The 230686-nt window shown below is 58.1% G+C and carries 167 protein-coding genes, 5 tRNA genes and 2 pseudogenes (2 of these 174 only partly in view); 127 read left to right on the plus strand and 47 right to left on the minus strand.

Annotated features, from left to right (window positions below; all coding sequences use genetic code 11):
• The 3 genes in view from H7C18_RS07790 to H7C18_RS07800 are tightly spaced (at most 24 nt apart) and all read left to right on the plus strand, a layout consistent with a single transcriptional unit that may run on beyond the window.
• On the plus strand, positions 1-756 hold the 3' portion of the coding sequence (locus tag H7C18_RS07790) for an ABC transporter permease (protein WP_185128469.1). Its footprint begins 144 nt before the window's first position; only the last 756 of its 900 coding nucleotides appear in the window; its start codon lies beyond the left edge, outside the window; it ends in the stop codon at positions 754-756.
• Between the two features lie 17 nt (positions 757-773).
• On the plus strand, positions 774-1658 hold the full coding sequence (locus H7C18_RS07795) for a carbohydrate ABC transporter permease (protein WP_185128470.1): 885 nt from the start codon (positions 774-776) through the stop codon (positions 1656-1658).
• 24 nt (positions 1659-1682) lie between these two features.
• Complete coding sequence (locus tag H7C18_RS07800; RefSeq protein WP_185128471.1) at positions 1683-3407, plus strand: glycoside hydrolase family 127 protein; 1725 nt, start codon at positions 1683-1685, stop codon at positions 3405-3407.
• A 209-nt stretch (positions 3408-3616) separates the two neighbouring features.
• Here the strand turns inward: H7C18_RS07800 and H7C18_RS07805 are convergent, their stop codons facing one another.
• Complete coding sequence (locus H7C18_RS07805) at positions 3617-5539, minus strand: ABC-F family ATP-binding cassette domain-containing protein (RefSeq protein ID WP_185128472.1); 1923 nt, start codon at positions 5537-5539, stop codon at positions 3617-3619.
• Positions 5540-5710: 171 nt separating this feature from the next.
• Between H7C18_RS07805 and H7C18_RS07810 the strand changes: the two genes are divergently transcribed.
• The 5 genes from H7C18_RS07810 to H7C18_RS07830 all read left to right on the plus strand — a co-directional run bounded on the left by H7C18_RS07810 (position 5711) and on the right by H7C18_RS07830 (position 11084).
• Positions 5711-7828, plus strand: a complete 2118-nt coding sequence (locus H7C18_RS07810; protein ID WP_185128473.1) for a multicopper oxidase family protein — start codon at positions 5711-5713, stop codon at positions 7826-7828.
• A 93-nt stretch (positions 7829-7921) separates the two neighbouring features.
• Positions 7922-7997 (plus strand) — tRNA-Lys (locus H7C18_RS07815).
• Between the two features lie 123 nt (positions 7998-8120).
• Positions 8121-8648: a sigma-70 family RNA polymerase sigma factor gene (locus H7C18_RS07820; protein ID WP_185128831.1), complete on the plus strand. Its 528-nt coding sequence runs from the start codon at positions 8121-8123 to the stop codon at positions 8646-8648.
• Positions 8638-9927, plus strand: coding sequence for a hypothetical protein (locus H7C18_RS07825; RefSeq protein ID WP_185128474.1), 1290 nt, complete (start codon positions 8638-8640; stop codon positions 9925-9927). The genes H7C18_RS07820 and H7C18_RS07825 overlap by 11 nt, the downstream gene beginning before the upstream one ends.
• A gap of 143 nt (positions 9928-10070) precedes the next feature.
• Entirely contained in the window at positions 10071-11084 is a 1014-nt protein-coding gene (locus tag H7C18_RS07830; RefSeq protein WP_337913110.1) for an NAD(P)/FAD-dependent oxidoreductase, read from the plus strand.
• 55 nt (positions 11085-11139) lie between these two features.
• Here the strand turns inward: H7C18_RS07830 and H7C18_RS07835 are convergent, their stop codons facing one another.
• The 3 genes from H7C18_RS07835 to H7C18_RS07845 all read right to left on the minus strand — a co-directional run bounded on the left by H7C18_RS07835 (position 11140) and on the right by H7C18_RS07845 (position 14130).
• Positions 11140-12231 (minus strand): lipocalin family protein, encoded by a 1092-nt coding sequence (locus H7C18_RS07835; RefSeq protein WP_185128476.1) that lies wholly within the window; start codon positions 12229-12231, stop codon positions 11140-11142.
• A gap of 77 nt (positions 12232-12308) precedes the next feature.
• Positions 12309-13457: a sensor histidine kinase gene (locus H7C18_RS07840; RefSeq protein WP_202886974.1), complete on the minus strand. Its 1149-nt coding sequence runs from the start codon at positions 13455-13457 to the stop codon at positions 12309-12311.
• Positions 13450-14130: a response regulator transcription factor gene (locus tag H7C18_RS07845; protein ID WP_185128477.1), complete on the minus strand. Its 681-nt coding sequence runs from the start codon at positions 14128-14130 to the stop codon at positions 13450-13452. Before H7C18_RS07845 ends, H7C18_RS07840 begins: the two co-directional genes overlap by 8 nt.
• 145 nt (positions 14131-14275) lie before the next feature.
• Here H7C18_RS07845 and H7C18_RS07850 point away from each other — a divergent pair, with 145 nt between their 5' ends.
• The 4 genes from H7C18_RS07850 to H7C18_RS07865 all read left to right on the plus strand — a co-directional run bounded on the left by H7C18_RS07850 (position 14276) and on the right by H7C18_RS07865 (position 18560).
• Positions 14276-14740 (plus strand): Rrf2 family transcriptional regulator, encoded by a 465-nt coding sequence (locus H7C18_RS07850; protein ID WP_185128478.1) that lies wholly within the window; start codon positions 14276-14278, stop codon positions 14738-14740.
• Between the two features lie 275 nt (positions 14741-15015).
• A complete protein-coding gene (locus H7C18_RS07855) occupies positions 15016-16257 on the plus strand; it encodes an MFS transporter (RefSeq protein WP_185128479.1) in 1242 nt (413 codons plus the stop codon).
• 58 nt (positions 16258-16315) lie between these two features.
• Positions 16316-17314: a 4-hydroxy-tetrahydrodipicolinate synthase gene (gene dapA, locus H7C18_RS07860; RefSeq protein WP_185128480.1), complete on the plus strand. Its 999-nt coding sequence runs from the start codon at positions 16316-16318 to the stop codon at positions 17312-17314.
• Positions 17315-17546: 232 nt separating this feature from the next.
• Positions 17547-18560 (plus strand): AI-2E family transporter, encoded by a 1014-nt coding sequence (locus H7C18_RS07865; RefSeq protein WP_185128481.1) that lies wholly within the window; start codon positions 17547-17549, stop codon positions 18558-18560.
• Between the two features lie 91 nt (positions 18561-18651).
• Here H7C18_RS07865 and H7C18_RS07870 read toward each other — a convergent pair whose 3' ends face one another.
• From H7C18_RS07870 to H7C18_RS07880, 3 genes are all read right to left on the minus strand, one after another.
• Positions 18652-19488, minus strand: coding sequence for an alpha/beta fold hydrolase (locus H7C18_RS07870; protein WP_185128482.1), 837 nt, complete (start codon positions 19486-19488; stop codon positions 18652-18654).
• A complete protein-coding gene (locus tag H7C18_RS07875) occupies positions 19485-20120 on the minus strand; it encodes a VC0807 family protein (RefSeq protein WP_185128483.1) in 636 nt (211 codons plus the stop codon). The genes H7C18_RS07870 and H7C18_RS07875 overlap by 4 nt, the downstream gene beginning before the upstream one ends.
• 162 nt (positions 20121-20282) lie before the next feature.
• The gene (locus H7C18_RS07880) at positions 20283-21020 is read right to left on the minus strand and encodes an MOSC domain-containing protein (RefSeq protein ID WP_185128484.1); all 738 of its coding nucleotides are present in this window, start codon (positions 21018-21020) and stop codon (positions 20283-20285) included.
• 279 nt (positions 21021-21299) lie between these two features.
• Here H7C18_RS07880 and H7C18_RS07885 point away from each other — a divergent pair, with 279 nt between their 5' ends.
• The 4 genes from H7C18_RS07885 to H7C18_RS07900 all read left to right on the plus strand — a co-directional run bounded on the left by H7C18_RS07885 (position 21300) and on the right by H7C18_RS07900 (position 27229).
• On the plus strand, positions 21300-22211 hold the full coding sequence (locus H7C18_RS07885; protein ID WP_238357548.1) for an ABC transporter permease: 912 nt from the start codon (positions 21300-21302) through the stop codon (positions 22209-22211).
• 30 nt (positions 22212-22241) lie between these two features.
• The gene (locus tag H7C18_RS07890) at positions 22242-23123 is read left to right on the plus strand and encodes a carbohydrate ABC transporter permease (protein WP_185128485.1); all 882 of its coding nucleotides are present in this window, start codon (positions 22242-22244) and stop codon (positions 23121-23123) included.
• 80 nt (positions 23124-23203) lie between these two features.
• A complete protein-coding gene (locus tag H7C18_RS07895) occupies positions 23204-24802 on the plus strand; it encodes a DUF3502 domain-containing protein (RefSeq protein ID WP_185128486.1) in 1599 nt (532 codons plus the stop codon).
• A 108-nt stretch (positions 24803-24910) separates the two neighbouring features.
• Complete coding sequence (locus H7C18_RS07900) at positions 24911-27229, plus strand: AraC family transcriptional regulator (protein WP_185128487.1); 2319 nt, start codon at positions 24911-24913, stop codon at positions 27227-27229.
• A gap of 127 nt (positions 27230-27356) precedes the next feature.
• Here H7C18_RS07900 and trpS read toward each other — a convergent pair whose 3' ends face one another.
• Positions 27357-28346: a tryptophan--tRNA ligase gene (gene trpS, locus H7C18_RS07905; RefSeq protein WP_185128488.1), complete on the minus strand. Its 990-nt coding sequence runs from the start codon at positions 28344-28346 to the stop codon at positions 27357-27359.
• A 672-nt stretch (positions 28347-29018) separates the two neighbouring features.
• On the opposite strand from trpS, the gene H7C18_RS07910 reads away from it, so the two are divergent.
• The 5 genes from H7C18_RS07910 (at position 29019) to H7C18_RS07930 (ending at position 35184) form a co-directional block, all read left to right on the plus strand.
• On the plus strand, positions 29019-30209 hold the full coding sequence (locus H7C18_RS07910) for an outer membrane lipoprotein-sorting protein (protein WP_185128489.1): 1191 nt from the start codon (positions 29019-29021) through the stop codon (positions 30207-30209).
• A 274-nt stretch (positions 30210-30483) separates the two neighbouring features.
• Complete coding sequence (gene alr, locus H7C18_RS07915) at positions 30484-31671, plus strand: alanine racemase (RefSeq protein ID WP_185128490.1); 1188 nt, start codon at positions 30484-30486, stop codon at positions 31669-31671.
• Between the two features lie 140 nt (positions 31672-31811).
• A complete protein-coding gene (locus tag H7C18_RS07920; protein WP_246578402.1) occupies positions 31812-32093 on the plus strand; it encodes a CopG family ribbon-helix-helix protein in 282 nt (93 codons plus the stop codon).
• A 4-nt stretch (positions 32094-32097) separates the two neighbouring features.
• Positions 32098-32448, plus strand: coding sequence for a type II toxin-antitoxin system PemK/MazF family toxin (locus tag H7C18_RS07925; protein ID WP_185128491.1), 351 nt, complete (start codon positions 32098-32100; stop codon positions 32446-32448).
• Positions 32449-32979: 531 nt separating this feature from the next.
• Positions 32980-35184, plus strand: a complete 2205-nt coding sequence (locus tag H7C18_RS07930; protein ID WP_185128492.1) for a Tex family protein — start codon at positions 32980-32982, stop codon at positions 35182-35184.
• Positions 35185-35368: 184 nt separating this feature from the next.
• Here the strand turns inward: H7C18_RS07930 and cmpA are convergent, their stop codons facing one another.
• Together cmpA and H7C18_RS07940 are read right to left on the minus strand one after the other, a co-directional pair.
• Positions 35369-35503, minus strand: a complete 135-nt coding sequence (cmpA, locus tag H7C18_RS07935; protein ID WP_185128493.1) for a cortex morphogenetic protein CmpA — start codon at positions 35501-35503, stop codon at positions 35369-35371.
• A gap of 159 nt (positions 35504-35662) precedes the next feature.
• Positions 35663-36025, minus strand: coding sequence for a hydrolase/acyltransferase (locus tag H7C18_RS07940; protein WP_185128494.1), 363 nt, complete (start codon positions 36023-36025; stop codon positions 35663-35665).
• Between the two features lie 105 nt (positions 36026-36130).
• Here H7C18_RS07940 and H7C18_RS07945 point away from each other — a divergent pair, with 105 nt between their 5' ends.
• From H7C18_RS07945 to H7C18_RS07960, 4 genes are all read left to right on the plus strand, one after another.
• Positions 36131-36598, plus strand: a complete 468-nt coding sequence (locus H7C18_RS07945; protein ID WP_185128495.1) for a SprT family protein — start codon at positions 36131-36133, stop codon at positions 36596-36598.
• A 294-nt stretch (positions 36599-36892) separates the two neighbouring features.
• Positions 36893-39061, plus strand: a complete 2169-nt coding sequence (locus H7C18_RS07950; protein ID WP_185128835.1) for a rhamnogalacturonan lyase — start codon at positions 36893-36895, stop codon at positions 39059-39061.
• A 143-nt stretch (positions 39062-39204) separates the two neighbouring features.
• A tRNA-Asn gene (locus H7C18_RS07955) sits at positions 39205-39280 on the plus strand.
• Positions 39281-39283: 3 nt separating this feature from the next.
• Positions 39284-39374, plus strand: a tRNA-Ser gene (locus H7C18_RS07960).
• 157 nt (positions 39375-39531) lie between these two features.
• On the opposite strand, the gene corA is transcribed toward H7C18_RS07960, so the two are convergent.
• Positions 39532-40461 carry a magnesium/cobalt transporter CorA gene (gene corA, locus H7C18_RS07965; RefSeq protein ID WP_238357585.1) on the minus strand — a complete coding sequence of 310 codons (930 nt, stop codon included), beginning with the start codon at positions 40459-40461 and terminating at the stop codon, positions 39532-39534.
• A gap of 158 nt (positions 40462-40619) precedes the next feature.
• On the opposite strand from corA, the gene H7C18_RS07970 reads away from it, so the two are divergent.
• Positions 40620-40694 (plus strand) — tRNA-Glu (locus H7C18_RS07970).
• Positions 40695-40732: 38 nt separating this feature from the next.
• Positions 40733-40818 (plus strand) — tRNA-Leu (locus tag H7C18_RS07975).
• Positions 40819-41005: 187 nt separating this feature from the next.
• Here the strand turns inward: H7C18_RS07975 and H7C18_RS07980 are convergent.
• The 4 genes from H7C18_RS07980 to ytxJ form a co-directional block, all read right to left on the minus strand.
• Positions 41006-41470 (minus strand): hypothetical protein, encoded by a 465-nt coding sequence (locus H7C18_RS07980; RefSeq protein WP_185128497.1) that lies wholly within the window; start codon positions 41468-41470, stop codon positions 41006-41008.
• Positions 41471-41666: 196 nt separating this feature from the next.
• On the minus strand, positions 41667-42020 hold the full coding sequence (locus H7C18_RS07985; protein WP_185128498.1) for a DUF2512 family protein: 354 nt from the start codon (positions 42018-42020) through the stop codon (positions 41667-41669).
• Positions 42021-42305: 285 nt separating this feature from the next.
• Positions 42306-42977, minus strand: coding sequence for an ArsR/SmtB family transcription factor (locus H7C18_RS07990; protein WP_185128499.1), 672 nt, complete (start codon positions 42975-42977; stop codon positions 42306-42308).
• 52 nt (positions 42978-43029) lie between these two features.
• Positions 43030-43368: a bacillithiol system redox-active protein YtxJ gene (ytxJ, locus tag H7C18_RS07995; protein ID WP_185128500.1), complete on the minus strand. Its 339-nt coding sequence runs from the start codon at positions 43366-43368 to the stop codon at positions 43030-43032.
• A 237-nt stretch (positions 43369-43605) separates the two neighbouring features.
• Between ytxJ and H7C18_RS08000 the strand changes: the two genes are divergently transcribed.
• The 8 genes from H7C18_RS08000 (at position 43606) to H7C18_RS08035 (ending at position 56580) form a co-directional block, all read left to right on the plus strand.
• Positions 43606-44916, plus strand: coding sequence for an MFS transporter (locus H7C18_RS08000; RefSeq protein WP_185128501.1), 1311 nt, complete (start codon positions 43606-43608; stop codon positions 44914-44916).
• 297 nt (positions 44917-45213) lie between these two features.
• Positions 45214-45855, plus strand: a complete 642-nt coding sequence (locus H7C18_RS08005; RefSeq protein ID WP_202886991.1) for a glycosyltransferase — start codon at positions 45214-45216, stop codon at positions 45853-45855.
• Positions 45856-46228: 373 nt separating this feature from the next.
• The gene (locus H7C18_RS08010) at positions 46229-49366 is read left to right on the plus strand and encodes a family 43 glycosylhydrolase (protein WP_238357549.1); all 3138 of its coding nucleotides are present in this window, start codon (positions 46229-46231) and stop codon (positions 49364-49366) included.
• Positions 49367-49544: 178 nt separating this feature from the next.
• Positions 49545-50501 carry an ABC transporter permease gene (locus H7C18_RS08015; RefSeq protein ID WP_185128503.1) on the plus strand — a complete coding sequence of 319 codons (957 nt, stop codon included), beginning with the start codon at positions 49545-49547 and terminating at the stop codon, positions 50499-50501.
• A 13-nt stretch (positions 50502-50514) separates the two neighbouring features.
• Positions 50515-51387 carry a carbohydrate ABC transporter permease gene (locus H7C18_RS08020; RefSeq protein WP_238357550.1) on the plus strand — a complete coding sequence of 291 codons (873 nt, stop codon included), beginning with the start codon at positions 50515-50517 and terminating at the stop codon, positions 51385-51387.
• Positions 51388-51429: 42 nt separating this feature from the next.
• Positions 51430-53064, plus strand: coding sequence for an extracellular solute-binding protein (locus tag H7C18_RS08025; protein ID WP_185128504.1), 1635 nt, complete (start codon positions 51430-51432; stop codon positions 53062-53064).
• Positions 53065-53329: 265 nt separating this feature from the next.
• Entirely contained in the window at positions 53330-55012 is a 1683-nt protein-coding gene (locus tag H7C18_RS08030; protein ID WP_337913229.1) for a cache domain-containing sensor histidine kinase, read from the plus strand.
• Complete coding sequence (locus tag H7C18_RS08035; RefSeq protein WP_185128505.1) at positions 55009-56580, plus strand: response regulator transcription factor; 1572 nt, start codon at positions 55009-55011, stop codon at positions 56578-56580. The genes H7C18_RS08030 and H7C18_RS08035 overlap by 4 nt, the downstream gene beginning before the upstream one ends.
• 88 nt (positions 56581-56668) lie before the next feature.
• Here H7C18_RS08035 and H7C18_RS08040 read toward each other — a convergent pair whose 3' ends face one another.
• The 3 genes from H7C18_RS08040 to H7C18_RS08050 all read right to left on the minus strand — a co-directional run bounded on the left by H7C18_RS08040 (position 56669) and on the right by H7C18_RS08050 (position 59533).
• Complete coding sequence (locus H7C18_RS08040; protein ID WP_185128506.1) at positions 56669-57298, minus strand: DUF1796 family putative cysteine peptidase; 630 nt, start codon at positions 57296-57298, stop codon at positions 56669-56671.
• A gap of 253 nt (positions 57299-57551) precedes the next feature.
• The gene (locus H7C18_RS08045) at positions 57552-58535 is read right to left on the minus strand and encodes a Gfo/Idh/MocA family protein (RefSeq protein WP_185128507.1); all 984 of its coding nucleotides are present in this window, start codon (positions 58533-58535) and stop codon (positions 57552-57554) included.
• Between the two features lie 20 nt (positions 58536-58555).
• A complete protein-coding gene (locus tag H7C18_RS08050) occupies positions 58556-59533 on the minus strand; it encodes a Gfo/Idh/MocA family protein (RefSeq protein WP_185128508.1) in 978 nt (325 codons plus the stop codon).
• Positions 59534-59665: 132 nt separating this feature from the next.
• Between H7C18_RS08050 and H7C18_RS08055 the strand changes: the two genes are divergently transcribed.
• A complete protein-coding gene (locus H7C18_RS08055; RefSeq protein ID WP_185128509.1) occupies positions 59666-60685 on the plus strand; it encodes a helix-turn-helix domain-containing protein in 1020 nt (339 codons plus the stop codon).
• 253 nt (positions 60686-60938) lie between these two features.
• Here H7C18_RS08055 and H7C18_RS08060 read toward each other — a convergent pair whose 3' ends face one another.
• Positions 60939-62150: an MFS transporter gene (locus H7C18_RS08060; protein WP_185128510.1), complete on the minus strand. Its 1212-nt coding sequence runs from the start codon at positions 62148-62150 to the stop codon at positions 60939-60941.
• Between the two features lie 88 nt (positions 62151-62238).
• Positions 62239-63915 carry a ribonuclease J gene (locus H7C18_RS08065; protein ID WP_185128511.1) on the minus strand — a complete coding sequence of 559 codons (1677 nt, stop codon included), beginning with the start codon at positions 63913-63915 and terminating at the stop codon, positions 62239-62241.
• A gap of 202 nt (positions 63916-64117) precedes the next feature.
• On the opposite strand from H7C18_RS08065, the gene H7C18_RS08070 reads away from it, so the two are divergent.
• The 7 genes from H7C18_RS08070 to H7C18_RS08100 all read left to right on the plus strand — a co-directional run bounded on the left by H7C18_RS08070 (position 64118) and on the right by H7C18_RS08100 (position 74631).
• On the plus strand, positions 64118-66361 hold the full coding sequence (locus tag H7C18_RS08070) for a helix-turn-helix domain-containing protein (protein ID WP_185128512.1): 2244 nt from the start codon (positions 64118-64120) through the stop codon (positions 66359-66361).
• Positions 66362-66558: 197 nt separating this feature from the next.
• Positions 66559-67458, plus strand: a complete 900-nt coding sequence (locus tag H7C18_RS08075) for an ABC transporter permease subunit (protein WP_185128513.1) — start codon at positions 66559-66561, stop codon at positions 67456-67458.
• A gap of 21 nt (positions 67459-67479) precedes the next feature.
• On the plus strand, positions 67480-68373 hold the full coding sequence (locus tag H7C18_RS08080; protein ID WP_185128514.1) for a carbohydrate ABC transporter permease: 894 nt from the start codon (positions 67480-67482) through the stop codon (positions 68371-68373).
• Positions 68374-68390: 17 nt separating this feature from the next.
• Positions 68391-70010 carry an extracellular solute-binding protein gene (locus H7C18_RS08085; RefSeq protein ID WP_185128515.1) on the plus strand — a complete coding sequence of 540 codons (1620 nt, stop codon included), beginning with the start codon at positions 68391-68393 and terminating at the stop codon, positions 70008-70010.
• A 21-nt stretch (positions 70011-70031) separates the two neighbouring features.
• On the plus strand, positions 70032-71678 hold the full coding sequence (locus tag H7C18_RS08090; protein ID WP_185128516.1) for an arylsulfatase: 1647 nt from the start codon (positions 70032-70034) through the stop codon (positions 71676-71678).
• 16 nt (positions 71679-71694) lie between these two features.
• Positions 71695-73161 (plus strand): sulfatase-like hydrolase/transferase, encoded by a 1467-nt coding sequence (locus H7C18_RS08095; RefSeq protein WP_185128517.1) that lies wholly within the window; start codon positions 71695-71697, stop codon positions 73159-73161.
• Positions 73162-73197: 36 nt separating this feature from the next.
• Entirely contained in the window at positions 73198-74631 is a 1434-nt protein-coding gene (locus tag H7C18_RS08100; protein WP_185128518.1) for a sulfatase-like hydrolase/transferase, read from the plus strand.
• A 690-nt stretch (positions 74632-75321) separates the two neighbouring features.
• Here the strand turns inward: H7C18_RS08100 and H7C18_RS08105 are convergent.
• Positions 75322-76098 carry a DeoR/GlpR family DNA-binding transcription regulator gene (locus tag H7C18_RS08105; protein WP_185128519.1) on the minus strand — a complete coding sequence of 259 codons (777 nt, stop codon included), beginning with the start codon at positions 76096-76098 and terminating at the stop codon, positions 75322-75324.
• Between the two features lie 347 nt (positions 76099-76445).
• On the opposite strand from H7C18_RS08105, the gene H7C18_RS08110 reads away from it, so the two are divergent.
• From H7C18_RS08110 to H7C18_RS35975, 13 genes and pseudogenes are all read left to right on the plus strand, one after another.
• Entirely contained in the window at positions 76446-78104 is a 1659-nt protein-coding gene (locus tag H7C18_RS08110; RefSeq protein ID WP_185128520.1) for an extracellular solute-binding protein, read from the plus strand.
• A 96-nt stretch (positions 78105-78200) separates the two neighbouring features.
• Complete coding sequence (locus tag H7C18_RS08115; RefSeq protein WP_185128521.1) at positions 78201-79121, plus strand: ABC transporter permease; 921 nt, start codon at positions 78201-78203, stop codon at positions 79119-79121.
• Between the two features lie 19 nt (positions 79122-79140).
• The gene (locus H7C18_RS08120) at positions 79141-80085 is read left to right on the plus strand and encodes a carbohydrate ABC transporter permease (RefSeq protein WP_185128522.1); all 945 of its coding nucleotides are present in this window, start codon (positions 79141-79143) and stop codon (positions 80083-80085) included.
• A 27-nt stretch (positions 80086-80112) separates the two neighbouring features.
• Complete coding sequence (locus H7C18_RS08125) at positions 80113-80859, plus strand: sugar isomerase domain-containing protein (protein WP_185128523.1); 747 nt, start codon at positions 80113-80115, stop codon at positions 80857-80859.
• Between the two features lie 24 nt (positions 80860-80883).
• Positions 80884-82023, plus strand: a complete 1140-nt coding sequence (locus H7C18_RS08130; RefSeq protein ID WP_185128524.1) for a hypothetical protein — start codon at positions 80884-80886, stop codon at positions 82021-82023.
• A 19-nt stretch (positions 82024-82042) separates the two neighbouring features.
• A complete protein-coding gene (locus H7C18_RS08135; RefSeq protein ID WP_185128525.1) occupies positions 82043-83164 on the plus strand; it encodes a hypothetical protein in 1122 nt (373 codons plus the stop codon).
• A 19-nt stretch (positions 83165-83183) separates the two neighbouring features.
• Positions 83184-83864: a PIG-L deacetylase family protein gene (locus tag H7C18_RS08140; RefSeq protein WP_185128526.1), complete on the plus strand. Its 681-nt coding sequence runs from the start codon at positions 83184-83186 to the stop codon at positions 83862-83864.
• Between the two features lie 26 nt (positions 83865-83890).
• Positions 83891-85087 carry a M24 family metallopeptidase gene (locus H7C18_RS08145; protein WP_185128527.1) on the plus strand — a complete coding sequence of 399 codons (1197 nt, stop codon included), beginning with the start codon at positions 83891-83893 and terminating at the stop codon, positions 85085-85087.
• A gap of 25 nt (positions 85088-85112) precedes the next feature.
• On the plus strand, positions 85113-85508 hold the full coding sequence (locus H7C18_RS08150; RefSeq protein ID WP_185128528.1) for a sensory rhodopsin transducer: 396 nt from the start codon (positions 85113-85115) through the stop codon (positions 85506-85508).
• 63 nt (positions 85509-85571) lie between these two features.
• Positions 85572-87833 (plus strand): ligand-binding sensor domain-containing protein, encoded by a 2262-nt coding sequence (locus H7C18_RS08155; protein ID WP_185128529.1) that lies wholly within the window; start codon positions 85572-85574, stop codon positions 87831-87833.
• 27 nt (positions 87834-87860) lie between these two features.
• Positions 87861-89597: a DUF4838 domain-containing protein gene (locus H7C18_RS08160; RefSeq protein ID WP_185128530.1), complete on the plus strand. Its 1737-nt coding sequence runs from the start codon at positions 87861-87863 to the stop codon at positions 89595-89597.
• A gap of 183 nt (positions 89598-89780) precedes the next feature.
• Positions 89781-90038, plus strand: a pseudogene (locus tag H7C18_RS35970) (IS3 family transposase); the annotation flags it as partial.
• Positions 90039-90073: 35 nt separating this feature from the next.
• A complete protein-coding gene (locus tag H7C18_RS35975; protein ID WP_185128531.1) occupies positions 90074-90499 on the plus strand; it encodes an IS3 family transposase in 426 nt (141 codons plus the stop codon).
• 97 nt (positions 90500-90596) lie between these two features.
• On the opposite strand, the gene H7C18_RS08170 is transcribed toward H7C18_RS35975, so the two are convergent.
• The 3 genes from H7C18_RS08170 to H7C18_RS08180 all read right to left on the minus strand — a co-directional run bounded on the left by H7C18_RS08170 (position 90597) and on the right by H7C18_RS08180 (position 93561).
• Positions 90597-91373 carry a hypothetical protein gene (locus tag H7C18_RS08170; protein ID WP_185128532.1) on the minus strand — a complete coding sequence of 259 codons (777 nt, stop codon included), beginning with the start codon at positions 91371-91373 and terminating at the stop codon, positions 90597-90599.
• A 463-nt stretch (positions 91374-91836) separates the two neighbouring features.
• Complete coding sequence (locus H7C18_RS08175; protein WP_337913230.1) at positions 91837-92556, minus strand: SIS domain-containing protein; 720 nt, start codon at positions 92554-92556, stop codon at positions 91837-91839.
• A gap of 54 nt (positions 92557-92610) precedes the next feature.
• Positions 92611-93561 carry an N-acetylglucosamine kinase gene (locus H7C18_RS08180; protein WP_185128534.1) on the minus strand — a complete coding sequence of 317 codons (951 nt, stop codon included), beginning with the start codon at positions 93559-93561 and terminating at the stop codon, positions 92611-92613.
• 319 nt (positions 93562-93880) lie between these two features.
• Here H7C18_RS08180 and H7C18_RS08185 point away from each other — a divergent pair, with 319 nt between their 5' ends.
• The 3 genes from H7C18_RS08185 (at position 93881) to H7C18_RS08195 (ending at position 97418) form a co-directional block, all read left to right on the plus strand.
• On the plus strand, positions 93881-94801 hold the full coding sequence (locus H7C18_RS08185) for an ABC transporter permease (protein WP_337913231.1): 921 nt from the start codon (positions 93881-93883) through the stop codon (positions 94799-94801).
• Positions 94802-94816: 15 nt separating this feature from the next.
• Positions 94817-95704: a carbohydrate ABC transporter permease gene (locus tag H7C18_RS08190; protein WP_185128535.1), complete on the plus strand. Its 888-nt coding sequence runs from the start codon at positions 94817-94819 to the stop codon at positions 95702-95704.
• 127 nt (positions 95705-95831) lie between these two features.
• Entirely contained in the window at positions 95832-97418 is a 1587-nt protein-coding gene (locus tag H7C18_RS08195) for an extracellular solute-binding protein (RefSeq protein WP_185128536.1), read from the plus strand.
• Positions 97419-97434: 16 nt separating this feature from the next.
• On the opposite strand, the gene H7C18_RS08200 is transcribed toward H7C18_RS08195, so the two are convergent.
• Both H7C18_RS08200 and H7C18_RS08205 read right to left on the minus strand, forming a co-directional pair.
• Complete coding sequence (locus H7C18_RS08200) at positions 97435-99600, minus strand: helix-turn-helix domain-containing protein (protein ID WP_185128537.1); 2166 nt, start codon at positions 99598-99600, stop codon at positions 97435-97437.
• Between the two features lie 753 nt (positions 99601-100353).
• Entirely contained in the window at positions 100354-104355 is a 4002-nt protein-coding gene (locus tag H7C18_RS08205) for a glycosylhydrolase-like jelly roll fold domain-containing protein (protein ID WP_185128538.1), read from the minus strand.
• 131 nt (positions 104356-104486) lie between these two features.
• On the opposite strand from H7C18_RS08205, the gene H7C18_RS08210 reads away from it, so the two are divergent.
• The 11 genes from H7C18_RS08210 to H7C18_RS08260 all read left to right on the plus strand — a co-directional run bounded on the left by H7C18_RS08210 (position 104487) and on the right by H7C18_RS08260 (position 118059).
• Complete coding sequence (locus tag H7C18_RS08210) at positions 104487-105398, plus strand: helix-turn-helix domain-containing protein (protein WP_185128539.1); 912 nt, start codon at positions 104487-104489, stop codon at positions 105396-105398.
• 115 nt (positions 105399-105513) lie between these two features.
• A complete protein-coding gene (locus H7C18_RS08215; protein ID WP_185128540.1) occupies positions 105514-106980 on the plus strand; it encodes an FGGY-family carbohydrate kinase in 1467 nt (488 codons plus the stop codon).
• Positions 106977-107609 carry a histidine phosphatase family protein gene (locus tag H7C18_RS08220; protein ID WP_185128541.1) on the plus strand — a complete coding sequence of 211 codons (633 nt, stop codon included), beginning with the start codon at positions 106977-106979 and terminating at the stop codon, positions 107607-107609. Before H7C18_RS08215 ends, H7C18_RS08220 begins: the two co-directional genes overlap by 4 nt.
• A gap of 2 nt (positions 107610-107611) precedes the next feature.
• Positions 107612-108559 (plus strand): sugar-binding transcriptional regulator, encoded by a 948-nt coding sequence (locus H7C18_RS08225; protein WP_185128542.1) that lies wholly within the window; start codon positions 107612-107614, stop codon positions 108557-108559.
• A 48-nt stretch (positions 108560-108607) separates the two neighbouring features.
• Positions 108608-110290 carry a response regulator transcription factor gene (locus H7C18_RS08230; RefSeq protein WP_185128543.1) on the plus strand — a complete coding sequence of 561 codons (1683 nt, stop codon included), beginning with the start codon at positions 108608-108610 and terminating at the stop codon, positions 110288-110290.
• A gap of 9 nt (positions 110291-110299) precedes the next feature.
• Positions 110300-112060, plus strand: a complete 1761-nt coding sequence (locus H7C18_RS08235) for a cache domain-containing sensor histidine kinase (RefSeq protein ID WP_185128544.1) — start codon at positions 110300-110302, stop codon at positions 112058-112060.
• Positions 112061-112240: 180 nt separating this feature from the next.
• Positions 112241-113899: an extracellular solute-binding protein gene (locus H7C18_RS08240; RefSeq protein WP_185128545.1), complete on the plus strand. Its 1659-nt coding sequence runs from the start codon at positions 112241-112243 to the stop codon at positions 113897-113899.
• Between the two features lie 21 nt (positions 113900-113920).
• Positions 113921-114859: an ABC transporter permease gene (locus H7C18_RS08245; RefSeq protein WP_185128546.1), complete on the plus strand. Its 939-nt coding sequence runs from the start codon at positions 113921-113923 to the stop codon at positions 114857-114859.
• A gap of 15 nt (positions 114860-114874) precedes the next feature.
• A complete protein-coding gene (locus H7C18_RS08250; RefSeq protein WP_185128547.1) occupies positions 114875-115762 on the plus strand; it encodes a carbohydrate ABC transporter permease in 888 nt (295 codons plus the stop codon).
• Between the two features lie 25 nt (positions 115763-115787).
• The gene (locus tag H7C18_RS08255; protein WP_185128548.1) at positions 115788-116537 is read left to right on the plus strand and encodes a glycerophosphodiester phosphodiesterase family protein; all 750 of its coding nucleotides are present in this window, start codon (positions 115788-115790) and stop codon (positions 116535-116537) included.
• A 19-nt stretch (positions 116538-116556) separates the two neighbouring features.
• Entirely contained in the window at positions 116557-118059 is a 1503-nt protein-coding gene (locus H7C18_RS08260) for an L-fucose/L-arabinose isomerase family protein (protein WP_185128549.1), read from the plus strand.
• A gap of 68 nt (positions 118060-118127) precedes the next feature.
• On the opposite strand, the gene H7C18_RS08265 is transcribed toward H7C18_RS08260, so the two are convergent.
• On the minus strand, positions 118128-119003 hold the full coding sequence (locus tag H7C18_RS08265) for an alpha/beta fold hydrolase (RefSeq protein ID WP_185128550.1): 876 nt from the start codon (positions 119001-119003) through the stop codon (positions 118128-118130).
• Between the two features lie 209 nt (positions 119004-119212).
• Between H7C18_RS08265 and H7C18_RS08270 the strand changes: the two genes are divergently transcribed.
• The 10 genes from H7C18_RS08270 to H7C18_RS08315 all read left to right on the plus strand — a co-directional run bounded on the left by H7C18_RS08270 (position 119213) and on the right by H7C18_RS08315 (position 133629).
• The gene (locus H7C18_RS08270) at positions 119213-119416 is read left to right on the plus strand and encodes a hypothetical protein (RefSeq protein WP_185128551.1); all 204 of its coding nucleotides are present in this window, start codon (positions 119213-119215) and stop codon (positions 119414-119416) included.
• Positions 119417-119433: 17 nt separating this feature from the next.
• Positions 119434-120354, plus strand: a complete 921-nt coding sequence (locus tag H7C18_RS08275) for an ABC transporter permease subunit (RefSeq protein WP_337913131.1) — start codon at positions 119434-119436, stop codon at positions 120352-120354.
• Entirely contained in the window at positions 120351-121313 is a 963-nt protein-coding gene (locus tag H7C18_RS08280; protein WP_185128552.1) for a carbohydrate ABC transporter permease, read from the plus strand. The genes H7C18_RS08275 and H7C18_RS08280 overlap by 4 nt, the downstream gene beginning before the upstream one ends.
• Before the next feature lie 43 nt (positions 121314-121356).
• Positions 121357-123147 (plus strand): type 2 periplasmic-binding domain-containing protein, encoded by a 1791-nt coding sequence (locus H7C18_RS08285; RefSeq protein ID WP_185128553.1) that lies wholly within the window; start codon positions 121357-121359, stop codon positions 123145-123147.
• A gap of 86 nt (positions 123148-123233) precedes the next feature.
• Entirely contained in the window at positions 123234-124772 is a 1539-nt protein-coding gene (locus H7C18_RS08290; protein WP_185128554.1) for a carboxylesterase/lipase family protein, read from the plus strand.
• A 21-nt stretch (positions 124773-124793) separates the two neighbouring features.
• Positions 124794-126995 (plus strand): glycoside hydrolase family protein, encoded by a 2202-nt coding sequence (locus tag H7C18_RS08295; protein ID WP_185128555.1) that lies wholly within the window; start codon positions 124794-124796, stop codon positions 126993-126995.
• 35 nt (positions 126996-127030) lie between these two features.
• On the plus strand, positions 127031-128458 hold the full coding sequence (locus H7C18_RS08300; RefSeq protein WP_185128556.1) for a family 43 glycosylhydrolase: 1428 nt from the start codon (positions 127031-127033) through the stop codon (positions 128456-128458).
• A complete protein-coding gene (locus H7C18_RS08305; RefSeq protein WP_185128557.1) occupies positions 128458-130194 on the plus strand; it encodes an extracellular solute-binding protein in 1737 nt (578 codons plus the stop codon). Before H7C18_RS08300 ends, H7C18_RS08305 begins: the two co-directional genes overlap by 1 nt.
• Positions 130195-130259: 65 nt before the next feature.
• Positions 130260-132026 (plus strand): sensor histidine kinase, encoded by a 1767-nt coding sequence (locus H7C18_RS08310; RefSeq protein WP_185128558.1) that lies wholly within the window; start codon positions 130260-130262, stop codon positions 132024-132026.
• A complete protein-coding gene (locus H7C18_RS08315; protein WP_185128559.1) occupies positions 132001-133629 on the plus strand; it encodes a response regulator in 1629 nt (542 codons plus the stop codon). The genes H7C18_RS08310 and H7C18_RS08315 overlap by 26 nt, the downstream gene beginning before the upstream one ends.
• Positions 133630-133670: 41 nt before the next feature.
• Here H7C18_RS08315 and H7C18_RS08320 read toward each other — a convergent pair whose 3' ends face one another.
• On the minus strand, positions 133671-134189 hold the full coding sequence (locus H7C18_RS08320) for a DUF3231 family protein (protein ID WP_185128560.1): 519 nt from the start codon (positions 134187-134189) through the stop codon (positions 133671-133673).
• A 74-nt stretch (positions 134190-134263) separates the two neighbouring features.
• Positions 134264-134491 carry an alpha/beta-type small acid-soluble spore protein gene (locus H7C18_RS08325; protein WP_185128561.1) on the minus strand — a complete coding sequence of 76 codons (228 nt, stop codon included), beginning with the start codon at positions 134489-134491 and terminating at the stop codon, positions 134264-134266.
• A 243-nt stretch (positions 134492-134734) separates the two neighbouring features.
• Between H7C18_RS08325 and H7C18_RS08330 the strand changes: the two genes are divergently transcribed.
• From H7C18_RS08330 to H7C18_RS08445, 23 genes and pseudogenes are all read left to right on the plus strand, one after another.
• A complete protein-coding gene (locus H7C18_RS08330; protein WP_185128562.1) occupies positions 134735-136888 on the plus strand; it encodes a beta-galactosidase in 2154 nt (717 codons plus the stop codon).
• A complete protein-coding gene (locus H7C18_RS08335; protein WP_185128563.1) occupies positions 136885-139770 on the plus strand; it encodes a beta-galactosidase in 2886 nt (961 codons plus the stop codon). Before H7C18_RS08330 ends, H7C18_RS08335 begins: the two co-directional genes overlap by 4 nt.
• Before the next feature lie 130 nt (positions 139771-139900).
• On the plus strand, positions 139901-141538 hold the full coding sequence (locus tag H7C18_RS08340) for a helix-turn-helix domain-containing protein (protein ID WP_185128564.1): 1638 nt from the start codon (positions 139901-139903) through the stop codon (positions 141536-141538).
• Positions 141447-143378, plus strand: coding sequence for a cache domain-containing sensor histidine kinase (locus tag H7C18_RS08345; protein ID WP_185128565.1), 1932 nt, complete (start codon positions 141447-141449; stop codon positions 143376-143378). The genes H7C18_RS08340 and H7C18_RS08345 overlap by 92 nt, the downstream gene beginning before the upstream one ends.
• 76 nt (positions 143379-143454) lie before the next feature.
• Positions 143455-144387 carry an ABC transporter permease gene (locus H7C18_RS08350; RefSeq protein ID WP_185128566.1) on the plus strand — a complete coding sequence of 311 codons (933 nt, stop codon included), beginning with the start codon at positions 143455-143457 and terminating at the stop codon, positions 144385-144387.
• Between the two features lie 19 nt (positions 144388-144406).
• Positions 144407-145285, plus strand: a complete 879-nt coding sequence (locus H7C18_RS08355) for a carbohydrate ABC transporter permease (RefSeq protein ID WP_185128567.1) — start codon at positions 144407-144409, stop codon at positions 145283-145285.
• A gap of 140 nt (positions 145286-145425) precedes the next feature.
• Positions 145426-147198 (plus strand): type 2 periplasmic-binding domain-containing protein, encoded by a 1773-nt coding sequence (locus tag H7C18_RS08360; protein WP_185128568.1) that lies wholly within the window; start codon positions 145426-145428, stop codon positions 147196-147198.
• 137 nt (positions 147199-147335) lie between these two features.
• Complete coding sequence (locus tag H7C18_RS08365) at positions 147336-153893, plus strand: discoidin domain-containing protein (RefSeq protein WP_185128569.1); 6558 nt, start codon at positions 147336-147338, stop codon at positions 153891-153893.
• A 171-nt stretch (positions 153894-154064) separates the two neighbouring features.
• Complete coding sequence (locus tag H7C18_RS08370; protein WP_185128570.1) at positions 154065-156107, plus strand: alpha-amylase family protein; 2043 nt, start codon at positions 154065-154067, stop codon at positions 156105-156107.
• On the plus strand, positions 156104-158044 hold the full coding sequence (locus tag H7C18_RS08375) for a right-handed parallel beta-helix repeat-containing protein (protein WP_185128571.1): 1941 nt from the start codon (positions 156104-156106) through the stop codon (positions 158042-158044). Before H7C18_RS08370 ends, H7C18_RS08375 begins: the two co-directional genes overlap by 4 nt.
• A gap of 5 nt (positions 158045-158049) precedes the next feature.
• Positions 158050-159318 carry an alpha-L-fucosidase gene (locus tag H7C18_RS08380; protein WP_185128572.1) on the plus strand — a complete coding sequence of 423 codons (1269 nt, stop codon included), beginning with the start codon at positions 158050-158052 and terminating at the stop codon, positions 159316-159318.
• A gap of 22 nt (positions 159319-159340) precedes the next feature.
• On the plus strand, positions 159341-161956 hold the full coding sequence (locus tag H7C18_RS08385; RefSeq protein ID WP_185128573.1) for a glycoside hydrolase family 2 protein: 2616 nt from the start codon (positions 159341-159343) through the stop codon (positions 161954-161956).
• A gap of 428 nt (positions 161957-162384) precedes the next feature.
• Positions 162385-163791, plus strand: coding sequence for an AraC family transcriptional regulator (locus tag H7C18_RS08390; protein WP_185128574.1), 1407 nt, complete (start codon positions 162385-162387; stop codon positions 163789-163791).
• An 84-nt stretch (positions 163792-163875) separates the two neighbouring features.
• Positions 163876-165432: a response regulator gene (locus H7C18_RS08395; protein WP_185128575.1), complete on the plus strand. Its 1557-nt coding sequence runs from the start codon at positions 163876-163878 to the stop codon at positions 165430-165432.
• Positions 165404-167200, plus strand: a complete 1797-nt coding sequence (locus tag H7C18_RS08400; protein WP_185128576.1) for a histidine kinase — start codon at positions 165404-165406, stop codon at positions 167198-167200. Before H7C18_RS08395 ends, H7C18_RS08400 begins: the two co-directional genes overlap by 29 nt.
• Positions 167201-167203: 3 nt before the next feature.
• Entirely contained in the window at positions 167204-168742 is a 1539-nt protein-coding gene (locus tag H7C18_RS08405) for a response regulator (RefSeq protein WP_185128577.1), read from the plus strand.
• Positions 168743-168882: 140 nt separating this feature from the next.
• On the plus strand, positions 168883-170631 hold the full coding sequence (locus H7C18_RS08410) for an ABC transporter substrate-binding protein (RefSeq protein ID WP_185128578.1): 1749 nt from the start codon (positions 168883-168885) through the stop codon (positions 170629-170631).
• A gap of 144 nt (positions 170632-170775) precedes the next feature.
• Positions 170776-171702: an ABC transporter permease gene (locus H7C18_RS08415; RefSeq protein WP_420481845.1), complete on the plus strand. Its 927-nt coding sequence runs from the start codon at positions 170776-170778 to the stop codon at positions 171700-171702.
• 13 nt (positions 171703-171715) lie between these two features.
• Positions 171716-172618, plus strand: coding sequence for a carbohydrate ABC transporter permease (locus H7C18_RS08420; protein ID WP_185128580.1), 903 nt, complete (start codon positions 171716-171718; stop codon positions 172616-172618).
• A gap of 335 nt (positions 172619-172953) precedes the next feature.
• Positions 172954-173952: a globin-coupled sensor protein gene (locus H7C18_RS08425; RefSeq protein WP_185128840.1), complete on the plus strand. Its 999-nt coding sequence runs from the start codon at positions 172954-172956 to the stop codon at positions 173950-173952.
• 213 nt (positions 173953-174165) lie between these two features.
• Positions 174166-175207, plus strand: a pseudogene (locus H7C18_RS08430) (RNA-guided endonuclease TnpB family protein).
• A 536-nt stretch (positions 175208-175743) separates the two neighbouring features.
• Positions 175744-176862 carry a galactonate dehydratase gene (dgoD, locus tag H7C18_RS08440; RefSeq protein ID WP_185128582.1) on the plus strand — a complete coding sequence of 373 codons (1119 nt, stop codon included), beginning with the start codon at positions 175744-175746 and terminating at the stop codon, positions 176860-176862.
• A 23-nt stretch (positions 176863-176885) separates the two neighbouring features.
• Positions 176886-177665: an SDR family NAD(P)-dependent oxidoreductase gene (locus tag H7C18_RS08445; protein WP_185128583.1), complete on the plus strand. Its 780-nt coding sequence runs from the start codon at positions 176886-176888 to the stop codon at positions 177663-177665.
• Positions 177666-177767: 102 nt separating this feature from the next.
• Here the strand turns inward: H7C18_RS08445 and H7C18_RS08450 are convergent, their stop codons facing one another.
• The 7 genes from H7C18_RS08450 to H7C18_RS08480 form a co-directional block, all read right to left on the minus strand.
• Positions 177768-178616, minus strand: coding sequence for a helix-turn-helix transcriptional regulator (locus H7C18_RS08450; RefSeq protein WP_185128584.1), 849 nt, complete (start codon positions 178614-178616; stop codon positions 177768-177770).
• Positions 178617-178634: 18 nt separating this feature from the next.
• A complete protein-coding gene (locus H7C18_RS08455; protein ID WP_185128585.1) occupies positions 178635-179399 on the minus strand; it encodes a phytanoyl-CoA dioxygenase family protein in 765 nt (254 codons plus the stop codon).
• 133 nt (positions 179400-179532) lie between these two features.
• Positions 179533-180414, minus strand: a complete 882-nt coding sequence (locus H7C18_RS08460) for a carbohydrate ABC transporter permease (protein ID WP_185128586.1) — start codon at positions 180412-180414, stop codon at positions 179533-179535.
• 17 nt (positions 180415-180431) lie between these two features.
• Positions 180432-181331 (minus strand): carbohydrate ABC transporter permease, encoded by a 900-nt coding sequence (locus tag H7C18_RS08465; RefSeq protein WP_185128587.1) that lies wholly within the window; start codon positions 181329-181331, stop codon positions 180432-180434.
• 198 nt (positions 181332-181529) lie between these two features.
• A complete protein-coding gene (locus H7C18_RS08470; protein WP_185128588.1) occupies positions 181530-182900 on the minus strand; it encodes an extracellular solute-binding protein in 1371 nt (456 codons plus the stop codon).
• Between the two features lie 125 nt (positions 182901-183025).
• Entirely contained in the window at positions 183026-184630 is a 1605-nt protein-coding gene (locus H7C18_RS08475) for a response regulator (protein WP_185128589.1), read from the minus strand.
• Positions 184599-186383 (minus strand): cache domain-containing sensor histidine kinase, encoded by a 1785-nt coding sequence (locus tag H7C18_RS08480; protein WP_185128590.1) that lies wholly within the window; start codon positions 186381-186383, stop codon positions 184599-184601. The genes H7C18_RS08475 and H7C18_RS08480 overlap by 32 nt, the downstream gene beginning before the upstream one ends.
• A 226-nt stretch (positions 186384-186609) precedes the next feature.
• Here H7C18_RS08480 and H7C18_RS08485 point away from each other — a divergent pair, with 226 nt between their 5' ends.
• Entirely contained in the window at positions 186610-188865 is a 2256-nt protein-coding gene (locus H7C18_RS08485; protein ID WP_185128591.1) for an FAD-dependent oxidoreductase, read from the plus strand.
• Positions 188866-188937: 72 nt separating this feature from the next.
• Here the strand turns inward: H7C18_RS08485 and H7C18_RS08490 are convergent, their stop codons facing one another.
• Positions 188938-189900, minus strand: a complete 963-nt coding sequence (locus H7C18_RS08490; RefSeq protein ID WP_185128592.1) for a formylglycine-generating enzyme family protein — start codon at positions 189898-189900, stop codon at positions 188938-188940.
• 219 nt (positions 189901-190119) lie between these two features.
• Between H7C18_RS08490 and H7C18_RS08495 the strand changes: the two genes are divergently transcribed.
• From H7C18_RS08495 to H7C18_RS08510, 4 genes are all read left to right on the plus strand, one after another.
• The gene (locus tag H7C18_RS08495) at positions 190120-190800 is read left to right on the plus strand and encodes a chromate transporter (RefSeq protein WP_185128593.1); all 681 of its coding nucleotides are present in this window, start codon (positions 190120-190122) and stop codon (positions 190798-190800) included.
• A 29-nt stretch (positions 190801-190829) separates the two neighbouring features.
• Complete coding sequence (locus H7C18_RS08500) at positions 190830-191363, plus strand: chromate transporter (RefSeq protein WP_185128594.1); 534 nt, start codon at positions 190830-190832, stop codon at positions 191361-191363.
• 24 nt (positions 191364-191387) lie between these two features.
• On the plus strand, positions 191388-192584 hold the full coding sequence (locus H7C18_RS08505) for an ROK family protein (protein WP_185128595.1): 1197 nt from the start codon (positions 191388-191390) through the stop codon (positions 192582-192584).
• Between the two features lie 253 nt (positions 192585-192837).
• Positions 192838-199791, plus strand: coding sequence for an S-layer homology domain-containing protein (locus H7C18_RS08510; RefSeq protein ID WP_185128596.1), 6954 nt, complete (start codon positions 192838-192840; stop codon positions 199789-199791).
• Positions 199792-199834: 43 nt separating this feature from the next.
• On the opposite strand, the gene H7C18_RS08515 is transcribed toward H7C18_RS08510, so the two are convergent.
• On the minus strand, positions 199835-201349 hold the full coding sequence (locus H7C18_RS08515) for a response regulator transcription factor (RefSeq protein WP_185128597.1): 1515 nt from the start codon (positions 201347-201349) through the stop codon (positions 199835-199837).
• Positions 201346-203085: a cache domain-containing sensor histidine kinase gene (locus tag H7C18_RS08520; RefSeq protein ID WP_185128598.1), complete on the minus strand. Its 1740-nt coding sequence runs from the start codon at positions 203083-203085 to the stop codon at positions 201346-201348. The genes H7C18_RS08515 and H7C18_RS08520 overlap by 4 nt, the downstream gene beginning before the upstream one ends.
• A gap of 186 nt (positions 203086-203271) precedes the next feature.
• Here H7C18_RS08520 and H7C18_RS08525 point away from each other — a divergent pair, with 186 nt between their 5' ends.
• The 3 genes from H7C18_RS08525 to H7C18_RS08535 all read left to right on the plus strand — a co-directional run bounded on the left by H7C18_RS08525 (position 203272) and on the right by H7C18_RS08535 (position 206441).
• On the plus strand, positions 203272-204624 hold the full coding sequence (locus tag H7C18_RS08525) for an ABC transporter substrate-binding protein (RefSeq protein WP_185128599.1): 1353 nt from the start codon (positions 203272-203274) through the stop codon (positions 204622-204624).
• Between the two features lie 69 nt (positions 204625-204693).
• Entirely contained in the window at positions 204694-205632 is a 939-nt protein-coding gene (locus H7C18_RS08530) for a carbohydrate ABC transporter permease (protein ID WP_185128600.1), read from the plus strand.
• A complete protein-coding gene (locus H7C18_RS08535) occupies positions 205629-206441 on the plus strand; it encodes a carbohydrate ABC transporter permease (protein WP_185128601.1) in 813 nt (270 codons plus the stop codon). The genes H7C18_RS08530 and H7C18_RS08535 overlap by 4 nt, the downstream gene beginning before the upstream one ends.
• 1 nt (position 206442) lies before the next feature.
• On the opposite strand, the gene H7C18_RS08540 is transcribed toward H7C18_RS08535, so the two are convergent.
• A complete protein-coding gene (locus tag H7C18_RS08540) occupies positions 206443-208386 on the minus strand; it encodes an FAD-dependent oxidoreductase (RefSeq protein ID WP_185128602.1) in 1944 nt (647 codons plus the stop codon).
• A gap of 108 nt (positions 208387-208494) precedes the next feature.
• Positions 208495-209217 (minus strand): M50 family metallopeptidase, encoded by a 723-nt coding sequence (locus H7C18_RS08545; protein ID WP_185128603.1) that lies wholly within the window; start codon positions 209215-209217, stop codon positions 208495-208497.
• Positions 209218-209418: 201 nt separating this feature from the next.
• Between H7C18_RS08545 and H7C18_RS08550 the strand changes: the two genes are divergently transcribed.
• Positions 209419-209976: a DJ-1/PfpI family protein gene (locus H7C18_RS08550; protein ID WP_185128604.1), complete on the plus strand. Its 558-nt coding sequence runs from the start codon at positions 209419-209421 to the stop codon at positions 209974-209976.
• Between the two features lie 85 nt (positions 209977-210061).
• On the opposite strand, the gene H7C18_RS08555 is transcribed toward H7C18_RS08550, so the two are convergent.
• Positions 210062-210982, minus strand: a complete 921-nt coding sequence (locus H7C18_RS08555; protein ID WP_185128605.1) for a J domain-containing protein — start codon at positions 210980-210982, stop codon at positions 210062-210064.
• Positions 210983-211115: 133 nt separating this feature from the next.
• Between H7C18_RS08555 and H7C18_RS08560 the strand changes: the two genes are divergently transcribed.
• The 3 genes from H7C18_RS08560 to H7C18_RS08570 all read left to right on the plus strand — a co-directional run bounded on the left by H7C18_RS08560 (position 211116) and on the right by H7C18_RS08570 (position 214437).
• Positions 211116-212012, plus strand: coding sequence for an AraC family transcriptional regulator (locus tag H7C18_RS08560; RefSeq protein WP_185128606.1), 897 nt, complete (start codon positions 211116-211118; stop codon positions 212010-212012).
• A gap of 129 nt (positions 212013-212141) precedes the next feature.
• Positions 212142-213647: an alpha-glucosidase/alpha-galactosidase gene (gene melA / locus H7C18_RS08565; protein ID WP_185128607.1), complete on the plus strand. Its 1506-nt coding sequence runs from the start codon at positions 212142-212144 to the stop codon at positions 213645-213647.
• Between the two features lie 184 nt (positions 213648-213831).
• Positions 213832-214437 (plus strand): TetR/AcrR family transcriptional regulator, encoded by a 606-nt coding sequence (locus tag H7C18_RS08570; RefSeq protein ID WP_185128608.1) that lies wholly within the window; start codon positions 213832-213834, stop codon positions 214435-214437.
• A 20-nt stretch (positions 214438-214457) separates the two neighbouring features.
• Here the strand turns inward: H7C18_RS08570 and H7C18_RS08575 are convergent, their stop codons facing one another.
• Positions 214458-214886: an SRPBCC family protein gene (locus H7C18_RS08575; protein WP_185128609.1), complete on the minus strand. Its 429-nt coding sequence runs from the start codon at positions 214884-214886 to the stop codon at positions 214458-214460.
• Positions 214887-215083: 197 nt separating this feature from the next.
• On the opposite strand from H7C18_RS08575, the gene H7C18_RS08580 reads away from it, so the two are divergent.
• A complete protein-coding gene (locus H7C18_RS08580; RefSeq protein WP_185128610.1) occupies positions 215084-215902 on the plus strand; it encodes an SDR family oxidoreductase in 819 nt (272 codons plus the stop codon).
• An 85-nt stretch (positions 215903-215987) separates the two neighbouring features.
• On the opposite strand, the gene H7C18_RS08585 is transcribed toward H7C18_RS08580, so the two are convergent.
• Entirely contained in the window at positions 215988-216884 is an 897-nt protein-coding gene (locus H7C18_RS08585; protein ID WP_185128611.1) for a helix-turn-helix domain-containing protein, read from the minus strand.
• Between the two features lie 134 nt (positions 216885-217018).
• Here H7C18_RS08585 and H7C18_RS08590 point away from each other — a divergent pair, with 134 nt between their 5' ends.
• Positions 217019-217909, plus strand: a complete 891-nt coding sequence (locus tag H7C18_RS08590) for a sugar phosphate isomerase/epimerase family protein (protein ID WP_185128612.1) — start codon at positions 217019-217021, stop codon at positions 217907-217909.
• 16 nt (positions 217910-217925) lie between these two features.
• On the plus strand, positions 217926-218951 hold the full coding sequence (locus H7C18_RS08595) for a Gfo/Idh/MocA family protein (RefSeq protein WP_185128613.1): 1026 nt from the start codon (positions 217926-217928) through the stop codon (positions 218949-218951).
• Positions 218952-219245: 294 nt separating this feature from the next.
• On the opposite strand, the gene H7C18_RS08600 is transcribed toward H7C18_RS08595, so the two are convergent.
• Together H7C18_RS08600 and H7C18_RS08605 are read right to left on the minus strand one after the other, a co-directional pair.
• Positions 219246-219476 (minus strand): hypothetical protein, encoded by a 231-nt coding sequence (locus H7C18_RS08600; protein WP_185128614.1) that lies wholly within the window; start codon positions 219474-219476, stop codon positions 219246-219248.
• A gap of 448 nt (positions 219477-219924) precedes the next feature.
• Positions 219925-220350, minus strand: coding sequence for a hypothetical protein (locus H7C18_RS08605; RefSeq protein WP_185128615.1), 426 nt, complete (start codon positions 220348-220350; stop codon positions 219925-219927).
• Positions 220351-220812: 462 nt separating this feature from the next.
• Here H7C18_RS08605 and H7C18_RS08610 point away from each other — a divergent pair, with 462 nt between their 5' ends.
• A complete protein-coding gene (locus H7C18_RS08610; RefSeq protein ID WP_185128616.1) occupies positions 220813-221250 on the plus strand; it encodes an NfeD family protein in 438 nt (145 codons plus the stop codon).
• Positions 221251-222189, plus strand: coding sequence for an SPFH domain-containing protein (locus H7C18_RS08615; protein WP_185128617.1), 939 nt, complete (start codon positions 221251-221253; stop codon positions 222187-222189).
• A gap of 95 nt (positions 222190-222284) precedes the next feature.
• Here H7C18_RS08615 and H7C18_RS08620 read toward each other — a convergent pair whose 3' ends face one another.
• Positions 222285-223481: a beta propeller repeat protein gene (locus H7C18_RS08620; protein ID WP_185128618.1), complete on the minus strand. Its 1197-nt coding sequence runs from the start codon at positions 223479-223481 to the stop codon at positions 222285-222287.
• A 315-nt stretch (positions 223482-223796) separates the two neighbouring features.
• On the opposite strand from H7C18_RS08620, the gene H7C18_RS08625 reads away from it, so the two are divergent.
• The 7 genes in view from H7C18_RS08625 to H7C18_RS08655 are tightly spaced (at most 45 nt apart) and all read left to right on the plus strand, a layout consistent with a single transcriptional unit that may run on beyond the window.
• A complete protein-coding gene (locus tag H7C18_RS08625; protein ID WP_185128619.1) occupies positions 223797-224918 on the plus strand; it encodes a P-loop NTPase family protein in 1122 nt (373 codons plus the stop codon).
• Positions 224919-224963: 45 nt separating this feature from the next.
• A complete protein-coding gene (locus H7C18_RS08630; RefSeq protein ID WP_185128620.1) occupies positions 224964-226229 on the plus strand; it encodes a TadA family conjugal transfer-associated ATPase in 1266 nt (421 codons plus the stop codon).
• On the plus strand, positions 226202-226942 hold the full coding sequence (locus tag H7C18_RS08635) for a type II secretion system F family protein (protein ID WP_185128621.1): 741 nt from the start codon (positions 226202-226204) through the stop codon (positions 226940-226942). The genes H7C18_RS08630 and H7C18_RS08635 overlap by 28 nt, the downstream gene beginning before the upstream one ends.
• Entirely contained in the window at positions 226939-227805 is an 867-nt protein-coding gene (locus H7C18_RS08640; protein ID WP_185128622.1) for a type II secretion system F family protein, read from the plus strand. The genes H7C18_RS08635 and H7C18_RS08640 overlap by 4 nt, the downstream gene beginning before the upstream one ends.
• Before the next feature lie 21 nt (positions 227806-227826).
• Positions 227827-228036: a Flp1 family type IVb pilin gene (locus tag H7C18_RS08645; protein WP_185128623.1), complete on the plus strand. Its 210-nt coding sequence runs from the start codon at positions 227827-227829 to the stop codon at positions 228034-228036.
• Positions 228017-228742 (plus strand): TadE family protein, encoded by a 726-nt coding sequence (locus H7C18_RS08650; protein WP_238357555.1) that lies wholly within the window; start codon positions 228017-228019, stop codon positions 228740-228742. The genes H7C18_RS08645 and H7C18_RS08650 overlap by 20 nt, the downstream gene beginning before the upstream one ends.
• Before the next feature lie 22 nt (positions 228743-228764).
• Positions 228765-230686, plus strand: the 5' portion of a protein-coding gene (locus H7C18_RS08655) for a hypothetical protein (protein ID WP_185128625.1). Its footprint extends 349 nt past the window's final position; 1922 of the gene's 2271 nt are visible here — the first part of the coding sequence; it begins with the start codon at positions 228765-228767; its stop codon lies beyond the right edge, outside the window.

Below are 230686 nucleotides of genomic sequence, written 5' to 3' on the forward strand. Positions count from 1 at the left end.
GGATCGGAATGGGTCGGTTTGGACAATTACGTCACCGTGTTTCAATACCCGGATACGAAGCAGATGATTTATAACACGGTGTTTATCGCCGTCATGAAGATCGTCGCCGGTCTGGTCGTGCCGATCACGGCCGCGCTGCTGCTGAACGAGGTACGCAGGCGCGGCATTAAACGGTCGATTCAAACGATGATTTATCTCCCGCATTTTCTATCCTGGGTCATCCTCGGCGGCATTCTGATCGAAATATTGTCGCCATCCACCGGGATCGTGAACAGCTTCCTGTCCTCATTAGGCATAGAGCCGATTTATTTCCTGGGCGACAACAGGTGGTTCCCCTACGTGCTCGTTATATCCGACGTATGGAAGGAATTCGGATTCGCAACCATCGTTTACTTGGCGGCGCTGACGGGCATCAATCCTTCCCTGTACGAAGCTGCGGTCGTCGACGGCGCTTCCCGCTGGAAGCAGACGCTTCATATTACGCTTCCGGGAATCCGGCCGATCATCGTGCTGCTGGCCGTGCTCAGTCTCGGCAACATTCTGAACGCGGGCTTCGATCAGGTATTCAATCTGTACAGCCCGCAGGTGTATCAGAGCGGCGACATCATCGATACGTTCGTGTATCGGATGGGGCTCGCCAACGCCCAGTACAGCTTCGCTACGGCTATCGGCTTGTTCAAATCCGCGATCTCGTTCGTGCTCATATCCGGCGCCTATTATTTGGCCTACCGGTTTGCCAATTACCGCATTTTCTAAGGAAGGAGCATCATCGGATGCCGCGTCGCAAATCCCCTTCCGCCGTCCTGTTCGCCGGCTTCAATTATACCTTTCTCATCGGCATGGCCTTGCTTTGCCTGGCTCCGCTCGTTCACGTGCTTGCGGTCTCGTTCAGCGCCAGTTCGGCGGTCACGGCGGGACGGGTCACGTTCTGGCCGGTGCGATTCACGCTGGAATCGTATCGCTTCGTTGCCGAGAAGCCGGCATTTATCCACTCGGTGCTCATTTCCGTCGAAAGGGCGTTTATCGGCACGCTGGTAAACATGCTGCTGACGATCTTGATCGCGTTTCCGCTGTCCAAGGAGTCGCAGGCATTTTCGCGTAGAAATTTCTATACGTGGATTTTCGTGTTCTCGATGCTGTTCAGCGGCGGTCTCATTCCCTGGTATATGGTCATTAAAGGCATGGGCCTGCTCGATTCCTTATGGGCGCTCATCCTGCCCGGCGCCGTGCCGGTGTTCAACGTGATTCTGCTTTTGAACTTTTTCCGCGGCTTGCCCAAGGAGCTGGAGGAATCCGCCTTTATGGACGGCGCGGGCTACTGGAGGACGCTGTGGCGGATCTACGTGCCGCTGTCGACGCCGTCGCTGGCAACCTTGACCTTGTTCGCCCTCGTCGGCCACTGGAATTCGTGGTTCGACGGCATCATTCTGATGGGAACGCCGGATCATTACCCGCTGTCGAGCTACCTGCAGACGATGGTCGTCCAAATGGACATCAAGTCGATGATCGGCAGCGACCTGGCGGCTCTTCAGCAAATTTCGGACCAAACGGCCAAAGCGGCTCAGATTTTCCTCGGCGCCCTGCCGATCTTGTTGGTCTATCCGTTTCTGCAGCGGTACTTCATCAGCGGCATGACGCTTGGCAGCGTCAAAGAGTAAAGAGGATAAAGGAGAGAGAAGCGAATGATCACGACGCTTCCGTTCGAAAGCCGGGAAGCTTACGGATCCCTCTACAAGAGAGCGGTCGCGAATTTCGACCGTCTCGAGCGGGAGGATTACGATCCCGGGCATCTATTCAAGGAAAGCGGCTACGGGTGGCCGGGAGACTGGGAAGGGAGAACGCTGCTGGCCTGGACGCTGCTGGCCCGAAGCACGCGGCGGGAGCCGAAATATTTGGCGCAGGCCATGGGAATGTTGGACGAGCGGACGAACGAGGACGGCTACTTCGGAACGAGGCATCCGGCCGGCACGATCGACGAGCAGCAGCTTGCGGGACACAGCTGGTATTTGCGAGCGCTGTGTGAATATTATGACTGGAAGCGGGACGAATCCGTGCTTGACCGGATCCGCGCCATCGTCCGGAATCTGCTGCTGCCGGCGGCGGGTCACTTCGCCCTGTATCCGGATCGTCCGGAGCAGCGGACCATCGGCGGAGCGGCGATCGGCGAGGTGAAGGACAAAGTGGGCGCCTGGTATTTGTCGACGGACATCGGCTGCGCGTTCATTATGCTCGACGGCGCGACGCACGCTTACGAGATGGCTCCGGAACCGGGGCTGAAGTCGCTGATCGAAGAAATGATCGGGAAGTGGATGACGATCGATCCCGCGGCCGCCTTTTTTCAGACGCATGCCACTCTTTCCGCCGCCCGCGGGCTGCTGCGCTTCTACGAGTCGACGGGACGGAAGGAACTTCTGGCTAAGGTTGAAGAGCTGCTGCTGCTCTACGAGGAGCGGGGAATGACGGACCATTACGCCAATTACAACTGGTTCGGCCGGCCGGAATGGACGGAATGCTGCGCGATCGTGGATTCGTTCATGCTGGCGGTCGGCCTGTGGAAGCATACCGGCAACAGCGCGCATCTGGACGCGGCCCATCATATTCTGTACAACGGTCTGGGCCACGGCCAGCGTCCGAACGGCGGCTTCGGCTGCGATGTCTGTCTCGGCGTCAAGGACGGCTATTTGTCTCCGATCGAAGAGATGTTCGAGGCCAATTGGTGCTGCACGATGAGAGGCGGGGAAGGACTGTCGCGGGCGATCGAGTACTCGTATTGGGTGCGGGATCGGGAGATTACCCTCCCGTTCTATGAAACCTCGGCGGTTACCCTGGCGCTGGCGGACGGAGAGATTCGGCTGGAGCAATCTTCCGCCTATCCGATCGAAGGCTCGGTTCGGCTGACGGTCCGGAGCAATACTTGCCGGGAGCCGATCGCGCTTCGGCTGTATGTTCCGTCCTGGGCCGACAGCCGAAGCGTGTCCGTGCGCATAGACGGATCGGCCGTCGACGCGGACATCCGGCAGGGCTTCGCCTTCGTTCGCCACCTTTTCCCGTCCGGCACGGAGCTGACCTTTGAATTCGGCATCGAATGCCGCCGCGAATCGGCCTTCGGCTTCCACACCGCCGTCAAAGGCTTCTCGTACCGGCACGGTCCGCTGCTGCTCGGCGTCGGGACCGACGGAGCCGGGGCTTCCCTGCTCGGGATTGGCCAAACCGGCGCTTCGTCGGCCGGCTTGGCGGAGCGGGAGATGGAGCCGCTCGGAGCCGGCCGCTACCGGATCGGAGGCACGGAAGCCGTGCTGTCTCCGATCAACGATCTGATCGAGCTGGACGAGGAAGCGGCGAGGCGCAGCCGCAAGCTGGTGCTGTTCAAGGATTCATACAGAGAGGCGCCCGGACCCCGAACTTGAACTGCACCCCGTCAAGCAGACAGTACAAATAAGGAAAAGCATTGGGCGGCCTTAGTCCTGTATTCCATTGGACTGAGGCCGTTTAATTTTCTGTAATCCCTCATTATTGTAGAACATCCGTTATCTTGTATTTATGCGCAATCTCCACCTGAGTGACTCCACTCGCTTTCAGCTCCTCGACGATCCCCAATTTAGCGATTGCGTCGTGCTCATGTATTCTTCTTCTGCGCGGCGATCCGTTCGGCGAGCTCGTTCAGCTCCGTCCACCGCTCCAGCAGGCCGTCCAGCTTCTCCGCAAGCAGCCGCTGTTCCTCCAGAAGCTCCTGCAGCCGGAAGGAATCGCTGCCGGAAGCCTCCATTTGCGCCGCGACGTCCTGCAGACGGTTCTCCGTCTCCTCGATCCAGCCGTCGATCTGCTCGAAGTCCTTCTGATCCTTGTAGGACATCTTGAGCGACTTCTCGCGTTCGCCCGTTCGAGGAGCCGCGGACACGCCGCCGGACGAGGCGATCTTGGGCTCGGGCCCGGATTCGGGCGCCTGCTTGACTCTCGCTTCATAATCGGAATAGTTGCCGGCATGAACGGCGACGACGCCGTCCCCTTCGAACGCGAAAATCCGGTCTACCGTCCGGTCCAGGAAATAGCGGTCATGGGACACGACGAACACGACGCCGGGAAAATCGTCCAGGTAATCTTCGAGCACGCCAAGCGTGGCGATATCCAGGTCGTTGGTCGGCTCGTCCAGCAGCAGCACGTTCGGCGCTTCCGTCAGCACGCGGAGCAGCTGCAGCCGCCGCTTCTCCCCGCCCGACAGCTTGGCGATCGGAGTCCACTGCATCGCGGGCGGGAACAGGAACCGCTCCAGCATCTGGCCGGCCGACAGCGTCTCCCCTTCCGCCGTGCGGATCTGTTCGGCCCCTTCCCGGATGTACTCGATGACGCGCTGGCTGCCGTCCATTTCTTCGTGCTCCTGGGAGAACCAGCCGAGCTTCACGGTCGGACCGAGCTCCGCGGTTCCGGAATCCGGCCGGAGCCGGCCCGCGATCAGCTTCAGCAGCGTCGACTTGCCGCTGCCGTTCCGTCCGACGATGCCGACCCGATCTTCGGGAACGGCAATATAACTGAAATCTCGGATCAGCGTCCGGTCCCCGTACGACTTGGTCACGTGCTCCAGCTCGGCGATCTTTCTGCCCAGGCGGGTCGAAGCGGCCGAGACGTCGAGCCTGCCGGCAGCCGCCTTCGGCGTCTGCGCCTTCAGCGCTTCATACCGGTCGATCCGCGCCTTCTGCTTGGTCGACCGCGCTTGCGCGCCCCGGCGGATCCAGGCGAGTTCATTGCGCAGCAGATTCTGGCGCTTCTCCTCCGACGCCGCTTCCCGCTCTTCGCGCTCCAGCTTGAGCTCCAGAAACCGGCTGTAATTCGCTTCGTAGAAAAAAGCGCGCCCCTTGTCCAGCTCGATCACGCGATTGCTGACCCGGTCGAGGAAGTAGCGGTCGTGCGTAATCATGAGCAGGGCGCCGCGGCGCTTCTGAAGCATCGCTTCGAGCCAGGCGACGGACTCGTTGTCGATATGGTTGGTCGGCTCGTCCAGAATGAGCACGTCGGCCGGCTGGAGAAGCGCCGCGGCCATGGCGACCCGCTTCCGCTGCCCGCCCGACATCGTCTCCACCTTGGCGCCGCTGTCCGCGATGCCGAGCCGCGAGAGCGCGGTCTTGGCTTCGCTCTCCACCTGCCACGCCTCCGCCTCTTCCATCCGCGCATTGGCCGCCGCGAGCCTTCGCTGCAGCGACGGATCGTCCGGCTCGCTTTCCAGCGCCGCCAGGGCGGCGGCATACTCGCGCACGGCGGCGAGCTGCGGCGAATCGCCGCCCAGCACGTGCTCCAGCGCCGTCTCGCCCGGCGCAAACGCCGGATCCTGCGCCAGCATGCGGATCCGCACGCGGCTGCCGACGCTGACCGTGCCGGCGTCGGCCGGTTCGATGCCGGCGATGACTTTGAGCAGCGTCGATTTGCCGGTTCCGTTCACGCCGATAATGCCGATCCGGTCCCCTTCCTCCACGCCGAACGTCACGTCTTCGAACAGCAGCTTTTCCCCATGGCTTTTGGTTATATGTTCAACGGACAATAAGTGCATCTCGCTCCCACCTCATCCCGTATCATACCATATTTGCGTCCCGCGTTCGTCCCTTGGCCGGGCGGCGGGCCGGACTCGGGTCCAGTTCCCGCTCTGTCTTCCGACCGTTCCGCCGCTGGCGCGTTCTCCCGTACAATGAAACCCGAGGATTATGAATGGGGGAGCGGGACGATGACGGGAGATCTATTCGGGCCGGGCGGAATGCTGGCCTTCGGAATGATGATCGTATGGGGAGTCGCGGTATACCGGTTGGGCAGAATCGGCTATGCGGCAAGCTACAAGCGGATGCGGAGGCGGATTCGGGGAGCGCTGGCGTTCATGCTGCTCGGGTGCGGAATGGCCGCCGCCAAGCTGGCTTACGATGTCTCTCTGTGGCCGGGCGGATGGGCGGATTGGCGCAATAAGCTCATTTTGCAGGTTCCGCTGCTGGCGGCCCCGGTCGCGCTGACCGTCCTGCTGAGCGTGCCGAAGCTCTGGGCGGCGCATCGGGCTTGCGGGAAAGAGAAGCCGGAGGAGTTGCCGGACGGGCCGGCGAGACGGCGAACGGCGGATCCGGCCGCCGTCGTGCCCGCCCAAGCGGCGGCCGTCGGATCTTGCCTGACGTTATATCTGACCTGGTTCACCGCGGTGCCGATCGGTTGGGCCGATCTGATCGTTCCGCTCCCGCTCATGATCGTGGCGTCGGCAGGTCTCTGGTTCCGCCAGCGGAACCGCCGGAGAGCGCTGGGCAAGCTGAGCTGGACGCTTCCTCCCCTCGCCGCGCGAACGGCGAAGGGCTCCCTGGCGTTGGCCGTCGTCGCCGCCTGCCTCGTCTTCTGGATTCGCGGCGAGGCGGAGGCGAGCAAGCTGCCGGACCGGATCGGGATGCAGGACCAGGAAATGGCCGGCATGTCCGGAATGGACGGAATGGCGGGCATGGAAGGGATGGAGCACGAGGACGGCCAAGCGGCTGCAGGCTCCGGGATCAGCGTCGCTTCGCTGACCGGACCTGCCGAAGATGAGCCCGACGACCGGTTCGTGCTGACCGCAGAGCAATCGCAAATCAAGCTCGCCTCGGGAACGACGGTGGATGCGTGGACGTTCGACGGACAGCTGCCGGGACCGGAGCTTCGGGTAAAGCAGGGCGATCTGGTCGAAGTCACGCTGCGCAACCGGGATATCGCCGATGGCGTGACGCTTCATTGGCACGGGCTCGACGTGCCGAACGCCGAGGACGGCGTCGCCGGGGTGACCCAGGACGCCGTGATGCCGGGCCGGACGTTCGTCTACCGGTTCGTGGCCGGGCAGGCGGGAACGTATTGGTATCACACCCATCAGGTGTCCGACGAAGGGGTGGCCCGGGGATTGTTCGGGGCGCTCGTCGTCGAACCGAAGAGCGGACCGGTGCCGGAAAAGAAGGACATCGTCGTCGCGACCCACCGCTGGCAATCGAACGACGGCTATCGCGAGGCATTCGGAAGCGCAGACACGCTGCAGCGGCAAACCGTCGCTCCAGGCACGACCATCCGGCTTCGTCTGATCAACACCTCGGACGATCTCGAGAAGCTGGTCTTGGCGGGCGCCTCCTATCGGGTCGTCGCGATCGACGGAACCGATGTCAACGGGCCGGAGCCGCTGTCGAACCGCACGCTGCAGCTCGCGGCCGGAGGCAGAATGGACTTGTCGCTGACGATGCCGGATACGCCCGTCCTGCTGTGCTCGAAAGAGAGTGCCTGCGGCGACGGCGGCGAGAGCGGGCTGTTGCTGACGCCGGACGGTCAGACCGGCTCGCTGCCGCAAGTCGTCTTCGGCGAGGCGTTCGATCCGGCCGCCTACGGCCGGCCGGCGGCCACGCCGTTCGGAGCGGACAGCCGATTCGACCGCGATTACCGAATGGAATTCGACGAGAAGCTCGGCCTGTACGACGGGCATATCGCCTTTATGTATACGATAAACGGCCGTTCGTATCCGGATACGCCGATGTTTATGGTAAGCGAGAACGACCTCGTCAAGTTTACGATCGTCAACCGGAGCAGCGCCCACCATCCGCTGCATCTTCACGGGCACAAGCTGCTCGTGCTGAGCCGCAACGGCAAGGAGGTCAGCGGCAGTCCCTGGTGGTCCGATACGCTCGATATCGGACCCGGAGAACGCTATGAAATCGCGTTCCGGGCCGACAACCCCGGCATCTGGATGGATCATTGCCACAATCTCCAGCATGCGTCCTCCGGCATGATGACGCATTTGGCCTACGAGGGCGTGACCAGTCCTTTTGCAGCGGGCAGGGCGACCGTCAACCATCCGGAATGATCCGGCAAGGCGGAGATTCGCTCTAAAAAAAATTAAAAATTCTAATTTACAAGCGGACAAGGATGTGATATAGTATTCAATGTTCTCGCTTGAAGGCCTGTAGCTCAGCTGGCAGAGCAGTTGACTCTTAATCAATTGGTCGTGGGTTCGAATCCCACCGGGCCTACCAATATCGATTAAACCGGCAACCCTGAAACGGGTTGCTTTTTTGCGTTTTCCGGCCGAAGTCCAAAGCCAAATTCCCGTTTTTCGCGTCTAATGGGTAACGATAACGGCAAGCAGGTGAGCCCTCATTTTATCTCTCGTTCAAAAAGCCCGAAAAGGCGATGCCGCGGCGTACGCGGAGCTGTTCCGGCAATTCGAGGCCGACTTGTACCGGACGGCGTTCGTTTACTTGCGCAACCGGGAAGACGCGCTGGACGCCGTCCAGGAGACTGCGTACCGGTCGTTCAAGTCGATCTCGAAGCTGAAGGAGCCGCAGCATTTCAAAACGTGGCTGATTCGAATCGCGATCCGCTGTTCCGTGGACATTCTGCGCAAGCGGCCGCGCGACGTCAGCCTGAGGATCGATCCGCAAGAAGAAGCCGAAGAAGGAAGCGGCGCCGGGGACTTATCGTTGTCCGTGTCGCTGAGAGAGCTGATCGACACGCTGGACGAAGACGAGAAAAGCGTCGTTCTGCTGCGTTTTTATCACGGCTATACGATCCGGGAGACGGCGGACATTCTCGAACTGCCGCTCGGAACGGGAAAAACGGTCTTGTACCGGGCGCTCAAAAAGCTAAGGCTCGAGGCGGAGGAGGAGAAGAGCGATGAACGATGACATTCGGGAGACGATCGGCGGCATTCCCCTTCCGCCCGAGCTGTCGGAACGCAGTCGGCTCGGCATCGAGCGAGCCCGGAGCGAACGGAGGCGCGGCCGTTCCCGGCGGTGGTACGCGGCGACGGCGGCGGTCGTGCTCGGGCTGGCGCTCTTCACCTTGGCGTTGACCGACGCCCAAGTGCGCGCGGCGATCCAGAAGGCGCTGCAGTTCGTACCGGGCATCGGCGTGATGGACGACGGCCGGGATCAAGACGCCGGGGCGGACAGGCTCGTCCTCGCCGAGCCGATTCGCCTGCAATTCGGCGAAGGAGAGTTCGTCATCACGGGAATGTCGGTCGACGACCAGATGACGTACCTTACTTTTACGGAGAAGAACGCCCGGATTCCGCAAAGCGTCCGGATTACGAATGAAAAAGGCGAAAGCTTCGACGTTTCGATCTCCATGTATGCAGGATCGAGTACGGAGAAGACCGGCTCCTATTGGCACAAGGGGAAGCTGGACATCGGGAGAACGGCGACGCTCGTATTCGACGCTTATCCGGATACCGTCGTTCCTCTGAAGCTCACGCCGGCCCCGAACTACCGCAGCTACGAGGAGATGGGGCCGACCCAATCGCAAGGCGGCGTAAGCGTCACCGCCGTCGCGTCGCGCGTCGGCGACCGGGCGAGAATCACGCTTGTGACTCCGTCTTCTCAGGATTACTACGTCGACGATTATATGGTTGGCTCCGCCATTCGCCCGGGACGCCAGCTGACGGTCGCCGACGATACCGGCAAGACGCTGGCGATCGAGCCGGAGCGGGGGACCGGGGCTCCGCTCCGCACGTTTTATTTTCCGCTCTTCGATGACGGAAGCGACCGAACTTATCGGATCACGGTGCCGGAGATTGAAGTAAGCTACCCGATCCCAACGGCGCGTTTGCGCCTACCTATTCCGGCCCAAGGCAGCCTGGAGATCGGTCAAACGGTCGAACTGGCCGGCTTCCCTATCACCGTAACCCGGGTTGAACGGACGGATACCACGACGCTGAGGGTCTACGTCGACTTGCACTTCGACGAGAACGACGAGCGCTCGCTGCGGGACTTCCGTCTGGACGGCATCGGCTCTATGGCGAAAATGAACGAGACGACGTGGGCGACGGAATTTTTCGAGTTCGAGATCGACCCGGGCGACAAGAAGGCAGAAGTCACGCTCTCGGACGCCGAGGCGATCGTTCGGGGACCGTGGACGTTCACTCTTGGAGCTAAAAATTTTTCGCAGACTCCTCCTTCTCCGTAAATTCACGCTCAACAAGCGCCGCAACGGAACCTTCGCCTTGCGGCGCTTTTGAATGTCGGAGCTGCATCGTCACTTTATAATTGATAATGATAACCATTATCAATTATAACGAAGCTGACAAATAACGCGGAGGAGAGATGGACGTGGAGCGAGAAACGGACATTTTCGACGTAACGATTATCGGCGGCGGGCCGGTCGGCTTGTTTTCCGCTTTTTATTGCGGCATGAGGGAGCTCAAAACGAAGGTGATCGAGAGCGCCGCCGAGCTGGGCGGCAAGGTGGCGTTCTATCCCGACAAGGTGCTGCACGACATCGGCGGGGTGGCGGCCGTCACCGGCGCCGGGCTGATCGGGCAGGTCGTTCGGCAGGGCACGATGTTCGGGCCGGACATCGTGCTGGGGCAGCGGGTAGAAGGACTTCGGCGCCGGGAGGACGGCATATTCGAGCTCGTCTGCGCGGGCGGAGAGACGCATTGGACGCGCACGGTCATTCTGGCGATCGGCAACGGGGTGTTCGTGCCCCGGAAGCTGGAGCAGCCGGGAGCCGAGCGCTTCGAAGGGGTCAACCTTCATTATTCGGTAGACAGCCTGGACCGTTTCCGCGACCGGAACGTGCTCATCTCCGGCGGCGGAAATTCGGCGATCGATTGGGCGAACACGATCGAACCGATCGCCGCGAAGCTGACGGTCGTCCATCGCCGGACCCAGTTCGCCGGGCACGAGAGCGGCGTGACGAAGCTGTTGAACTCATCCGCCGCCGTGATGACTCCCTACTGGCTGAAGGAAGTGCACGGAGACGGGGGGCGCGTGCGGCGCGCGATCGTCGAGCAGACGGAGACCGGCGAGACGTTCGAGATGGAGGTCGACGAGGTGCTCGTCAACCACGGCATCCGAGGCGATCTCGGCGGTCTGGCGAACTGGGGGCTTGCGTTCGAGGAGGAACGAATCGTCGTGGACGCCCGCATGGAGACGAATATCCCCGGGATTTTCGCGGCGGGCGACGTGACGAGCCATCCGGGCAAGCTGAAGCTGATCGCCGGCGGCTTCATGGAAGGACCGATGGCGGTGAACAGCGCGAAAGCGTATCTGGACCCGGACCGCAAGGTGGAGCAGATCTACTCCACCCATCACGAGAAGCTGATCGCCATGCGCCGGTAGCAAGCTCAAACATGAACCGAAACGATCCAGCGCTCCCCGCTTGTTCCTGATCGGCCTATTCGTCCGCATAGCCGACCAGCTCGGCAAAGCCTCTTCCCCGGATAGGAGAGATCGCTCCGCCGGCGGACCGGCTCTCGCCGGCCGCGGCGCAGGCGCCTTCCCAGATGGCTTGGATCGGCCCCGGGATCGGAATCTCTTGATGGGGCATCAGCGGCGCGACGCGAAGCGCAAGGCCGAAGTCCGGCACGGCGAGCCGCCACTCGGCCGGATAACGGAAGCCGGAGTAAAGGCTCTTCCAAGAGCCGGACGATCGAATCTCGACCCGGTCCGATGTCCGGACGTCCCCGTCCTCCAGGATCAGCTTCGCGACGGGGGCCGCGGCTCCCGCGGAGTTCGTCCGCCGCAGCCGGCTGACGATCAGCTCGCGTCCGTCCTCGAGCTGCAGACCGAACCAGTCCCATCCGCGGCCCCGCAGCAAATCGTAATTTTGCCCCCATTGGCGGTCGAACCAGCCTTCTCCCCTCAGCGTCTCCGCTTCTCCGTCCGGGCCCCGCAGTTCCCCGTACACCTGATTCCGGGTGACGGAATAATACTTCAGCCCATTCAGGCTGCCTTCCTCGTCGACGGAGGATACCGGCTTCGCGGGGAGAAAGCGGAGGTCGACGCGGCGGGTCTTATCGGCAATCCGGACGTCGAAACCGGCCGAAGGGTCGTCCGGGAACGTCATTCCGCTGTCTCCATAAGCCAGCCGGCTAGGACCGGACGTGACGGAGGCGCGATCCATGAGAAGGTGAGGCGGAGGAACGCTGCCTTGAAGCAGGCTCATATATTGGCTCCACGTTTTCCGGTCGCCGGGCTTCATTACGAAATACAGGGGCAGGTAAAAGCCGGCCATCTGGTAGGCCAGCGTTCGGTCCAAGGACGATCTCGGCTCATAGCGGTCTTCGTCCAGGCGGATAAAGGAATGGATCAGGTAATGGCCCTTGACGACCGGGAGCTCGCCGACGCGAAAAAAAGACGCGACCAGCGCGTACTTCTTCCCGCCGTTCCCCGTCAGGAAGGCATAGGCGTACCACCATTCCAAATTCGCGGCGGGGCGGCCTTCGGCGATTTCTCCCAGCTTCGGCATGCTTCTCGTAACGTTCATTCGCGCGACACGCACCTATCGTTTTCTACAAGGTATGTGCCTGACGCGGGAAGGGCATCTTGTTTAATCGCGAGAGATCATGAGGGCTCCGGCGTCCCGTCCGAACGGGGGAGCAGCGTCGTGATGCTGAAGCCGTTCGTGCCGTCGGCGATAACGGTTCCGCCGGCCGAAGCCGACCGCTCCTCCATGCCGATGATGCCCAATCCTTTGACGATCTTGGGCGCGCCGCGGCCGTTGTCGGCGACGACCGACTTGATGAACCGGTTGAGCACCCGAACCTCGATGTCGATGGCGGTCGCTTTCGAATATTTGAGCGAATTGGTGACCGCTTCGGTCGCGTTCTCCTGGATGATCCGCCATTGAATCGGCGTGATGACGTCCAGGTCTCCCGCGTGCGTGACCGTCGCCGTGACGGAGCCGCCGTGCCGGGCCGACAGCTCGTCCGCCAGCAGCCGCAGACGATGGATGCCGAGCTCCTCCGCCTTGGGCTTCATGTCCTTAAGCGTCAATCGGATTCGTTCCAGCCCGTCCTGGGAAATGGAGATGGCGTTGCCGAGCAGCTCCGCCGCCTTGTCCGGTTTCAGGCCGAGCAGCGTACGGGCGGCCTCCATCTGGATGAGCGCCCCGGCCATCGAATGGCCGATCTCGTCGTGAATGCGCTGCGAAAGGCGGTTCCTTTCCTCCAGCTTGATCGTATACTCGGACTGCCGGATATATTCTTCGTTCTCGTTCAGCGACCGGGCGAGCCTCTGCAGCTCCTCTCTCGATTTTTCCAATTCGTTCTCCAGCCGCTCCGCCTTGCCTCCCTGCTCCCGCAAGCCCGCGTGAAGCAGGAAGCTGAACAGCGCGGCAAGGCCGTAGACGGGAACGAACCCGCGAGGGACGACCGCAAGCGGCAGCAGCATCGGAAGCAGCTCCCACCCCCGCTTGAAGCCTGCCAGCCGGAACGATTCGCACAGTTGAACCGGAAGGAGCAGGTAGAAAAGCGGACTCAATTGCTCGCCGCAATAGACGACGAACGCGGCGGATACGGCCATTAGCGCCAGTCGCGGACGTTTGCCTTTAAAGATCGGGATGGCGACGTTCAGGCACAGATAAACGAGATAAGCGAGCACGTCCCAAGGCGTCGCCTTGGCGTTCATGAAATAAGATGCGGCAATCAGGTAGAAAAGCAGGCTGGCCTTGTTGCCGAGCGTCCAGATGTCGATCGCGCCGATCTTATTCATCGTCGGAGAGCTTCACTTCGCCCGTCAAATAATAAATGGCAATCTGCGTACGGTGCTCCAGGCCGGTCTTGTTCAGGATGGAGGTAATATAGTTCGCCGTCGTGCCTTCGGAGATGAACAGCCGCTTCGCGATCTCCTTGTTGGATAGCCCCTTCGCGATCAGCGACATGATCTCGAGCTCGCGTTCGGTGAACGAACCTCGATCGATCCGGTCCGAGCCGGCGGCGGACGGCGCGGACGGCGCCGGGGACGCCGAGCTTGCCAGGTTCGACTTGATCTTGTCCAGGACAATATCCTGGAGGATGCGATGGCCGTTGTAGATGCTGCGGATCGCGTCGCGGATTCGTTCAGGGTCGTTGTTCTTCAGCAGGTAGCCCATCGCTCCGGATTTGACGGCGTCGAGCACGTATTCGTCGTCGTCGAACGTCGTCAGAATGAGCGGCTTGGCGAGCTCTTCCATGGCGATCAGGCGAGTCGCCTCCACGCCGTTCATGTTCGGCATCCGGACGTCGAGCATGGCGACGTCGACCGGATGGCTTCGGCAATATTCCACTGCCTGGGCCCCGTCCTCCACGGTGGCGACGACTTCGAATTCCTCGAAGCTGGACAATATGATTTTCATGCCTTCGCGAATGAACGAATTGTCGTCCGCAATCAACACTTTGATTTTCAAAGGCGGCCTCCCGGATCTGGTTTTACAACAAGAATATACCATTCTCCGCGGATTCGCCAGACGGAAGCGCCCGTTCGCGCCGCAAGGAGTTGACATCTCCATTCAATAAAACTACAATGGTTTCATTGCAAAGGAGGTGTCGCTCATGGCCGTCGTCAGCCGCTACACGCTGGCGCTTCACATCTTATCGTGGCTTGCTTTCAGAGCGGAGAAGAAGGATGAATTTCTCCCTTCGGACCGCATCGCGAACAGCGTCAATACGAGCCCGGTCTTTCTTCGCCGGATTCTCGGGCAGCTCGCCAAGGCCGGCCTGGTGCTCGTTCAGCACGGCGGGACGGGAGCGGGCTGGAAGCTGGCGCGCAAGGCGGAAGAGATCAGCCTTCTGGACGTCTACGAGGCGGTCGTGCCGACTCCTCTGTTCGAGCTTCACCACTCGCAGCCGAATCCGAAATGCCTGGTGGGCAAAGGCATTCAACCGGCGCTGCGGGACATCTACGAGGAGAGCGAAGTCGCGATGAAGCAGCGCCTGGCGGGAACCTCGATCGCCGAGCTGGTCACCTCGTCGTTGGCGTACGGCAGCGCCCAAGCGGAACCGGGCTTCGAGCATTAACCGGCATCCCTTTCGCTCAGGAGCTCGTCCGATTTCGATATTCACCAATGATACTGAATCGGTTGTGATGACCGGGGCAAACAATTCGAAGGGGATCAGGAAGTACATCAGCACACGTTTTTTGTCGGGTTCAATGTTACTGATGTGGTTGCAATGAAATGCCTGAAGGAGCTCCGGGAAATAGCCGCCAGCTCTTCGCGTATACCATTGAACGACGTGCGACAATCAATGTAACTGAAATAGTTATATTCAAATGGTAGAGAGGGGTTTTTCGGGTGAATCAACGGATTTTCTGGCTGGCGCTCGGGTCGTTCGCCGTCGGGATGGAAGGGTTTATGATCGGAGGGCTGCTTCCGACACTGGCTGATGCCCTGCATGTGACACTCGCCGTTGCGGGGCAGTTGGTCACCGTGTTCTCGCTTGTTTATGCCGTCGCCTCGCCGCTGCTGACGTCGCTGACCGGAGCGATGGAGCGAAGAAAGCTGATGTTCGCTTCGCTGGCGCTCGTGGCGGTCGGCAATGTGCTCTGCGGCTTCGCCTCGTCTTACGGGCTGATGCTGGCCGGGCGAATTATCGCGGCGCTTGGGGCCAGTATATTTTCGCCGACGGCGGTCGCGGTCGCTTCCGCCGTCAGCGCTCCCGAGAAGCGGGGACGCGCGCTGTCTACCGTCATCTCCGGCCAGACGGTCTCGCTGATCCTGGGCGTGCCGTTCGGCACTTGGATCGCGCTGACTTTCGACTGGCGGGCGACATTCTGGATCGTCGGCGGCGTGGCGCTGGTCGCCGCCATCGTCATCCGCTTGCTCTTCCCTGCCGTGCCGGCCGCCGGTTCGATCGGCCTGAAGGAACGGCTCTCGCCGCTGAAACGCCCCGAACTGCTCTCCTCGCTGATGATCACGATGGTGTGGGCGATCGGCATCTTTTCCCTCTTCACGTACGTGTCCGATTTGTTCGCCGGCTATGGGGCCGGAGGACGCGCGATCAGCTTTGTCCTGTTCTTCTCCGGCGTCGCAAGCTTCATCGGCGTACGGGCGGGCGGTGTAGCGGCGGACCGGATCGGATCCGCCCGGGCCATCCCGATTGCGCTCTCGATGCTGACGCTTGCTCTCGCGCTGCTGGCGGCGCTGTTCGGGTTGGCGGGGCGTCCGGGCGTTCTGGCCGCTGCCGTGGCGAGCCTCGCGCTGTACAGCTTGAGCGGCTATATGTTCAATCCGGCACTGCAGCACCGGCTGATCGGCCTGGCCGGCCCGTCGGCCGGCCTGGCGCTGTCGCTGAACGCTTCTGCTATTTATTTGGGCAGTGCCCTGGGAGCTTCGACCGGCGGGCTGGTCATCCGGTTCGATTCCGTCGGGCACCTGGGCTACTTCTCGGGCGCCATGACGGCGCTGGCGCTCGGCGTGTTCGCGGCCAGCCGGCGGCTGGAACGGCGCTCAAAGTCTCGTTCGAAGGCGCAGGAGCGGACTCTGTCCGCGGAAGGATCGGCCGCGCCGATCGGAACGATCGATAAGATTGGATAACGCTTCGCTCTCGCTCCGGGTTACAATGATCGCAATCCGAAATGAGGGAGTGAGCCGGATGCTGACCGCTGAGCAGCTGAAAGGAATTTACGTGCCGCTCGTGACGCCGTTCCGTGACGGGGGAGAGTTGGATCTGGATTCGATCGGAACGAACGCGCAGGCTGTCGCGGACGCCGGCGCCCACGGTCTTGTCGTGAACGGGACGACGGGCGAAGCCCCGACGGTGGCTTGGGAGGAGGTCGCCGTTCAGTTCCGGGAGATTCGGGAGCGGATGGCCGGCCGCTCCTCCGTTCCGATCGTGATCGGAACGGGGACGAACGACACGGCCGCCACCGCGCGCCGCACGGAGGCGGCCGGGAAGCTGGGGGCGGACGCCGCGCTCGTCGTCGTCCCGTATTACAGCCGGCCTTCCCAGGAAGGGATCGTTGCCCATTACCGGGAAGCGGCGAGCGCGGGAGTGCCGGTTATCGCATACGAGATTCCTTCCCGCACGGGAATCCGGCTCGAGCCCGAGACGGCTCAAGCCATTCTGGAACTGGACGGCGTCATTGGAATCAAGGACAGCAGCGGCAGAACCGGGCTGATCGCGGAGCTGAAGCGGCTCGGCTGCGCCAAGCCGATCCTGTGCGGCGAGGACGCCTTCTTCTATGCGATGCTTCGGGAAGGGGCGGCCGGGGGGATTCTGGCGTCGGCGAACTGCCGGACGGCAGGATTCGCGGACGTCTGGCGCTTTGCCCTTGCCGGGCGATATCAGGAAGCGGAGGCCGCCTTCGGCCGCCTGCTTCCGATGATCCGGCTGTTGTTCCGGGAGCCGAATCCGGCCCCGTTCAAGTATGTGCTCGCGAAGCGGCGGCGCATCTCGTCGGATACGCTGCGTTTGCCGATGACTCCGGTGTCCTCCGCGCTGCGGCCGGAGCTGGACCGGCTCGCGCGGGCGCTTGATGCGGAAGAAGCGGCCGGCGCAGCCGGGGGCTTGACCGAAACTTGCGGGAATATCGGGGTTCGTTCGGGCTATACTGAAGGAATGAGCATCCAGCAGGAAGACTGCCGGTCCTAAGGGGCGCGGCGGTCTGTTTTTTTGAAGAGCGAAATTTTTTCGGGCCGGCGCTTCCGCTTTCGGCATACCCTCGCGGTTTCTTCCATAGCATGGAAGCAGGCCGGTCGATCTCCGGCGTTATTCGGCGCCGGGAGAAGGGACAAGCCGAATGCTACAAAATGCGACGCAACCTTTTCCAATGAAAACCGTACAAACAAAAAGAGACAAGATTATGAGACGAAGAGGGTAATATATGGGAGCGATCCGAGATTTTTTCGCGATGCCGACCGTCCGCCGAATTACGGTTCTGGTCATTTTCATCGTGTTGCTGTACAGCATTCGGCATATGCTGAACATGGTTCTGCTGCTGTTCCTCGTCACTTACGTGATGAACAGCCTTCAGAGCTTCCTGTCCAGGCAGATCAGCAAGCTGGTCCCGATTCCGCCGAATCTGGTGACCATTCTGCTCTACGTCATTATTGTCGCCGGCTTTGTGCTCGGCATATCCAAGTATGTTCCCCAGATTGTCTCCCAGATCGTGGAGCTGATCAACAATTTGATCCAGTTCCTCAATTCCCACCAGGACAATCGCTTCGCAGGTCCGCTGACCGACGCCCTGAACAAGATCAATTACCAGGATTACGTGCACGAGGCCATATCTTATATCTCCAAGCTCGGCAAATGGCTGGAGATCATTCTGATCGTCATCATTCTCAGTCTGTTCTATCTGCTGCAGAAAAGGAAAGTCGCCGCCTTCACGCGCAAGTTCAAGAGGAGCAAAATCGGGTGGGTGTACGACGAACTGGAGTATTTCGGCCGCAAATTCGTCGCATCCTTCGGCAAAGTGATCGAGGTTCAGCTGATCATCGCGGTATTCAACACGGCGCTGACGATGCTTGGGTTGTGGATTCTCGGATTCCCTTACCTGTTCGCGCTGAGCATGCTGGTTCTGGTCCTGAGTCTTATCCCCGTGGCGGGCGTCGTTCTGAGCTTCATCCCGATCGGGCTGATCGGCTACCAGACCGGCGGCTGGTCGCTCGTCATCTGGACGATCGTCATGATTCTGCTTATTCACGCGTTGGAGACGTACCTGCTCAATCCGCGCATGATGGCCCACAAGACGAAGCTGCCCATGTTCTACACGTTCGTGGTGCTCGTCTTCTCGCAGCACTTCTTCGGAATCTGGGGGCTGATAATCGGCATTCCGATCTTTATGTTCCTGATGGATCTGCTCGAGGTCGACCCTTCGGACGAGAAAACCGGTTGAGCCCGCGCATACGAATAGGAAAAGACGCTCCCGCCGCGGCCACGTCGCCGCAAGGGAGCGTCTTTTTATCACTTTAAGTTCCGGGGTTATCTTATCCGCCGATAACGCGATGCAGCGTTTCCGCGAACGCTTCGCTTTGCCGGACATAGCCGAGGTGGTTCCCGGGAAACTCCGCAAGATCCGCATTCAGCTTCTCGGCGAGCGCGGCCGCGCATTGGTAAGGAAACGTGCCGCGCGAATCGGCTCCTCCCCCGACGGCGATCCGCATCGGCTGCGAATCCGGCGCAGCCCGCAGGTCATCCGTATCCAGGACATGGCGCCGGATGGCCGGGGATTCGTGCATCAGGAAATATTTCATGTTGGCGGCCATTCTCGCCAACTGTTCGGGATCGGGACGGCGATCCGGGCGGCCGCCGGCTTGATCCAGGCCGAGAGCCGATGCGAATTGCTTGATGGCGGGCAACGCGCCTTCCCGGCGGCTCACGGATTCCAGTTGTTCCTGGATGTGCCGGGCTCGCTCCCGCTCTTCGCCGGCCAGGAGATGGGTGAGCGGCGGCTCGTGGGCGACGAGCAGGCGGATTTGCCCAGAATGACGGAGGGCGAAATCCAGCCCGATGACGGCTCCGGAGCTGCTGCCGAATACGTAAGCCGGCGAATCGGTCAACTCGGCCAGCAATCGGGCGGCATCGTCGCTATGCGTACTCACCCGGTATGCTTCGCCTTCATCGGCTTGTCTGCTGCGCGAATGGCCGCGGCGGTCGTAGGCGATGACGGAATAACGGTCGGCAAGCCGCTCGGCAACGCCGGAATAGACGTCGGCATCGCCGTTTCCTCCGTGAATCATCAGCAGAGCCGGGCCCGTTCCGCGAACTTCGTAATAGAGCTCCGCTCCGGGAACGGACAAATACCCTGTTTTTTTCTCGCTCATTTTCGATTTCCCCCCTCCGAGGATTTCTTGTGCCATAAAATGTGCCGGATCCAGAGCACGAGAATAGCCAGAGCGCCTAAGGTGACGACGCGAGACCAGACGAGGAACGCGCCGGTCGACAGCGAATAGGCCATCATCGCATGGACGATGCCGTCCAGGAGAAACAGAGAGCCGAACACGGCCGTCGCCTGGGTCATCTTCCGGCGAACCGCGGGGATGTCGAAGCGCGCGGAATCGCCTTTGCCGAAGGACCGGAAAAAGAGAAGCGCCAATGGTTTGTTGAGCGCCACGGAGCCGAGAGCGGCGATGCCGATCGCGCAAGCCGCCGCCGGATGGTAAAGCTTAAGCGGCATCGAGCCTCCGCCCGACAGAACCGAGATCAGGCAAGCCGCGCCGAAGCCCGCGAGGCCCAGCAACCCGATCCAGTCGATCCGGCGGGCGATCAGCATTTGGAAGACGACCCAGACGCCGGGGACGGCTCCGGCGATGGCCAGTGCGGCGGCGTCGGTCGGGACGGAATCGCGCAGCAGCGAGTACAGAATCAGGGGGACGAGCCAGTTGACGGCCAGGCTGGGGATTACTTTTCGAAGAGCCTGACGGGAATGCTGTTTCATGTCGGCTTTTGGATACATCCTATCGTCACATCCTTATCGGATTTTATGGAGGCGGGATCGCTCCGGCCTGATTGCATCGTATTACACGACGTAACGTCACGAGCAAGCCTGAAATCGAAAAATGCGAAAACAAAAAACATTCGGCGTCAAAACACCGAATGCTTCTCCAGTCTGCCGAAACTATTCGCCGATGAACACGGAATCTCCGACGCGAACCGAACCGCAGTCGATGACCGATGCGTAAACGCCGAAGATGAGCCCCAGCTTCTCGTTCACGGTACGCAGGATCGAGACGTCGCGGTCGCCGGAATCCGGATCCAACGTGATCATGGAGCAGCGCTCGCAGGCTTCGCGAACGTCCAGCACGACGTGCTCCCCGATATGCAGCCGTTTGCCGAGCAGCGCCGTGTCGTCATCCGGCCCGCCCTCTTCGATCGCAAGCAGAACGTTCGCCCGGAACCGGCGCGGATCGATCCGATCCCGGCCTAAGAGCTCGGCCAGCCGGCGCAGGCCGCGGTCGGTCACGATTAGAATCGCGGCCGAATCGACGGCGAGCAGCCCTTGCTCGTCTTGCCGCCATCGAATCATGGACAAGGGACGGGTTCCCGCGAGGGACTGAACGTCCCGCCTCAACTCCTCGTCCCAGGCCAGCAAGCGGCCGTCCGGAGCTTCGATCCGAACCTCCGGGAACTCTTCCCCGGATCCGGACGGGAGAAGAGAAGCGCGGTAGCGGAGCAGCGAAGGGATCCGGCGCGCCGTCACGTATCGGTCCCACCCTTCTTTCGTCTCGTCGACGAAGGCGTGGCTTCTGTCGCCATACAGACCATACGGCTCGACGGCCGTTTGCTCCAAGCTTTCCCCGGCCATCGATTTGACCGGATACCGGACGAGCCGGGTTACTCTCCCGATCAGGTTCACGCGCAAGGCCCCCCCTTTTTTTAACCCTTGTATCGACAACGCGCTTTCCCTTTATTTTCGGGCCGCAAGCGATTTTTCCTCCCCTCCCAGCTTGGGAATTCCAATCAAATCGTAGAAAATCGAAGTCCCCGATTTCTTAGCAATTGCAACAAAATCGCGGGAATGCGAAGTTTCAAACGGCCATTCGGAGTGATAGGGTGAGGTTGCAAGCGGATTCATGAGCCGGCGCACCGAGCCCAAAGCGAGCAAGAGTACCGAAGAACGGAGAGTGATGTTTTTTTGCTTCGAGAGCTGTCCAGACACAAAGCGCTGTACCTGATGACCCTCCCGGCCATGTTCCTGCTTCTTTTGTTCAATTATTTTCCGATGGCGGGCATCATCATCGCTTTCAAAAACTTCAACCTGAGCAACGGCATCTTCGCCAGCCCGTGGATGCACCCCATCTACGAAAACTTCCGCTATTTCTTTACGTCGGACAATTGGGTAAGCGTTACCCGCAACACGATTCTGCTCAACTTGCTGTTCATCGCCGTCGGCACCTTCGTCAACGTCGCGCTCGCGATTCTGTTCAACGAGATCCGCTCGGCCTGGTTCAAGCGGACGGCCCAGTCGCTGACGCTGCTGCCTTACTTCATCTCCTGGATCGTCGTCGGCGTGTTCGCCTACAACATTCTGAATTACGAGCACGGGATGCTGAACGAATGGTTCGCCAAGCTGGGGATGGACAAGATCGACTGGTACTCCAGGCCGGGCGCGTGGCCCGTGCTGATTCTGATCATCTTCGTCTGGAAAAGCGTCGGCTACAACAGCATCATCTATCTGGCGTCGCTGACGGGCATCGACCACACGCTGTACGAGTCCGCCACCATCGACGGAGCCACGAAGTTTCAACAGATCCGCTATATCACGGTCCCGCTGCTTCGGCCGACCATCGTCGTTCTGACGCTGCTGGCCATCGGACATATCATGAACTCGGACTTCGGCATGTTCTACTCGCTCGTCGGAGACAGCGCTCAGCTCTACCCGACGGTCGATGTCATCGACACGTTCGTCTTCCGCAGTCTGAAGGGATCCGGAGACATGGGCATGTCGGCCGCGGCCAGCTTCTATCAGTCCGTTCTGGCGTTCGTGCTCGTGTATTTCAGCAATCGCGTGGCCCGCAAATACGAGAGCGGCTCCGCTCTTTTCTAGAAGATCGGCCCCAAAGGAGGCGCTATTCGAATGAAACCACGCGCGATATGGCAGCCGGGACAGCTCGTCCTGCATGCCGTCCTTGCGCTGATGTCCCTGTTCTGCCTCGTCCCGTTCATCATCATTCTGTCCAGCTCGATGACGAGGGAGATGGACATTCTGTCCAATGGCTATAACCTTTATCCCAAGCATTTCGACTTCACCGCTTATCGCTACTTGTTCCAACGAATGAGCGTCGTGCTGACAGGCTATAAGGTCACCGGCCTGGTCACTGTCATCGGCACGATCGGCAGCCTGGCGATCAGCGCGATGATCGCTTATCCGATCTCGCTGCGCCGTCTGAAGTACCGCCGGTTCATCTCCGGCTATGTGCTGGTCACGCTGCTGTTCAACGGAGGGATGGTGCCGTGGTATATCGTCTGCGTGAAGTACCTGCATCTCCATAACAACCTGTGGGCGCTGATCATGCCGTCGCTGGTCAACGGCTTCAACATCTTCCTGATGCGCAACTACTTCTCGTCGATTCCGGAGGAGATGCACGAGTCGGCCAAGATCGACGGAGCGGGAGAGCTTCGGACGCTCTGGTCGGTCATTCTTCCGCTGTCGGTTCCCGTCTTCGCCTCCGTCGGCCTGTTCATCGCCCTTGCCTATTGGAACGACTGGTGGCTCGGACTGATGCTGATCGACAAGGCGAGCTTGCAGCCGCTTCAGCTGATGCTGCGGACGATCGTGTCGAACGTGGATTACCTGGCCAACTCCAGCGTCCTGTCGACGGGAGCCGACCAGATGGTACCGCGCGAGGGCGTCAAGATGGCGGCGACGATCGTGACGATCGGACCGATCATTTTCCTCTACCCGTTCCTGCAAAAGTACTTCGTCAAAGGTCTGATGATGGGCGCCGTCAAAGGGTAACGCCCGCTCGACATCCGCAAGGCTTGAGCGGCTTGGCCGTTAAGCATACAATCATATTGACCGACAGGGGGAACCACGAAATGGCAAAACGCATGAAAACCGCCGCCGCCGGCTTGGCGGCCGCAATGGCCGTCGTCTCTTTGACCGCATGCAGCAGCGGCGGGAACGACAACGGGAACGCGGCAAGCAGTCCGGCCGCGGGCGCTTCCGCCTCGGCGGGCGCAAGCCCGTCGCAGGGAGAGAAGCTGAAGCCGGTCACGCTCCGCTTTTATTTCCCGGGCGATAAGCCGCAGGAGACCGACGAAGTGTGGAATTACGTGTCGGAACTGACGAAGGATACGCTGAACGCCAAGTTCGAGATCAACTTCGTCAACTGGAACGACTACATGGACAAGATGAAGCTGCTGCAATCGTCCGGCGACGACTACGACTTGAACTTCGACGCGAACTGGGAAGACTTCTCGAACGCGATGAACCGCGGCGGTTACCTGGACATTACCGATCTATTGCCGAAATACGCTCCGACGCTGTATAAGGAATATACCGACAACAACCTGCTCGATCCGATCAAGGTGAACGGCCGGGTGTACGCCGCGCCGTGGACGGTCAAGAAGACGAGCAAGCCGATCGTCTGGTACCGCGGCGATCTGGCCAAGAAAGGCGGGTACGGGAAGGATAAGGTGGAGACGGTCGAAGATCTGGACGCGATGCTTCACGCGATCAAGAAAGCATCGCCGCAGATCATTCCGTTCTCTTTCCGCCCCGGCACCTGGTTCAACGATATCGACCGCGTGTTCCAGGAGAAGTACGGGTACGAGGACCTCAACTTCCACGGACTGGTCGTCAAGATAGACGATCCGAAGCATACGGTTATCCCGTGGGAGCAAACGGAAGCGTTCAAGGAATACGTGTCTTATATGAAGAAATGGAACGAAGACGGCATCATTCCGAAAAACCTTCTGGCCACCAAAGGAACCGAAGGAGACTTCGGCGCCGGAACGTTCGGCTCGGCGATCAACCAGATCGACGGAGGCATTCTGGAGAATCCGCATCCGTTCAAGCCCGAGGTGGAAGCTCAAGGAGCGATCAAGACGTGGTCCGAGTTCTACCCGGACAACAAGTGGGTGCTCGACTCGCCGCTCGGCAACGCGGTCGCCATCAACAAGAACGCGGCGAACCCGGAACGGGCGCTCATGTTCCTCGAACAGCTGTCGACGAACGAGAAGCTGTATGATGCCGTCGTCTACGGTATCGTCGACAAGACGTACAAGCTGAACGGCGACGTCGTGTCGTATATGCCGGGCCAAGGCAACGGCAACCCGACCAACTATCTCGATTGGTCCGGTCAATGGGGCTTCTGGCGCACGGAGTTCCAGAAGCAGGATTCCCAACACACGGCCAACTATTACAAGCAGTACAACGACTTTATCGACCGTCCGAACAACATCGTGTCCACCGTCAACTACTTCGTTCCGGACCAGACGAATATCAAGACGGAGGCCGCGAAGCGGGAGCAGGTGCTGAGCGAGCTGGGGCAGCTGCTCATGACCGGCATCAACGTCAAGGACGTCGACAAAGGCGTGAACGACTTCATCGCCAAAGAGAAAGACGCCGGCACGGACAAGATCGTGGCCGAGGTCCAGAAGCAGCTGGACGCGTTCATGGCGAAGCAGGGATAATCGAACGATCGGTCGCGAATGGCGATGATTTCCATCGCCGCTCGCGATCCTTTCGTTTATACTTAACCGTGGCTTTGCAAGCGCTTAATTATCGCGGGGGGTCGAACCATGTTATCCCTTGTCAAGTTCAAACTCGATTCCTTGTTCGCGCGGACTCTTCTTTCCTTTACGATTCTGGTCATGATTATTATCGTAACGACCACGCTCATCTTCTCCAACCTGTACTCCAAGACGTTGTACGGGCAGCTGTCCCGGGAGCAGGTCAAAGGGCTGGAGACGCTTAGCGAGAACGTGGACAATCTGTTTAAAGAGATCGACCAGATTTATTTGAACCTGGAGATCAATACGGACATCGATTTTTTTCTGTCGTCCCGAACGAACGACGACTTGACCAACAATAAAGCCCGGATCCAGATCCGGAACATTCGCCAGATCAATCCTTACATTCATTCGATCTTCGTCTACAACTCGGTCATCGGTCAATCTATCGTCGAGGGGGAGCCGGGCTTCGACGCGGCAGGGTTCCTGAAGCACGACGAATCTTTTCGCCGGAGCGTGAACGACACGAGAGCGATCTATCTGACCCGCCTCGTCAAGACGGATGCGTCGCCTTCGTTCCTGACCGATAAAACGGCAAATTACGTCATCAGCATGGAATATACGAACCGCAACGTAAGCGGGGAGCAGCAGACGGTCATCATCAACCTGGACGACGACCTGCTCGTCCGGGATTTTCTGTCCAAGTCCGGGGACCAGCTGCTGTTCGCGGACGAGAACGGGACGCTGATCGCGCACAGCGACGTGACCCGGATCGGATCCAGCGTCAAAAATACGCCTTCCTTCGGCGCCGTGCTGCGATCGGCCGCCGATTCCGGGGACGTCATCGACGACGAGGCCAGCCATCAATCGCTCGTTACGTTCGTCAAAAACCGGACGACGGGCTGGTATATCCTGAGCTCCACGCCGTACCGAAGCCTGGTTGCGCCGATCCAGGACAAGAGGAACGGCCTGCTGGCCGTCTGTTTTTCCATTCTTATTTTTTGCCTGATCGCCACGTTCCTGATCTCGAAGAAGCTGTACCATCCGGTGCAGCGGCTGACCGAGCTGTTCAAACGCTCCGAATTCCATGCCGGCGGCTCTCCCGTGAGCGACATCGCGCTGATCAGCCAGGTGTACTCCGAGACGCTGGACCATATGCGCTCGCTGGAGGACCGAAACCGCGACAGCCTGCAGCTGATGCGGGAAAATTGGCTGCGCCGCTCGCTGGCGGCGGCCGAGACGGACGAGCCGATCGCCGCTTCGGTGACGGAGGAATACAAGCTCCGCATCGATTTCGAACGGTTGCGGCTCTGCGTGTTCAAGATCGACGGCTACGCGCGGTTGGACAGTCCGAACATGACGTTATACGAATCCGTGCTGTTCAAGAGCGTGACGGAGCTGTTGGGCCAGGAGTTCCGGTACGAGGCGCTGCGGATGCCCAAGGGGGAGGTCGCCTTGTTCATCAACGAGTCGGAAGGCCCGGAGGACGGTTTCGATCATTTGCGAAGCAAGCTCGCGGGCGTCAAGGATTCCATCGCCGCGACGCTGGGCATCACGGTCAGCATCGGGATCAGCGATCCGATCGACGGCTGGGGAGAGTGTCCGGAAGCTTACGAGCAGGCGAACCAGATGCTGCAGCAGCGGTTCGTGCTCGGGTACAACCAGCTGATCTACCGGCAATACGTCGAAGAGCATCTGAGCCGCAGCCTCGACCTGCCGGCGGATATCGAAGAGAAGCTGGTCGCCGCGATCAAGCGCAACCATCCCGAAGGGTTCGCCGAGGCGCTGAACCGGATGACCGACGTGCTCGGCGGGTACGTGTACGCGGACGCGATCCGGGCTTTTTTCCAACTGCTGCTTGCGTGCATTACGCAGATGAACCAGGTGATCAGCGACGAGAACCGGCGGATGGGCATGCAGTTCGGAAAGCTGAACCTGATCTTCACCGAGATGGAGACGCTAGGTCAAGCGCGGGATTGGCTTCGCCAGCGGTTCGAGGATTACCGGAGCAGCCTGGAGAGCCTGAGCCGGCTCAAGGACAACAAGCTGTACCGCAAAATCGAGGAAGCGATGCATTACATTCAGGAGAACTTCGCGGACAGCAGCCTGAGCGTAGAGTCGCTGGCGGAAACGGCCGGCTATACGCCGAACTACTTTTCGAAGCTGTTCAAGGAAATGACGGGCATCAACTCCGGCGAGTATATCCGCAAGGTCCGGATGGCCAAGGCAAAGGAGCTGCTCGCCCGCGAGGAGTACAAGGTGAGCGACGTGGCGGAGATGTGCGGCTACGTCAACAGCAGCCACTTCTATTCCGCCTTCAAAAGAGACGTCGGCATGACGCCGGCGGCGTATCGCGAGTCCACGTTCCCGGAGAAGGGGACTTCTTGACGGCGGAAGAAGCCGGCGCGGGCGCCCCGCGTAGCGGCACGCCGTGCCGCAAAAGGCGTCCGCGCCGGGCTAGGCGCCTCGCCTAACGGCATGCCGTGCCGCAAAAGGCGCCTGCGCCGGGCCTGCCTCAGCCGAAGTAGTCGAGGCTCATCGCTTCCCGCACTTCACGCATCGTCTCCCGGGCGACGCCGCGCGCCCGTTCGGTGCCGGCCGCCAGCATGGCGTCGACCTCCTTGGGCTTGGCGGCGTAGCGGGCCCGGCGTTCCCGCATCGGCTCGACAAGAAGATCCAGGTCTTTCGTCAGCCGCTCCTTGCAGGCGGAGCACCCCATCGTGCCCCGTTCGCAGCCTTCGCGAATCTCGGGGGCCCCTTCGGCGCGGAAGGCGCGATGGTAAGCGTAGATGGGGCAAATATCCGGATGGCCGCGATCCCCGAGATGGACGCGGGCCGGATCCGTCGCCGCTCTCTTGATTTTGCGCGCCAGCTCTTCCGACGTGCAGTCGAGCTCGATCGCGTTGCCGAGGCTTTTGCTCATCTTGGCGCTTCCGTCGGTGCCGATCAGCCTGGGCATGTCGCCGACCATCGGCTTCGGCTCCGCAAGGACGGGCTTATACAGCTCGTTGAACCGGCGCACGATCTTGCGGGCGAGCTCGAGGTGGGGAAGCTGGTCTTCCCCGACCGGAACGAGCGTCGCTTTGCAGAAGGCGATATCGGCCGCCTGGCTGACCGGATAGCCGAGGAACCCGTAGGTCATCTCGTCCAGGCCGTCCGCCTTCGATTCCGCTTTGACCGTCGGATTGTGGCGCAGCGTATTGATCGTGACCAGCATGGAGAAGAAGACGGTCAGTTCCGCGATCTCCGGAATCATGGATTGGACGAACAAAGTCGCTTTCTCCGGGTCGATGCCGACGGCCAGGTAATCAAGCGCGATCTCGCGCAGATGCGTGCGGATTACGTCCGGCTTCTCGAAGTGGGTCGTCAGCGCTTGAACGTCCGCCAGCAAAATAAACGTTTCGTACCGATCCTGCAACGCGACGCGATTCTGCAAGCTGCCGACGTAATGGCCAAGGTGCAGCTTGCCGGTCACGCGATCCCCCGTCAACACTCTTTCGGTCATGGGAAGTCCTCCTTTTGATTAAAGAGAATTGGATTGAACTCAAACGGAATCGACGCCATCGCCAGCCATCCTCCATGGCCATCACCCCCTTTCGAGAAAACAAAAAAACTCCGCCCGGATAAGGACGAAGTTGTCGTGGTGCCACCTTAATTCGACCGGTCCGACCCGCGCCGCAGCGTTCGCGGGGAGACGTACCGATCCTTCTTGACGGTGCGGAGACCGGACAAGACCCGGATCTCGATACCGCTCCCGTGATAACGGCGGGATTTCCCGGCTTCCCCTACTGCGCCGGTCCGGCGGTTCGGGGAAGCAACTCCAAAGGCCATTCGGACGCGCGGCGGACACCGGTTCGCAGCAACCACCGGCTCTCTGCAAAGTCCGCTTCCGCGCTCCTACTTACCCTTTTTCCTCGTTGCTTGAGATATTGGAGAAAGTTTACTACGCCGAAGGCGGCTTCGTCAATCTTCTTTTCCGCCGCGCGGGTCTTGTCAGCCTTCTTCTTCGGGGGATGTCCGCGCCAGGCTTGGGCCGCGCCGGAGCAGGCCGCGGGGAGAGGGCTTTCCCCGCCCGCGAACTTGTCTTGCAGTCAAGCTCCATCTCGTCCGAATAATTGGTCAAGTTCCTTCATAGACATGAACCATGGAGTAACCATTGTGCAGAGGGGTGGATTTCATGCGTCGTCGGATCCCGTGGATCGCGTCCATCGTCGTGTTTCTCGTCGCCGTGCTTTCCGGCTGCGGAAGCAAGAACGCGGATTCGGTCGTGGAGGATTTGAACAAGGTGGCAGGCAAACTGGAAAGCTATGAAGGAAGCGGAACGATGAAGCTGTTTACGGGACAGCAGCCGCTGGAGTACAAAGTGGAAGTGTGGTACCAGAAGCCGAATTTCTATCGCATCGCCCTGACCAACGAGGATCGCGACATTACGCAGATCGTGCTGCGCAACGACAACGGCGTTTTCGTACTGACTCCCCAGCTGAACAAGAGCTATCGCTTCAAGAGCAACTGGCCGGAGAATCAAGGGCAAGTGTACCTTTACCAAACGCTGCTGCAGAGCATTACGGTCGACAACTCGCGGCAGTTCACGACCGATAAGGACTCTTACGTCTTCAACGTGATGGCGGGCAATTATCAGAACGGCTCGTTCGCAAGGCAGAAGATCTGGCTGTCGAAGTCGGATTACGCGCCGAAGCAGGTGCAAGTGACGGACACGAACGAGAACCTGATGGTTCAAGTGAACTTCACGAGCTTCCAATTCGGCAAGAAGTTCGACAAGTCGGCTTTCGACATGCAGCAGAACATGAGCTCGTCGCCGGGCAGCGGCGCCGCCGGAGGAAGCGCGGGCAGTCCTTCTCCTTCTCCCTCGGCTTCGCCGGCCCCGTCCGCATCCCCGTCTCCGAGCGCGGGCGGCAAGAACGGAACGGCGTCGGCCGAACCCGGGACGACGGATCCGACGAGCGGAACCGCCGAAGGAGCTTCCGGGCAGACGCCCGCAGTGCCGGCCCAAGGGGGCGACGACAGCTTCCCGGTCATCGAGCCGGATCCGGATGCGCTGCCGGTCGGGGTGGAGCAGCTCGACGTTCAGGACGACATCGACCTGCAGGATTCTCACGGCGTCATGCTCCGTTACGGCGGCACGTACGACTTCACGATCGTGGAATCGAAGCAGAAGGACGTCGAAGAGGCGTTCTCGGAAGGCATCGGGCTCGACCTCGGCTTTACGCTCGGACTGCTGTCCGGAGACGACGTGCAGACGCTCACCTGGACGTACGACGGCGTCGAATACCGGCTGACCACGTCCGACCTTCCGCAGGAAGACATGGTCAAAGTCGCCCAGTCGATGGTAACGTCCTCCGGCAAGTAACCGAATCTTCCTTCACTTCGCCCTATACGCAGCCTCGAGGAAGCCGGTCGGAAACGACCGGCTTTCTCCTTAATAAAGAATCTATAAGTTCGGAGTCCCCGCAAAGTGCCTGAGCAAGCTTCGAAGAAAAGCCCCGCTTTGCGGGGGGATCTGAGTTCGCGGGAGGAAAAGGTTGGCTGCGACGCTTTCGTTGACAGTCCGGCGGCCACCCGGTAACATTACGGTATTGGGTTGAAAGCCGGCTTGGTCCGGATAAAGTGGGTGACATGAGCTTTTGGACAGTTACTATCGGCCGACGGTGGCGGAGATTTCCTTGGACGCGCTCGAACGCAACGTGAAGGCGTTCCGCGAGGGGATCGCTCCGGGCACGCGTCTGCTTGCTTCCGTGAAGGCGAACGGGTACGGCCACGGAGCCGTGGAGACCGCCCGCGCCGCGATCCGGGCGGGCGCCGACTATTTGGGCGTCGCGTTCCTGGACGAAGCGCTGGAGCTGCGGAACGCCGGAATCGAAGCGCCGATCCTCGTGCTTGGCGCCACGCCTCCGGAAGGGTTCCCGTTGGCCAGGCGGCACGGAATTACATTGACTTTATACCGAGACGAACAATTGAACGCAATCGAAACGATGACTTCCCCAGGCCCCAGGCTCAAGGCGCATGTCAAAATCGACACGGGCATGGGGCGGCTTGGCGTGCGCCCCGGACCGGAAGCCGAGCGGTTCCTCGAAAGGGCCTGCAAGATGGCGGCGCTTGAAGTCGAAGGCATGTTCACGCATTACGCCAAGGCGGACGAGAGCGACAAGACGCACGCCCGGATGCAGGCGGAGCGATTCGCTTCCGTCGCGGAATACGTCCGGCGAAACGGACTGCCGCTCCAGGTCGTGCACGCCGGCAACAGCGCGGCGGGGATCGATCTGCCCGAGAATGTCGGCCAGATGCTGCGGCTGGGAATCGGAATGTACGGCTTGTACCCGAGCGGAGAGGTTCGGCGGGATCGGATCGCGCTTGAGCCCGTGCTGTCGCTGAAAACGCGGATCGTGCATGTAAAGACGGTCCCGGCCGGCGAGATCATCAGCTACGGGGGGCGCTATCGGACTGCCCGCCCCGAGAAGATCGGCACGATCCCGATCGGCTACGCGGACGGCTTCAGCCGGATGCTGACCGGCAAGGCGGAAGCGCTCGTGCGCGGACGGAGAGTGCCGGTGCGGGGAACGATCTGCATGGATCAATGCATGCTCGGGCTTGATGCGGCCGAAGATATTGGCCCGGGAGAAGTCGAGCCGGGCGAAGAAGCGGTGCTGATCGGGCGGCAGGGCTCCGAAGCCATTACGGCCGAGGAAGTCGCGGATAAGCTGGGGACGATCAACTACGAGGTCACCTGCATGGTGGCTTCCCGCGTTCCGCGCGTTTACCTACAGAACGGTGAGAAGGTAGCGGTCCGCAACCCATTATTTTCAGGGGAATAACGTCCGAAATTTTCGCGGCGCCAGGCAGGAAACCGCCCGAGCGACCGCGAATGGTAACGGGAGAATCGTATAATTATTCCCGAGGACGGCATACTGGAAAATAGGTTGCGGCTTGGCAAATCTTTGGAGGTGCTTGTTTGGTGGCCAATATTCACAATACGAAGCGGATTATGATCAGCTTGCCTGATCATTTATTGCGGGAAGTCGACTTTGTCGTCGCCAAGGAAAACACGAACCGAAGCGAGATTATCCGGCAGGCGATGAAGCAATATCTTGTCGAGCGGAAGAAGCGGCTGATTCGCGACTCCATGCAACGCGGCTATTTGGAGATGGCCAAGATCAACCTGAATATGGCATCGGAAGCGTTCCAAGCGGAAGAAGATGCCGAAAGCACTCTCGGACGCCTTGTAAGCGGGGTGTAGTTCATTGATCGTCAAACGCGGGGATGTATTCTATGCGGATTTGTCGCCGGTCGTCGGCTCCGAGCAAGGGGGAGTCCGCCCCGTTCTGGTCATCCAGAACGACATCGGCAACCGGTTCAGCCCGACCGTGATCGTGGCCGCCATTACCGCCCAAATCCAGAAGGCGAAACTCCCGACGCATGTCGAGATCGAAGCGAAGACGCACGGGCTCGATCGCGATTCGGTGGTGCTGCTCGAGCAGATTCGAACCATCGACAAGCAGCGCTTGACGGACAAGATTACCCACCTGGAAGAAGAAATGATGCGCAAAGTCGACGATGCCCTGCAGATCAGCGTGGGACTTATCGATTTCTGACCCGAGAAGAAGCCGCGATGCGGCTTCTTTTTTGACAAAAGAAAATATAAAAGCTTCCCAAGTGGCTATTGCAGTCCCCTGGCGGGCTGAACGGATGCCGATAGCCGAAAAAATCGGGATGCCGATAGCCGAAAAAATCGGCTAACGTGGCCTCTGGGCAGACCTTTGGAAGGCCGACTCTCCGTTACGCGTTCAGCCCGCTGCCCGATACGGATACGGCCAGCACATTCGTATATTCTTCCATGGCCCGCAAAGTACCTAAGAAAGCCTCGAAGCTAAGCCCCACTTGGGGTTATTTTGTTGTTTAGGAAAAGATGCGATTAAATTTCCTGTGGATAACCGGGGGCTCCTCCAAAAGTAATCGGAATTAACTTCAGAGCATCCCTTCACTTTTGCGGGATTTGTTCTAGAATGAAGCTTTGAAGCCAAGCTCCGCCATGCGGGGCGATTTTGCGCTGCTTGCTTTTCGGACGGGACGGCCTCCATAATAGGACATATTCGAACCGACGTTGGGGATAGGAGCAGTGAACGATGAGCGATATCGCAATGGCGGAGGCGGCCGGGAAGGAAGCGGCCGCGCGCGAAGCCGCCGAACGGATGATCAGGCAAATCGCCGGCGAGCTGAGCCTGAAGCCGGGACAAGTGCGGACGGTGGCAGGGCTGCTGGACGAAGGGAATACGATTCCTTTTATCGCGCGGTACCGCAAGGAGATGACCGGCGAGCTGGACGAGAACCAGCTCAGGGCGATCGAGGAGCGCCGGGGTTACCTGAAGCAGCTCGAGGACCGCAAAGGCGAAGTGCTGCGCCTGATCGACGAACAGGGGAAGCTTACCTCCGAGCTGAAAGGCGCGATCGAGGCGGCGGTCAAGCTTCAGGAGGTCGAAGACCTGTACCGGCCTTACCGCCAGAAGCGCAAGACGCGGGCCAGCGTCGCCAAGGAACGGGGGTTGGAGCCGCTCGCCCAGTGGCTGCTGGCGCAGCCGCGGCAGGGCGATCCGATGGCGGAGGCGGCGCGCTTCGTCGATGCGGAGAAAGGCGTCGCCTCGCCGGAGGAGGCGCTGCAGGGGGCGATGGACATCGTCGCCGAAGGGCTGGCGGACGACGCCAACGCGCGGAAGCAGGTGCGCCGGTTCACGTGGGAGCACGGGGTGCTGCAGAGCAAGGCGAAGAATGCGGAAGCGGAGTCGGTCTACGAGATGTACTACCAATACTCGGAGCCGATCAAGCGGCTCCCGCCCCACCGCGTGCTCGCGATCAACCGCGGCGAGCGCGAGGACGTGCTGGGCGTCGGCATCGAAGTGCCGGTCGAGCGGATCGTGGACGAGCTGCGGCGGCGCTTGATTCGCGGACCTTCGGTTACGCGGGACGCGCTCGCCGCGGCGGCGGAAGACGCATACAAGCGGCTGATCGCGCCTTCGATCGAACGGGAGCTGCGGGGCGAGCTGACGGAGAAGGCGGAGGAGCACGCGATCGGCATTTTCTCCGAGAATCTGCGCAACCTGCTGCTCCAGCCGCCGGTCAAAGGGCGGGTCGTGCTCGGCGTCGATCCGGCCTACCGGACCGGCTGCAAGCTCGCGGTCGTCGACGAGACCGGCAAGCTGCTGGAGGTGGCGGTCTCGTATCCGACGCCGCCGCACAACAAGAAGGCGGAAGCCGAGGCGCTGTTCCGCCGGTTGATCGCGCAGTACGGCGTAACGCTGATCGTCGTCGGCAACGGCACCGCTTCGCGGGAGACGGAGCAGTTCGTCGTCTCCGTCATCAAGGGGTTGCCGGAGCGGGAGCTGCGGTACCTGATCGTGAACGAGGCGGGGGCGAGCGTCTACTCGGCGTCCAAGCTGGCGCAGGAGGAGTTCCCCGACCTGGACGTCGCCGAGCGGAGCGCCGTCTCGATCGCCCGGCGGCTGCAGGATCCGCTCGCCGAGCTGGTCAAGATCGAGCCGAAGGCGATCGGCGTCGGCCAATACCAGCACGACGTGTCGCAGAAGCGGCTGGACGAGAGCCTGACGGGCGTCGTCGAATCGGCGGTCAACCATGTCGGCGTGGACGTCAATACCGCCTCGCCGTCGCTGCTCTCCTACGTGTCCGGGGTCAACGCGACGATCGCGAAGAACATCGTCAAGCAGCGCGAGGAGAACGGACCGTTCGCGGATCGGAAGCAGCTTCAGAAGGTGCCGCGGCTCGGCGCGAAGACGTTCGAGCAGTGCGTGGGCTTCCTGCGCATCACGGACGGCCGCAACCCGCTCGACCGGACGCCGATTCACCCGGAATCGTATCCGGTGGTCGACCGCCTGTTCCGCGAGCTCGGCGTCAGCGCGACGGCGATCGGCAGCGACGAGCTGAAGGCGGCGCTGGCCGCCGTCGATGCAGAGGCGATGGCGGCGCGCCTGGAAGTCGGCGTTCCGACGCTGCGCGACATTCTGGACAGCCTGCAGCGCCCGGGCCGCGACCCGCGGGACGAGCTGCCGCCGCCGATCTTCCACACGGACGTGCTGGACATCGAGGATTTGAAGCCGGGCATGGAGCTGGCGGGCACGGTCCGCAACGTGGTCGATTTCGGCGCGTTCGTCGATATCGGCATCAAGAACGACGGGCTCGTCCACATCTCGCAGATCAGCAACCGCTTCGTCAAGCATCCGACCGAGGCGGTCGCGGTGGGGGACAACGTCACCGTATGGGTGCTGGGCGTCGATCTCAAGAAAGGCCGCGTCAGCCTCACGATGAAAGGGAAGCCTTAAGTTCCGGCTGCAGGATGGCGCGCAACGGCAAAGGCCGCTTCCGTCCGGCAAGCTCATCGGCTTGCCGCGCGGAGGCGGCCTTTTTTTCCAAATAAAGAATCCGGGGCTATCTTAGCATTCCGTCCGGGCTCGCAATCACGCTTCTTCGTCGGACGGAAGAGAAATTGCCGGTCATGGCGCGATCTCACGGCGCGGTCGTCTTCGCGTCCGCCGGAGCCCGCCGCTGGTAAAAGAACCAGCAATCGTTCAGCATCTTGATCTGCCGGCGATCCTTCTTCAGGTACGCCCGCATCAGCTGATTGCACAGCCATTGCGGCATGATGGTCGCCCTCCTCCCTGGTCCTGCTGCCTTACTAACATATGGGAGCAGGGCGGCAACCGTGCAGGTCCCAGCAAAGATGCGGCGAACTCGCCGGGAACCGGACGAGCCGGCTCGGGCCGGGGATGACGCCGGATAACCCGGCCGCTTGACCGTAAACTACAGCGCTCCTTCGGCTTCCTCCTCGTACCATTGCTCCAGCTGGGCTTGAAGGGCGCGAATCTCCGTCAGAAGGGACACGAGCGGATAGGAGGTCTCGCGGATGGAAGAGAACGTCTTCTCCAATTCGTCGATGTACTGCAGGCCGCCGATCGGGGCCGTTTTCTCGTCGAGCAGCTCGAGCTCTTTGCATTCGGCGATCGCCTTCGGCAGCTCGGGCACGTTGTCGGCGGTCAATTTGGACAATTCCTTATGAAGGCGCAAATTCAGCGCGCTGAGCTGGTAGGCGTGGGTCGCGGGCATCTCGACGAACTCCAGGCTCCCGTCCCGGCGCTGCATCAGAACATAAGCTTTGTTGGACATGGCGGCACGTTCTCCCCTCGATGGGCAAATTCTACTTGACAGTGTAGCCCAAGAGACGGCTACAATTCAAGTAGGACAAGCGGAAGGAGGCGCTCGGCGAAGAAGATGAACGACGACGAGCTGCAGCGCTGGGTGGAGTCGGTGTCGCTGACCGCGTTCGGGGTTCCGTTCCGCCACCAAGCGAGATTCAACGGACGGCTGCGCACGACGGGCGGCCGTTATTTTCTGAGAAGCCATCATATCGAGATCAGTCCGCACCAGCTCGCCGTCCACGGGGCGGAGGAGACCGAGCGGATTATTAAGCATGAGCTTTGCCATTATCATCTTCATCTCGCCGGCCGGGGATACCGGCACCGGGACGCCGATTTCAAGCATCTGCTGAAGCATGTCGGCGCGACGCTGCACTGCAAATCTTTGCCGGGAGCGAAGAGAAGCTTGCCGGTTAAATTTTACCTGGTTTGCCGGGAATGCGGCATGTCTTATCCGCGCAAACGCAAGACGGATCCTAGGAGATACGTCTGCGGCAAATGCCGGGGCAAGCTCAAACTGGTGCCAGCGGAGGCTTCGGAATAAGGGCTGCGCCAGGAAAGTACAATTCCGGCCAAAAATGTTCTATACGCGCTATACAGCCTCGTTCTCGCAACGCAAGAATGTCCAATTGCCGGCAAAGAAGAGCTGCTTGTATGATGGGTTCGCAAGCAGCCGGCTTCGGAGCGGAGGTGATTTGACGAACGGCGTTGTCGTGGAAGGATCGTTGGTTTTGAATGCTTGGCCAAAGCGTCAAAAACGATTCGAGGAGGCTGGACCATGAAGATGGCGTGGAATGCTGCAACGAGGAAAGTCGCGATAGCGGCGCTTGGAGCCGCGATGGTGTGGCTGACCGGAGCGTCGGGAACCGCGGGCAACCGGGCCGCGGCCGCGCCGGCGGACGCGCCGAAATGGCAGATGGAGTATCTGGATCGCGGGCTCGTCGCGGTCCAAACGGATCAGGGAGTGTTCGTAAGCTGGCGGCTGCTCGGCACGGAGCCGGACGATACGACGTTCAATCTTTACCGGAACGGACAACTGCTCAACCCGTCGCCGCTTGCGGACGGAACGAATGATACGGATCCGGAGGGAACCGGGGACGACGTTTATGCGGTAAGCGCCGTCGTGAACGGCGTGGAGCAGCCGCGCTCCGGGCCGGCTCGCGCGTGGGGAAGCAATCATCTGAGAGTTCCGCTGCGGAAGCCGGCGGACGGCGTCAATCCGGACGGCACTCCCTATACGTACAGCGCGAACGACGCCAGCGTCGGCGATCTCGACGGCGACGGCCAATATGAAATCGTTCTCAAATGGGATCCGTCCAATTCCAAGGACAATTCCCAGGACGGCGTGACCGGCAATGTCTATGTCGACGCCTACGAGCTGGACGGGACGCTGCTGTGGAGAATCGACCTCGGCAAGAACATCCGGGCCGGCGCTCATTACACGCAGTTTATGGTTTACGATCTGGACGGGGACGGCAAGGCCGAGGTGGCGATGAAGACGGCGGACGGCACGACGGACGGCACCGGCCAGGTCATCGGGGACCCGAACGCGGACTATCGCGATCTGACCGGCGGCCGGGTGCTGTCCGGACCGGAATATTTAACGATATTCGAAGGAGCGACGGGCAAGCAGCTCGCGACGACCGATTACGATCCGCCGCGCGGGAACGTATCCGACTGGGGCGACAACTACGGCAACCGGGTGGACCGCTTTCTGGCGTGCATCGCCTATCTGGACGGCGAGAGGCCGAGCCTGGTGATGGCCCGGGGCTACTATACCCGAACGGTTCTTGTAGCTTACAACTGGAGGGACGGGCAGCTGACGAAGCTATGGAAGTTCGACAGCAACAATCCGGGGTATGGCGATTACGTCGACCAAGGCAACCATAACTTAAGCGTCGCGGATGTCGACGGCGACGGCAAGGACGAGATCGTCTACGGCGCGATGACGGTCGACGACAACGGCCAGGGCCTGTACAACACCGGTTTGGGACATGGCGACGCGCTTCATGTCGGCGATCTCGATCCGACGCGGCCGGGGCTCGAAGTGTTCAAGGTGCTGGAGAACAAGCCTTACGGCGCCGCCGTCTGGGATGCGGCCGCCGGCGAAGTGCTATGGCGGGTAACAGGTACGAAAGATACGGGCCGCGGCGTGTCCGCGGACATCGACCCGAACTACCCCGGCGAAGAAGTGTGGGCGCCGTCGGGAGTCGGATTGTATACGATCAAAGGGGACAAAATAGGCGATGCGGCCCCGTCGATGAATTTCGCGATCTGGTGGGACGGAGACCTGCAGCGCGAGCTGCTGGACGACAACCACATCGACAAGTGGGATTATGCGAACCAAACGATGACGCGCGTTCTGACGGCCGAAGGCGATGCGTCCAACAACGGAACCAAGGCGACGCCTTCGCTGCAGGCCGACCTGTTCGGCGATTGGCGGGAGGAAGCGGTCTGGCGGACGGAGGACAGCACCGCGCTCGATATTTACACGACGACGGCTCCGACCGAACACCGCTTCCATACGCTGATGCACGACCCGGTCTACCGGCTCGGCGCGGCCTGGCAGAACGTCGCCTATAACCAGCCTCCGCATCCGAGTTTCTTCCTGGGCTACGACATGGCCCAGCCTCCGGCGCCCAACGTATACGAACTTGTTCCGGCTTCGGTGGACGTGGAGCCGAATACGCTGAACAAGATGAGCCAGGGCGGCGACAATTCGCTCACCGTTCGCGTGGCGCTGCCGGACGGACTTGGCGGGCAGGGCATTCGGGCGACGAGCGCCGCCTTGACGGTGAACGGCCAAACGATCGAGGCGCAGAACGGCACCGTCCCGGAAGCGGATAGCTCCCAAGACGGCAATGCTCAGATCACGCTCAAATTCGACCGCCGGCAAACGATCGCCGCGCTCGGCGACTTGGACGGCGACGTCTCCGTAAAGGTCGATGGCGCCTTAACCGACGGGAACCGGTTCGTCGGAACGGGCAGCATTCGCGTCATTCACTGACGGCGTAAGGGCCGCGGAAGCGGCCCTTCCCTCCGGCTCGAACGCCGTCAAAAAAGGCCGTCAAAAAGCCGGGCAAAAAGGCTTGACTTCCCCAGGGAGTCATGATAAATTAATACATGTCGCTTTTGAGAAATCAATAACGTTCCCTGATAGCTCAGTCGGTAGAGCACTCGACTGTTAATCGAGTTGTCACAGGTTCGAGTCCTGTTCGGGGAGCCATATGGAGAGATACCCAAGTGGCTATAAGGGGCTCCTCTGCTAAGGGAGTAGACGTGTCATGCGTGCGAGGGTTCGAATCCCTCTCTCTCCGCCACGACGACAAATGCGAAAGAGCTTGAACCGCACGCCGGTTCGGCTCTTTTTTCGTTTCGCCGGCATGGCGGGATGCTCGGCGAATACCCGATCTGCGCCCAGGAAACGCGGCGGCGGGCATGCGCCCGGATTCGCGCTCCTCGGCATTTTTTTCGCGCTTACAGCCACTTTTTGCGCTTGTAGTACCACCAGAGGCCGCCAGCGACGAGCAGCATGACGACCCAGACGGCCGGGTAGCCGAATTTCCACTTGAGCTCGGGCATGTAGTGGAAGTTCATGCCGTAGAGGCCGACGAGGAACGTCAGCGGCAGGAAGATCGAGCTGATGATCGTCAGCGTCTTCATGATCTCGTTCATCCGGTCGGACTTCATGTTGATCTGCAGGTCCAGCAGCGACGTGATCGAATCGCGGAAGGTGTCGATCGAATCGAGCACCCGCGAGATATGGTCGTAAATGTCGATGAAGTAAACGTCCGCTTCCTGGCGGCTGTAAGGGAACTGCTGGTGGGTCAACTGTCCGAGCGCCACCTTCTCGTCTCCGAAAATGCGGCGCAGATGATGCATCCGGCGCTTGAGCCGGAACACTTCCTCGGCGATGCGGACGTGCGGGTTGTGGAAGATGGCCCGCTCGAACCCGTCCAGAACGTTGTCCACTTTGTCTACGACGTTGGCGTAGTGGTCTGCGCAACGGTCCAGCAAGCGGTAGAGGATGCCGCCGGAGAACTCCATATAATCGGCGGAGCGAAGGAACTCCGAGGCGGTCTCCTTCATCCAATCGATCTCGCGAGAGCAGACGGTAATGACGTAGTTGGGGCCGATTACGTGCTCGATCTCGACGGTGGACATATCCTTGTTCACATGGAAAAAAGTGAGAAGCAGGTGGATATCGTACTTGTCCAGCTTCGCGCGCTGGTTCCGCTTGATGCAGTCCTCGACGATAAGCGGGTGGCAGTGGAACGTCTCGGTCAACAGCCGTTCGATCTCTTCGGTCGGCTCGCCGATGAACGGAATCCAGGCGACTTCGTTTTCTTCCGGCTTGCGGATGTCCGTCTCCCGGACGGTCCGGGCGTTGGAATCGTACAGGAGCATACGGGCCAATGGGATCACCTCTTCTTGTCCATAGGATAGCACATTTTGCCCGCAAAAAAATGTTGCAAAAAGGGCTTGCCTTTCTCGGCGGCATCAGATATAATCATTTTTGTCGCCAAAACGAGGACGCGCTAGCGTCACGGTTCGGAGGCTTGCGTGGCCCGTTGGTCAAGCGGTTAAGACACCTCCCTTTCACGGAGGTAACGGGGGTTCGATTCCCCCACGGGTCACCACCCGGAGCCCCATGCTCCACTCGGAAACATCATCATATGCGGTCGTGGCGGAATGGCAGACGCACCAGCTTGAGGGGCTGGCGGTAGCAATACCGTGGAGGTTCGAGTCCTCTCGACCGCACCATAACAATGAAGACGCAAATCCCTGAAACGTATGGGATTTTTTTTATTTTCGCCGGAACGTATTGCGGCTTGCGTTTACGATTGCATGAGGACCAGCCCGGGGCTTCGGTTTTTCTCAAACGGCAAAAGCCCATCGCGCGGGTTATCGTGATGGGCAAAAGTCTCCACAGATGTTCTTTTCATTCAGGCTATGAAGTCGTGGTCCCTGCGGAAGCCGAACCATTAAATACTATCGGACCATCATAGAAGATTACGCCTGAATCAGGTGAACTGATGAACATGGAATACCGTATCTGTCCCGAGAGCACGGCATCGATTGGAGGGAAATCTCCCGCTATAATGCTGAGCGGCGGAATTGTCTCTCCCCCTGTGGAATATGCCTGTGTATAAATCACGACGCCGGTGCCGGCGGTACCGTTGGAATTTCGTTCTACTGTTATCGTAATATCAGAGTTAACGACAAGGTCATACGTGAGGTTGACAATCCCGGCCAGCGCTACTCGAACGCTACCTGTATTTCCGGTTGGTATGGCGGCTCCTACCTGCAATCCGATATCGCCAATTAGCGCCGGAGTTGGCGACAACTGGCCTAGAGGCTTTGAATTATTGGTTGAAGCAATGGAAATTCTCTCATCAAGGATTTGAATGGCCATTACGCATCACCCCCTTTCGTTGAATAACATTCTATTCGAATGAGACAACCCTTGAACCGGGTGGGATTACTGTTTTCCAATATAAAAATGCCTTCTACATCGGGAGCATGCAGAATATCCAGCGGCAGACGAAAATAAAGAGCAGGAGGCATAAACCCCTCTGCTCTTTATGGTTGGGTAAACCGGAACGCCCCGGTCAGCTTCCTTGGACAGACAATTTCCGTTGGAATACATAACGGTGAATAAACCATTCCGCGGCGCCAAGGATGACCGTTGTGACTAGAATTTCAACGGCACTCAAATCCCATTTCATCAAATAAGATACCAACCAAAGAAACGCAAATGTCAAAACCGCATCGGCTAACGTTGCTATCGTGTTGTTCGTGGACCGCAAAATCATATGGTCTCCTGCGAAGTAAGAAATTATGGTAAGCGCAGTTGCCGTGGTGGCCGCCGTCGTAAAGGATACGCTCGCGAAATACATCAGAAAGCCGATGATGATTACTCCGTTTATGATCCACTTCAAGACAAACTTCACGACAAACATCATGGGGTTCACCTTCTTTGAAATGAGAATGTTCATTACCCAATCTTTCAAGCGATATTCATTTTTCCCTTACGCGGGATTATCATTCATGTCAACAATTTCCGATCTGCGCCTTTGCCCAAATTGACGGGCTGGGGGTAGCAATACCCTGATTATGAAGATGAATTGGCCGATTAACGGTCTTCGAACCCAAAATTGAATGAAAAAAAGAAACAGCGGCATTCTAGGACTCATTCTCGTTCCTAGCAGCCGCTGTTTCTTTTGCGACAATGTGATAGACTATTCATTTTAATGAGGCAATTGAAAATGCTCTTGCCATTCATTCAAGCCCTCATCCATCCGAAATGCCCTAAATCCGTTGGATTGCAATTTTTGCGCGGCTAGGGCAGAGAAGACACACAGCGGGCCTCGGCAGTAGGCTACGATTTCAGCATTTTGGGGCAGTTCATGCATAAACGATTCCAGGTCCTCCATCGGTACCGAGACGGCCCCTTCGATATGGCCGGTTTCGTATTCTTCCTTAGGCCGTACATCCAAGAGAAGGATGGATTCGTTGCTGATTTTCTTCTTGACTTCATCCATCGTCAGGGTTTGAATTTCATCCAGATTATTCAGGAAATCATCTTTGAGCTTTCCGATATCCGGAAGTTGTTTTTCGCTAATCCGCCACAGGGAGGAGAGGAAGTCAACAATGGCCGGGTCAGCCAACGAATAGACGGCGTAAGTCCCTTTTTTCGCGAACTTGACCATTTTTGCATCCAGCAAAACTTGAAGATGACGGGACACGTTGGCAAAATTCATATCTGTAAAAGCGGCCAGCTTCTCTACCGTTTTCGGTCCTTGCGACAACAAGTTCAAAATTTCCAATCGCTTGTCGCTCGATATGCTTTTTCCGATTCTGGACAGTTGCTTGTAAAGCTCCTCTTTAAGGATTTTCGCCGAGTTAAACATTTCCTCCATGATGTCGACCTCCAATCTTCAGCGGATCGTAACGCTCCGTTCGGAATCCCGATTAATCTAAAACGGCTTTCATATGTGCCTTTGTGACCGACCAGTGCGAAGCCGCCCAATATTTGGACTTCTCCTTCAAGTAAATGATTTGCGGCGATTCGTGTTTAACATTCAAATCCTCTGCTATTTTGTTGGATACCGGACGGGATTCGATAACTTTCACAAGAGTATAGTCCATGTCCGGATTCGGGCTGTCTTTTAAGTAATCCTCAAACTCATGAAGGGCATTGGCGCTAACCGGGCATGTTGTGCTGTGTTTTAAAATAACCTGTCCGCGTGTAGATGAATTTGATAAAACTTCATCCCACTCTTCAAGGGTCGCAATTTCTTTCCAATTCATAAAGGTATGCTCCTTACTTTATTGAATGTAATCTAAAATCAATTGAATGATTGAATTTTAGCATGTTCACTTATGATGTCAAGCCGACGGAAAACTCATCTATTATACAATTAATCAATTGAATAATGGGCGACATTGTTATATACTGAACGGGTCCTTAAGTTGGCTTATTGACGGCGAATACAAATGTAAAAGAGGATGTCGGCAGGTAAATACAGACGATAAAGGAGGCTATGGATGGCGGAGGCGAATGTTGGACTTGGGGAAAGGGCGCAAAACCTGTCAGGCTCCATCGCGGAATATGTGATTTCAACCGAGAAGCAGCGTCAACTGCATGCAAAAACATTGAGGGTAGTTATATTTTCGCAAATTTTTGGGGGAGCCGGTTTGGCGGCAGGCATCACCGTAGGAGCATTGCTTGCCCAACAAATGCTTGGAAGTGACGGCTATGCCGGGATTCCGACCGCTCTATTTACGTTAGGCTCGGCTGGCGCCGCCCTATCGGTCGGTCGTCTCTCCCAACGATCCGGACGTCGGGCTGGTCTGGCCACGGGATTCATCGCAGGCGGCTTCGGAGCGATTGGAGTCGTGCTCGCCGCGTTATTCCACAGCGTGCCCTTGCTATTTCTTTCAATGTTGATTTACGGGGCAGGTACGGCTACAAACTTGCAGGCACGTTATGCGGGGACAGATTTGGCATTGCCCGCGAATCGGGCAAAAGCGATCAGCATGGCAATGGTATTCACGACGTTCGGTGCCGTTGCCGGTCCGAATCTGGTCAATATTACGGGACAGCTGGCCGCTTCCATAGGCGCTCCTAAGCTGTCGGGCCCGTTCATGCTGGCGGCGGTGGCGTATCTTGCCGCCGGTCTGGTACTGCTTCTTTTCCTGCGGCCGGATCCTTACCTTGTAGCCAAAGCGATTGCGGAGGCCGAACGGACCAAAGCCATCCTCAAAGAGGAGAAACTGATTCATGCGCAAGAGAACGCGATCCATAAAAAGGGAATTATGGTCGGCGCAACCGTCATGCTGCTCACTCAAATTGTGATGGTCGGCATTATGACCATGACTCCGGTTCACATGCAGCATCATGGACACGGTTTAGGAGAAGTGGGAGTCGTCATCGGTCTTCATGTTGCCGCCATGTATCTGCCTTCTCCAATTACCGGCATTCTCGTCGATCGGTTCGGACATCGAATCATGTCGTATGCTTCCGGATTTACTTTGTTGATAGCGGGTTTGCTCGCTGCTTCTGCGCCTGGCGAATCCATGGAGCTTCTTGTTCTGGCACTTGTTCTTCTTGGTTTGGGTTGGAACTTCGGTTTCATTAGCGGAACGTCGGCTATTGTCGATGCAACCCCTCCGCAGATCCGCGCAAAAACACAAGGTACGGTAGATGTATTGATTGCGCTTGGGGGAGCGTCCGGAGGGGCATTGTCCGGAATGGTTGTTGCACAATCCAGCTACGCGGCGCTATCCTTGGCCGGGTCCGTTCTGTCGCTGCTTCTGATTCCGGTCGTCGTCTGGTCCCGGAGAAAAAGAGCTTGATGCGGGCGGCCGGCCCGTTTCAATCGCGATTCGAAATACTTAAGCCCTTTCGCCTTCCGGCAGGAGGCCGGAAGGGCTTTGTTTGTGTATTCGGCCAGGCGGTGAAACGAAACGGGTATAGCGGCGGAACGGGAATTTGGGAACTGCAATCTGGAGCCTAACTTATCGCAATATCGCCCAGCTGAACACTTCCTTCTTCAGCGGCCTTGCAAGTATGAATCTGGATCTTTAATCCATAATATGACGGACACCCGTTTGATCAAATCGTACAGAGGAGCAGATGAAGTGATAAGCAAAATGCCGCTGAAGTTGTTGGTAACGCTTGGGCTTGTTTTCAGCATGTCATTTTCAGTACTACCTGCGCAAGCAAAGGTGAACGACAAGAAGGATACGGCTTGTCTTAGTCCCAAAATGGTGCAGTTGAAAGTCGATATGCAGAAGGGTTGGATCGACCATACGATATGGACGAGAAACTATATCGTAAGCGCCCTGTCCGATCACCCGGATCAGAACGATGTATTGGACCGGCTTCTACGGAACCAACAGGATATAGGCAATGTAATAAAGCCTTATTATGGCGAAGCCGCAGGCAACAAGCTGGCCGAGCTTCTGAAAGAGCACATTCTGATTGCGGGAAAAATCGTTGCGGCCGCCAAAGCAAGCAATCAGGCGGATGTCCGGAAGTTTGAGAAGGACTGGCATCGGAACGCCGATGATCTCGCCAAATTTTTAAGCGAGGCGAACCCGAACTGGTCGTTCAAACTGCTGCGGGATATGCTGTATACGCACCTTGAGCTCATTACGGAAATCGTTCTTGACCGTATCAAGGGAGATTGGAAAGCGGATATTGCGGCAACCGACAAGAACGAGATCCATATGATTCATTTTGCGGACATTCTGACAGAAGGCATCGTTAAGCAATTCCCGAATAAATTTTAAGCGAGAAAAAACAATCGTTAGTCCAAGCGGCTAACGATTGTTTTTTTGATTAACTTTATGCCTTACAACGTTCTCGTTGTGCTCCCCGCGGAAAAGTTGAAAGGGCTTTGCTTGCGTGTTCGCGGACCGGGATGAAAAACAAAAAAACTGTAGAAAAACCTAGGGATTCTTAAGGTTCGCACCGAAGGGGCTACGATACAGTTATACCCGTCAGCGAAATCTATTCCATCAAGAAAGAAGGTTAGATCAAGCCGAACGGATCAGATGCCAAAGGCCAAACAGTCGAGACCAAGAGGCTTCGGCAGAACTTATGGGCAGTCTTGTGACCGCTTTCAATTCAAAAAGGATGATAGGATTCCGGGGAGGATTGCAAATGCTCGGCAAAAGATTCAGGTATCTGCTGCTTTGTCTCGCGGTACTGCTGATGCTGCCGCAATGGATCGTAGCGGCTGCGGCGGCGGAGCCGACGCCGGATGCGACGGATTCGATGTCGGCGTCGACAACGGAGGTGTCGGAGGTGTCGGATTTCTACAATGTTATCTTTCAGACCGGAAGCGACCCCTGGGTTTACAAGCACACGGACGGCTATTACTACAATGTCTTTGTCAACGCCAGCGGCATCATGATCCGCAGATCGAAGACCATCACCGGCCTTGATGCGGGCGAGAGGAGCTTAGCCTGGACACCGGTTAAGGGTACCCTGTACAGTTCCGATGTTTGGGCGCCGGAAATGCACTATCTCCAAGATACCGATGGCCAATACAAATGGTATATTTACTTCGCGGCCGACGACGGAACCAACGCAAACCACCGCATGTACGTGCTGGAGAACGCCAGTGAGAATCCGATGACCGGAACCTGGGAGTTCAAAGGGAAGATGACCGATTCCACCGACCGCTGGGCGATCGACGGCACCGTGCTGGAGGTGAATGATGAACTCTATTTCATCTGGTCCGGCTGGGAGGAAACGGACGGCAGTTTTCAGAACCTGTATATCGCGAAGATGAGCAATCCGTGGACCATCGGCTCGGAACGGGTGCTGATCTCGACGCCTGACCATGATTGGGAAACGTCCTCGGGCAGGATCAATGAAGGTCCCGAAGTCATGATACGGGGAAACACCATCAACCTGATCTATTCCGCAAACGCAAGTTGGACGGACAGTTACTGTCTCGGGCTGATTACGGCCGACATCAATGCCGACCTGCTGAATCCCGCATCCTGGCTAAAAAGGGATCAGCCGATTTTCTCCAGCGCCAACGGCGTTTACGGCCCGGGCCACTGTAGTTTCGTCACATCTCCCGACGGCAGCGAGGACTGGATCATCTACCATGCCGCCCGCTGGCCGGGATCAGGGTGGACCCGCAATGTCCGCGCACAGAAATTCACCTGGAACGCAGATGGAACGCCGAACCTGGGGGAGCCCGTCGATCCGAACAAACCGATCGCCATCCCTTCAGGGGAGTCGACACGTCAGCGCTATGAGGCGGAAGCGGCGAAGCTGGGGAAGGATCCCAGCGGCGGAACCGGTCCTGCCGTCTGGCGGGAAAGCTCCGCTTCCGGCGGGAAGAAGATCGCCAATCTCAAGAACGCCGAGGATAATGCCCAGTTTACGGTCAACGTGCCGGAGGCGGGATTTTATATGCTGTCCATGCGCAACGCCAACGGCTCATCGAATCAGGCGGATGCTTCCCAAATCTTGTCGGTCAACGGCGGTTCCGGCGCCCTATTGAGCATCGTCTATTCCGGCTGGAATCGTTGGGGAGCCTCCACGGCGAAAGTCTATCTGAAGCAAGGAGACAATACCATCCGTTTCTCGACGGGGACCAACCTTGCCGAGATTGACAGTATGGATCTATTCAAGCTTGATGTCGCGTCGGAAATTTTATTCGATTCTCCGGGGTACACGCTGGGGTTGGGGGAAAGTCGCAGTTTGCCCGTGTATTCGGTAACAGGCACTGCCTATTCCCCTGTCGAAAGCGGAGTTTCCTTCCGTTCTTCCAACAAAGAGGTTGCCGATGTTGACGGGAATGGGGTCAAGGGGCTCAAGGCAGGCAGCGCCACGATCACCGCGACCTATAATGGGAAAACGGCCACGGCCACGGTCACCGTTGCCGCAGAACCGAAGTCTGTGCGGTCCATTGCCATCAGCGGATTGAAAAACATCCTGATCAGGACAAGGAAACTGCAGTTAACGGCATACTACAATACCTATGAAGTTCAGGATGTGACGGCCGGCGCCACGTACTCCAGCAGCAACCCCGACGCGGCTAAGGTTACGGCTGCCGGTCAGGTATATGGCGCCGGGCCGGGGGATACGGTGATTAAAGCCGTATACGGCGGCAAGGAAGCAACGTTTAACTTGACGGTAATTCCTGATCCGTCTCAGGTTCCTCAGGTTCTTTCTCGAGTAAAGACTCCCTCCGGAGTGACACCCAGGCTGCCCGGCGCGGTTGACGTCAACTACAAGGGAAAGAGAGGATCTGCCGAGGTCAGCTGGAAGCTGGAAGGAATGAACTTCAACACCCTTGGCACTGTTCAGGTGCCTGTCATATTGACACTGAATGGCGAGAAGATTTCGGCTGCCGCTTCCGTGGAGGTTGTCCCGGGATGGGGTCTTGATGACATTGTGAATCAACTTCGCGGCAGGATAGACAATTTCTCATACCCTCTGGGCGAAGGCTTGGGCAACTATAGTCAAGCTGCCTATAATGCCCTGCTGGCTGAGCTGAACCATGCAGAGGAATTATCCACAGACGCCGGTCTGACGGAAGAGCAGTTTAACCGGGAGCGAAGTTCCCTTGCTCAAGCGGAAGCAGATTTGTTAGGCTCGCTCAACCTTACCGAAGATGGCGTGACCTATAACGCTTACCGGGACTTCTCCGGCGATGAGACGGGCAAGTATCCTTACGGCATTACCGCCGAAGATCTGACCAACGGCGCTGCCGCCACCGTGCAAGAAGAGGACGGGAACAAATTCCTTCGGCTGACCACAACCGCTGCTTCGGGCAAGGCAAACCTGTTCCTGCCGTTTGCAGGCGAGGCGACAGCTACGGGGGATCAGCGCATCGTCATCGAATATCGCGTCAGATTAAACAGCAGCTTCCCGTACGCCAATGGCGCCATGGTGAGAAACGACAGCGGTACCGGCAATTATTCCATGGTCACGGCATTTGATTCGGGTAAAATGATCGTGCAGGATGGGGGATCCAAGAAGCCGGTCAAAAACGTTGCATACAATACCTGGTATAAGATCAAAATGGTAGCCAACTGGGACGCCAAATCTTATACCGTCTATCTCAACGATGATCCTGTTCCGGTGGCCGTTGACTTCCTTTTCCGCCATGCAGGCGGCAGCAAGCTGACCGGCCAGCGGTTCGGCATCGACGGCTATGCCAACGCCTCCATCGACTTCGACGATTTCAAAGTCATGGTTACGGGAGGATCGAAAGTTACGCCGGGTACATCCGCGGCTCTTTCACCTGAAGTTCCGAATGGCAGGAACGGCTAGTACACGCAGCCGGCAAGGGAAGCGCAGAAAAGGACGCGAGCGAATTCGCGTCCTTTTTCTTGCGCGAAAAGCAAAAAAACTATAGAAAAACCTACGGATTCTTAAGGTTTGAACCGTAGCAACTGCGATACATTAGAGCCATCGCAGCAATCATTCAACACAGAAAGAAGGTCAGACCATGCCGATAACGCCTGCCGCCGCCGATACGGACAGGACGCTCAAGGCCAAACAAGCCTTTTTCGCGACCAAGCGGTTTCGGCAGAATATTCCGCTGTTCATCATGCTGATACCGGGAGTCTTGTTCTATGTGATCTTTCGGTATTTTCCCATGGGGGGACTTGTGATCGCCTTCAAGAATTACAACTTCCATGACGGCATTCTGTCAAGTCCTTGGGTAGGACTCAAAAATTTCGAGCTTTTGTTCCAGTCCAAGGCGACGCTGCAGATCATCTGGAACACCCTTACTTTGAGCGTTCTGAATCTGATCTTCGGTTTTCCCGCACCGATCATCATCGCCATTGCGCTGAATGAGATACGGAGGAACTGGCTGAAGCGCTGGATTCAAACGATTATTTATCTGCCCCACTTCCTGTCCTGGGTCATCGTAGCGGGTCTTATCCTGACCCTCTTCTCGATTGACGGCGGCACCCTCAACAAGCTGCTGGGGCAATGGGGCATGGAGCCGGTGCCCTTCCTGTACCGCGCCGACTCCTGGATCGCGATCTTCATCGGCTCGGGGATGTGGAAGGAGATGGGGTTCGGCGCCATCATCTATCTCGCCGCCCTCTCGGCCATTGATCCCAGTCTGTACGAATCCGCCGCGCTGGACGGCGCAGGCAAGCTAAGGCGGATCTGGCACATTACCCTGCCGGGCCTCCGCCCGACGATCGTCCTGCTGCTGATTCTTGGCATGGGCCGCCTGATGGAGGTAGGATTCGACCAAGTGTACAACTTGCAAAACCCTACGGTCCTGGAGAAGGCGGAGGTCATCAGCACCTATGTGTACAAGGTGGGGCTGCAGCATGCGCAATTCAGTCTGACCACGGCGATGGGTTTATTCGAGTCCTTTGTCGGTCTGGTGCTGGTGTTGTCGGCTAACGCGCTGGCCCGGAAGTTCGACCAAGGCTTGTTCTAGGAGGAGAAATGCGTTGAAAGAATCGGCAGGAGGAAAGCTTTTTTCGGTCATCGTTCATCTCGTTTTGATCCTAATCGCCCTCACCTGCATCCTGCCCTTCCTGCACATGATTGCGTTGTCTGTCAGCGAAGGGCATGCGGTGGATCTGGGGCGTGTCTGGTTCTGGCCGGTGGGACTTGACTTTACCGCTTACGAATATTTTTTTGAGAACACGCCGGCCTTGCGAGCGTTCGGCAACAGCGTCGTCATCACGCTGGTCGGAACGGCGCTGAGCATGCTGGCCACGGTGCTGACGGCCTATCCCTTGTCCCGCCGCTACCTGTATGCCCGCAAGCCGCTCACAACGGCCGCTCTGTTCACCATGTTATTCAGCGGCGGCATCATTCCCACTTATCTGGTGATGAACCAATTGCATCTGACGAACACGTATTGGTCCTTGTGGTTCGTCGGGCTGGTCAGCACCTACAATATGCTGATCATGAAGAGCTACTTCGAGAACATACCGGGCGAAGTGACGGAATCGGCTCAGATGGACGGCTGCGGGGAGCTGCAGCTGCTTGGACGAATCGTTCTGCCCCTATCCCTCCCCATGCTGGCCACTTTGACATTGTTCTACGGAGTCGGATACTGGAACATGTTCATGAATGTCATTCTGTACATCAACCGGACGGACCTGCAGAACCTCATGGTCGTCGTCCAAGGCATGCTGCAGATTCAAAGCATGGACAACATGATGGCGATGGACATTATGCAGCAGCAGGAGTTGATCTCCGAGAAGCTGAAGGCGGTAGGCGTCATGGTGATGGTGGTGCCGATGCTGGCGGTGTATCCGTTTTTGCAGAAGTATTTCGTTCAAGGCGTTATGCTCGGTTCCATTAAAGGCTAGCGGCATCACATCATTCCATATAGATCGAGGGGAGCATGCAAAATGTTGGAGCAATCATCCAAATGGAACAAAAGGGTCTGGTCATCGGCGGTACTGGCTGTCATTTCGACGATGGGGGTTGCCGGTTGCAGCCAATCAAAGGAAGGGGGACAAAGCGGAGGAAAACCCGTCATTACCGTGTCGAACTACGACCGGGGCAATATCCCGGCAGCGGAGGGAACCGTGGAGGAGAACCGCTGGACGAAGTGGATCAATGAACATTCTCCCGTTGAGGCCAAATATGTGCCTGTGGTTCGATCGGAGTCGACTCAGAAGTTAAACGTAATGTTCGCATCCGGCAGCGCGCCGGATATCGTCAACGATTACGATACGGGCTTCCGGGACTCTTTGTATCAGCAGAAGCAGCTGCTGCCCCTGGACGATTACCTGCAGTATGCCCCCGAATACGAAAAATTGCTGGAGAAGTATCCCCAACTGCGCCAGGTGGGCACCAAGTCGGACGGCAAGCTCTACGAAATCGGCAAAATTAACGAGCCCCATCTGCAAAGCGTGGCGTTTATCCGGACGGATTGGCTGAAAAAGCTGAACCTGGAGGTTCCGAAAACGACCGAAGAGCTGTTGGCGGTCTTGAAGGCTTTCGTAGAGCAGGACCCGGACGGCAACGGCAAGAAGGATACATACGGAACCAATATAAGCTATACCTCCGGCGGCATGGTGGATTCCATGTTCGGCTCGTACGGTTGGAAAATCTCGGATGACGACAAAATCGTCCGCAGCTGGGATAATTTACTGGAGGCAACGAAGTTCAAGAAGAGGCTGTTCGATGAAGGACTGATCGACCGGGACTACTTGGCGGACTCGAATGGTTCCAAAGCGCGGCAGGATTATTTGAACGGCAAGGTGGGCGTTTACCTTCCTCCCCAAATCAATAGCTGGTTCGAGAGTACGGTCACCGATATCAAGACCATCCGAAAGGTTGTCCCGGATGCGGAGATCGCTCCGATGATGAATCCCAAGTCTCCTATGGGACTGTTTGTCCATCACGTGACCAACCCGATTCAGATGACGACCGTGGTCAACGCCGCGGCCAAAGATCCCAAGGCGGCGATGGAATATATCAATTTCATGATCCAGCCGGATACGGCGCTGACGCTGAGAAAGGGGATTGAAGGGGAGCATTGGAAAAAGGGAGCGGACGGCATGCCCAAAGTGATCGATGTCGATAAGAACACGAAGGAAGTGGATTGGGCCGCGGACTACACCATGTTCTACTCCACTCCGGAGAACAAATTATTGTCCTCTGAATCGGCATTCGATGTGAACGATCCGGATCAGAAGGCGGGGCTGGAGATGATGAAGCAAGCCGACCAGTTCTTGCTCAATCCGGACGCCAAATATCCCGCTCTTACTCATTATGAGCATATGCCCGCTCTGCCAAGCGACCTGGTCGTGATCAATACCAACGTGAGCAAAGAAGTGAGCGACATCATCGTCAAAGGAATCATCGGCGGGTCCAAATATACGGCCGAGCATGCGGTTGCGGATGCCAAAGCGGCCTGGGAGAGAGGCGGCGGCAAGCAGATCGAGGAGTTCATGAATAATTGGTATCAAGAAAACAAGGAGACCGCCTTCTTGGGCGATGATGTGCTGGAGATGGTCCGGTCCCAACTCAAATAACGGGGCGGAGCGCCGGCAATATAGCAAAAAAGGACTTGGTCCGGTAGATGCCGGGCCAAGTTTGTTTTAAAATCGAGATGAAAGTGGTTACAATCGGATCGAATCTCAACATCTCGAGGAGGCAACCAAGCTGAATCCGATAAGCTGGCCGGGGAGAATTGCCGGAAGAATGAAGGGCAGCTTCAAATTGAAGCTGATTGTACTACTCTCTTGCATGGTTGCACTGGCCTTCACATTAGCAGGGTGGCTGGTATACCGGTTGAATGTGCAATTGATGGAGGGCGAGATCAGCAAGCAGTTCTCCATCGCCAATGAACAGGCTCTGGCCAGACTGGAGCTGACTTTCCAGGAGGTAAGCCGGGTATCCCAATCGATTATCCTGAACCCTTCGATTGAGTCGTTCGTTAGAGAAAGCCTTGAGCCTGAAGGCGGTCTCTTTACCCAATACAAGAACCGCAAATATGTGGAAGAGCAGCTAACCACGCTGCAAGTGGATGCGCCGTCGATCCGCTCCATCTTTCTGTTCAATGAGAATGGAGATCTGGCCGTCCTCTCCACCAACGGGGCGTCGGGAGAACCGGGACCGGAAGATCTTGCCGCGGTGATGAACAAGCTGGAGGCGCACCGGGGGAACCTGGTCTGGGGCCGGGCCAGTCTGCCCAGCGCGGTCGATCCCGGCGGACGCCGGACGGTGCTGGTCGCTGCCAGACGGATGCTCAACGACGAGCTGATCCCCTACGGAACGATGGTGATGGTGATGGAGGAAAGCCTGGTATCCAAGGTGCTGCGGGATCTTACGGAGAACGGCAACGGCAAGGTGCTGCTGCTGGAACCTCTGGGGGGATTGCTCTACTCCAATACGAATCAGGAGGAGACGGAGCAGTTGATGCGCTTGATCGAAGCCGGCGATCCCCGTCCCCAATACGCCAAGATGAGCGGAATCACGTACTTGTTTGTCCGCCATCATCTGGAACCGGCAGGCTTTACGTTATACGGAGGGGTCTCTCTGCAGGAGATTCAACGAAAAAACAAGGACATCATCCATATCTTTATTTTTGCCGGAATCGGCGTCGTGCTTCTCAGCTCGCTCTTGATTACGATTTCTACCAGATCTCTGCTGGCGCCGCTGGCCGATCTGATGCGGGGACTGCGCAAATTGCGCGAGGGGAATTTCTCGGCCCGGATCAGCGTCCGATCCGGCGATGAGCTCGGGTTTATCGGCGAGAGCTTCAACAGCATGGCGGAGCAAGTAAGCGCATTGATCAACAAAGTCTATCTGGCCCAGATCAGCCAGCGGGAATCGGAATTAAAAGCCATTCAGGCGCAGTTGAACCCTCATTATCTGCATAACCTGTTCAATGAACTGTATTGGAAGCTATATAACGACGACCAGGCGGAGGCGGCTCTTTTGATCAACGCCATCTCGGAGATGCTGAAGTATTCGCTTCAATCCGTCAAGACCGATACGACGCTGGGAGAGGAACTCCAGCAGGTACGCAATTATATTAAGATTCAGACGGAGTTGTTTACCGGCGAGATCGAAACGATCATTCAGGCCGAAGAATCGTTGCTTGGTCTGCGGATGATGAGATGCCTGTTGCTGCCGGTGGTGGAAAATGTTTTTGTGCATGCCTTCCGCGATATGGAGGAAGACCGGGTGCTCAGGGTAAAGGCGGTTTTGAGGGATGGAGCGCTGCAGATCGAGGTGGCTGACAACGGCTGCGGCATGGATGACAGCACTTTATATGCTTTGAAGGAAGCGGATGCGCTGCCGGAGAACCACAAAACGGGAATCGGCTTCAAAAGCGTGCTGCGGCGCATTGAACTGGTGTACGGGGCTCCTTACGGCGTCGCCATCTCCAGCGTCAAGGGAAAAGGAACGGCCGTTCACATCAGGCTTCCCGTTCAGACGATGCCGAAAGAGTACTTGGGGGAGGGAAACGGATGAAAGGCAAGCTGTTTATCGCCGAGGATCAGCCGAATTTTCGCAAGGGACTGCTCAAGCTGGCCGGGAAAAGGTCCGCCGAATGGGTGGTGGCGGGAGAAGCTGCCAATGGCCGGGCCGCCCTGTCTTCGATGGAGCAATGCGTCCCCGATCTGCTAATAACCGATATCCGCATGCCCCATATGGATGGGCTGCAGTTGGCCGAGGAAATCAGGGGCCGCGGCTGGGGGACCAAGATTGTGATCATCACGGGCTTTAAGGAATTCGCTTATGCCCAGTCCGCGCTCAAGTTCGGGGTGCTGGACTTTATCACGAAGCCTTGCGTAGAAGCGGATATCCTGAGCGTACTCGACCGGACCTATGTACGGCTGATCGAAGAGAATCAGACCGGGCGGCTGGTGGAGGATTGGAAGCGCCAGCATGAGGACGGCCAGCTTCGCTCGGCGATGATGGGCATGCCCTGCAACCATGGGGAGGCGACGGCTTTGCTCGGGCGGATGAGGGAATGCGAGCTGATCTTTCTTAGCGTCCCGACTTATTTCCCCGCGGAAAAGCGTTATTCCGCCCAAGACCTGCCGCTTCTGCAATATGCTCTTGGCAACATTGTCAGGGAGTACTTACATAAATGGTATGGCGGCGGCTTCCGGCTTTTTTCCTTGAGTTCGTCGGAATGGGCTTTATTGGCGGACCGGACCGCTTCCCGTCCGGAAAAGCCTTCCTCCTGGCTGCGGACGCTCTCCGATTCGGTTCATCATTATTTGAAACTGGGGCTCGCCTTCTCGGATCAGGGTCTATGCCGCAGCGCGGAGGAGCTGCGCCAAGCTTACGAGCGGTATGGCGGCGAACCGGGCCGGGAGGCAGTCGCGGAGCGCAACGCTGTCCATGAATCTTTGCTTAACCAGACAGCGCTTTACGAAAAGGAGAAGGAAATCATATCGTGGCTCATGTCGGAGGATAACGGCCGATTGGGCAGGGAATTGCAGGAGCAAGTGGCGCAGATTAGCACTCTGCCCTCTCAGACCGCCAAGATCGAAGCGCTGCTTCTGACCGCTGCTCTTCTCCGGCTGGTCGAAGTGCATTTTCCCGAATGGCGCATGGCCGCGCGTTCCATAGAATGGGGTTCCGTCTATCACTGCGAGACGACGGAAGCCATCGTTGCCTGGCTCCAAGCGTACATCCGTGAATTCCTGCATTCCCATAACAGCTGGCTCGCCGGCAAGAACGACAATCCGGTCAAGCAAGCCATCCGGTTCATGGAAGAGCAATACATGGGCGAATGCGGGTTGGCCGAGGTGGCGGCCCATGTTCACCTCAACCCCAGCTACTTCAGCAACTTGTTCAAGAAGGAGACCGGCACAAGCGTAACCGGCTATATCCAAAATTTGCGCGTGCGGAAGGCCAAGATTCTGCTCAAAAGCACGGACATGAAGATCATCGAAATCTCCGAGGCCGTCGGATTCAACGATTCCAATTACTTCACGCATATCTTCAACAAAATGGAGGGACTGTCGCCCAAGGAATTCCGCAAACGGATGACGGAGCCGTCGCACGGGCTTACAAATGGAATCTGAAATCCCCAGACCATTACCCGGAAGCAAAGGAAGAGCAGGAGGGATCACCTCGCTGCTCTTTTTGGGACATTATCGCGTCTTCACCAAATCATAATTTGCCGTCCAATACGAAGCCGGACAAAACATTCTGCCAAGCCGCCGGTCTTAGGGACTCTGTTAAAGGGATTTGTACTGCCGTTATAAACGGTACATCCCAATCCTCCTCATGCACTGACGTATCCTCCAACTCCGCATAATTGGCGACTAATAAATAGACTTCTCCGCCCGAAATGCGTTCCAGCGCCAACCGAAGACTTTCGGCCTCTTCAACGTTGGCCTGCATGCGGACATATAAAGCTTTTCGGCTTGCGAGTGCGGATTTATAAAACCTGTCGACTTTCCGGTCAAAATGCGCCTTAAAGTCCGGATAATTGACAATTTGCCGGGATTGGTCCGGAGGAACGGGAAAATCATGAAAAGAAAGAATGCCGGTAGCCGTATCCTCAACAGAAAAATGTCCATAAACCGATCCGATGAGCTTTAGATTCTCGAGCTTCATGCAATGAACGAATCTAGTCTCGATCTGTTGGATTAATTGAGGCATAGAAGCCGAAATCACCCAATCTACCGGTCCCGAAAAACTGCGCAGCCCGTTGCTGCGTAAATATAAAGCCGAATCGCAATTGGATCCCATGCTTAAAATAAGATCATAGGATTGTTTCAATTGGGAAAGCTTCATTTCATCAACCCCTTGTCCGACGCGTTTCAATATCGTATGCCGACAACGGGAGAATGGTCGTTACAAAAGCATATGCGGTATACAGTTCGGGAAATATGCGCCATCACCCACGATAAAACCTTGGATAAGTTTAGCGTCTCATCTTTATTTCTATTAGATTGCGAAAAGCCGACGGACGCCCTTCGGCACCGTCGGCCCCTCTATTCATTTCCGCCTATATTCTGCAGCTCCATTTCAGCATCATCACCCTTGCCTAAAGCGCCACAGGCTGTCCCAGCTTCGCGGACTCGTAGGCGGCAAGCGCCACGGCGGCGGAGCGCAAGCCGTCTTCGCCGGTGATCGGCACCGGCCGGCCCTCCAGCAGCGATCGGACGAACGACTCGATCATCAGCCGGTCCATATCGTCGCCCCAGTAGCTCCAGCTGCCTTTGCCGGCGAGATCGCTGTACACCTCGTTCTTCTGGGCGAAGCCGTCGACGGAGATGATGCCTTTCGTGCCGACGATTTCCATCGTCACGTCGCCCCAGGTCGGGAACGATCGCGGGCGGGACCAGCTCGTATCGATGACGGCGAAGGCGCCTCCGGCGAATTTCACATGAACGAGGCCCGCGTCGTCGATTTTCGTCTCGCCGAACCGCGATGCGGCATATCCGTAGACCTCTTTCGCCTCCGAGCCGACCATCCAGTTCAGCAGATCCATTACATGGACCGTATGGTCGAGCAGGGCGCCGCCGCCCGACAGCGACTTATCGGTAAACCAGCCGCCGGGATTCGTCCCGTGGTTGGTTCCTTTGACGGCGACGATGTCGCCGATCTCGCCGCGCTCGATCGCGGCTTTGGCGCCGGTCACGGCCGGCAGATAACGGCACGGGAAAGCGGTCATCAGCTGGACGCCGTTCTCCCGGGCGGCGGCGATCATCCGTTCCATCTCGCCGACGGAGATGCCGAGCGGCTTCTCGCACAGCACATGCTTTTTGGCCTCGGCCGCCGCGACCGCCTGTTTGGCATGATGGACGTTCTCCGAGCAGATGACGACGGCATCGGCATCGGAAGCGAGCAGCTCCCGATAATCGGCGTAGTAGGGCACGCCGCTGCGTTCGACGATCGAGGCCACGCGGCTCTGCGACTCGTCGGCAATGCCGACGATCTCGACCTCCGGCATGCCGGCCAGGCTCGCGAAATAGCTGTTCGCATGGCCGTGCGCGAAGCTGATCAGGCCTACTTTCAGTTTTTTCACTGTTCGTTCCTCCTTTGCGATCATAATAAAACGGCTTTGCCCGTCCGGATCGATTCCAGCGCCGCGAGCGCGATGCGGAGCGCCTCCCGCGCGTCCTCCGCCGTGACGAGCGGCTCCGCGCCGTCCCGCACGCACGCCAGAAAATGCGCCAGCTCCCGGTCGTACGGGCTCAGAATGCCCGGGCTTTGCGGAATTTCGGCGAATCGCCCGTCCCTTTCGGCGTGGGCGCGGGTGCGGATTTGCAGCGAGCCGGAGGCCGCGCTGTTCAGTTGAATCAATCCCGCGGAGCCCGCGATTTCGGCCGCGTACCGGAACGGGCCGGGGTCGCCCCAATGCGCTTCCAGGTTGGCGGCCGCCCCGTTCGCGAACTCCAGCGTCACCAACGCGTAATCCGAGTCGTCCGTGCAGGCGTTCATGGCATAGACCGACTTGACCTCTCCCCAGATCCACCGCATAAAATCGATGTCGTGAATCATCATGTCGACGATGACGCCGCCGCTTTTCGCAGGGTCCTTGAACCAGCCCTTCGCGTTTCCGGGATGTCCGCCGATCCTCTTGGCATGGGCGACGCCGGGTTCGCCGATTTGAGCTTCCGCGATCTGCCGGCGGGCCTGCTCGTATTCCGGGAAAAACCGGACGACATGGCCGACGAACAGCCGGACGCCGTTCCGGCGGCATGCCGCGATCATCTCGTCGGTATCCTCCAGCGACAGCGCGACCGGCTTCTCGCAGATGACGTGCCTGCCGGCCTCCGCCGCCTCCAGCACGGCCTGCTTGTGCAAATAGCTCGGCAGCGCGATGCTGATCACCTGCGGATCCGTCTCTCTCAGCATATCGGCAAAGGAGCTGAAGGCGCGCGTCCCCGTCTTCCGGGCCAGCTCGCCGGCAAGCTCCGCATCGATGTCGCATACGCCGACCAACTCGGCATCCGCCATTCCGGCGAAGCTTTGCGCATGCACGTGCCCCATGCCGCCGCAGCCGACTACCGCTACTCTCATATCGGACTCTCTCCTTCTTTTTGTTGTATACTATTCATGAGTCATCATAGTACGGAGATTTGCGGGCCTCAATAACGATTTTTGGCCCTTTTGTATCCAAAATGACGACGGCGCAAAGTGGGCGATCAACCGATGAAAGACGTTCGGGAGCATTTTCGGGAAGGCGTTGAGGAACAATTTCAGGAGCCGATTCATTACCAGAACCGGCATCTCTGCATCAAGGCGTGGCAGTTCACGGACCGGTCGGAGCCCGGCCCGCCGGGCAGGCGCTGGCATTATCACAAAGAGGTCGAGCTTGTTCTGGTGCAGGAGGGGGCCATGAACTTCCATACGCCCGGCCATAGCTATGCGCTTGACGCGGGGGATGTCGCCATCGTCGGCTCCTCCCAGCTCCATCTCAGCCAGAAAACGGCGGACGGGCCTCTGGTCTATATCGTGCTGCACGTCGACCTGCAGCGTTATTTCGATCCGGCGATGATGATGTATTACCGGCACTTCTCGGAGTTGGTTCGTCCGCTTGAGGAGCTGAACTATATCTTCCAGGAAAGCGCCGCGGCAAGGCGGGAGATGGCCGGCATTCTGACGGACATTCACGAGGAAATGATCGGCAGGCGGAACGGCTACGAGATCGCCGCCAGCATGCATATCAAGCATCTGCTGCTGACGCTGCTCCGTCACGACAGCCGCGGGCTGCTGCAGAGCAACGAATTCGTGGACGACGCCGTCATGCGTCCCGTTCTCGATTTTGTAGACCGCCATCTGAGCGAGCGCATCGACATGGACGAGGCGAGCCGGATCGCGCGGATGAATTACAGTTACTTTTCCAAGTATTTCAAAAAGGCGGTCGGCGTTTCGTTCGTCGACTACGTCAACCGCCAGCGCATACGCAAGGCGGCGCATCTGCTCGTCGCCGAGCCCGCCAGCGTCTCCGCCATCGCAGCGAGCGTCGGGATCGAGAATATGGCGCATTTCTACGAGCTGTTCAAGCGGTATAACGGCTGCACGCCGAAGGAATACGCGCGGCGGCTGCTCCGGGGCGAAGACGGGAGCGAGGGGCAGGCCGGCTCCAAGAGCTTGGACCATTTTCTAAAGAAAAAGGCCCATCACGCCGATGGCATGACGGGCACAGGGGATTGTGGATACATGGGTTAAAAGGCGATCGTGCGCAGAATGATGACAAGCAGGATAAAGAGTACGAGCACAAACGCAGCCCCACCGCCGGCACAAGAGCCTACGCCTACACCACCTACAGGATAACCCAAAGCAATCACCACCATTTTTATATTGCGGCTTATGCCACTACTCTTATATATGATCAAATGTCATGACGGTCAGTACGCTTGCCTAGGTTTTTAAAATTCTGCATACTTCGATAAGCCGTATGTCGAGGGCTGACGGTATGGTATTATTTCGATCTGCCTTCGGAAGACCGGGGCTTGACGGCGACGGCGGCGAGGACAGCGGCCGCCGCGCCCAGGCCGCCCATCAGCCAGAATAAACTCTGCTGGGAACGCTCCAGCAGGAGCGAAGCGACGGGCGGGCCGACCGCAACGCCGATAAACCGCATGCTGCTGTAGATCGAGGTGGCCGTCCCCCGCTGCTTCTTCTCGATGCCTTCCGTAATCAGCGCGTCGAGACAGGGCAAAGCCGCGCCGATGCCGGCACCGCCCAACGTCATGAAAACGAATAACCAATAGATCGATTGGGGCTTGACCCATCCGCAGATAAGCAACGCTGCCGCTCCCAAGGCCGCTCCGCCGAAGCTGAGCCACTTCATCCTGATCTTATTTTCCCCGATCCACTTTCCCGCTCCGTAAGAACAGGCGCACAGCGCCGCCGTCGGAATTGCCAGCAGGGCTCCTTTCCATATCCCGTGAATGCCGTACCGATCCTCCAGCGTCTGGGACAGGAAGAACAGAGAGCCGAAGACAAGGAACATGCTGATGCCGCCGATGGCGAAGATGGCGTACAACCAGCGCTTTTTGGCGAACATGCGTTTGATCGATGCGAAGAAATCCGGCAGGGTCGGAGGCTCCTCCTGCTGAGCCGGAACTTTGACCAGCCATGCGACCAGCACGAGCGAGAGCAGGCTGATGACGGGGATGGCCAGAAACGGCAAGTACCACACGAGCGCGGCGAGCAGCGAACCGAGAATCGGGCTCAGCACTTTCCCTAGCGTATTCGCCGTCTCGATCAGACCGAGTCCCGCGCTGATGTCGCTTTCCTTCTTGTACAAATCGCCGACGAGCGGGATGACGATGGGGAAGGATCCGGCTGCGCCGACGCCTTGGAGCAGCCTTCCGGCCAGAATCCAGCCGTAACAATGATCGGTCCACAAAGGAGCCAAGCCCGCTACGAGCCCCCCTGCTCCCGTCAGCGCCAGGCTCGGGATAATGATTTTTTTGCGTCCGAGCCGGTCGGACAAAAAGCCGGCTATCGGGATCAGAAAAATCGCCACGACGGAGTATACCGTAATGATCAGGCTGACCTGGAAAGAGCTGACGTGCAGCTCCTTGCGCAGGGAAGGCAGAATCGGTATCAGCATCGAATTGCCCAGCGTCGCGATGAGCGGTATGGAAGCCAAGGCGATCAGATCCCAGGTTTTCTTTGCTTCCATAGCCATGCTCCTTTTCCGATAAGGTCGATCGGTTTTATGCCATATTGAATTGCCTGGTTAGCATCTCCCGGCTGCGATCCGAATAATCCTAGACCTCCGTGAGAATCGGCATGATCATCGGTCGACGCTTGAGTTCGGCGAACAGGTACTGTCCGAGCTCGTCTTTGAGCGCCCGCTTGATCAAGCCCCATTGCTTGATCCTGGACGATTTAAGCTCCTGCAGGGTGGAAAGGACAAGCTTGTGCAGCTGCTCCAGCAGCGCCTCGGAATCCCGAACGTAAATGAAGCCGCGGGAAATAAGGTCCGGTCCCGAAAGGATCGAGCCGTCCTTTTTGCTCAAGGTAACGACGACGATGAGAATGCCGTCGGCGGACAACTGCTTGCGGTCTCGCAGGACGACGCTGCCGATGTCGCCGACGCCGAGCCCGTCGACCAGGACGTCCCCGGAAGGAGCTTTGCCGGACGGCGCCGCGGCTCCGTCCCCGAATTCGACGATATCGCCGTTGCCGACGATAAAGATGCGGTCCGGCTTGACGCCGACGGATTCCGCGAGCAGGCGATGCTGATGCAGCATGCGATACTCCCCGTGAATCGGCATGAAATATTTCGGCTTCATCAGGGTCAGCATCAGCTTCAGTTCCTCCTGGCTGCCGTGGCCGGACACGTGCATGCCGGTCGCCGCGCCGGATCCGTAGATCACCTGGGCGCCCAACTGATATAACTGGTCGATGATTCGGGCGACGTTGCGCTCGTTGCCCGGGATCGGCGAAGCTGCCACGATGACCGTGTCGTCGGGAGAGATCTCCATCTTGCGGTAGCTGGCGGCGGCAAGCCTGGCGAGAGCGGCCGCCGGTTCCCCTTGGCTGCCCGTGCACAGCACGGCCACTTGTTCGGGCGGAAGCCGGGAGGCTTCTTCGGCTTCGATCAGCATGCCTTCCGGCACGTTCAGATAGCCGATCTCCCGGGCGACGTTTACGACATTGACCATGCTGCGGCCGAGCAGGACGAGGCGGCGGTTCGTCCGGGCGGCGGCGTTCACGACCTGCTGAACGCGATTGACGTTGGAGGCGAACGTGGACAAAAAAATTTTTCGCTTCGCCCGCTGAAAGGCTTCCTCAATGTGCGCGCCGACCGTCCGCTCCGACGGCGTGAAGCCGGGCCGCTCCGCATTCGTGCTCTCCGACAGCAGGAGCAAAACGCCTTTCTCTCCGACGGCCGCCATCCGGTGAAGATCGGGATGCTGGCTTTTTCTCTCCGGCGTCAAGTCGAATTTGAAATCTCCGGTATGGACGACGGTGCCCGCGGGCGTGTCGAATACGACGCCGAGGCAATCGGGGATGCTGTGGTTGGTGCGGAAGAAGGAGGCGCTAATCGGACCGAAATCAAGAACGGCGTCGGCGTCGATCACGTTCAGCGTCGCGCCCCTTAACAGTCCGTGCTCCGACAATTTCGCTTCGATCAATCCCATGGTAAGCCTGGTGGCATAAACCGGGAGGTTCAGTTGTTTCAATATGTACGGAATGCCGCCGATGTGATCCTCGTGCCCGTGAGTGACGATCAGGGCGGCGACATGATCCCGGCGCTCAAGCAAACCGGAGATGTCCGGCACGATCAGGTCGATTCCCGGCAGGTTTTCGTCGGGAAATTTGGATCCGCAATCTACGACGACCATCACCTTGCCGTATTCGATCACATACATGTTTTTGCCGATCTCTTGCACGCCGCCTAGCGCGAATACGCGCCCTTTTCCCGAAGCCCGATTCATATTATTCCTCCATGGCTCTAATCGCTGCGTATTATGCGACGGGCTTTCCTGACTTATTCCGCCCGGTAACCGCCGGCACAACATCAATCGTTAATCGGGCAGGAAGAATGCGCTTCCATCCCGAATAATACATTGAATAAATCTAATGTACATTGTATAAATGTGATGCTGCGTTTAGATAAATCGATTGCGGGGGATCGGGATGACCAAGATCGGAAGAAGCGTGATTTTCTACAAGTACCTTCTCTCTTATATTTTCATTTGCACGTTTCCTGTCGTCATTATGGGCATTATTCTATACGAGAACACGGTAGGAAGCCTCAAAAGCGAGATCGAAAAATCGAACTTGACCAAGCTGTCGCAAGTAGAGTCGATGATGGAGCGGCAGATGAAAGAGTTCGGTAACATCGCGTTCCTCATCGCGGAAGATTCGAAGTTTCTGTCCTATAACTTGAACGACGGTTACGGCCGGATCGAGGCCGTTGACGAGCTTAAGAAATATAAAGCGAACAGCTCGATCATCGACACTTTGTTTTTGTATCTCCGCCATGACGACCTCATCTACTCTTCGGACGGATTTTACTCCTACGATTCGTTCCGCAAATATTTTTACCGCGGCAGCGGCTGGAACGACGACCAGTTTTACGATGACATCAACCGGATCGCGAATCCTCAAATCAAACGGATGTCCGGAACGGACCAAGCTTCTCCTGCGCAGAGATACCTTGTGTATATGTATCCGGTCCAACCGCAAAGCCCGAGACCGTACGGCACGGTCGTCTTCGCCATTCAGGAGTCCGAGCTGTCGTCGATGATGAGCAATATTTTGGGCGATTTCAAAGGGGAAAGCTATATCCTGGACGAGAACGATCAAATATTGGCTTCCGTTCATCAGGGGGAGGAGAACGGCAAGCTCAAATCGCAAATGATCGCGATGATCAAAGAACACGACAAGTCGGGAATTTACGAGCTTTCTTCCGAACATACGAAATATTCGTTCAGCTACGTCAAGTCGGATACGATCGGGTGGAGCTTCGTCACGATTTTGCCCACCTCGCAGTTCATGAGCCGGGTGATCCAGAAACGTACCTTCACGATCGAATTGATCTCTCTGATCGCGATGATGGGCGTCGGGATTGCGTTTGCTTTCACCCACTACCATTATGTCCCGATCCGTCGGCTCGCCAACCGGTTGAACCGGGAAGCCGCCTCCCAGGCCCCCTCCGTCGTCCGGAACGAGTTCCGCTTGATCGAGAGCGCGGCGGACGTCTTCGTATCCAGCAACAGAGAGCTGCTGAGAGAACAGCTGCTTGCCAAACTGCTCGCAGGCAAAATCGGCGGCGCCGCGCAGCTGCAGGAATGGATGAAGCGTTCGCATACGGAATTCGCCGGCGCCGGCTTTTACGTGCTGTTGATCGACGGGAAAACGAGGTTCGTCGATGCGGCTCCCATCGCGCAGCTGCTGCGGGAGAACGGATCTTCCGCGTACTGCACGGACGATCCGAACGGAAACGGCGCAGCGGTTATCGCCATGCTGGACGATTCTCCGGACGTGGCGGAGGCAGAGCCCGATCTGGCGAGCCTATTGGCCGTATGGCTGGAGGAGGCGCACGGCCAGGCCGTTCACATCGGGATCGGCGGGGTCTATTCGGAACCGCTGCAATTGAATCGCTCGTACATCGAGGCGTCCGCGGCGCTGGAATACAAAATGATCGCCGGCGGCAAAGCCATTACGAATTTTCGCGATATCGCGGCCTCGCACCACGAGGAGCCTTGGTATCCGGTCGAAGAGCAAATCGTCTATTTGCAGAGCTTGAAGAAAGGCGACCGCGCGGTTGCTCTGCATAACCTGAGGAGCATCCTGGACAGCATTGCGTCCAAGGGCGCATCGCTGCTGATGCTCCGATATATTTGTTTCGATATGGTCAATTCCGCCGTGAAAGTGGTGCGGGAAATACATGCCGAACATTTTCGCGAGGAAATCGAAAGCTTGATGGGGTTCGACTCTCTGGACGAATTATACGCCCGGCTGGAGCGGCTCACGGAGAAAGTGTGCCTGTACGTGGAAGAACGCAAGGAAAGCAAGAACGTAAAGCTGCGCGACAGCGTGCTGGACTACGTGCACCGCCATTTTCGCGACGGCGGCATCAGTCTGGAACGGATCGCGGACGAGCACGACGTATCCGTGTCGTTCCTGAGCCGTTTCTTCAAGGAGCAGGTCGGGGAGACGTTCACGGACTACTTGTCGGAGCTGCGGATGAAGGAAGCGAAGCTGAGGCTCCTCCACTCGGAGCAATCGGTCGGGCAAATCGTCGAAGAGATCGGCTATATGAACGCGTCCAATTTCGTCCGCAAATTCAAGAAGACCGAAGGTGTGACGCCGGGGCAGTACCGCAAATTGTACGCCCCCGGAATCGGTTCCGATCAGGAGGAATCGCTGGAGTAAGCGAGCGATGAAGCGGCCGGGGCGGTCAAGATCATCCCGAGCACATGACTGCAAATGGAGCACATCGGCGATTTCGCCCTTGCATCAACTGGAGCATATCGCGTCAACAAACACCGATTTACGCCTTACGAGAGCCCGTGTTACCTTTTGCTTGCGGTTGCTTCATCAACCTAAAGGCGAGGAGGTGAGACAAGGGCGTGAAATGGAGAGAGTACACGAAGAATTACGAGCTGTACCTGATGATGGCGCTGCCGCTGGCCTATTACGCGATCTTCAAGTATTGGCCCATGTACGGCGTGCAGATCGCCTTCAAAAACTTCAATATGGCGCAAGGGATATGGGGAAGTCCTTGGGCGGGTCTGAAGTATTTCGACAAGTTTTTCTCCTATTACAACTTCGGCGCGATCTTGGGCAATACGATCTGGATCAGCCTGTATGCGATCGCCGTCGGCTTCTTCTTTCCCATCGTGCTGGCGCTGCTGCTGGACGAGATTCGCAACCTGCATTTCAAGAAGCTGATTCAGAACGTGACGTATGTTCCCCACTTCCTGTCGGGCGTCGTCGTCGTCGGAATGCTGATCAATTTTACTTCGATCCGAGGCGGCCTGTTCAACAAGATCATCGAGCTGTTCGGGGGACACCCGGTCAACTTCATGATCGAGTCGCAATATTTCAAGACGATGTACGTCTTCTCGGATCTGTGGCAGAACATGGGGTGGAGCGCGATCATTTATTTGGCAGCGCTTACGGGCATCAGTCCAGAGCTGAACGAGGCGGCGGTCGTGGACGGAGCGAGCCGCTTCAAGCGGATTTTACACGTTAAAATCCCGGGCTTGCTGCCGACGATCATGATTCTGCTTATTCTGCGCGTCGGCCATCTGTTCAACATCGGCTTTGAACGCATCTTGCTGATGCAGAACGATGCCAATCTATCGGCTTCGGACGTCATTCAGACATATATTTACCGTACCGGCATTTTGCAAGGCGATTTCAGCTACTCCACGGCCGTAAGCGTGTTTAATTCGCTGGCCAATTTCATTATTCTCATCGCCGCGAATTATTTGGCGCGCAAAACAAGCGATTCCAGCTTGTGGTGAGCCGGGAAGGAGAAGGGACGGATGCATTCTCCCGTTTACAGAGGCAAGGGCGACAGGCTGTTTAGCATTCTGGTTGTGCTCATCCTGTTCGCTATCTTCATCATCGTGCTTTATCCGCTGCTTTACACGCTGAGCGCTTCTTTCAGCGATCCGCTGGCGGTGCTGAACGGCAGGCTGTGGCTGCTTCCGGTCGGATGGACGCTCAAGGCGTATGGCAACGTGCTGGATCATCCGGAGATTTGGGTCGGCTACCGCAATACGCTTCTGTATACGAGCGTAGCTTTGGTGTTCAATATCGTGCTCACGATTCTGGCGGCGTTTCCGCTATCCCGCCGGGATTTCAAGGGCCGCGGGCTGCTCACCGGCATCCTCGTCTTTACGATGTTTTTCGACGGCGGCATGATTACGACGTATCTGGTCGTCCATAAGCTGCACTTGATCAACACGATGTGGGCGCTCGTGCTGCCGAAGGCGATCAACACGTTCAACGTCATCGTCACGATTACCTTCCTCCGCCATACGATTCCGGAGGAGGTGTACGAAGCGGCCCGGGTGGACGGCTGCTCCAACACCCGGATGCTGCTCAGCATCGCCATTCCGCTTTCCAAACCGATCCTGGCGGTGATGGTGCTGTTCTACGCGGTGGAGCAATGGAACTCGTATTTCGATGCGCTCATTTATATTTCCAAGCAGCAGCTATTCCCGCTGCAGCTGATTCTGCGCAATATCCTGATCGCGGCTTCGGCCAGCGATATGACGACGGCGGCGGATGCCGGCGCTACGCAGCGGATGCTGGATTCGGAAGGAATCAAGTACGCCGTAATCATTCTGGCCAGCTTGCCGATGCTCATTCTGTACCCGTTCGTCCAAAGGTTCTTCGTCAATGGCGTCATGATCGGTTCGGTGAAAGGATAATAAGGAGGAAAAAACAGATGCGGGGTTATTTGAAAACGGTCACATTCGCGGCGCTTTCCTGCTCGCTGGCATTGGCGGCGGGCTGCTCATCCGGTTCTGACGGAGATGCACAATCCGGCTCCGGGAATCAAGCTCCGTCCGGCGGCTCGCAGCAGGCGGCGGCCGGCGGAGTGAAGGCCGGCGGCTTTCCGATCGTCGACCGGCCGATTACGCTCAAAGCCTTCTCTCGCAAGGATCCTCAGCACGGCGAATATAAAGATATGCTGCTGTGGAAAGATTACGAGCAAAAATCCGGCATCCATATCGAATGGGATACGCCGAACCTCGACAGCGCGACCGAACGGATCAACCTGCTCTTCTCGACGCAGGACTTGCCGGATTTTATCCTGAAGAACAGCTTGACCTCCTCGCAAATCATGCAGTACGGCTCGCAGGGCCTGATTATTCCGTTGGAAAAGTATATTGACCAGTATGCTCCCCATTTCAAGTCGCTGCTGGACAAGCGACCGGATATCAAGCAGCAGATTACGGCGCCCGACGGGCACATTTATTTTCTGCCGTCCGTGATGGATTACCTGCCGAGCAACGTGGGCCGCTATCCGCTTATCAATACGAAATGGCTGTCCAAGGTCGGCATGCAGGCGCCGACCACGTCAGACGAGCTACTCAAGGTGCTGACCGCCTTCAAAACGCAGGACCCGAGCGGGAACGGCGAGAATGAAGAGATCCCTTATTCCGCCCACAACATCAATCTCGCTTTCCAGGGCATTGAGGGAATGTTCGGCTTGAGCGAGCAAATCGCGAACTTCCATACGGTGATCGAGGACGGCAAAGCGAACGTATGGCTCGACGACGACCGTTACAAGAAGGCTCTCGAGTTCTTCAAGCAGCTGTACGATCAGAAGCTGGTCGACCAGGAAATTTTCACCCAGACGGACAAAATGTATTTCGGCAAGCTGGCCGACGGCATCATCGGATATACGCCGCTCTATCAGCCGCGCAACGCAGGCAAGTACGCGAACGATTACGATGCCATCGTCCCGCCCAAGGGCCCGGACGGCGATCAGGTATGGGCGTACCTGAGCAACGGCGTGGGCGTGGGCAACTTCATGATCACCAAGAACGACAAATATCCGGAAGCGACCGTTCGCTGGGCCGACTATTTCTTCAGCGACGAAGGAGCGACGGCCGTCTATGAGGTGAAGGAGGGCGAGGTGTATACGGTAGCCGCCGACGGAACGTACCACATCAACGAGGACCTCCTCAATTCCGACTCCGGATTCGAGAATGTGATGGGCGCCAAGTATACGTATTACCCCGGCGGCGGAGCCCTGGGTCTCTTTACGGAGAAGCAAATGCTTCCTACGATGGAAGGGACGCCTATGCCGACGTATATCAAGAAAGTGCAAGACTATCTGCCGAAAACAGTTTATAACGCGCCGCTGCTGGAGGCGGATAAGCAGGACAAACTGACCGACCTCAGCAATGATATCGGCAAGTATGCCGACGAAATGCGGGCGAAGTTCATCCTGGGCAAGGTTTCCTTCGACGACTGGGACAGCTATGTGAAGCAATTGGACAAGATGGGCATTCACGACATGGAGAACATTCTGAGCGACGCCGTTGCCCAAAAATAACTTGCGGAGCGGAGGGAAGCCATGGAGAACGTCACGAAGCGACCGAATATCATCGTCATCCTGAACGACGACATGGGGTATTCCGATATCGGCTGTTACGGCGGCGAAGTGGATACGCCGAACCTGGACCGGCTCGCGGCGAACGGAGTGAGGCTGACCCAGTTTTACAATACGGCCCGTTGTTCTCCTTCCCGCGCTTCCTTGCTGACCGGACTGCATCCGCATCAGACGGGCATCGGCGTTCTGGTCGAGGATCAGCGGCCGGAAGGGTACGCCGGCAATTTGAACAAGAACTGCGTCACGCTGGCCGAGGCGCTCGGAGCGGACGGATATCGCACGTATATGAGCGGCAAATGGCACGTGGCGACGGACAAGTTCAACGTCTCCGACACATGGCCGAAGCAGCGCGGCTTTGACCGTTACTACGGGATCATTTGCGGCGCCGCGAACTACTACCATCCGCGTACGCTCACGCGCGATAACGAGAATATCGACGACGAAGCGCAGCAGGATGATGCCTATTACTTCACCGATGCGATCAGCGACAACGCTGCCCGATTCGTTCGGGAGCATCGGCGGGATTTCGGCGAGCGGCCGTTCTTTCTGTACGCAGCCTATACGGCCCCCCACTGGCCGCTGCATGCGAAGCCGGAAGACGTCGGGAAATACAAGGGCCGGTTTGACGCCGGCTGGGATCTATTGCGGGAAGAGCGTCTGGAGCGCATGGCGAGGATGGGCATCATCGACGAGCGTTGGAAGCTGTCGGAGCGGGACCCGGATGTGCCTGCCTGGGAGGACGAAGAGCACAAGGCGTGGAGGCTTCGCTGCATGGAAGTGTATGCGGCGCAGATCGACTGCATGGATCAAGGCATCGGACGCATCGTGCAGGCGCTGGAGGAGACTGGCGAACTCGACAACACGCTGATACTGTTTCTGGCGGACAACGGCGGCTGCGCGGAACGGCTCGCTCCGTCGCCGGGCGAAGCCCTGCTTCAAGGCGGCAGCGCCCGCGCCCGTACCAAGTCGGGCGAACCCGTCCGCTTCGGCAACGATCCGGCGCTGATGCCCGGGGAGGAGACGACCTACCAGAGCTACGGCATCGCTTGGGCGAATTTGTCGAATACGCCTTTCCGGCTTTACAAGCATTGGGTTCACGAGGGCGGAATCGCCACGCCGTTCATCGCCCATTGGCCGGCACGCATGACGGAAGCGGGCGCTGTGCGCCATTCCCCGGCACAATTGACCGACGTGATGGCGACGGTGCTGGAGGCGACCGGGGCGCCCTATCCGTCCGTTTATGACGGGCATGTCATCCCGCCGTGCGAAGGGCAGAGTTTGCTTTCCCTGTTCGAGGCTGACCGGGAGCGGAACGTTCCCTTGTACTGGGAGCATGAAGGCAATGCCGCCGTGCGCCTCGGCAAGTGGAAGCTGGTGCGCAAATACCCCGGAGCTTGGGAGCTCTACGATATGGATGAGGACCGTACGGAGCTGAACGATCTGGCCGGGGCGTTCCCGGAGCGGGTCCGGGAAATGGCGGCCTTGTATGCGGCGTGGGCCGGGCGCTGCGGAGTCGTTCCGCGCGAGACGATTGCCGCCTGGGAAGAGAAAAGGCGGGAGCCGCAGACGGGCTCGCGTACGAGAGGAGGAGAACGAAACGACAGCAGGTAAAAGCAGGCCGAACGTTGTGATCGTCATGAGCGACGAACAGAGCTGGGACACGCTGCGCTGTCACGGCAACCCGGCCGCCGTGACGCCTCGTCTGGACGAACTTGCCGCGGACGGCATCTCCATGGACCGCTGCTACACGCCTTATCCGCTGTGCTGTCCGGCGCGGGCCTCCTTATGGAGCGGGCGGATGCCGCATGACCATCATGTGATGGGCAACTGGCGGCATGTGCGCGCGGAGGTCCGCGACGCCGGGCTCGTCCGTCCTTTCAAGAGCGCCGGATACCATACGATCTACGCCGGCAAATGGCACGTGCCCGGGACGTCGCCGGAACGCTTCGGCTTCGCCGACTTGTCGGCTATTCCCGCCGTGCCGAACGGCATCGACCGCGGCCGCTTGATCGAGCCGTACCGGGAGTACGCCGCGGCACAAGGCTATGAGCTGCTTCCCGGCCATATCGAAAATTTGACGGCCGCGGATGCGGCGCTGTTGAAGCAGCCGGGCAAAGCGCCGTGCGGCCGCGCGGAGATCGCGCTGGAGCACTATTTGGAGGTCTGGCAGACGCGGGAGTTTGTGGACGCGCTCGACCGGCGCCCGGAAGATCAGCCGTTCTTCGCCGTATGCTCGTTTAACGCGCCGCATTTTCCGATGATCGTGCCGGAGCCGTTCGACCGGCTGATCGCCCCGGAAGACGTCGTGCTTCCTCCCAACTTCCTGCAGGGAGTGGAGGGCAAGCCGGCGGAAGTCCTCGAATCGAAGTATTACAAGCATCTGGAGCACTTGGACGAGAGCGAGTGGCGGCGTTTTATCGCCCATTATCTCGGTTTTTGCGCGCTCGTCGACAGCCAGGTCGGGGCGATCGTCGATTACTTGAAGCGCAGCGGGCTGTACAACAACACGATCGTCGTCTTCGTCTCCGATCACGGCGATATGATGGGCGCGCACGGGCTGGTGGAGAAAGGGTTTGATTTGCATTACGAGGAGGCGCTACGGGTTCCGCTCGTCTTGGCCGGTGCCGGAGCAAAAGGGAGAAGCTCGGACGCGCTCGTCCAGCTGCACGATCTGATTCCGACTTTGGCGGAACTCGCTGACGTACCGCTAAGGACCGAGGGCGAGGGCCGCTCGTTCGCAGCTGTCGTTCGGGGAGCGGCTTTCAGGCACCGCGACTTTGTGACGGCCGAAACGTTCAAATGGAACGGCGAGGAGAACGGCAAGGGCGAATACACGCCGCTGTCCTCCTTCGACCCGCAAACCGACAGCGTCAATTTGTCGATTCGCACGGACTCGCTGAAATATATTTTCCGCTATCGGGATATCGAGGAATTGTACGATATGACGCTCGACCCTTACGAGAACGTCAATCTGGCCTCCGCCCCGGGCCGTGCGGAAGATCTGAAGAAGATGCGCAGCCTGCTGCTGAACGAGCTGCGGCGAAGCTCCCCGCGGCTGGCGGAGCTGCTGCAGGCCGGGCTTGCGCACCGTTAACCGCGCATACAAGCTGCAAAGGAGACGACCGCGAGCATGACGAGACCGCATATCTTGCTGATTACGACCGACGAGCTGCGCAAAGACGCGCTGGGCTGCTACGGGAACGAGGCCGTCGCCACGCCGAACCTGGACCGGCTGGCCGCACAGGGCATCCTGTTCGACAGAGCTTATTCCGCCAGTCCGTGGTGCTTGCCCTCGCGCTGCGCGCTGCTCACCGGGCAGTTGCCTCACAACACCGGCGCCTACAGCAATTTCCGCAAGTGCGAGCTCAGCGCCGGCATTCCCAATTTGTTCACGGAACTGAAGAAGACGGGCTACGCGACGAGCGTGCACGGCAAATGCCACTTTGCGCCCGTGCCTTACGGCGAGACGAGACCGGACGTTACGCTGCCGTATGAAGCTTTTCGCGACTATTACGTCAGTCTTGGCATCGACCATCTCGATCTGCAGGACGACAAGCAGGTGTCCGTCTGGTTCTACGACGATTATGCCAAGGAGCTGGATGCGGCCGGATACCTCGGAGCTTACCGGGACGCGACCTGGGACGTGAAGGGCAACCGCAAGGTATTTCCGTTTCCCGGGCCCGAAGAGTGGCACCCCGACAGTTGGGTAGGGCGCAAAGCCGTCGAATATTTGTCGGACCGGGACGACGGGGAGCCGTTGTTTTGCTGGGTCTCGTTCAGCGGTCCGCACTACCCGTTCGATCCGCCGCAGTCTTATTTGAGCCGGGTCGACATGAGCAAGGATAAGCCGCGAACGTTGCGGGAGGGCGAGTTCGACGATCCGCGGAGGATTCATCATCGCAGCTATCACGGCGACGGGCGCGGCGTCGCGGACGGGGCGGGAATCGCTCCGGACCGCGCCTGCAAAAATTACAGCGAAGCGTATTGGCTCGAGCTGCGCAGAAGCTATTACGCGAACGTCGCGCTGATCGACGATCAGATCGGCCGCATTCTGGAGACGGCGCGCGCAAAATTCGGCGACGACGTGCTGGTCATCTTCACCGCCGACCACGGCGAGATGCTCGGCAACCACGGCATCTGGGGCAAGGGAGACTGTGCGTACGAGGACGTGCTGAACGTTCCTTTGCTCGTTCAGTACCCCGGAGAGCGAGACGGCTGGACGACCGACGCCAAGGTGCAGCTGACCGATATCATGGAGACCTGCTTGAAAACGGCGGGCGCCGAATCGCCGCCGGAGACGGACGGCATCGATTTTCGGGAAAACATCGCCCGCGGCGGGTACGAGTTCGTGTTCAGCGAAGGGGAAGGATTCGCCTCCGTCAGCGACGGCCGGTGGAAATACGTTCATGTCGCGAAGATGGGCCAATCGTTCGCCGAGCTGTTCGATCTTGAGAGCGACCCGTCGGAATTTCATAACGTGGCCGAGCTGCCCGAGCATGCTGCCGTCCTGGCGTCGCTGCGCAAGCAATTGACCGATCTGTTCATGAAAAAGCTGCTCTCATAATTACGAAGGATCCCGCCAAAGCCGCAAGGGCTCTGACGGGATCGCTTTTTTACCGGCACGCCGCGCGAACCCGGTTCGGAAGCTGCGTGGCAGTGGAGATCTGCTCGAATCAGTTTTTACTCAGGCGAAAATATTTGATATAACTGCTAAATTCACTTAAGAGATATTTTTATCGTCATATAATTTTTTTACTTTAGGAAAAATATCCTCTCTGAGATAGGAAATATTTCGATATATAAAACCATCGCAACCAACGGAAAATTTTGATTCAATACGATAAGCGATTGAACCTACAGTGAGAGGAAGATAAGAGATATTATCATAAATTAGCAGTGGAAAAGGGCTTGCATCGATTGGTTCTTGTTTGAATGTGAAACCAGAAATAATAACGTGATCATTACTGATGGAATTGTTGGTGCGTTTGTCGCCTATTTGATTGCTAAGTCGCAAACTGAGTTAGCGTCAAGAAGTTTGTGTAAGTAGGTTTTTCAGGCGGCGGAAGAGAAATACTCGATAGGTTAAAGCTGGCTGTAAAATTCAACGAAATAGATTATTAATAAAGCGCTCAGGTCATTTTATCCTGAGCGTCATTTTTTTACGTCGATGATGGGATTTCGCTTAATCAAATACCTGATTATGGCCCGTTTGAAGATGGTTTTCAGATAGGCCCAATATCCAGTATAAATTTTGTTATGTCGTTTCTTCTTGCGTCTCAGCGATTAACAAGCGAATGCCTTTGGATTTAAAAATTGGTTGGAACTCGTGTGGTGGTTCGCGGTCAGTTATAACCGTACTGATGGAGTCGAACGAGTCGATGCTCAGAAGCGCGTTAGGCGTATCAAACTTACTGTGGTCAGCGAGTACGATGACTTCATCGGCTGCGTCGATCATTCTTTTGCGGAGGGTCGCCTCCAACATGATTTGCTCCCGTAAGCCCTCATGAATAATCCCGCGCGGCGAGATGAAGGCGAGATTGGCGCGGAGTTTACTTATCATCTCTTCGGCGAAAGGACCGACGAACGATTGCGTAACCGGATTTAGAGTTCCCGGTATTCCAATCAACGTACCTTTTCGGTACTCCTTCAGTTGTTCGAACACCGGAATGGAATTGCTGATTATATTCAAGTTGTCAATATCGTTAGCCAAGTAAGCTAAATACAAAGTCGTGGTGCTGGCGTCTAGAAAAATGCTTTGACCGCTCTTAATCAGTGCAGCCGCTTTATGGGCAATGGCTTTCTTGACGTCGTCAAGCAGTAAGGCCCGCTCTGAGAATGGCAGCATGCTGGAATCCCTGACCGTCGCGCCGCCATAGTTGCGGTCAACTTTTCCGATTTCTTCGAGCTTACGCAGGTCCGTCCGGATTGTAACTTCTGATACGCCAAACCTTTTGCTTAGTTCGGTTACGGAGATAAACTGACGATCTTTAGTCAGTTTAAATATTTCTTCTCGTCTTTGCTTCGCATACATAATTAGCTACAAGCCCCTTTATTATATATTCCGTATATGAAAGAAAGTAAAAGAAACTCCAATAGTATCGTACATGAAATGAAATGTGTTTTCAATGCTTTCCAGTTATTCAATGTGCAATGCCATAAACCGAGCCTTCATTTTTAAATTAATTAAGTGCTTGTTAAATGATCTTGGTGGATCATACTAATAATCTTTCGTTTTCGAAAGTTAATATTCACAAAACGAAAATAAAATCATTTTTATTTCTTGACTACGAAAATTTTCGGAATATATAATGAAAACAATCAGGTATGAGTAAACGCTTTCCTGGTTAATTTAACAAAAGGAAAAAGGGAGGAAGAAAAATGCGGAAAGTTATGGTTGCGGTCATCGCGCTGTTTCTGGTCACCGTTACAGGGTTAACGGCTTGCAGCGACTCGGATAAGAAGGCGGAGATACAGCCGAGTCAGTCGGCTAGTCCTGCGTCGGAAGCTCCGGAAAGTAACTCTGCGGCGCCTGTCACTTGGGACAGCCCGAACTTATCATGGAAACAGGATACGTCGCCAGTAAAGTACAGCATGTATATTGACTTTGATTGGTATTCAGTCGATACGTGGGGGAAGGACGATGTGTCCAAGGAAATTACGAAACGCACTGGCGTTTCATTGGATGTGACCAAAGCGTCGGATTTAAATCAGCTGCAGGTATTGCTCGCCACTGGCAACTTGCCCGATTTCATCTTTACCTCGAATCAAGTCCAACGTTTCTGGGATCCGAAAAAAATTTGGCCATGGAACGAGTTGATGGACAAATACGCTCCGGAATTCCGACAACTTCTCGATCCCATTGAGATTGCAAACAACACAGCTCCTGATGGGAATTTTTATACACTTAAGACGCACTACAGCAATGATGATCAATGGGCCGATCCTCGCAACCTTCCGTCTGTCGGAGATCCCGGGCTGGCCGTGAGACAAGATATTCTCGAAGCGATCGGCAATCCGCAGATTAATTCGCTTGAAGATTTGCTTGAAGTGCTGAGAACGGTTCACAAGAAATACCCAGACATGATCGTTTATTTACCCTCCAAAGATATCTCTAATCCAATAATGGATATTCTGGGATTCAATAATTCGAATCCATACCTCGACGAACAAGGCAATGTTAAAGTAAATATCAGTAATCCGAATTTTCTCGAATATTTGAAATTTATGAACACACTGTATCGCGAAGGTATGCTGGATCCGGAAAGTTTCACTTATGATACAGACCAGTTTTACCAGATTGCAGGAGAAGGCAATGTGTTTATGGCATCTTACAGCACGATGGTTGCCGATTTGCTCAACACAAGATTAAAGGATAATAAAAAAGACGGTTGGTTTGTTCCGATTAACGATCATTCCATAACATATAACGGGAAGGATCAAATGAATTTGACTGAAGCCGGTACAGGATGGGCCAGCTTGTTCATTAATAAGAATATTAAAGATCCGGAAAGAGCGATTCGGTTCGTCGAATTCTTGAAGAGTCCCGAAGGCGACGCACTAACACAATGGGGTATTGAGGGGTTGCATTATACGATGGGCGATGACGGCCTTCTTGACTTTAACAATGATTATTTGAAAGATAAGCCCGTCACCGAAACGGGAATCGGCGCCTGGTATTTCCAAGGGAGTTCCTTTGGCGAGACGTTGCCAATGGTCTCCAGGGCGGCGGATGCGCCAGATCAGTCGCAATTCTTGAATGTGCTGAAGTTCCGTAAAACCAAAATCGTTCGTGACCCCGCATTGTCATTTGTTAAACCGCCTTCGGATACAGACGAGTTTAACATCTCAACTCGACTACAGGACTTGTTCAATAACGAGAGTGTAAAGATCATTCTCTCGAAGAGCGAAGACGAAGTTGTCAGCAAGTACAACGAACTAATGAATAATGCTAACAAAATCGGCCTTGAACGTTTGAATACGTATATGACCGAGAAGTACAAAGAAGCCAAAGTGAAGTATGAGAGCTTGAAAAAATAATGTAAAAACACGTTATCCATAGTCGCGAGGCTTATTCCTTTGGTCTATGGATAACGACTTTCTTTTATGGATTTTTGAGATAGTGAGGGGAAGCGATTGAATACGGCATTGAAAATCTTTAAGAAGCAAGCCTTCTACCAAATCTTGGTCTTGTTCGGCGTGCTATACTTGTTCATTTTCAACTATATTCCGATGTTCGGACTCATCATAGCATTTAAAGATTACAGTCCAACACAGGGTGTCATAGGTTTTTTCACAAGCGATTGGGTGGGTTTGAAGTGGATCAAAGAATTTTACAATGAAATTTATTTTTGGAGAATCATCCGAAACACCGTTATTGTGAGTGTTCTAAATCTAGTCTTCATGTTTCCAATTCCTATTTTTTTCGCCATACTGCTCAATGAGCTAAAATCGGCCAAGTTCAAGAAAATCGTTCAAACGGTAAGTTATTTGCCACACTTTATTTCTTGGGTAGTTGTATCTGGATTGATCTTTGTATTTCTAAATGTTCAAAATGGGCTAGTAAATGATTTTCTCGTTTGGAGCGGTATCACGAAAGACCCGGTCTCATTCATTAGCGATCCAAAGTATTACTGGTGGATGGTGATACTCAGCAATATATGGAAGTCCATGGGATGGGGAGCCATCATTTTCCTGGCCGCGATTGCAGGTATCGACCAGACGTTGTACGAAGCAGCTGTTATGGATGGAGCGAGCAGAATACAACGCATAATTTATGTGACACTGCCGAGCATCAAGTCGACCATTGTGATTATTCTGATTCTCAGTTTAGGCAGTTTATTTAATGGTAATTTCGAACAAGCGCTCTTGCTTGGAAATTCGGTAAACAATAGCGTATCCGAAATTCTTGACACTTTCACATTAAAAATGGGCTTAGCGCAAGGACGCTTCTCATACGCAACAGCCATAGGCTTGTTTCAATCCATCATTTCAGTCGCTTTGATCTATTCAAGCAATTATGTCGTCAAGCGGCTGACAGGCATGGGATTATTATAAATCGGAAGGAGGGAATGCGATGGGCAGCGGATTTAACAAGCAAACGTCGGCATCACGGCCCAGAAAATCCGGTTGGCTTAGGCGCAACAAGGAAGATTATTTCATTGATACTTTTGTATATCTATTCTGTACTATCGTCCTTATTATTACGCTGTATCCATTTTACTACTGTCTGGTTATTTCCTTTAATGAAGGCAAAGATGCCGCGCTTGGCGGGATTTTGCTTTGGCCGCGCAAATTCACACTGGAGAATTACAAGATTGTTTTTGAAAACAAGCAATTAATGCAAGCGTTCGGCATTACGATCGCAAGAACGGTGATCGGAACCGTGCTTTCTGTTGCGGCTTGCGCCTTATTTGCGTATGGGTTGGCTTTAAAAGATTTACTCTTCAAGAAGGTGTATATTTCGATTCTGGTTTTTGCGATGTTTTTTTCTGGTGGAATCATTCCCTATTTTCTGTTGCTGCAGTACCTTCATTTGATGAACACCTTCTGGGTGTATATCATACCAAACTTAATTGGAGCGTTTACTGTCATTCTCATGATGAGTTTCTTCCGTGAATTGCCTCAAGAGTTGAAAGAAGCAGCAAAGATCGACGGGGCATCGGAGTTTAGAATTTTTTATCAAATCATGATGCCATTGTCCAAGCCAGTCCTTGCAGCGGTTGCGCTATTTGTCGGAGTCGGGCATTGGAACAGTTGGTTTGATTCTGCGTACTTTGTGTTCGATCGTGATTTGCGTACCGCATCCCATCTATTGATGGAACTGATTAATAAGGCGAACATGACATCAATGGCAGCGGGAATGGATCAGCGGGAGGTTCTGGAGTCCGAAAAGAACTTTACCTCGGAAACGATCCGTATGGCAACGATGATTGTGATTGTGACGCCGATTGTTTGTGTCTATCCGTTTCTTCAAAAATATTTTGTAAAAGGTATGATGATCGGCTCGATTAAGGGCTAAAGTATCTAGATTTTAGGAGAGTGTGACATGCGAATGAATGTAACTGTGCCTATCAAAAAGGCTTACTTTAATCGATTGAACGAATTGATTAGTTCAATAGAGCAATCCAACGCCGACAAGTTCGATGAAGCCGCAAGTGTGATTGCTGAGACGATGGCAATTGGCGGTGGAATTCATGTATTCGATACCGGGCACCTGCTCAGTTACGAACTCTTTAACAGGGCTGGGGGGCTGGTAGCATTCCAACCCTTAAAAATTCATTTGTCTGTGGAAAATCAAGTTCGGGATCGCGGGATTCCCAAACTTCGCAATATGGAAGGCTTTATGAAATATGCGCTGCAATCAAGTAAGGTGTGTCCAGGGGACGTAATGATTATCGGAAGTGTGTCGGGAAAATCGACGGAAGTGGTGGATCTGGCTAAAGCCGCCAAAGAAATCGGCGCCTTTGTGATTGCTGTAACCAGTCTGTCTTATTCGACAATATTACGGAGTGATCATTCCAGCGGAGAGCGCTTGTTTGAACTAGCCGATCTTGTTCTCGATAACTGCGCGGAACCTATGGATGCCATGCTGGAAATACCCGGACTCGATGCCCATCTCTGTCCTGCCTCCGGCATATCTGCCGCAGTCATCATGTGGGCGATCGAGGCGCTTGTTGCCGAACGATTGATACAGAAAGGAATCAGGCCATCCGTGTTGAAGTCGGCCAATGCACCGGGCACCGAAGCGTTTAACAATCAGGCATATGAACAGTATGCCAAGTTCGGATACTAAGTGTATGATGCGGAGGAGTAGCCTATGCTGAAAGGATTCATGGATCATTGGGTGCCGACCAAGGCGCAAATCTCAACGTTCTGGAAACAGGATTTGCCCACGGTGCTTAAACAACTTGATGATCTAAAGCGTGACGTCGACTACAATCATTTCACATTCTATACCAAGTGGTATTCGAACGGCCTCAAGTCGAACCTGCCTTACTTGTACAATCATTCCGACGCGTCGAATGTACGGACGGATAACCAGTGGGGGCGCGACATTATCGATCACCTGCATCGGCAAGGCAGTTCGGTTGGCGCCATGCTGCAATTGGTAACCTACGAGCAGCCGTATTGGGAAGACAGTTTATCGATGGGCGAATGGGATAACCCGGTTGCGGAGATCGCGCTTCCGTTTAAGGTCGCGGACTTCACGCATCCGGATTACACGACCCGCGTTGCGGAAGTGCTGAAGGAGCACCTGAACGTATTCCCTGATCTGGATTATCTGTTCCTGGAGTTCGAAGGAGTGAATTCCGGGGACGTTAACAGGGTGTACGGCGCATGGGCGGCAGCCAATGGTAAACCCATGATGGAGCATGTGTCATATGACAAGCAAACGACGGATTATTGCCGAAAGTTGGACATTCCGCTAGATGTGACCTGGTCGGTCGAAGGCAGGGAAATGCTGAAACACTACTACGGAAGAAATCTGGAGGTTGTCGATGCGGTATTGAGAACGATGAATTACGAAGGCACGGTCGGCATCGTCTATCATCTTTATCAATATGAAGCGTTCATCTATCCCGAACTGCTTGAGGATAGGAAGCATTGGTGGCTGCTGCCATGGCATTACTGGACATTTCATCCCGGCAGCGAAAGCGTGCTTGCAGAGAGAAAGCTGACGGGAAAGCAGCACTTGAAGGAATGGAAGGAAGCGGGTTACCAGGTCTGCTACATCGGGGATGTGACGATGGGGGCGGTAAACAAAGACCGCGAGACGTTGGTCGATTACTTCAACGAATGCGAAGCAATCGGGCTGGCGGGCTACCTCGGCATGGGCAATCCCGATCCGCAGCTTGGCTTGAGGTGGCTGAACGTGACCGACCAGGACTGCACGGACGCCAGGCAGTTGTACGCCCGGCTGTACGGTACTTCGGTCGATCTTCGGCAAGATGGATAACATTTCGGAGGTGTAAGCATTGTTTAAAGGATTTATGGATCATTGGGTACCGACCCGGGACAATCTGACGACGTTCTGGAAGCAGGACCTGCCGACCGTTCTTACGCAGCTGGACGAACTGAAACGGGACGTCGATTATAATCACTTTACTTTTTACACCAAATGGATTACCAACGGTATCAAATCCAACCTGCCGTTCATGCATAACCATCCGAAAGCGTCTAACGTCAAGACGGACAATCAGTGGGGAAACGCGATCATTGATCATCTGCATAAGCAAGGGTGTTCGGTGGGGGCGATGATGCAATTAATGATCTTCGAACAGCCGGAATGGGGAGACGGCATGGAGATAGGCCAGTGGGACGTCCCGGGAGGAGGGACTGCAGAACCGGTGAAAGTGGCGGACTTTACCCATGAGGACTATCCGACGCGGCTGGCTGCGATCATCCGGGAACATCTGAAGCTGTTCCCCGGTCTTGACTACTTGTTCCTGGAATTCGAAGGGCTCGATCATGCCGGCGACGTGAGCGGACCGTATAAACGCTGGGCGGAAGCCCAAGGGAAACCGCCGCTAGATCAGGTCAGCTACGACGACGAGACCTTGGCGTATTGCCGTATCCTAGATGTGCCTCTTGGCGTGCTCTGGTCCAGGGAAGTACGGGAAATGCTGAAATACTACTACGCCCGAAATATGGATGCCGCCGATGCTGTATTAAAGGAAATGAACTTTCGTGGGAAGGTCGGCATCGTTTACCACCTGTACGAGTACGAAGCGTTCATCTATCCCGACGTCATCAAAGACCGTATGCATTGGTGGCTGTTGCCATGGCATTATTGGACGTTCCGTCCAGGCACCAAGCAGATTCAGGACCAGAGGAAACTGGTCGGTAAGGATCTGTTGAAACAATGGAAGGATGCCGGGCATTCGGTATGCTATATCGGGGATGCGACGATCGGGGCGATCCGCGGCGACCGCGAATCGATCCCGCAATTTTATGAGCATTGCGAGGATTTGGAGCTGGAAGGCTATCTGGGCATGGGCAACCCTGACCCTCGACTCGGGCTCAGATGGAACAGCGTCAGCGACCAGGACTGTCTGGATGCCAGAGAATTGTACGCGAGATTATACGGCAAACGATGAACATGGAGGCGGAATATAGATGTTGAATATCAAGAGAGCGCTCGTCATCTGCGCCCATCCGGACGACGAAGTGCTGGGACTGGGTGGCACGATCAAGAAGCTGACGAATCAGGGAACCGAAGTCAATGTCGTCATGTTTGCCAACGGCAACGAAGGTTACAGAACATTGGAAGAAAAGGACCGCATCGTGGAAATCCGAAGGAAAGAGCGTGAAGCTGTCCAGCAATTGCTGGGCATCCGACATTACGAAACATACAAATATAACGACTTTGCGATCCCCGCCGATGAGACGACTTACAAGATTTGTTTGAGTGCCATTCGGACATATCGCCCGGACATTGTCTTCACGCACTACTGGAGGGAATACAACACGCATAAACATGTCGCTTCGGTCGTAAGCGACGCCTTCTGGCAGGCGGGGTGGACGTGCTCCCTCGATCTGGGAGAGCCGTGGAAGGCGCGAGCGCTGTACCATTTCGAAGTCATCGACCTGTTATCTGAAGTGTCGCATATCGTGGACATTACCGACACGTTCGAGGAAAAGATGAACGCGATGCGAGCTTACGCTTCCCAATGCGATGTTGTGTCCGGGGCGCTGCAGCAAATCGAAGGCCGTGCGCTCATGAGGGGTTCGCAGGCCGGACTCCGGTATGCCGAAGCATTCGTCAAAAATATTCATCGCCCGGAGATTATCCGGTAAATCCACAGTGTTAGGGGAGAATGTCAATGATTCATATTCCGAAAACGGAGTTTGCATCAAGAATAGAGAGAATCCGGGAGAGCATGAAGGCGGAAGGGTTGGATGTCTGCTTTGTATATGGGGACGAATACCGTAGGGAAAACTTGCGTTATGTCAGCAATTACTGGCCGATCTTCGAGAGAGGCGCGCTGCTCTTACCGTTGACAGGAGAACCGATCCTTCTTGCGGCGCCCGAGGGGGAAGAGGTGTGCCGCGAGATGAGCGCTTGGCAAGATATTCGTCTCATTCCCGATTTCGCCTGCGTAACGGTGCCGGATGTCATCGCATATCCGCAGGCGAATTATTCTAGCTTCCGGGACGTGTTCAAGGAGCTGAAGATCAGGCAGGCGGTCCGGCGAATTGGCATAGTCGGCATGGATGCCATGTCCCACTATGTGCTCGAAACGCTGCGCAATAGCTTGCCGGATTGCGAGCTGCTTGATGCCAATTCGATGCTGTTCCGTGCGCGGCTGACCAAAAGCGAGAACGAGGTGGCGTGTCTCAAGGAAGCGGCGAGAATTGCCGACGCCGGATACCGGGCACTTCTGAAGGTCGCCGCAGTCGGGAGAACCGAACTGCAACTGGCAGCGGCTGCGCATGAAGCCGCCTACGCCGAAGGAGCGGAGAACATCGTCTTCTGTCTCGTATCGAGCGGTGCGCGCGTCGGCACGATCATCGGTCGGGCGACAAATAAGGTGATTGAAGACGGGGATATGGTCATGGCCGCCTTGGCTGTGCAATATGAAGGATATATCGCTACGGCCAATTTCCCGTTCGTGGTGGGGACGATGGCACCGGCACAGCGAGAGTTGATCAATCAGTTGATTGAAGCCAACGAACGCGCCTTGGCTTGTCTGAAAACAGGAGCACCGTTGGCGGCGCCTGTGCGGGCGGTGAAAGGGTATTTCCGGGAGCTGAGCGTCGATCGGTTCGACCTGTACCCTCCGATGCACGGATGTGGCGTCGCGGAGGCGGAGTCTCCGTATCCGGATGAGCAATCGGAAGGCACGTTCGCCGCCATGATGACGGTTAACACGGATATTAGCCTGTTCGGCCATCCGGGAGGTTCCAACCGCATCGAGGAAGGGTTCGTCATCACGGAAGACGGATATGAACCGATGTCCGCATTGGTCCGGGATCTGTGCAGACAATGGAAGGAAACGGGCAGTATCTCGATAGAGTAGTTGGGGAGAAGAGAGAATTGCAAAAATGGAAGCGGAGGTGTTTTCTATGACTGGAGGTAAAAAAACGTGGTACATCGCTGACGGCTGGATACCGAGAAGAGGAATCGAAGAGCATGCGAACTACGTCGGTCATGAAGCGGTGATTATTCTCAACACCCAGTCTCAGAATGCCCGGATTTACATGGATATTTACTTCGAGGAAAAAGAACCATGGGAGAATATCGAAATAACCGTGCCTGCAAAGAAGGTGCGTTGTTTACGCATGGATAATCCGGCCGATATAGGCAATCAATGTCTGCAGCGCCATGAGCAATATGCGCTCCGTTTGCGCAGCGATGTACCGGTTATTGTGCAATTCGGCCGAATGGACACGACCCAATCGAATCTGGCGTATATAGGAGTTATGGGGTACGGCGAATGACCAAAGCGGTCTGCATCATCGCCGAGAATAATATTGTCAATCGTGTATCGAGGAGAGAGCGATATGAAACCCGGGTTGCTTGCCGCAATCCCTGAACAACATACTCGGTTTGTGCAATTGCCGAACGAGATGGGCCATAATTCCGTATGGGACTTTGTACAGTCTCCCGATGGGAGATTCTATCTCAGCCTATGCGGAGAGAACGACCTGTCCCTGACAGCCTTTCTATATGAGTACGATCCGAAAACGCAGGAATTACGGATGATTGCAAACTTGGAGGAAACCTGGATCCGAGACCCGGAGCAGATGCCGCACAGCAAAATCCATACGAGCATCGATTTTCTTCCGGATGGTCGGCTGATCATGGCTACCCACAATACGGCACCCGCGCCGGCACACAAGCAATGGATGTTCGAACAGAATTACGAACATCCATGGGAAGGGTTTCCCGGTTCGGTCCTGATGATCGTTGATCCGAACACGAAACAGGTGGAGAACCGGGGCGTTCCGTTGCCAAGGGAGAGCATTTATGGCGGTCTGCTGGGCAACGACCCGCGATATTATTATTTTCTCGGTTATATGCGCGGACATTTCTACCGAATCGACCTGGAAACGAACGAAGTTCGGGATTACGGAAAGGTGTCGGAATTTTCCTCTTGCCGGCTTGTGAAGGATCGCAAGGGAAGAATCTACAGCGGGTCATATACTGGCGGCATGTGGCGATACGATCCGGAGACAGATGAGCTCGAGTCGCTCGATTTCCGTTTCACCTCTCCTCACGGTACTCAAGGCCGCAGGCAGTTCATTTTCGCGCTACATTCGCCGCGCAATACGCTGCTTCTTGTAGCCAATGTGGATGGAGAAATCATAGAGTTCAACCCGGAAACGTCGGAAGCTGTTTCCCACGGCCCAATCCATTTGCCCGACGATGTGCCGGCCCAATCCTATTTGATCGGAGGGTTGGCCGCAGACCGCAACTTCGTCCTTTATTACGGCTTGAAAACTTTCGACGAATACTGTCCGGTGCGGCTCGTCCGTTGGGACATTCTGAACGGCGGAAAGCCGGAAAATCTCGGGATTGTTTCGCCGAACGGCAAGGACTCGCAATATATTTGCGAGATGGTGTTCGACGACGACGGATGGTTGCACATGGTGGACGTGTGCGGCGAGTTCTCTCCTTATATATTGTCAGTCGATGTCGCCCGCCTTGAAGCGATGACGGACGACGCGAAGCCGGCGCCGATTCGGCCTTATATCGGACCGGATCTGGAAGGCGTGGGCGAGGCGGCCTATATGCATATTCTGGCTGAGAAAACGTGCGTTCTGCCGCTGCATCAGCATCTTCCCTGGCGTGACACGGCAGTACGACACGTCTTCATGAAAAAGGGGCGGCTGTACAGCATCAGCGGCAAACAAAAGGTTGTGCTCGCGGAAGCGGACGGCCACAGCAGTGAACCGGAGGGGATTTCCACGCTTCATCATCACGGCGGGCCGTTATCGTGTCTGGAGCTGAATGATCAAATCACGGCGATCCTGACGAGCGATCAGGTGATTCTGCTTTACGATCCGGACAAGCGAACGTGCGATCATCGTGTCTTGCTTCCCGAAAGCATCCGGCTGGTTCGACTGCACGCGGCGATGCCAAGCGGAGACGGGGAGATGGAACGAACGTTGATCGCCAGCGACGGTACGGGCATGCTTTATGCATGCGAAGTGATCACAGGTCGAGTGCGCAAGCTGGATTATGTACGACTGGCGGATCCAAACGCGCAGCTCGTGCCGCTGGACGATCGCAGACTGCTGTTGTCCGGACGCGATGATGAAATCTTGGTGTACGATTACGTCACCCATCAGGGAGAGCGGCTTGCCGTGCGGTCCGCATCGATCCGCGGCCGTGCGTACCGGGCGACGATTACCGGCGGTGTGGTGCTCGAAGACGTCGGGATTGTGCTGGGAACGCAAGACGGAATGCTGATGACTCTGGACGGGACCCTGTCGCAGCGCAGGGTATACGGCCGTCTATATGCGAGCGGCGGGTTGCACGGCTTCATTCCTTTCCGATCCGGAAGCATCGCGGGCATTTATGGCGGTCCTCGGGATGCCGGACATGTGTTTGTCTTCTCGCGGGACACTGGATTCATCGATCTTGGAAGACCGCGCGTTGTCAAGATTACCCCGGACCTGGCACGGCAAGATACCGAATGGGCCAACATTCATGAGATTTCGTGTCTGGCATACGACGAACAACACGATGTGCTGTGTGTTGCTTCAGGTGAAACATATGGTGCGATTGTCCGTTACCAAAATACGATAACCGCAGGTTAACATTCCTGAAGTTATGGAGGGATGCAAGTGAAGCATCGAATCGTTCATCAAGGGCAATCCGATTGGAGAATCGTTGTCGGCAGGCACGCTTCGGCTTCGGAGATTCATGCGGGCAAAGAACTGCAGCGTTATATTCGCAAAATGACCGGCGTAAGGCTGCCGGTCTTGAGCGACCGGATGCCGGCGGGGGCGCATGAACTGATCGTCGGGGCCAATGAGCACACCGCAAGCAAAGGCATTTCCGTCGATCTGCAGCAGCTCGGTAACGAAGGATTTATCATCCGCAGCACGGAGGACAGTCTCGTGCTTGCAGGGAGCAACGTTCGCGGCACTTTGTATGCGGTATATACGTTCCTGGAAGATTGGCTCGGATGCCGCTGGTTTGCGCCTGGCGTGACTCGCATCCCGGAGAATGCCACTATCGAACTCGAGCCGCTCGATATTTGCCAAATTCCGACTTTGGAATATCGAGACTCGTTTTCTTATATGTCCTTCGACGGGAATTGGTCGGCTTACAACAAGATGAACGGCAACTTTGCCCGGCTGACCTCGCATCATGGCGGCAAAATGGACTTTACCGGACGCTGGGTGCATACGTTCAATATGTTCGTTCCGGTGGAGAAATACTTCGATACGCATCCCGAATATTTCTCCGAGGTCAACGGCGCTCGCATTGCCGACAGACCACAATTATGCCTGACCAATGAAGAAGTGCTGAAGATCATGATTGAACGCATACGCGACTACATTGAAGAACATCCTGGGATAAATGCCGTATCCGTCTCGCAGAACGATTGGTACAACCCGTGCCGGTGTGCGAACTGCCGCGCAATCGACGAAGCCGAAGGCAGCCACAGCGGCACGCTGATCGCTTTCGTCAATAAAGTTGCCGAAGCTATCGAGACGGATTACCCGGAAGTCGCGATCGAGACGCTTGCGTACCAATATACCCGCAAACCGCCGCGCAGCGTCCGGCCGCGGCACAATGTGATCGTGCGGCTGTGCAGCATTGAATGCTGTTTCGCCCATCCGCTGGAAACATGCGAAGTGGCCATGTCGTTCAGAAACAGGACCGGTTCGGATTCGTCGTTCGCCAGCGACTTGAAGGCTTGGGGGAAAATATCGGATCGACTGCACATTTGGGACTACGTGACCAACTTTTCGAACTACGTAATGCCTTTCCCGAATTTCGGCGTTCTGAAGGATAACATTCGTTTCTTTATTCGCCATAACGTCAAAGGGATTTTCGAGCAGGGCAATCCCATGAAAGGCGGGGAATTCCAAGAGTTGCGCACCTATGTGATCGCCAAGCTGCTTTGGAATCCGGACTACGACGTCGATCAAGCCGTGAACGAATTCATGAAGGCGTTCTATGGCAAAGCAGCGCCGCCGATTCGCGCCTATTTCGATTTGATCCATACGAAAGTAAGAGCAGAGCATATTCATATGGGAATTTATGATCCGCCGACGAGCGATTTTCTGCCCGCGGATCTTGTCGCAGCCGCAGCCGAACTGTTCGACGAAGCCGAACGGTTAGCCGACGACGAACAAATCTTGAATAGGGTGCAATTGGCGAGACTGCCGATACGTTATGTTCAATTATCGCAAATGCCCACCTATACTTTGAATCGTAAAGCGATGGTGGATCAGTTTTTCCGCGACGTGCAGGCGGCCGGTATCGAGGAGATCTGGGAAGGCCGTCCCTTGCAAAAATCGCGGATGTTCATGGAAGAAGGTACGGTTTTTAAGCACGGTTCCTTGTAAAAACCGGCTAAACGGGAATCGTTCAACCAAAAACGCCGCAAAGCAAACTCCGGGACTGACCCCATTAAGTGAGACAAATCAAAACACCTTCAAGAGAATCCCTGATCATCGTAAGATGTTAGGGACAACTTTGGAGGTGTTTTTCTGTTGACAACAAGAGTCAGTTACCCAGTTGAGATCAAAATGAAGGCAATTGAAATGAGATTGGCGGGTGTTCCCGTACGCGTAGTAATGAATGAGCTCGGCATCCGGAATAAGACGCAATTGAAGACGTGGTTATGCTGGTATCGTAACAGAGATATGCACCGTCTAGAACAGCCTGATGGCAAACAGTATAGCTATGGTAAAGGTCCGGGGTTCAAATCGGAGATGGAGGGGCTGCGTGCGGAGAACCAATTTCTTAGGCAGCAGATCGAAGTGCTAAAAAAAATTCAAGGAGTAGAGAGGAGCTGTCGCCTTAAACCGTAATCCCATGGATGGAGAGTATTCAGACCATAACTACAGTACAGCAAGCCTGTGCATGGATCGGGTTGCCGCGCTCGACATACTATCGCTGGAAGAAGCAAGGACTACCGACAAAGCCGGATGCGCTTGTCTCACGCGTCCAGGAGCTGTGCCAGAAGCACCGCTTTCGCTATGGGTACCGAAAGATTACCGTGCAGTTACGGCGCCAGGAGACCGTCAATCACAAACGCGTACAACGGATCATGCAACGGCATAGTTGGCAATGCCGGGTGAAGGTGAAGAAGCGGAAGCATTCGGGACAACTTGCGCAGATAGCGGAACACTTGCTGAAGCGGCAATTTCATGCGGACCGGCCTTTACAAAAGCTGGTCACCGATATTACGTATCTTCCTTACGGAGGTGTCATGAGTGCTTGCACATTTCGTACGCGTGCCTGAAATTCCGCATCCGGTATCATATTCCAACCCCTATAAGCTCGTCCGTAGCGCCGCTGCGAGACGCAATAAAACCTTTTGCAGTCTGTCTTACTGCAAGTCAGACGATCTTGTCTCCGTGAGTTTCCACCCACTTGCACGCTGCTTCATAGGCGGGATGATTGCAACCGCTGATTACGTTGTTGTGCAGTACGATGCCTTCAATCTCGCCACTTTTAAGCAATTCTAGATTGGCATCTAACTGGTACTCGACACACTCGGGCAATGCCGGCTGTTTCAGACCGAAATTGTACAGATAACAGCCAATCAGCCGTTTCTTGCCAACGGTATTTGCCAAGAACATTTGCGAGTACTCCCGATATTGCTCCGGGGTCGGTTCATTCCAGAACCAGAACGATACGCCGTCGAATACGTCCATGTGAGGCTGTACAGTCATGTTCAGCTGTGACTGGTAATACACGACCCACATTTCCAGTCCAGCTTTGTGAATTCTTTCCCGTTCGGAGATCAATTCTTCAATGGGATAAGAAGCGGAAAACCGGATATACGACGATTCTCCTTCGCCAAAGAAATCGTCGTACACGACGCGATCGATTTGCGGAAATAAAGGCGCCAGGGACAGTGTTTTCTCCAAGTGATTTGAACCCAAATCCCCCCAGTTCTCCACAGAGAGCCCAATTTTGGCCATGCCCTTCGTGTCTTTACTGTAGCGGATTATATCAAACGGGTGGCCGAATGGTACAAAGAATATGTTGGTCGCACCAAGTTCTCGCATACTCTCGACCGGTGTGACGTATTTGTTGGGAATGCCAATCCAATCGTATAAGGAATCCTCCGGATGTCCCCAAACCCACAGGCAGTCTCGAACCTTTTTCATTTTTCAATATCCTCACTTTAATTGTGTGTGACGTACCGAGAACTTTGATTTTCCACAATTTCGGCCAAAATCCTGTTCGACGCTTCAATGCACTGGCAGGGGCGCTGCAATGCTCAAGGCTCCAGTCATAACGCCCAATCTAACTCTCTCCCTTTTGTGCCATTTTGGTCGAACCCACTAATTGTAATTACTTTTTAATCTAGCAACGGAACAGTGGGCAGATAATAGGAAATTTCGGCTTTTGTATAGGGATTTACGCGCTAATAGAAGAGTACGCTCGACATCCCGGCGATACGGGACAGGGTATCTTAAAAATAGGATGGAACTGTTCTTCGAATCCTTGTCCGGAGAACAAGGTAAAAAGGCTCATTTCTGTGGGATACCCAAAGAGAAAGCCTTAGAACGGGGCGATTCAACTCTTTACGGAATGCCACATAGACATAGACCGCCGTATACTACTCGCTTACATATAGTGAATCCTATCCTTGTACTGTTCGAGAATCTGAGCGTTGTGCGCATCTCCGCCATCCAGATTAGCGGACATGAATACCGGAGGCGTCAGACCATATTCGATCAGTATCTCAATTGCTTGCGCAATAACGCTGTGCAGAATGGCTATGCCGATGACAGTGGAAGTAGGGGCTGTCCGCACAGTCAATCCCGCAATATCCAGTACCGCATCTCCAGGCGGCGACAAGACATCGAGAATAATGTCTGCCAGTTCGAACAACCGTTTGCCGCTTGCATGGCGGCTCGGTACCGTCCCAGAGTAGCGGCTCGACGTTAGCGCTACGACGCGCACTCCATGTTCCCGCGCCCAGATTGCCATCTCGATAGGCACAATATTACGGCCGGATATGGAAGCGATAACCAGGATATCTCCTGCACGAATCGCACTCTCGGACAAAACGGATTCTGCGATGCCCGATATCCTTTCGTATTTTGAGGTTCGGGTCGGTGGCGGATTCTCCAACGTCATGCCTGGCAGAAAAATCGGATTGATCAGCATGAGCCCGCCTGCTCTGTAGAACACTTCCTGGGCGAATATGCTGGAATGGCTGCATCCGGTAATAAAGATTGTGCCGCCGTCCCGGATGGTATCGGCGAACAGCCGCGCGACGTCCGTCATCGCTTCCGGCTGGTTCGCACCTCTTCCAACACGCGGACAACCTCGTTGAAATATCGTTCGAACTGCATTGAATCAGATTCCTCCCAGTATACGATATGGCTTCAGACGTTAGTATAAAAAAGCAGCGTACTCGTTTCTGAGACGATTGAGAAGAGATGGCTGTAACTCTCCCCGATCCGAAACAGCCTGTCGTATAACGCCGCCGACGACCGGCTCGAATATTGGTTTTACGACAAGAGCTTCAGGGTAACTGTCAGCGATCACTTCACGGAAACGTTCATACATCGAAGGGTGTCCCTTCCATACGCTGCCCGCTATCGTGATAGGCAAATTGGGGGGGAGTGAATCCTTTGCGATTAGGGCAATCGTTTGCAACGCCAACTTCTCTCCGGCCTGCTTGAATATACGAATCGCCGTCTCATCACCGGCCAGCGCGGCTTGGGACACGACTGGCGCCGCGGATGAGACGATGGATCTCCAGGCTGTTCCGTATATGCGGCTAACCAGCTCGGTCATCGAGTTCAACCCCCAAGCTTCCATGATCATAGGCTGCAATAATGTGGACGGACCCCAGTATTCATAGGCACGGATGGCCGCCATGATGCCCTCCTTCCCCACATGGAAGCCGCTGCCTTCATCGCCGATAAGACTGCCCCAACCGCCTATGCTTGCCTCCTGCGATCCTTCGTATCCGTATACGCACGATCCGGTTCCCGCCACGGCTACGATCCCGTTCAGGCGTTGAGTCCCGGCGAGCAGTCCCATTTGACCTTCGCAGATGATGTTCAAATGCTGCAGTTTCGCCCGTTTGCGCAATGCTTTGAGGAATAATTCGGCGGGACCAAGTATGTTTAGATGCAAAACATCGATGACGAGTTCAACTTTACCTGTAAAGATTTGATCAAGGCACGCCGAAATATGATCTTCAATCACATTCGAAGAATCGAACAAGATGTTAGCGGAGCCGCCTTTGCCGGTGCTGAGACATTTAAAATCCTCGTCGAAAAGTATAGCCGCGACTTTCGTGCCGCCGCCGTCCACGCTTAAATAGTACGACATGTTCGATCAATCCCCCCACTTCCACGTTCAATCCAAAAGAAATATAAATATTTATAGCATATAATCTTTCATTATATTTCGATTCATAATAAATTTTAGATTATTGTCTTTCGAATGTCAATCCAGTCCCGAAATGACATATCCGACGGGGAAGACATATTTGATGCGAATTATAGCGTCCTTATCCTAGAACCAAGAGATTGGAGCTTTGACATATCACGGAGAAGATACATATTTACCTCCCGGCCGAGCGGTATCTATACTTAATCGCAAGCGAAAAGAAATTTCAAATGAAGGGTTTGTTGCAGCCGTGCTACTCATTCAAAACAAGCAAAGAGCGAGTGTTGCTTCAAAGAGGTGGATGAAACAATGGCCCTATTATGTGCTTCTTGCGCCGGCATTGATTTACTTTCTGATATTTCACTATTATCCGATGTATGGCGTGCAGATTGCATTTAAAAACTTTTTGCCTTCGAAAGGGGTCTGGGATAGTCCTTGGGTGGGCTTTGCGCATTTTGAACGTTTTTTTAACTCCTACTACTTCTGGACATTAATCAAAAATACGGTTTTTATCAGTTTGTACCAATTGGCGTTTTTTCCGGCGTCTATCCTAGTGGCTCTTTCAATCAATGAACTGAGAAATGATTTTTTTAAGAAATGGGTTCAAACGATTACTTATGCTCCCCATTTCATTTCGACAGTTGTCATTTCCGGCATGATCATCTCTTTCCTCAGCCCATTCAGCGGGATTGTCAATAAACTCATTGAAGCGATTGGCGGCGGTGCCATCCCATTCATGACGGATCCCGCATGGTTCAAATCGGTCTATGTAATATCCGGCGAATGGCAGAATTTCGGCTGGGGTGCGATTATTTATCTGGCGGCCTTAGCCGGGATTAACCCCGAATTACATGAAGCGGCGATGGTCGACGGCGCATCGCGGTTCAAACGTATTTTTTATATTAATGTGCCCGGGATATTACCCGTGATTGTCATTTTGTTTATTTTGAATATGGGAAGCTTCATAAGTCTTGGATTTGAAAAGATCATCCTGTTGCAAAATGCGATGAACATGGATTCTTCCGACGTCATTCAAACCTATGTTTATCGGGCGGGTATCCAAGATGCCCAATACAGCTTTGCTTCTGCGGTAGGACTGTTCAACTCCGCCGTAAACATTATGTTGCTTGTCACTTTTAACCAAATCGCAAGGAGACTCAATGATACGAGCCTATGGTAAGAGGAGGGGAAGAGAATGAGAGAAATCACGGCAGATAAAGCATTCAACATCAGTAATATGATCTTTATTTTGTTTTTGCTCGCGATCGTCTGTTATCCGCTGCTCTATATTATAAGCGCCTCGATCAGCGATCCGATCGCCGTGAACTCCGGCAGGATGTGGCTGTGGCCGATCGGCGTTTCCTGGGAGGGATACAAGAGGGTTCTCCAAAGTGCGGAGATATGGACCGGGTACCGGAACACGATCGTTTACACCCTGTTGGGAACGGCGATTAACCTTCTCGTAACGCTTCCTTGTGCTTACGCGCTTTCGAAGAAAAAGCTGATTGGCGGAAAAGTCGTGATGATGCTGCTATTGTTCACGATGTTTTTTCAGGGAGGGATCATTCCCAGCTACTTGGTCGTCAAACAACTGCATATGGTCAACACGATATGGGCGATCATGATTCCCCAAGCAGCCGCCGTTTGGTATATTATCGTGACCATGACGTTTTTTCGCAACACGATCCCGCAAGAGCTGGAGGAAGCGGCCGAGATAGACGGATGTTCCGTTTTCGGCGTATTTTTGCGGATCGTGCTACCTTTATCCGCTCCAATCATAGCAGTGATGGGTTTGTTCTATGGGGTTGGACACTGGAATGAATATTTTACGGCATTGTTGTATCTGTCTAACGAAAATCTGTATCCACTGCAATTGGTTCTTCGAAAAATACTGATTTTAAATCAGATGAGCAGCATGTTATCGTCAGTGAAGGATCCCTTGGTTCTTGCGGAGCAAGCCCGTATAGCCGAAATCGTCAAATATGCGGTGATGATCGTCGCGAGTCTCCCCATGCTCATCGCATATCCCTTTCTACAGCGTTTCTTTATCAAGGGGGTGTTCATCGGCTCATTGAAAAGTTAAGAAGGGAGCGCGAAGGGGGCGCGCGCCAAAATACTTGATCCATGCGGTTAGTCAAGAAGCTTAGATACCTATTTGAAAAGGGGAAATGGTCTACATGCCGAAGCGAATTCGGAGATTCTTACCATTCATGCTGCTTGTTACAGTCCTTTTGTTCAGCGCGTGTACGAGTGAAGGGGAGAAACAACAGACCTCCAATGGGGAAGAGAAAGCGGAAGATTCGAATTTCAATGAGGAAGGCTATCCCATCGTAAAAGACAAGATCACGTTGAAGCTTTTTGGACCCAAGAATATGGTTCACTCCGATTGGGCAACAATGGACTTCTTCAAAGCGATGGAGGAGAAGACGAACATTAGCTTTGAATTTGACACCCCGCCATCAGGCGATGCTTTCATGGAGAAAAAGAATTTGCTCGTGGCCAGCGGAGAGCTTCCTGATATTTTCTTTGCGGCGCAGCTTTCAGCGGAGGATGAAGTGAATTATGGCAGCCAAGGCATCATTATTCCATTGGAAGGGTTAATCGAGAAGTATGCGCCGAATCTGTCGGCACTTCTTCAGGATCCCGTCATCAAGAGTTCGATAACCGCTACGGACGACCATATTTATGCGCTGCCTCAATTAACGGAAACATATCTAAATTATCCCAAAATATGGATTAATACGACTTGGCTTGATCGATTAGGATTGCAAATGCCGACCACCGTCGAGGAATTCTATAATGCCTTGGTAGCGATCAAAAACGGCGATCCGAACGGGAACGGGAAAGCGGATGAAATCCCGATTACGGATGTTGGAGGTGTAGATGAAGTAAAACATACGATTTTAGCCGCTTTTGGTTTATTGAATGGCCAGTATGGAGCCGAGGTCGGAGTGGAGAACGATACAGCCTTTTTTGCTCCTACCGATCCAAGATACAAAGCGTATTTGGAATTTATGAACAGGCTATATTCGGAAGGACTGCTGGATGCGGAGACATTCTCTCAAACCAGTCAGCAATGGGTCGCAAAAGGAAATGAAGGCAGATACGGCTCACTTGCAACTGCCGGAGCATTCCTTGTAGTCGGAAATGAGAGGAATTTCGATTATGACGTGCTCCCGCCGCTTACCTCTTCTTTAAACGACAAGAAGTTGCAACTCAAAACACCGACGATCATCAGAGGGACATTTGCCATTTCGTCTTCCGATCCGTACCCAGAAGCTACGATCCGGTGGGTCGATTATTTGTATTCGCAGGAAGGAACTGTGCTACTTTCCGAAGGAATCGAAGGCGTTCATTGGTACGAGGCGGAAGGCGGAGGAATTAAATATAACATTCCGGAAGGGATGGACGTCCAGATGTGGCGTGGTTCGATCTCTCCTGACCCGGGAGAAGTGACTCCCAAAGATTTCCGCGAGCATTTCGCCAGAATGTCTGCTTTCGAAGAGAAAACCAACCCGATGAACTTCCATATCACTTCGGAAACCAACGAAAAGCTGAAGCCGTTCGCACAAATCGGATTTCCTCAGGTTTACTTTACGAACGAGGAGCAGCAAGAATTGAACGTCTTGTCTGCGGATATCCGAATCTACGTGAAGCAGATGGAAGCCAAGTTCGTCACCGGAGAAACTTCAATGAACGAATGGGATAATTACGTGAATATACTAAAGAAGATGAAGGTTGACCATTTCGTAAAAATCTATCAACAAGCCTATGACCGTTGGAAGGCAGCGCAATAAACTAACCAGAGAAAGCCTATACCGTATGCCCGACTTCGTCGGGCTTTTGTTTTGCGGGGGAAGTCGATATGGCTCGATATCGTCCGGGCGTCATCCCTACTGATTTTCTGAATTTTCGGATAAAATTGGAAACGTCGAAATAGCCGGCTTCCTGAATAATGGACTGGATAGGGGCCGCAGTTGTCACCAATTTCAATTTGATAAATTCCATGCGCAGCCTTGTTAGATATTCCATGAATGGAGTGCCGGTTTCCTCCTTAATTATTCTGCTGAGATGGGAAGTCGATACATTGTACTTATCGGCGAGTTGATCAAGCGAGAGATCATAATTACAAAAGTTGGAATTGATAAATTGAATGACCAATTTACCGAGCATTGTGGACTGCTTTGTTTTAAGCTGCTCCACCTCGTTACAGATATCAGAGACAATGCAGGTTAGCTTTTCTTTCAATTCAACGAATGTCCTGCATTTCGTCAACGTTTTTAACTGAACGGACGCTTTATCAAGATTCAATTCCTTATCGATGGCATGCACTTGCAGGATGATATCGTTACAGACCATTTTTAACGAAAATACAGACTGTTCCTTTTGATTGAGATTTCGAAAAATATGGTTCAAGGATTCTAGGGAGACTTGCTTGTCTCCTCGTTTCAGGCTTTCTGCAAACTTAATTTGCTCCTTTAGGGGAACCGATAGCGACTCATTGTCCCATTCGTGAATATCTTCGAAAAAGATCATGCTTCCGTTTGTTGCCGTAAATTCATATTCCAAGGCGGCAAGCGCTTCAATAAAGGAATGATTGACATGCAACAATTGAGGATATACGGTACCGATTCCAATGACGAACGACGGATTGTTTTGTCTATAAAGCAAATTCCGGAGTTTATCAGCGACTTGCTCTTGGATTTGGCGATGCGTCGCAGATTGCCTTTCGTATCCGACTAGCAGCGCGATATTGTTCTTGTGAAGAGACTCCAGGGCATAAATGCACTTGTACTGTTCCTGGAGTGCCGTAAGCCACGATTTTACCTCGTCAAGATCTGTGTGGCGGAAAACCAGCATGAAGTAATGGTCGGCGTTCAGGTACATGCCGACGATATCCAAGTCGGTCTCGACATCCTCCGTGCTCTTATAGCTTCCATTAAGCAACTTGGACAATACACGTTCGATTGCCCAAGGTTGTTGCAAATCCACTTTTTTCATCAAAGCTCCTCGATGGTCGTATACTTCAGTAAAAACCTCGCGAATCAGGAACAGCTCGTTCCTGCTCTCCCGACGGCCGCTGCCCCAACCCTTCCGGATAAAATTTGCCAATTCCCTGACAGGCTTAGTGTTTTTGAAGGCTAACCACACCGCTGAAATTAAACTTATGAAAACAATGACGCCAAGCAAGACGAACAAGAACGATTGAACATGTGTAACCGGCTGAAGAAATTGCTTGCTCGGCACGATGGCGGCAAACGTCAATCCACTTTTTGCCGAAACGACATAGATGGCGGAATAACGTTTACCCGACAGTTTTATATCCTGTATGCCCGTGCCCGCCGAGTCGGCTCTTTGACGGATCATCGACTGGAAGTGGGAGAATGGAACATCCACGCCTTCCGTATGGGCAGCCCAAGTCTTCAGGTTCTTGTCAAATATGACGATAGACCTGTCCAAACCATCTAAAATGTCGTTGATATAGTTGGACAACACGGATTTTTGGATGGTATACAGGACTGTCCCGTAGTGGAAACTTTCTTTCGGTTTGATTGGATAATAAAAAGCAATTAAATCCTCGCTCCAATCCGGGCGGAGCAAGGTGGTCTCGGAATGATTCAAATCGTCTGTTAATCGAAGCAAGGAAGCATCGGTCATTTTATATTCCTTGGCCAAAACCCCCAGAGATTGGGAACCGTTCTGGGAATAAATCGTGTCATCGCCGCGAAAATAAACGAAAACGCTATCGATAATGCTGCTGTTTACTTTATATTTCTGCAACTCCTCAATCGCCGTTTTTGCTGCCACTCGATTGTTTCGCACCATAAAGGGAGTCAAAGTGGGGTCATACGCGATCCTGACAGCAATATCGTTTAGTTCCTTTAGGCGAAGATCCAAAAGGGTCTTGATCTGATCGAGTTGGTTCAAGCTGGACGATTCAATCTGGGCTTTGGTGTACCCAATCGAGTTGTTGTACATGGTCCATCCTAGAATGGTAAAGGGAATGAGAAAAATGGCTATCAAGGACAAGAAATAAGTCGTGAATATACCTGTCTTGAACTTGAAGGAATTCATTGCCTTACACCTTCCCTTAGTTCATTTGTAATTCCTCAATCTTGATAGATATTAATATATCATGACTAAACTAAATGAGGGGAAACAATAATTAAGCCCAGCAAAAAATGAATAGAGGATACCAAGAGAGTTCTAATTTTTCATAATATTCTTACGGCATATTTGAACCAAATTCGTATTTTATACATAAACCTAAGCAGCTAAACCCCTTGTCTATTAAGGGGGGTTATAATGAGAAAATAATTAAGTTCGCCCGGATTGTTCGATGGTACAAAACAACCCCAAATCATTTGATTTGGGGTTGTTTTGACTAAGTTGTGTATTAGATTGACATAAAAATTTCTCGTTCGTAGGTCAATAAATGTTTACACAAAATCGAAAATGCAAAATAAATAAGGTCTTTTAATCGGCCAATGTTCTCGTCACGCCGTCGTCATCTTGAGTTTTGTCGAACAATTCGAATCCCATCACTTGGATTTATTTTGAAAATCACCCTCTCATTAATGTCTTTCGCTAAACCTGTTATTGAATTCGCTTATCTAATACTGAGTAAATTTCATACTTAAACCATGTTCCATGATTCTTCCGCATAAATAAATTCAATACGTAGTGTATTGGTCAAAGAGGATATTAAGAGAATTTTTGCTCACCAAATGATCAAACTCGCGCTTCCGAAACAAGCCGTACCGGACCGAAAAGTCCCGATCGCAGCTGTCCGTCCACGATGTAGTGGGTCGGGCTTGCTCCGTGCAAATAGTTGGCGATCGTATTGAAGACGGAGACTTCGATCCGGTTGCTTCCGCTCGTCAGCAGCGCGGTGACGTCAAGCCGGTAGGGAGACCAGATGCAGACGCCGGCCTCGCGTCCGTTCACGCGAACCTCCGCCGTTCCTCTGACTTCGCCAAGGTCGAGGAACGTATGGCCTTCCGGCGTTCGATCCAGCGTCACGGACGTTTCGTAATGAACGCCGCCGGAATAGGTCTCCAGGCCTTGGGCCGTCCAGTCGCCCGGCTCCATGCTGCCGGTTCCGATCCGGTAGGTGATCGGCTCGCGAAGCAGAGCGCCTCCGGTTCTGCCGCGCTTCGGAACGATGCGAAGCGCGGCGGTTCTCCGCACGCTCTCCGGATTAGGCAGCGCCGCGTTCTCCCCGTCGACCCGGATCTCCGCTCCGTCGACCCACAGCCTCGCCTCTCCGTCCGCCGGAATCCTGGCTTGTGACGCGCCGGGCGGGAGCGTCCAGCGGAGCCATTCCGCCGGGCTGTTTCCAAAGCCGGCGTCAACGTCGAGCGCGATGACGGTTCCGTCCGCCGTCCGGTCATCCAGCCATTCGGCTCCCGGGAGAGGATGCGGCCTGCGACGAAGCTCGGGGTAGGCCGGCTCCTGAATGGACAGGTCGTTGAGCTTCCAATCCAGCCAGAGCTCCGCTTGTTGTTCGGGCTGCCCGTCGCGGCATACGGTCCAATCGGTGCCGGTCGTGAACGCGACCGTTCGTCCGTCCTGCGCTTCGGCGATTCCGTCGATCAGGATGCCGGCCGCCTTGCCGATATCCTCCATGACCACCTCGATCGTGTTCTCGCCTTGACGGAAACAGGACACCGGATAAGGGAGCACGCGCCTTCCCTTGGCATACGGGTCGAAGCCGCCCTGTCTCCCGACGATCGTGCCGTTGACCCGGACGCTTGCGGTCGCATCCGCCGCCATCTGGATCGTTCCCGACGCCGGGGCGAACGGGAGATGGACCGTGCCGGCGAACCGGATCACATCGTCCTTGACATAAGGCGCCGGCACCTGAAGCCATTCCGGCCGCGCGAAGGCTTCCTTGCCGCGGACGAGAGACCAATAGGCGCGCAGCTCTTGTTTCGTCCTGGCGGTCAGCCTGATTTCGAGCGCGTTGAGCCCTTCGCGGAGATGGACCGGGAAGTAGGCCAGATAGCCGCGGTCCGTCGTCTCCGCCTCCCGGCCGTTGACCCAGATCCGCTTGTCCGCGCCGGCGCCGACGGCCAGGATCAGCTCCTGCTCTCCGTCGGACCAGACGCCGGTCCGCACCTGCACCGCTTCGCCGGCCTCGACGGCGCCGAACGCGAGAAATTCGCTCGGTACGTGCGCCTTCGGACCGAGCGTGCGGACGTGAATGCGATCGTGGGAGATGCCGCGCGTCAGGGAATATTCCGCGGCCTTCCATTCCGCCCCCGGGGCCAGCGGAGCAGCCGCGTCCGTATGCGGCGCGGGCAGCTCATGCTCCGCTGCCGGCCCCGTCCAATGCGCATAAACGCCGAACGTTGCCTGCACCCGCGACCAGCCGTTGTCTCCGTGCGCATGCTGCCAGCCGGCCGCCAAGCCGTCGATTCCGGGCGCTTCCTTGCGATGGCTGAAATACCAGGTGGAGACGGGCGGGGCCCCTTCGCCGTTCGGCTTGTCGAAATCTCCGAAGCGGTTCTCCAGCGTCGGGATCAGCTCCGTTTTCCAGCGCCCGCCGATTTCCGCGAGCACGTCTTGGCGAACGGCCGGCAGAGCAGCCGGCTCTCCGGAAACCGGAGATTTCGACGGTTGACCCGCTCTCCGCCATACCAGCAGGGAAGCAGGACCTTTATCGAACGGAACGGAGATCACGCTGCGGCCTTTGCCGTCCTTCGATACGACGGCCGGACGGCGCTCTCCCGTTAGCGGATCCCAGAGCTCGGCGTCCAGCACCTCTCCCCGCACCGCGACCCGGGATTCCCGGAAGTACCGGTCGGGAGAGAACCGGTAATCGGGATGCTGCCACACCGTAAACGGACCATGTTCCGTCGCCATCGGATGAAGCGAAGGCACGAACAGGATGTCATGATCGCCGACGCGCCGGTGAAGGGTGGGCACGGCCGCGTCGATTTCTTTCGGCAGGCCGGACAGCGCCTCCGGCAGCGCATCCGGGGAAGCGATGAAGCTCGCTTGTCCGCTCTCGAATAACGCGGCCAGCTTCGCCGTCCACTCGCCTCCCGAAGCCAACGGACGCGGAATCGTCCCGACCGCGATCAGCAATCCTCCGTTCTCCGCGAAACGAACCAGCTTCTCCGCCGTCCGTTCCCGGACGACGGAGCAGGCCGGGAGCACGACGGCGCGATAGCTCTCGTCCCGGATCCGCAGGCGGCCGTCCGAAACGATCGCCTCGTGGACCGCTTCGTCGCTGAGCACGTCGAAGTCCCTGCCGTCGCCGTCCAGGGCGCCGGTCTTCGGCATGTTCCAGTACATTTTGCCGACCAGGGCGCGGTAGCAATCCCTTGCGGCCAGGGCAGGTTCTAGCGGTCCCTCCAGGGTGAAATGGGCTTGAACCGTTGACGTCGGGAACAAAACGCCGACATCGCAGACGTGGCTGCCCCGCGTTAGCAAGTAGCAGAGCCGGCTCACGCTGTCCGCGAACCGCGAATAATGCCGCCAGTAGGGCTGACGCCAGCAGGTCGACGGCGGCGCCCATTCGTACCAGCCTCCTCGCGTGCTGTAGTAGGCTGCGTGAGGATTATAAAGGTTGCCGCCCGCGCGAATCCACGGAATCAGCCAATCGTACGTTTCCTCCAGGGTTCCGCCCCAGCCGCTGCTGTGGAACACTTCGATCCATACCCGTTCGCGGCCGTTCAAGTGCGCGAGCGAGCTGTGAATCTTGGTTTCGCCGTGGTGGTCGCTGCCCGGGGCGCCGTACCAGCGGTGCGTGCGCAAGTAATCCGCATAGCTGCGTACGCCGCCCGGAGCGTCGCCTTCCCGGGCGGGGCCCTGCTGGTCGAACCCGCAGGTCAGGCCGTTGCGCTCGTGCCATTCGTAGAAGGGGATAAAGAACGCTTCTTCCGCCAGATCGGCCCGCACTTCCTGATAGTCCATGCGCACCCGCTGCGCCTCGTCGTCCTCGCCCTCCCACAAATAAGAGGCGCGCGCGAGCAAGTCATAGCCCTTCCGCGCGAGAAAAGCTTCCGCGAATCCCGCGCTCCAGGTGGGCATATTCGGCAGTTCGTCCTGGAACGAGCCGACGATCGAACGGCCGAACCACTTGCCGAGACGCCGTTCGAATTCCCTGTGCACCATGGTGAGCAATCGGTCGCAGGCCTCGGGCGAGAAGTAGTCGAAATTGCGCTGGACCGTATAGATCAACCGCAGCCTATGCGGAGCGGAGCGCCAGGTGGAGGCGATCCCGTCCACGATGGGAACGGATTCGTACGGTCCCGCCGTCCGGCCTTCCTCATCGATCGCCGCGGCCGTTGCCGTCAGCGGTACGCCGCCCGACGGGCAATGCGCTTCCAGGCGGCCCGTTCCTTCCGTTACGATGCACTCCAGATGCCGCCCGGCGTAGCCGCTGTTTTCACGGACCAATTCGCCTTGAAGATTGGCGCCGGAGAAGCCGATTTGATCGTAAAACCAGATTCGGATGCCGATCTCGGCCGCATAGGCGCAGACGCCGTCGAAGACGTCCCACCATTCCTCGGACAGAAAACGGGGCCGGTCGGCATCGGAGCCGTACATGGGGCCGGTCGGCGCCAGATTGAGGACGACCAGATTATAGACGCCGCCTTCCTTGAACCGGTCCATCTGCCAGCGCAGCCTGTCCAGTTCCAGCCGGTCGCCGCTCCACCACCAGATCGGCGCGGGGGAATAGTCTTTGGGCGGGGTCCGGAACTGTTCCGCGATTTTGTCCATCCCTCATCAAGCCTCCTTCGATCGCTTGTGTTGCAGCCTCATTTTATCGACAAGGTTCGGCCGGGAAAATGGAGGCGGGAAGGTTTTTTTGTATTCGGGTCGAATGAGATACGTGGATTGGAGGCGTTGACATGTATTCGATACTTCCCGTGCACGACCGGAATTTATCTCCGTACATCCGCTATGCGCATGAGCTGGATTTGACCAAAGGCTATTTGCTGCTGAACCGGATCATTTACGATCACGAGTTCGTCTTCGGCATTTCCGGCCGGGCGTTCGTCACGATGGGCGGAGCGACGCACGCCGTCGGGCCGGGCGATCTGCTTCTGATCAAGCCGCATGTTCCCCATACGATGAAGGTCGTGGACGAGACGCCGTTCCGCAGCGTCTGCGTGCATTTCGACTGGACGGATTTGGGGCCGGCTTCGGATTTTTCCCCGATCGGAGTGTACCTCAACGTCAAGCATGCCTCCATAAGCAAGGCGGCGGCCAAGGAGCTTGAAGCGCGGCCGGCGGACGAGTTTGCGGAATTCGCCTGGCCGGCGCACCTGACGGTGAGCGAGTCCTTGCCGTTCCTGTCGTCCTTTCGCGAAGTCGTCAAGCATTTCCGCGAGGCCAGGCTCGGCTCGAAGCTTCACATGAAGGCCGCTTTCTTAAGAATCATCGCGATGGCGGCCGACGAGCTGACGACCGACGAGGGCATTCCGAAGGGGTATCCTCATGCGGATCTCGTCCGGGAAGCGATGCGCACGATCCGGCAGCGGTATCGGGAGCCGATTGTCCATGAGGAATTGGCGGCGCAGAGCGGACTGTCTCCGAAGTACTTCGGCAAGCTGTTCAAGGGAGCGATCGGCCGGACGATCACCGAATATTTGCTCGATATCCGCATGGAGCGGGCCAAGGAGCTGCTCGCGGCGACGGCTTCTCCCCTCAAGGAGATTGCCGCGTCCGTGGGAATTGACGATGTGTACTATTTCAGCAAGCTGTTCAAGCGGATCGAGGGCATGCCGCCCGGCCAATACAGGAAGACGATGCGCCGATAGCATGCAAAAAGTGGTTTTCAGCCGGAAACCGATGTGTTACCATGTGCTAAACAAAACGTTTATTTTTGGACAAATGTCCACAGCGGGCGAAATAGACGACGTGAGGAGACGGAGCATGGAACAGTCGAATCCGCTGTTCATCGGGATCGATATCGGAACGCAGGGCGTGCGGGCCGTTGCGCTGCAGGCCCCCGGCAAGGTGGCGGCGGCCCGTTCGATTCCTTTTCCGCAGGTCCGAAGAGAGGAGCAGCCGCCCGGCGAATGGTGGACCAACCTGGCAGATTGCCTTCGGTCGGTAACTGGCGAGCTTCGGGACCTCGGCTGTCTGCACCGGGTCCGGGCCCTCTCGGTCACTTCGACCTCGAGCACGATGATCCCGCTGGATCAAGACTATGAACCGCTTCACAACGCTCTCATGTACAGCGATCCCCGGTCCGGCGAGGAGGCCGCTCGCTGCGTTCTTGCGGCGCAGCGGGCGGGCATTCATGGGTACACCGGGTTCAACAGCTCCTCCGGCTTGCCGAAAATTTTATGGTATGCGCGGCATTATCCCCAAGAGGCGGAGCGAATCCGGCTGTGGGCGCACGCCGCCGACTATATCGTCGGAAAATTAAGCGGCGTCTGGGGCGTCACCGATGTGACGAACGCGATGAAGACGGGATACGACCTGTTCGCCGGACGCTGGCCCGATTATATTTCGTCGGAGCTGGGCGTTCCGCTTTCTTGGCTGCCCGAGGTCGTCGCCTCGGGAACCGCGCTCGGCAAGCTGACCGAGCGGGCTGCCGCCGAGACGGGGCTCCCCTCGGACGTTAGCGTCGCGGCCGGCATGACGGACGGCTGCGCCTCGCAGATCGCGTCGGGAGCCATTCGTCCGGGAGACTGGAGCACGACGATCGGAACGACGCTCGTCTTGAAGGGAGTCACCCGGTCCTTCGTGGACGATCCGGAGGGACGCGTCTACAATCATCGGCATCCCGAAGGATTCTGGATGCCCGGAGGCGCCAGCAATACCGGCGCGGATTGGATTCCGGGCGGCATCGGCCCCGAGCGGCTGGAGCAACTGAACCGCACGGCGGAGTCGCTGACCCCGACGCCGTGGATCGCGTATCCGCTTCAGCGGCAGGGCGAGCGGTTCCCGTTCGTCTCCGGAGAGGCCAGAGGGTTCGATGCGCCGGGCTTGACGCCCGAGCAGCAGTACGCCTCGAGAATGGAGGGGGTCGCTTATTTGGAGAAAATGTCTTACGACCTGCTGCAGCGGCTGTCCGGAGAGCGGATCTCCTCCATCCACACGGCAGGCGGCGCGAGCGGGAGCCGCGCCTGGCTGCAGATCCGGAGCAGCGTGCTGCAGATGCCGATCCGGAAGATGAAGCATGCGGAGGGAGCGGTCGGGGCCGCGATTCTGGCGGCCTCCAAGCATTCTTTTGCAGATCTTCGGGAAGCCGGCTCGAATCTGATCCGGCCGGACGAGGTGATCGAGCCGGGCGGCGCGTCGGATCGCGAACGGTATGCGGAGAACTACGAGCGCTTCGTGGAAACGCTCAGAGCCAAAGGCTACTTGAAGGAAAGGGGATGGATCTCGTGACCGTATTTTATCTGATGCGACATGGAGAAACGTTCTGGAACGCCGACCGGAACCGGTACTGCGGCCGATCGGATATTCCGCTCTCGCCCAACGGAGAACGGCAAGCGCAGGAGGCGGCCCGGCGGCTTCAAAGCTCGGGCGTCGCTTTCTCCGCCGTGTATTCCTCGCCGCTTCGGCGGGCGCGGCAAACGGCCGGGCCGCTTGCCGCTTCGGAGCGGCTGCCGGTCCGGGAGGATCGCCGGCTGATCGAGATCGACTTCGGGGAGTGGGACGGCGTGACGGCCGCCGAAATCCGGGAGAAGCACGCTGCCGGCTGGCTGGCTTGGACGACCGATCCCGGCCGGACGGCAGCCGGGAGAACGGGCGAAACCGCTCTATCGGTCTATGAGAGGGCGCTCGGCTTTTTCGAGGAAAAGTCGCGGCTTCATCCGGATGATACCGTCGCCGTCGTGGCCCATGATACCTGGATTCGGATCTTCGTCGCGGGCATGCTGGAGATGCCGTTCCGTTCTTACCGCAGGCTGAGGCAGCAGAATGCGGCCGTGACGGTCATCGAGACGTCGGAAGACGGGTACGTCTTGAAGCACTTGAACGATTCCTTGCACGGGTGGCGATCGGAGACTCCATGACCATGAAGAACAACGAAAGCTTGTCCAAGCGAAGCTTCCTCGAACGGATCGCGAGGATGTATTACGTGCTCAATCTGACGCAGCAGGAAATCTGCGAGCAATTGAATATCGGCCGGTCCTCCGTCGCGCGGTTTTTGCTCGAGGCGAGGGAGAGCGGCATCATCCAATTCCAGATCCGCTCGGATGTCGACAGCATGCGAAGCGCCGCGTTGGAGCGGCAAATCGCCAGCCGGTATCGCTTGAAGGACTGCGTGGCGTGGAGATCCGACGAAGCGGCGAACTCCTTCGTATCGCTGACCGGCCAGTACTTGAATTCCGTTCTCCCGTCGCACGGTTCCGTCGGTCTCGGCTGGGGGAAGACGCTGCATGCGGTCGGCTCGCAGCTGCATCTGTGCGATCCTCGTCCCGGTCTGAAAATCGTGCAGATGTCGGGCGGCTCCGGCGCGAAGGAGGAGCTCGCGCCGGCTGCGTCCAACGTTCAATCGTGGGCGCAAGCGCTGCGCGGCAAGCCTTGCTTCCTTCCGGCTCCGGCGATCGCCGCCCATGCCGCCGCGAAAGACGCTTTCCTCCTGGACCCAAGCATCGCGGAGATGATGCGGGAAATCCGCCGCATCTCCGTCGCCGTCGTCGGGATCGGCCATACGGCGGCCGATTCGACGATCCTGTCGGCTCATCTGGCTCCGGAACTGGATGCCCGCCAGTTGTCGAAGTCCGGCGCCGGGGACGTCATCTTCCATTTCTTCAACGAACGGGGCGAATTCTCCAATCCGGCGCTCAGCCGGCGGGTCGTCGGCGCTTCGATTGAAGATTACATGCGGATCGACTTGCGCATCGGCATCGCGCACGGAGAGGACAAGATCCGCGCGATTCTGGGCGCCCTGCGCGGAGGGCTGGTGCACGTATTGATCACGACGGAACAGACGGCGCAGCGGTTGACGCAGCAAGAGTGAGCCAAACGGAGATAGGCCAATCGATTCGGAGATCAAGGAGCGTGCAGGATGTACAGTCTGCTGATCGTTGACGACGAACCGAGGATCGTCAACGGACTCTACGAACAATTTTCGGATTGGAAGCAGGAAGAGCTGAGCGTTTACCGCGCCTGCTCTTCGGTGGAAGCGATGCGGATCTTGAACGCAACCAAGATCGACATCGTGCTCAGCGACATCCATATGCCGGGAATGAACGGCATCGAGCTGCAGAAGCGAATTGTTCGCATCTGGCCGCGGTGCAAGGTCATCTTCCTGTCCGGGTTCGGCGATTTCGATTACGTCCAGTCCGCCATGCGCGAGGGAGGGCTGGATTACATTCTCAAAGTGGAGGGCGACGAGCCGATCTTCGCCGCCGTCGGCAAGGCGATCGGACGCTTGAAGGAGGAGAGGATGTCCGAGCAGCTTCTCCAGAGAGCGAAGCAGCAGCACGAGGCGGCGAGACCGATGCTGCAGAAGGACTTCCTGACCTGCCTGCTGCAGGGAGACCTCTCGGGCAGCTCCGTCCGGCAGGACCGGCTGGACGAGCTGCAAATTCCGCTTGCGGCGCGGCAGGATCTGCTGCTGGCGATCTGCCGGGTCGATCGCTGGCCCGACGACATGCGTCCGACGGACCGTTCGCTTCTGATGTACGCCATCGGCAATATCGTCGGCGAATACTTCAGCCAAGTGACGGCCGTCTCGTTCCCGATCGCCGCCTCCCATCTGGCGATTCTGATTCAGCCTGCCGGAAGCGATAACGGCGGAAGGGCCGGCGCCGACTGGGAGACCTGCGCGGCTCTCGTTCACGGGACGTCGTCCGATATCCAGGATGCGTGCAGAACGATGCTGAAGCTCCCGGTGTCGATCGCCCTTAGCGGCATGCCGTGCGCTTGGTCGTCCGCGGCGGTTCAGTATTTGCGACTGGAGCAGCTCTTCCAGAACGGATTCGGCCACGGTCACGAGATGCTGCTGTCCGACAGGAAGCCGCAGGAGACGGCCGGCGCTCCGACCCTGCCGCCGAACTTGACCAAACAGGAATTGGCGCTTCGCCTGAAGGCGGTCAACCAGCTCGAGCCGCTCCTGACGGGCGGCCGGCGCAAGGAATTTTTCGAGCTGTTCGGCGAGATCGAGACGACGGCGCGCATGCTTCAGGGCGAGCCTTCGATGCGCCTTTTTCTGGTCCAAATCGAGTACGCTCTCGCTTCGCTGTTCTTGTCCTATTTGAATCAATGGGGGCTGCTGGAGACCTTCTCTTCTTCCGTCGACCTGGGACCGCTGCTGCACAAAGGCGAATTCCCCGCCTCGCAGGAGGCGCTTGCCTATTACCGCAAGCTGTCCGAGCTTCTGTTCGTCCATCGGACGGACGAGCAGATCGACCGGACGCAGAAGATGCTGGCCGCCTTGAATCAATATATCGAGCAGCATCTCGCGGAGGACCTCTCGCTGGAGAAGCTCGCCGACCACGTCTATCTGCATCCGACCTACTTATCCCGCCTCTACAAGCAGATTTCGGGCATCCGGCTCTCCGACTACATCAAAGAAGCGCGTCTCAAGAAAGCGGCGGAATTGCTGGCGAATCCGAACCTGAAAATCCAGGAAGTCGCGACGAGCGTCGGCTTCGAATCGGCGCATTATTTCGCCAAAGTGTTCAAGAAAGAAAAGCATATGACGCCGCAAGAGTTCAAAGACCGCTGTCTAAGCGGAAAAGGCTGAGGGGATCTTATGCGCTGGTTGTCCAAGCTGTCCCGCATCTATCCGAAGCTTCTTCTCTCCTTTCTCATCGTGATCGCTCCGATCTGCTATCTGAGCTTGAAAATGAACGAATACGGCGAAAAAAACGTTCGGGAGAAAACCGAAGATTCCATTTCCTCCCGCGTCGACTTCTACATCCGCATGCTGGAGAACGACTTCTCCCGGTACATCGCCATGCAGGAGGAATACGTCAACGACCGCACGCTGCGCAAGCTGATATTCAACGATCCGATCTTGAGCGATATCGAGCGCTACGACGCGATCGGCGAGATTCACGATCAGCTGAGCCGGATGGTCCATACGAGTCCCTACGTCCGCGGAGCGGGCGTCTATTTGCCTGCCTCGAAAAAGTGGATCTCCGATTCGGAGTCGGCCATCTACGCCGATATCCCGATCGGGCAGTATGACGCGTTGAAGTCGCTGACCGATCGCTTCGAGAACCCGTTCGTCTACTGGCAGAACCGCTTGTTCCTCAGCTTCGTGTACAGCCGAATGGTGCTGGACGACGATCGGGAGCCGATCTTCGTGGTCGGCGTGGAGCTCGACTTGCCGCAATTGAAGCGGGTGCTCGACAGCTTCGCGATCGGCGGCAGCGGAGGATCGATGCTCGTCGATCCGTACGGCAGCTGGGCGATCCCGGGCGATACGAGCACGGTCTCCTGGTCCGAGATCAAAGAAGCGATCGGCGGCATCCCCCCGGATACCGACTCGTTCATGAAAGAGGTCCGGATCGGAGGAGAGAAAATCTGGATTTCGGCGCAGAAGTCGAAATCGCTCGGCATCACGCTGTTATCGTACATGCCCGAATCGGAGATCATCGGCTCCTTATCGCTTTACCGCATCTGGTACTGGGCGCTGTCCGGACTCTCGCTGCTGCTGATCGCGTTATTCGCCTATTGGATTTACCTGCAGATTCACAAGCCGATGCGGGGGCTGATGAGGGCTTTCCACAAGGTGGAGCACGGCAATTGGAAGGTCGCGCTCGCGCATAAACGCCAGGATGAATTCGGCTACTTGTTCATTCAGTTCAATTCCATGGTCGCCAAGATCAACGAATTGATTCAGGAAGTCTACGAGCAGAAATACCGGGCCAACCTCTCCGAATTGAGGCAGCTGCAATCGCAGATCAACCCGCATTTCCTGTATAACAGCTTTTTTATTCTGTACCGGATGGCCAAAGACGAAGAGAACGAGAGCATCGCCAGGTTCACGTCGTACCTCGGGCGCTATTTTCAATTCATTACCCGGAACCATAAGCGCACCGTCCGCCTGGCGGAGGAGGTGGATTTCTCGCAAGCGTACGTCGAGATTCAATCGTTCCGGTTCGAGGAACGGATCGCGGTCCGCTTCGGGGAACTGCCCGCCGCTTATGCGGACCTGGAAGTGCCGAAGCTGGTTCTGCAGCCGCTGATCGAGAATGCCTACCAGCACGGGTTGCGCGACACGCTCGACGGCGGTCTGCTGGAGGTCCGCTTCGAACGCCGCGACGACGCGCTCGTCATCGTCGTGGAGGACAACGGGGCGCAGATCACCGCGGACAAGCACGAGGAGCTGAACCGAATGCTGCAGGTGACCGGCTGGGTCGATATCGAGACGACCGGTCTGGTCAACGTTCACCGCAGAATGAGGCTGGAATTCGGGGACCGAAGCGGCGTCTCGTTCCTCCGCAGACCCGGGGGAGGGAATCAGGTCCTGCTTCAGATCCCGATCGACGCGAATGCCGCGATATAACATGTATCGAAGGAATCCCCCTCTTCGCGAACGCAACAAGTTGACAGATTACCTCCGATCTCAAGATCTTCCCCTAGCTGTACCCCTGGCGGTCGGCTACGCTTATATCAAGCCCTAAAACGCTTTCAAATTGTGGAGAGGATGATTCACTTGAAACGTCGGAAAATGAGAGCTTTACTGTTGGCATCTTCGTCCGTCATGCTGGCCCTGACCGCGGCCTGCTCGGGTAATTCCGAAGAAGGCGGCGCGTCCGGAAGCGCATCCTCCGGTGCGTCTGCCGGCGCATCCGCCGGTGCGTCCAATGCTGCGCAGGCGTCGGATAACGGCGATCCGATGGGGAAGTACGATCCAGCGATCACGGTTACGATGGTGCGGGACATGCCGGACAATTTGACCTTTCCCGACGGCGATTCGATGGACAACAATATCTATACGCGTTCTTACCGGGATGAACTGGGGATTAACCTCAAATACGACTGGATCACGGATTCGACGCAATACAACGAGAAGCTGAATATCGCCATCACCTCGGGCGAGCTTCCGGACATTTACAGCGTTTCTCCCGTTCAGTTGAAGGAGCTGGCGGAAGCCGGCCAAGTGGCGGATTTGACGGAGGTTTACGACAAATACGCGACGCCTCTATCCAAGCAGAAATTCAATGAAGACGAAGGCATCGGCTTGAAATCCGCCACCTTCGACGGCAAATTGATGGCCTTGCCTTACGTTACGGCGGCGATCGACGGGGCGACGATGCTGTGGGTCCGCAAAGACTGGCTTGACAAGCTGGGGCTGCAAGAGCCGAAAACGATCGACGACGTCGTCGAAATCGCGAGAGCGTTCACGACGAAGGACCCGGACGGCAACGGCAAGAACGATACGATCGGGCTGGCGACCGGCCAGAAAATATTCGGCGGCGCAGGCGGCTTGCTCGCCTTTTTCAACGGGTACCATACTTACCCGAATGCCTGGGTCCCGGACGAGAGCGGCCAACTGGTCAACGGCCTGATCCAGCCGGCAACGAAGCAGGCGCTGGCCAAGCTGCAGGAGATGTACAAAGAAGGGCTGATCGACAAGGAGTTCACGACCAAAACCGGAGTCGGCCCGGACGTCATCGCAGGCAAAGTCGGCATGTTCTACGGGACGATGTCGAACCCGCTCAACCCGCTCATCCAGAGCAAGGAGAAAGACCCGAAAGCCGATTGGCAATATTACCCGATCGCGTCGAACGACGACCAGCCGGCCAAGCCGCAAATCTCCTACACGCCGCCGACCTATTATGTCGTCAATAAGAACGCGCAGCACCCGGAAGCGCTTATGAAGCTGATGAATTACTTCATTGAGAAAGCTTTCGGCGAAACCGCCGATTACACCTACATGTACCAAGGCTCGAACCGCACGCACCAATATGCCCCCGTCCGAAACTTCGGGGTCACGAAGAATGTGGACAACTGGAAGCTCATCAAAGAAGCGACGGCATCCGGAGACGCCGGCAAGCTGAATCCGGAACAGAAAGGGTATTATGACGATATTCAAAAATTCAAGGGCGGAGACCCGACGAAGTGGGACATTGCGGATATCTTCGGAACGGACGGATCCTTGTCTCTCGTAGACAAGTACGTGTCGAGCGACCAACTGCTCGTAGACGGCTTCTACGGATTGCCGACGGGCAGTATGGTGGAGAAGAGCGGACCGCTGGGAGACTTGGCGCTCGAGACGTTCACCAAGATCATTCTCGGCGCTCCGGTCGACAACTTCGACAAATTCGTGGCGGACTGGAAAAAGCTCGGCGGAGACGACATCACCAAAGACGTCAACGAATGGGCCGCAACGCAGAAATAAGACCGAATGGAGCGATGAAGCATGAGCCCGACCTCCCATGCGAGCCGAACCCGGCGGCCCTCTTCGTCCAAGTCCTTATATGCGCAATGGCCCCTATACGCGATGATCGTTCCCGGGGCCATCCTCCTCATCGTCTATCATTACCTGCCGATGCTCGGTTTTTCGATGGCCTTTCAAAATTTCAAGCCGACCTCGGGCTTTCTCGATTCGAAATGGGTGGGGCTCGACAACTTTATCTACATCATGAAGCTTCCGAACATCTACCAGGTCATCTGGAACACCTTTTACATTTCCATCATGAAGGTGGTGGCGGGGCAGGTATTCCCGATCCTCGTCGCGCTGCTGCTCAATGAAATCCGAATCGGCTTCGTCAAACGGGGCGTCCAGACGCTCATTTATTTGCCGCACTTTTTATCCTGGATCATTCTGGGGGGCATCCTGATCGAAATCTTGTCCCCCTCCACCGGGATCGTCAATCAAGTGATTCAAGCGTTCGGCCATCAACCGGTTTTCTTTCTGGGGAACGCGAACATTTTCCCTTATGTCCTTGTCGTATCCGACCTCTGGAAAGAGTTCGGCTTCAGCACGATCGTCTATCTGGCGGCGCTTACGAGCATCAATCCGCAATTGTACGAGGCGGCGGTGGTGGACGGCGCGACCCGGCTGCGCCAGACGTGGCACATCACGCTGCCCGGCATGACGCCGGTCGTCGTGCTCGTGGCAACGCTGAGCCTGGGGAATATCCTGAGCGCGGGCTTCGATCAGGTGTTCAACTTGTACAATTCGTCCGTCTACGAGACCGGGGATATTATCGATACGCTCGTTTACCGGATGGGGATCGTGCAAGTCAAGTATTCGCTGGCCACGGCCATCGGGCTGTTCAAATCGGTGATCGGCTTCCTCCTCATCGCCGTCTCTTATACTTTGGCCTATCGATTGGCCAACTACAGAATTTTCTAGGAGGGAGGAATCCAATTGGTCAAGGACTCCTCGTGGCAGGCTAAAGCTTTCCAGGCAGGCAATTACTTGTTTCTGGTTTTGCTGTCGCTGCTCTGCGTCGTTCCGCTCGTTCACGTGCTGGCGATGTCCTTCAGCAGGAGCACGGAGGTCGAGGCCGGACTTGTCGGGTTGTGGCCGGTGCATTTTACGACGGACGCCTATCGATTCGTATTGGGGAAATCGGAGTTTCTGGAGTCCATTCTGGTTACGCTGAAGCGCCTCGCGATCGGAGTACCGCTGAACCTGCTGCTGGTTACGCTGCTCGCCTATCCGCTCTCCAAAGAGGTTAAAGTGTTTCCGATGCGCACCTATTTCGCCTGGTTCGTCGTGTTCACGATGCTGTTCAACGGCGGGTTGATTCCGACCTACATGGTGGTCAAGGAAACCCATCTTCTGGATTCGATCTGGTCGCTCATCCTTCCCGGGGCGATTCCGGTGTTCCATGTCATGCTGCTGCTCAATTTCTTCCGCGGCGTTCCGAAGGAGCTGGAAGAAGCGGCGCACATGGACGGGGCGGGCCATGGGGTGACGCTGTTCCGAATCTATCTGCCGCTGTCCGTCCCCGTATTTGCGACGATCGGACTGTTCGCGATGGTCGGCCATTGGAACGCCTGGTTCGACGGCATGATCTATATGAATCACCCGAACCACTATCCGCTGCAGACGTACTTGCGCACCATCATCATCGAGCAGGATCTGACCGTGCTGAGCGCGGAAGACGCCATCTCGCAGTACCAGAACATCAATCCGCGCACGACCAGAGCCGCCCAAGTATTCCTGGGCGCGCTTCCGATTCTGCTGGCGTATCCGTTCCTGCAGAAGTATTTCATGAAAGGCATCGTGCTCGGAAGCGTCAAAGGGTAATCCCCGATGGAGGAGAGTGGTACTTGTGAACATTCATGCGGTCGCACACCGGGGATACCCCGTCAAATATCCTGAGAATACTTTGTCTGCATACCGGGCCTCCCTGGATCTGAACTTTACTTACGTCGAGCTCGACGTCCATCTGAGCAAGGACGGCGTTCCCGTCCTCATGCACGACTTTACGGTCAACCGGCTGACGGACGGAACGGGCTACATCAAGGATTTTACCCTCGAAGAACTGAAGCGGCTGCGGGTGCGCGAGACGGAGCAAATCCCGACTCTGGAGGAGGCGCTCGCCCTTTATAAAGGAAGAGCGATGGTCAGTATCGAGCTGAAGCAAGCCGGAGATATCTATCCCGGCCTCGAGGAGAAGGTCCTCGAATCGGTGCGGAGAGCGGGGATGCTGGATCAAGTCTACATCATCTCGTTCGATACGTATTCCGTCATCAAGACCCGGAAGCTGTGCCCGGACGTCGAGCTTGGCATCGTCATGAGCGGGTGCACCCCGTTCGTATTCGAGCCGATGAAGGAACTGTCGATCCGGTATCTGGCCGTTCCGGTCCACGCGCTGACGCATGCTTACGCGGACGAGTGCCTCGAACGCGGGCTTCAGCTCATCGCCTGGCCGGGGGATACGGAAGAGCAGATGCAGAAGCTTCTGCAATACCCCTCCGTGCTGGTCACGACCAACGAGCTGGAACGCTGGAGAGACTTCGTCATCCGGCATCCGGAATTGAACGGCTTGGCGCCTCATTTCAAAGCTGATAAGATCTGAAGAAAGGAGGAGTGGCCACATGCCCTTGCTGCCATCTATCAAACCGTCCCGAAAAGCTCGTATCGGTCTGTATTCCGTAGGGTTAGCCGCCTACTGGGAACAATTCCCCGGACTTCGCGAGAGGCTTCAGGCTTACGGCCGTTTCATCGAAGACAAGCTTGCCGCGTGGGCGGACGTATTCAACTACGGCTTGGTCGATACGGAACAGGAAGGCCGCCGGGCGGGGGAATGGCTGAACCGCCAGGACGTCGATCTCGTCTTCTGCCATGCGGCGACGTATTCCACCAGTTCGACGGTGCTTCCGGTCCACCAGATCCACAAGTCTCCCGTCGTCTTCCTGAATCTGCAGCCGACCGCTCGCATCAACTACGAGAAAACGACGACCGGGGAATGGCTCGCGCATTGCGGGGCTTGCCCGGTACCCGAATTCGCAAACGCATTCAATCGCGCCGGCATTCCGTTCCGCGTCGTCAACGGTTTGCTCGGGCTCGAAGAGACGCCGGCGATTTCGCTGGCGGACGAGGTCACGCACGAGCGGGAGGAAGCGAAGCGCGCTTGGACGGAGATTCGGGAGTGGGCGCTGGCCGCTTCCGTTCCGCGGACGCTGAGGCACAGCCGCTTCGGATTTCTCGGCAATACGTACAGCGGCATGTTGGATATGTACAGCGACTTCACCATGATCCAGGCCCAGACGGGGCTGCACGTGGAAGTGCTCGAGATGTGCGATCTCGACAGGCTGCTTCGCGAGGTGACGCCCGAGGAAGTGCGGCGCAAGCTGGAGGAAGTTAGAGAGATCTTCGAGATCAGCGGCGATTCGCCCTCCGATCCGATAGCGCGCAAGCCTTCCGACGAGCAGCTCGACTGGTCCTGCCGCGTCGCCGCCGCCCAAGAGAAGCTCGTGATAGAGTACGGTCTGGATGCCTTATCCTACTATTATCACGGTGCGCCTGGCGGCGAGTACGAGAAGCTGCAAGGCGGCTTCATCGTCGGCCATTCCCTGCTCACGGCCCGCGGCATTCCCTGCTCGGGAGAAGGAGATCTCAAGACGGCGGTCGCCATGAAAATCTGCGATATCCTGGGCGCCGGCGGCAGCTTCTCCGAGATCGTGGTCACCGACTACGCGGACGGGACGATCCTGCTCGGCCACGACGGACCGTTCCACATCGCGATCGCCGAAGGCAAGCCGCTGCTGAGGGGAATGGGCCTCTATCACGGCAAGCAGGGAACGGGCGTCTCGGTCGAAGCCAAAGTGGCGGCCGGGCCCGTCACCACCTTGAACGTCACGCAGACGGGCGACGGCAAGCTCAAGCTGATCAGCAGCGAAGGCGAGTCCACGAACGGTCCGATCATGCGGATCGGCAATACGCAGACGCCCGTTCGCTTCCGCGAGCATCCCGACGCCTATATGACGGGATGGTTCGCCGAAGCGCCGACGCATCATTGCGCGCTGTCCGTCGGTCATAACTCGCGGCTGTTCGAGAAGGTCGGACAGCTGCTGGGGGTCAAGCACGTCACGTTATAAGAGCTCTCGATAATGAACGCATCTCCTGCAAATGAGGAGGTGCGTTCTTTTTCGCAGGGTTACCGGATTCAGATCGTTCTGCTCCTGATTCTTCGGATGGCGGCCGCGACCCGGTCCGGACGATCCTCCTGCACGTAATGCGAGGCATCCTCCAGAATTTCGGTTTCGTGCTCCGGCAAGTGCCTCTGCCATTTGGCCAGCTGCTCGAGCGGGAAGCCGGCGCTGTCCCGGGTTCCCCACAAGATCTGGGCGGGCAAATCGGATAAGGAGGGCAGCTTCGATTCGATATCCGCGAGCCATGTTCGGGCCTTGCGAATTTGTCTGGGAAATACCCAGGTCGGAATTCTGGATTCCGGGGTCGGGAACGGAGCGGTATAAGCGTTCCGCAAACGATCGGTGACCTTGTCGGCGTGGTGGATTCCGTGCGGAACGATAACCTTGGCGAAAAAATTGCGGCGCGTTTGCAACCAATATCCGACAGGCCAGCCCCCCATGGAAAGCGAGAACAATCTCATCGGCAGAAGATCCGCGGGCCACGCCCACGTATTCATCGCGACGAGACCCTTCAGGTTCTTCCGGTTCCGCACCGCGTAATTCAGACCGATCGGGCCGCCCCAATCCTGAACGACCAATAGGAGATCCTTCAGATCCAAACGGCGGATCAGCTCCTGAACGGCTTCCGATTGCTCCTGCGGGGTGAAGCGGTAGCCGCCGGGCGCTCTGGACATTCCGAAACCGGGATAATCCGGAGCGATCAGCCGGAATTCCCCGCGAAGCTCCTTGATCACGTTCCGGTACAGATAAGACCATGTCGGGTTTCCGTGCAGAAGAAGCACCGCCGGTCCCTGTCCTTCGTCGAGATAATGAATGTAACCGTCGCGGTAAGGCAACCAGCGATCGGTGAACGGATACTCCTCCGGATCCAATGGGAACGGTCTTTCCATAGACAGTTCCTCCTCTCTTCATGCTAGCACTTTTTTGTTTTCCACCCCTCGAATTTTATCGTAATGCGACTATGGCACTTTGGTAAAGTAGTTACATTTTCTTGATATAGTTTCAGAAAATGAACTACGAGGCTTCAAGCCGTCGACGCGGATTTTCTTGGATGCGGCTGTCTCCTTTGAAATATACAACGCTTACAAGGAAGTAAACGATGGTTAAGCAAGTAAAAAGATGCGCGTTGTTCGGACATTTGCCGCCTGCCTATAATGAAAGCGTAAACAAGACGGCGCTGTGTCAAACGAAGGAGGAGGACGATGGGGACAGGAAAACCGGCTCGCGTTCGCAGGAACGGCGTTCACGGACGTCATTAGAAAAAGTAGCAACTGTCGGCAAATATTCGCTTGATCATCATTGAAGAAGAGGAGTGACACGGTGCGACCGCAATCTTACAGCATAAAAAGCCTATCCATACGCAAATTTCTTTACATCCTGCCGTTCATGATTATGCTTGGCGTCTTCGCTTACTATCCGCTATATGGATGGGTTTATGCCTTCTTCGACTATATGCCGCCGATTCCGTTGTCGGAATCGCCGTTTGTCGGATTGAAGTGGTTTCACTCCTTGGTCGAGAACCAGGTCAAGATCGATCAGCTGCTTAAGGTCATCCAGAACACGTTCGGCATGAGCGGCTTAAGCCTTCTCTTCTCCTGGCTGCCTATGATTTTCGCCATTTTCCTGACCGAGATCAAAGCCGTCCGCTTCCGGAAGTTCATCCAGACGGTGACCACCCTTCCGAACTTTATCAGCTGGGTGCTGGTCTATTCGCTGGCCTTCTCCATGTTCTCCAGCGAAGGGATCGTCAACGGCATGCTGAAGCAGCTGGGACTGGCCGATTCCCCGATCCTGTTCCTCCAAAGCTCCGACCATGTGTGGCTTACCATGTGGATGTGGACCACCTGGAAGGCGTTGGGCTGGTCGGCCATCCTGTATATCGCGGCGATCATGGGAATCGACGATTCTCTATACGAAGCAGCCCATGTCGACGGCGCGACAAGAATGCAGGTGATCCGGCATGTCGTCCTGCCGAGCATGCTTCCGACGTATTTCGTGCTGCTGATGCTGCAAATCGCGAGCTTCCTGAACAATGGATTGGAGCAGTACTTCGTCTTCCAGAATGCGTTCAACAAGGATCATATCCAGGTTCTGGACTTGTACGTGTACAACCTGGCCATGGGAGGCGGCAGCTATTCCGTATCCGTCGCGATCAGCATGCTGAAGAGCTTGATCAGCGTCGTGCTTCTCTTTTCGGTGAACGGACTATCCAAATTGTTAAGAGGAGAGAGCATCGTATGAGCGACAGCGCAGCCGAGTTGATTCCGCATGAGCCGGAACGCCAAGCGGATAGGAAAGTCAAATATCAGGCCGGCGCCGCGGACAAATTCATTACGGTTTTGATCTATATCTTGTTTTCCCTGTTCGCTTTTGTCTGCGTTTACCCTTTTTACTCGATCATCATCAATACCATCAGCGCCAACGATATCAGCGCCAGAGGCGAAGTGGTGTTTTACCCTAAGCATATTCAATTCCAGAACTACGTGGATGTCTTTAAAATACCGGGGCTGGGGACCGCGGCGCTCGTCTCCCTGGGAAGAACGGTGATCGGAACGGCTCTGACGGTAGGGGCATCGGCTTTCCTGGGCTTTATGTTTTCCCAAGAGGACATGTGGGGGCGGAAGTTCTGGTACCGGTTTACGGTGATCACGATGTTCTTTAATGCCGGAATTATTCCCTGGTATTTGACCATGAGATCGCTGCACCTGACCAACAATTTCCTGGCTTACATTCTGCCGACGGTCGTCGCTCCTTTCTTCATCATTCTGGTGAAAACGTTCGTGGAATCGACTCCGAAAGAGCTGCAGCAGGCGGCCAGCATCGACGGGGCCGGGATCATGACCATCTTCTTTAGGGTCATGCTGCCCATATGCAAGCCGATCTTGGCGACGGTCGCCATCTTCGCGGCCGTGGACCAATGGAACTCGTTCCAGGATACGCTGCTGCTCGTGACGGACAGCAAGCTCTACAGCCTGCAGTTTATTCTATACAACTATATTAATCAGGCCAGTTCCTTGTCGACCATGGTCAACCTGCAAAACGCCGGCTCGACGGCCATGACCAGCCTGGCGACCAAGCAGACGACGACGTCCATTCGAATGACGGTGACCATTATCGTCGTGGCGCCCATCTTGCTCATTTATCCGATTTTCCAGAGGTTCTTCGTCAAAGGGATTATGATTGGCGCCGTTAAAGGTTGAGCCGCGCCATTATAATACATCAACCAAATGTGAGGGGTTACACATGAGCAAACGAAGGAAAGCCGTAAAGAAGTCGATGACGGTCTCATTGGCCGGTCTGTTCCTGGTGACGGCCGCATTAACCGGATGCAGCAGCGGTTCCAAGAATACGCCGGCCTCCGGCGAACCGTCCGGTTCGGGTTCTAGCGCAGGCGCCTCCCAGGCGGCAGGCGCGATCGATCACAGCAAGCCGATTACCGTCACCGTGTTCGACAATGCGGCCAATTACCAAGGGGAGCAGACCGGCTGGTACGGCAAGCTGGTCAAGGACAAGTTCAATATCACGCTAAATATCCTCGCTCCGCAGGTGGCCGGCGATCAGCTGTACAAGACGAGGACGGCGGCGGGCGACCTGGGGGATCTTCTGATCGTCGATAACAGCCAGTTGGAAGAATTGATTCCGGCGGGACTCGTCATGGATCTTACCGATAAGATCAAGAATACGAAGTACTTGTCCCAATACGTGGACAACCACTTCAAGCCGTTCAACGCGGGCTTCGACAAGGTGAATCCGGAGGGCAAGATTTACGGTTTGCCGACCTTTGAAGCCGATACCTCGCCCACGACCTTCTCGGAGGAGATCCCGTATTCGAGCCCGATCATGCCTTGGGATTATTACAAGGGAGTCGGGGCCCCGAAGCTGAACAATCTGAACGACCTGCTGAACGTCCTGAAGCAAATGCATGAGAAGTATCCGAAGACGCCGGACGGCAAGCCGATCGTTCCGATTACCTTGTGGAAAGATTGGGACGGCGGCAGCATGGAGAACGTGCGCTGGCTCAGCAACTGGTACGGCTACGAGCAGCCGGACGGAACCACGACCATCCAGTTGAACGCGAAGGGCGACATCGTTCCGCTTATCGACGACAACAGCATGTACAAGAAAATTCTGCAATTCTATTTCGACGCCAATCAGATGGGGCTGGTCGATCCCGACTCGCCGACCCAGGATTGGAACAAAGTGTCGGAGAAGCTGACCAACAAGCAGGTTCTTCTCTTGTGGTACTCCTGGGAGAGAGGCTTCTACAATTCGATCGAGAGAGGCAAGAACGGGGACGGCAACGTGGCGGTTCCGATCGCCGACACCCACATCATTCAGAGCAGCGACGCTTATTACGGCAACGGAAGAGTGTTCGCGATCGGTTCGAAGGCGAAGAATACCGACCGCATCATGGAATTCATGGACTGGCTCTCCTCGCCGGAAGGTCTGCGCTACTACGTAAACGGCTTCGAGGGCTTCAACTACGAGAAGACGGCGGACGGCAAGTTCAAGCTGACGGAAGTCGGTCAGACGGCCTTCCAGAACAATACGCCCGTCCCGGAGGAGTACGGCGGCGGCGGATACCAGGACGGACAAAGCAAGATCAACAGCATGATCATGAGCGATTTTACCTTCGATCCGGACACCAAGGAATTTTACAACAGCAACTACTGGAAAGCGACGATCGATGCGAATCAGACGGCTTTGACGACGGATTGGCAAAAAACCTTTAACGCTACGAACGCAACGGATTACTACACCAAGAACAAGATGATCGATATCGTGCCCAATATCAACACGAGTCTCGGGACCGATTCCTCGGATATCAAGAATAAACGCAGCCAGATCTCGGACTATGTGAAGAACACATCCTGGAAAATGGTATTCGCGAAAAATCAAGCGGAGTTCGATCAACTGTGGGCCAAGATGCAGAAGGACGTAGAAGGCCTCGGCTGGAAGGACGTCCTGGCCGCGGACACCGTCAAGGCTCAGAAGATCGTGAAGATGCGTGCCGATGCCTTAGCTACTAAGTAAAATAATGTATTGCTCCAGGAGGGGGATGGGTCCAACCGTATCCCCCTCCGATTTTATTCCATAGGACGATGAAGGGGAGACCTGCGATGTTGAGAGTCGTTAAGGTGGAGAACGGGACGGTGCAAGGACTGCCGGCAGCCGACCCCCGGATTACGAGCTTCAAAGGAATTCCGTTCGCCGCACCGCCCATAGGCGACAACCGCTGGCGCGCCCCGCAGCCTGCTTCGGATTGGGAAGGCGTGCTTAAAGCGTACGAATTCGCGCCGGTTCCGATGCAGGTCCGGCAGGAGATCGACGTTAACAATATCTATACCCGGGAATGGGCCGTAGAGCCGGACATCGCCATGGACGAGGACTGCCTTTATCTGAATGTATGGACTCCCGCCAACCGTGCGGATGAGAAGCTGCCGGTATTCGTATGGTATTTTGGCGGAGGCCTCCAGGTCGGCCATACGGCCGAAATGGAGTTCGACGGCGAACGAATCGCCAGACGAGGCATCGTCGTGGTTACGGTCAGTTACCGTCTGAACGTCTTCGGGTTCCTCTGCCACCCCGAGATTACCGCGGAATCGCCGGAAGCTCCGGCCAACTTCGGTCACCTCGACCAACAATTCGCGACGAGATGGGTCAAGCGCAATATCGCGGCTTTCGGCGGCGATCCGGACAGCATGACCATCGGCGGTCAATCCGCGGGCGGCGGCAGCGTCATGAACCAGCTCGCTTCGCCGCAAAACGAGGGACTTTTTCAGCGGGCCATCGTTCAAAGCGGAGTATTCGCGAGGCTTTACCCGGGAAGCCGCTCTCCCCGATTTCTGCGCGATTTGGCGGAAGCGGAACGGGACGGCGTCCGATTCTTCGAATCTCTTGGCGCGTCCTCGCTCTCGGAAGCCCGGAAGCTGGACGCCGTATATGTCCGCGATAAATACCTGGAGTCCAAAGGGTTCTGGGGCACCGTTGCCGATCGCAAGTTCAATGCAGGGGACCCCTTCGAATCTTTCGTTCAGAACAAACGCTGGCCGGTCCCCGTCCTGTTCGGCCATACGTCATCCGAATTTATCAGCGTTCCGGAAGCCGGTACGCTTGAAGATTTCAAGAGCATGGCGGCCGACCTGTTCGGCGACGATGCCCAAGAGTTCCTCCGCATATGCGAGGCGGAATCAGGCAGCCTGGACGAGGCGATTCAAAAGGCTTCGGCGAACGGCATTGAATACGCGATTCGGATTGCCGGGCAGGCGAATTCCGAAACGGGCGCCCGGCTCCCGCTATACTATTACAATTTCGATGCGGAAATCCCGGGCTGGGATCACCCCGGAACCTTCCATTCGGTGGATCTCTGGTTCTTCTTCGAGACCCTTGCCAAATGCTGGAGGCCGTTCGTCGGCAAGCATTACGATCTGGCCCGCCGGATGTGCGACTACTGGGCAAACTTCATCCGCGGCGGCGATCCGAACGGATTGGATTCGACCGGAGAGGAACTGCCGAGATGGGAGCCCTATACGTCCGAAGAGCCGTACGGCATGCGATTCGCGGATCAAGCCGAGTTTGCCGCAGAGCAGCCGAATGAGATGATGAGGTTCCTCGTGAAGCAATATTTTAAGAAGAACAAGCCAAACCCGGAAGATTAAATCCGAAAGGGGAGATCGGGCATGAAGCTGGAAAACGGACCCTATTCGTTAAGCTTTCGCGACGGAGGAGTCGAGGTTCTTAAAAACGGCCGTCCTCTCTACTTTAACAAGCGGCCGTTGTATGTGACAGTGAAGACCGTTTCCGCTATCAGCGAGTTTTATGACGGCGTATACTCCGGCCTCCATGCGTCCGGAGATACCGTCAGGGCCGAGGGCATCCTGACCGTGCCTTCGGGCTCTGCCTTTTCCTTCGCGGACGTCTACGAAGCCGCCGGCGACGGGTTCAAGGTAAGCCGGAATGTCAAGGTGCTGAAGTCGGGAGACGATCTCGGCTTCTCCACCAAGGTCTCGTTGACGATGGCGGATTCGGACCAGGTTCGCGACTACAACTGCTTTGCGCCCGGCGTTTGGTACAAGCAGAATGAATTCGCGCCCGACGATGCGTTCGGCAAAGACCCGGACAACGAATATTTCTGGAGGATGGAGACCCGCTATGCCCTGCCGCTGTTCGCGATGCAGCATATCGCATCGGGTGAGACGGCGGCGCTGTCGCGTTGGGCCGCGGATGCAACCCTGCCGTCGACGGACATCGCGAGATCGGAAAATATCACGGATCCGAAGTGCACCATCGGGGCCATCGGCATGAGCAAGCCGGAGAAGATGACGCTTAATTACCTGTACTACGGCTTTGCGGTGCGCAAACCGTTCGAAGCGGAGATCGACGGCCTGTCCATCGATTATGTGTATCCGGGCTGCGACGGGCAGATGCCCGGCAGCAACCGGTACGGGGGGCTCGATTACCGCTCGAAATCGAAAACGTTTCAGCGCATCAACCATCCGGTGAAGATCGGCTTTGAACAAAATTACGCCGTCGCCCTCCATTTCGGGCATTACGGCAGCTTTCAATCCATGATGCGGGAAGTCTGGCGGGTCAACTATGCCCGGCTGCGCGACAGGCTGTTCGAAGTGGATAACGAGCGTCATTACCGCAACGGCATGGAAATCCTGAACCGATATACGCGGCAGTACGGCGATTCGTTCGGATTGCCTTTCGCCTGCCAGCTCCCCGACATGGATATTTCTTCCGTCTCTTTCCAGTTCGGCTTCGTCGGCCAGCAGCCCGGAATCGGCTATCAGCTGCTTCGCTACGGCGACAAGGAGCAGGTGTCCGAAGCCTACGAGAAGGGCGTGAACGTCATCGATTTCTGGGTGAGAGCGGCCATGACCGAGTCCGGCCTGCCGCAGATGTGCTACAATCCCAATATCAAGGGATTTGAGCCGTATCCCCACTATATCCGGATGCTGGCCGACGGGATCGAAGCCATCCTGGACGCTTACCTCTATATGCGGAGGAAGGGCGACGAGCGGCCGGACTGGTTGGCGTTCTGCCGCAAGACCGCCGATTGGCTGGTAAGCGTTCAGAACGAGGACGGCAGCTTCTATCGTGCTTACGACGCCGACAGCTCCGTTCGCATGAAGTCGAAATCCAATACGCCCAGCGTCATCCGGTTCCTGGTGCAGTTCTATCTCGTGTCCTTCGACGAAAGATACAAAGCCGCTGCGATCAAAGCCGGCGAATGGTCCTTCCATAACAATTACCGGAACATGGAGTACCGAGGCGGCACCTGCGACAATTCGGACATCCAGGATAAAGAAGCCGGTATCTACGCTCTGTTCGGCTTCCTCGCCCTGTACGATCTGACCGGCGAGCCCAAATGGCTCGAAGGCGCGATCGGGGCCGCGGACTATACCGAGACGTGGACCTATGCCTGGACGTTTCCCGTCCGCACCCTCTGGCCCAAGCATCCCTTTAACAAGTATTCCATCAGCGGGCAGAGCATCATTACGATCGGCGGCGGCGCCGACGTATATATGGCCGCTTGTTCCTATACCTATTACAGGTTATATGTCATTACGGGCGACGAGCATTATCTTGACTTCGCCGAGTTTATCCATAAGAATACCCGCCAGTCCACCGATGCGGACGGCAGCATCGGGTACGTCATGCCCGGCTTGGGGCATGAGAGCGGCAATTTCACGAGCCAAACGCTGCAAAGCCACTACCATTGGCTGCCCTGGTGCACTTATGTGGAAGTCGACCCTTCTTCAAGGCTGTACGACACCTTTGGCGGCTACGAGATCGCGGACGCTCAAAAGCTCAGTCCGGAGGAGCGCGCGAAGAGAAACCGGATCTATGAGACCTTCGGAAGCGAAGCTCCGTGAATCAAGCCGGAACCGAGAAGAGAGGAGCTTGGGAAATGAAGAAACAAGGCGTCAACCCTTATCTTCCGTCCTGGGAATACGTTCCCGATGGCGAACCCCATGTATTTAACGGCAGGGTTTATGTGTATGGCTCGCACGACCGGTTTAACGGTCATGCTTACTGCCTCAACGATTATGTCTGCTGGTCGTCGTCCGTCGAGAATCCGGCAGACTGGCGCTATGAAGGTGTGATTTACAAGAAGACGGACGATCCTCTGAATCCGGACGGCAGCATGTGCCTCTATGCGCCGGACGTTACGGTCGGTCCCGACGGCCGGTACTATCTGTATTACGTGCTCGACAAAGTGCCGGTCGTGTCGGTCGCGGTCTGCGATACGCCGGCGGGCAAGTACGAGTTCCACGGTTACGTCCGGTATGCCGACGGCACGCGTCTGGGAGAGAAAGACGGAGACGAGCCGCAATTCGATCCGGGGGTTCTGACGGAAGGAGATCGGACGTATCTGTACACCGGCTTCTCCGCGGTTGGCGACCGATCCCGGCACGGCGCCATGGCGACGGTGCTCGGTCCGGATATGCTCACGGTTGTCGAACAACCGGTATTCGTCGTGCCGAGCGAGCCGTTCAGCCGGGGGAGCGGCTTTGAAGGGCACGAATTTTTCGAGGCCCCATCCATACGGAAGAAAGGAGATACGTATTATCTGATTTACTCCTCCGTCGTCATGCACGAGCTATGCTACGCGACCAGCCTCTCGCCGACCCGGGACTTCGTCTATCAAGGCGTTATCGTCAGCAATAACGATCTTCACATCGATTCGTACAAGCCGGCCAGCAAGCCGATGTATTACGGCGGCAATAATCACGGCAGCATCGTGGAGATGAACGGCAAATGGTATGTTTTCTACCATCGGCACACGAACGGGACGAATTTCAGCCGGCAGGGCTGCCTCGAGCCGATCGAATTCCGGGCGGACGGCACGATTGTCCAGGCGGAGATGACCTCATGCGGTCCGAACGGAGGACCGCTCGAAGGCCGGGGAGAATACCCCGCTTACCTTGCCTGCAACCTGATATGCCGAGACGAGGCGCTTTATACGGGCGCCCCCGGCGAATGGATGGACAGCCGCTTCCCGAAAATAACCCAAGACGGAAAAGACGGGGACGAGGAAGCCGGCTATATCGCCAACATGAGGGACTCCGCGACGGCAGGCTTCAAGTATTTCCGCTGCGAAGGTGTCCGGAGAATCAAAATCAAGGTGCGCGGCTATTGCCGCGGCGCCTTCGAGGTCAAAACATCCTGGGACGGTCCCGTTCTCGGAAAGATCCCCGTTGATTTTACGAACGAATGGAAAGAATATACAACCGATCTCGTCATTCCGGACGGCATTCATGCGTTATACTTTACCTATACCGGCACGGGAGGAGCCAATCTGGCATCGTTCGCTTTGGAAGAGGGAGATGGCTGATGAAAAGCGGAAAACCTCGATCGATTTTGGCTTTAGGCACGGTTATATTGCTTACTGCGGCGCTGGCGGCATGCAGAGGCAACAACGGCGATAATAGCGGCGCTGGCGGCAATGCGGAATCGAGCGAGTCGGCCGCCGATCCGTCCGGAAGCGGGAGTACGACGGAAACGGCGGATCCGTTAGGCAAGTACGACCCGCCGATTGAGATCACGACCGTGCGCAACCTAAGCGATGTCGTCGAGAACAACGTCCTGGGCGTGCTGAAGGACGAGACGTTAGAGGATAACCGTTGGTCCCGGCTGTACGAAGATAAGCTTGGCATCAAGATCAAGTACAACTGGGTCATCGAAGGCGACGAGAACTCGGACCAATATTTGCAGAAGATGAACGTGACGCTGGCTTCCGGGGACCTCCCCGATGTCATTCCCGTTAACGCCACCCAGCTTAAGCAGCTTGCCGACTCCGGTCAAATTGAGGACATGACGGCCTTATACGACAAATATGCTTCTCCGTTACTCAAAAATATCCTTTCGGAAGAGGGATCCGGACCTTTCGACGCAGCGACGTTCGACGGCAAGCTGATGGCCATCCCCCAGATAGGGTCATCCATCGAGCAGGCGCAGTTTGTCTGGATCCGCACGGACTGGCTGGACAAACTAGGTCTGAAGCCGCCGAAGACGATGAACGATGTCCTGGCGATTTCCAAGGCGTTCGCGGAGAAAGACCCGGACGGCAACAACAAGAAAGACACCTACGGACTTGCCGTCACGAAGGACCTGTGGGGAGGATCGATGGGACTCGAAGGCTTTATGGCCGGCTACGGGGCGTACCCGAACATCTGGCTGGAAGACTCATCGGGCAAGCTTGAGTACGGAAGCGTTCAACCGGAAATGAAGAAAGGCCTTCAAGCTCTGCAAGCGATGTACAAAAATGGAGAGCTGGATCAAGAGTTCGGCGTCAAGGAAGGCACCAAGATAGCCGAGGTCATCTCAAACGGCAAGATCGGAATGGAGTTCGGCCAGCAATGGAATTCCATATGGCCGCTGCAGCTCAACAAAAACAACGATCCGGACGCGCAATGGCAAGCGTTTCCGATCGTCTCGGAATCCGGAGCTCCGGCGAAAATACCGCTTAAGTTCAGCACGACGAAGTTCTTCGCCGTTCGCAAGGGCGCCGCGCATCCGGAGGCGGTCATTAAGCTGTTCAATATGCACGTCGAGAAAAACTGGGGAGAGACCCAGGAGAACGAATACTATTACGCGCCGCAGGACGCGGAGAGCGTATGGCAGCTTTCTACGGTCCAGCCGGCGCCGCCCAAGAAGAATCTGGAACTGTTCAGAACGCTGGAAGAAGTTCGCAAGACGGGGGACAAGTCGAAGCTGACGGGAGAAGCGAAGGCGATTCAGCAGAAGCTGGATGCGTACGCGTCCGGCTCGAAGGAAGGTTTCGCCCTGTGGGGTTGGGAGCGCATCTACGGGCCCGAAGGGGCGGAGAGCGTCGTCGATCAGTACGACAAAGGCAATCAGTTCATTTACGATAAATTCGAGGGAGCGCCGACCGCAACGATGGTGGAACGGCAATCGACGCTTGAGAAAATGCAAAACGAAGTGTTCGTCAAGATCATCCTGGGCGCGCCGATCGACGAGTTCGACAAGTTCGTGGAGGATTGGAACAAGCTCGGCGGCGAGCAGATCACGCAGGAAGTCAACGACTATTACGCATCCATGAAAAAGTGACCGCAAGGAATTTCCGGCAGAGGACGGGACTGTCTCCCCACCTCTTAACGGTTGGAGGCATGACCATGTTCAATTCGCCGATGTTCTCTTTTCGCAATACCCTGTTTCTTCGTTTGATCTTTACGTTTCTTCTCATTCTGATGCCTCTCATCATTCTGGGGGTATACCTTTACCAGTGGTCGATCCACACGGCGAGAGAGGATATCGCCAAGACTGCGGTCTCCCAGACGTCTTTTTATCTGACCGATCTCGAGAACGAGATCGAAAGAATCAAATTGCTGCAGTTCGGCCTGCTGGAAGACGAAGACCTGAACAAGCTGACGCTCCTCTGGAATCGAATGGGGGTCATCGAAAAGACCGAGAAAATGAATTCGCTTCGCAACCGTCTTTACCTTATTCAAAACAGCAGCGTTTACATTAAAGAAGTAAGCGTCTACATTCATCCGATCGACCGTACCATCTCTTCCGTCGACGGCGTAAGTCCGCTTGATGAGGAGCGGTATGAGGCCATCCGTTCCGTTTACGGCAGCCGGAATTCCCAAATCATCGAGTGGAAAAACGGGCTGTACCTCAGCGCATCCAAGCCGAGCGGCAAGCCGAAGGGGCAACCATTGTTTATCGTGGAGATCGAACTGGACCAGCAGAAGCTGAAAGAAGCGCTGACCCAATTCAATACGTATTCGGGAAGCGGCTCCTTGCTCGTCTCGGCAAGCGGCAATATTCAGCTCGCAAGCGGTTCCGTTACGTCTTTTCTGCAGGAAGCTTCCTCCTACATCGGGCAACGAAAGAATTCCGACGATTACGGGGCCTCCAAATTCGGAGGGCATTTGTATTATACCGTTTACGCAAGTTCAGACAAGCTGAATATGGCGATCTACCGGTTCATTCCGTCGGGAGTGATCCGCAAACCGTTGGACAAGTTCTATACATGGGCTTGGTTATTTGCGGCGGCGGCCTTCGTTATCGTAGCCCTATACACGATGTCGACCTATAAATTCATTCATAAGCCGCTGCTTCGGCTCGTGAAGAGTTTTCGGCGCGTGGAGAACGGCGATTTGGATCAGGTCATCACTCATGCGTCAAAGGATGAATTCGGCTATTTGTACAGCCGGTTTAATCAGATGGTTTCGAACCTTCGTTCGCTCATTGACCAGGCCTATCGCCAGAAGCTCTTGGCGCAGCGATCGGAGCTGAAGCAGCTTCAATCGCAAATCAATCCTCATTTTTTATTCAACAGTTTGTTTATCCTGAACACGATGGCCCGAACGGGGGATATGGAACGGGTTGAACAATTCACCATTCAACTTGGCGAATACTTTCGCTTCGTGACTCGCAGCGCCTCCGACGAGATATCGCTCGCTCAGGAAATGAAGCATGCCCGCACGTATACGGAGATCCAGCTCCTACGATTCTCTAGACGAATACGGGCACGCTTTGAGGACCTTCCGGAAGAAGCCGGGCAGGTGAGGGTTCCGCGGCTGATCGTGCAGCCGTTAATCGAGAACGCTTTCGAGCACAGCCTGGAGCGTAAGGAAGAAAACGGGTTGGTTGTCGTTCGCTTCGAGATCGCAAACGACGAACTCCGTATCATGGTTGAGGATAACGGAGATGACTTAACGGATGAGAAGCTAAGCGAAATAGCAATGGCTTTGGCAAACCGGGATGAATACGCGGAGACTACGGGGATGGTCAATATCCATCGCCGATTAACGATAACGTTCGGCGAAAGAGGCGGAGTAGCCGTGGCCCGCAGCAAGCTGGGTGGTCTTCGAGCGACGCTTTACTTTCCATGGGAGGGACAAGCTGATGTACCGACTCTTGATCGTCGATGACGAAGAGATGATTACCGACGGCTTGTACGAGACGCTTAACGGACGCAACATGGGATTGGATCTATGCAAAGCTTATTCCGGCAAGGAAGCGTTGGGCTGGCTGCACCGGACCCGGATCGATATCGTGTTGTCCGATATTCGGATGCCCGGGATCGACGGGATACGGCTTCTGTCCATCATTAAGCGAGACTGGCCGCATTGCCGTGTCATCTTCCTGACCGGCTACAGCGATTTCGACTCCGTGTACCAGGCGATTCAGACGCCCGGCGTTCAATATCTGCTCAAGAGCGAAGGGTATCCAAAGGTTATTCAAGCGGTTAGCGCAGCGGTGGCGGAGCTGGACGACAGCCTGCGCAAGGACGAAATGGTTCAGCACGCTCAAGAGAAGCTGAATACGCTGGAGGTTCTGGCGAGAGGGGAGTATTTCCGGCATCTGCTGAACAGCGCGAAGCCGGTTCCGTCGAACCTGGGAGAGGACTTCCGCAAGCTGAACATTCCGCTTGACGCCGAGAAGCCGGTTTACATGGCGCAGGGGGAACTTTCCCATGCCTCGACTTCCGTTTCGTCTTATGCCAATCGTCAGGAATCGGCTTTGGCCGTGACGCTGCTGGCCGAGAGCTTTCTGTCCGGCCAGGCCCGGAGCCTTGGCATGATCGACCGCTTCGGAGATCCGGTCTGGTTCGTCCAGCCGTCGGCCGACCGAACGGATGGGAACGAAGCGGAGGGAGGAGCATTTATTCTTCCGTATTTGGAGGGCCAATTTGAACTGTTCCAAAAAGCGTGCATGGATAGTCTGGGCATCTCCGTCGCCGTCACGCTGAGAGATCGGCCTTGCGATTGGAAGGAGCTGTCTTCGATCTATGATAAAATCAGACGGCAACGGCAACGTAAAACCGGCGACGGCGCCCTGATGGTCCGGACGGCGACCCTGGATGAAACGGACGGCGCATGTTCTAACCAGGAGCGTTCGCCGCGGGAAAAGTCGGACGCGCTCGCTGCACACCTGGATGCCGGAAGGCGCGGCGAATTCCTCTTGCTCTTCGACGAGTTGACCGGGTCGGAACGGGAAATCGGCGCATCGTACCTGCTTGAGCTGTACTATACGATTTCGCTTGTCTTGTTGTCTTACATCAACCGGTGGGAGCTGGGGAATCAGGTGGCCGGCGTCTCGGCCCTTATGCGCCGCGACGAATTCTCTTCGTGGGAAGAAGCGTTCGCGTTCCTTCGCAAGACTGCGGAAACGCTCTTCGAGATAAGGAGTTCAGGCGAACGAAACCGCGCGGCAGAAGCGATATCGAAGGTTCGTGCTTACATCGAAGAACATCTGGACGAGGATTTGTCGCTGGTCCGTCTTGCCGGCTATATTCATTTCAATCCGTCGTATCTATCGCGCCTCTTTAAACAAGAGAGCGGCGTCAATCTGTCCGACTATATCGAACACGCCCGAATTGAACAGGCCAAAGAGCTGTTGAGGAACGACGAACTGAAGGTGCTGGAGATCGGGGTTCGGGTCGGTTATGAGGCTTCTCAGTCGTTCACCCGGTTTTTCAAGAAAGCGACCGGCGTAACGCCACAGGAATATCGGGATGCTTCCAGAATGTAGCGAATCCCGCGGACCCTTATCCAGGTTCCGCGGGACCTCTTTTACGCGTTCGCCGGTTCCGGCCTTTTCATTTGAAGGGGCGGCGGTACGAGCCAGCCTTTTTCCTTGTTCATGCGCAGGATTTTGAGCCCCTGCGCCGTCTTGGCGGCATGGCACTTGGCGAACAGGGCGCCGACGTCTTCGCGGATGGAGGCCCCCATGGCCGCGCTGCAAGCCGTCAAGCCCACGGAATTGTCCATGGCGAGAGCCGCGGCGATCTCCATATCGCTGAACCGGGCGCCGACCGGAATGTCCGCCAGATTTGCCTTCGGCTTATCCGGAGGCGAAGGCGACGGAGCGATGTCGTTGGCGAGCAGCAGCTTGTCGAAGTCCTGCTCCTCTTCTTTCGCTTGCTTGATCATATCCTCGATTTGCTTTTTCAAATCCGGATCTCCCGCATGGTTGTGAAATGTCTGGTAGCAGGAGATCATTCCTTTGGCCGCCATGGAAAAGCTCCACGCATGAAACACTTCTCCGTAGTGCATAGGCTCGTCTTTCGGATTGCCGCTCAGAATGCCCACGTTCGTTTCCTCCCTTTCCGTTGTCGGTTTCTCAAAAAAAGAGCAGGAGGGTCAGCCTCGCTGCTCTTTTCGGTTTATCTCCAGTTGCTTTGGCTGCCTGCCAAGCTTTGCTCGGCGATGAGGATCAGGCGCCGGGTGATGTTACCCCCGATGCGGCCGGTATCCCGCGTGATCATGTTGCCGTAGTAGCCGTCCTGGGGAATCTGAATGCCGAGCTCTTGAGCGACCTCGAACTTCAGCTGATCCAGGGCTGCGCGGGCTTGTTGGACAACGAGTTGATTGGAACTGCGATCGTTTGCCATTTGAATCACCTCCGTTTGAATCGTATTATGCTTCCCGAAGCTTCCTTTTACGCAAAAATTTATCGAAAAATCCAATGATCGACCAAAAAAATTTTTTCGCGCGGAGATCTCGGCGCGGCGGGCACCGGTACGGTCCAAATATCGTAGAAAAGTTCATGTCCTCCGCGCCCCGGCGACTCTACAATGGGTGTGCACATTGGGCGGCCGCCGCGATCGGGCCGCGAGGAGGAGAGAAACGAAGCCGTGCCCCACGCTATCGAATGGAATGCGCAGCATTATGTCATCGACGGGAAACCGGGCTTCCTCGTATCGGGGGAGTTCCATTATTTCCGCGTTCCGCGGCACGATTGGGAAGAACGATTGAGCCGCTTCCGGGAAGCCGGCGGCAACTGCGTGGCGACCTATATCCCTTGGATCCTGCATGAACCGGCGGAAGGGGACATCCGCTTCGGCGACGCGCCGGAGAGGGATCTGGAGAGCTTTCTGGCCCTGTGCCGGGACCAGGGCCTCTTCGTGATCGCCCGTCCGGGGCCTTACCAATATTCCGAGATGAAATATTGCGGTCTGCCGGGCTGGCTCTGCGAGTCCTATCCGGAGCTGCTTGCTCGCGATCTCGGCGGCCGTCCGATGGTCCAGGACTCCGTCTCTTACTTGCACCCGCTTTTCCTGGCCAAAGCCAAGCGCTGGTACGATGAGGTCTGCCCGATTCTGGCGCGCTGGACGACGAGCCGCGGAGGGCCCGTCGCTTTCGTTCAATTCGACAACGAGCTGACCGGCATCCACGAATGGTTCGGCGGTTGGGACTATCATCCGAATACGATGGGGTTCGGCCGGGAGGACGGCCGGTATCCCCGTTTTCTCATGCGCCGGTATCCGGACATTCGGGCGCTCAACGCGGCTTACGGAACGGATTATGCCCGGTTCGCGGACGTGCGTCCGGCGGATCCGTCTTCCCCGCGAAACGTATGCGACCGGCGCCGGATCAAGGACTATCAGGATTTCTACTTCGGGACGGTCGCCGAATATGCCCGGACGCTCGCGAGCTGGATGCGCGACGCGGGCATCGACTGCGATCTCGTCCACAATTCCGCGAACCCCGGCTCCAACGCTTACCATGCCGAGACCGTCGCAGCGTTGGGGAATCGTTTTTTGCTCGGCTCCGATCATTACTACAACCTCGACTTGGACTGGAACGCGAACAACCCGACGCCCAAATACGCGCTGAACGCGCTGCTCTCGCTCGAAAGCTTGCGGCACATGGGGTTTCCGCCCACCGTGTTCGAACTGCCCGGCGGCAGCGCCGCGGATTGGCCGCCCATTACGGCATCGGATTTGAAGTGCTGCTATAGGACGAACTTGGCGTTCGGCATGAAGGGACTGAACTATTACGTCTTCACCGGCGGGTATAACCCGGACGGCATCGGCGGAGACGGCGAGATCTACGATTATCAAGCGTCCATCGCGCCGGACAACGCGGTACGGCCCCATTACGCCGTGCTGAAGGAGTTTGGCTTGTTCCTGCAAGAGAACGAATGGCTGGCGAAGGCGGAGCGGATCGGCGACTTCCGCCTGGGACTCGACCGCGAGCTGCCGAGAAGCAAATATTATGCCGCCGGCGATTCCGGCTTCGGCAGCGCCGACGCCTGGACGTTCCTGCACAAAGGGCTTGCGATCACCTCGCTGTGCGCTTCCTATTCGCCGGGGACGGCCGATCTGTCGAGCGACGGACTTCTCCGGCTGACGGATCAGCCTCTTTTCGTCGCCTCTTCGGACAACATGGCGGCATCCGTTCAGCGGCGGCTCGTTCGGTTCGTCGAGCAGGGAGGGCGCTTGCTGCTCGCCCCGGTCCTTCCGGTCATGGATGAACATTATCAGCCGTGCCGGATTCTCGCGGATTTCCTGGAGGGGGCCTCGATCGAACGCTTGACGGATGCGTATCCGGACGTTCGCGTCGGACCGGCAGGGCGCGTTCATGTGAACGGAGGATTGTGGGCCGCCTCGAAGATGCCGTCCGGCGCCGCGGCGATCGCGCGGGAAGAGACGAGCGGGCGTACGGTCGCGTGGAAAAAAACATACGAAGGCGGAGGCTGCGTGCTATGGCTCGGGCTGCAATGGAAGTTCGCCAAGCTCGCCCAGCTTCGCATGCTGGAGCATGTGCTGCAGGAGCTCGGCTGCCCGCCGCCCGCGGTGCGGTGCGATAATCCGAACGTCTGGACTTCGCTGCGGAGCGACGGCGATCGCGCGATGCTGTTCGCGATGAACCTGTTCTCGTCTCCCCTGGAAGCGGGATTGCGGGTCCGCGGGTCGGACGGCGCTTACGTCGATCTGGGAAGGCATGCGCTGGGCCCGATGGAAGTGAAGACGATTCCGATTCGAGAAAGGGGGCTTTCTAGATGAACGTGACATACGACTCCAAGTCCTTTCTGGCGGCCGGCCGGCGCATCTGGCTGACGGCGGGCGAGATTCACTATTTCCGGCATCCTCGGGCAGAGTGGCGGCCGGCGCTGCTGCGGGCCAAACGCGCCGGCCTGAATGCCGTCGCGACTTACGTGCCGTGGAATTTCCACGAGACGACGGAAGGCGATGCGGATTTCGCGGGGGACAAGGATTTGGCCCGCTATATCGATTTGATCGGGGAGCTGGGCCTGTACGCGATGCTTCGTCCCGGCCCGTACATCTGCAGCGAATGGGACGGGGGCGGCATCCCCGCCTGGCTCTGCGCCAAGCCCGTCCTCAGATTCCGCGAGGACGACCCGGTCTATATGGCCGCGCTCGAGAGCTGGTTCGACCGGCTGCTGCCGATCATCGCCGAGCGCCAGATCACGCGGGGCGGACCGGTGCTGACGGTGCAGAACGAGAACGAGTATCCCGGCGGCTGGGACGATTCCATGCGCCGCTATATTCGGAGGATCGGCGGGATGTTTCGCAAGCACGGCATCGAGGTGCCGATTCTCGCCTGCAACGTCCACGGCGATTCGGAGACGACGGTGCGGATCAACGATTCGGTCGACGAGAAGGACCAGATCCTCGAGCCGGGCACGATTCTGACGTACAACCATCACGTCGTCGTCGATCCGGTGTACGACCTGAAGCGCAAGCAGCCCGACGCTCCGGTCGTCGTGACGGAATTTTGGAGCGGCGCGCCGGTGCACTGGGGAGACCGGGTGTCCGACTGGCCGGACCGGCGGTCTCTGGCGCGCGCCGCATACGAGTACGCGTCGGCGGGCGCTCAGGTCTGCTACTACATGTTCGACGGCGGAACGAACTTCGGATTCGGGGGCGGCTGCAACATCGCGACCTCCTACGCTTCCGGCTATCCGGTCGGCGAAGGCGGCTTGCTGACCGATAAGTATTACGCGATCCGGCCGGCCAATCTGTTCGCCGGGCAATTCGCCGATTTTCTCGCGGACAGCGAAAGCTGCGAAGACCGGGAAGGCATCGGGGTTCCGGACGGCGTGCGGCTCGTCGTGCGCCGCGGCCGCGACGGCGCGATGGCGTTCGTGTCCGCGCATGACGGCCGAAAGGAGATTGCCGTCGAGCTGCCCGGGGCCGGAGCCGGGACCGTTCTGACGGTTCATCTGGGCGAAGCGCAGGCGGCCGTTCTGCCCGTCGGACTGAAGCTGTTCGGCGGGACGGCGACGGTCGATTACGGCAACTTGACGCTGCTGGCCCGGGACGAATCCCGCCGGGCGCTTCTCCTGTACGGCCCGGCGGGCACGGAAGGCGTCGTCAGCGTGAACGGAGAGGTCGTGCGGATTCCGGTCGGCAGGCGGAAAGTCGAAGCGCGGGAAGCGGGGGGCATCACCCTTGTCGCAGCGGACGAAGAGATGGCCGGACGATGCTGGATCCTGGAGGACGGCTCCGTCGCGTTCGGGCCCGATTACGCGGGGGAACGGAACCGGGACGGCGCCTGGGAGCTGTTGGCCGGCGAAGGCACGCCAAGCTCCGTATATTTGGACGCCGGCGGCAAGCCGGCCTCGCTCCCGCTCCGCTACGTCCCCGAAACGATCGAGCCTCCCGCTCTGAACGGCTGGAGATCGGCTGCCAGCCCGCTTCTCGCCGCCGGAGCGGCGGCGGGCTGGCAGCCGCTTCCGGAGCCTTGCTCCCACGAGGAATTGGGCGTTACGCAGGGCTACGTCTGGTACGCGGCGGAATGGGAAAGCGCCGAAGAAGGCGTCGAGACGCTGCTCGTCAGCCATGCGCCGAACCGCGTGTCGGTCTTCGCGAACGGAAGCTACTGCGGCACGCATGCCGATCGGCGCAGCGTCCGGATGAGGGACGATTACGGCCATCCGGCGGACTGGGCGTTCGAGGAGCTGACCGTTCCCGTCGCGAAGGGCCGCAACAAGTTCGTCTTCCTGTCCGACGATCCGGGCCACAACTACGACGTTCCGGTCCCGGTCGGCCTTCGCGGCCCCGTCTATGTCGGCTCGCGCCGGGTTCCGGTCGGCTCGTTTCGCGAAGTCGCGCCGCAGCGGGTGTCGGAGGAAGCGTTCCGCTTCCTGTACAGCCGCTTCTATCGCGAGCCTGCGCCGCTGCCGGCCGTCGAGTTCGAGCTGGACGCGGGCGCCGGCCGGCTGGCGTTCCTCTCGATCCACGGCGTGCACGCATGGGTGACCGTCGACGGCGAGGACGTGCTGCCGCTCTCCTATCCGGAATCGCCGTGGACGATGTTCGCCCAGATCAAGCGCTGGCTGACCTGGAGACTGCCGGACCGGGCGTCCGGCCGAAAATGCACGGTGCGCATCCAATACGCCGAGACGGTGGCGGACGCGGTGCGGGAGAATTTGACGGTCTATACGGTTCCCCGTTCCGGGGAACTGACGAACTGGCGCTGGAAGCGGTGGCGGGAGACCGGGGATATCGCCGTCTCCTCGCTTGAGGTGAAGAACCGGGAGGCGGAGAAGGCAGGAGCCGTCGTGCTGCTGCCGGTGGGAAGCCGCGTGCTGCGCAAGGGCAAGGCGCTGACGCCTGCTTATTTCGAAGCCGGCTTTCCCATGCCGGGCGGAGAACGGCCGGTTTTCCTGGACGTCGGGGAGATGTTCAAAGGGCAAATCTATCTGAACGGCCGCAACGTCGGGCGCTTCTGGCGCTTCGGGGGCACGCAGCGGCGGTACTGCTTGCCGCGGTCGTGGATGCAAGAGAGCAACCGGCTGGTGCTGTTCGAGGAGCTGGGGCTGGCGCCGCAAGGCGTCTCGCTCGTCTTCGGAGAAGCCGGGCGGTGGACCGCGAACCGCTGGAGCCCGGCAAGCGGCGCCATGCCTTCGGATAAGCGCTGATCGATTCCAAGCATTGCGGCTTTCCGGGATTGTCGTCTCGATGCAGGAGGCGGACGGGCGCGCATCGAATAGGGTTCAGAGACGGAGAACAGGAGCGTCGGAAGTCGAACGAACGGGACGAGGTGAGCCGATGTTGAACGTCATGATCGTCGAAGATGAGATGCTCGTCAGGCTCGGGTTCAAAAACACCGTACCTTGGGAGAAATACGGCATGTCGGTGTGCGCCGACGCGGCGAACGGCCGGGAAGCCTGGGAGCTGTACAACGGCGGGCTTCGCCCCGACATCATCGTGACGGACCTGCTCATGCCGGAGATGGACGGCCTCGAGCTGATCCGGCGCATTCGCGGCGTCGACAGCCGGACGCGGATCGTCATCCTGTCCTGCATGGAAGATTTCCATCTCGTCCGTCAGGCGATGAATATGGGCGTGTCCAACTACATGCTGAAGCTGACGATGACCGCGGAGGAGATCGCGTCCGTGCTGACCCAAGTCAAGGACGAGCTCGGCGTGAGGGAGTCGATCGAGGCGAACAAAGGGATTATCCGCAATCCGGATTACTTGAAAGAGAACGTGCTCAAAAACTATGTTTTCTACCAGCTGTACTCCGAAGAAGAATTCACGCGCCACATCGCCAAGCTGAAGCTGCGCCTGCATCCCGAGCGGCTCGTCGTCTGCCGGATGGAGATCGACCGGTTCGAGCAGGTCCGCGAGAAGTTTCGCGACGAGAAGGGCGAGCTCATCCGCGCGACCATCCTGAACGTGCTGAACGAGCAGCTCGACCAGTCGCAGCGGGGCGAGGCGATCTCCGACGGGGACCGCTGCTATCTGCTGCTGTTCAGCTTTCCGGACGTGGTCAGCGAGGCGAAGATCCACGAGGAGCTCGTCTGGCTGCTGCAGCAGATCCAGAAGGTGATGAAGCGGTTTTTCAACGTGTCGGTGACGATAGGCGTCAGCGGCATCCGCAACGAATACGTCTCCATGAAGGCGCTTTATCGCGAGAGTCTGGAAGCGGCGAAGCGCAAGTTTTTCCACGGAACCGGGCACATCCTGTTCCAGCTTCAGCCGGAGCGGGAAGCGACGGAAGGGGCGGGGCGCAAGCTGGACGAACTGCTCGGCGGCGGGGCGGACGAAACGGACCGGATGCGCCGGGACCTGAAGGAGATCGCGGACAAGTTCGTCTCCTCGGGTCAGCTGCGCTCGGAAGCGGACGTGCGGAAGCTGTTCGTCCGGCTGCTGCACGCCCCTGCCGGGCGGGAGGACGTCGGTGCGCAGGAGGCGGCCATGCTGATCGCCGAATACGGAGAAGCGATCCGGAAAGGCGAGACGCTGGACGAGATCTGCGAGACGTTCGGACGCTACCTGACGGAGCTGGCGGACATGCGCGGCAGCCGCAAACGGTTGAGCAAGGAGATCGCGCAAGCCGTTCAATACGTGCAGGAGCACCACCATACGAACATTTCCCTCCCTCAGCTGGCCGAATGGCTGCAGCTGTCCCCCAATTATTTGAGCGGCCTTTTCAAGAAGGAGCTGAACGTCAACTTTACGGATTACGTAAACCGGGTACGGCTGGAAAAGGCGAAGGAACTGCTGCTCTCGACGAACCTGAAATCGTACGAAATCGCCGAACGAACCGGATTTGCCGACGACAGCTACTTCAGCCGGATGTTCCTGAAGCATGTGGGCGTCCGTCCGAACGGCTTCCGCCGGTTGTGGGTACACGACCGGATCGCCGGCGGTGCGGGAGCGGGTGACGGTCATGACCGCTAAGCGACGCTTCCGCCTGGACCGGATCTCGCTGAAGACGCAGCTCATTCTGTCGTTCGTCGCCGTCACGTTGGCCGTTCTGTCGGCTACCTCGTACTACAGCTACCGGAAAACGATGTCCGTCCTGCAGTCGAGCATGGAGGACACCAGTCTGGCCCAATTCCGGCAGATCGAGACGAACGTCCAGAACCTGATGCACGAGGTGGACAAGTACGCGAACACGTTCATCTATGAGACGGACGTGCAGACGTTCCTGCTCAGCGAGCGCTTGTCCAACGCCGACTTCGTGCCGTTCTCGCAGGACATCACCAAGCTGATGGCGCGATATTTCAGCAATTACGATTATTTGGATTCCATGTACCTGTTCCTCGACAACGGCATGGTGATCGGCGGCACGCCGACGCAGAATCAGAGCAGCGCCGTGCTCGGCAAAGACTATCCGTTCTACGCCAACCCGCTTTACCTCACGGTCAAGACGAACTATCCGAACGTGGTGCTGTGGACCGGCGGCATCGTCACGCAGAATTTCATGCGGACGCCGCTGGCCAACGCTTCGTCGAACAATCGTCTCATCTCGGCGCTGCGCGGCATCACCTCGATGGACAGCCGAGAGATTAGCGCGATCCTTCCGGTGAACGCCGTCCTCGCCATCAACATCAAGGAGCGCTACTTCCATTCGCTTTACGGCAGTCTGCTGCAAGGCGGGAACGGGACGATGGGCATCGTCGACGACAAGGGCGTCGTCATCTCCAGCTCGAACGAAGCGGACATCGGCCGCTCCTACCTGTTCGGGAACAAGATCGAGCCGGGCGATCTCCGATTCGGCAGCTTCCGGGCGGAGCGGGACGGCACGAAGGAGCAGGTGCTCTATTACCGGATGAGCGATCCCGACTGGATCTTGATCAACGAAGTGCCCTCCGCGCTGTACAGTCAAGGAGCCGTCGCGATTCAACGGTTTACCGCGGCGGTTTTTGCGTTGTCGGTCGTTCTGATCGCCGCGCTCTCCTCCCTCTGGATGTACCGGATCATGGGGTCGCTTCAGGAGCTGATCAAAGGGATGCGCAACGTCGGGCGCGGCCACGTCGGCCTCATGCTGCCGCGCGCCTCGAACCGGGAGATCGGCCAGCTGACCGAGCAGTTCAACCGGATGTCGGTCGGCATCGCGGAGCTGATGAAGCAGAACGAAGAAGCCGAGCGGGAGAAAAGAAGGCTGGAGCTGGAGGCGCTGCAATCGCAGATCAACCCCCACTTCCTGTTCAATACGCTCAACACGATCAAATGGCTGGCCGCGGTCGCCGGGGCCACGAACATCGTGGAATGCGTCGCGAATCTGGGCAGCATGCTGAGGCCGATCTACAGCAGCCCGTCGCCGTATTGGACGATCGGCGAGGAGATCGCCTTCGTCCGGAACTACGCGAACATCATGAACTTCCGGTACGGGGAGGAGGTGGCGTTCTCGTTCGACGTTCCGGAGCAGACGCAGCGGTATCTCACGCTCCGGTTCATCGTGCAGCCGCTTATCGAGAACGCGCTCGTTCACGGCAAGTCCGGCAAGGGAGACATCCGCGTCGCGGTCTGCGAGGACGGGAGCGACATCGTCTTCGTCGTCGCCGACACGCGCGGCGGCATGTCCTTGGAACGGACGGCGGAGCTGAACCGCAAAATCCGGCTGGAGCACGTCGAGGGGGAGCGGAAAGGCATCGGGCTGCCCAACGTGAACAAGCGGATTCGGCTGCACTTCGGCGGGCGATACGGCTTGTCCATCGAGAGCGAGGAAGGCGTCGGCACCCGGGTCGGCATGCGCATTCCGAAGGTGCGGGAGGACGAAGTCCAAAAACCGTAGAATCGTTCATGTTTTGCCGGGGCCGCGATTTCTATAATTCAAATAGAAACAAAACCGAGAATGGATGATGAGACGTATGGAAACGGCAAGATCGGCCCCGCGCCCGAGGAAAAAAACGCTCACCCCGAGCCGATTGACGTTGTTTGCGCTGGTCCTCCCCTGCATCGCATTGATCTTCGCGTTCAACTACATTCCGCTGTTCGGCTGGCTGTACGCGTTCTACGATTTCAAGCCCGGCATTCCCTTGTCTCAATCGGAGTTCGTCGGGCTCAAGTTCTTCCGCCTGCTGTTCGAGGACAAGGAGCAGCTCGCCACCGTGCTGATCAACACGTTCGGCCTCGGCATCCTGTCGATTCTGGTGTCGCCGCTGTCCGCCGTCTTCGCGATTCTGCTGAACGAAACGGCCTCCAACCGGTTTCGCAAAGTGGTGCAGACCCTTACAACTCTTCCTAATTTTATAAGCTGGATTATCGTGTTCTCGCTGGCGACCGCCATCTTCTCGTCCGACGGAATGTTGAACGGCTTGCTGATGAAGCTCGGCTGGATTCACGATCCGACGAACGTACTGGCGGATCCCGGAGCGGCCTGGGCGTTCCAAACGGCGGTTTCCGTCTGGAAGTCGCTCGGCTGGGGCAGCATCGTCTACCTGGCCGCCATCGCGGGCATCGACGCGGAGCTTTACGACGCGGCCAAGGTGGACGGCGCCGGACGGTTCCAGCGCATCCGGAACGTCACCGTGCCCGGGCTCATGCCGACCTTCTTCGTTCTGACGCTGCTCAATATCGCCGGCATTCTGTCGGTCAACTTCGAGCAATATTTCGTGTTCAACAACTCGCTTGTCGCGGCCAAGATCGAGACGCTCGACCTGTATTCGGTCCGCATCGGCATCTCGACGGGGGACGTCTCGTTCGGGACGGCGATCGGCATGGCGAAGTCGGTCGTGAGCATCGTGCTGCTGTTCCTGCTCAACTCGTTTTCCCGGAAGGTCCGGGGACAGTCGGTATTCTAAGATAAGGAGGCGGACACGGATGCGCCGGGAATCGTCCATCGCGTTCAACTTGTTCAATTACGGCATTCAGGCCGTCATTACGCTGCTGTGTCTCTATCCTTTCTACTATATCTTGATCTATTCGATCAGCGATCCGCAGCAAGCGTTGAAGGGCGTGTCCTTCATCCCGAGAGGATGGACGTTGTTCAACTACGAGACCATCTTCCGGCTCGACAACATGGGGCATTCGTTCTTCGTCTCGATCGCGCGAACCGTCATCGGAACGGTGCTGACGGTCGTCTGCAGCTCCTGGTTCGCCTACGCGGTTACGAAGAACGAGCTTTACTTTCGCAAGTGGATCTACCGGTTTCTCGTCGTCACCATGTACTTCAACGCCGGCATTATCCCCTGGTATCTCACGATGAAGGAATTGGGGCTCAAAAACAGCTTCCTGCTCTACGTCATTCCTTCGGCGATCGGCGCCTTCTATGTGGTGCTGCTCAAGACGTTCATCGAACAGCTTCCCCAGGCTCTGGAGGAATCGGCCATGATCGACGGCGCCGGATATTTGAAGGTGTTCGCCCGCATCGTGTTCCCGCTCTCCATGCCGATCGTCGCCACCGTGGCGGTATTCGCCTCCGTCGGACAGTGGAACACGTGGATGGACAACTATTTTCTCGTCTCCAGCGATCGTTTGGAAACGCTTCAATTGATCCTCTACAACTACTTGACGCAAGCGCAGCAGATCGTGAACAGCAGCAACATGCAAAGCTTGAGCCGGGGGGCGGCGACCCGGGTGTCGCCCGAATCGATCCGGATTACGGTGACGATGGTCGTGACGATTCCCGTCATGCTCGTCTATCCGTTCCTGCAGAAATACTTCGTCAAGGGAATCATGCTTGGCGCCATCAAAGGCTGACGGTTGTTAGCGCCTGTTCGGAAGTGCGGTGAATTCCTGCGATCAGAACGTCGGGGAAGTTCGGCGCTAAGAGCGGAATCATTCTGGAGTTCTTCCGATGGCGAAACAATATAGATTTCACTTACACGGGAGGGCAAGGTATGAGAAGGGGAACGTCTTCAGCGGCGTTGGCCGGCACGTTGGCCGCCTCGCTCGCGATCATGGCAGGCTGCGGCGGCAATTCGTCGAACGGGGCGGGCAGTCCGTCCGCGAGCTCGTCGGCGACGGCCGGCGCGTCGGCAACGGCATCGGCATCGGCAGCATCAAGCGCCTCGGCGTCGGCCGGCAGCTCGCCGGCAGCGGCGGCGGACAAGAAGCCGATTACGCTTAAAGTGCAGTTTGCGGCAACGGGTCCGGATTTTGAAGGCACCGACGTGTACAACGAAATCACCAAGCAAACCGGCGTTACGATGGACATCGAGCTGTTCAACGAAGACAAGTTCAAAGTGGAGCTGGCCGGCGGCGATTTGCCGGATATCATCCAGGTCAAAAATACCGGCACCACGTATTTGCAGCAGCTGATCCAAGGCGGCAGCATCATCCCGCTGGACGACCTGGCGAAGACGAACGGGCCGGCGATCCAGGCCCCGGTCTATGCGAAGAGCTTGGACTACTCCCGCAAGTTCTGGAGCAACGGAACCGGCAAGCTGTATCTGATTCCGGTCCAGGTCGGCCCGTCCGGCTGGGGCTTCGACCAGCAGCCCGGCTTCGTCACCCGCTGGGATTACTACAAGGAGCTCGGCTATCCGGAGATTCACAGCATCGACGATATGGTGAACGTGCTGGCCGACATGGTCAAGAAGCATCCGACGACGGCGGACGGCAAGAAGGTGTACGGCACCGCGATCTGGAACGACTGGGCAACCTGGGGACTGCAGAGCATGGGCCTGGTCACCGGGAACGGCTTCTATAACGTCAATACCGGCGCTCCGGCCAACGATTATACGGACGTGGAGCACAGCGACATGTGGGACACGATCCAGTTCCTGTACAAAGCCCAACAAAAGGGTATTCTCGATCCGGACGCGTTCACAGCGAAGTACGACGACATCGTCGCCAAAGCGACCCAGGGTACGCTGCTGTCCTCGCAGGCGACCTGGCCGTTCGTCCAGGCGAACGCGGATCTGCTCAAGCAAGGCCCGGACAAAGGTTTTATGACGATCCCGCTGGACTGGGGCTACGTCTATGTCGGCGGCTCCACCGTGGCCGGCTGGGGAGACCGCGCGTTCGCGATCACCAAGAACTGCAAAGACCCGCAGCGCGCCATGGACCTGATCAACTTCCTCGTGTCGGAACAAGGCTCGCGGTTGATCGAGAGCGGCATTCAAGGAACCCACTGGGATATGGTGGACGGCAAGCCGCAGATGAAGCCGGAGGTCGTGCAGCTTCGGGCGGCCGGCGGCGACCCCTGGAAGAAGACCGGCATCAACATGGCGGCCAACCAGCAAGGGCTGACCGACTTTACGACCGCGAGCGACGGCAGCGTCGTGAATCTGTTCGATACGCCCGAAATGTTCGCCAGCCAGAACAATTCGCTCACGAGCGACTACAACCAGCATTACGGCGTGACCTATCCGGCCGAAGCCTACAAGAAGCAGGCCGACGCCGGCAAGGTGAAGACGATGGACGAATTGCCCCAGGACGTCCTGAACGCGATGGCGACCGCGCCGGAGGACATCCAGCGGATCAAGGCCAAGCTGGACGACCTGATTACCAAAGGCGCCCCGACGGTCGTCCTCAAGTCCAAAGACGACGCGGACTATCAGAAGCGGCAGCAGGATCTCATCAAGCAATTGAACGACGCGGGAGCCGACAAATACTTCGAATGGTATAAACAAGCGTTCGCAGACGCGAAAGCGAAGATCGAAGGCTAAGGTCGCCTCGGAACCGAGGGGCGCCGGATTGGGAAAAGCGCAATCCGGCGCCCCTTTTCGACCGAGAAGATAAGGTTTCAAGTCCGGAATCTCCGGAATTGAAATAAATCCATCCAAGAGAGTGGGGACGATGAAGAATGGTTCGCAGGCTTCTTTCATGCGTATCGACGGTCACCCTGTTTTCAACGCTTTTCCTGGCGGCGGCCCCGGGCGGCTCCGGCACGGCCGCGGCGGACGAGCCCGACGCCGGGCATACGTACTATGTCGACGCGGTCAACGGCGACGACGGCAATGACGGCAGCTCGGATCATCCGTGGCAGACGATCGGCAAGGCCGCCGGCGTCCTGGTCGCCGGAGACACGGCCAAGATTCGCTCCGGCGTCTACCGCGAGACGGTCAAGCCGGCCCATTCCGGCGCGCCCGGAAGCGACATCACGTTCGAAGCCGACGACGGCGCGGACGTGACCGTGAGCGGCGCGGATCTCGTCACCGGGACGTGGACGCCGGCGACGGAGGTTCCGACGGCGGACGTTTACAAGATCGGCGCCGACCTTCACATGGGGGATTACCTCGATCAGGTGTATGTGGACGGCGTGGCGAACAATTGGGCGCGCACGCCGAATACCGACGTCGGCAATCTGTACGATCCCAATCTGTACGAATACGACAATACGCAGTCGTCGGGCAACAAGCTCGTCGACAACGCGAACCTGAATCAGCCGGCCGGCGCTTGGGACGGGGCGGCGGTATTTTACGAAGACGCGGGCTCGTGGAATTTTGGCAGCGCTTTCGTCTCGACCTCGACGCCCGGGACTTTGAACATCGCGACCTCGCCGGCCTTCTATTCGGTCCGGTTGTCGAGCCTGGACGACAAGCTGACGCTGCTCAACCAGAACGGGAGCGTGCTTGGCTCGGCCAACGTCGACGTTCAATTGAACACGGTCTATCACGTCAAGATCGCCGCGGACGACGGCACGATCCAGGTCTATCTGAACGATGATGCGTCCCCGGCCATCACGGCGAACGATCCGAATCCGATCGAGGGCTTCTTCGGGCTCGGCGTTCAATCCGGCAGCAGCTCGGCTGCGGCTTCGGCCGAGTTCGCGAACGTGAACGCGACGATCACGAGCCAGAGCGCCGATCAAGCGCTCGGCAAGGCGACGGCGCCCTTCGCCAGCAACCTGGAAGGCTGGAGCGCGGGAGACACCAACGGCTATTGGAGATCGGACGGGACGGAGCTTGCGGGCTACACGCAGCCGCAAATTTCGCAGACGGGCACGTCCTACAACTCCGCCGTCAAAGCGAAGAACTTTACCTATTCGGCCAACGTGAAGCTGACGGCGGCAGGCGCAGCCTCTATGACGTTCCGCAAGCAGGAGATTCCCTATATTGTCGGCATGGGGAACTGGGGACTGGGCAACTCCGAGTATTTCATCATGGGCAAGCTCGCCGCCCTCGATTACCCCGGCGAATGGTACTATGACCGGACGGCGCATCAGCTCTATTTGAAAACGACGGGCAGCGACGATCCTTCGGCGCATACGGTCGAGGTCAAAGCGCGAAACCTCGCCTTCGACCTGGCGGACCGGTCGAACATCGTCGTCAAAGGCGTGAAGCTGTTCGCCGCGACGATCGATACGGCAAACGGCGAGAACGACGTCATCGACGGAATTCACGCCAAGTACGTGTCGGATTATTACGTTCAACCGAGCACCGCCACCGGCATTTGCCTGTGCGGGAAGAACGACACGCTCAAGAACAGCGAGATCGCCTTTTCCTCCGGCTCTCTCGTCTCGATCAAGGGCGAGGGCAACAAGCTGATCAACAACGTGATTCATGACGGCACGTACGGCGGGATCGTATTTCAGTCCGCGATCGACGTGTACGGCGTCGGCCATCTGATCAGCAACAACACCGTATACCACGCGGCAAGATCGCTGATCGGCGGACAATTTTACGCCTCCTCCATTCAGTACAACGACTTCTACGGCGCCAACGGCTTCGCGACGGACACCGGGCTGCTCTATACCGCGCACAGCGATCTCGGCAACTCGGAAATCCATCACAACTACTGGCACGATTATATGCAGCGTCCCAAAAGCAAGGGCAGCGACAGCAGCTGGAGCGCCGGCGTCTATCTGGACAACGGAACGTACAATGCGCTGGTTTACGACAATGTGACCTGGGGCTTCCCGTGGCGCGGCATTATGGTCAACTACGCCTCCAATTTCGTGCAGGTCTACAACAACACGACCTACAACGCGTCGATCGCCGAAATTTCGAAGGCCGGCTACACCGTGGACGACTACAAAGACAAAGTGTACAACAACATCTCGACGGACGGCTTGGACACTTCGGGGCTGGCGATCGGCGCCGACTATCAGGCCAATCTGACGTCGGGCGATCCCGGCTTCGCGAATCCGGACGGCCTGGATTTCCATCTGAAGACGGGATCTCCCGGACTGGACGCGGGCATTCCGATCTCGGGCATTACCGATCCGGGCGACGGCGCGCCAGACATCGGCGCATACCAGTCCGGCGAGCCGGCTTGGAAGGTCGGCGCCGATCTGAACAACCCGCCCGCCGTCGAACCGACGCTGCAGCTGACGCAAACCGACGGCCGGAACCTGCTGGTGAACGGACCGTTCGAGCTGGACCGGATGGGGCAGCCGGGCATGGACGGTCTCTACGGCTGGACGCGGACGTATTCGCAGACCGCGCAGCCGGTCGTCGACGTACCGGGCAACAAGACCGCTTCGCGCATCGGAACGTTCAACGGGGCCAGCCTCGGCACCGGCGAAGACGGCATCGAGCAGACGATCGGCAACCTCGAGCCGAATACGAAGTATGAAGTCAGAGGCTTCCTGCGCTCGGCCGCTTCCGGACAAAGCGTCAAGATCGGAGCCCGGAGTTTTGACGATGCCGGTACGGACACAAGCAAACAAACTTCCGAGGATACATGGCAGGAAGAGACGTTCACGTTTACGACCGGCGCGAGCAGCACGTCCGCGACGATCTATGCCTATAAGCCGGACAACGGCGTCTACGCCTTCCTCGACGATTTTTCGGTGGCGAAATACGAGGAGCCGCCTGCGCAGCCGCCCGCTCCCGCGCACACGGAGGAGGGAACGCTCTCCGTCAACGACACCGTCACCGGGACGGGCACGGACCAGTTCGATTATACCGGGACATGGACCGCGGAGACCGGCAACGCCTTCAACTACCATGAGGACAATCACCAGTCCTCGGCCGAGGGCGATTCTTACGAAGTGAAGTTTTCCGGCGTGCAGATCCAGCTGTATTCCGAATTGGAGAACGATATGGGCATTGTCGGCGTGTCGATCGACGGCGGCGACGAGGCGATGGTCGATACGTATTCAAGCACTCACATCGGCGATGCGCTCGCGTATACGAGCCCGCGGCTGCCGGACGGGACGCACACGCTGAAAGTCCGCTTGACCGGGACCAAAAATCCGGATTCGAGCGGCACCAAGCATGTGGCGGACCGGGTCGTGGTCGTATCCGCGAACGCGCCGGTGCATATCGACGACAGCGAGACCGGCACGGGAACGGCACAGTTCAACTTTTCCGACGGCTGGACGCAGGCGGCGAACAATACGGATTACAACGACACGAACCATTTCACCCAGACCGCGGACGCGTCTTATGAAGTGAAGTTCGACGGCGTCCAGGCGAAGCTGTTCTCGGAGGTCGACACGAACATGGGCATCGTCGGCGTCTCCGTCGACGGCGGTCCGGAAATGACGGTAGACCTGTACTCGGCCAAGCATTTCGGCGACAAGCTGGTCTATACGACGCCGCGAATGCCGGACGGGGAGCATACGATGAAGGTTCGCGTCACCGGACGGCAGAGTCCGCTCTCGTCCGGCGCGTGGGCGGTCGCCGACCGGGTGGACGTCATCTCGGCCGACACGCCGATCGTCGTCAACGACACGCAGACGGGAACGGGCAACAACCAGTTCGACTACCACGGAACGTGGTACGCCGGCACCGACAACGCCGCTTGCTACAACAGCGACAACCATTTCACCAACGAAGCGGGAGCCTATTACGAGATTCGATTCGTCGGCAAGGGAATTCGGCTGTATTCCGAGCGGAACAGCGGCGACGGCATCATCGATATCTACATCGACGGCGCCAAGGCGGCGACGGTCGATATGAATTCTTCCGTGCACATGGGGGATGACCTCGTCTTCTCGAGCGCGGAGCTGACGGACGGTCCGCATACGCTGAAGGTCGTGAACACGGCGGCGAGCAGCCCGGGAGGAGGTCCCTGGAGCGTCGCGGACCGGGTCGACATCATTCCGACGTCCGTCCCGGACACGGATGCGCCGAGCGCGCCGGCGAACCTGACGGCGCCGACGGTTACGGCGACGACAGCCGATCTGGCTTGGGACGCTTCGACGGACAATTACGGCGTGGAAGTCTATGAAATCTTCAGCGGCACCGATCTGATCGGATTGACGCGGGGAACGAGCTTCACCGCGAGCGGACTTCAAGACGGGCAGACGTATACCTTCACCGTAAAAGCGAAGGATGCGGCCGGCAACGAATCCGCGGCCGGCGCTCCCGTCCAGGTCACGGTTCACGCTCCGCTGCCGAATCTGGCGCTCGGCAAAACCGCGACGGAAAGCTCGGTGTACCAGGCGGGCTTCGAAGGAGACAAGGCGTTCGATGGGGACAGCGCCACGAGGTGGGCTGCCGCCGAAGGCTCGTCCAACCCGCAGTGGGTCAGCGTCGACCTGGGCGACACGGTCCAGATCGGGCACGTCAAGCTGAGCTGGGCGGTACCTCACGGCACGTCCTATCAAATTCTGGTTTCGACGGACGGGACGGATTGGACCGAGGTTTACGCGACTACATCCGGCAACGGCGGTCTGGACGATATCAAGTTCCCGGCCGTTGATGCCCGGTACGTGAAGCTGAACGTGCTGGACCGAAGCGATCCTTATTGGGGAGCGACCGTCTACGAGTTCGAAGTGTACGGAGATTCCGGTGCGGAGACCGCCAATCAGGCGCCGGCCGCGGTGAATGTCGCGATCGACGGAACGGCGGCCGTAGGGGAAACGCTGACGGGGGCTTACGACTACAGCGACCCGGACGGGGATGCGGAGGGCGCTTCGACGTTCCAATGGTATCGGGGAACGAAAGCGGACGGCTCGGACAAAACGCCGATCGACGGCGCGACGTCGCCAAGCTATACGGTCGCTTCGGGCGACGCCGGAACATACTTGTTTTTCGAGGTGACGCCGGTCGCTTCGGACGGCATTTTGCAAGGGGATCCCGTCGTCAGCCCAGGCCTCCTCGTCACGGGCGGTCCGGCGCCGACCTTGAAGACGGTGTACGCGGAAGACTTCGAGGGAACGGACGTCGGGGCGATGCCGGAGGGCTGGACGGTGACCGGGGCCGGAAGCGGCAACGCGGTATCGGTTCAGCAGGACGGGGACGGGAAAAATCTCAAACTCGTGCAGACGTACAACAATGACGGCGACGGCAGCTTCAAAGCTTCCTATTCGTTCGATCCGATTCACGATTTGGCCGTCGCGGAAGAGCGGATCATGGCCGAACAGGGCGGGGCCACGGGCAGCTTCCTGACGCTGTACGACAGCCAAGGGACCAAATTGGCGGAGCTGCTGTACGACCTCGATTACGCCCATAACGGCAGCCGGGAGCTGGCCCGGCGCACGCCGGACGGCAATTGGCACAACCTTCTGCCATATAACGCGAACCAATGGTACGACGTCCGGTTGACGGTCGATCTCGCGGCCGGCACCTACGACGTCGCGATCGACGGAACGGCCGTGGAGAGCGGCATTCCGCTGCTGAACCCCGCGGACGATGTGGCAAAGCTCGAGACGTCCGGCTGGAACCAGAGCCCCGGCACGTTCCATCTGGACGATCTGAACCTCAGCGGCCCCGACGACGGCACGGCGGCAGACAGCACGCCGCCGGTCACGAGCGCGACGCGGTCCGCAGAACCGAACGATGCCGGTTGGAACCGGACCGGCGTGACCGTCTCGCTGCAAGCCTCCGATGAGGACGGCGGCTCCGGCGTGGCGAAGCTCGTCTACGATGCGGCCGGCGCGCAGAGCATCGGGGAGCGGACGGTGGACGGCGCGGCCGCGGAGGTGACGATCTCCGCCGAAGGCGAGACGGAGCTGAGCTTCCATGCGGTAGACGCAGCAGGCAACGAGGAGCCTGCGCAGACGCTGCAGGTGCGCATCGATTCATCCGCTCCGAGCGTTACGGTCGCCGGAGCGGGCACCTACACGATCGACCAGACCGTGCAGATTACGTGCACGGCGGCGGATTCGGCGTCCGGTCTGGCGTCCGATCCTTGCGCGGCGCCGCTCGTGAACGCTCCGGCGTATACGCTCGGCATCGGCAGCCATACCGTAAACGTGCAAGCGGCGGACAAGGCGGGCAATACGACGCAGCAGTCGGCCGACTACCAGGTGAAGATCACGCTTGCGAGTCTACTCAAGCTGATCCTGTCGTGGGTCCACGGGCCGGGCGCGAACGGGATCGTGCAGTCGTTCGCCGCCAAGCTGCAGATGAGCAAGCTCGACTCGTTCCTGAACGAAGTGTCGGCACAATCCGGGAAGTCCATCACCGCGGATCAGGCGAAGTGGCTGAGAACGCTGGCCGAAGCTTACAAGCGGCAGGACGGCTGACGGACCCGTTCGATGCGAAGTCCAAATATCGTAGATTCGTACATGGTCTCGGCGCACAGGGGTTAGGTAAGGTAAATACAGCGGGACCGACGCGGGCGTCGGATGGTTGCTTGCCGCCATCCGCCGCCCGCTTGTACGTTCCGGGGCAATGGTAAAGGAGGCTTGCGAAAGATGGCTGCCGGAATCGGCGAAACCAATCGGAAAATCCATCTGGATTTCCATACGCCCCATTGGGTGAAGCAAGTCGGCGCGGATTACGATCCCGAGCTGCTGGTCGCCACATGGAAGCGGGCGAACGTCAACGCGGTCACCGTCGTTTTCGGCTTGTGCGCGTGCGGCAACGCCTATTACGAATCGGATGTCGCGCCGGTTCATCCCGCGCTGCAGCGCGATCTGCTGACGCCGCTGCTGCCTGCGGCCGAGCGCGAGGGCATCAAGGTATACGTCCATTTCGCGCCCGGCATCAACGACCGGGCCGTGATCGAGCATCCCGAATGGGCGATGGTCAGGCGAGACGGGACGCGGCTCGATACGAACGGCGGCAAGGAGTGGGGCTGGCCGTGCTACAATTCGCCGTTCGTCGCGGATTGGCTCTGGCCTCAGCTCGCGGAATTCGTTCCGCGGTTCCCGAATATCGAAGGCGTGTTCGTCGATATGGTCATGTATGCGGACGAGACGTGCTTCTGCGAGTTTTGCCGTCGCCGGGCCGGCGCGCTCGGACTCGACCTGGACCGGCTGACGGACCGGGATCGGCTGCAGGAGCTGACGCTGAACGAGTTCATCGAGCGGACGCGAGCGATCGTAAAGAACGCCAATCCCGACCTGTCGTTCACATGCAACTGCCGCAACTTCGTCGGCGGCGTCCGGAACGGGAACCTGGACTATCTGGAGCTGGAAGCGCCGATCACGTGGAACAGCTACTATTACCCCGTCCTGTCCCGGCACATTCGGACGCTGGGCAAGCGGGCGGGCGGCATGACCACGCGTTTTCCGAAAAACTGGGGCTATTTCGGCAGCCTGATCAACGAGGCGCAGCTGAAATTCGAATGCGCTTCGATTCTGGCGACGCTCGGCTCCTGCTGCATCGGCGACCAGCTTCATCCGTCGGGCAAGCCCGACGCAGGCGTATATGAGCTGATCGGAACTGTCTATGGCTTCGTAAAAGAGCGAGAAGCGTGGGCGCTGGATGCCGCCACGGTTCCGTATATCGGCGTCGTGGCCGATCGCCAGCGCAACCTGGGGGCGCAGGAGGTTCGCGACGGATACGAAGCGGCTCATCAGGCTCCGGCCTCGCTGTACGGCGCGGGGCTCGCCTTGCTGGAAGGCAGCCGTCACTTCGACGTGCTCGACGAGGAGAACGGTCTCTCCGGCTACCGGCTGCTGTGGCTCCCGGAGAACATCACGCTCGATCCGGCGCTGGCGCCGAAGGTCGAACGATATGTCGCGGAAGGAGGCCGCCTGCTCGTGACGGGCGGCACGCTGTGGGAGCAGCCGGTCTGGCGCGACACGCTCGAACGGCTGGCGGGCGTTCGCCTGGCCGGGATCGAGGCGGCAGACGGCGGCTACGTTCAGCCCGTCCCTCCTTATGCGGATCGGATGCCGGACGCCCCCTGCTTCGTGAAAGGCCGCTTCCCTCGCTGGACGCTGCAGTCCGCGGACGCCGTCAAGGCGGCGAGCACGTTCCGTCCCTTCGAGGATATTTCCCTGGACCGCAGGTTCGGGCATTTTCACGCCCCTGCCGGGGAAGAGGCGGAGGCGCCGGGCGCGGTCGTCCACCCGTACGGGAAAGGGATGGCGGCGGTCGCAGCCGCTTCGCTGGGAGCCGATTACTTCACGATCGGCAGCCGGCACGTTCGGCAGATGGCGCTGAACCTGATCGACGCGTTGCTGGAGCCGGAGCATCGGCTGCTCGAAGTGGAGGCGGATTCGCCCGCCGTCGAAGTGTCGCTGATGAGTCAGCCGGGCCGATGGGTGCTGCACCTGATCCAGTACGCGGCCAAGCGAATGACGGAAAATACGGTGATCGAGGAAGCGCCGCCGCGCTATCGGATTCCGGTGACGCTGCGGCCGCCGGCGAAGCCGCGCCGCGTCGCGCTCGCTCCTTCGGGCGAGGAACCGATCTGGACGTGGGAGGACGGCGCCGTCCGACTGGTCGTCCCGGAGCTGCGTCTTCATCAGATGGTCGTATTCGAGTGGGAGGAAGAGACGGAATGAGCGAGGCGCGGCAGATGACGGTATATGTCGCGGCGGACGGCTCGGATGCCGGTTCCGGCACGCTGGGCGAGCCGCTCGCCTCGCTCGCCGAAGCGCTGTCCCGAACGCGGAAGGCGGAGACGGGCGCCTTCCGGCGCATCGTCGTGCGCGGAGGCAGCTATTACGACGTCGCCCTTGAGCTGACGGAAAGGGATAGCGGTCTGACGATCGAAGCGTACGAAGGCGAGCATCCGGTATTGTACGGCGGCAAGCCGCTCGTCCAATGGGAACGCCGCGGAGACTGGCTGGCGGCGAAGCTGGAAGGGGCCGAGGCGCATTCGCGCGCCATACGGCTGCTGGAGATCGGCGGCGAGAGCCGGCCGCGGGCGCGCCTGCCGGAGAGCGGCGCGTTCCGGCACCGGAACCGGTTCGACGCGCAGTGGATGTCGACGCTGGCCGGAGGCTGGGAGCGGCCGCCGACCGAGGAGGAACTGACGGTGCTCCGTTATGAGGAGGAGGATCTCGGCCCTTGGCTGGATGAGCAAAACGCGGAAATCACGGTGTACCACGAGTGGGACGAATCGCTGGTCGGCGTTCGCGCGGTGGACGCAGCGATGCGGACAGTCTTGTTCGCGGAATGTCCCGGTCATCCGCCCGGCGCGTTCGCGGACCGCAACGAACGCGCCCGCGAATATGTCGTGTGGAACGTGAGTGAAGGAATGACGAAGCCGGGTCAATGGTTTCACGACCGCGCCGCCGGCGAGATCGTCTATTGGCCGCGGCCGGGGGAGCGCGCGGACCGGCTGAACGCGGTCGTCCCGACGCGCGGGCACGTGTTGCGTCTGCGCGGCGGAGTGCGCAACGTGGTCGTGCGCGGACTGGCGTTCTCCTGCGCGGCGGCGGCTCTTGTTCCCGGCGGGTTCGCGGCATCGGAAGCGAGCGCTGCGATCGTGGCCGAAGAGGTGCGCGACGTCTCGTTCGCGAACGTGACCGTCCGGCACGCCGGCGGCTGGGCGTTCCGCCTTCGGGGCGAGCGGATCGGGCTTCTCGGCTGCCTCATCCATCATACGGGAGCCGGCGGCGTTCACTATGAAGGGGATTCCATCGCGTTGTCTCATTGCCAAATCCGCGAGATCGGCCTGGTTTACGGGAGCGCGGTCGCGGTGCTGGGCGGCGGAAACGGGAACGCCGTCCGGCATTGCGATATACGCGACACGCCTTACAGCGGCATCGTGGATACGGGAAGCGATTCGGACATCAGCGGCAATCTGTTCTACCGCGTCATGACGTTCATGAAGGACGGGGCCGCGGTTTACTGCACGGGAAGCAAAAGGACGCGGGTGACCGGCAACGCCGTGCTGGCCGATCCGGGGCGGAAGGCGCGGAGCTACGCCTACTATCTGGACGAATTGTGCGAGGATGCGACGGTGGAAGGCAACCTGGCGTTCGAGACCGGCCTGCCGATGCTCAGCCACATGACCCGGAACTGCCGCTATGCCGGCAACGTGTTCTGGGACAGCGGACCGCAGCGGATCGAGGCGGCGAACACGTTCGGCCTCTCGTTCGAGCGCAACGTCCTCGTCGCGGAACGCATCGACTTTTACGCGCCGCGCGGCAATCCCGGCCATCGCGCCTCGAAGTTTGACGCGTACCCGTCCATGAGCGCCTATTCGAGCGCCGACGGGTTCGCATCGCTCCGGGATAATGTGATGTACAGCCGGAGCGGGTCGATCGTTTTCCACGAATACGTCCATTACGAGGTTGTGAGCGAATTCCCGCTGGCGCCGGAGGACGGGAACGTCTTCGCGGATCCCGGGCTGACGGGATTGCCGTCGGGAGAGATCGGCTGGGAGCCTTCATCTCCGGCGGGCGCAAACGGCATCCGGCCGCTCGCGCTGGCGAACGCCGGCTGCTCGCGCGGCTATGCCGAGCTTTATCGAATCTGCGGAGGTGCATAAGTAAGATGCGAAACGATTTTGCGGAACGAACCCGATGGTTCAGGGAAGCCCGATTCGGGATGTTCATTCATTGGGGCCTGTATGCAATCCCTTCGCGGGGCGAATGGGTCCGGAGCCTGGAGAAGCTGTCCGTGGAAGAATATCGGCCTTTTTTCGAAGAGTTCGATCCGGTCCGTTACGATCCGCGGCAGTGGGCGAAGCTCGCCAAAGCGGCCGGGATGAAGTACGCCGTCATGACGGCCAAGCATCACGACGGCTTCTGCCTGTTCGACAGCAAGCTGACGGATTACAAGGCGACGTACACCCCGGCGGGCAGGGATCTGATCCGCGAATACGTCGAGGCGTTCCGGGAGGAAGGCTTGCGCGTCGGACTCTATTATTCGATCATCGACTGGCATCACGACGATTATCCGGCCTACGGCGACAAGATCCACCCGATGCGGGACAACGAGGCGTTCAAGAACAAGCCGATCGAATTCGGCCGCTACCTCGACTACATGCACGGACAGGTGAAGGAACTGCTGACGAATTACGGCAAAATCGACGTCATGTGGTTCGATTTCTCGTACGACGACATGACCGGAGAGAAGTGGCGGGCGACCGAGCTCGTGCGGATGATGCGGTCCCTTCAGCCGGACATCGTCATCGACAACCGGCTTGGCGGCAACATCAAGGCGGCGGCTCCCGAGGAGTACGCCGGCGACTTCGCCAGCCCCGAGCAGATGCTGCCTGCGGAAGGCATCGCGAACGAAGCCGGGCGTCCGATTCCGTGGGAGGCATGCATTACGCTGAACGATCACTGGGGCTACTGCTCTTCGGACCGCAACTACAAATCGGCGAAGACGGTCGTGCGCGGGCTCGTCGAATGCGTGAGCAAGGGCGGCAACCTGCTGCTGAACGTCGGTCCGGACGCCAAGGGCGTCATTCCGCACGAGGCGGTCGAGATCCTGCGCGAGGTGGGACGCTGGATGGACGCCAACGCGGACAGCGTCTACGGCTGCGGCGCCGCTTCGCTGCCCAAGCCGGAATGGGGACGGTATACGCAGAACGGGAACAAGCTGTACGCCCATCTTTTCGACCGGGGGATGGGACCGACTTCGTTCGCCGGCATGAACGGGAAAATCAAGCGGGCGAGGCTGCTCGCGGACGGGGCGGAGATCAAGGTGGAGACGCCGTGGATGGCATACGAGTACCCGGACGACGCATTTGTCACGCTCGGCGGCGCGGAGCTCCCGGACGGCATCGACACCGTCATCGAGCTGGAGCTGGCGTAAGCCGGATCGGAGGGACGGGACCATGTACGGGAAAAAGGAGCTGTCCGGCCCTTGGCTGCTGCGCGGCTCGGACGGACAGCGCGGCGGCGTGAAGACGTTCCATCTGCAAGAGACCGACGAAGCCAAATGGATGGAGGCGAGCGTACCGGGCGAGGTGCATCTGGAGCTGATCAAGCGCGGTCTGATCGGCGAGCCGACGGAAGGGCTGAACGCCTTGGCGGGCCGATGGGTGGAGGAGAACCTGTGGGGCTACCGGACGACGTTCGCGGCTCCGGACGAGGCGGTCGCGGGCCATGCCTGGCTCGTATTCGAAGGACTGGACTACGATGCGAAAATTTACTTGAACGAGGAGCTCGTCGGCGGGCACGACAACTTCTTCCGTCCGTGCAAGCTGGATGTGACGGGCAAGCTGCGCCGCGACAATCTCCTAGTCGTCGTGTTGAACGGAGGCCTGCACGCGGCGGGGAACCGGTCGGTCGAAGGGTATTACGAGAACTCCTATGACCATGTCCTGCACAAACGGATCTGGCTGCGCAAGCCGCAGTGCTCGTTCGGCTGGGACTGGTCGGCGCGGTACGTCAACGTCGGCATTCACAAGTCCGCATTCCTGGAATGGACCGACCGGGCGCGAGTCGACGATATCGTCGTCCTGGCGGATGTCAACGAAGCGATGGACGAAGGGACCGTGTCGGTCCGCGTCTTTGCCGAGGGCTGCGGGGCAAACCCGGGAATGGCGGAAGTGACGGTGCGTGTGAGCGGCCGTTCGGAGACGGAACAGGCGAACGAAGGCTGTGAAACGCAAACGTGTCGCCCGGAGTCGGAACTTGTGAAAGGTGGCGGCGAAGCGCGAACTTGCTGCGGCGAGACGGTGAGGACGTTCGAGCTGGCGGAAGGAATGAAGCGGCTGGACGCGGAGGTCCCGGTCCCGAAGCCGCGGCTGTGGTGGCCGTCCGGCCATGGCGAACCTCATCTGTATGAGGTGACGGTGCAGGTGCGGGTCGGCGGGGAGCTCGTGTGCGAGCGCGTCAAGCGAACCGGATTCCGGCGGTTGGCCGTCAACCAGAGCCCCCATCCCGCGGGAGGCCGCTGCTTCATTCTGGAAGTGAACGGCAAGCCGATTTTCGCCAAGGGGGCCAACTTCATTCCGGCGGACATGATCTTCGTTCGGGCCGACCGCGCCCGCTACGAAGGGCTGATCGATCGGGCGCTGGAAGCGAACTTCAACTTTCTGCGCGTCTGGGGCGGGGGCGTTTACGAAACGGACGATTTCTATGAGGCGTGCGGCGAGCGCGGCATCATGGTATGGCAGGACTTCGCGTTCGCCTGCGCGGCGTATCCGACGACGGACCCGGCCTTCATGCGCAACGTGAAGCTGGAAGCGGTCCACAACGTCCGAAGGCTGGCCCATCACCCGAGCCTCGTCATGTACTGCGGCAACAACGAGAACGAATGGCATACGCACCGCTGGGACGAAGACGAGAGCGAAGGGATCATGTATCCCGACCATGCGTTCTATCATCACGTGCTGCCCCGCATCGTGCGGGAGGAGGATCCGGGCCGATACTATCAGCCGAGCAGCCCGTATTCTCCGGACGCCTTGTTCCCGAACGACGATTCGGCGGGGGACCAGCATCCGTGGTCGGTCGGCTTCGACAATACGGATTTCCGGGAATATCGCGGGCTGACGAGCCGGTTCCCGAACGAAGGCGGCATTCTCGGGCCGACAAGCCTTCCTGCCATGCACGCCTCCATGCCGGAGGGTCAGCGGCACGTTCTGTCCTTCGCCTGGCAGCAGCACGACAACGCGCTCGACTCCTGGTTCCCGCTCTCGGCGCCGGACCGGCAGGTTCGGGAGTGGACCGGACTGGAGGCACGGGAGCTGTCGGTCGAAGAGTACGTCTATTACGGCGGGCTGATCCAGGGGGAAGGGCTGCGGGAATACATCGACAACTTCCGGCGTCGGATGTTCGACAGCGCTTCTGCGATCTTCTGGATGTTCAACGATTGCTGGCCGTCGACCCGGAGCTGGACGATCGTCGATTATTTCCTGAACCGCACTCCCTCCTTCTATCCGGTCAAAAGGGCGTTTCAGCCGGTATCGGTCGTCGTCGTCCGGGAGTCGGACCACGTCCGCGTGTTCGGCATCAACGAGACGGACGCTTCTTGGCGGGGCGAGCTGCACTGCGGCTTCTTCACGCTCGGTGGAACGTACGCGACGGATCGGCGTCTTGCGGCGGAAGTGCCGCCCAACCGGTCCGTCTGCCTGGCCGAGTTCGGCGCGGCGGAGTGGGACGCTTCCGGGATCCGCGACACGCTGGCGTTCGCGCGGCTGATGCGAGACGGCGAGACCGTTGCGCGCAACCGGCTGATGCTGCCCCGCTTCGCGGAGATGAACTGGTTGCCGGTTGACGTTGACGTTCGCCGGGACGGCGAATACGCGGTGTTCCGGAGCGACCGGTTCGTCTGGGGCGCATGCATCGATTTGAACGGGGACGCTCCGCTTCCCGACAACTTCTTCGACGTGTGGCCGGGGCTCGAGCACCGGATCGCCTGGCCGAGGGAACGAGAGCTTCCGCGCATTCTCTATGTCGGCAATGCGATCAAGGCCCGGCAGGCCGAGCAAAATCATAACTCCTGAACGACTCCGTCGTTCGAAAAAAGCCGCGAAGGAATCTTCCTTCGCGGCTTTTTGAATCCTATAGAAAGCAGAATACGCTGCGAACGATGCGTCCGGCAAAAAAGAAGGTTCAAACGGGAGAACGAACAGGAATTTTGCAACTGGAATAAAAGTGGACACCAACTTTAGAAGAGCCAGATAATAAGCTTGTCTGGGAGGTGTTCACATGGGTGAGCAGCGGCAGCACTACAACGAAGAGTTCAAACAGCGCCCCGGAGCGCGAACGAAAAGCCAAGGATCGCCGGATTGCCCGATGTAGAGGAGGAACTGGCGATCGTAAAAAAATGCCGGCCGACCGGCGCAGAGGGAGAACGGGACGAATGCAGGGGGCGATTTCTCGCGCATGGTATAATCGCGGTAAAAATCCACTGAACGGAGACGATTCGCGCATGTCCTGGATGACGGAAGCCGGAACGGAAAGGGATCTCGACTTGGAGACGTACGCGCTGCCGGATTTCCGGCTCTCGCTGCAGCTGGGCGGCACGCATTGGCGCCAGGTGAGGGAGGGATGGTCCTATCCCAGGCACAACCACCTTCTGTTCGAACTGAACATCGTTCTGGAGGGGCGGCAGATCACGACCGTCGACGAGACCGAGTTCGTCCAGACCGAAGGCGACTTGCTCTTCATTCAACCGGGCCGCGTTCACGAGAGCCGGAACGGGCAGGCGGCTCCGATGACGTATTTCTGCCTGCATTTCGACATCGAAGACGCCGCCGTCTATCGGCGGATGGAGCGGATCGGCAACGCGCGGATCGCCGCCGATTCGGAGCTGGCGATAAAGCTTCGTCCTTGGCTTCTGCAAATGGCGAGGCCGCCGGAGCCGGGGGCCGACGGCGATGCGGACGCCGGCTTTGCCTTGCGCGCAGCCATGCTGAACGTGCTGCTCGCTCTCGGCGACTATGCCGCTTCCGAAGAAGCGGATCAGCCGGCGCTTCCTTCGCATCCGGGGTGGCAGTCGCCGGCCATGCAACGGTTGCGGGAGCAGTATGCGTTGGAGAAAAAAGTGGAGGACCTGCTCTGCGCCTCGGAGGATGACGGCCTGATTGCGGACAAATCGCTCTTCCCGCCGTTTCAGTGGGTCGGCTTGTTCTCCATTGTGATCCCGGATCGCGGCTTCTGGACGAAGCCCGAGCGATTCATGGCGAAGATCCTGCTCGACGATGCGTTGTCCGGACACGGCATCGCGGCCGTCGTCGTCGGCGAACAATCGCTCACGGCCGTGCTGTTTTCGGATCGGGCCGCCGTTCCTCCCATGGAGGAGTACGCCGCCCGGTGCAAGGCGCTGCTGGAGAAAAATCTCAAGGTCGCGATCCGGCTCGGGGTGGGCGGAGCGGCCCCGGAAGCCGGCAAACTGCGCGACTTGTACCGGCTGAGCTTGCGCCGGCCGGGAATGGCGGAGCCGCCGCCAGCGAAACGGAATAGCTTCGAATTCATGAGCCGGACGGTCCGGTTGGCTCTGCTGACGATCGAGACCGAATTCGGCAACCCGGACTTGACGCTCGGCCTGCTCGCCAAGAAGCTCGGACTGACGCCGAATTACGTGAGCGCGTTGTTCCGGACGGAAACCGGTCAGACGTTCACCTGGCATTTGTCGCGCATCCGCATTGAACGCGCGAAGACGCTGCTGAGGGAGACGAATCTGAAAATCTTTCAAGTCGGCCGACAGGTCGGTCTCGCCGATCAAGCCTACTTCAGCCGTTTGTTCAAGCGGACGGTCGGAATCAGTCCCAACGATTACAGGGCAAGAGCCCGGCCGGGGCCGGGATCCTCAGTCTCCGAGTCCATCGTAGAATAATCCAAGAAAACCTTTTCTAGTCCATTGTTGCGCAGACGGGCGGATGTCATACTGGATGTGAAATTCAGCGGAGGGAGAGTTCGGATGTACAAGGTGCTGGTCGTGGACGACGAGCCGTTCATGCTGGAAGGCTGGAAAACGATGGTTGACTGGAACTCGTGCGGATACGAATTATGCGGCACGGCGACGGACGGAGAGGAGGCGCTCGCCTCGATTCGCGCCTGCGAGCCGGACCTGGTCGTGACCGATATCCAGATGCCTGTGCTCGATGGGCTCGGACTGATTCGAATCCTTAAGGAAGAAATGCAATTAAACATGAAAATAGTCATCGTAAGCGGTTATCCTGAATTCAGCTACGCTCGGCAGGCGCTCCGCTATCAGGTGGACCACTACGTCCTGAAGCCTCTCGTGACGGAGGAGATTCACCGGCTGCTGCTGGAACTGGCCGGTCCGCTGGAAGAACTCCGCCGCACCAGTGCCATCGCCCAGAAGGAGCAGACCGCCGCGGCCGCTTCGGCCATCGTCGCCTTGCTCAAGAACGGAGGAGCCGGCGCGGTCCGATCCGCGGAACGGCTCCTTGGAGCCGACGAGGGAACGCGCTGCAGCCTGCTCATCGCCGAATCGGCCGCCGGGCCGGACGGCGGCGTTTTTGCGACGGCCGGGAGCGTACAGCCCCGGCTGAGGAAGCTGGCCGACGCCGGCATCGGCGGCGCGTCGCGGACCTGGCATTTCGAGGAAGCGCCGGGCCGGGCCGGCTTGCTCGTTCTGGACGACGGGCGAAGCGGGGAACGGTTCGATGTTCGGCTTGCGGAAGCGGCCGCGACGATGGCCGCCGACCTGGGGGACTTGGCGGTCTACTGCAGCGGCAGCGCCCGCGGGCTCGCCTCCGTGCCCGAGCTGTACCGTCAGGCGATGGAAGCGCGCGGCCTCGCGAGGCTCGGGCCGCACAGAGGCCTGCACCTGTATCGGGAGCGAGCCGCAGACGGCGATTATCGTCTGGAGGAGATTACAGCCTGCGCCGAAGCGCTGCTTCGGCTGATCGACGAGGGCAATCCGGAGGGCGCCGGCCGCTCGGTGGACGGCCTGCTTCAACGATTGGCCAGAGAAGGAGCCCGCGAGGGCTGGGTGGAAGCGGCCGCCCGGCGTATCCGCGGCGAGCTTCTTCGACGGTATGCCGACCCGGACGACGACGCGGCACCGTGGACCGGCGACACGCTGAAACGGCTGTGCGTCCGGGCGGCGGAGCGGCGAGCGCGAGCGGCGGAGCCGGAACGTGCTCACGGATCCGGAAGCGCCGTCGCGGAAGCCATCGAATACCTGAAGCTTCATTACCGGGAAAAAATCCAGCTCCAGGAGCTGGCGGAGCGATTTCGCTTGAACCCCGTTTATTTCGGGCAGCAGTTCAAGCGGGAGACGGGCTCCTGCTTTAACGATTATGTTCACGGCCTTCGGATCGAGGAGGCCCGCAAGCTGCTTCGCCGAACGGACATGAAGATGTCCGACATCGCCGCGACGCTGGGCTATCACGACGCCCAATACTTTACGGATAAATTCAAAGCGCTTACAGGAGAGCTGCCGTCTTCATACAAAAACAAGCGGAGGGGGGAGCGGCGTGCGGAGCAAAGCCCGAGTTTTCCATAAAGTGAACGACATTCCCCTCAAATACAAGTTCCTGCTCATCTATCTGCTCTGCGTTCTTCTTCCGATCATGACGATCAATATTTTCTTCTACCAGCGCAATTCCGCGGACATCAAAAGCCGCGAGCAGGACAACCTCCGCAAATCGATCGAGCGGGCGTCCGGCGAGCTTCTCGGCATGATCGACGAAGCCGTCGCTCTCAGCCATTCGATCGCCGGCGACGACGCGATCTACGAGGCGCTGGACCGCAAATACGAGACTCCGGTCGATTATTACGACGTGTACAACGGTTTCCTGAGGGATAAGCTCACGCGCTATATGTCCGCCAATATTTTGGAAGTCCGTATTTTCACGAACAACCGTACGATCCAGACCGGCTCGAACTATCACGTGATCGGCAACGTATCCGTCGAGCTGCCGTGGCTGGAGCAGCTGAAGCAGTCGGACGGCAACATTGTCGTCGTCGCCTATAACGAGAACTCGACCTTCACCCCCGGCAAGCGAATCAGCGTCGTCAGCCGGATGAACACGTTCGCTTCGTACGGGAAATTTGACAAGTATCTGCTGGTGGATCTGAACGTAGGCAAAATATCCAGCATTCTGAACCGCGAGATCGACAGCCTGCAGCTTCGCCTCGTAGACGATCGGAACCGGGTCGTGGCAGCCAGCTCCCTCGCCGGCAAGCAGCAGGAACCGCTTCTTTCCCGTGCGCCGGACACCGCTGCGGGCGGCAAGCCGGGGTACGTGATGGAACGGGAGATCGGGGACGTCAGCTATCTGAAAGGCTGGAAGCTGGTCGGGGTCGCGGATACCCGCCACATCGACAGCCTGCTCGGCGACGCCCGGCGCTCGATCTTCTGGCTGGCGATCATCAGCACGTTTATCCCGTCTTTGCTCATATTCATCATCCTCCGATCCTATCATTTCCGGGTGAAGAAGCTGTCCCGCCACATGGAGAAGTTCCGAAGCGAGAAGTTCGACCGGATCGACATCCAGGAAGGCCGAGACGAGATCGGCGGTTTGATCCGGACGTTCAACGCCATGACCGGCAAGATCACCTCGCTCATCAACGACGTCTACAAGCTGGAGATCCGGCAGAAAAGCTTCGAGCTGGAGCGGGTGCGCACCGAGCTCTCCATGCTGCAGAGCCAGATGAATCCGCACTTCCTGTTCAATACGCTGAACGCTTTGCTGGTCGTGTGCACGAAAAACGGGTATACCGACGTGACGGAGATCATCAAGAACCTGTCGCTGCTCATGCGGCGGCTGCTCAGCCGGACGGACGGCCTGGTGCCGGTCGAGGAGGAGCTGCAATTCACCTCGATGTACTTGCAAATCGAGAAGTTCCGGTTCGGCAGCTTGTTCCATTACGACTTCGACGTCGATCCGCGGACGCTGCCGCTGCTCATCCCGCGCATGAGCATTCAGCCGCTCGTCGAGAACGCGTGCAAGCACGGGCTGCAGGCCCGCAAGGACAACCGGACGATCCGGGTCGCCGTGAAGCTGACGGAGCGCGCGCTGGAAGCGAACGTCATCGATAATGGCGTCGGCATGGAAGAAGGCAAGCTGAAGCAGCTGATGGAAGATGTCCGGTCCGACCGGGCGATGGACGGCCATGTCGGCATTCGCAATGTCTACAGGCGATTGGAGCTGTTCTATCGGGAGAACGTACGTTTTGTCGTCGAGAGCGATCCGGGAAGCGGGACCCGGGCGGGCTTTCGAATTCCGCTCGCGAGGCTGGAAACATCCGACTGTCAAAAGGAGGCATGACACATGTACAAGGTGCTCTTGGTCGACGACGAGCCGTTCGCCATCGAAGGACTGGAGCTTCTGATCGATTGGGAAAAACGAGGGTTCCGCGTCGAAGGCGCATGCGGCAACGGAGAAGAGGCGATCCGCAGAATCCGTCTGGACCCGCCCGATCTGGTCGTGACCGACATCCGCATGCCGGTTCTCGACGGTTTCGAACTGATCGAAGGCACGCGGCGTATGGGCAACGACTCCACCCTCTTCGTCATTGCGAGCGGGTACGACGATTTCGAGTACGCGCGGCGGGCGATGCGCCTGGGCGTTACGCATTACCTGACGAAGCCGGTCGTCTCCGAAGAGGCCGACGAATTGCTGGGACGGCTCGAGAATGAGCTCCGCGAGCGCGAACGGCGCCTGCTGATCCGCCACAGCGCGGACCGGTACGCGGCCAGCCATGCGCTGTCCGTGCTGCTCTTCGGCGGCGAGGATTCCGAACGGCGGGAGGCGCTGCGAACGCTGTCCCCTCTGGCGGAGCAAGCGTTCGCATGGGCGTATCTGCACGTCGGGACGGACGAAGAAGGCTTGGGCGCGGTCCGCGAAGCGGCTCTCGGCATGGCGGAGGAGCTCGAATGCTGCCACCTGATCGATTGCGACCGGGGAGCGTTCGGGCTCGTTCTAGGTTTAAAGCGCTCCGACCGGGAAGAGATCCAGATCTTCGCGAATCGCCTGCTTCCGGCTTTGCAAGAGGCGACCCCCGGACGGATCGGCGTGGCGGCCGGCCGCGTCGTCGAACGCCTGGACGACTTGTCCGTCTCGTATCGCAGCGCGGCGGAAGCCGAGCGATTTTTGTTTTTCGGAACGGGGCAAGTGATCCATTACGAGGACATCCGGGGCAAGACGCTGTCCTCCGACCCGGGAGCGCTGAAGGCGGCGGACGCCATCGTCGAGGCGGTGGAGAACGGCCGGCCGGACGAATTGGAGGCGGCGGTGCGCGAAGCGTTCCGCACGTTCGAAGCACGGATGACGCTTCCGGAGCTGGTCGGCATCTTCTGCACCCAGGTCGTGCTCCGCTGCGCCTCGGTTTATAAGGAGCTCGGGGGCGATCCCAACGAGCTGATCAAGGAAGCGGGACTGGATGACGGCGTCCCGCCGGGCAGGCACTTGCGGGAGTCGGCGGAATCTCTGACCCGCTTCTGCCTGAAGTGCCAGTCCGCCGCGTTCCGGCTGCGGGATCGCCGGACCGGCGGGACGCCGGCCAAGGTCGCCGACTTCCTGCGGCGGAATTACACGGCGTCGTTCACGATCAAGGAGATCGCGGAACGGTTCTATATCAATCCCGTCTACCTGGGGCAGTCTTTCTCGCGCAAATACGGCATGGGCATTCTCGATTATATCCACGATCTTCGAATCGAGGAAGCGAAGCGCCGGCTTCGCGAGACGGACGATGCTTCGTATACGATCGCGGAGTCGGTCGGGTACCGGGGCTATCAGCATTTCCTGAAGCAATTCGAGAAGCGGCTGGGCATGAAGCCGGCCGATTACAGGCTTCTATCCTCCCCGTGACGCCCGGCGGCAAGGCCGGGGAGAAGGCGGCAACCTAAAATTAAGGGGGGATAGAGCTTAAATCTGATTATGTTGCAACCGCATACATTTCTTCATAATGAAGAAGCAAAGTCAAACGGATTTCGAAGGAGGAGCATGACATGGGGGTTTCGACAAGAAAGAAGCTTTGGGGCTCGGCATCGCTGGCGCTCGCGCTCAGTCTCGCGCTTGCCGGATGCAGCGGCAATAACAACGGCAATAACGCGGGCGGCAGCGCGGACGGCGGTTCCTCGCCGAGCCAAGGGGCGGCTTCGGGTACGGCGTCCGCTTCCGCCGGCGGAAGCGCCGAGGCGTCGACGGGCGACGATCTGAAACCGATTACGATCTCGGCGTTCATCGGTTCGCCGAATCAGGCGCCGACGCCGGACAACCGGATCTACAAGAAGATCAAGGACGAGCTGGGCGTTACGCTCAACATGGAATTCCTGGTCGGCGACTTGCAGCAGAAGCTCGGCGTCATGATCGCAGGCGGCGACTATCCGGACCTCATCACGGCCGACCCGAAGCTCGTGACGGCCAAAGCGGTCATTCCGCTGGAGGATCTGATCGACAAGTACGGGCCGCATCTGAAGGAGCACTACGCGGCTTACTGGAATCGAATGAAGGATTCCAGCGACGGCCATATTTATTGGCTGCCGAACTATGGCGCCTATACCGGAGAGGTTCATAACACCGGCCCTTATGAAGGCCCGGCCTTCTTCATTCAGAAGCAAGTTCTTAAGGAAGCGGGCTGGCCGACGCCGAAGACGCTGGACGATTACTTTAAGCTGATCAGCGACTACGCGGCGAAGCATCCGACGACGAGCGACGGTCAGCCGACGATCGGCTTCACGACTCTCGCATACGACTGGCGAACGTTCCCGCTGACCAACGCGCCGGAGCATCTAAGCGGTCATGCGAACGATGGCGGCGTCGTAGTCGACAACGGAGTCGCCTCCGTATTTGCCACCCAAGATATCTCCAAGACTTATTACAAAAAGCTCAACGATATTTATAACCAAGGCTTGATGGACAAAGAAGCCTTCGTGCAGAACTATGACCAATATTTGGCGAAGATTTCGTCGGGCCGCGTGCTCGGCATGTTCGACCAGCGTTGGGACTTCGAACAGGGCGAGAACGAGCTGGTCGCTCAAAACAAGATCGGCGAAACCTATGTCGGCTTCCCGCTGACCTACGATGGCGTCAAGGACCACTATCTCGACCGCGCCGTCATCAACCTGAACAACGGCTTCGGCATCAGCAAGGATGCCAAAGACCCGGTTCGTATCATCAAGTTCCTTGACGCTCTCGTGACCGAAGACTGGCAGAAGACGCTGCAGTGGGGCGAAGAAGGCGTCGATTACGAAGTGGACGCGAACGGCAAATTCTACCGCACGCAGGAACAGCGCGATCAGCAGAATGATCCGACCTGGAAGCTGGCCAATAAAGCCGATGCATTATGGGGCTACGCGCCGAAGATGGAGGGCACTTACAGCGACGGCAACGCTACGGGACCGGGCGGTCAACCGGACGAGTTCTATGCTTCGCTGAAGCCGGAGGACAAGGAAGTGCTCGACGCCTACCAACACAAGACTTGGTCGGAGTTCTTCTCCCCCGCTCCGGAGAATCCGGTCTATTATCCGGCCTGGCAGATCGATCTGATCGACGGCTCCGATGCCTCGGTCGCCAACAAGCAGATGACGGACGCTACGCTTAAGTATTTGCCGAAGGCGATCATGTCCAAGCCGGACAAATTCGACTCCGTCTGGGACGAATACGTAAATGCTTACAAGAAGATCAACGTGAAAGCGTATGAAGATCGGATCAACTCGCAAATTCAGTGGCGGATTCAGAACTGGACCAGCAACTAACGGAAGAAAACGATCGTCTTGCGGAAAGCATCGGCGAATTGCCGGTGCTTTCCGCACCTGACGTGTGCCGAACTTCCGGAAGATAGATAGGAGGAGAGAACGATGGCGAGCGCCACGAAAGTTATTTCATCGAAGACGGCCGCGATGACTGCCGCACCCCAAACGTCCCTGTTGAAACGGATGCGCAGCCAGAAGCAGTTGATACTGATGTCGCTGCCCATACTCCTTTACGTCCTTTTGTTTTCTTACTACCCCATTTGGGGCTGGACGCAGGCCTTTCAGAATTTCAAACCGGCGTTGCCTTTTTCCCAGCAGGAATGGGTCGGCTTTAAGCAATTCAAATTTCTTTTCAGAGACGATATGTTTCTGAAGGTGCTGCGCAACACCATCGGCATGAGCTTCATCAATCTTGTGCTCGGCTTCGTCACGGCGATCTTATTCGCCATTTTGCTTAATGAAATCAAGAACAAGCTGTACAAGCGTACGATACAGACCATCTCTTATCTTCCGCACTTTCTGTCGTGGATCATCGTAACGGGCCTCGTCGCGAATGCGTTGTCCGTAGACGGCGGCATCGTCAACGTGGTGCTCATGAAGCTCGGATTCATTCACGAGCCGATCATGTGGCTCAGCAAGCCGCACTACTTCTGGGGAATCGTAGGCGCTTCCCATGTGTGGAAGGAAGTGGGCTGGAATGCCATTATCTACTTGGCGGCTATCACGTCCATCGATCCCTCGCTTTACGAAGCGGCGGAGATCGACGGGGCGAACAGATACAGGAAGATGCTTAATATCACCCTGCCGGGCATCAAGTCGATCGTCATCATTTTGCTGATCATGAATCTCGGCTGGATTCTGGACGCAGGCTTCGAGGTGCAGTACCTGCTCGGCAACGGCGTCGTCGTCGACTGGTCGCAGACGATCGATATTTTCGTACTGAAATACGGCCTGCAGATCGGCAACTATTCGCTTGCAACCGCCGCAGGCATCTTTAAGACCGTTGTCAGCATCACGCTCATCTTCGCGGCCAATACGATCGCCAAGCGCTTCGGCGAAGACCGCTTGATATGAGGAGGGCAACCCGATGAGAACGAGAACGCTACGGCTGGAGCCGGTTGTCTTCCAAACGTTCAACGCTATCGTCATGATCGCGCTGACGGTCATCACGCTGTATCCTTTTCTGAATACGCTGGCCGTATCGTTTAACGCCGGCAACGATACGATTCGCGGCGGCATCTATTTATGGCCTCGCATTTGGACCGATCAGAACTACCGAGCGGTGTTCGCGGGCGGGACGATCTATCACGCTTTCTGGGTATCGGTGGCAAGAACGCTTATCGCCACGGTGCTCAGCCTGTTCCTGACCTCCATGCTGTCCTATACGGTCAGCCGCAAGGAATACGTGTTCCGCAAGCCGGTTACGATCCTCATCGTGATGACGATGTATTTCAATGCGGGACTGATTCCTACCTACTTCCTGATCAAAGATCTGCACCTTTTGAACCATTTCTTGGTCTATATCGTTCCAGGCTTGATCAGCGCGTTCAATATGATCGTCATTCGAACCTATATGCAGACGCTTCCGGAAGGACTGATCGAATCGGCCAAGGTAGATGGCGCGGGAGATTTCCGGGTATTCCTCTCGATCATTCTGCCGCTCTGCCAACCGGTTCTGGCCACCGTGGCGCTGTTCGTCGCGGTCGGGCAGTGGAACTCCTGGTTCGATACGTTCCTGTATGCCTCCTCCAAGCAAAACTTGAGCACGCTGCAATATGAGCTGATGAAGCTGTTGTCATCCGCGTCGTTCTCGAATGCCAACCCGTCCGTCGTCAATGGGAACAATGCGAACGCCGCGCTTAACATGGTGACCCCGGTCTCGATCCGGGCGTCGATCACGATCGTCGCCTCGGTGCCGATCCTGGTCGTCTATCCGTTCCTGCAAAAATATTTCGTGCACGGCATGCAGCTCGGCAGCGTGAAAGAGTAGGGGATGCCCGCCTGGATCCGGGAACGCGCAAACGGCCATGCAGAACGCCCCGGAGACGCGACATTGGCCGCTCCTGTTCGAAGCGGAGCAGCGCCTCAAGCCGGCGGTTCGAAAGTTCGTCGGCTTCGGCTTGGGAGGGAAAGCGGAAGAGCCTCGGACAGAAAAATCCGGGGCTGTTTTATTTGGACGTACGCCTGCCGTGTGCCTCAATGCCGTTTGCCTGGAGTAGGACCGAGGTCGCGGATTCCTCGTCTCGCTTCCGGGTCGAATGAAGGATTTTCCTGTCGGAAGAAGAATTAGAAATGAAGCGAGACAAATCTTCCGGGAGGGACGGCATGATCCAGGTCAACGAAGAGAGACGGAAGCAGCTGCAGTACATCGGCATTACGGAGGAGGATCTGAAGTATCTGGGGAGCCGGCGCGAGCAGTTCGAGCAAGTCGCGGACTCGGTCGTCGACCGGCTATACGACCATATCGAGGCTCAGCCGGAGCTGGCCGCCATCATCGGCAAGTACAGCACGATCGAGCGGCTGAAGATGACGCAGCGCTGGTACTTCTTGACGCTGACGGAAGGCAAGATCGATATGGAATATATCGAGAAAAGACTGTTTATCGGCAAGCTGCATTCCAAGATCGGGCTGACGACGAACTGGTATCTGGGAACGTACATGGCTTACCTGGACAAGGCGCTGGACCATTTCCGGATCGCGGCGCCGGACGAATGGAGCCGCATCTTCTGGGCGCTGACCAAGATGTTCAACCTTGATTCCCAACTGGTGCTGGAAGCTTACGAAGAAGACGAGAAGCAGAAGATCCGGAACTTGTCCGAGCAGCGCGAAGCGACGCTCGCCCAGGTCAACAAGGCGGTGCAGGAGCTCGCTTCGATGATGGTGCAGCTCAGCTCCAGCAGCCAATCCGTCTCGGAGGCGGCGAGCCATACGGCCGAGCTTCAGGAGACGGCGCACGGGAAGGTCGACTTGCTGCGCGACAAGATCGGCGAGATCGCTTCGGTCGGCTCGCTGCTGCAGGAAGTGTCGGACCAAACTCACCTGCTCGGTCTGAACGCGGCCATCGAAGCCGCGCACGCGGGTCAGTACGGCAGCGGATTCGGGGTTGTCGCGAACGAAATCCGCAAGCTCGCCGCCCACTCCAAAGACTCGCTCAAGGTGATCAAGACGAACCTGGCCGACATCGCCGCCGTCCTGAACGAAGTGATGAGCGACTCGGAGACCACGTCCAGGCTGGCACGGGAGCAAGCGGCAAGCTCGCAGGAGCTGACGGCGTTCGTCGGCATGATCGAAGCGGTCACGGCCGAACTGGAGAAGATCCAATAGACCGGGAGGGTCCGGCGGCCGAGCAAAAATCCGCCACGCCGATGTCGTGACGGAAAAGGAAAGACTATGGGTTTATTCCATCAATGTTCACGCAGGATACCCCGATCTTCTTGAAGTCGGGGATGAATGCGTGTCAGGCTATGCCTGAATGCCTCGTTTGTCTAGTCCTCTCTCCCGATATGTGCTAAGATTTGGGCAGAAGGAGGCGAACGTATGCTCGTAACGGTGACGGCTAAAATAAAGATCAAGCCGACAGCGCCGCAGGCAGAAGCCCTGCTGCATACGGTCTCTGCTTATCGTGTGGGATGTCATTATATCTCCTCCGTTGTGTTTAACGGCAAGGTGTTGAATCAGCGTTCCTTGCATGAGCTAACCTACCAAAATCTGCGCACTGTCTACGGATTGCGATCTCAGATGCGCAATCGGTGATGAAGACGGTAATCGCCAGATACAAGACCAATCGAAGCAAGGGTCACGCATGGACGCAGGTACAGTTTCAGAAGCCGGAATACGATCTGGTTTGGAAGCGCGATTATTCGCTGACAGACGGATTGTTCTCTGTGGGCACCTTGAACGGGAGAATCAAAGTTCCGTTCGAACGCAAAGGAATGCAGAAGTACTTCGACGGGTCCTGGAGGTTCGGAACAGCAAAGCTTGTCTACAGGAATCGCAAGTGGTACCTGCATATCCCGATGTCCAAAGAGATCGAAGAACTAAAGCTTGAGGAGATTAAGCAAGTGGTCGGGATCGACCTGGGGATCAACTTCCTGGCCACCTCCTTTGACTCCCATGGGAAAACGAATTTCTATCCCGGCAGGCAGGTGAAACGCAAAAGAGCGTATTTCAAGCAATTGCGCCAGCAATTGCAGCGGAAACAAACTCCTTCCTCCCGCCGCAGACTCAAACAGATAGGGCAACGAGAAACCCGCTACATGACCGATGTGAACCACAAGGTCAGCAAGGCACTCGTTCGCCACGGTAGACCGTTATGTGTCGGTATCGTGGGCGTTCTACCAGCTACGCAAGATGGTGGAATACAAGGCGCAGCTTGCAGGGGCTGTGACGATTGCCGTGGCCCCCGCATTATACATCCCGGCAGTGCCCGCGATGCAACCACCAAGAGAAAGCAAACCGGGACAAGAAACGGCATGGGTTTAGTTGCCGGAAATGCGCTTACAGGAGCAACGACGACCGGGTGGCCGCCATGAATTTGTTGTTCAAAGGGTACCAGTACCTCGAAGAGGTGCAGGCGTAGCATGCTATGCCGTGTGGGGCAGCCGTCTTTCTGCCCGTCAGCAAGCACAAGCTTGCTACAGATGTGACGCCACGTTCGCGTGCGAACGCCAAGAGATCGGAGTCGTCAGACGATTGTACGATTGGGCAGTCACAAGCCCCCACTTCAAAAGAAGTGAAGTGGGGGTCATTGACTTCCGCATTAACAGAAGATTCCGGCTTTCAGGATGATGACCAGGAGAACGTACAGTACCAGAACGAAAGCAGCCGCTTGCATAGCGCCGCCAACCAAGCCGCCTACAGGATAACCCATGCCGATCACCACCGTTCTGTCTGGTTTGACGTTACCTTGCCAGTATATTCATAGGCGTCTACAGGGTCAGTTCATTCGCCTAGGGCGTTTAGAATTCCGCATTCGCACAAACTTGCGGCCGCAAGTCTAAGAATATTCTCCGGGTAAAACCTGAAGATCGTCCCCTTCCGCCATCCCGCGCCGAGGCTTAGAATGAAAGCGGTAACGATACGAACGCGCAGCGGCGCGAAAGGCGGGAGGGCATCATGAAAATCGCGAAAATCGAAGTTTTTCACTTGCGTCCTCGTTTTTCCTTTTTGAAAATGACGACGGACGAAGGGCTCGTCGGCTGGGGAGAAGCCGTGGTCGAGGGAAGATCCCGCACGGTGGAGATGGCGGTGAAGGAGCTGGAGCCGCACCTGATCGGCCAGGATCCGCGCAGGATCGAGCATCTGTGGCAGGCGATGTACCGCGGCACGTTTTACCGCGGCGGGCCGATTCTGTGCAGCGCGATCAGCGGAATCGAGCAGGCGCTGTGGGACATTCTCGGCAAGTCGCTCGGCGTGCCGGTATATCAGTTGCTCGGAGGAGCGGTTCGCGAGCGCATCCGAATGTACAAGGGTGTCGGGGGCGACTATGCGGAACAAGCGTACGAGAACGCCAAGCGCTGGAAAGAGCAGGGCTTCACGATGATGAAGACGGGCATCGAAGCGATGGCGCACGTCATGGAGACGCCCGCTTGGATCGCCAAGCAGGTGGAACGGATCGAAGCGATCCGGGACGCGATCGGTCCGGATTGCGATCTGGGCGTCGACTTCCACGGGCGCATCAGCCCGGCGCTGGCGATCCGGCTGGCGAAAGAGCTGGAGCGGTTCCAGCTCATCTTCATCGAAGAGCCGTGTCTGCCGGAGAACGTCGACACGCTCTCCACGATCGCCCGGTCGACAACGACGCCGATCGCGACCGGCGAGCGGCTGTTCACGAAGTGGGCGTTCCGGGAAGTGCTGGAGAAGCAGGCCGCCGCGATCGTACAGCCCGACCTGGCTCACTGCGGCGGCATTCTGGAAGGCAAGAAGATCGCGGCGATGGCGGAGACGTATTACGCGGGATTCGCTCCGCACAATCCGCTCGGTCCGATCAATCTCGCGGCGAGCATTCAACTGTCGGCCAACGTGCCGAATTTCCTCGCGCAGGAGCACGCGGTGTTGGGCGAAGGCTACCTGAAGCAGCCGTTTGTCGTCAAGAACGGCTACGTCGAACTGCCGAAAGACCCGGGACTCGGAATCGAAGTCGACGAGGATGCCATTCAGGAGCTGCGCTACGAAGGCGATTGGGATACGCCGCGGTGGTTCCACGCCGACGACGGCTCGGTCGCGGATTGGTAAGCGCGGAAGGAGGAGAAGCCGCTATGCAAGGCAAAGTAGCCATCGTGACCGGCGCGGCGTCGGGTATCGGCCGGGGCATCGCGGAAGTGCTCGTCCGCGAGGGATGCCGGGTTACCGTCGCGGATTGGGACGAAGCCAAGGGAGAACGAACGGTTCGCGAGCTGAACGGCGATGATTCCGGACGGGCTCTGTTCGTTCGCGCCGACATGACGAAGGAAGCCGACATTGAGGCGATCGTCGACCGGACGATGGAGCGTTGGGGTTCGGCGGACATTCTGGTCAACAACGTGGGCACTCACGACTACAGGGCGATCGAGAAGTTCCGGGCGGAGGATTGGGATCGCTTGTTGGCCGCAGACTTGCGGGGCCACTTCCTGGCGATTCAGAAGGTGCTGCCGCACATGAGAAGCGCCGGCGGCGGCGCGATCGTCAACATCTCCTCCGTACACGCGCTGCAATCGCAGCCGCACTTCTCGGTCTACGCGGCGGCCAAGGGCGGCATTGTCGCCATGTCGCGCAGTATGGCGATGGAATGCTCGGCCTGCGGCATTCGCATCAATACGGTGCTGCCGGGATTGACGCGCAACGATCGTATCGACCGGTCGCTGGACGGCCTGGGCCCGGACGAGAAGACAAGCCGGGAGCGGGCGATGGCGAGGAACATTCCGCTCGGCCGGATCGCCGAACCGACGGACATCGGCGAAGCGGTCGCTTTTCTCGCCAGCGATCGCGCTTCGTTCATTACCGGTACGACATTGGTCGTAGACGGAGGAGAGTCGGCTCATCTGTCGTGGGGAAATTGAAGCGGATGCAGGGTCGCGGGCAAGCGGTCGGGGCCTTCACGATCGCCTCTTTGCCCGAAACAAGCAAACGCCAGGGGATCTTCCCCCTGGCGTTTGCTTGCGTTAAGTCCCTTCCGTCTCCTCCGCCAGCATCCAGTCGCGATGCTTGCGGCGGTATTCCTGCGGCGTCATGCCGGAGCACTTCCTGAACAGACGGGCGAAGTAATTCGGATCCTCGTATCCGAGCGAATAGGCGATCTCCGCTATGCGATCGTCCGAACCGGCAAGCCGGCGCATCGCGAGCGACACTTTGAGCCGAAGCGCATATTGCAGCGGCGTCATCCCCGTCTCGCGGAGGAACAGCTTGCGCAGGTGCGATTCGCTCACGCCCGCCGCTTCGGCGAGCTCGGCCGAAGCGGGGAACGCGTCCGGCCGGCCGGCCATCCGCGCGATCGCTTCCCGCACGCGGGCATCGATGCCGCCCGTCTCCGGCATCGCCTCGCGCTTCGCCGCCATGCCCGCGGCCATCAGGCCGAGCAGACGCAGCAGCCCGGCCTGCAGCAGGAACGGCTTGGCGGCGGAGGGCGCCGCGGCTTCGTCGGCCAGCAGGCCGTGCAGCACGGCCGCAAGCTCCGCGCGGTCGCCTTCATAGCGCACAGGGAACCGCAGCGACACCGGCCAGCGTCCGGCGAACGCGGCTTCGAAGTTCAGGCTGACGATGCTCAGCGAAGCCGTTCTCGCGCGGCATGTCAGCTTCGTTCCCGGCGCGAGGAACAACACGTCGCTATCCGCGGCGTCGATCGGCGCGAAGCCCTCCGTCTCCAGCCGGATCGCGCCGTCGTCGATAAGCCAGATGACGGCGTTGTCCAGCTCCCGGCCGTCGATGCGCCAGGTATGGGGCAAGTCGTATCGGCGGATATGCAGATAGCGAAGCTGCATTGCTTCGGTGATGCGCCCGGCTAACGGGAACATGGCGCCGCCTCCCCATGCTTATTCCGACGGAATCGTACCGACGATGCCGTCGTTGCGGCGGAACGAATCGACGCCGCGAACGAGGAACGTGCGAAGTCGGCTCGTGTCGCCGCCCCATTCGTCCATCCGGAACTTGACCTCGGGAGTCGTGAAGCGCAGCGAGAACGCCACGCGCGGAATGGCCGACGCGTTGGCCTTGGACCCGTGGAACGTCGCTTCGTTGAAGTACACGACCTGGCCCGGCGTCATCTCCATCGCGACCGCCTTCGATTCGTCGATGTCGCTCTCGTCGATCCCTTCTCCGAAAGCGCTGCTGTCGTCGCCCAGCTTGACGTGGTCGGCCCGGCCGAGGTGCGTGCCCGGGATGAGCCGGAGGCAGCCGTTCTCGGCCAGCGAGAACCCGAGCGTCACCCACGCGGTCACGGTGACGGCCGGCTCCATCGGCCAGTAGTGAATGTCCTGGTGCCACGGAATGAACTTCGGATTGCCGGGTTCCTTGTACCAGAAATGCATCGCCCACAGCACCACGTTATCGCCGATGATCTCCGTAATCGGTTCGACAATCGCCGGGTGGGTGGCCAAGTCGTACGCCCAGCGATGGCGTTGGTGCCAAGCGGACAGGTTGGCCCCGGTCGGTCCCGGCTCGTAGGGAGACATGCCCAGCGTCTCGAAGAACAGCCGGTTGTACTTATCCGCCTCGGCAAGCGACAATCCTTGAACGGGACCGCTGTACCCGTCCTTCCGGAACTGCTCGATCGAGAACGGGACGCCTTGCTTGATCATGATCAGCCGCCTCCTTATCGTCATGCGCATCCAAATGATCTTGCTGCCCCTATCATAGAACGCCGTCCACCCTTATTCCATACGGCGATTCAACTTTCGCTAGCACAAAACGGGCACGCCGGCCGCATCCGTCTTATCCCTTCAGTCCCGTGTTGGCGATTCCTTCGACAAACCAGCGCTGTCCGACGATCACGACGATCAACAGCGGGATGAAGCTGGACACCGATGCGGCCATCGACAGCACGTAGTTCGTCCCCATTTCTTCCACGTAGGTGGTCAAGCCCAGCGGGATCGTGAACAGATGCCGATCGCGCAGGAAGATCAGCGGCCCTTCGTATTCGTTCCAATGCCAATTGAACGTGATGATCATCAGCGTCACCAGAGCCGGCTTGGTCAGCGGCAGCGCGATCTGCCAGAACATGCGCCAGAAGCCGGCTCCGTCGACGCGCGCCGCCTCCAGCAGCTCGCCCGGAAGCGTACTGAAAAATTGCCGCAGCAGGAACGTGCCGAATACGGTGAACATTCCAGGCAGAATGAGCGACCAGTGGGTGTTGATCAGACGCATATGGTCGAACAGAATGAACCGCGGCAGCAGCAGCACCTGCGACGGGATCATCATGGTCGACAGGTAGAGAAGGAACAGCGCCTCGCGTCCCTTGAACCGCAGCTTGGCGAAGGCGAATCCGGCCATCGCGCTGGTCAGAAGATTGCCGGCGACGGTGATGCCCGTAATTTTGATCGAGTTCAGATAGTAAATGGAGAAGGCGTTCGGCCCGGTCCACACTTTTCTGTAATTTTCCCAGTGCCAGTTTTGCGGAATCCATTCGATCGGATACCGGAACACTTCGGCGTTGATCTTGAACGAGGTCGAGAGCATCCAGAGGAACGGAAGAATCATCAGCACCGCGAAAGCCGCCAGAACGACGGTGACGATCGCCTTGCCCGCCGCGCGCAAACCGGGAGATCTCCGGGCCGACGCCCTCCGGGACGTTGCCGCTTCGTTAATCGTATGCATGGTAGGTCGCCTCCCGCCTAAAAATGATTTTGCCAACGCTTCTGTCCTTGCCATTGAACGATCGTGACCACGAAAATAATCGCGAACAGAACCCAGGACATGGCCGCCGCATAGCCCATCTTGTAGAAGCGGAAGGCTTCCAGGTAAATATGGTAGGACAGCACCATCGTCGAATCGATCGGACCGCCTTGCGTCATGATGGCTACGGGGGCGAATACCTGGAACGACCAGATCAGCTGGGTCACGAGGATGAGGAACGTCGTGGGCGTCAGCATCGGCACCGTCACCTGGAGCAATTGACGCGGCTTGGAAGCCCCGTCGATGTCGGCGGCTTCGTACAAGTCTTTGGAGATCCCCTGAAGGCCGGCCAAATAAATGATCATCGTGTACCCGATCGTCATCCATACGGACATGATGATGATCGCATACAGCGCGGAATGCGGACTCGAGAGCCAGCCGGGCGGATGATCGATTCCGACGCTTCTCAGGAAGGCGTTGATCGGTCCGGAGCCCGAGTTGTACATCACGCTCCAGATGACCGACACGGCAGCCAAACTGCTCATATAGGGGAGGAAAATCATCGTTCGCAGCGCATTGCGCATGTATACGTATTTGTTCAGCGCGACGGCCAGCAGCAGGCCGACGATCATGGAGCCCGGCACGCTGATGACGGTGAAGACGAGGTTGTTCTGCAGCGATTCGACGAATTTGGGGTCGCTGCCGAGCGCTCGGAAGTTGTCGAGGCCGACCCAGCGGATGCCGTCGAATCCTTTCAGATACTCCCAATCGACGAATACCAGGTATAAGCTGAACAGAATGGGAGCCAGCACGAAGACCAGATAGCCCGCAAAATTGGGCAAAATGAACAGATAGCCGGCCGCCTGCTCGCGCATTCTCGCATGGCGCCATTTTCTCATAGGCTCAGTCTCCTTCGAGGCGATTTCTCTTACTAACTGTAGCAAGCGCCCCCCGTTCGGCTGAATGGATGCAGGTTGACGGTTTCTGGACGATTGTTGGCGAAGCGGCGGATCCGGCAGGGGGAGGGGCGGGCATGGGCGCGAAAAAAACTCCGGCTCCGCAAGAGGCGGAGCCGGAGGCAGATGCGAGCTTACGGCTTATTTTTTGGCGCTGTCGATCGTCTCGTCGCCGCGCTTCTTCAGCGCCGCCATCGTCTGATCGATCGTCTGGGCGCCGAGCAGGTATTTCTCCATTTCTTCCGTATAAACCTGCCGCAGTTCCGTCGGAGCCGGCACGTTGTAGGAGGTCGGGTACGTCCAGTCGCCGGATAGAGCGGCTTCCAGCGACGTCCGGTCGATCAGGTTGCCGGCGTCGCCGATCAGCAGCTTGGCGATCTCCGCCTGGTCGGCATGCTTGTTCGTCGGAATCCGTCCGCCCGGGACCATCGCCATATCGCCTTCCTTCAGGTACCAATCGATGAACTGCATGGCCGCTTCCTTGTTGGGGCTGTTCTTGTTGATCGACATATAATCGCCCATGCCGCCGCCGTTGTTGACGTTCCCGCCTTCCTTATACTGCGGAACCGGCGCGAAGACGACCTGGAAGTCGTGCGGATAGTTCTGAACGTCCTTGATGTAGCGAATCAGGAAGATGGCGGACACGACCGTCGCCGCTTTGCCCGTCAGCAGGGCGTCCTGGTACGTCAGCTTGTTCGCGACCGCCTCCGCCCGCGGAGTCATGGCGCCGGAGCTCTCCAGATCTTTCTGCAATTCGAGGCCGGCCTTGAGCGCGGGACTGTCGAAGTTGGACGTGCCGTCGTCCTTGACGAAGGAGTCGATCGGCTTATCGGAGGTCAGCATCATATCGCCGAAGCTTCCCAACGCCGGATCCTGCGCCGTTCCCTTCAAGTCGCCTTTCGTCAGCTTCTTGGCCATAGCGGCGAATTGATCCCACGTCCACGATGTCGGCAGCGTCTCGCCGGCGGCATCAAGCGCGCTCTTGTTGATCAGCGTCACGCCGACGTTCTTGTTGGCGGGCAGATAATAGTAATGGCCGTCCGCGAATTTCTTTACGTTCTCGGCGCCGATGATGTCGTCCACGTCGAAGCCGGATTGGGCGATCAAGTCGTCGAGCGGCGTCGCCATGCCGGCATCCACCCGCTTGGTAATCCGCTCGTCGCCGTAGGACATGAAGATATCGGGAGCGTCCTGGTTCGAGAGCAGCGCCGTATCCAGCTTCAGGTTGCCCGAATCGTCGTTGACGTAGCGCGTGTACTCCACTTTGATGTCGGGATGCGCTTGGTTCCACGCGTCCACCGCATCCTGAGGGCCGCTCTCCGGCGGCACGCCGCCCCAGAACTTCAGCGTCACCGCCTTGCCCGAGCCTTGCGACGACGAAGCCGACGAGGCCGCCGGGTCCGATGAGCCCGAGGAGGCGGAATTCGAATTGCCGTTCGAACCTCCGCACCCGCTCAGCGCCATAGATAAAGCCAGGACGGCCCCGATCGACGTTGCCATTGTTCTTTTCATCCATTCATCCCCTTCAAGTCTCTTAAGGTGCAACCCTGCGCGAGCAGGATCAATCTCATCTTAGGCGGAACCGAAGGGCGGCGGGAACGGCGCAGTCTTGACGAAATCTGCACGATTCTTTGTTCTTACGACTTCCCCAGGGCAAGCTTGCGGAACTCCGTCGGGTACATGCCTTCCAATTGTTTAAAGCTTCTGGAGAAATGATTCGGATCGGAGTAGCCGACCTGCTCGGACACTTCGTAAATTTTGATCTCCGGATCCTTGAGCAAATCCCGCGCTTTCTTCATCCGCATCCGGGTGATCATGTCGGTGATCGTCTCGCCGGTCTCCTTCTTGAACAGGATGCTGAGATAATTTTCCGTAAAGCCGACTTCGGCGGCAAGCTCCGACACTTTGAGCGGCAGGTGGAGCCGATCCGCGATGAGCCGGACGACGGTCTGCACTTCGCTGCGCCACTTCTGCCGGTTGCGCTCGCGCTTGAAGGTCAGGAACAAGGGGATCCAGCCGACGAACCAGCCGTAAATCTCCGCAAGCTTCTCGGCCTGGAGAATCGCGTGGTGCGGATATCGCCCGTCATACAGCGGAACCGCGTAGATATCGGTTCCTTCCGCTTTGAGAGAACGGGAGAAGACGTCGGTCAGCCGAATCCACATCTGCCGCATCGCTGCGGGGCGAATGTGGCGCCGCTTCATGACGTCGTCCGTCCACTCGGCCACGAGTTCGCGAATGCCGGGCTCGTCGTAGGCCTCGATCAACCGTTCCATCCGCGTCTCGTCCCACGGTTCGGAAACGGCGTCGTCGTAATCCGGCACGTCGGCGCGGAGCGAGATTCGTTCGCCCGGCTTCGCGTAGAACAAATGCTCGATCGCCACCCGCGCTTCCTCATAGGCTCCGTGCAGCAGATACAAGCTGTGTTGGGGACGGGATACGCCGAAGACGAGCGTCAATTGCAGGAAGGCGTGCGCCGCATGACGCATTTCGTCCAGCATGGAGAAGTCTGCGCTTTCGTACAGAATCGCGAACCGTCCGTCGTCCAACGTCGCTAATTCGCTTCGGCCGTACTTCTTCAGCAGTTCCGTCAGGACGTTGCCGACCGTGAACTGCAGCAGCCGTTCGCTCTGGAAGCGGTTGTCGGCCAGCAATCGATCGTACTGCTCGATCTGCGCCAGAATGACGTTCAGACCGGAAGGGAACGGAGGGACGTCGAACTCGTTCAACCATTCGTCCGTCTCTCTCTTCGTAGCGGGGGCCAGCAGCAGCTCGCGCAGCCGCTTCTCCCTGACCTCGCTGCCGTAGCGGTTCGCTTTGGAAGCGAGCTGCGTCGCCTCGCGCCGCTTCTCCCGTTCGTCGATCAGCTTGTCCCGTACGCTGCGCAGCTTGCGCATCAGCTCTTCCGGCTCGATCTCCAGCTTTACGATGTATTCCGCCGCGCCGAGCCGCAGAGCTTTCTGGACATAGGCAAAATCGCTGTGGTTGGACAGAATGAACGTCTTCGTATCCGGCCAGCGTTCATGAATGTGCTCCAGCAGCTCCAGTCCGTCCATATCGGGCATCCGGATGTCGGTCAGCACGATGTCGCACGGTGTCCGCTCAAGGACTTCCAGCGCTTCGACGCCGCTCGCGACCTCGCCGACGATCTCGAACTCGTCGCCGCCCATCGGAATGATCGTTTTGAGCCCGATGCGCACCAAGATTTCGTCATCCACGATCAGCAAGCGGAGCATCCTCATTCACCTTCCTCCGATAGGGTAACGTTACGGTGACCAGCACCCCGCCGCCCGGTTCGCTTCGGATCGCCGCGCCGCTGCCCGGGCCGAATTCCAGCCGAATCCGGTCGACGACGTTGCGAATGCCGATGCCGCTGAATTTCGCGTGCGGCTCGTCCGTCCGCGACTCCACGTCGCGAATTTTCTCGCTGTCCATGCCGACGCCGTTGTCCTGAATCTCCAGCCGCAGCATCGATTTGCCGTTGATCCGGGCGCGGATCGAGATATGCAGCGGGAACCGGTTGCCGTGGATGATGCTGTTCTCGACGATCGGCTGCAGCGTGAACTTGACGATCTCCGCGTCCAGAAGCTCCTCCGGAATATCGGTCGTTACGGCAATATCGTCATGATAGCGGATCTTCTGCAGCGCCAAGTAGACTTGCAAATATTCGAGCTCGTCGCGCAGAGGCACGATTTCCTCCTGCTGGCGCATCGTGTAGTTCAGCAGCTTGCCCAGCTTGGTGACCATCTCGCTGATATGCTCCGCGCCGGACAGAATCGCCATCCACTTGATCGAGTTCATCGTATTCAGCAGAAAATGGGGGTTGATCTGCGCCTGCAGCGCTTGAAACTGCGCCTTCTGCTTGCGCTGCTGTTCCGCCGACAGGTGCGCCACCAGCTCCTGCAGCCGCTTGGTCATCTTGTTGAAGTTGCGGCCGAGCATCGCCATCTCGTCGCGGCCGCTGACGGCCACTTCCGTCTGCAGCTCGCCTTTTCCGACGAGATTCATCGATTTGACCAGCCGCTTGATCGGCCTCGTGAACTGGAAGGTCAGTCCGACGAAGGCGATAGCGAAGAGCGAGAACCAGAGCAGCACGAACAGCGTCGACTTGTTGCGCTCCTGGTTCAGCCGGGAAGCGAACTCGCGTTGATTGACGAGCTGCACGAGCGACCAGCCGGTGACGGGGAGGGAGGCGGAATTGACCATATATTCTTCCTTTCCGATCTTCGCGTGCCCGATTCCGTCGCCGTCTACCCGCAGGTTCGCCAGCGCCGAAGCGGCGTCCGGCAGCATGTCGGTGTCGCCGAGCAGAGGACGGTCGTGATCCATGAGCACCAGATGCGTGCCTCCCCTTGCCTGCTGCTCCAACTCGGCGTCGGAATAGAAGAAGGAGCCGATCGGGACGCCGATCCACATCGTACCGTCGCCGTTCTGACGATAGGCGTTCAGAAGGCGGGTCATGACGAGCAAAGGTTCGTTCGGCGCGTCGGGGCTCGGGATCGGAACCATCCAGTTGGGCGAGCCTTGCAGTTGAATCGTCCGGGCGAACCACGGCTCCTCCCGCAAGGCGGCGTAGTCGGTTTTGGCCGTGTGCGCCCAGGTCGAGTGCATGTACCCGCGAAAATCGTACAGCGCTACATAAGCGTTGCCTCCGGGCAGAATTTGGCCGATGTTGCTCAGCTTGTTCAGAAGAAGCGTGTAGTTGTAGTAGGAAGAGTAATCTTTCGTCCAATCGGCGGAATCGCGCAAAAATTTGGAGATCTCCATATCGTTCAAAATCCAGTTCGACGCTTTCAGAACGCTTGAGAACAATTCGTTCATCGAAGCCGCTTTGCGTTCGACGGCGGTTTGGTTGGATTGGTACAGCTGCGACTCCAGAATTCCTTGGGTGGACGAGTAGAAACGGTACAGGATGAAGAGCACCGGCACGATAATGAGCAGAACGAGCGACACGATGATCTTGCCGCGGAGAGAGAAGAACCATCGGACCGGCATTGGACAGCCCCCTTGGGAACGAGTGGCAACAAGACGACAGCGGGGAGCGGGACGACATTCAATCCCATGGTAGACGATTTTAAATGCGTTGTCTATCCGGGACGCCCTTCAATCATATTGAAATTAAGTATAATCATGTCGAAATTAGGTGCATTCTATTTGGAGTTGAGGTGGATTAAGATGAAAACAAGGATAAATTTATAGCTCCAGAGGAGTGGTTGGTCAAATGCGCGAAGAGACAATCCAGACGGATGTAACCGTTGTCGGCGGCGGTTTGGCGGGCGTGTGCGCGGCGATCGCGGCGGCTCGGCTCGGGCGGAAAGTGGCGCTGATCAACAACCGCCCCGTGCTCGGAGGCAATTCGAGCAGCGAAGTTCGCGTCTGGGTGTGCGGCGCTACCGGACACGGAATTCACCGGTACGCACGGGAGACCGGCATCATGGGCGAGCTGTTCGTCGAGAACCAGTACCGGAACAAGGACGGGAATCCGTATTTCTGGGATATGGTCGTGCACGAAGCGGTTCGGGCGGAACCGAACATTCAGCTGTTCCTGAACACGGACGTGCACGAGGCGGAAGCCGAAGGGAACGAGAACGATCGGACGATCCGTTCGGTGACCGGCTGGATGATGGGCTCGGAACGGCGCATCCGCTTCGAGAGTCCTCTCTTCTTGGATTGCACCGGCGACGGGCTGATCGGCTTCCTGGCCGGCGCGAAATACCGGCTCGGACGCGAGGCGCGCGAAGAATTCAACGAAGAGTGGGCGCCGCTCGTCGCCGACGACGTGACGCTCGGCAGCACGCTGCTGTTCTATACGAAGGATGCCGGCCATCCGGTCAAATTCACGCCGCCGAGCATCGCCAAGGATATCCGGAAGACGACGATCCCCGAGCGCCGCATCATTCGCAGCGGCGACAACGGCTGCGCTTACTGGTGGATCGAGTGGGGCGGCGAGCACGACATCGTCCACGACAACGAGCGCATCCGCGACGAGCTGTGGTCGGTCATCTACGGCATCTGGGACTATATCAAGAACTCCGGCAAGTTCGACGCCGAGAATATGACGCTCGAATGGGTCGGCGCGGTTCCCGGCAAGCGCGAATACCGGCGCTTCGTCGGCGATTACGTGCTGAACCAGAACGACATTCTGGCGCAGCGCGAATTCGAAGACCGCGTCGCTTACGGAGGCTGGTCGATCGACCTTCACCCGCCGCAAGGGGTATACGCGACCGCCGCGGGCTCGAAGCATCTGCACATGGACGGCATCTACCATATTCCGTTCCGTTCTCTCTATTCGGCGAACGTAAGCAATATGCTGATGGCGGGCCGCGACATCAGCGCTTCGCACGTGGCGTTCGGCACGACGCGCGTCATGGCGACTTGCGCCGTTATCGGCGAAGCGGCCGGCATCGGCGCCGCCCTATGCGCAGCCAAGGGCGTGACGCCCCGCGAGCTGCACGCGAGCCATCTGAGCGAGCTGCTGCAGACGCTGCTGCGCCAAGATGCGGCAGTCATCGGCTTGCGCAACGAGGATGAGGCCGATCTGGCTCGCAAAGCGGTCGTCTCCGCCTCCAGCGAGAGGAGGCGCTTCGCCGTCGAGCGCGCGGCGGAGACGGTCTCGCTGACGACGGATGTCGGCATGACGATCCCGGTCGATCCGGCGCTGGACGGCTTGGAGCTGCTCGTCGATGCGAGCTCGGCCGCGGAGCTTGCCGTGGAGCTGTGGGAGACCGGGCGCGCCGAGAACTACGTGCCGCGCACGAAAGTGCTGTCGGCGTCCGCTCCCGTGGCGGCCGGAGGCAGGCAGTGGGTGAAGCTCGACTTGCGCTGGACTCCGGAGACCGCCCGCAACGCTTTTCTCGTTATCAAAGCGAACGATGCGATTGCGCTCCATCTCGACAACCGTCCGACTTCCGGCGCTCTCGCTTTCTGGAAGGGCGAGAACCCGCGCCTATCGCCGGGGCTGGAAGACCATCAGCCCGAGCAGCCGGTCGTGCAATGGTCGATGAAGAAATTCGACCGCAAAATCCCCTGCTTCCGCCTGTCGGCGCCGACGAACGCGTTCGCGGCGGACAAAGCGACGGACGGCTATGCGAGGCCGTACGGCGGTCCGCATCTGTGGTCGTCCGAACGTCTCGCCGCAGGCCGGCCGGAATGGCTGGAGCTGGCTTGGCGCGATCCGATCGCGGTTCGCCAGGTGCACGTGACGTTCAATGACGACGTGAACGAAGATCTCATCAACCTGCATCATCACATCACGCCGTTCGAAGTCATTCCGGACCTGGTCAAGGATTACCGGATCGAAGCCCGCGTCGGCGACGCCTGGACGACGGTCGCGGAATGCCGCGACAACCGCAAGCGCAAGCATGTGCACGCGTTGGATGCCGCCGTTGCGACGGACCGACTTCGCGTTGTCGTCGAGTCGACCAACGGCAGCGAATATGCAGAGATCGTAGAAGTGCGGGTTTATGCGCAAGATTAGCCCGCTTTCAAACAAGAAGCCCCGAAACGGCGCCTGAGGCCGGTTCGGGGCTTCTCTGCCGGACGGCCCGTCTTAAGCGTCGGCGGCGACGCGGAAGCCGGTGTTGCCGGAAGAGCTGTCCGGGGTGTTCTTGCTGCGGGCCGCGACCCGGTACCGATTGCAGTAGGAGCGGTGGCACAAGTAGGAGCCGCCGCGCATCGAGCGGACGCCCGTTGGCGTTCGATACACCGGATTGTCGCGGGGCGTCGTCCGATGATAGTCGGGCGCGAACCAGTCCGCGCACCATTCCCAGACGTTGCCGGCCATGTTATACAGGCCGTAGCCGTTGGGCTCGTAGGCGGCGACGGGCGCGGTGCCGACATAGCCGTCGCTCGCGTTGTTCTTGGCGGGGAATTTGCCCTGCCAGATGTTGCAGCGGTGGACGCCGTCCGGCTTGAGGAGGTCCCCCCATGGATAGGTTTTGCCTTCCAGGCCGCCGCGGGCGGCGAATTCCCATTCCGCTTCGGTAGGCAGCCGGACGCCCGCCCACTCGCAGTACGCGAGCGCGTCGTTCCACGAGACGTGCACGACCGGGTGGTCGAGCCGATCGTCGATGTTCGAATCCGGCCCTTCGGGTTGGCTCCAATAGGAGCCCTCGACGCCCAGCCACCAAGGCGTCTGGGCGGGCGTTCCGCGAACCTTCGGCAGATTGGACTCGGAGACGAACAGGTGGAACACGTAAGACCATTCGAATTTCTCGGCTTCCGTCACATAACCGGTCGCTTCGACGAACCGCGCGAATTCCGCATTCGTGACGGCGTGCGGAGAGAGGTGGAACGGCGCCACCGTCACTTCCCGGGAAGGTCCTTCCCCATCGGCCGGAAAGCCGTCGGCGGTGTCGGTGCCCATGCGGAACGTGCCGCCGGGCAGCAGAATCATGCCGGCTTGCGCGGCGGTCGGCTGAGCCCGGTTCGCTTCGGGAGCGGGTTCTGCCGGAAGGTCCGCGTTGTTGCGGGAGACGGAGCAGCAGGACGAGACGGGAAGGTTGTTGATCATGGCGTTCTCCTTTGCTCATAAGTTCGCTTATTGGTTGCTCTATTATAAACCGAAACAAAGGACATGCGTATATTTATTTCAATTTGGAATTAAGATCACCATAATAATCGGAATTAAAGGATATAAGAAACCGTTATAATGAAATATGCCGTTGTTTATTCCAAAATGAAATTAAGTTAGCTATGATAGAAGTAACCTTAGTAAGGGAGAGCGATCCTCATGGAGACGGACGGCAAGAGGACGGACGGTAACGGGACGAATCGCAAAGAGGCGGAACGGAAGATTGCCTCGCCGACGTTTGCCGGCATTCTGTGGAGCTTCCTCAAGCTGGCCCCCATCTCTTTCGGCGGCGGATACGCGATTTTCCCGGCGCTGGAGAAGGAAATGATCGCGAACCGGGGATGGATGGACGACCGCGAGCTGGCGGAGTCGCTGTCGCTCGCCGCGGCGGCGCCCGGCGGCGTCGGGGTGAATGCGGCTTTCCTGATCGGGTACCGGTTGAAAGGCATTTGGGGAGCGGTCGCGGCGGGAATCGGCGCGATCGTGCCGACGTTCGCCATCGTGCTCGGGCTCTTCCTGATTTACCAGCGGACCGGAGATTCGCCGAAGGTTCGAGCCGCGCTGGGCGGCGTCACCTGGGGCATCGTTACGCTCATTCTGTTCGCCGCGCTCCGGATCGGGCGGTCCGCGATCCACGACAAGTTCACCGCCGGCTTGATGCTGGCCGCGCTGGCGTGCCTGCTTGCCGGGCTGCCGCCGCTTTATCTGATTGTCGGCGGAGCGCTGATCGGCATTGCGGCAGCCTGGACGCGGGACCGCAAACGGGATGATCATAAGCCGGCTTCGCCGATGACGGGAAGAGCGGTCGGCGGCGACACCTCCTATATGTATTACATCTAAGAGACTGGACTGCGGGAGTGAACGTTGGAATGGGGACTCTATTTCTATTTTTCCTGCGGCTAGGCTTCGTCTCCTTCGGGGGAGGATATGCCCTCATTCCGATGATCGAGCAGGAATCCGCCCGGCAAGGCTGGATGACGCAGGACGCTTTCCTCAACGCCGTCACGGTCGCCGGCATGTCTCCGGGGCCGATCGCGGTCAACCTGGGCTCGATCGTCGGGTACCGTACGAACGGAATCGCCGGGGCGATCGTGGCGGTGGCCGGACTTATTCTTCCCTCCATTCTAATGACGGCGGCGCTTCTCCTGCTTATCTACCGCCTGCGCAAGCAGCTGTGGATCGACCGTTTGTTTTACGGATTGCAGCCGGTCGTCACCGCGCTGATCCTGTTTGCCGTCTACCGGCTCGGAATCGGCCGCCTCGGCCACGGGGCCTGGGGTGGACAACTGCTGTTCGGCCTCGTTATCATAGGGTTAGGTTGGGTCATGCTCGTACGGTATCGCATGCACCCGATTTTGATCCTTATTTTTTCGGCGATCGCCGGGGCCGCCTTTCTGACGTAGCGCCCCCGGGGGAAGGGGTGCCGGTTGAAGCCGCTGGAGCAGCGAATCGCAGGAACGAAGCCGAAGGACGTGTTCCGGCAAATTTATTTGCACGGAACCGTATCCCGGCAGCAGTTGAACGAGGAAGGGCCGCTTACGGCCAGCACGTTGACCCGCACGCTGGACGAACTAGCGGAGGGAGGCTGGATCCGCGAAGTCGGCTTCGGCGAATCCTCCGGAGGAAGACGGCCGATTCTGTACGAGGTGCAGCCCCGGAGCGGGCTGCTGCTCGGACTCGATATTTCCCGGACGGGAGCGCGGCTCGTCCTGTGCGACATGCAGCTTCGTCCGCTGCACACCCGCACGTGGCCGATGGACCGGGAACTGACGCCCGAGCGGCTGATCGGGCGGGTCGAAGCGTGCGTGAACGAATGGATAGGCAAGACGTGTTCGCGCGATGAGCTTCTCGGGCTGGGCGTCGGCGCCGTCGGGCCGCTTCAGGCGGCGGAGGGGATCATTCTCGATCCGCTTCACTTTCCGGCGCCGGGCTGGGGGAACGTGCCGATCGCCAGGCTGCTGGAAGAGCGGCTGGAGCTGCCCGTCCTGATGGACAACGGCGCCAACGCGGCGATCTGGGGCGAATATTTGACTTCCGAGCAGAAGTACGCGCACTTGCTGTACGTCAATGCCGGGATCGGTCTTCGCTCGGCTTCCATCTCCAACGGGCAGGTGATCTACGGCGCGGCGGACATGGAAGGAAGCGTCGGGCAGATGATCATTCAGACGGACGGATGGCCGCCGCGGGATCCCGGAGGCAACTACGGCAGCTGGGAATCGTACGCTTCCATCTACGCCCTGGAGCGGCGGGCGGCGGCCGCGGTGCGAATGGGTCGGGAGACGTCGCTTGCCGGTCGGTCCGAGCAGGGTGAAGTCTCGTTCGGCATTCTGCTCGAAGAGGCGGCCAAGGACGACCCGGTCGCCAGGGAACTGCTTCAGGAATGTGCGACCTACTTCGGCATCGGCTTGGCGAATCTGATCAATATTCTGCATCCCGAGAAAGTCGTTCTCGGGGGACCGCTCGTCACCGGACATCCGTCCTTTTTCCGGATCGCCACCCAGGTCGCGACCCGCAAAACGTACCATTATCCCCAGTACGTTCCGATCTTCGGAACGAGCAAGCGGGAAGACGAAGCGATCGCGGTCGGCGCGGCCGCGCTTCTTCTGCGCAAGCTGTGGAGCTGACCCGGAATACCCCCAAGACGAAAGGCTTCTCCGCCGCGGGAGAAGCCTTTTTTGACTTTCTTCATCGTAGAAAGAAGCGCCTCAATTCGTAGATTTGAATCATTACGCCTCCTCTATTTTCCATGCTATAGTTCAACGGAAAGCGTTTGCAATGTAATCGGCGAGAAGGGAGGAAGCGGAGAAAGCCGGCGAACGAAGGCGGTCGGAAGCGGCATGCGCGCTCCGACCCAACCAGTTCAGGAGGAGGTTCCCTATGTTATCGGCAAAGCCAAATACACGACGGCGCGCCGTCATGTCGGGGGTGCTGTCGGCCGCGCTTGCCGTCTCCGGGTTTGCGGGCACAGTCGTCGGCGGAACGAACGCCTCGGCGGCGGCGTTCGTTCCGCCTCAGGCAGCGATCGATCATCTGCAGCAGGACGATTGGGCGCAGCTTCAACAGATTCTGACGGACATTTACGGCTCGATCTCCTCGCCTCTCAAAATTACGGACGTCAGCAAAGGCGGCTATACCGCCGGTCAGTTGATGGGCAACGGAGATATCGGCGCCATCGCGGCGGGAGTATCGACCACTTCCCAGCAGTACTATTTCGCCAAGAACGACTTTTGGGGCACGCTGCATGCCCAGTCCAACTCGGTAAAGGACAATCAAGGCATCCTATCGGGCGGAGGACTGGCGATCCGGCCGACGACGGGAGCCGGCAGCGGGGCCGATTCGGCGTTCTCCATGAAGCAGGACATTCTGAACGCGCAGGTAACCACAACCATGCAGATCAAGAGCGACGCCGGAAGCGACGCGACGGTCCGGTTGAATTCGTGGACGGCGGATACGGATAACGTGTTCGTGACCGAGGTGACCAATGACGGCGATGCGACCGTCACCTTGAATGCGAAGCAATGGGTGCCTGCGATGGCTTATGCCGGCTCGAGCGCATCGGATTTATCCGACGCGAATGCAACGTACCCGTACACCGGAGGGATCGACGATTCCGGCGCGACGGGGAAGCCGGTGCTGTGGACCACACGCGATTCGAATGCGGGCGCGACGGGCAATACCTCGAATTTCCGCAGCCGAATGGCGACGGCGACGACGCTTGTCGGCGCCGACCTGACGGACACGCGCGAGGTAAGGGAGGCGACCGACTACTACGACGCGAACAAAGGCAAGTATTACGATTCGCTGGGAGAATCGGGCGACTTCTCGGTTCCCGCACAATCGAAGGTTTACTTGGTGACGTATTTCGCCAGCAGCAGCGGCGCTTACGATGCGATCAAAAGCGTGGATGACGTTCAAGCGGATGCCGTTGCCGGCGTCGAAGCCTATGCCACCTCGGAGGCCATCGATCAATTGCGAGCCGATCACCGGAACTGGTGGCAAAATTACTGGCTCAAAAGCTACGTCCAATTCGGCGATCCGGATTTGAACCGCTACTACTACGGCTCCTTGTACGTGCTCGGAAGTTCCAACCGGCCGACGAGCGCAAACGGCAAAGTGAATCCGCAGAACTTGCCTGGCTCGATGTACGGACCGTGGATTCCGGCGGACAACATGGGCTGGGGAGGGCGTTACTTCCTCAATTATAATCAGCAAGCGCAATATTACGCTTCGGGGTCGGTTAACCGGATCGATACCGTTGTTCCGTACAACCGCGTCATTGCCTACGAATTGCCGTGGAACCAGAACAACACGGCGGCGCAAGGGTTTGACGGCGTCGCCGGGGTGCGGACCCAGACGCCGTTTCATCTGCTGGCGAACAGCCAGCCGGCTTTTGCCCCGATTGCGGATACGAAGCTGTACGGGTTCAACAACAGCTCCACCGACCAGAAGTCGAACGGAATGTTCGCCGCGGTGCCGATGATTTTTTATTACGAGTACACGCTGGACGATGACTATTTGAAAAACGTGCTGTACCCTCATTTGAAGCAACTGATGACCTTCTACAGCTCATACGTGCTGAAGACGGACGATGGCAACGGGCAATACCACTATTCCGTCATCGGGTCGTCCATCCACGAAGGGGACGCCGCCGACATCAATCCCGATCTGGATATCGGGGCGATCAAGCTTCTGGCCCGATTCCTGATCGACCATGCCTCCGCCATGAACGAAGATCCGGCCAACGTCAGCCGCTGGCGCGATCTGGCGGACCATACGGCCTATCCGGAAGCGATGCTGCCGCAAGGCTCTTTCTCGGCCGCCAACGCTGCCGATCTCGTACCGACGCTGCTTGCGACCGACTACCAATCGCCGAATCAGGCGCACGTCGATATGATCGAACCGGGCGACCAACCGGTCGAATTGGAAGGCGTCGTGTTCCCGTTCGAGAACGTGCAAGTGCTGGACGGGGACAAGGAACTGCTTCAGAAAGTCCGCAACACGCTCGCTTACATGAACGCTTGGGCGGCATCCGGCTTCAGCGGGTGGAGCAGCCAAAACAACGGATTCCCCAAAGTGTTTCCGATCGCAGCCCGTGCAGGCTGGCCGGCCGGGGACTTGCTCGACAAGTTCAAGACGGCGCTGAACGCCAAGCAAAGGCTCAGCAACCTGACTTATCTTCAGAGCGGGGGAGCGGTCGAAACGATCGGCTCGATGGAGGCGCTCGACTCCATGCTGCTGCAAAGCGAAACCTCGACGGCTATGCCGAGCACGATCCAGGTGTTCCCGAACTGGGACCCGTCGCGGTCCGTCCGCTTCGAACGGCTCGGCGCCAAGGGCAACGTGGAGGTATCCAGCGCTTACGATGCGGACTCGCAGACGGTGCCTTACATCGATCTGCACAGCAGGCGTGACGGTCAAATCTCTTTGGTAAACCCGTGGACGGTCGGAAAGCCTGTCGTGCGGATGGTGAATTCTGACCGCACATGGGGAGCGGACGTCGACTATACGATCCAGGGAGGAAAAATCGTGTTCGACGCGGCTTCGGACGCTCGCTATCTGGTGATGAACGACGATAGCGTCACGACCGCCCGCGTATCCGACATGACGCTGGACAAATACGCCTCGACTTTGATCTACGGAGGCGCGGACGGGACGGACACGACGACTGTGACCGCGACCATATCCGGCAATCCGGCGGATACCGTGATTTGGACTTCGTCCGATCGCGACGTCGTCGCGGTGACGGCGGACGGCAATTCCGCCACTCTTCAGGCGGTCGGACATGGCGCAAATCCGGTAACCGAGGTTACGGTTACGGCTACGAGCGTGCAGGACAGCGGCATCTCGCAGACGCTGAGAGTGAAGGTGGCGGACGTCTCGACCGTACCGACGGAGCTGAAGTCCCTCAATCCCGCGACGGCGACGATTTACGGTCCGTCCTCGACATCGGACACGACGTCCAAAGTGAGCGGCGCGAACCGGCTGCAGCTGACGGCGGAGGTGCTGCCGGATAACGCCTACGATAAGACGGTCCGCTGGACTTCCAGCGACCAAAGGGTCGCGATGGTGGACAAAAACGGCCTCGTCATCGCCCGCGGCGCAGGCACGGTCGAAATTACCGGCACCGGCGCGGGCAATCCCGACTTGCCGCCGATCAAAACGATCGTCACGGTTACGCCGGCGGGCAACGATAATAGCGGCAGCGGTACGCTTGCGAACGTTTTGGCCGCCGCGAAGCTGATCTCGGCCTATAAGGGCGACCGAACGAGCGGCGGCGGATTTAGCCGCGTCTCGGCCGGCGAGAAGTGGGAAGGCTTGCAGGAGAGTTTCCAGAAAGCTTATATCAATGCGCTCGGCGTCAAAGCGATGTATTCGGGCTACGGTTCTCCGACGAACATCAGCAAGGACACCGCGCTGTTCGCGGCCATCGCCTTGAACGAAGCGATCCGCGCCATCGACCCGAGCTTGGCCGTCAGCACGGTCGACAAGACGGGTCTGGATCAAGCGATCGGCAAAGCCGTCCAATACGACGCCGGCCAATTCTCGGCTCCGGAGGATTGGGAAGCGCTGCAATCGGCTCTGGGGACGGCGCAAGCGACCAGCGCGGATCCGGATGCGACACAAGAGGAAGCGGACGCAGCGTTAGCCGCCTTGCAGACAGCCATGGCCAAGGCGCTGCCGTTGCCGGAAGACCTGGCGACCGTGCGCATTCCGCGAGCGGATATGACCGCGCCGGAATCGACGGTGTACGGCAGCAGCGTGGTGCAGCTTCAGTCTTCGCTCGACTCGCCGTCCTGGTCGGTTAAAGCGGAGGACGGATCCGCGACTGCGGCAGCGTCGATCAACGATAGCGGCGTTCTGTATGTGTCTGAGGAAGGCACCTATCAGGTGACCGCCGGATCCGGCGACGCTACGGAACAGTCGCTGATCTCGTTTACGTCCATGTTCGAACGCGAGAACTTGACGTTCAACGGGAACGGCAACGGGACGGCCTTCGGCTCGACGAATTCGGGCAGCTATCCCCCGACCAAAGTCTTTGACGGAGATCCGAACACCTTTTTCGACCATAGCTCCAGTACGCCGTACGTAGGTTGGGACTTCGGCGGAGGCAACGAGCCAATCGTCAATTTCGTCCTGTACCAGCCGCGCAGCGGCACCAATATGGCCCGCGTCAAAGGCGCTAAATTTCAAGGCTCGAACGTTTCGGCGACAAGCGGGTACACGGACCTGTTCACGGTTCCTTCCGCGCCGACGGACGCCTCGAAGCTGATCGCGGTCGCGTTCGATAACAAGACGCCTTACCGGTATTACCGTTGGCTGGGTGCGGACGGCACGCACGGGAACGTGGCGGAGCTTCAAATGTACCAGATCAAGGATAGCGCGATGCAGAGAGCGCCGGACGGGGCCGCTCAGGCGGCCGACAGCATCGAAGAGATCGCGAATCCGGTGAAGGACGCGGTACAACTTGCGCTTCCTGCCGTTCCGACCGGGTTTACAGTCGCCATCGCCAGCTCGGACAACGAGTCGGTCATCGCCAAGGACGGGACAATCGTACCGCCGGCAGCAGATACGACGGTTCATCTCATACTCACGCTGACTCGCGTTTCCGACGGCGCCCAAGCGGATACGGCGAGCTTGCAAGTCGTCGTGCCGGCGAGAAGTCTAATCGTTCCAGGCGCACCGGGGCATGTTGCGGCAATCGCCGAAGGGACGAACGGTGCGGCTCTCGCCTGGGATGCGGTTCCGGGTGCGGACGGCTACAACGTTTACCGCTCCGACAGCGGTGAAGAAGGCTCCTTTGTGCGTCTTAACGAGTCTCCGTTAAACTCGAATGAGTTCCATGATACGGAGCTGGCCTCGAACCGGAATTATCAATATTACGTCACGGCCGTGAACGCCGCCGGAGAATCCGCGCCGAGCGCGATTGCGTCCGTCCGGCCACAACCGATAACGTATACCGTTTCCGCTTCCGCCGGCGAACATGGCACGATCGACCCGAGCGGCGATGTGACCGTGAACGAAGGTGCGGATCAGACGTTCGCGTTTGCGCCGGAAGACGGCTACGTGATCGACGCCGTCACGGTGGACGGATCGCAAGCTACCGTCGTGAATGACGTTTATACGTTTGAACATGTATCGCGGAACCATACGATCGATGCGACGTTCCGGGAAAAGACAGAGGCCGTTCATACGATTGCCGCCAGCGCAGGAGAGCACGGGGCGGCGGATCCGAACGGTGAGTTGTCTGTAATCGACGGGGCGGACCAGTCGTTCGCGTTTACGCCGGAGGACGGCTACGCGATCGACACCGTTACCGTGGACGGCACCCTGGACGTCACTTCTTCGCTCGTCGACGGCGTCTTTACGTTCCAAAGCGTAAGCGCCGATCACACGATCGCGGCGACGTTCAAGCCGGTTCCGGTCGAACCGGTCGTCCATACGATTGCCGCGCGCGCGGGCGGGCACGGTACGATCAGCCCGAACGGCACGGTGACGGTGAACGATGGCGGCAGCCAAACCTTTACCGTTACGCCCGATAACGGTTATACGATTGACGCCGTTACGGTGGATGGCGTTGCTGTTGCCGTTATAGGCAGCGCTTATACGTTTGAGAACGTCACATCCGACCATACGATCGCAGCGGCGTTCAAACCGGTGCCGGTTGTCCCTCCGGTTACGCCTCCCGCGGCGTTACCGCCGACACCGCCGGCAGAGCTTCCGGCAGACATGCAAGCCGTCACTTCGGAAGAGCTGAGGAAGGCTGCGGCGGCAGGCGAAGCGATCATCACCCTGGCGGAGGGTAAGACGCAGCTTCAGCTTCCCGCCGACGCGGCGAATTGGCTCGGTTCGGAGCCGCTGGTCGTTCAAGCCGGGACGTTAAGCCTGATCATGCCCGGCAGCATATGGAAGCAAATGGCCGACTCTCTGCCGAAGGACGGTCAGGCGGGCGCTCATCTTGTTCTGAAGATCAGTCCGCTGAGCGAGGAGGAGACCGGAGCGATCGTGGCTCAAAGCGCATCGTATACGCAAGCGCAGCTTCATGCAGCCGGTCCGGCGATCGATTTCGGACTGACTCTTGTTGCGGAGGAGGGAACGGAAACGCCGCTGACGACGTTTGACGAGCCTCTGACGGTTCGACTCCGGCTCGACCCTTCCGCCGATCCGGCGCTGACCTTCCTGTACGGCATCGACGAGGAAGGCAAGCTTGAATTTATCGGCGGCCATGTGGCAGACGGCGAGTTGGTCGCTTCCCTCCATCATTTCAGCAAGTATGCGGCCATTGAATTCAATAAGCCGTTTGCCGACGTTTCGGCCTCGCACTGGGCGTATCCGGCGATCGAACGGCTGGCTGCGCGAGGAATCGTGAACGGTACGGACGACACTTCCTTCCGTCCCGATCGCCAAGTGACGAGGGCGGAATTTACGTCCCTGCTCGTCAGAGGGCTGAATCTGAGCGAACAAGGCAAGAGCGGGTTCTCGGATGTCGCCGCGAACGCCTGGTATGCGAACGAAGTTGCCGCCGCCGCGCAGGCGGGACTCGTCAACGGGAAGACGGCAACGACATTCGAGCCGGACGGAGCGATTACCCGCGAGGAGATGGTCGTCATGCTGATGAGGGCATACGAGCTGAAAAACGGGCAGCCATACGATGCCTCGCAGCCTGCCGCCTTCGCGGATGAGCGTGACATCGCTTCTTGGGCGATCGACTCCGTTCACGGCGCGTATGCGCTCGGACTGATCGACGGCCGGGGTGCCGGCGTGTTCGATCCGGAAGGCGCAGCGACGCGAGCGGAAGCTGCCCGCGTCATCGAAGCCCTGTTGGAATCCTGATCAAGAAGACGGCGGTCCATTTGGAATGGACCGCCGTCTGCTGTCATCGCAGAGCCTCGAACTTCTCTCTGATCTCCGAAGGGTAGCAGCCGAACTGTTCGATAAACAACTTGGTAAAGTGACGCGAGCTGAAGTAGCCGACGGCTTGCGACACTTCATGCACCTTCAAGTCCGGCTTGGTAAGAAGCAGCTCCTTGGCTTTGAGCATCCGGATGCGGGTCAAATACTTAACGAACGTTACGCCTTCTTTCTTATGAAACAGCGAGCTGAGGTAATTCGGCGTAACGTTGAATTGGGCCGCCAGCGTCCCGATGGCGATATCGTTCATATAATTCCGGTCGACGTATTGAATGACGCGCGAAACGATGTCCGCGTTGGAAGAAGCTCCCGGCTGGCCGGCTGAAGCCAGCATCGCATCTCCCTGCCGCCGAAGCGATTCCAACCATTCGGCGGGCTTCATATGGGGCCGAACCGCGGATTGGATCGATGCTTGCAGGAAACGGCAAACGGAGTCCAGCATCGCCCGATTTTCGAATAAGTCCCGAACGTTCGTCTTGCCCAGAGCCGCGAGCTCTTTCGAGTAGCCGACGTAATCCTTTTCCTGGTAGAGCCGGGCAAGACGGATGACGGCTTCGCACCATGCAAGCCGTTCCGGTTGAAGAGACTCCGATTGCAACTCTGCCAGTGTCAATACGCTGCCTGGGGCATAGCAGAGGCGAAGGGGGGAGAGCGTGTCCAAACGCTCCAATTGTCCGATCAGCTCCCGGAAATGATCGCAAAAACCGGTCCTCAACGCATGAACGGAAAGCGAGCCCTCCGTGTTCTCCTGTTGAATAAGTCCGGCGATCTGCTCCTCGAGCCCTGCAAGCGTCCCGCGGTCCCGCTGCTCTCCCTGCAGCGGCCAGCACCAGAGGACGGCCATCCGACCGCTGTCCGCTTGTATAAGTCCTCTGCGCAGGTCGATCGCGCCGCTTTGATCTCCCGGCGCTTCCGGAAGGCCGGCTGTCAGCCGATTCATCGCGTTCCGATACAACTCCGTCTGGTTAGAGCCATCGACATATAACGTCGCACCTGCGAAGCCAAATCCTTCATAAAGCCGAACGCTGCCGTCCCAAACGCCAAGTCTTGCTTCTCGCAGGCGGGCGGCTGCCCAGTGCTCAAATTCGTAGTTGCGGTAATGCTCGCTCTGCCGCCGCTCGTTCCAAGCCTGGAGAACGCATGCTTCCAGCTCCTTGGGATCGGCCGGTTTTAACAAATAGTTGCTGGCTCCGAGTCGAATCGCTTCTTTTGCGTATTGAAATTCCATGAATCCGGTCAGGATGATCCATTTGGCATCGGGGGCCATTTCGCGACCTTGTCGGATCGCTTCCAGCCCGCTGAGTTTCGGCATCTTGATATCGACGAATACCAGGTCGGGAACCGTTTCCCGAATGAGCTCCAGCATTTCTTCGCCGTTGCGCGCCTCTCTGACGGATAGCGTCGGCAGATCGATCTCCTGCAGCATGCTGACCAAACCGGAGCGGACCCACTTCTCGTCGTCGGTGACCAAAATATTCATAGGCGGTTCCCTCCTTCAGGAATGCGAATGGTGACGGTTGTTCCTTGGCCTAGTTGGCTGATGACGTCTAAGCTCGCGTCGGGACAGCTTAGCTGCAGGCGGGCTCTGACGTTCGACAGCCCGACTTGGCCGGATACCGGTCGGGCTTCCGGATCGAAGCCGACGCCGTTGTCGGAGACGCGGATGACCGCGCTGCGCCGGCCGTCTTCTTCCAGCTCGACCTTGGCGGAGACGTTCACAACATTTATTTTGTCGTCCGGCTCCACGCCATGAATGACCGCGTTCTCTATCAGCGGCTGAACGAGCAGCTTGGGCAACGGCCAGGAAGCCGCCTCCGGTTCGCATTCGATGTGTATGCTCAACCGGTCCTGAAACCGGAGCTGCTGCAGAACGCCGTACTTCTCCAGGAAAACAAACTCTTTCTCTATCGTCGTCTGCTGATTTTCTTCCAGGCTGTACCGCATCATAGAACTGAGCGACAGGATGGCCGTCTCCAATTCGGAGCGAAGGCCGGCGCGGTTCAGGCCGATGAAGCCGTTCAGCGTGTTGTAGAGGAAGTGCGGCCTAATCTGCGATTGCAGAGCCCGGTATTCAGCATCCTGCTGCGCCAGCTTGCTTCGAAACTCTTCGTTGATCAGCTCGTCGAGCCGGGAGATCATATTGTTAAGAGAGAGGCCGAGCTGCGCGATCTCGTCTCTTCCCCTCGGCTGAAACCTTTCGGACATATCGCCTTTTTTCACCTTGTGCATGATCAGGTTCATTTTTTTGAACGGCTTCACGATCCACTTGGAGAAATACAGGAAGACGCAGAAAGTGATAATCAGGGCACCGGCGGACAGACACAACGCCACAATGTAGATCCATCGGATTTTGGCCTTCAGCTCGGCGTTGGACAGAAAGACGACAATCCGCCAATCGGCCGGGCTGACTTTGCGCGATACGCCTGTATAGGAGGCGCTTTCAAATTGGTCGTTTTGCTTGAAATCCGTTAAGTGCGACGACAGCTCGTCGGGCAGCGCCTTGTTCGCGTACAGCAAATGATCCTCTTGGTCCAGAACGACGATGGTCGAAGAGACGTTGAACGTGACATCCTTGGCGATCTTCTCCAGAAGAATCTTGTCGGCATCCGCCAGAATGACGGCGAGCGGCGCACGGGAGTCGGGGTCCTTAATCAGGCGGGCTACCGAGAACACTTGGGTTTTGCCGCCGTCTTTCACGTAGTTCTGAGAGTGAGAGCTGATAAAGACGGCCTTGCCGTCGCTTTCGACCGCTTTCTTGTACCAGTCTTGCGAACGGAAAGGAAACTCTTGATCGAGCTCGATCGGATCCTTGGACGTCAGGTACGCTTGCCCTTTGACCGGCACGATCAAGGTGCTCAAGATATCCGGCCGCGTGTTGATCAGGTAGATGGGCAGCGTGCCGGTGAGCGCGCGGTCGGTCACCAGCCGCGTGTACGCGCTGGCGGTTGGGTAGCTGTTGTTTGCCTTGATCTTCAACGCGTTCATGACGTCGTCGCTCAAGTAGGGGGAAGTGGACAGCCGGTCCAGATCGTCAAGGTAGGTCTCGATATTCCGCGACAGCGCGCTCAGCGTACCGCTGGTCAGCTTCTGCGTCTCGTCGGTCAACAGCCCTTTAATATAATAGGGGAGCGCGAAAGCCGAAATGATAAACGGCGTCACGATGAATAGCAGGTAGAGAAGCGTCAATTTGAATCGCAGCGTTCGGAAGATGTTCATCGACACGGCCCCTTTTCTTAACCTTATCTTCCTGCGATCTTATGGTCAATAGCGTTTGGGGCGGAAACGAACCGAGTGTAGAAAAGAGCGCTTTCATCGTAGTTTACGGTCGTTTCCAACCGGGGGGCGAGCGACTATGATTAGGTCTGTGAGGTTCGCCTCGCATGAAACCAAAGGGGGATTACCATGAGAGGTTCCAAATGGCTCTTATTGCTCGGCACGCTGCTCGTATCGGGTACGGCTTTAGCCGCCTGCGGCTCGAACAACGGCAACGGCGGCGGCGCTTCGGCATCGTCCGAAGCTTCGCCAAGTTCTTCCGCATCGGCAGGCGCGTCTTCTTCGGCAAGCCCTGCCGCTTCCAAAGACGACAAACCGGTCACGCTTACGGTCATGACGAATATCGTCGGCGAACCGGCCAATGTTCTCGAAGAGATCTCCAAAGAGTTCACCAAAGAGAATCCGAACATCAAGGTCGAGTTCAGCGCGCCCGGCGCGGATTACGAGAACATCATGAAAGTGAAGATGGCTTCCAATGCGATGCCGGACGTCTTCTCGACGCACGGTTGGGCCAAAGTGCGCTACGGCCAATACTTGGCGGATTTGAGGGACGAAGCGTGGGCCAGCCAGATCGATGACAAAATCAAGCCTGCGGTTACCGATGACTCGGGGAAAGTTTACGTGCTTCCGATCGATCAGGACAAATCCGGACCGGTCTACAACAAGGATGTCTTGGACCAATACGGCGTTGCGGTTCCGACCACTTGGGACGAACTGCTCCAGGCGGCGGAGACGATCAAAACCAAGAGCGGCGGCAAAGTCACCCCCATTCACATCGGCGGTGCGGACTCCTGGCCGATCGGGCAATTTTTCGACTTCATGGCGACGCCGTCCTTCATCAGTCCGTCCACGAACGACTCCGCTCAACTCCTGGACGGCTCGTTCGATTGGAAGAAGTTCGACAGCCTCCCGCAGATGCTGCTGGACCTGCAGAAGAAGGGCTATTTGAATAAAGACGTTCTGACATCCAAGTACAGCGATTCCGCCAAAGCGTTCGGCGAAGGCAAAGTCGCTTTCGGCTTCTATGGGCCATCCCTGATCGAAGAAGCGAAAAAAACGAATCCGAATGTCCACGGCGGCTTGATGCCGATTCCTTCGGTTGTCCCGGGCGATGCGCCGACGCTTGCGGGCGGCGAGAAAACGACGTGGGGCGTATGGAAAGACTCCCCGAACCTCGAGGCCGCGAAAAAATTCGTCGCGTTCTATGCAAAGCCTGAAAACGTGAAAAAAGTCGCCGCAGCAGGCGGGCTGCCCCCGGGTCTTACAGGCGTGGACATCGATGCGGGCGATTTGACCGCCGACTTCCAGAAATACGCCGATACGCCGGTATTCCCCTATTTCGATCGCGACTATTTGCCGAACGGCATGTGGGACGTCATGTGCAAAAACGGACAGGATCTGCTTGCGGGCGGCATTACCGTCAGCCAGTTCTCGGAAAATATGAAGCAAGAATTCGATCGACTGCGTACGGCAGCCCAGTAAGCGCAAGGCCGGATCGCCCGCGGACAGCACGCTGCCGCGGGCGATCCGGCGAACGAGGAGGAAGAAACGATGCCATCCCAACAACCGTCGCCAGTCCGTCCGGCTGGCGCTGCCGTCAAACCCGGCTATATCCGCACCTTTTTCCGATCGTCGTCGGCCTTGAACCTGATGTACGTGCCGGCGCTCTTCCTTTTCGGCATCTTTATTGTCTACCCGCTTATCAAAGGCGTCCAAATCTCCTTCACCGAGTGGGACGGCTACTCCCAGCACCATACCTGGGTCGGATTGAAGAAGTACACGCAAATGTTTCATGACAAGAAAATTGGAACAACCGTCCGAAATACGCTGATCTACGGGATCGGCAGCACGTTGTTCCAGAATTTGCTCGGGCTTGCCTACGCGCTGTTTCTCGACCGGAAAATCAAGGGCAAAGGCTTGATGAGAACGATCGTATACTTGCCGGTCATCATCAGCCCGCTCATTATGGGGTATATTTTTTATTTCTTCTTCCAATATGACGGGGGAGCGCTCAACGACATTTGGACGCTGCTGCAGCTGGAACCGATCGATTGGCTGGCGAACGGACGGCGCGCCGTCTGGATCATCACCCTTGTCAACACGTACCAGTATATGGGAGTCGCCATGATTATTTATTTGGGCGGCTTGCAGTCCGTCCCCAAAGAGTACTATGAAGCGGCGCAAATCGACGGGGCGAGATGGTGGGCGCAGTTCCGGAACGTAACGTGGCCCCTGCTGGCTCCGGCGATTACCGTTAACATCGTGCTGAATATTATCGGCGGCCTTAAGCTGTTCGACGTTATCGTCGCGATGACCAACGGCGGCCCCGGGTACGCTTCCCAATCGCTGTCCACGATGATGTACAACTTGTACTTCGCCCGCCAGGACGCCGGTTACGCGGCCGCGCTCGGCAACCTCATGTTCGCGATCATCTGCGTGATCAGCCTGTCGATGCTGTTCCTCCTGCGCAGAAAGGAAGTGCGGATATGATCGGGAAGATCGGCGGACGAATGGCGATGCTGCTTGTTCTTGCGGTGCACCTCGTTCCTTTTTACATGCTCATCAACTTATCGTTCAAGCCGTCGGAAGACAACAGCAGCAAATGGCAGCCGGCACGGTCCCTCTACACGGACAACTTCGTCAACGCTTGGAACAATGCCCACATCGGCCGGGCTCTCTACACGAACATCGTCGTCACCTTCTGCTCGATCGCGCTCGTCGTCCTGATCGGCGCGCTCGCCGCTTACCCGCTGGACCGGCATCGGACGAGGTGGAACCAATTTATTTACGGCTTGTGCGTCTCCTGCTTGATCGTACCGGCGCTGACCATTCTGGTGCCCCTGTACAAATTCATCGTCGACATCGGCGGCATCAACCATTATTGGGCTACCATTCTCATTCAGGTAACGTTCTCTTTGCCGCTGTCCATCTTCCTTCTGACCGGCTTCATGGGTACCGTTCCTAAGGAGCTGGATGAGGCCGGCTATATCGACGGATGCAACCGGTTCGCGATCTTCTTTCGGATCATCCTGCCGCTGCTCAAACCCATCGTGGCGACGATCGTCATCGTCATCGGGGTCCAAATCTGGAACGACTACCAGTTTTCCGTCTTTTTCCTGCAGAAGCCGGGCGTGCAGACGATTCCCGTCGCATTATCGATGTTCATCTCACAATTCCACAGCAATGTTAACTGGGTGGCGGCAGGCTGCCTAATGGGAATGCTTCCGCTGACGGTTCTGTATTTGTTCCTGCAAAAATATTTCATTAAAGGAATGGCGGACGGTGCGGTCAAGGGGTAGCTTAGTCGAACCGTATGCCCAGCTTGCGGTCCGAGAAATCCCGCAGCAGCATGAACGCGTCGCCGTTCGTGAGCCGGTCGCGGTCGCGGATGCTGCTCAGCGTCTGCGGCGTCAGCCAGCTCTCGTCCGGCGAATCGGCGGAAGGCTCGCCGCCCGCCGCCCGATCCATCATCTCCGCGGCTTCCGCCAGCGTGAGCGGCTTCTTGAGGGCGTCGGCCGGAATGCTTCCGGGCAGGGTCTCCGAATTCGCATGGAACCGGTCCGGCTGCAGCCTTTTCAGATGGCTGAGCTGGTTGGCGAACCGCTGCGGGTTCGTCGGCTCGTCCAGCTTCCAGTCGAGATTGCTCTGCCCGCCCGAAGTGAGCAGCAGATTGGCTGCGGTCAGCAGGCCGGGATATTGCGGTCCGGTCAAATAGCCCGGCTCCTTGAACTTGTCCATCGTCAGGTTCATGCCTTGGCGAACCAGCAAGCTTCTTAGCTCGCTGATCCGCTCGCGCGACTCGGACAGCTGGGCGAAGCTGAGGCCGTTCTCCGCCGCCACCTTCGCCGCCGCTCCGGCCGCTTGGCCCGTCGCCATGCCGAGCGGGACGACGCGGGCGCTGCCGGCCGCGGTCGAATCGAAGCTGGCGGACCGCCCCACGACCAGAAGCCCGTCCAGCCGCCGCGGAACGAGCGACCGGAACGGCACGCCGTATTGCTTGGGCTTGGCCAGGATCATGCCCGGCGCCCGGCTGCCGGCGTTCTGGATGTCGATGGCGTAGGAGCCGTAGGCGATATCGTCCCAATGGCTGCGGTTGCCCATGACGTCCGCGAGCGACAGCCGGTATTCCCCGTCCAGGTGCCGCGATTCCCGGGTATACAGCTCGGAAGCGGTGCCGTCGTACCGGAGCGGCCGGAACTCGGGGAACTTGTCCTGCAAATATTTGACGATGAGCGGCGCTTCCCGTTCTCCGGCTTCGAGCCCTTGCCGGACCGACGCAGGGTTGGTCGGATCGACTCCGTACAGCTGCATCGCGTTGATCAGCAGCGTGCCGTCGTCCTGGCGGCCGATGTTGAGCCCCCTCAGCCGGACTTTATCCGGATCGCTGGAAGGGTAAGCCGCCGCCTCCGGATAGCCCCAAAGGCTCATCCGGTCGATGCCCGTTCCCGGATGCTTGCCGAGCTTTTCCCAGACCGCTTCGGTGACGCCGCTCAGCTTGATCATCAGCGTCGACGCCATCCAGTTGTCTTTGTCCCCGATGTCTTCCCGGCCGAACGTGAACGCGGCGCCGGCCGCGGCGGCGATGTCGGCGTCCTGCGTCGCGTCGATGACGGCACCCGAACGAACGTCGAGCTTCGCGCCGTTTTCCCGCGTAAGCTCCATGCCGGTCACCTGATCGCGCCCCTCCGCGCTTCCGTTCTCCCGTTCGACGATCGGCTTCCAATCCCGCACATGCATCAGCAGGTCGATGTTCGGCTCGTTTTTCACCAGCGTGTAGAAGGCGTTGGCCGCCGTCGTCGTATCGAACGCGCTGCCTTCCACCCGGTCGTACCATTCCTGGAAGATGCCCTTGTTCAAAAAACGCGGCTTGCGCAGCGAACGCAAATGTTTGGGCTGATTCGGCGAGAAATTGAGGTCGAGCATGTTCAGGTCCCCGACCGTCAGCAGCCCGCCGAGCACGGACCGGTTCCGGCCGTCGACCAGCAGAACGCGAAGGCCGTTGCGGGCGGCGGACACCGCGGCGGCGACGCCCTCGGGATCGGTGCCCGCCACGATCACGTCATAGCGGTCTTGCAGCCGGTCGGCCGATTGCACGACGAGCAGCGGCTGGCTTTTGGCGGAATTGACGAGGCGGTGCCGGTACTCGGTCTTCCACCAAACGAGGCCCGCCAGTCCGACGATCAGCAGCGCGGCCAGCGAGATCCGCCGCAAAGTGCGGAAAGACAGAAAAGCGCGAGAACGCATGCGGGGCAAATCCTTTCTCTGATCGGCGATGAAGCTTCGGGAATGGGGTCCCGGCTTTACGAATGAGACGAGACGAGAAGGACAAAAGTTGTCGCGGCCGAAAAAAATTTAGCGATTTTTTGAGAACGGAGATGAGGAGGAGAATCTTGAGCGGACCGGCGCCGGCTGCTTCTGCGGTTTAAAGAAGCAGGAGAGCGCCCGGGTTGCGCAGATCAGAGCGACGACGACGAACAGCAGCGCCCAGACGAGGGCGGGCATTCCCGTCGCCCGCTCCAGGCCGGTCGCGTCGCCGGCGCGGGAAGAATCCTGAAGCGCGTAAAGCGCCAGCGAGAACGGGCCGATCGCCGATTCCTCGAGCGTCAGGAACGCGAGCAGCAAGTAATAGACGCGCAGAATGACGCCGGAGGCGAAGCGCCATGCCAGCGAATTCAGCGCGGCGAAGACAAGGAGCCAGGTGAATCCGAAGCCTGAATGGACGAAGAGAACCAGCGAGAGGATCGCGATGACGGAAACGAGCCCGAGTCCCGTCTTTAACCGGCCGCGGTAATAGAGATAGAACAGCAGCATGGAAAAGACGGAGGCGCCGATATAGCCGGCGAGCGCGACGGGCAGCTGGCTCCAGGAGTTGGCGAGCCTGGAGTAAGTGACGCCGCTGTGGTCGGCGTGCAGCTCGATCCGCAGCACTTGGCCGGACAGCAGCAGCGTGACGACCGCATGGCTGAACTCGTGAACCATCGTATCGACGTTGCGGAAGAACGAGGAGAACGGGATGAGACGGGTCAAAAATACCGAAACGACCAAGTAAACGATCGTCAGCAGCCATTTGCGCATCGCTTCGATTCCTTCCTTTCCCGCCGTTTCGTTTCCTCCACTTTACCACACCCGAAGGCGGGGCGCGAGCGGCAGCCTGCCCGGCGTAAACCGAGCGAATTCGACACGGAACTTCCGGTCCCCGGAACCATTGACCGTTTTTTCGGGCGCGGGCGATAATGGAGATGAGTCTTGCACAAATTTACAATCGGGAGTGAGCCGATGTCCAAGCGAGTGCTGATCGTGACCGGCGACGGAGCCGAAGTGCTGGAAGTGTATTATCCGCTGTACCGGGTGAAGGAAGAAGGCTACGAGGCGGTCGTGGCGGCCCCGAGGCAAAAAACGCTGCACACCGTCTGCCATGATTTCGTCGAGGGCTGGGACACCTATACGGAGAAGCCGGCCCACCTGCTGGCGGCCGACGCCGCGTTCGCCGACATCGATCCGGCGGCGTTCGACGCGCTGCTCGTTCCGGGCGGCCGCGCTCCCGAATTTATTCGCAACGACCCCGGGCTGCCGCGCATCCTGCGGCACTTTCTGGAGAACGACAAGCCGGTGGGCGCGATCTGCCACGGCGCGCAGGTGTTCCTCGCGCTCGGCGACCGCTCTCTGTTCGCCGGCCGCACGATGACCGCGTACAACGCCTGCAAGCCGGAGGTCGAATCGCTCGGCGCGCAATACGCCAGCGAGACGCTTCACGTGGACGGCAAGCTGGTGACCGGCCATGCCTGGCCCGATCTTCCCGGCTTCATGCGGGAATTTCTGAAGCTGCTGCGTTAAGTCCTATCTCCCCATCGCGGCGAGACGACAAGAGCCCAAGAAGTCCGCGCCGGACTTTCTTGGGCTCTTGGGCGTCAGCCAACGGTCAAGATTTCGCTTCGTCCTCGAAATGCCGGATAAAGGCGAGCGCGCTGTCGGGATTTTTGGCGTTGATGCGGACGGCGGCGACGTATTCCGTCGACCCGCTGATTTTCAGCTCTTTGCCGATCGCCGTCTGCGACAGGTCGATGCCGTACACGTGCTCGTCCGTATCGTCCTCGGTCTTCGACTTCACCGCCGCGCCCGATTGCGCAAGCGTTGCGGCTTCCGGTTCGGTCAGCGTATCGAACGGCACGAATGCGCCCTGCGGAGCGAGCTTCTCGAAGTTCGCCTTGTCCATGACGAACAGATCCGATTTGTCCTCCATCACGACGATCATCGCTTTCTGCAGCAGCGCCATGTCCTGGTCGCTCTTCATTTCCGCAGGCACGTACGTCAACTGAGCGATGACTCTTTTCCAATCCGGAAACATCGTCAAAATGTCGTTCTGCAGCGGTTCCGTGTCGCTCCCAAACCCATTGCCGTAAAAATAATTGCCGTAAAACATGACCGAAAGGTTGGCGGGCGGCAGCTTCGCGAGCTCGGCCTGATGCTGCCGATGATCCGCGTAGCTTTTGATGCCGTAGACGATCAGCGCGAGGATGACGATGCCGATCACGATATGGAATTTGTAGTAGTGGAAGAAGTGGGCTCGCTTCTGCCTCCGTTCCGCTTTCTTTTTATCCGGGCCGTAGGTCTTCTCGAGGTACTCCTGTTCCGCCTTCTTCTTCTCGTAATCGCGAATGAACCGGTACGCTTCCGATATCGCGTCGATATCCAGAACGCCTTCCGGATCGGACTCGTTCCCTTCCCGCATCTTCTGGGAGCGGGCCCGCCGCGTGAGCAGGAAGTAGCGATTCTCCAACTCTTCCTTCGTCGCCGTCTCCGGAAGTCCGAGCACTTCGTAAGCCTGTTTCAAATCTTCCATATGATCGTCACCTTCGCTTGATAGCATTTATCCTATACGTAAGTATACGTGATAATAGGAAACGGTTCCACTTCGGGGTGTCCGGGCAGGGAACGATCGGCTACAATTAGGGGAAAAGAAGGGAGCGTCGGCGATGGACCGTCTCGGACTATTCCCGGCCGTCTGGCTGGAGGAAGAGCGTCAACCCCGGGTGCACGCGTATTACTTCAAGCAGTGGGAACGCTACGACATGGCTTATCATCGCCACGATTCCACTGAAATTATGTACGTGATTTCCGGGGTTTGCGAGGTGTGGCTGCAAGAGGGCCATTCGGCCGTTCCGGAAGGCATCGAGTTGAAGAAGGGCGAGTTCATTCTTCTCAATGCGAACGCGGAGCACCGGCTGATCGTGCGGGATACGTGCCGGATGCTGAACGTGGAATTCGGGCCCGCGGCGCACGGGAGCGCCGTTCCGTCCATCAAGCGGCTGGCCGAAGAGGACGGTCCGCTGCACGGGCTGCTGGTCTCGAATCGGCCATATGTCGTGCTTCGCGATCCCGAAGAAGTATACCATGCGCTCAAAAGCCTCGTGCTCGAGCTGGACGCGGGCGGTCTGGACGGAGGAACGCTCGGACAGCTTCTGCTGTGCCAGCTCCTGATCCGGATCGCCAGACTGAAGCAGGAAGCGGCGGGAGATCCGGAGCGTCAGGCGGCTCTCTATGTGAAGATGAGCGCGGCTTACCTGTACGAGAACTATGATCGGGATATCCGCGTCAAAGATGCGGCCGCCGCGGTCAACCTGCACCCCGGCTACTTGCAGCGCCTGTTCAAGGCCCAGACCGGCCGGACGCTGATGGAATATTTGACCGCGATCCGCATGGAGAAGGCGAAGATGCTGCTGCTGCGGACCGACATCCCGGTATCGGACATCCCCGACTATGTCGGCGTCGGCAGCCGATCTTATTTTCATGCCTTATTCAAAAAACATACCGGCCTGACCCCCGTGGCGTTCCGGCATTCGATCGACGCCCATCGTTGGCGGGAGGGATGAAAAAGTTAGAATTACGGACAGTTCGGAATGCAGGAAGTCACGATCTTGATAACGCTTGCCCGTTGCCGCGGCTACAATGGAGAAGGATCGAATAGCAGCATATCAATCGCGGCAACGGAGGGATCGGACATGTCTTTCAAAATCGCTTTTATCGGCGCGGGCAGCATCGGCTTTACCCGCGGCCTGCTGCGCGACCTGCTCAGCGTGCCGGAGTTTCGCGGAATCGAAGTTGCGTTTACGGACATCAACCCGCACAATCTGAAGATGGTGACCGAGCTGTGCCAGCGGGACGTTCGGGAGAACGGGCTGGACATCCGCATCCAGGCGACGACCGACCGCAGGGAAGCGCTGAAGGGAGCCAAGTACGTCATCTGCACGATTCGCGTCGGGGGCTTGGAAGCGTTTGCGACCGACGTGGACATTCCGCTGAAGTACGGCGTCGACCAGTGCGTCGGAGATACGCTGAGCGCCGGCGGCATTATGTACGGCCAGCGCGGAATCGCCGCGATGCTGGACATCTGCAAGGATATCCGCGAGACGGCGGCGGAGGACGTTCTGCTGCTCAATTACGCGAACCCGATGGCGATGCTCACGTGGGCGTGCAACAAGTACGGCGGCGTGCGGACGGTCGGCCTGTGCCACGGGGTGCAGGGCGGGCATTGGCAGATCGCCGAGGCGTTCGGCTTGAAGCAGGAGGAAGTCGACATCGTCTGCGCCGGCATCAACCACCAGACCTGGTACATCCAAATCCGCCGCAACGGGGAGGATCTGACCGGCAAGCTGCTCGAGGCGTTCGAAAAGCATAAGGACTTCAGCCGCACCGAGAAGGTACGCATCGATATGCTGCGGCGGTTCGGGTACTACAGCACCGAATCCAACGGCCATCTAAGCGAATACGTGCCCTGGTACCGCAAGCGTCCGGACGAGATCGGGGAATGGATCGACCTGGGCAGCTGGATCAACGGGGAGACGGGCGGCTATCTTCGCGTTTGCACGGAAGGCCGGAACTGGTTCGAGACCGACTTCCCGAACTGGATGAAGGATCCGGCGCTGAAGTACGAAGCTTCGCAGCGCAGCCACGAGCACGGCTCCTACATCATCGAAGGACTGGAGACCGGGCGCGTCTATCGCGGCCACTTCAACGTCGTCAACGGCGGCGTCATCTCCAATCTGCCGAGCGACGCGATTATCGAGGCGCCGGGCTATGTCGACCGCAACGGCATCTCGATGCCGGTCGTCGGCGAGCTGCCGCTCGGACCGGCCGCCGTCTGCAGCGTCAGCATCTCCGTTCAGCGGCTTGCGGTCGAGGCGGCGGTGCGCGGCGACGACAAGCTGCTGCGCCAGGCATTCATGATGGACCCGCTTGTCGGAGCCGTCTGCAACCCGAAGGAGATCTGGCAGATGGTCGACGAGATGCTGGTCGCGCAAGAAAAGTGGCTGCCGCAATACGGTCCGGCGATCGCCGAAGCGAAGGAGCGGCTGGCGGCGGGCAATCTGCTGCCGACCCGCGAAGGCTACCGCGGCGCGGCGCGTCTGGCGACGAAGACGGTCGAGGAGATGAAGCGGGACCGCGAAGCGGCGAACAAGAACGCCGGCGAGTCCGATAAGGGCAAGGACCGCGCCGCGGCCCATTGAACGAACTTTTCGCAGCCTTGCGGAAGATAACCCGCCGAGACGGATGAATTCGTCTCGGCGGGTTTTTCGTTGGGCCGACAGCGCCCCGGGCTGGCCCGGCTTGACGTCAAGGCGCGGTGCGGATATGATCGGAATGAACGTTCGATTTAGAGGGGTGCAACTATTTTTCGACGGGGGGATCTTTATGTTCGAGAGCTACAACAAAGTGCAGAAAGCCGTGCTGGAGACGACTCTCGGCATCTTGATCGAGAAGGATCTGCAGGCGACGTCGATGTCGCTCATCGCCAAGCAGTCCGGCGTATCGACGGGCAACATCTATCATTACTTCGACAGCAAAGAGGCCGTTATCAACGAGCTGTACAAGGCGATCGTGAAGTTCAACGGCGAGTACGTGCTAAAAGGATTTTACGATACGGACGACATCCGGCCGCGATTCGATCGGGCCTGGGACCGATACGTCCGGCTGAGCCTGGAGCATCCGCAAGGCTTCCGGTTCATCGAACAGTATTCCTTCTCCCCTTATATTTATCCGGAATCGAAGGGGGAGGCTTACGAAGGCGGCTGGTGCGGCCCGATGAACAAGCTGTACGAGGAGGCGATCGGCCGGGGGGAATTCGTCAAAGAGAACCCGGCGGCGCTGGTGCAGATGCATACCGGCTCGTTCGTCTATTTGATCAAAGGGCATTTGGAAGGGCGGTTTCAACTGACGGAGGAGTTGATCCGCACGGCGATCCGCTCCTGTTGGAACTCGGTTCGCGCCGAGGAAACGGCGTCCGCCGATCCGGCATAACGGACGCCGCACGACCTCGGTTACAGAGCTTCCGCCACCGATTTGAGCGCGGACAGCACCGCGTTCTCCCCTTCATCGGCGCCGCTGTCCGACGAGCCGGCACCCGGCCGATTGTCGGTCTGCACGATCGACAGCAGCGTTGCGCCGTTTTCCTCTTCCAGGACGTAGCTCATGACGAAGTAATTCTCGGGCTTGTCCTCCAAATCGGGACGAGGCGCAAACAGGGAATACTTGACCCGCTTCCCGGGCGTGACTTCCAGTACCTTGCCCCACTGCTCGTACACGTTGCCTTCCCATGCGCTGCGGAACCGGATCTCGCTTCCGACCTGCCAATCCGTCAGCAGATCGCTGCCGTACTGCCACTGCTTGACCAGCTCGGGCTTCGTCAGAGCCTCCCATACTTTGTCGGCAGAGGCGTTCATGCGGATGCGGGATACATTCTCGGCCATGCTTGTTCCTCCTCCTATCGGCTATTTCCTTAATGTAGCAAACATAGAGGGCGCTTGACCAGCATAACAAGACTTGCCATGAATCCGAATCTTCGCTTGACAAACGGAATGCGGAAAATTAGGATTAGAATGAACGTTCGATCTAGTCTTCTGCAACAATAGAATGAACGTTCAATTTAAAAGTTGGAGGGGCAAAGATGAGCAAAACGGTATTTATTACGGGGACCAGTTCGGGATTGGGCAAACGAACGGCGATTCGATTCGCTCGGATGGGCTGGAACGTAGCGGCCACCATGCGTACGCCGGAGAAAGAAACCGAGCTGACGTCTTACGACAACATTAAAATTTTCAAGCTGGACGTTACCCAGGCGGATCAGGTTCAAACGGCGGTGGAACAAGCGATCGCCGCATTCGGGAAAATCGACGTCGTCATCAATAACGCCGGAATGGGCACCTACGGACCTTTGGAGCTGGCCCAAGAAGATGCGATCGATTGGCAGTTTGCCGTGAATACGCGGGGACCGATCAACGTCATTCGTCAATTTCTGCCGCATTACCGGGCTAATGGAGGAGGGATGTTTATCAATATCAGCTCCTTCATGGGGATTACGACGGCCGTCCCGCTCGGATCGCTCTACAACATGTCCAAGTTCGCGCTGGAAGGATTAACGGAAGGTCTTTACTACGAACTGCGTCCCTTTAATATCGAACTACGCTTGATTGAGCAAGGCGGCTCTTCAGGAAATAACTTCAAGGACAATATTACCTGGAACAAAGATGAGAAGATCCGGGACTACGACGAGATGATGACGAAGCTGGAAAAGATCATGAGTTCCGCGGAAGCCGGCCGCGAGCTCGACGACCCCGAAATCATCGTGGATGCCATTGTCGCCCAGGCGACGGGGAAAAACAAAAAATTCCGCACCGTGGTCGGCGCCGCCGGCAATCAACTGATGGCCCTGCGGAACTCCGTGCCGATCGAACAATATTTGGAAACCATGGCCCAAAATTTTTGATCGTACGGCTTGGCAGGAAAGTTCCGGGGTCCCCGCAAAGTACCTGAATAAGCTTCGAAGCCACGCCCCGCTTTGCGGGGTTATCTTAGCGGACCGACTGTTCTCTCGCCTGGGAAGGAGTCATTCCCTTGTACTGCTTAAACAGCTTGGTAAAGTAATTCGGGTTGCCGCAGCCGACCCGGTCGGCCGCTTCGGTAACGGTAAGATCGCTCTCCAGCAGCAGGCGTTCGGCTTCGTTCATGCGGTACCAGTTCACGTAGTCGACGAACGTTCGGCCGGTCAGCTTTTTGAACTGTTTGCAGAAGTGGTAGGGGTTCAGATTGACCCTTCGGGCGGCTTCCTCTATCGTTATGCCGTCCTGGTAATGCTCCTCCACGTATCGAAGGAGCGGTTTGAACCGTTCGGAGTTCCGCGAGAACGAGGCCGTCGCTCCGACCGCTTCGCGTTCCGCCAGGTGTTCCCGCGCCAGCAGGGAGAACAGCAGGTACAGATGAGATTTGACCGCCAGCTCGTAGGCGCGGCGCTTGTCGTTGAACTCTTCGATCGCGCGAACGACGCATTGCCGGACGGGACTTGCGGCATCCGTTCCGGAGGCGATCCGCACCGGGAACCGGACTTTGCCTTCGATGTACGGGGCCAGAAAGCGGGAATGGACCGGGTCGTGAGGAAGGCCGCCGAGCATGGAGCCGTTGAACACAAAGGCGATAAACTCCATGTCCTGGTCGCACGGACTGAATCCGGCGTGCAGCCCGCCGGACGGGACCAGCAGCAGGTCGCCGGGCGCGGCTTCGTAAGGCTCGCTCTCGATGTGGAAGACGGCCGTCCCCTTGACCATGAGGAGCAGCTCGAAATGCTCGTGCCAATGCAGCCATAAGATTTGCTGGCCCTTCAGGCAGTTGTCGTGCTGCAGCCGGAACATGCGGAACGGGTATTCCTGCCCGGCCAGCGAAGTATTCTCCCACAGCTCGCGAGGGTGCGTCACCGCCGTTCGCCTCCTTTTCCCGAAAGCGCAAGATTCCACCCATAAAACACAAGATCGGGTAGAGAACTCGCGGCAAATACCAAATATAATCGGGTTGTATTCTTTACTATAGCTCAATATAGGAGTGACGGACAATGAGCAATACCTACCTGAGAGTCGGAACGCTGGTCGGAGGGAACGACGCGGTGCGCGTCATTCCGCAGATCGCGAAGCACGGCTTCGAGTCATACGCGCTGACGTTCTGGCAGACGACGGGGAATGCCGATCTGGCGGAGCTGGGAAAACGCGCCCGCGCGGTGGCGGAGGAGCATGGAGCGATCATCTCCAGCATCGGCGTATTCGGCAATCCGCTTACCGGCGAGGGCAACAATGCGGACTCGCTGGCGAGCTGGGAGCGGCTGATCGATCATGCGCATCATTTCGGAGCCGACATTGTAAACGGTTTTACCGGACGGCTGACGGACCGGCCGATCGAGGAGTCGATCCCCCGCTTCAAGGAAGTGTTCGGAGAGCTCGCCCGCCGGGCGGCGGACCGGGGCGTGCGGATCGCGTTCGAGAACTGCTCGATGGACGGCGACTGGAACAAGGGAGACTGGAATATCGCGCACAACCCGACGGCTTGGGAGCTGATGTTCGACGCGGTGCCGGCGGACAACATCGGCCTGGAATGGGAACCGTGCCACCAGATGGTCGCCTTGATCGATCCGATTCCGCAGCTTCGCAAGTGGACGGACAAAATTTTCCACGTGCATGGCAAGGACGCCACGATCGCTTGGGACATCGTCAAGGAATACGGCGTTCACGGCAAGCAAAAATATGTCTGGCACCGGACGCCGGGCTTCGGCGATACGAACTGGACCGACGTCATCACCATTTTGCGCCAGGCGGGTTACCAAGGAACGATCGACATTGAAGGCTGGCACGACCCGGTATACCGCGACGAGCTGGAGATGACCGGTCAAGTTCACGCCCTGAATTACCTCAAGCGCTGCCGCGGCGGCGACTTCGTGCCGAATCCGGAATAAGGAAGGTGTGGGAAAAATGAAAACGTATCGGATAGCGCTTGCCGGCTGCGGCGGAATGGCGAGAACCTGGGTGGAATACGCACTGTCGAGGGAGGATGCGGAGATCGTCGCGCTCGTCGACATCTTTCCGGCGGCCGCCCAGGCCATGGCGGAAAGATATGGGCTGAAGAGCGGCATCTATTCCGACTTGGCGCAAGCGATCGCCGAATCGGGGGCGAATCTCGTCTTCGACGTGACCATTCCGGCCACGCATCATCAGATCGGCAAGACGGCGATGGAAGCGGGCTGCGACGTGCTCGGCGAGAAGCCGATGGCCGCGACGATGGAGGAAGCCCGCGATCTGATCCGCGTCAGCGAGCGGACGGGCCGCACGCTGGCGGTCATGCAGAATCGCCGATACAACGCCAACATCCGCGCGCTGCGCGGGCTGATCGAACGCGGAACGATCGGCAAAGTCGGCTATGTCGGCGCCGACTTTTTCCTCGGGCCGCACTTCGGCGGGTTCCGGGAAGCGATGGACAGCCCGCTCATTCTGGACATGGCCATCCACACGTTCGACCAAGCGCGGATGCTGACCGGAGCCGATCCGGTATCCGTCTACTGCCACGAATTCAATCCTCCGGGGTCGTGGTACGCGGGCAACGCCTCGGCTGTCTGCATCTTTGAAATGTCCGACGGCTCGGTGTTCTGCTACCGCGGTTCGTGGTGCGCCGAAGGAGCGCCCACCTCGTGGGAATCCGACTGGCGGATTACGGGCGAGCGCGGCACGGCGCTGTGGGACGGAACGAATGCGCCGTACGCGGAAGTCGTCGCCGCCGAGCAGGATGGCAAGTTCATTCGCGAGAACGCTCGGGTCGAAGCGGAGTTCGATTGGACCGGACGCGAAGGTCATGCCGGCTGCCTGGACGAGATGCTCGCCGCCCTGGCGTCCGGCCGTCCGGCCGAGACCGACTGCCGCGACAACGTCCACAGCATCGCCATGGTGCTGGGGGCGATCGAGAGCGCCAAAACCGGCAAGAAAATTTGGCTGAAGGATCTGTAAGCTGCGGAACGTAACGACTCCCCATACAACCTTGCCGATCGGTCCCGCCGGGGGCCAGGCGGTAGGTTGATGGGGAGTTTTTTAATTCGAGCCGGCAGGCCGTTTCTCGGCGTAGAGCCGGATCCGTGGGTGAAGTTGAACAGCACATTAAGCGCATTAGCAAGTATTGATCTGGAAATTGGTTAATTAATCTATGGCAAACCCTAATCAATTCGTAACGACGACGGTACAATTTGTTTTCGCTTGGGTCTTCAAACCGAAATCTTTCGCCGGCGGCAAAGAAAAGTATTTCGTTCAACGATTGGTTTGTTCTTCTGATATTAATTCAATGTCTTTTTTTACTGCCTCTTGGAATTTGGAATATTGGTTTCTAAGTTGCGCAGCCAGTATAACCGGGCACGTCGCTAATACAAAATATCCTTCAAGCCCAATATTGAGTTGTTGCCAAAACAGTCTTGCTGCAAAGCAATACAGAAAAAGGGTTGCCGTCGATGCCGTTCCCATTGCCAAGCCGATAGTTTTCAAAGCATGTTTTCTCCTGACAGTGAGCAATTTTATCGCCTCCTGAGGATTAGTACGCGTAATAGATTAAAAAGTTCGAAACTATTTAATAAAGGGGATTTTATGAAACAGCTTAGGTTTTTCGCAGGCATCAGCGGGATCAGCTTGCCGGCGGAGTGGGCGGCATAGAGACAGTGGCTTTAAGGCATTTCAGGAATTGACAACGTCGCGGTGGTTTCCCTGTCAAATATGCGGGCAAGCAAATAGACACATTAAATGACGTTTTTTCTGGTCGGAGATGTGCAGAATCGTTGGAGAGCCTAGCCCCTCTTGGGTGCTAGGAGCCGCCTCGGATATCGACCGGAGTGAAGAACCGGGCGGCTCGGCTGAAAGCGCTGGGGAATGCGGTCGATCCGCCGCAGACGCTCCCGTTGCAGTTTGGGATTCGGGTACTTCATGAAGGAGTTGGAGCTTAGCAAAGAACGAAGTTCCCTGGGACGGGAAAAGTAACATCGACAATATCGTTGTATTTGCTGGCATCGAATGTTCCTTCAAGGCGACGAGGAACTTGATTGTCGCCGCAATTTAAGGGGAGCACTCCGGCGTCCCATGATGCTATTTTGTTGTTATTTTTGTCCAAAAATACATAATATGCAGTTGCTTCACCCGGCGAGTGAGGGGTAGATCCTAGAGAAGTAATTTTAAATTCACTGATACACTTTCCATCGGTATAGATCCAAATACTATGTCCGTCGATGCGAGCAAGTTCTATGTTTTTCTCAACATCTTTTAGGATGTGTGGGTCAGGGGATAGCTTCGCGTGTTTATGTCCGGGCTCAGCTTCACGAAATCTTGCAGACCCATGGGTGTCTGTTGCTTTAAATGCTTTTGTACCCATCTCTTCACTCTCCAATAGTTTGTCAAAACTGATTTTATCCTTTACTCAAGAATTCTTTTGTATTCGTAGCCCTACGAATTAAGGAAGCGATGTCATGCAAGAGCTGGGCATCAGCTTCGGAAGCACCGCGCCGACACGAACTGGAACCCTGAATATCTGACCTAGGACGAGTTCGTCGAGTGCCTGCGAAAGGTCCGGCTGGCGGCGGAGACGATGGCGCAGTATGACGCCATGAATTTTGGTTGCCTAGCTAAGCAAGCTCTACCCGTAATGATTGCTTTAAAAAAGCCTCGCTCCCCCGCCGTGAGGCTTTTTTAGCGTTTCGCGGAGATTGCGTTCCCTTGCGGGAATGTATCAACCGGCCGCAGCGTATAGATGTGTGGAGAGTCCGGCCCGGTTTTGGGCGGGGCGTGGGCTCGCGTTTCCGGCCTTACGCCGGAAGGGAAGGGCGGTGAGGACCGCGTGTCTCCATGGGCCATATGGCTGATCGTCGGCTTGGCTCTTTTGATCGCGGAACTGTTTACGCTTACTTTTTTTCTGCTGTGGCTTGCCGTCGGCTGTCTGGTCGGGGCGCTGGCCGCCTGGCTCGCGCCGGATTCGCTGTGGCTGCAGGCGGTTGCGGCGATCGTCGCGGCCGGGGGACTGACGGCATTCGCGCAGCCGCTCGTCCGCAAATGGCGCGCCACCCCATCACGTTATAAGGACTCGGTCGACCGGCTCGTCGGCCGGAACGGCATCGCGGAAGAAGACGTTTCGGTGGGAAGCTCCGGTCTCGTCCGGATCGACGGACAGGTGTGGAGCGCTTATTCGCAGGAGCCGCTTGCCAAGGGGGATCGCGTCGTCGTCGTGCAACGGGGGACGACCCGGCTGGAAGTGCGAAAAGGAGGGGAAGACGGGTAGATGGGCTATGTGATTCTGGTCATCATTTTGGCGCTGGTTGCCCTGTTTATCGCTTTTGCCGTCAAAATCGTTCCGCAACAGAAGGTCGGGGTGATCGAGCGGTTGGGCAAATTCAACCGGCTGCTGACGCCGGGCGTGAACGTGCTCGTCCCGTTCATCGATCTGGTGCGGGTCTACCACGATTTGCGCATCCAGCAGGCGCACGTTCCTCCTCAGACGGTCATTACGAAGGACAACGTGCAGGTGCAGATCGACACGATCATTTTCTACCAAGTGATCGCGCCCGATCAGGCGACATACGGCATCTCCGATTACGTATCCGGCGTGCGGAATATCACCACGGCGACGATGCGGCAGATTATCGGCAAGCTGGAGCTGGACGAGACGCTGTCCGGACGGGAGAAAATCTCCATCGAGATCCGGCACGCGCTCGACGAGGCGACGGAGAAGTGGGGCGTGCGGATCGAGCGGGTCGAAGTCATCGACATCAAGCCGCCGGGCGACATTCAAGAGGCGATGGATAAGCAGATGAAAGCCGAACGCAGCAAGCGGGCGATCGTGCTGGAGGCCGAGGCGGCGAAGCAGGATATGATCCTCCGCGCGGAAGGCGACAAGCAGAGCAAGATTCTGAAGGCGGAAGGCGACAAGGAAGCGCGCATCCGCGAAGCGGAAGGGCTTCGCCAGGCGCAGGAGCTAGAGGCGCAAGGGCGGGCGAAGGCGATCGAGGCGGTGGCGGAAGCGGAGAAGACGCGCGTCGAGCTGCTGCGAGCCGGTGGCCTGAACGAGAACGTGCTCGCTTACAAGTCGTTCGAGGCGCTGGCCGAGATCGCCAAAGGGCCGGCCAATAAAGTGTTCCTTCCCTCGAGCGCGGCCGCGGCGCTCGGCAGCCTCGGGGCGATGGCGGAAGTGTTCCGGGACAAAAATTCGACGGAGCAATAGGCGGCGGAACGCAGGAGTGCCGTAAAAAAAAAGCAGACCCTTCGGGACGGCGGTTACGGCCGCCAATCCCGAAGGGTCCGTGTTTGCGCTTCGGATCAAGAGTCTTCGGGCGTAATGTCCTTCCAGCTGCCGCCGCCGTCGTCCGTGGCGAGCACCAGGCGGGCGTTCGGGTCGCTTGGATTCATCGCGACGACGAAGCCGCGGCGCGGCGTGAGGAAATCGGCGTCCTCCACGCTGACAAGCCGGCGGTCCTCCAGCTTCGCGAACGTCGTTCCGCCGTTGATCGTCCTCAGCAGGCCGCCGTCGACCGGGCCGGCCCCGACGCTGAGCGGCACGTAGCCCGTCCGCGGATTGACGAAATCGAGCTTGACCGCGTACGGGCGGATGCCGGGAATCTTCGAGTTGCGGAGCCTCCAGTTGGCGCCTCCGTTGGAAGTAAAGTAAAGCAGCGACCCGTGCGTGTCCGGATTGACGAGCAGCAAGTAGCCGTTGCGGGTATCCGGGAATTGAATATCGACCGGATACCATTCCCCGTTCTGCTTGGGCGCGTGGGGAAGCCGGCTCCAGCTGCGGCCTCCGTTTTTTGTTTTCCAGACGGCAACCTGGCATTTGGCGTTGGGAGAAGCGGGGACTTGCCCCTTCTCCGGACAGTCGGGGCCGATTCGGCCGGCGGCGAAGCCGATCAGGTCGTTGGCGAACGAGATCGTGTACGGGTGCGCTTCCGAGGCGCCGAGCGAAATGTCCGTCCAGTTCTTGCCCTGGTCGGTTGTCCGCCAGAGCGACGAACGGACCCGCACGAAGGCGGTATGGTCGGTGATCGGATCGACTTCGTTGTCCGCGTTGGCGGCGGCGTCCTGGCGGGTCAGCTGGGCAAGCCAGGAATGGCCCCCGTCATGGGTGTGGAGTACGGTCGTTTGGCCGCAGACGGACATGCCTGCTTCGTCCTTGCAGGCGGCGGGGCCGACCGCCCAGCCGTGCTTCTCGTTCGCCATGCCGATCGAGGCGTTCCGCACGCCGCCGCCGAGCGCGGCGGACTTCCATTTCCGCCCTCCGTCCGTCGTTCTCCAGACCGTCGAATCGGCCTGGCCCCCGTTCGATCCGACCGTCCAGCCATGGTTGGCATCGACGAACTGGACCTGATTCAGCTTAAGCGGCTGCGGACCGCTCGGGGCCGGAGCCGCGCTCGGTTCGGGAGCGTCCCCGGTCTCCGCGGCGGCCGTTCCGGCCGCCACTCCCAGCAGCATCGCCGCCGCAAGCGCCAGCGTTCTCGTGAACCCGATGGATTTTCTCATCTGCATCTCTCCTTGTTGTTCGGCGTCGGCCTTCGGTCGAAAGCATTCGCTGAACCTAGCATTTCCCTTCATTTCCCACTTCAATCGTTTGGGTGAAGCCGGGGAAATTAATATTACATGATCGATAAAATGGTGATCCGAAGTCTGTCCGATTTAGACGGAATCGGAAATGAACCGTTGACGAGTCTAGCAGGAAATGGTATCTTGTTCATACGAAAATCATCCGGTTTGCGGAAGCACCGCAATTCCCGACGCATGGGCGTCTGGGGATTGCGGTTTTTTGCGTTTTCCGCAGGCGGAGGAGGAGGCTGAAAAGTGAGGAGACGCGTCGTTCTGGCGGCGCCCGACCCGCAGTATGCGGCCAAGCTGGCCCGCTTTTTGAAGGAGAACGAACCGGAATGGGAAGTGGCGGCTTTTACCCAGGAGGCGTCGCTGGCGCGGCATCTGAAGGATGCGCAGCGGGCGGACGCGCTGGTCGTTCAGTCCTCGATGCTGGAGAGGGCGCGGGAAGAAGCCGAAAGGGCGGGATGGAGAGGGAAAGGAATCGTGCTGGCCGACCGGCCCGGGGAGCGGGAACCGGCTCCCGGCTGGGCGGAGGTAGCGCAGTACCAGGCGTTGTCCCGAGTGGTTGCGGAGCTGCGCAGTCTCGTCTGCGAAGGGGGCGGCCGCGAAGCCGGCGATGCCCGGGGCACGCCGGTATGGACGGTATTCTCCGCGAGCGGCGGGGCGGGAAAGACCGCCGTCTCGCTCAACCTGGTTCGTCAAGCGTGCGAGCGGGGATATCGGACGCTTTATTTGAATCTCGAGCTTCTGAACGCCACCGAACTGCTGTTCGGAACGGGTGAGCCGGATTCGCTGTCCCGGCTGCTGTACGCGCTTCAAGCCGGTCCCGAACGGGTCCGCGACGAATGGGAGCGGCTGCGCCGCCGGCACCCCTGGCTGCAAGCGGACTACCTGGACGCTCCGGACGATCCGTCGGAACGGCTCGCCATGACGACGGAGCGGCTGAAGCAGCTGCTCTCCGCGTTGACTTCGCTGGGGACGTACGATCTCATCGTCGCCGATCCGGACAGCGGCGCAAGCGATTGGCATTTGGAATTGCTGGCGGGAAGCGACCGGGTCGTCTGGCTGACGGTCGACGACGCGCTATGCCTGCGCAAGGCGGAGAAGCTGTGCCGCCATTGGCAGGACGAGCTGTTCGCGCGGCCCGGAAAGGTTTCGTTCGTGCGGAACAAAGCTTCCGGAAGCAGCGCGAACCGGTGGAGTTTGCCGGGGGCCGCTCCGGACGGAGAGCTACCCTACATCCCGCAATGGAAAGCGATCGATCAGCCGAGCCGCTTGCTGCAGGCGCCCGCATTTTGCGGAGCGGTCGACCGGCTGCTGGACGGATGGGGGCTCGTCCCTTCCGGGCGAACGGCCGCCGAGACGGGGACATGAACGGACGGCGACTGAAGCGGACGGAGGAAATGGAGGCGGAACCGGATGGAAGAGGCGGCATTGACGGAGGCCGAGCTGACCGGACTGAGAGAAGACGTGCGAACCCGGCTGAGCTGGGACGCCGAGGTGACGGACGGGGAGCTTCGCCGGCTGATCGAATCCGTCCTCTTCTCGCACGCGAAGGCCCGGAAGCTGACATCCGCCCAGCGGGAAGCGGCGGTGCGCCGGCTTTTCCACTCGTTTCGGGGGCTGGACGCCCTTCAGCCGCTGCTGGACGACCCGGAAGTGACCGAGATCATGATCAACGGGCACCGGGAGATTTACGTCGAGCGCAAAGGCGAGCTGCGCGCCGTGCCGATCGGGTTCGAGAGCGAGGAGCGGCTGGAGGATTTGATTCAGGCGATGGTCGGCCGGGTGAACCGGATCGTCAACGAGGCTTCCCCGATCGTCGACGCCCGCTTGCCCGACGGATCGCGCGTCCACGTGGTGCTTCCCCCGATCGCATTGAAGGGCCCGACCGTCACGATCCGGCGTTTCCCCCGGCAGCCGCTCGATATGGAGAGGCTCGTCGCCTTGGGCGCGTTGACGGAGGAGGCGGCGGCGTTTCTCCGGCTGCTGGTTCGCGCCAAGTACAACCTGTTCATCAGCGGCGGCACCGGCTCGGGCAAAACGACGTTCCTGAACGCGCTGTCCCAGTGGATTCCCGCCGACGAACGGGTGATCACGATCGAAGACGCGGCGGAGCTGCAAATTCGCGGCGTTCCGAACCTGGTTTCGCTGGAGACGCGCAACGCCAATACCGAAGGCAAAGGACGCATCGGCATGCGGGACTTGATCCGCGCTTCGCTGCGGATGAGGCCGAATCGGATTATCGTCGGCGAGGTGCGCGGGGAAGAGGCGCTCGATATGCTTCAGGCGATGAATACCGGCCACGAAGGCAGCTTGTCCACCGGCCATGCCAACGGAGCGCGCGACATGATCTCGCGCTTGGAGACGATGGTGCTCGGCGGGGCGGACCTTCCCGTCGGGGTGGTGCGGCAGCAGATCGCTTCGGCGCTCGATGTCGTCGTTCATCTGAGCCGATTCCGCGACCGGTCGCGCCGCGTTGCGGAAATTTGCGAAGTGAGGGGATGCCGGAACGGAGAGGTGGAGCTGCGAACGCTGTTTAAATTCGAGGAGCAAGGCGAGAGGGGCGGCGTCATTCAAGGCAGCCTGGTCCGGACGGACGAGCTGGCCGCCACGGAGAAGCTGGCGTTCGCCGGCTTGAAGGAAGGAGAAGCGATATGCCGGATTACCGGATCTGCCGACTGACCCGGTTTCAGCAGTCGGCCGCTTTCTTGATCGGCGCCTGCTTCTGTTTCGCGGCCGTATGGGTGTTGTACAGGCAGCCGATCGTCGCGCTGCTCGCGGTTCCCGGAGGCTATTTCGCTCCGGGCTTGCTCCGGCGAAGATGGCAGCGGCAGCGCCAGGAACGGCTGCGCCGCTCCTTCAAGGACATGCTTCAGGCGCTCGGTTCGCTGCTGGCGGCGGGACGCTCGGTCGAGAACGCTTTTGCCGCCTTGGAGGACGATTTGGAGCTGCTGATAGGAGATCCGAAAGCCGACATTCTGGTGGAGATCCGGGCAGTGGTGAACCGCTGCCGAAACGGGGAGCCGCTTGAAGTTCCCCTAGCGGATTTCGCCGAGAGAAGCGGGTTGGAAGAGGCGCGGAGCTTCTCCGAGGTGATCTCGATCTGCAAGAGAGCCGGCGGCGATCTGGTCGAGGTCGTCCGCCGAACGGCGGGCATGATCGGAGAGAAGATGGAGGTGGAGCTGGAACTGATGGTGCTGCTTGCACAGAAAAGATTGGAATCCCGTCTCATGATGGCGATGCCGTTCGCGTTCGTCGGGCTGCTCGGGTTTTTCGCCGGCGATTACATGGACGGGCTCCATCAGGGGATCGGCTGGCTGATTCTAACGGTATGCTTGGCTTTGCTCGGACTGTGCTGCTGGTGGATCCTCCGCATTATGGACATTCGCCTATGAGAACGGCGATTGTTGCCGCTTGGGCGGCGGTGCTGCTTGCATACGGGATCGGCCTGGCGGCGGCCTGGAGGAAAAGGGAAAGCCGGACGGGAAAGTTCCATTTCCTATACGATCCGGTGCGGGCCATGATCGAAGGAGAGAGCGTCTACCGCCGGATCGAACCTTGGCTGGAGAGGCCGCGATCGGCGTTGGCCGTCCTGAACGGCGGAGCCTGCACGAAGGATCAACTGCTTCGATGGGCGGCGGAGGCGGGCGGATCGTCCCTGGCCGTACTGCTCGCCTCCGGGCCGCTATCCATTGCTGCGGATAGCCGCGAGATGGCGCTGCTTGGCCTGATGGTCGCCCCGCTTTTGCCGGTGCTCCGTTACAAAGATCTGATGAAAAAAGTGGACTCGCGGCGCCGGCAGATCGTGCTGGAGCTGCCGGAGCTGCTGAGCCGGCTGCTGCTCATGGTGAACGCGGGGGAGAACGTGATGCGCGCCTTGGAGAAATGCCTGCAGCGGCAGGAAAGCGGCCGCATCGCGCCTAAGTCGCATCCGCTATATGCGGAGCTGCGCCACGCGCTCGAGGCGGTGCGCCGGGGAGAACCGCTGGTGGTCGCGCTGGAGGAATTCGGAAGACGCAGCGCGGTTCCCGAAGCGAAGATGTTCGCGACGACGCTGCTGATCAATTCGCGGCGGGGCGGGGAGACGTTCGTCTCCGCGCTGAGGGAGCTCGCGAGAACGCTGTGGGAGCGGCGCAAAGCGGTAACCCGGACGCTTGGGGAGCAAGCGTCGTCGAAGATGGTGTTCCCGATGGTTGTCATTTTTTTGCTCATTCTGGTGCTGGTCGGAACGCCGTCCATGCTGATGATGTCCCAATAACAATTACGGAGGTTAGCCGACATGAATCAAAGCAAAATGCTGCAGCGGTGGAGCGCCAGGCTCGTCACCGGTTTTTGGAGGAACAAGGACGGGCTGGGAACGCTTGAGATCGTCTTGATTTGCGCCGTTATTATTGCGGTGGCGCTGCTGTTTAAAGATAAGATTCTCGAGATTCTGGATAATTTGTTCGGCAAGGTACAGTCAGGTTCCGATGATGTTTTTTCCACTTAACCGCAAATGGAGCGTTCTTGGCCCGAAGGTGAAGCAAGCCCGCTGGTGGGCTGACCATACCGGCTCGGCAAGCCTGGAAGGCGCGCTGGTGTTTCCCGTTATTTTCATTCTCACCTTTCTGGTGCTGTTCTTCGCGATCTATATCGCGCAGAACGCAATCGTCTATTACCGAACTGCGATCGCGGGGGAACGGACGGCGTTCAATTGGTCGAATTCGGCCAAGGACCCCTTGACCGGGGCGTATCCAGAGGGAAGCTACGACGGATTGTACTGGCGCGTGCTGGACGACGGCGTGCTTGCCGGGTGGCTCGGCAACGATGACGGAAAAGGCGTGGCGGTCGAATTTCCGTCCGCTTCCGGTTCGGGGGACGGCTTGGCGGCGAGCAAGCTGCAAGCGGGGGCGGGGCCGCTCGCTTCCGATTTATCGGGGAAGATGTCGTATTTGAACCGTACGCTGGAGCGGACCGTCTCCACGGTTGCCTTCAATACGGCGGTACCCGAACCGCTTCGGCGCTTCAACGGCACTTCATTCTTGGGGGCGAGTACGGATGCGGTCGTCGTGGAGCCGGCGGAATTCATTCGGTCTTTCGATACGGTCCGTTATTACGCCAAGAAAATGAAGGGAGCGGCAGAAGGAGAAGACTCTTATCTTCAGAAGATCAAGTCGGTCTGGTCAAGCAGATCTTCGTCCGCCGGCAAGTCATGAACGCGAAGGAGGAGGAGAGCGGTTGAAGGCTGGCAAACGTCGTCGCGTTTCAGGGTCCGTCGCGATTTACTTCGCCGCGGTAACGGCCGGCTTCATTCTGGTAACGGGCCTGCTGATCGATTATGCGAGAATCGCGACGTTCCGGAAGCAAGCGGAACTCGCGGTCAAATCCGGCGCCCGCTCGGTGCTGTCTTCCTATGATCCGAGCGTTTACGAGCAGTACGGCTTGTTCGTACGGGGAGGCGACTCCGCCGACGACATCTTCAATCAGGTGCTGCAAGGAAATTCGGAGCCCGAGGGAGACGGTACGTTCCGCCTCCTCGACATGAAATGGAGCGATACCGGCGTGATGGAGAGCCGTCCGCTCGCTTCGCACGACGTTTTTCGCCGGCAGGTGACGGAGGAGATGAAGATCAAGGCGCCGGTGGATTTGACGCTGGAGCTGCTCTCCAAGTTCAAAGGCCTTACATCGGTCATAAAAGAGACGCAGGAATCCGTCGACCTGCTGGAGCAGATGCGCAAAGCTTATGACGAAAGGGAAGCGGCGCTGGATGCGGCGTTCAAGGCGCAGAAGGAAGCCGGAGAGAAATTGGCGGCCGCGCTGGGAGATCAAGTGCCGAATCCGCCCGTGCCGCTGAGCGGGACGGAGACGGCTGACCGGCCGCAGACGGTCGTCGATGCCGCGCTGATGTACGACGATTACGTTGCGAAGCGGGAATCGGATCGCAGCCGGGCGGAGGAGCATAGCCTGGCGGTACAAGCCTGGCAGCAGCGAAAGCAGCAGGCCGAGTCGAAAGGCGACGATTTCGACGAACCGTATCCTTCCGGAGGCGAACCGCAGTATTCGCGGCAAATAGCAGCCTATGAGTCAGGAGTGCGCGAGCTTTCCGGCACGATCGCGGAACGGTCCGAAGAGGCGCTGCAGGCGGCGGAGCAACGATTGGAAGAAGCCCGGTCGTCGCTGGCTGACGCCGAGGCTGCGAACGAACGGATGCGGGATATCGCGAGCCGGGCCGAGTCGGTAAAAGCACCGGAGCAGGGAACCGAAGCCGATGGCGGCTCGAATCTCGAAGGCGATCCGGCCGGCTCGATTCGGCAGTGGCGGCAGACCGCCGGGGAACTGGTGCTCGACGAGACGTTTTTCTCGGAATACACGCAGGAGCTGAACGCTCAGAGCGGCGACGGGGAGGCCAAGACAGCCGAGGCTGCCGGCTTCGCTTCTCTGGCTTCCTCCGCGCCCGGTACGTCCGGACAGGGATCGGCGCTGCGTGCAGAAGCGGATAAGCTGCAAACGCAGGAATCGGGCTACCGGATGAAATACGGACCGGGCGGTTCGATCATCCTGCAGCGTCAGGAGACGTTGGAAGCGCATCGGTCCGGCGACGGGGAGCGGAAGGGCCTGGAGCGGGAGGCGAAGCAAAAATGGAGCGGCGCGGCCTCGTTTCTCGGATCGCTTACCGGGGCTTCCGGTTCGGAAGAGGACAAAGAGGCGTTCGCGACGCTGGCCCGGCTCGCCAAGGAAAACTTGGAATGGAATCAGGCTGAAGCGGAGGAAGTCGAGCAGAGCCGCGCGGCTCTGCCGGAAGAAGGAAGAGACCAAGCGCTGTCTTCCGCAAGCGGATGGCTGGGAGCGCTAGGCGATGCGCTGGCGGCGGGCCGCGACAACCTGTACTTGTCGGAATATACGATTTCTCGCTTTACGCACACGGAACCGGCAGAGATCAAGGAAATGCTGGAGGGAGGAACGGAAGACGTTACGAAGCCGGACAAGCAGCAGACCGAGTTCATTTTATACGGCCTGAACAATCCTTCGGGCAATATCGCTGCCGCATACGGAGAGATTTTCGCTTTTCGGCTGGCCATTCGGACGATGGAGGGGCTCGTGGAGTCGGCCAAGTACGGAAACCCGCTCGTCGTCCTCGCCGCGGCGCTTGTCTATGCGAT

The sequence above is a fragment of the Cohnella zeiphila genome, assembly GCF_014212055.1.
GTDB lineage: Bacteria > Bacillota > Bacilli > Paenibacillales > Paenibacillaceae > Cohnella > Cohnella zeiphila.

Excerpts from the sequence above, each read along its gene's own strand:
- H7C18_RS07795 (WP_185128470.1), top strand. The coding sequence starts at position 774 with ATGCCGCGTCGCAAATCCCCTTCCGCCGTCCTGTTCGCCGGCTTCAAT.
- H7C18_RS07800 (WP_185128471.1), top strand. The coding sequence starts at position 1,683 with ATGATCACGACGCTTCCGTTCGAAAGCCGGGAAGCTTACGGATCCCTC.
- H7C18_RS07805 (WP_185128472.1), bottom strand. The coding sequence starts at position 5,539 with ATGCACTTATTGTCCGTTGAACATATAACCAAAAGCCATGGGGAAAAG.
- H7C18_RS07810 (WP_185128473.1), top strand. The coding sequence starts at position 5,711 with ATGACGGGAGATCTATTCGGGCCGGGCGGAATGCTGGCCTTCGGAATG.
- H7C18_RS07825 (WP_185128474.1), top strand. The coding sequence starts at position 8,638 with ATGAACGATGACATTCGGGAGACGATCGGCGGCATTCCCCTTCCGCCC.
- H7C18_RS07835 (WP_185128476.1), bottom strand. The coding sequence starts at position 12,231 with ATGAACGTTACGAGAAGCATGCCGAAGCTGGGAGAAATCGCCGAAGGC.
- H7C18_RS07840 (WP_202886974.1), bottom strand. The coding sequence starts at position 13,457 with ATGAATAAGATCGGCGCGATCGACATCTGGACGCTCGGCAACAAGGCC.
- H7C18_RS07850 (WP_185128478.1), top strand. The coding sequence starts at position 14,276 with ATGGCCGTCGTCAGCCGCTACACGCTGGCGCTTCACATCTTATCGTGG.
- dapA (WP_185128480.1), top strand. The coding sequence starts at position 16,316 with ATGCTGACCGCTGAGCAGCTGAAAGGAATTTACGTGCCGCTCGTGACG.
- H7C18_RS07865 (WP_185128481.1), top strand. The coding sequence starts at position 17,547 with ATGGGAGCGATCCGAGATTTTTTCGCGATGCCGACCGTCCGCCGAATT.
- H7C18_RS07870 (WP_185128482.1), bottom strand. The coding sequence starts at position 19,488 with ATGAGCGAGAAAAAAACAGGGTATTTGTCCGTTCCCGGAGCGGAGCTC.
- H7C18_RS07875 (WP_185128483.1), bottom strand. The coding sequence starts at position 20,120 with ATGTATCCAAAAGCCGACATGAAACAGCATTCCCGTCAGGCTCTTCGA.
- H7C18_RS07890 (WP_185128485.1), top strand. The coding sequence starts at position 22,242 with ATGAAACCACGCGCGATATGGCAGCCGGGACAGCTCGTCCTGCATGCC.
- H7C18_RS07895 (WP_185128486.1), top strand. The coding sequence starts at position 23,204 with ATGGCAAAACGCATGAAAACCGCCGCCGCCGGCTTGGCGGCCGCAATG.
- H7C18_RS07900 (WP_185128487.1), top strand. The coding sequence starts at position 24,911 with ATGTTATCCCTTGTCAAGTTCAAACTCGATTCCTTGTTCGCGCGGACT.
- trpS (WP_185128488.1), bottom strand. The coding sequence starts at position 28,346 with ATGACCGAAAGAGTGTTGACGGGGGATCGCGTGACCGGCAAGCTGCAC.
- H7C18_RS07910 (WP_185128489.1), top strand. The coding sequence starts at position 29,019 with ATGCGTCGTCGGATCCCGTGGATCGCGTCCATCGTCGTGTTTCTCGTC.
- H7C18_RS07930 (WP_185128492.1), top strand. The coding sequence starts at position 32,980 with ATGAGCGATATCGCAATGGCGGAGGCGGCCGGGAAGGAAGCGGCCGCG.
- cmpA (WP_185128493.1), bottom strand. The coding sequence starts at position 35,503 with ATGCCGCAATGGCTGTGCAATCAGCTGATGCGGGCGTACCTGAAGAAG.
- H7C18_RS07940 (WP_185128494.1), bottom strand. The coding sequence starts at position 36,025 with ATGTCCAACAAAGCTTATGTTCTGATGCAGCGCCGGGACGGGAGCCTG.
- H7C18_RS07945 (WP_185128495.1), top strand. The coding sequence starts at position 36,131 with ATGAACGACGACGAGCTGCAGCGCTGGGTGGAGTCGGTGTCGCTGACC.
- H7C18_RS07950 (WP_185128835.1), top strand. The coding sequence starts at position 36,893 with ATGGTGTGGCTGACCGGAGCGTCGGGAACCGCGGGCAACCGGGCCGCG.
- corA (WP_238357585.1), bottom strand. The coding sequence starts at position 40,461 with ATGCTCCTGTACGATTCCAACGCCCGGACCGTCCGGGAGACGGACATC.
- H7C18_RS07980 (WP_185128497.1), bottom strand. The coding sequence starts at position 41,470 with ATGGCCATTCAAATCCTTGATGAGAGAATTTCCATTGCTTCAACCAAT.
- H7C18_RS07985 (WP_185128498.1), bottom strand. The coding sequence starts at position 42,020 with ATGATGTTTGTCGTGAAGTTTGTCTTGAAGTGGATCATAAACGGAGTA.
- H7C18_RS07990 (WP_185128499.1), bottom strand. The coding sequence starts at position 42,977 with ATGGAGGAAATGTTTAACTCGGCGAAAATCCTTAAAGAGGAGCTTTAC.
- ytxJ (WP_185128500.1), bottom strand. The coding sequence starts at position 43,368 with ATGAATTGGAAAGAAATTGCGACCCTTGAAGAGTGGGATGAAGTTTTA.
- H7C18_RS08000 (WP_185128501.1), top strand. The coding sequence starts at position 43,606 with ATGGCGGAGGCGAATGTTGGACTTGGGGAAAGGGCGCAAAACCTGTCA.
- H7C18_RS08005 (WP_202886991.1), top strand. The coding sequence starts at position 45,214 with ATGCCGCTGAAGTTGTTGGTAACGCTTGGGCTTGTTTTCAGCATGTCA.
- H7C18_RS08010 (WP_238357549.1), top strand. The coding sequence starts at position 46,229 with ATGCTCGGCAAAAGATTCAGGTATCTGCTGCTTTGTCTCGCGGTACTG.
- H7C18_RS08015 (WP_185128503.1), top strand. The coding sequence starts at position 49,545 with ATGCCGATAACGCCTGCCGCCGCCGATACGGACAGGACGCTCAAGGCC.
- H7C18_RS08025 (WP_185128504.1), top strand. The coding sequence starts at position 51,430 with ATGTTGGAGCAATCATCCAAATGGAACAAAAGGGTCTGGTCATCGGCG.
- H7C18_RS08035 (WP_185128505.1), top strand. The coding sequence starts at position 55,009 with ATGAAAGGCAAGCTGTTTATCGCCGAGGATCAGCCGAATTTTCGCAAG.
- H7C18_RS08040 (WP_185128506.1), bottom strand. The coding sequence starts at position 57,298 with ATGAAGCTTTCCCAATTGAAACAATCCTATGATCTTATTTTAAGCATG.
- H7C18_RS08050 (WP_185128508.1), bottom strand. The coding sequence starts at position 59,533 with ATGAGAGTAGCGGTAGTCGGCTGCGGCGGCATGGGGCACGTGCATGCG.
- H7C18_RS08055 (WP_185128509.1), top strand. The coding sequence starts at position 59,666 with ATGAAAGACGTTCGGGAGCATTTTCGGGAAGGCGTTGAGGAACAATTT.
- H7C18_RS08060 (WP_185128510.1), bottom strand. The coding sequence starts at position 62,150 with ATGGAAGCAAAGAAAACCTGGGATCTGATCGCCTTGGCTTCCATACCG.
- H7C18_RS08065 (WP_185128511.1), bottom strand. The coding sequence starts at position 63,915 with ATGAATCGGGCTTCGGGAAAAGGGCGCGTATTCGCGCTAGGCGGCGTG.
- H7C18_RS08070 (WP_185128512.1), top strand. The coding sequence starts at position 64,118 with ATGACCAAGATCGGAAGAAGCGTGATTTTCTACAAGTACCTTCTCTCT.
- H7C18_RS08080 (WP_185128514.1), top strand. The coding sequence starts at position 67,480 with ATGCATTCTCCCGTTTACAGAGGCAAGGGCGACAGGCTGTTTAGCATT.
- H7C18_RS08085 (WP_185128515.1), top strand. The coding sequence starts at position 68,391 with ATGCGGGGTTATTTGAAAACGGTCACATTCGCGGCGCTTTCCTGCTCG.
- H7C18_RS08090 (WP_185128516.1), top strand. The coding sequence starts at position 70,032 with ATGGAGAACGTCACGAAGCGACCGAATATCATCGTCATCCTGAACGAC.
- H7C18_RS08100 (WP_185128518.1), top strand. The coding sequence starts at position 73,198 with ATGACGAGACCGCATATCTTGCTGATTACGACCGACGAGCTGCGCAAA.
- H7C18_RS08105 (WP_185128519.1), bottom strand. The coding sequence starts at position 76,098 with ATGTATGCGAAGCAAAGACGAGAAGAAATATTTAAACTGACTAAAGAT.
- H7C18_RS08110 (WP_185128520.1), top strand. The coding sequence starts at position 76,446 with ATGCGGAAAGTTATGGTTGCGGTCATCGCGCTGTTTCTGGTCACCGTT.
- H7C18_RS08120 (WP_185128522.1), top strand. The coding sequence starts at position 79,141 with ATGGGCAGCGGATTTAACAAGCAAACGTCGGCATCACGGCCCAGAAAA.
- H7C18_RS08125 (WP_185128523.1), top strand. The coding sequence starts at position 80,113 with ATGCGAATGAATGTAACTGTGCCTATCAAAAAGGCTTACTTTAATCGA.
- H7C18_RS08130 (WP_185128524.1), top strand. The coding sequence starts at position 80,884 with ATGCTGAAAGGATTCATGGATCATTGGGTGCCGACCAAGGCGCAAATC.
- H7C18_RS08140 (WP_185128526.1), top strand. The coding sequence starts at position 83,184 with ATGTTGAATATCAAGAGAGCGCTCGTCATCTGCGCCCATCCGGACGAC.
- H7C18_RS08145 (WP_185128527.1), top strand. The coding sequence starts at position 83,891 with ATGATTCATATTCCGAAAACGGAGTTTGCATCAAGAATAGAGAGAATC.
- H7C18_RS08150 (WP_185128528.1), top strand. The coding sequence starts at position 85,113 with ATGGAAGCGGAGGTGTTTTCTATGACTGGAGGTAAAAAAACGTGGTAC.
- H7C18_RS08155 (WP_185128529.1), top strand. The coding sequence starts at position 85,572 with ATGAAACCCGGGTTGCTTGCCGCAATCCCTGAACAACATACTCGGTTT.
- H7C18_RS35975 (WP_185128531.1), top strand. The coding sequence starts at position 90,074 with ATGGAGAGTATTCAGACCATAACTACAGTACAGCAAGCCTGTGCATGG.
- H7C18_RS08170 (WP_185128532.1), bottom strand. The coding sequence starts at position 91,373 with ATGAAAAAGGTTCGAGACTGCCTGTGGGTTTGGGGACATCCGGAGGAT.
- H7C18_RS08180 (WP_185128534.1), bottom strand. The coding sequence starts at position 93,561 with ATGTCGTACTATTTAAGCGTGGACGGCGGCGGCACGAAAGTCGCGGCT.
- H7C18_RS08190 (WP_185128535.1), top strand. The coding sequence starts at position 94,817 with ATGAGAGAAATCACGGCAGATAAAGCATTCAACATCAGTAATATGATC.
- H7C18_RS08195 (WP_185128536.1), top strand. The coding sequence starts at position 95,832 with ATGCTGCTTGTTACAGTCCTTTTGTTCAGCGCGTGTACGAGTGAAGGG.
- H7C18_RS08200 (WP_185128537.1), bottom strand. The coding sequence starts at position 99,600 with ATGTACAACAACTCGATTGGGTACACCAAAGCCCAGATTGAATCGTCC.
- H7C18_RS08205 (WP_185128538.1), bottom strand. The coding sequence starts at position 104,355 with ATGGACAAAATCGCGGAACAGTTCCGGACCCCGCCCAAAGACTATTCC.
- H7C18_RS08210 (WP_185128539.1), top strand. The coding sequence starts at position 104,487 with ATGTATTCGATACTTCCCGTGCACGACCGGAATTTATCTCCGTACATC.
- H7C18_RS08215 (WP_185128540.1), top strand. The coding sequence starts at position 105,514 with ATGGAACAGTCGAATCCGCTGTTCATCGGGATCGATATCGGAACGCAG.
- H7C18_RS08225 (WP_185128542.1), top strand. The coding sequence starts at position 107,612 with ATGAAGAACAACGAAAGCTTGTCCAAGCGAAGCTTCCTCGAACGGATC.
- H7C18_RS08230 (WP_185128543.1), top strand. The coding sequence starts at position 108,608 with ATGTACAGTCTGCTGATCGTTGACGACGAACCGAGGATCGTCAACGGA.
- H7C18_RS08235 (WP_185128544.1), top strand. The coding sequence starts at position 110,300 with ATGCGCTGGTTGTCCAAGCTGTCCCGCATCTATCCGAAGCTTCTTCTC.
- H7C18_RS08245 (WP_185128546.1), top strand. The coding sequence starts at position 113,921 with ATGAGCCCGACCTCCCATGCGAGCCGAACCCGGCGGCCCTCTTCGTCC.
- H7C18_RS08260 (WP_185128549.1), top strand. The coding sequence starts at position 116,557 with ATGCCCTTGCTGCCATCTATCAAACCGTCCCGAAAAGCTCGTATCGGT.
- H7C18_RS08265 (WP_185128550.1), bottom strand. The coding sequence starts at position 119,003 with ATGGAAAGACCGTTCCCATTGGATCCGGAGGAGTATCCGTTCACCGAT.
- H7C18_RS08270 (WP_185128551.1), top strand. The coding sequence starts at position 119,213 with ATGGTTAAGCAAGTAAAAAGATGCGCGTTGTTCGGACATTTGCCGCCT.
- H7C18_RS08280 (WP_185128552.1), top strand. The coding sequence starts at position 120,351 with ATGAGCGACAGCGCAGCCGAGTTGATTCCGCATGAGCCGGAACGCCAA.
- H7C18_RS08285 (WP_185128553.1), top strand. The coding sequence starts at position 121,357 with ATGAGCAAACGAAGGAAAGCCGTAAAGAAGTCGATGACGGTCTCATTG.
- H7C18_RS08290 (WP_185128554.1), top strand. The coding sequence starts at position 123,234 with ATGTTGAGAGTCGTTAAGGTGGAGAACGGGACGGTGCAAGGACTGCCG.
- H7C18_RS08295 (WP_185128555.1), top strand. The coding sequence starts at position 124,794 with ATGAAGCTGGAAAACGGACCCTATTCGTTAAGCTTTCGCGACGGAGGA.
- H7C18_RS08300 (WP_185128556.1), top strand. The coding sequence starts at position 127,031 with ATGAAGAAACAAGGCGTCAACCCTTATCTTCCGTCCTGGGAATACGTT.
- H7C18_RS08305 (WP_185128557.1), top strand. The coding sequence starts at position 128,458 with ATGAAAAGCGGAAAACCTCGATCGATTTTGGCTTTAGGCACGGTTATA.
- H7C18_RS08310 (WP_185128558.1), top strand. The coding sequence starts at position 130,260 with ATGTTCAATTCGCCGATGTTCTCTTTTCGCAATACCCTGTTTCTTCGT.
- H7C18_RS08315 (WP_185128559.1), top strand. The coding sequence starts at position 132,001 with ATGTACCGACTCTTGATCGTCGATGACGAAGAGATGATTACCGACGGC.
- H7C18_RS08325 (WP_185128561.1), bottom strand. The coding sequence starts at position 134,491 with ATGGCAAACGATCGCAGTTCCAATCAACTCGTTGTCCAACAAGCCCGC.
- H7C18_RS08335 (WP_185128563.1), top strand. The coding sequence starts at position 136,885 with ATGAACGTGACATACGACTCCAAGTCCTTTCTGGCGGCCGGCCGGCGC.
- H7C18_RS08340 (WP_185128564.1), top strand. The coding sequence starts at position 139,901 with ATGTTGAACGTCATGATCGTCGAAGATGAGATGCTCGTCAGGCTCGGG.
- H7C18_RS08345 (WP_185128565.1), top strand. The coding sequence starts at position 141,447 with ATGTGGGCGTCCGTCCGAACGGCTTCCGCCGGTTGTGGGTACACGACC.
- H7C18_RS08350 (WP_185128566.1), top strand. The coding sequence starts at position 143,455 with ATGGAAACGGCAAGATCGGCCCCGCGCCCGAGGAAAAAAACGCTCACC.
- H7C18_RS08355 (WP_185128567.1), top strand. The coding sequence starts at position 144,407 with ATGCGCCGGGAATCGTCCATCGCGTTCAACTTGTTCAATTACGGCATT.
- H7C18_RS08360 (WP_185128568.1), top strand. The coding sequence starts at position 145,426 with ATGAGAAGGGGAACGTCTTCAGCGGCGTTGGCCGGCACGTTGGCCGCC.
- H7C18_RS08365 (WP_185128569.1), top strand. The coding sequence starts at position 147,336 with ATGGTTCGCAGGCTTCTTTCATGCGTATCGACGGTCACCCTGTTTTCA.
- H7C18_RS08370 (WP_185128570.1), top strand. The coding sequence starts at position 154,065 with ATGGCTGCCGGAATCGGCGAAACCAATCGGAAAATCCATCTGGATTTC.
- H7C18_RS08375 (WP_185128571.1), top strand. The coding sequence starts at position 156,104 with ATGAGCGAGGCGCGGCAGATGACGGTATATGTCGCGGCGGACGGCTCG.
- H7C18_RS08380 (WP_185128572.1), top strand. The coding sequence starts at position 158,050 with ATGCGAAACGATTTTGCGGAACGAACCCGATGGTTCAGGGAAGCCCGA.
- H7C18_RS08385 (WP_185128573.1), top strand. The coding sequence starts at position 159,341 with ATGTACGGGAAAAAGGAGCTGTCCGGCCCTTGGCTGCTGCGCGGCTCG.
- H7C18_RS08390 (WP_185128574.1), top strand. The coding sequence starts at position 162,385 with ATGTCCTGGATGACGGAAGCCGGAACGGAAAGGGATCTCGACTTGGAG.
- H7C18_RS08395 (WP_185128575.1), top strand. The coding sequence starts at position 163,876 with ATGTACAAGGTGCTGGTCGTGGACGACGAGCCGTTCATGCTGGAAGGC.
- H7C18_RS08405 (WP_185128577.1), top strand. The coding sequence starts at position 167,204 with ATGTACAAGGTGCTCTTGGTCGACGACGAGCCGTTCGCCATCGAAGGA.
- H7C18_RS08410 (WP_185128578.1), top strand. The coding sequence starts at position 168,883 with ATGGGGGTTTCGACAAGAAAGAAGCTTTGGGGCTCGGCATCGCTGGCG.
- H7C18_RS08415 (WP_420481845.1), top strand. The coding sequence starts at position 170,776 with ATGACTGCCGCACCCCAAACGTCCCTGTTGAAACGGATGCGCAGCCAG.
- H7C18_RS08420 (WP_185128580.1), top strand. The coding sequence starts at position 171,716 with ATGAGAACGAGAACGCTACGGCTGGAGCCGGTTGTCTTCCAAACGTTC.
- H7C18_RS08425 (WP_185128840.1), top strand. The coding sequence starts at position 172,954 with ATGATCCAGGTCAACGAAGAGAGACGGAAGCAGCTGCAGTACATCGGC.
- dgoD (WP_185128582.1), top strand. The coding sequence starts at position 175,744 with ATGAAAATCGCGAAAATCGAAGTTTTTCACTTGCGTCCTCGTTTTTCC.
- H7C18_RS08445 (WP_185128583.1), top strand. The coding sequence starts at position 176,886 with ATGCAAGGCAAAGTAGCCATCGTGACCGGCGCGGCGTCGGGTATCGGC.
- H7C18_RS08450 (WP_185128584.1), bottom strand. The coding sequence starts at position 178,616 with ATGTTCCCGTTAGCCGGGCGCATCACCGAAGCAATGCAGCTTCGCTAT.
- H7C18_RS08455 (WP_185128585.1), bottom strand. The coding sequence starts at position 179,399 with ATGATCAAGCAAGGCGTCCCGTTCTCGATCGAGCAGTTCCGGAAGGAC.
- H7C18_RS08460 (WP_185128586.1), bottom strand. The coding sequence starts at position 180,414 with ATGCATACGATTAACGAAGCGGCAACGTCCCGGAGGGCGTCGGCCCGG.
- H7C18_RS08465 (WP_185128587.1), bottom strand. The coding sequence starts at position 181,331 with ATGAGAAAATGGCGCCATGCGAGAATGCGCGAGCAGGCGGCCGGCTAT.
- H7C18_RS08470 (WP_185128588.1), bottom strand. The coding sequence starts at position 182,900 with ATGAAAAGAACAATGGCAACGTCGATCGGGGCCGTCCTGGCTTTATCT.
- H7C18_RS08475 (WP_185128589.1), bottom strand. The coding sequence starts at position 184,630 with ATGAGGATGCTCCGCTTGCTGATCGTGGATGACGAAATCTTGGTGCGC.
- H7C18_RS08480 (WP_185128590.1), bottom strand. The coding sequence starts at position 186,383 with ATGCCGGTCCGATGGTTCTTCTCTCTCCGCGGCAAGATCATCGTGTCG.
- H7C18_RS08485 (WP_185128591.1), top strand. The coding sequence starts at position 186,610 with ATGCGCGAAGAGACAATCCAGACGGATGTAACCGTTGTCGGCGGCGGT.
- H7C18_RS08490 (WP_185128592.1), bottom strand. The coding sequence starts at position 189,900 with ATGATCAACAACCTTCCCGTCTCGTCCTGCTGCTCCGTCTCCCGCAAC.
- H7C18_RS08495 (WP_185128593.1), top strand. The coding sequence starts at position 190,120 with ATGGAGACGGACGGCAAGAGGACGGACGGTAACGGGACGAATCGCAAA.
- H7C18_RS08500 (WP_185128594.1), top strand. The coding sequence starts at position 190,830 with ATGGGGACTCTATTTCTATTTTTCCTGCGGCTAGGCTTCGTCTCCTTC.
- H7C18_RS08510 (WP_185128596.1), top strand. The coding sequence starts at position 192,838 with ATGTTATCGGCAAAGCCAAATACACGACGGCGCGCCGTCATGTCGGGG.
- H7C18_RS08515 (WP_185128597.1), bottom strand. The coding sequence starts at position 201,349 with ATGAATATTTTGGTCACCGACGACGAGAAGTGGGTCCGCTCCGGTTTG.
- H7C18_RS08520 (WP_185128598.1), bottom strand. The coding sequence starts at position 203,085 with ATGAACATCTTCCGAACGCTGCGATTCAAATTGACGCTTCTCTACCTG.
- H7C18_RS08525 (WP_185128599.1), top strand. The coding sequence starts at position 203,272 with ATGAGAGGTTCCAAATGGCTCTTATTGCTCGGCACGCTGCTCGTATCG.
- H7C18_RS08530 (WP_185128600.1), top strand. The coding sequence starts at position 204,694 with ATGCCATCCCAACAACCGTCGCCAGTCCGTCCGGCTGGCGCTGCCGTC.
- H7C18_RS08535 (WP_185128601.1), top strand. The coding sequence starts at position 205,629 with ATGATCGGGAAGATCGGCGGACGAATGGCGATGCTGCTTGTTCTTGCG.
- H7C18_RS08540 (WP_185128602.1), bottom strand. The coding sequence starts at position 208,386 with ATGCGTTCTCGCGCTTTTCTGTCTTTCCGCACTTTGCGGCGGATCTCG.
- H7C18_RS08545 (WP_185128603.1), bottom strand. The coding sequence starts at position 209,217 with ATGCGCAAATGGCTGCTGACGATCGTTTACTTGGTCGTTTCGGTATTT.
- H7C18_RS08550 (WP_185128604.1), top strand. The coding sequence starts at position 209,419 with ATGTCCAAGCGAGTGCTGATCGTGACCGGCGACGGAGCCGAAGTGCTG.
- H7C18_RS08555 (WP_185128605.1), bottom strand. The coding sequence starts at position 210,982 with ATGGAAGATTTGAAACAGGCTTACGAAGTGCTCGGACTTCCGGAGACG.
- H7C18_RS08560 (WP_185128606.1), top strand. The coding sequence starts at position 211,116 with ATGGACCGTCTCGGACTATTCCCGGCCGTCTGGCTGGAGGAAGAGCGT.
- melA (WP_185128607.1), top strand. The coding sequence starts at position 212,142 with ATGTCTTTCAAAATCGCTTTTATCGGCGCGGGCAGCATCGGCTTTACC.
- H7C18_RS08570 (WP_185128608.1), top strand. The coding sequence starts at position 213,832 with ATGTTCGAGAGCTACAACAAAGTGCAGAAAGCCGTGCTGGAGACGACT.
- H7C18_RS08575 (WP_185128609.1), bottom strand. The coding sequence starts at position 214,886 with ATGGCCGAGAATGTATCCCGCATCCGCATGAACGCCTCTGCCGACAAA.
- H7C18_RS08580 (WP_185128610.1), top strand. The coding sequence starts at position 215,084 with ATGAGCAAAACGGTATTTATTACGGGGACCAGTTCGGGATTGGGCAAA.
- H7C18_RS08590 (WP_185128612.1), top strand. The coding sequence starts at position 217,019 with ATGAGCAATACCTACCTGAGAGTCGGAACGCTGGTCGGAGGGAACGAC.
- H7C18_RS08595 (WP_185128613.1), top strand. The coding sequence starts at position 217,926 with ATGAAAACGTATCGGATAGCGCTTGCCGGCTGCGGCGGAATGGCGAGA.
- H7C18_RS08605 (WP_185128615.1), bottom strand. The coding sequence starts at position 220,350 with ATGGGTACAAAAGCATTTAAAGCAACAGACACCCATGGGTCTGCAAGA.
- H7C18_RS08615 (WP_185128617.1), top strand. The coding sequence starts at position 221,251 with ATGGGCTATGTGATTCTGGTCATCATTTTGGCGCTGGTTGCCCTGTTT.
- H7C18_RS08620 (WP_185128618.1), bottom strand. The coding sequence starts at position 223,481 with ATGAGAAAATCCATCGGGTTCACGAGAACGCTGGCGCTTGCGGCGGCG.
- H7C18_RS08630 (WP_185128620.1), top strand. The coding sequence starts at position 224,964 with ATGGAAGAGGCGGCATTGACGGAGGCCGAGCTGACCGGACTGAGAGAA.
- H7C18_RS08635 (WP_185128621.1), top strand. The coding sequence starts at position 226,202 with ATGCCGGATTACCGGATCTGCCGACTGACCCGGTTTCAGCAGTCGGCC.
- H7C18_RS08640 (WP_185128622.1), top strand. The coding sequence starts at position 226,939 with ATGAGAACGGCGATTGTTGCCGCTTGGGCGGCGGTGCTGCTTGCATAC.
- H7C18_RS08645 (WP_185128623.1), top strand. The coding sequence starts at position 227,827 with ATGAATCAAAGCAAAATGCTGCAGCGGTGGAGCGCCAGGCTCGTCACC.
- H7C18_RS08650 (WP_238357555.1), top strand. The coding sequence starts at position 228,017 with ATGATGTTTTTTCCACTTAACCGCAAATGGAGCGTTCTTGGCCCGAAG.